Origin of the sequence: Candidatus Planktophila limnetica (genome assembly GCF_002288365.1) — a bacterium.
Classification (GTDB): Bacteria; Actinomycetota; Actinomycetes; order Nanopelagicales; family Nanopelagicaceae; genus Planktophila; species Planktophila limnetica.
Map to the genome: position 1 here is coordinate 681,765 of NZ_CP016782.1, position 230,686 is coordinate 912,450.

Annotated in this window: 222 protein-coding genes, 2 tRNA genes, 2 rRNA genes, 2 pseudogenes and 2 riboswitches (2 of these 230 only partly in view); of the genes and pseudogenes, 64 read left to right on the forward strand and 164 right to left on the reverse strand. The window is 45.4% G+C overall.

What is annotated here, in order from left to right; all coding sequences use genetic code 11:
- The 17 genes from PHILAsVB114_RS03695 to fabG form a co-directional block, all read right to left on the reverse strand.
- Window positions 1–2,392, reverse strand: a 23S ribosomal RNA gene (locus PHILAsVB114_RS03695) (it extends 703 nt beyond the left edge of the window).
- 318 nt (window positions 2,393–2,710) lie between these two features.
- Window positions 2,711–4,225: ribosomal RNA gene (locus PHILAsVB114_RS03700) — 16S ribosomal RNA — on the reverse strand.
- The 16S and 23S rRNA genes sit together here, the layout of an rRNA operon.
- A gap of 475 nt (window positions 4,226–4,700) precedes the next feature.
- Window positions 4,701–5,966, reverse strand: coding sequence for a tyrosine--tRNA ligase (tyrS, locus tag PHILAsVB114_RS03705; RefSeq protein ID WP_095698043.1), 1,266 nt, complete (start codon window positions 5,964–5,966; stop codon window positions 4,701–4,703).
- Window positions 5,963–7,390 carry an argininosuccinate lyase gene (gene argH / locus PHILAsVB114_RS03710; protein ID WP_095698044.1) on the reverse strand — a complete coding sequence of 476 codons (1,428 nt, stop codon included), beginning with the start codon at window positions 7,388–7,390 and terminating at the stop codon, window positions 5,963–5,965. Before argH ends, tyrS begins: the two co-directional genes overlap by 4 nt.
- The gene (locus PHILAsVB114_RS03715) at window positions 7,391–7,891 is read right to left on the reverse strand and encodes an arginine repressor (RefSeq protein WP_095698045.1); all 501 of its coding nucleotides are present in this window, start codon (window positions 7,889–7,891) and stop codon (window positions 7,391–7,393) included.
- Window positions 7,881–9,050: an acetylornithine transaminase gene (locus tag PHILAsVB114_RS03720; RefSeq protein WP_095698046.1), complete on the reverse strand. Its 1,170-nt coding sequence runs from the start codon at window positions 9,048–9,050 to the stop codon at window positions 7,881–7,883. Before PHILAsVB114_RS03720 ends, PHILAsVB114_RS03715 begins: the two co-directional genes overlap by 11 nt.
- Window positions 9,047–9,808, reverse strand: coding sequence for an acetylglutamate kinase (gene argB, locus PHILAsVB114_RS03725; RefSeq protein WP_095698047.1), 762 nt, complete (start codon window positions 9,806–9,808; stop codon window positions 9,047–9,049). The genes PHILAsVB114_RS03720 and argB overlap by 4 nt, the downstream gene beginning before the upstream one ends.
- On the reverse strand, window positions 9,805–10,947 hold the full coding sequence (argJ, locus tag PHILAsVB114_RS03730; protein ID WP_095698048.1) for a bifunctional glutamate N-acetyltransferase/amino-acid acetyltransferase ArgJ: 1,143 nt from the start codon (window positions 10,945–10,947) through the stop codon (window positions 9,805–9,807). Before argJ ends, argB begins: the two co-directional genes overlap by 4 nt.
- The gene (gene argC, locus PHILAsVB114_RS03735; RefSeq protein ID WP_095698049.1) at window positions 10,944–11,963 is read right to left on the reverse strand and encodes an N-acetyl-gamma-glutamyl-phosphate reductase; all 1,020 of its coding nucleotides are present in this window, start codon (window positions 11,961–11,963) and stop codon (window positions 10,944–10,946) included. The genes argJ and argC overlap by 4 nt, the downstream gene beginning before the upstream one ends.
- 47 nt (window positions 11,964–12,010) lie before the next feature.
- Window positions 12,011–14,467 carry a phenylalanine--tRNA ligase subunit beta gene (gene pheT, locus PHILAsVB114_RS03740; RefSeq protein ID WP_095698050.1) on the reverse strand — a complete coding sequence of 819 codons (2,457 nt, stop codon included), beginning with the start codon at window positions 14,465–14,467 and terminating at the stop codon, window positions 12,011–12,013.
- The gene (gene pheS / locus PHILAsVB114_RS03745) at window positions 14,467–15,474 is read right to left on the reverse strand and encodes a phenylalanine--tRNA ligase subunit alpha (RefSeq protein ID WP_095698051.1); all 1,008 of its coding nucleotides are present in this window, start codon (window positions 15,472–15,474) and stop codon (window positions 14,467–14,469) included. The genes pheT and pheS overlap by 1 nt, the downstream gene beginning before the upstream one ends.
- A gap of 25 nt (window positions 15,475–15,499) precedes the next feature.
- On the reverse strand, window positions 15,500–16,294 hold the full coding sequence (locus PHILAsVB114_RS03750; RefSeq protein WP_095698052.1) for a TrmH family RNA methyltransferase: 795 nt from the start codon (window positions 16,292–16,294) through the stop codon (window positions 15,500–15,502).
- A gap of 8 nt (window positions 16,295–16,302) precedes the next feature.
- Window positions 16,303–16,665, reverse strand: a complete 363-nt coding sequence (gene rplT / locus PHILAsVB114_RS03755; RefSeq protein WP_095698053.1) for a 50S ribosomal protein L20 — start codon at window positions 16,663–16,665, stop codon at window positions 16,303–16,305.
- Window positions 16,666–16,679: 14 nt separating this feature from the next.
- Window positions 16,680–16,877, reverse strand: a complete 198-nt coding sequence (gene rpmI, locus PHILAsVB114_RS03760; RefSeq protein WP_095698054.1) for a 50S ribosomal protein L35 — start codon at window positions 16,875–16,877, stop codon at window positions 16,680–16,682.
- A gap of 26 nt (window positions 16,878–16,903) precedes the next feature.
- Window positions 16,904–17,530, reverse strand: a complete 627-nt coding sequence (gene infC, locus PHILAsVB114_RS03765) for a translation initiation factor IF-3 (protein WP_204246753.1) — start codon at window positions 17,528–17,530, stop codon at window positions 16,904–16,906.
- 171 nt (window positions 17,531–17,701) lie between these two features.
- Window positions 17,702–18,469, reverse strand: coding sequence for an enoyl-ACP reductase FabI (gene fabI, locus PHILAsVB114_RS03770; protein ID WP_095698056.1), 768 nt, complete (start codon window positions 18,467–18,469; stop codon window positions 17,702–17,704).
- Window positions 18,470–19,180, reverse strand: coding sequence for a 3-oxoacyl-ACP reductase FabG (fabG, locus tag PHILAsVB114_RS03775; protein WP_095698057.1), 711 nt, complete (start codon window positions 19,178–19,180; stop codon window positions 18,470–18,472). It abuts the gene before it with no gap.
- Window positions 19,181–19,258: 78 nt separating this feature from the next.
- Between fabG and PHILAsVB114_RS03780 the strand changes: the two genes are divergently transcribed.
- Both PHILAsVB114_RS03780 and PHILAsVB114_RS03785 read left to right on the forward strand, forming a co-directional pair.
- Window positions 19,259–19,531 carry a DUF3099 domain-containing protein gene (locus PHILAsVB114_RS03780; protein WP_095698058.1) on the forward strand — a complete coding sequence of 91 codons (273 nt, stop codon included), beginning with the start codon at window positions 19,259–19,261 and terminating at the stop codon, window positions 19,529–19,531.
- Between the two features lie 14 nt (window positions 19,532–19,545).
- Window positions 19,546–20,235, forward strand: coding sequence for an SURF1 family protein (locus PHILAsVB114_RS03785; protein WP_095698059.1), 690 nt, complete (start codon window positions 19,546–19,548; stop codon window positions 20,233–20,235).
- Here PHILAsVB114_RS03785 and PHILAsVB114_RS03790 read toward each other — a convergent pair.
- The 9 genes from PHILAsVB114_RS03790 to PHILAsVB114_RS03830 are packed head-to-tail and all read right to left on the reverse strand — an operon-like array spanning window position 20,194 to window position 28,402.
- Window positions 20,194–22,086, reverse strand: coding sequence for an ABC transporter ATP-binding protein (locus PHILAsVB114_RS03790; RefSeq protein ID WP_095698060.1), 1,893 nt, complete (start codon window positions 22,084–22,086; stop codon window positions 20,194–20,196). The two genes, PHILAsVB114_RS03785 and PHILAsVB114_RS03790, sit on opposite strands and share 42 nt — an antisense overlap.
- Window positions 22,087–22,088: 2 nt before the next feature.
- Window positions 22,089–22,400 (reverse strand): metal-sulfur cluster assembly factor, encoded by a 312-nt coding sequence (locus tag PHILAsVB114_RS03795; RefSeq protein WP_095698061.1) that lies wholly within the window; start codon window positions 22,398–22,400, stop codon window positions 22,089–22,091.
- A gap of 30 nt (window positions 22,401–22,430) precedes the next feature.
- Complete coding sequence (sufU, locus tag PHILAsVB114_RS03800; RefSeq protein WP_095698062.1) at window positions 22,431–22,871, reverse strand: Fe-S cluster assembly sulfur transfer protein SufU; 441 nt, start codon at window positions 22,869–22,871, stop codon at window positions 22,431–22,433.
- Window positions 22,871–24,118, reverse strand: a complete 1,248-nt coding sequence (locus tag PHILAsVB114_RS03805) for a cysteine desulfurase (RefSeq protein ID WP_095698063.1) — start codon at window positions 24,116–24,118, stop codon at window positions 22,871–22,873. The genes sufU and PHILAsVB114_RS03805 overlap by 1 nt, the downstream gene beginning before the upstream one ends.
- Window positions 24,119–24,127: 9 nt before the next feature.
- The gene (gene sufC / locus PHILAsVB114_RS03810) at window positions 24,128–24,880 is read right to left on the reverse strand and encodes a Fe-S cluster assembly ATPase SufC (protein ID WP_095698064.1); all 753 of its coding nucleotides are present in this window, start codon (window positions 24,878–24,880) and stop codon (window positions 24,128–24,130) included.
- Window positions 24,881–24,914: 34 nt separating this feature from the next.
- Window positions 24,915–25,220 carry a non-heme iron oxygenase ferredoxin subunit gene (locus tag PHILAsVB114_RS03815; RefSeq protein ID WP_236850855.1) on the reverse strand — a complete coding sequence of 102 codons (306 nt, stop codon included), beginning with the start codon at window positions 25,218–25,220 and terminating at the stop codon, window positions 24,915–24,917.
- Window position 25,221: 1 nt separating this feature from the next.
- Entirely contained in the window at window positions 25,222–26,313 is a 1,092-nt protein-coding gene (gene sufD, locus PHILAsVB114_RS03820) for a Fe-S cluster assembly protein SufD (RefSeq protein WP_095698065.1), read from the reverse strand.
- Window positions 26,313–27,722, reverse strand: coding sequence for a Fe-S cluster assembly protein SufB (gene sufB, locus PHILAsVB114_RS03825; protein ID WP_095698066.1), 1,410 nt, complete (start codon window positions 27,720–27,722; stop codon window positions 26,313–26,315). Before sufB ends, sufD begins: the two co-directional genes overlap by 1 nt.
- Complete coding sequence (locus PHILAsVB114_RS03830; protein WP_204246754.1) at window positions 27,719–28,402, reverse strand: helix-turn-helix transcriptional regulator; 684 nt, start codon at window positions 28,400–28,402, stop codon at window positions 27,719–27,721. The genes sufB and PHILAsVB114_RS03830 overlap by 4 nt, the downstream gene beginning before the upstream one ends.
- A 93-nt stretch (window positions 28,403–28,495) precedes the next feature.
- On the opposite strand from PHILAsVB114_RS03830, the gene PHILAsVB114_RS03835 reads away from it, so the two are divergent.
- Genes PHILAsVB114_RS03835 through PHILAsVB114_RS03850 form a run of 4 tightly spaced genes read left to right on the forward strand, consistent with a single transcriptional unit; the run spans window position 28,496 to window position 34,054 of the window.
- On the forward strand, window positions 28,496–29,380 hold the full coding sequence (locus PHILAsVB114_RS03835) for a COX15/CtaA family protein (protein ID WP_095698067.1): 885 nt from the start codon (window positions 28,496–28,498) through the stop codon (window positions 29,378–29,380).
- Entirely contained in the window at window positions 29,377–31,428 is a 2,052-nt protein-coding gene (gene tkt / locus PHILAsVB114_RS03840; protein ID WP_095698068.1) for a transketolase, read from the forward strand. The genes PHILAsVB114_RS03835 and tkt overlap by 4 nt, the downstream gene beginning before the upstream one ends.
- Entirely contained in the window at window positions 31,425–32,522 is a 1,098-nt protein-coding gene (gene tal, locus PHILAsVB114_RS03845) for a transaldolase (protein ID WP_095698069.1), read from the forward strand. Before tkt ends, tal begins: the two co-directional genes overlap by 4 nt.
- The gene (locus PHILAsVB114_RS03850) at window positions 32,519–34,054 is read left to right on the forward strand and encodes a phosphoglucose isomerase-related protein (RefSeq protein ID WP_095698070.1); all 1,536 of its coding nucleotides are present in this window, start codon (window positions 32,519–32,521) and stop codon (window positions 34,052–34,054) included. Before tal ends, PHILAsVB114_RS03850 begins: the two co-directional genes overlap by 4 nt.
- Here PHILAsVB114_RS03850 and PHILAsVB114_RS03855 read toward each other — a convergent pair.
- From PHILAsVB114_RS03855 to rpsA, 13 genes are all read right to left on the reverse strand, one after another.
- Window positions 34,051–34,386 carry an RNA polymerase-binding protein RbpA gene (locus tag PHILAsVB114_RS03855; protein WP_095698071.1) on the reverse strand — a complete coding sequence of 112 codons (336 nt, stop codon included), beginning with the start codon at window positions 34,384–34,386 and terminating at the stop codon, window positions 34,051–34,053. The two genes, PHILAsVB114_RS03850 and PHILAsVB114_RS03855, sit on opposite strands and share 4 nt — an antisense overlap.
- Window positions 34,387–34,422: 36 nt before the next feature.
- Window positions 34,423–34,650: a preprotein translocase subunit SecG gene (gene secG, locus PHILAsVB114_RS03860; protein ID WP_095698072.1), complete on the reverse strand. Its 228-nt coding sequence runs from the start codon at window positions 34,648–34,650 to the stop codon at window positions 34,423–34,425.
- Window positions 34,651–34,733: 83 nt separating this feature from the next.
- Window positions 34,734–35,507, reverse strand: coding sequence for a triose-phosphate isomerase (gene tpiA, locus PHILAsVB114_RS03865; RefSeq protein ID WP_095698073.1), 774 nt, complete (start codon window positions 35,505–35,507; stop codon window positions 34,734–34,736).
- A 31-nt stretch (window positions 35,508–35,538) separates the two neighbouring features.
- Window positions 35,539–36,687 carry a phosphoglycerate kinase gene (locus PHILAsVB114_RS03870; protein ID WP_095698074.1) on the reverse strand — a complete coding sequence of 383 codons (1,149 nt, stop codon included), beginning with the start codon at window positions 36,685–36,687 and terminating at the stop codon, window positions 35,539–35,541.
- Window positions 36,687–37,685, reverse strand: coding sequence for a type I glyceraldehyde-3-phosphate dehydrogenase (gene gap, locus PHILAsVB114_RS03875; RefSeq protein WP_095698075.1), 999 nt, complete (start codon window positions 37,683–37,685; stop codon window positions 36,687–36,689). The genes PHILAsVB114_RS03870 and gap overlap by 1 nt, the downstream gene beginning before the upstream one ends.
- A gap of 146 nt (window positions 37,686–37,831) precedes the next feature.
- Window positions 37,832–38,809 (reverse strand): DNA-binding protein WhiA, encoded by a 978-nt coding sequence (gene whiA / locus PHILAsVB114_RS03880; protein ID WP_095698076.1) that lies wholly within the window; start codon window positions 38,807–38,809, stop codon window positions 37,832–37,834.
- A 4-nt stretch (window positions 38,810–38,813) separates the two neighbouring features.
- Window positions 38,814–39,773 carry a gluconeogenesis factor YvcK family protein gene (locus tag PHILAsVB114_RS03885; protein ID WP_095698077.1) on the reverse strand — a complete coding sequence of 320 codons (960 nt, stop codon included), beginning with the start codon at window positions 39,771–39,773 and terminating at the stop codon, window positions 38,814–38,816.
- Entirely contained in the window at window positions 39,770–40,636 is an 867-nt protein-coding gene (gene rapZ, locus PHILAsVB114_RS03890; protein WP_095698078.1) for an RNase adapter RapZ, read from the reverse strand. Before rapZ ends, PHILAsVB114_RS03885 begins: the two co-directional genes overlap by 4 nt.
- A 21-nt stretch (window positions 40,637–40,657) precedes the next feature.
- On the reverse strand, window positions 40,658–42,574 hold the full coding sequence (gene uvrC, locus PHILAsVB114_RS03895) for an excinuclease ABC subunit UvrC (RefSeq protein ID WP_095698079.1): 1,917 nt from the start codon (window positions 42,572–42,574) through the stop codon (window positions 40,658–40,660).
- A 2-nt stretch (window positions 42,575–42,576) separates the two neighbouring features.
- Window positions 42,577–45,441 carry an excinuclease ABC subunit UvrA gene (uvrA, locus tag PHILAsVB114_RS03900; protein WP_095698080.1) on the reverse strand — a complete coding sequence of 955 codons (2,865 nt, stop codon included), beginning with the start codon at window positions 45,439–45,441 and terminating at the stop codon, window positions 42,577–42,579.
- Window positions 45,441–47,522: an excinuclease ABC subunit UvrB gene (gene uvrB / locus PHILAsVB114_RS03905; RefSeq protein ID WP_095698081.1), complete on the reverse strand. Its 2,082-nt coding sequence runs from the start codon at window positions 47,520–47,522 to the stop codon at window positions 45,441–45,443. Before uvrB ends, uvrA begins: the two co-directional genes overlap by 1 nt.
- Window positions 47,523–47,546: 24 nt before the next feature.
- Entirely contained in the window at window positions 47,547–48,146 is a 600-nt protein-coding gene (gene coaE / locus PHILAsVB114_RS03910) for a dephospho-CoA kinase (RefSeq protein WP_095698082.1), read from the reverse strand.
- A 6-nt stretch (window positions 48,147–48,152) separates the two neighbouring features.
- Entirely contained in the window at window positions 48,153–49,502 is a 1,350-nt protein-coding gene (rpsA, locus tag PHILAsVB114_RS03915) for a 30S ribosomal protein S1 (protein ID WP_095698670.1), read from the reverse strand.
- A gap of 129 nt (window positions 49,503–49,631) precedes the next feature.
- Here rpsA and PHILAsVB114_RS03920 point away from each other — a divergent pair, with 129 nt between their 5' ends.
- On the forward strand, window positions 49,632–50,858 hold the full coding sequence (locus PHILAsVB114_RS03920) for an MFS transporter (protein ID WP_095698083.1): 1,227 nt from the start codon (window positions 49,632–49,634) through the stop codon (window positions 50,856–50,858).
- Here the strand turns inward: PHILAsVB114_RS03920 and polA are convergent.
- Complete coding sequence (gene polA, locus PHILAsVB114_RS03925; protein WP_095698084.1) at window positions 50,855–53,446, reverse strand: DNA polymerase I; 2,592 nt, start codon at window positions 53,444–53,446, stop codon at window positions 50,855–50,857. The two genes, PHILAsVB114_RS03920 and polA, sit on opposite strands and share 4 nt — an antisense overlap.
- A 35-nt stretch (window positions 53,447–53,481) precedes the next feature.
- Here polA and PHILAsVB114_RS03930 point away from each other — a divergent pair, with 35 nt between their 5' ends.
- On the forward strand, window positions 53,482–53,892 hold the full coding sequence (locus PHILAsVB114_RS03930; protein WP_095698085.1) for a PaaI family thioesterase: 411 nt from the start codon (window positions 53,482–53,484) through the stop codon (window positions 53,890–53,892).
- 12 nt (window positions 53,893–53,904) lie between these two features.
- Here PHILAsVB114_RS03930 and PHILAsVB114_RS03935 read toward each other — a convergent pair whose 3' ends face one another.
- The 30 genes from PHILAsVB114_RS03935 to PHILAsVB114_RS04075 form a co-directional block, all read right to left on the reverse strand.
- On the reverse strand, window positions 53,905–54,624 hold the full coding sequence (locus PHILAsVB114_RS03935; RefSeq protein ID WP_095698086.1) for an ABC transporter ATP-binding protein: 720 nt from the start codon (window positions 54,622–54,624) through the stop codon (window positions 53,905–53,907).
- On the reverse strand, window positions 54,614–55,390 hold the full coding sequence (locus tag PHILAsVB114_RS03940) for an ABC transporter ATP-binding protein (protein WP_095698087.1): 777 nt from the start codon (window positions 55,388–55,390) through the stop codon (window positions 54,614–54,616). The genes PHILAsVB114_RS03935 and PHILAsVB114_RS03940 overlap by 11 nt, the downstream gene beginning before the upstream one ends.
- Window positions 55,390–56,454 (reverse strand): branched-chain amino acid ABC transporter permease, encoded by a 1,065-nt coding sequence (locus tag PHILAsVB114_RS03945; protein WP_095698088.1) that lies wholly within the window; start codon window positions 56,452–56,454, stop codon window positions 55,390–55,392. The genes PHILAsVB114_RS03940 and PHILAsVB114_RS03945 overlap by 1 nt, the downstream gene beginning before the upstream one ends.
- Window positions 56,454–57,404: a branched-chain amino acid ABC transporter permease gene (locus tag PHILAsVB114_RS03950; protein WP_095698089.1), complete on the reverse strand. Its 951-nt coding sequence runs from the start codon at window positions 57,402–57,404 to the stop codon at window positions 56,454–56,456. Before PHILAsVB114_RS03950 ends, PHILAsVB114_RS03945 begins: the two co-directional genes overlap by 1 nt.
- 85 nt (window positions 57,405–57,489) lie before the next feature.
- A complete protein-coding gene (locus PHILAsVB114_RS03955) occupies window positions 57,490–58,611 on the reverse strand; it encodes a branched-chain amino acid ABC transporter substrate-binding protein (RefSeq protein WP_095698090.1) in 1,122 nt (373 codons plus the stop codon).
- A gap of 119 nt (window positions 58,612–58,730) precedes the next feature.
- Window positions 58,731–59,312 (reverse strand): ANTAR domain-containing response regulator, encoded by a 582-nt coding sequence (locus tag PHILAsVB114_RS03960; RefSeq protein ID WP_095698091.1) that lies wholly within the window; start codon window positions 59,310–59,312, stop codon window positions 58,731–58,733.
- Window position 59,313: 1 nt separating this feature from the next.
- Window positions 59,314–59,386 (reverse strand) — tRNA-Leu (locus tag PHILAsVB114_RS03965).
- Between the two features lie 50 nt (window positions 59,387–59,436).
- Window positions 59,437–60,876, reverse strand: a complete 1,440-nt coding sequence (pyk, locus tag PHILAsVB114_RS03970; RefSeq protein WP_095698092.1) for a pyruvate kinase — start codon at window positions 60,874–60,876, stop codon at window positions 59,437–59,439.
- 13 nt (window positions 60,877–60,889) lie between these two features.
- Window positions 60,890–62,347, reverse strand: a complete 1,458-nt coding sequence (locus PHILAsVB114_RS03975) for a glutamate synthase subunit beta (protein ID WP_095698093.1) — start codon at window positions 62,345–62,347, stop codon at window positions 60,890–60,892.
- Window positions 62,340–66,851: a glutamate synthase large subunit gene (gene gltB / locus PHILAsVB114_RS03980; protein WP_095698094.1), complete on the reverse strand. Its 4,512-nt coding sequence runs from the start codon at window positions 66,849–66,851 to the stop codon at window positions 62,340–62,342. Before gltB ends, PHILAsVB114_RS03975 begins: the two co-directional genes overlap by 8 nt.
- 112 nt (window positions 66,852–66,963) lie before the next feature.
- Window positions 66,964–67,671 carry a VIT1/CCC1 transporter family protein gene (locus tag PHILAsVB114_RS03985; protein ID WP_095698095.1) on the reverse strand — a complete coding sequence of 236 codons (708 nt, stop codon included), beginning with the start codon at window positions 67,669–67,671 and terminating at the stop codon, window positions 66,964–66,966.
- A gap of 2 nt (window positions 67,672–67,673) precedes the next feature.
- Window positions 67,674–68,486: a prolipoprotein diacylglyceryl transferase gene (gene lgt / locus PHILAsVB114_RS03990; RefSeq protein WP_095698096.1), complete on the reverse strand. Its 813-nt coding sequence runs from the start codon at window positions 68,484–68,486 to the stop codon at window positions 67,674–67,676.
- Window positions 68,487–68,490: 4 nt separating this feature from the next.
- Window positions 68,491–69,183 carry a DsbA family protein gene (locus PHILAsVB114_RS03995; protein ID WP_095698097.1) on the reverse strand — a complete coding sequence of 231 codons (693 nt, stop codon included), beginning with the start codon at window positions 69,181–69,183 and terminating at the stop codon, window positions 68,491–68,493.
- A 4-nt stretch (window positions 69,184–69,187) separates the two neighbouring features.
- Window positions 69,188–69,664, reverse strand: coding sequence for a MauE/DoxX family redox-associated membrane protein (locus PHILAsVB114_RS04000; protein WP_095698098.1), 477 nt, complete (start codon window positions 69,662–69,664; stop codon window positions 69,188–69,190).
- The gene (trpA, locus tag PHILAsVB114_RS04005; RefSeq protein ID WP_095698099.1) at window positions 69,661–70,467 is read right to left on the reverse strand and encodes a tryptophan synthase subunit alpha; all 807 of its coding nucleotides are present in this window, start codon (window positions 70,465–70,467) and stop codon (window positions 69,661–69,663) included. The genes PHILAsVB114_RS04000 and trpA overlap by 4 nt, the downstream gene beginning before the upstream one ends.
- A complete protein-coding gene (gene trpB, locus PHILAsVB114_RS04010; RefSeq protein WP_095698100.1) occupies window positions 70,467–71,666 on the reverse strand; it encodes a tryptophan synthase subunit beta in 1,200 nt (399 codons plus the stop codon). The genes trpA and trpB overlap by 1 nt, the downstream gene beginning before the upstream one ends.
- A 9-nt stretch (window positions 71,667–71,675) precedes the next feature.
- On the reverse strand, window positions 71,676–72,449 hold the full coding sequence (gene trpC, locus PHILAsVB114_RS04015) for an indole-3-glycerol phosphate synthase TrpC (protein ID WP_095698101.1): 774 nt from the start codon (window positions 72,447–72,449) through the stop codon (window positions 71,676–71,678).
- Window positions 72,446–72,619: a hypothetical protein gene (locus PHILAsVB114_RS06950; RefSeq protein WP_157906147.1), complete on the reverse strand. Its 174-nt coding sequence runs from the start codon at window positions 72,617–72,619 to the stop codon at window positions 72,446–72,448. Before PHILAsVB114_RS06950 ends, trpC begins: the two co-directional genes overlap by 4 nt.
- Window positions 72,616–74,103: an anthranilate synthase component I gene (locus tag PHILAsVB114_RS04020; protein ID WP_095698102.1), complete on the reverse strand. Its 1,488-nt coding sequence runs from the start codon at window positions 74,101–74,103 to the stop codon at window positions 72,616–72,618. Before PHILAsVB114_RS04020 ends, PHILAsVB114_RS06950 begins: the two co-directional genes overlap by 4 nt.
- Window positions 74,100–74,444, reverse strand: a complete 345-nt coding sequence (gene hisI / locus PHILAsVB114_RS04025; RefSeq protein WP_095698103.1) for a phosphoribosyl-AMP cyclohydrolase — start codon at window positions 74,442–74,444, stop codon at window positions 74,100–74,102. Before hisI ends, PHILAsVB114_RS04020 begins: the two co-directional genes overlap by 4 nt.
- 14 nt (window positions 74,445–74,458) lie before the next feature.
- On the reverse strand, window positions 74,459–75,232 hold the full coding sequence (hisF, locus tag PHILAsVB114_RS04030; RefSeq protein ID WP_095698104.1) for an imidazole glycerol phosphate synthase subunit HisF: 774 nt from the start codon (window positions 75,230–75,232) through the stop codon (window positions 74,459–74,461).
- A complete protein-coding gene (gene priA, locus PHILAsVB114_RS04035; RefSeq protein WP_095698105.1) occupies window positions 75,229–75,954 on the reverse strand; it encodes a bifunctional 1-(5-phosphoribosyl)-5-((5-phosphoribosylamino)methylideneamino)imidazole-4-carboxamide isomerase/phosphoribosylanthranilate isomerase PriA in 726 nt (241 codons plus the stop codon). Before priA ends, hisF begins: the two co-directional genes overlap by 4 nt.
- Complete coding sequence (hisH, locus tag PHILAsVB114_RS04040) at window positions 75,951–76,544, reverse strand: imidazole glycerol phosphate synthase subunit HisH (protein WP_095698106.1); 594 nt, start codon at window positions 76,542–76,544, stop codon at window positions 75,951–75,953. The genes priA and hisH overlap by 4 nt, the downstream gene beginning before the upstream one ends.
- Complete coding sequence (gene hisB, locus PHILAsVB114_RS04045; protein ID WP_095698107.1) at window positions 76,541–77,125, reverse strand: imidazoleglycerol-phosphate dehydratase HisB; 585 nt, start codon at window positions 77,123–77,125, stop codon at window positions 76,541–76,543. Before hisB ends, hisH begins: the two co-directional genes overlap by 4 nt.
- 13 nt (window positions 77,126–77,138) lie before the next feature.
- The gene (locus PHILAsVB114_RS04050) at window positions 77,139–78,233 is read right to left on the reverse strand and encodes a histidinol-phosphate transaminase (protein ID WP_095698108.1); all 1,095 of its coding nucleotides are present in this window, start codon (window positions 78,231–78,233) and stop codon (window positions 77,139–77,141) included.
- A complete protein-coding gene (gene hisD, locus PHILAsVB114_RS04055; RefSeq protein ID WP_095698109.1) occupies window positions 78,230–79,546 on the reverse strand; it encodes a histidinol dehydrogenase in 1,317 nt (438 codons plus the stop codon). Before hisD ends, PHILAsVB114_RS04050 begins: the two co-directional genes overlap by 4 nt.
- 57 nt (window positions 79,547–79,603) lie before the next feature.
- A complete protein-coding gene (gene dnaE, locus PHILAsVB114_RS04060; RefSeq protein ID WP_095698110.1) occupies window positions 79,604–83,098 on the reverse strand; it encodes a DNA polymerase III subunit alpha in 3,495 nt (1,164 codons plus the stop codon).
- 18 nt (window positions 83,099–83,116) lie between these two features.
- The gene (locus PHILAsVB114_RS04065; protein ID WP_095698111.1) at window positions 83,117–84,055 is read right to left on the reverse strand and encodes an RluA family pseudouridine synthase; all 939 of its coding nucleotides are present in this window, start codon (window positions 84,053–84,055) and stop codon (window positions 83,117–83,119) included.
- 17 nt (window positions 84,056–84,072) lie between these two features.
- Window positions 84,073–84,552, reverse strand: a complete 480-nt coding sequence (gene lspA / locus PHILAsVB114_RS04070) for a signal peptidase II (RefSeq protein ID WP_095698112.1) — start codon at window positions 84,550–84,552, stop codon at window positions 84,073–84,075.
- Between the two features lie 2 nt (window positions 84,553–84,554).
- Window positions 84,555–85,322 carry a TraR/DksA family transcriptional regulator gene (locus tag PHILAsVB114_RS04075; RefSeq protein ID WP_095698671.1) on the reverse strand — a complete coding sequence of 256 codons (768 nt, stop codon included), beginning with the start codon at window positions 85,320–85,322 and terminating at the stop codon, window positions 84,555–84,557.
- Window positions 85,323–85,409: 87 nt separating this feature from the next.
- Between PHILAsVB114_RS04075 and ileS the strand changes: the two genes are divergently transcribed.
- A complete protein-coding gene (ileS, locus tag PHILAsVB114_RS04080; protein ID WP_095698113.1) occupies window positions 85,410–88,520 on the forward strand; it encodes an isoleucine--tRNA ligase in 3,111 nt (1,036 codons plus the stop codon).
- Here ileS and PHILAsVB114_RS04085 read toward each other — a convergent pair.
- The 21 genes from PHILAsVB114_RS04085 to PHILAsVB114_RS04185 all read right to left on the reverse strand — a co-directional run bounded on the left by PHILAsVB114_RS04085 (window position 88,517) and on the right by PHILAsVB114_RS04185 (window position 110,503).
- Window positions 88,517–88,801: a YggT family protein gene (locus PHILAsVB114_RS04085; RefSeq protein ID WP_095698114.1), complete on the reverse strand. Its 285-nt coding sequence runs from the start codon at window positions 88,799–88,801 to the stop codon at window positions 88,517–88,519. The genes ileS and PHILAsVB114_RS04085 overlap by 4 nt on opposite strands.
- A 10-nt stretch (window positions 88,802–88,811) precedes the next feature.
- Window positions 88,812–89,270, reverse strand: coding sequence for a cell division protein SepF (locus PHILAsVB114_RS07060; RefSeq protein ID WP_095698115.1), 459 nt, complete (start codon window positions 89,268–89,270; stop codon window positions 88,812–88,814).
- A gap of 10 nt (window positions 89,271–89,280) precedes the next feature.
- A complete protein-coding gene (locus PHILAsVB114_RS04095) occupies window positions 89,281–89,958 on the reverse strand; it encodes a YggS family pyridoxal phosphate-dependent enzyme (RefSeq protein ID WP_095698116.1) in 678 nt (225 codons plus the stop codon).
- Window positions 89,955–90,620, reverse strand: a complete 666-nt coding sequence (pgeF, locus tag PHILAsVB114_RS04100; RefSeq protein WP_095698117.1) for a peptidoglycan editing factor PgeF — start codon at window positions 90,618–90,620, stop codon at window positions 89,955–89,957. The genes PHILAsVB114_RS04095 and pgeF overlap by 4 nt, the downstream gene beginning before the upstream one ends.
- Window positions 90,621–90,622: 2 nt before the next feature.
- Complete coding sequence (gene ftsZ / locus PHILAsVB114_RS04105; protein WP_095698118.1) at window positions 90,623–91,756, reverse strand: cell division protein FtsZ; 1,134 nt, start codon at window positions 91,754–91,756, stop codon at window positions 90,623–90,625.
- A gap of 126 nt (window positions 91,757–91,882) precedes the next feature.
- The gene (locus PHILAsVB114_RS04110; RefSeq protein WP_095698119.1) at window positions 91,883–92,539 is read right to left on the reverse strand and encodes a cell division protein FtsQ/DivIB; all 657 of its coding nucleotides are present in this window, start codon (window positions 92,537–92,539) and stop codon (window positions 91,883–91,885) included.
- An 8-nt stretch (window positions 92,540–92,547) separates the two neighbouring features.
- Complete coding sequence (gene murC / locus PHILAsVB114_RS04115) at window positions 92,548–93,936, reverse strand: UDP-N-acetylmuramate--L-alanine ligase (protein WP_095698120.1); 1,389 nt, start codon at window positions 93,934–93,936, stop codon at window positions 92,548–92,550.
- An 11-nt stretch (window positions 93,937–93,947) separates the two neighbouring features.
- Window positions 93,948–95,027: a UDP-N-acetylglucosamine--N-acetylmuramyl-(pentapeptide) pyrophosphoryl-undecaprenol N-acetylglucosamine transferase gene (locus PHILAsVB114_RS04120; protein WP_095698121.1), complete on the reverse strand. Its 1,080-nt coding sequence runs from the start codon at window positions 95,025–95,027 to the stop codon at window positions 93,948–93,950.
- A complete protein-coding gene (gene ftsW / locus PHILAsVB114_RS04125) occupies window positions 95,024–96,178 on the reverse strand; it encodes a putative lipid II flippase FtsW (protein ID WP_204246756.1) in 1,155 nt (384 codons plus the stop codon). Before ftsW ends, PHILAsVB114_RS04120 begins: the two co-directional genes overlap by 4 nt.
- Complete coding sequence (gene murD / locus PHILAsVB114_RS04130; RefSeq protein WP_204246757.1) at window positions 96,171–97,580, reverse strand: UDP-N-acetylmuramoyl-L-alanine--D-glutamate ligase; 1,410 nt, start codon at window positions 97,578–97,580, stop codon at window positions 96,171–96,173. The genes ftsW and murD overlap by 8 nt, the downstream gene beginning before the upstream one ends.
- Window positions 97,573–98,631 (reverse strand): phospho-N-acetylmuramoyl-pentapeptide-transferase, encoded by a 1,059-nt coding sequence (gene mraY / locus PHILAsVB114_RS04135; RefSeq protein ID WP_095698123.1) that lies wholly within the window; start codon window positions 98,629–98,631, stop codon window positions 97,573–97,575. The genes murD and mraY overlap by 8 nt, the downstream gene beginning before the upstream one ends.
- Window positions 98,628–100,016 carry a UDP-N-acetylmuramoyl-tripeptide--D-alanyl-D-alanine ligase gene (locus PHILAsVB114_RS04140; protein WP_095698124.1) on the reverse strand — a complete coding sequence of 463 codons (1,389 nt, stop codon included), beginning with the start codon at window positions 100,014–100,016 and terminating at the stop codon, window positions 98,628–98,630. The genes mraY and PHILAsVB114_RS04140 overlap by 4 nt, the downstream gene beginning before the upstream one ends.
- Entirely contained in the window at window positions 100,013–101,509 is a 1,497-nt protein-coding gene (locus tag PHILAsVB114_RS04145; RefSeq protein ID WP_095698125.1) for a UDP-N-acetylmuramoyl-L-alanyl-D-glutamate--2,6-diaminopimelate ligase, read from the reverse strand. Before PHILAsVB114_RS04145 ends, PHILAsVB114_RS04140 begins: the two co-directional genes overlap by 4 nt.
- Window positions 101,506–103,311, reverse strand: a complete 1,806-nt coding sequence (locus PHILAsVB114_RS04150; protein ID WP_204246758.1) for a peptidoglycan D,D-transpeptidase FtsI family protein — start codon at window positions 103,309–103,311, stop codon at window positions 101,506–101,508. Before PHILAsVB114_RS04150 ends, PHILAsVB114_RS04145 begins: the two co-directional genes overlap by 4 nt.
- Window positions 103,304–103,687 (reverse strand): cell division protein FtsL, encoded by a 384-nt coding sequence (gene ftsL, locus PHILAsVB114_RS04155; RefSeq protein WP_095698126.1) that lies wholly within the window; start codon window positions 103,685–103,687, stop codon window positions 103,304–103,306. The genes PHILAsVB114_RS04150 and ftsL overlap by 8 nt, the downstream gene beginning before the upstream one ends.
- Window positions 103,688–104,647: a 16S rRNA (cytosine(1402)-N(4))-methyltransferase RsmH gene (gene rsmH, locus PHILAsVB114_RS04160; protein WP_095698127.1), complete on the reverse strand. Its 960-nt coding sequence runs from the start codon at window positions 104,645–104,647 to the stop codon at window positions 103,688–103,690. It lies immediately after the preceding gene.
- 153 nt (window positions 104,648–104,800) lie between these two features.
- The gene (gene mraZ, locus PHILAsVB114_RS04165; protein ID WP_095698128.1) at window positions 104,801–105,232 is read right to left on the reverse strand and encodes a division/cell wall cluster transcriptional repressor MraZ; all 432 of its coding nucleotides are present in this window, start codon (window positions 105,230–105,232) and stop codon (window positions 104,801–104,803) included.
- A 188-nt stretch (window positions 105,233–105,420) separates the two neighbouring features.
- Complete coding sequence (locus tag PHILAsVB114_RS04170) at window positions 105,421–105,777, reverse strand: DUF3040 domain-containing protein (RefSeq protein WP_095698129.1); 357 nt, start codon at window positions 105,775–105,777, stop codon at window positions 105,421–105,423.
- 33 nt (window positions 105,778–105,810) lie between these two features.
- On the reverse strand, window positions 105,811–106,992 hold the full coding sequence (gene dinB / locus PHILAsVB114_RS04175; protein ID WP_095698674.1) for a DNA polymerase IV: 1,182 nt from the start codon (window positions 106,990–106,992) through the stop codon (window positions 105,811–105,813).
- Entirely contained in the window at window positions 106,989–110,213 is a 3,225-nt protein-coding gene (locus tag PHILAsVB114_RS04180; protein ID WP_095698130.1) for a DNA polymerase III subunit alpha, read from the reverse strand. Before PHILAsVB114_RS04180 ends, dinB begins: the two co-directional genes overlap by 4 nt.
- Complete coding sequence (locus PHILAsVB114_RS04185; RefSeq protein WP_095698131.1) at window positions 110,210–110,503, reverse strand: DUF6504 family protein; 294 nt, start codon at window positions 110,501–110,503, stop codon at window positions 110,210–110,212. The genes PHILAsVB114_RS04180 and PHILAsVB114_RS04185 overlap by 4 nt, the downstream gene beginning before the upstream one ends.
- 184 nt (window positions 110,504–110,687) lie before the next feature.
- Here PHILAsVB114_RS04185 and PHILAsVB114_RS04190 point away from each other — a divergent pair, with 184 nt between their 5' ends.
- A complete protein-coding gene (locus PHILAsVB114_RS04190; protein WP_095698132.1) occupies window positions 110,688–111,116 on the forward strand; it encodes a DoxX family protein in 429 nt (142 codons plus the stop codon).
- Between the two features lie 46 nt (window positions 111,117–111,162).
- Here PHILAsVB114_RS04190 and PHILAsVB114_RS04195 read toward each other — a convergent pair whose 3' ends face one another.
- On the reverse strand, window positions 111,163–112,356 hold the full coding sequence (locus PHILAsVB114_RS04195; RefSeq protein ID WP_204246759.1) for an MFS transporter: 1,194 nt from the start codon (window positions 112,354–112,356) through the stop codon (window positions 111,163–111,165).
- 26 nt (window positions 112,357–112,382) lie between these two features.
- Here PHILAsVB114_RS04195 and PHILAsVB114_RS04200 point away from each other — a divergent pair, with 26 nt between their 5' ends.
- The 8 genes from PHILAsVB114_RS04200 to PHILAsVB114_RS04235 are packed head-to-tail and all read left to right on the forward strand — an operon-like array spanning window position 112,383 to window position 119,256.
- Complete coding sequence (locus PHILAsVB114_RS04200) at window positions 112,383–113,465, forward strand: YncE family protein (RefSeq protein WP_095698133.1); 1,083 nt, start codon at window positions 112,383–112,385, stop codon at window positions 113,463–113,465.
- 22 nt (window positions 113,466–113,487) lie between these two features.
- Window positions 113,488–113,973: a YbaK/EbsC family protein gene (locus tag PHILAsVB114_RS04205; RefSeq protein ID WP_095698134.1), complete on the forward strand. Its 486-nt coding sequence runs from the start codon at window positions 113,488–113,490 to the stop codon at window positions 113,971–113,973.
- A 4-nt stretch (window positions 113,974–113,977) separates the two neighbouring features.
- Window positions 113,978–114,355 (forward strand): hypothetical protein, encoded by a 378-nt coding sequence (locus PHILAsVB114_RS04210; RefSeq protein ID WP_095698135.1) that lies wholly within the window; start codon window positions 113,978–113,980, stop codon window positions 114,353–114,355.
- Window positions 114,352–115,146 (forward strand): alpha/beta fold hydrolase, encoded by a 795-nt coding sequence (locus PHILAsVB114_RS04215; RefSeq protein WP_095698136.1) that lies wholly within the window; start codon window positions 114,352–114,354, stop codon window positions 115,144–115,146. The genes PHILAsVB114_RS04210 and PHILAsVB114_RS04215 overlap by 4 nt, the downstream gene beginning before the upstream one ends.
- The gene (locus PHILAsVB114_RS04220; RefSeq protein ID WP_095698137.1) at window positions 115,146–115,826 is read left to right on the forward strand and encodes a spheroidene monooxygenase; all 681 of its coding nucleotides are present in this window, start codon (window positions 115,146–115,148) and stop codon (window positions 115,824–115,826) included. Before PHILAsVB114_RS04215 ends, PHILAsVB114_RS04220 begins: the two co-directional genes overlap by 1 nt.
- Before the next feature lie 14 nt (window positions 115,827–115,840).
- Entirely contained in the window at window positions 115,841–116,644 is an 804-nt protein-coding gene (locus tag PHILAsVB114_RS04225; protein WP_095698138.1) for a carotenoid biosynthesis protein, read from the forward strand.
- Window positions 116,645–116,653: 9 nt separating this feature from the next.
- Window positions 116,654–117,727 (forward strand): glycosyltransferase family 2 protein, encoded by a 1,074-nt coding sequence (locus PHILAsVB114_RS04230; protein WP_095698139.1) that lies wholly within the window; start codon window positions 116,654–116,656, stop codon window positions 117,725–117,727.
- Complete coding sequence (locus PHILAsVB114_RS04235) at window positions 117,724–119,256, forward strand: phytoene desaturase family protein (RefSeq protein ID WP_204246760.1); 1,533 nt, start codon at window positions 117,724–117,726, stop codon at window positions 119,254–119,256. The genes PHILAsVB114_RS04230 and PHILAsVB114_RS04235 overlap by 4 nt, the downstream gene beginning before the upstream one ends.
- Here the strand turns inward: PHILAsVB114_RS04235 and PHILAsVB114_RS04240 are convergent.
- Entirely contained in the window at window positions 119,210–119,830 is a 621-nt protein-coding gene (locus PHILAsVB114_RS04240; protein ID WP_095698141.1) for a CDP-alcohol phosphatidyltransferase family protein, read from the reverse strand. The genes PHILAsVB114_RS04235 and PHILAsVB114_RS04240 overlap by 47 nt on opposite strands.
- Window positions 119,831–119,885: 55 nt before the next feature.
- Between PHILAsVB114_RS04240 and PHILAsVB114_RS04245 the strand changes: the two genes are divergently transcribed.
- From PHILAsVB114_RS04245 to PHILAsVB114_RS04285, 9 genes are all read left to right on the forward strand, one after another.
- Window positions 119,886–120,971, forward strand: coding sequence for a polyprenyl synthetase family protein (locus tag PHILAsVB114_RS04245; protein ID WP_095698142.1), 1,086 nt, complete (start codon window positions 119,886–119,888; stop codon window positions 120,969–120,971).
- On the forward strand, window positions 120,971–122,455 hold the full coding sequence (crtI, locus tag PHILAsVB114_RS04250; RefSeq protein ID WP_095698143.1) for a phytoene desaturase family protein: 1,485 nt from the start codon (window positions 120,971–120,973) through the stop codon (window positions 122,453–122,455). Before PHILAsVB114_RS04245 ends, crtI begins: the two co-directional genes overlap by 1 nt.
- Complete coding sequence (locus tag PHILAsVB114_RS04255; protein WP_095698144.1) at window positions 122,456–123,355, forward strand: phytoene/squalene synthase family protein; 900 nt, start codon at window positions 122,456–122,458, stop codon at window positions 123,353–123,355. It abuts the gene before it with no gap.
- Between the two features lie 111 nt (window positions 123,356–123,466).
- The gene (gene pnuC, locus PHILAsVB114_RS04260) at window positions 123,467–124,048 is read left to right on the forward strand and encodes a nicotinamide riboside transporter PnuC (protein WP_095698145.1); all 582 of its coding nucleotides are present in this window, start codon (window positions 123,467–123,469) and stop codon (window positions 124,046–124,048) included.
- Window positions 124,023–124,562 carry a uridine kinase family protein gene (locus PHILAsVB114_RS04265; protein ID WP_095698146.1) on the forward strand — a complete coding sequence of 180 codons (540 nt, stop codon included), beginning with the start codon at window positions 124,023–124,025 and terminating at the stop codon, window positions 124,560–124,562. Before pnuC ends, PHILAsVB114_RS04265 begins: the two co-directional genes overlap by 26 nt.
- A gap of 51 nt (window positions 124,563–124,613) precedes the next feature.
- Window positions 124,614–126,530, forward strand: coding sequence for a Stk1 family PASTA domain-containing Ser/Thr kinase (gene pknB, locus PHILAsVB114_RS04270; protein WP_095698147.1), 1,917 nt, complete (start codon window positions 124,614–124,616; stop codon window positions 126,528–126,530).
- A gap of 4 nt (window positions 126,531–126,534) precedes the next feature.
- Window positions 126,535–127,398 (forward strand): deoxyribonuclease IV, encoded by an 864-nt coding sequence (locus PHILAsVB114_RS04275; protein WP_095698148.1) that lies wholly within the window; start codon window positions 126,535–126,537, stop codon window positions 127,396–127,398.
- Complete coding sequence (locus PHILAsVB114_RS04280; RefSeq protein ID WP_095698149.1) at window positions 127,395–128,258, forward strand: DMT family transporter; 864 nt, start codon at window positions 127,395–127,397, stop codon at window positions 128,256–128,258. The genes PHILAsVB114_RS04275 and PHILAsVB114_RS04280 overlap by 4 nt, the downstream gene beginning before the upstream one ends.
- A gap of 11 nt (window positions 128,259–128,269) precedes the next feature.
- On the forward strand, window positions 128,270–129,304 hold the full coding sequence (locus PHILAsVB114_RS04285; protein WP_095698150.1) for a threonine aldolase family protein: 1,035 nt from the start codon (window positions 128,270–128,272) through the stop codon (window positions 129,302–129,304).
- Here the strand turns inward: PHILAsVB114_RS04285 and PHILAsVB114_RS04290 are convergent.
- Genes PHILAsVB114_RS04290 through PHILAsVB114_RS04300 form a run of 3 tightly spaced genes read right to left on the reverse strand, consistent with a single transcriptional unit; the run spans window position 129,281 to window position 132,199 of the window.
- Window positions 129,281–129,775: a methylated-DNA--[protein]-cysteine S-methyltransferase gene (locus tag PHILAsVB114_RS04290; protein ID WP_095698151.1), complete on the reverse strand. Its 495-nt coding sequence runs from the start codon at window positions 129,773–129,775 to the stop codon at window positions 129,281–129,283. The genes PHILAsVB114_RS04285 and PHILAsVB114_RS04290 overlap by 24 nt on opposite strands.
- Before the next feature lie 9 nt (window positions 129,776–129,784).
- Window positions 129,785–131,131: a class II 3-deoxy-7-phosphoheptulonate synthase gene (locus PHILAsVB114_RS04295; RefSeq protein WP_095698152.1), complete on the reverse strand. Its 1,347-nt coding sequence runs from the start codon at window positions 131,129–131,131 to the stop codon at window positions 129,785–129,787.
- A gap of 42 nt (window positions 131,132–131,173) precedes the next feature.
- Complete coding sequence (locus tag PHILAsVB114_RS04300; protein ID WP_095698153.1) at window positions 131,174–132,199, reverse strand: 6-phosphofructokinase; 1,026 nt, start codon at window positions 132,197–132,199, stop codon at window positions 131,174–131,176.
- A 67-nt stretch (window positions 132,200–132,266) separates the two neighbouring features.
- On the opposite strand from PHILAsVB114_RS04300, the gene xylB reads away from it, so the two are divergent.
- Both xylB and PHILAsVB114_RS04310 read left to right on the forward strand, forming a co-directional pair.
- Window positions 132,267–133,676 carry a xylulokinase gene (xylB, locus tag PHILAsVB114_RS04305; RefSeq protein ID WP_095698154.1) on the forward strand — a complete coding sequence of 470 codons (1,410 nt, stop codon included), beginning with the start codon at window positions 132,267–132,269 and terminating at the stop codon, window positions 133,674–133,676.
- Window positions 133,677–133,680: 4 nt separating this feature from the next.
- Complete coding sequence (locus tag PHILAsVB114_RS04310; RefSeq protein ID WP_095698155.1) at window positions 133,681–134,550, forward strand: DMT family transporter; 870 nt, start codon at window positions 133,681–133,683, stop codon at window positions 134,548–134,550.
- On the opposite strand, the gene era is transcribed toward PHILAsVB114_RS04310, so the two are convergent.
- The 6 genes from era to PHILAsVB114_RS04340 form a co-directional block, all read right to left on the reverse strand.
- On the reverse strand, window positions 134,547–135,464 hold the full coding sequence (gene era / locus PHILAsVB114_RS04315) for a GTPase Era (RefSeq protein ID WP_095698156.1): 918 nt from the start codon (window positions 135,462–135,464) through the stop codon (window positions 134,547–134,549). The genes PHILAsVB114_RS04310 and era overlap by 4 nt on opposite strands.
- A 32-nt stretch (window positions 135,465–135,496) precedes the next feature.
- Window positions 135,497–136,354, reverse strand: a complete 858-nt coding sequence (gene dprA / locus PHILAsVB114_RS04320) for a DNA-processing protein DprA (protein ID WP_204246762.1) — start codon at window positions 136,352–136,354, stop codon at window positions 135,497–135,499.
- A gap of 59 nt (window positions 136,355–136,413) precedes the next feature.
- The gene (locus PHILAsVB114_RS04325) at window positions 136,414–137,028 is read right to left on the reverse strand and encodes a ribonuclease HII (RefSeq protein ID WP_095698157.1); all 615 of its coding nucleotides are present in this window, start codon (window positions 137,026–137,028) and stop codon (window positions 136,414–136,416) included.
- Between the two features lie 7 nt (window positions 137,029–137,035).
- Window positions 137,036–137,686, reverse strand: a complete 651-nt coding sequence (lepB, locus tag PHILAsVB114_RS04330) for a signal peptidase I (RefSeq protein ID WP_095698158.1) — start codon at window positions 137,684–137,686, stop codon at window positions 137,036–137,038.
- A 10-nt stretch (window positions 137,687–137,696) separates the two neighbouring features.
- A complete protein-coding gene (gene rplS, locus PHILAsVB114_RS07065) occupies window positions 137,697–138,236 on the reverse strand; it encodes a 50S ribosomal protein L19 (RefSeq protein ID WP_095698159.1) in 540 nt (179 codons plus the stop codon).
- An 86-nt stretch (window positions 138,237–138,322) separates the two neighbouring features.
- On the reverse strand, window positions 138,323–139,087 hold the full coding sequence (locus PHILAsVB114_RS04340) for an inositol monophosphatase family protein (RefSeq protein ID WP_095698160.1): 765 nt from the start codon (window positions 139,085–139,087) through the stop codon (window positions 138,323–138,325).
- 26 nt (window positions 139,088–139,113) lie between these two features.
- Here PHILAsVB114_RS04340 and PHILAsVB114_RS04345 point away from each other — a divergent pair, with 26 nt between their 5' ends.
- Both PHILAsVB114_RS04345 and sepH read left to right on the forward strand, forming a co-directional pair.
- A complete protein-coding gene (locus tag PHILAsVB114_RS04345) occupies window positions 139,114–140,340 on the forward strand; it encodes an MFS transporter (RefSeq protein WP_095698161.1) in 1,227 nt (408 codons plus the stop codon).
- Entirely contained in the window at window positions 140,333–141,157 is an 825-nt protein-coding gene (gene sepH / locus PHILAsVB114_RS04350) for a septation protein SepH (protein WP_157906148.1), read from the forward strand. Before PHILAsVB114_RS04345 ends, sepH begins: the two co-directional genes overlap by 8 nt.
- Here the strand turns inward: sepH and PHILAsVB114_RS04355 are convergent.
- Window positions 141,150–142,256, reverse strand: coding sequence for an alkaline phosphatase family protein (locus tag PHILAsVB114_RS04355; protein WP_095698163.1), 1,107 nt, complete (start codon window positions 142,254–142,256; stop codon window positions 141,150–141,152). The two genes, sepH and PHILAsVB114_RS04355, sit on opposite strands and share 8 nt — an antisense overlap.
- 50 nt (window positions 142,257–142,306) lie before the next feature.
- On the opposite strand from PHILAsVB114_RS04355, the gene PHILAsVB114_RS04360 reads away from it, so the two are divergent.
- The 5 genes and pseudogenes from PHILAsVB114_RS04360 (at window position 142,307) to PHILAsVB114_RS04380 (ending at window position 148,421) form a co-directional block, all read left to right on the forward strand.
- On the forward strand, window positions 142,307–143,224 hold the full coding sequence (locus tag PHILAsVB114_RS04360; protein ID WP_095698164.1) for a pseudouridine-5'-phosphate glycosidase: 918 nt from the start codon (window positions 142,307–142,309) through the stop codon (window positions 143,222–143,224).
- Window position 143,225: 1 nt separating this feature from the next.
- Entirely contained in the window at window positions 143,226–144,119 is an 894-nt protein-coding gene (locus PHILAsVB114_RS04365; protein ID WP_095698165.1) for a carbohydrate kinase family protein, read from the forward strand.
- A gap of 17 nt (window positions 144,120–144,136) precedes the next feature.
- Window positions 144,137–145,645: pseudogene (locus tag PHILAsVB114_RS04370) on the forward strand (DNA gyrase/topoisomerase IV subunit A); the annotation flags it as partial.
- A 58-nt stretch (window positions 145,646–145,703) separates the two neighbouring features.
- Window positions 145,704–147,302, forward strand: coding sequence for an ABC-F family ATP-binding cassette domain-containing protein (locus PHILAsVB114_RS04375; RefSeq protein ID WP_095698167.1), 1,599 nt, complete (start codon window positions 145,704–145,706; stop codon window positions 147,300–147,302).
- 9 nt (window positions 147,303–147,311) lie between these two features.
- Window positions 147,312–148,421, forward strand: a complete 1,110-nt coding sequence (locus PHILAsVB114_RS04380) for a hypothetical protein (RefSeq protein WP_095698168.1) — start codon at window positions 147,312–147,314, stop codon at window positions 148,419–148,421.
- Here the strand turns inward: PHILAsVB114_RS04380 and PHILAsVB114_RS04385 are convergent.
- Window positions 148,418–150,499 (reverse strand): DNA gyrase/topoisomerase IV subunit B, encoded by a 2,082-nt coding sequence (locus PHILAsVB114_RS04385; protein ID WP_095698169.1) that lies wholly within the window; start codon window positions 150,497–150,499, stop codon window positions 148,418–148,420. The two genes, PHILAsVB114_RS04380 and PHILAsVB114_RS04385, sit on opposite strands and share 4 nt — an antisense overlap.
- A 210-nt stretch (window positions 150,500–150,709) precedes the next feature.
- Between PHILAsVB114_RS04385 and PHILAsVB114_RS04390 the strand changes: the two genes are divergently transcribed.
- Together PHILAsVB114_RS04390 and PHILAsVB114_RS04395 are read left to right on the forward strand one after the other, a co-directional pair.
- A complete protein-coding gene (locus PHILAsVB114_RS04390) occupies window positions 150,710–150,928 on the forward strand; it encodes a DUF7455 domain-containing protein (protein WP_095698170.1) in 219 nt (72 codons plus the stop codon).
- Between the two features lie 54 nt (window positions 150,929–150,982).
- On the forward strand, window positions 150,983–152,398 hold the full coding sequence (locus PHILAsVB114_RS04395; RefSeq protein ID WP_095698171.1) for a cytochrome P450: 1,416 nt from the start codon (window positions 150,983–150,985) through the stop codon (window positions 152,396–152,398).
- Between the two features lie 10 nt (window positions 152,399–152,408).
- On the opposite strand, the gene PHILAsVB114_RS04400 is transcribed toward PHILAsVB114_RS04395, so the two are convergent.
- The 5 genes from PHILAsVB114_RS04400 to PHILAsVB114_RS04420 form a co-directional block, all read right to left on the reverse strand.
- On the reverse strand, window positions 152,409–153,449 hold the full coding sequence (locus tag PHILAsVB114_RS04400) for a hypothetical protein (RefSeq protein ID WP_095698172.1): 1,041 nt from the start codon (window positions 153,447–153,449) through the stop codon (window positions 152,409–152,411).
- Window positions 153,450–153,472: 23 nt separating this feature from the next.
- Window positions 153,473–155,104, reverse strand: coding sequence for an RNA polymerase sigma factor (locus PHILAsVB114_RS04405; RefSeq protein ID WP_095698173.1), 1,632 nt, complete (start codon window positions 155,102–155,104; stop codon window positions 153,473–153,475).
- 107 nt (window positions 155,105–155,211) lie between these two features.
- Window positions 155,212–156,348 carry a homoserine O-acetyltransferase MetX gene (gene metX / locus PHILAsVB114_RS04410; protein ID WP_236850860.1) on the reverse strand — a complete coding sequence of 379 codons (1,137 nt, stop codon included), beginning with the start codon at window positions 156,346–156,348 and terminating at the stop codon, window positions 155,212–155,214.
- Window positions 156,327–156,444, reverse strand: a riboswitch (SAM riboswitch). Its footprint overlaps the gene before it by 22 nt.
- A gap of 45 nt (window positions 156,445–156,489) precedes the next feature.
- Window positions 156,490–157,014 carry a DUF4192 family protein gene (locus PHILAsVB114_RS04415; RefSeq protein WP_095698174.1) on the reverse strand — a complete coding sequence of 175 codons (525 nt, stop codon included), beginning with the start codon at window positions 157,012–157,014 and terminating at the stop codon, window positions 156,490–156,492.
- A complete protein-coding gene (locus tag PHILAsVB114_RS04420) occupies window positions 157,015–157,782 on the reverse strand; it encodes a PKD domain-containing protein (protein WP_095698175.1) in 768 nt (255 codons plus the stop codon).
- 81 nt (window positions 157,783–157,863) lie between these two features.
- On the opposite strand from PHILAsVB114_RS04420, the gene PHILAsVB114_RS04425 reads away from it, so the two are divergent.
- Window positions 157,864–158,334, forward strand: a complete 471-nt coding sequence (locus tag PHILAsVB114_RS04425; RefSeq protein WP_095698176.1) for an NUDIX hydrolase — start codon at window positions 157,864–157,866, stop codon at window positions 158,332–158,334.
- Here the strand turns inward: PHILAsVB114_RS04425 and PHILAsVB114_RS04430 are convergent.
- The 15 genes from PHILAsVB114_RS04430 to PHILAsVB114_RS04500 all read right to left on the reverse strand — a co-directional run bounded on the left by PHILAsVB114_RS04430 (window position 158,302) and on the right by PHILAsVB114_RS04500 (window position 175,283).
- Window positions 158,302–160,299, reverse strand: a complete 1,998-nt coding sequence (locus PHILAsVB114_RS04430) for an ATP-dependent DNA helicase (RefSeq protein WP_095698177.1) — start codon at window positions 160,297–160,299, stop codon at window positions 158,302–158,304. The two genes, PHILAsVB114_RS04425 and PHILAsVB114_RS04430, sit on opposite strands and share 33 nt — an antisense overlap.
- A complete protein-coding gene (gene ribH / locus PHILAsVB114_RS04435; protein WP_095698178.1) occupies window positions 160,296–160,751 on the reverse strand; it encodes a 6,7-dimethyl-8-ribityllumazine synthase in 456 nt (151 codons plus the stop codon). Before ribH ends, PHILAsVB114_RS04430 begins: the two co-directional genes overlap by 4 nt.
- On the reverse strand, window positions 160,751–161,971 hold the full coding sequence (gene ribB / locus PHILAsVB114_RS04440; protein WP_095698179.1) for a 3,4-dihydroxy-2-butanone-4-phosphate synthase: 1,221 nt from the start codon (window positions 161,969–161,971) through the stop codon (window positions 160,751–160,753). Before ribB ends, ribH begins: the two co-directional genes overlap by 1 nt.
- Entirely contained in the window at window positions 161,972–162,568 is a 597-nt protein-coding gene (locus PHILAsVB114_RS04445; RefSeq protein ID WP_095698180.1) for a riboflavin synthase, read from the reverse strand.
- A gap of 2 nt (window positions 162,569–162,570) precedes the next feature.
- On the reverse strand, window positions 162,571–163,578 hold the full coding sequence (gene ribD / locus PHILAsVB114_RS04450; RefSeq protein ID WP_095698181.1) for a bifunctional diaminohydroxyphosphoribosylaminopyrimidine deaminase/5-amino-6-(5-phosphoribosylamino)uracil reductase RibD: 1,008 nt from the start codon (window positions 163,576–163,578) through the stop codon (window positions 162,571–162,573).
- Window positions 163,579–163,670: 92 nt separating this feature from the next.
- Window positions 163,671–163,798: riboswitch (FMN riboswitch) on the reverse strand.
- A 62-nt stretch (window positions 163,799–163,860) separates the two neighbouring features.
- Window positions 163,861–164,439, reverse strand: a complete 579-nt coding sequence (locus PHILAsVB114_RS04455) for a beta-class carbonic anhydrase (RefSeq protein WP_095698182.1) — start codon at window positions 164,437–164,439, stop codon at window positions 163,861–163,863.
- A gap of 196 nt (window positions 164,440–164,635) precedes the next feature.
- On the reverse strand, window positions 164,636–167,476 hold the full coding sequence (locus PHILAsVB114_RS04460) for a vitamin B12-dependent ribonucleotide reductase (RefSeq protein ID WP_095698183.1): 2,841 nt from the start codon (window positions 167,474–167,476) through the stop codon (window positions 164,636–164,638).
- Between the two features lie 19 nt (window positions 167,477–167,495).
- Window positions 167,496–168,059: a transcriptional regulator NrdR gene (gene nrdR / locus PHILAsVB114_RS04465; RefSeq protein WP_095698184.1), complete on the reverse strand. Its 564-nt coding sequence runs from the start codon at window positions 168,057–168,059 to the stop codon at window positions 167,496–167,498.
- Between the two features lie 208 nt (window positions 168,060–168,267).
- Window positions 168,268–169,887: an amidohydrolase gene (locus PHILAsVB114_RS04470; protein WP_095698185.1), complete on the reverse strand. Its 1,620-nt coding sequence runs from the start codon at window positions 169,885–169,887 to the stop codon at window positions 168,268–168,270.
- On the reverse strand, window positions 169,884–171,485 hold the full coding sequence (locus PHILAsVB114_RS04475; RefSeq protein ID WP_095698186.1) for a 5-guanidino-2-oxopentanoate decarboxylase: 1,602 nt from the start codon (window positions 171,483–171,485) through the stop codon (window positions 169,884–169,886). The genes PHILAsVB114_RS04470 and PHILAsVB114_RS04475 overlap by 4 nt, the downstream gene beginning before the upstream one ends.
- 4 nt (window positions 171,486–171,489) lie before the next feature.
- The gene (locus PHILAsVB114_RS04480) at window positions 171,490–172,425 is read right to left on the reverse strand and encodes a C-terminal binding protein (RefSeq protein WP_095698187.1); all 936 of its coding nucleotides are present in this window, start codon (window positions 172,423–172,425) and stop codon (window positions 171,490–171,492) included.
- The gene (locus tag PHILAsVB114_RS04485) at window positions 172,422–173,219 is read right to left on the reverse strand and encodes an amino acid ABC transporter ATP-binding protein (RefSeq protein ID WP_095698188.1); all 798 of its coding nucleotides are present in this window, start codon (window positions 173,217–173,219) and stop codon (window positions 172,422–172,424) included. The genes PHILAsVB114_RS04480 and PHILAsVB114_RS04485 overlap by 4 nt, the downstream gene beginning before the upstream one ends.
- On the reverse strand, window positions 173,177–173,884 hold the full coding sequence (locus tag PHILAsVB114_RS04490; protein WP_095698189.1) for an amino acid ABC transporter permease: 708 nt from the start codon (window positions 173,882–173,884) through the stop codon (window positions 173,177–173,179). The genes PHILAsVB114_RS04485 and PHILAsVB114_RS04490 overlap by 43 nt, the downstream gene beginning before the upstream one ends.
- A gap of 114 nt (window positions 173,885–173,998) precedes the next feature.
- The gene (locus tag PHILAsVB114_RS04495; protein ID WP_095698190.1) at window positions 173,999–174,838 is read right to left on the reverse strand and encodes an ABC transporter substrate-binding protein; all 840 of its coding nucleotides are present in this window, start codon (window positions 174,836–174,838) and stop codon (window positions 173,999–174,001) included.
- Window positions 174,839–174,929: 91 nt separating this feature from the next.
- Window positions 174,930–175,283, reverse strand: a complete 354-nt coding sequence (locus tag PHILAsVB114_RS04500) for a LysM peptidoglycan-binding domain-containing protein (RefSeq protein WP_095698191.1) — start codon at window positions 175,281–175,283, stop codon at window positions 174,930–174,932.
- Window positions 175,284–175,552: 269 nt separating this feature from the next.
- On the opposite strand from PHILAsVB114_RS04500, the gene PHILAsVB114_RS04505 reads away from it, so the two are divergent.
- From PHILAsVB114_RS04505 to PHILAsVB114_RS04530, 6 genes are all read left to right on the forward strand, one after another.
- Window positions 175,553–176,623 carry an ABC transporter ATP-binding protein gene (locus tag PHILAsVB114_RS04505; protein ID WP_095698192.1) on the forward strand — a complete coding sequence of 357 codons (1,071 nt, stop codon included), beginning with the start codon at window positions 175,553–175,555 and terminating at the stop codon, window positions 176,621–176,623.
- Window positions 176,623–177,696 (forward strand): ABC transporter ATP-binding protein, encoded by a 1,074-nt coding sequence (locus PHILAsVB114_RS04510; protein ID WP_095698193.1) that lies wholly within the window; start codon window positions 176,623–176,625, stop codon window positions 177,694–177,696. The genes PHILAsVB114_RS04505 and PHILAsVB114_RS04510 overlap by 1 nt, the downstream gene beginning before the upstream one ends.
- On the forward strand, window positions 177,693–178,571 hold the full coding sequence (locus PHILAsVB114_RS04515; protein WP_095698194.1) for a carbohydrate ABC transporter permease: 879 nt from the start codon (window positions 177,693–177,695) through the stop codon (window positions 178,569–178,571). The genes PHILAsVB114_RS04510 and PHILAsVB114_RS04515 overlap by 4 nt, the downstream gene beginning before the upstream one ends.
- An 89-nt stretch (window positions 178,572–178,660) precedes the next feature.
- On the forward strand, window positions 178,661–179,425 hold the full coding sequence (locus PHILAsVB114_RS04520; protein WP_204246872.1) for a carbohydrate ABC transporter permease: 765 nt from the start codon (window positions 178,661–178,663) through the stop codon (window positions 179,423–179,425).
- Between the two features lie 2 nt (window positions 179,426–179,427).
- Window positions 179,428–179,703 carry a DUF2160 domain-containing protein gene (locus PHILAsVB114_RS04525; RefSeq protein WP_095698196.1) on the forward strand — a complete coding sequence of 92 codons (276 nt, stop codon included), beginning with the start codon at window positions 179,428–179,430 and terminating at the stop codon, window positions 179,701–179,703.
- A gap of 86 nt (window positions 179,704–179,789) precedes the next feature.
- Window positions 179,790–181,544, forward strand: coding sequence for an ABC transporter substrate-binding protein (locus PHILAsVB114_RS04530; RefSeq protein WP_420021975.1), 1,755 nt, complete (start codon window positions 179,790–179,792; stop codon window positions 181,542–181,544).
- 67 nt (window positions 181,545–181,611) lie between these two features.
- Here PHILAsVB114_RS04530 and PHILAsVB114_RS04535 read toward each other — a convergent pair whose 3' ends face one another.
- Window positions 181,612–182,343, reverse strand: a complete 732-nt coding sequence (locus PHILAsVB114_RS04535; protein ID WP_157906149.1) for an SDR family oxidoreductase — start codon at window positions 182,341–182,343, stop codon at window positions 181,612–181,614.
- A gap of 82 nt (window positions 182,344–182,425) precedes the next feature.
- On the opposite strand from PHILAsVB114_RS04535, the gene lexA reads away from it, so the two are divergent.
- A complete protein-coding gene (lexA, locus tag PHILAsVB114_RS04540; RefSeq protein ID WP_095698680.1) occupies window positions 182,426–183,100 on the forward strand; it encodes a transcriptional repressor LexA in 675 nt (224 codons plus the stop codon).
- Between the two features lie 206 nt (window positions 183,101–183,306).
- Here the strand turns inward: lexA and PHILAsVB114_RS07030 are convergent, their stop codons facing one another.
- A complete protein-coding gene (locus PHILAsVB114_RS07030; protein ID WP_257789730.1) occupies window positions 183,307–183,441 on the reverse strand; it encodes a hypothetical protein in 135 nt (44 codons plus the stop codon).
- A gap of 140 nt (window positions 183,442–183,581) precedes the next feature.
- Here PHILAsVB114_RS07030 and PHILAsVB114_RS04545 point away from each other — a divergent pair, with 140 nt between their 5' ends.
- Window positions 183,582–184,328: a trypsin-like peptidase domain-containing protein gene (locus PHILAsVB114_RS04545; protein WP_095698197.1), complete on the forward strand. Its 747-nt coding sequence runs from the start codon at window positions 183,582–183,584 to the stop codon at window positions 184,326–184,328.
- 86 nt (window positions 184,329–184,414) lie between these two features.
- Here PHILAsVB114_RS04545 and PHILAsVB114_RS04550 read toward each other — a convergent pair whose 3' ends face one another.
- Window positions 184,415–184,909, reverse strand: a complete 495-nt coding sequence (locus PHILAsVB114_RS04550) for a DUF4864 domain-containing protein (protein WP_095698198.1) — start codon at window positions 184,907–184,909, stop codon at window positions 184,415–184,417.
- Window positions 184,910–185,093: 184 nt separating this feature from the next.
- Here PHILAsVB114_RS04550 and PHILAsVB114_RS04555 point away from each other — a divergent pair, with 184 nt between their 5' ends.
- Window positions 185,094–185,555, forward strand: coding sequence for a TspO/MBR family protein (locus tag PHILAsVB114_RS04555; protein WP_095698199.1), 462 nt, complete (start codon window positions 185,094–185,096; stop codon window positions 185,553–185,555).
- Window positions 185,556–185,682: 127 nt separating this feature from the next.
- Here the strand turns inward: PHILAsVB114_RS04555 and PHILAsVB114_RS04560 are convergent.
- From PHILAsVB114_RS04560 to PHILAsVB114_RS04610, 13 genes and pseudogenes are all read right to left on the reverse strand, one after another.
- A tRNA-OTHER gene (locus PHILAsVB114_RS04560) sits at window positions 185,683–185,756 on the reverse strand.
- Window positions 185,757–185,824: 68 nt separating this feature from the next.
- Entirely contained in the window at window positions 185,825–186,064 is a 240-nt protein-coding gene (locus PHILAsVB114_RS04565) for a mycoredoxin (protein ID WP_095698200.1), read from the reverse strand.
- Window positions 186,065–186,067: 3 nt separating this feature from the next.
- On the reverse strand, window positions 186,068–186,880 hold the full coding sequence (locus PHILAsVB114_RS04570; protein WP_095698201.1) for an ABC transporter permease: 813 nt from the start codon (window positions 186,878–186,880) through the stop codon (window positions 186,068–186,070).
- Window positions 186,881–186,882: 2 nt separating this feature from the next.
- A complete protein-coding gene (locus PHILAsVB114_RS04575; RefSeq protein ID WP_095698202.1) occupies window positions 186,883–187,764 on the reverse strand; it encodes an ABC transporter permease in 882 nt (293 codons plus the stop codon).
- A gap of 116 nt (window positions 187,765–187,880) precedes the next feature.
- On the reverse strand, window positions 187,881–189,047 hold the full coding sequence (locus PHILAsVB114_RS04580) for an ABC transporter substrate-binding protein (RefSeq protein WP_095698203.1): 1,167 nt from the start codon (window positions 189,045–189,047) through the stop codon (window positions 187,881–187,883).
- 41 nt (window positions 189,048–189,088) lie between these two features.
- Window positions 189,089–190,117 carry an ABC transporter ATP-binding protein gene (locus PHILAsVB114_RS04585; protein WP_095698204.1) on the reverse strand — a complete coding sequence of 343 codons (1,029 nt, stop codon included), beginning with the start codon at window positions 190,115–190,117 and terminating at the stop codon, window positions 189,089–189,091.
- A gap of 79 nt (window positions 190,118–190,196) precedes the next feature.
- A complete protein-coding gene (locus tag PHILAsVB114_RS07035; RefSeq protein ID WP_257789731.1) occupies window positions 190,197–190,319 on the reverse strand; it encodes a hypothetical protein in 123 nt (40 codons plus the stop codon).
- A gap of 8 nt (window positions 190,320–190,327) precedes the next feature.
- Window positions 190,328–190,699, reverse strand: a complete 372-nt coding sequence (locus PHILAsVB114_RS04590; protein ID WP_095698205.1) for a hypothetical protein — start codon at window positions 190,697–190,699, stop codon at window positions 190,328–190,330.
- Between the two features lie 111 nt (window positions 190,700–190,810).
- A complete protein-coding gene (locus tag PHILAsVB114_RS07070) occupies window positions 190,811–190,948 on the reverse strand; it encodes a DUF2256 domain-containing protein (protein WP_095698206.1) in 138 nt (45 codons plus the stop codon).
- Window positions 190,949–191,056: 108 nt separating this feature from the next.
- Window positions 191,057–191,130, reverse strand: a pseudogene (locus PHILAsVB114_RS04600).
- A gap of 65 nt (window positions 191,131–191,195) precedes the next feature.
- Window positions 191,196–191,603 (reverse strand): DoxX family protein, encoded by a 408-nt coding sequence (locus PHILAsVB114_RS04605; protein ID WP_095698207.1) that lies wholly within the window; start codon window positions 191,601–191,603, stop codon window positions 191,196–191,198.
- 24 nt (window positions 191,604–191,627) lie between these two features.
- Complete coding sequence (locus PHILAsVB114_RS06955) at window positions 191,628–191,777, reverse strand: hypothetical protein (protein ID WP_157906150.1); 150 nt, start codon at window positions 191,775–191,777, stop codon at window positions 191,628–191,630.
- A 103-nt stretch (window positions 191,778–191,880) separates the two neighbouring features.
- Window positions 191,881–192,222, reverse strand: a complete 342-nt coding sequence (locus PHILAsVB114_RS04610) for a hypothetical protein (protein ID WP_095698208.1) — start codon at window positions 192,220–192,222, stop codon at window positions 191,881–191,883.
- A 111-nt stretch (window positions 192,223–192,333) separates the two neighbouring features.
- On the opposite strand from PHILAsVB114_RS04610, the gene PHILAsVB114_RS04615 reads away from it, so the two are divergent.
- The gene (locus tag PHILAsVB114_RS04615) at window positions 192,334–192,669 is read left to right on the forward strand and encodes a hypothetical protein (RefSeq protein ID WP_095698209.1); all 336 of its coding nucleotides are present in this window, start codon (window positions 192,334–192,336) and stop codon (window positions 192,667–192,669) included.
- Here PHILAsVB114_RS04615 and PHILAsVB114_RS04620 read toward each other — a convergent pair.
- Window positions 192,643–192,996 (reverse strand): thiol-disulfide oxidoreductase DCC family protein, encoded by a 354-nt coding sequence (locus PHILAsVB114_RS04620; RefSeq protein WP_157906151.1) that lies wholly within the window; start codon window positions 192,994–192,996, stop codon window positions 192,643–192,645. The genes PHILAsVB114_RS04615 and PHILAsVB114_RS04620 overlap by 27 nt on opposite strands.
- A 95-nt stretch (window positions 192,997–193,091) precedes the next feature.
- Between PHILAsVB114_RS04620 and PHILAsVB114_RS04625 the strand changes: the two genes are divergently transcribed.
- The 3 genes from PHILAsVB114_RS04625 to PHILAsVB114_RS04635 all read left to right on the forward strand — a co-directional run bounded on the left by PHILAsVB114_RS04625 (window position 193,092) and on the right by PHILAsVB114_RS04635 (window position 195,788).
- The gene (locus tag PHILAsVB114_RS04625; protein ID WP_095698211.1) at window positions 193,092–193,556 is read left to right on the forward strand and encodes a hypothetical protein; all 465 of its coding nucleotides are present in this window, start codon (window positions 193,092–193,094) and stop codon (window positions 193,554–193,556) included.
- A gap of 18 nt (window positions 193,557–193,574) precedes the next feature.
- Window positions 193,575–195,062, forward strand: a complete 1,488-nt coding sequence (locus PHILAsVB114_RS04630) for a cryptochrome/photolyase family protein (RefSeq protein WP_204246764.1) — start codon at window positions 193,575–193,577, stop codon at window positions 195,060–195,062.
- 174 nt (window positions 195,063–195,236) lie between these two features.
- Window positions 195,237–195,788: a fasciclin domain-containing protein gene (locus PHILAsVB114_RS04635; RefSeq protein WP_095698212.1), complete on the forward strand. Its 552-nt coding sequence runs from the start codon at window positions 195,237–195,239 to the stop codon at window positions 195,786–195,788.
- Window positions 195,789–195,882: 94 nt separating this feature from the next.
- Here the strand turns inward: PHILAsVB114_RS04635 and PHILAsVB114_RS04640 are convergent, their stop codons facing one another.
- Window positions 195,883–196,791, reverse strand: a complete 909-nt coding sequence (locus PHILAsVB114_RS04640; protein WP_095698213.1) for a sulfotransferase family protein — start codon at window positions 196,789–196,791, stop codon at window positions 195,883–195,885.
- A 51-nt stretch (window positions 196,792–196,842) separates the two neighbouring features.
- Here PHILAsVB114_RS04640 and PHILAsVB114_RS04645 point away from each other — a divergent pair, with 51 nt between their 5' ends.
- Window positions 196,843–197,775: a sulfotransferase family protein gene (locus PHILAsVB114_RS04645; RefSeq protein ID WP_095698214.1), complete on the forward strand. Its 933-nt coding sequence runs from the start codon at window positions 196,843–196,845 to the stop codon at window positions 197,773–197,775.
- Here PHILAsVB114_RS04645 and PHILAsVB114_RS04650 read toward each other — a convergent pair.
- The 5 genes from PHILAsVB114_RS04650 to PHILAsVB114_RS04670 form a co-directional block, all read right to left on the reverse strand.
- Window positions 197,772–198,527, reverse strand: a complete 756-nt coding sequence (locus tag PHILAsVB114_RS04650; RefSeq protein ID WP_095698215.1) for a sulfite exporter TauE/SafE family protein — start codon at window positions 198,525–198,527, stop codon at window positions 197,772–197,774. The two genes, PHILAsVB114_RS04645 and PHILAsVB114_RS04650, sit on opposite strands and share 4 nt — an antisense overlap.
- Window positions 198,524–200,347, reverse strand: a complete 1,824-nt coding sequence (gene cysC, locus PHILAsVB114_RS04655) for a sulfate adenylyltransferase subunit CysN (RefSeq protein ID WP_095698216.1) — start codon at window positions 200,345–200,347, stop codon at window positions 198,524–198,526. Before cysC ends, PHILAsVB114_RS04650 begins: the two co-directional genes overlap by 4 nt.
- Window positions 200,347–201,252, reverse strand: a complete 906-nt coding sequence (gene cysD / locus PHILAsVB114_RS04660) for a sulfate adenylyltransferase subunit CysD (protein WP_095698217.1) — start codon at window positions 201,250–201,252, stop codon at window positions 200,347–200,349. The genes cysC and cysD overlap by 1 nt, the downstream gene beginning before the upstream one ends.
- 15 nt (window positions 201,253–201,267) lie before the next feature.
- A complete protein-coding gene (locus tag PHILAsVB114_RS04665; RefSeq protein WP_095698218.1) occupies window positions 201,268–202,062 on the reverse strand; it encodes a cytochrome b5 domain-containing protein in 795 nt (264 codons plus the stop codon).
- A gap of 71 nt (window positions 202,063–202,133) precedes the next feature.
- On the reverse strand, window positions 202,134–203,687 hold the full coding sequence (locus PHILAsVB114_RS04670; protein ID WP_095698219.1) for a hypothetical protein: 1,554 nt from the start codon (window positions 203,685–203,687) through the stop codon (window positions 202,134–202,136).
- Between the two features lie 55 nt (window positions 203,688–203,742).
- Between PHILAsVB114_RS04670 and PHILAsVB114_RS04675 the strand changes: the two genes are divergently transcribed.
- The 3 genes from PHILAsVB114_RS04675 to PHILAsVB114_RS04685 are packed head-to-tail and all read left to right on the forward strand — an operon-like array spanning window position 203,743 to window position 207,471.
- On the forward strand, window positions 203,743–205,170 hold the full coding sequence (locus PHILAsVB114_RS04675; protein ID WP_162287117.1) for an FGGY family carbohydrate kinase: 1,428 nt from the start codon (window positions 203,743–203,745) through the stop codon (window positions 205,168–205,170).
- Window positions 205,163–206,527, forward strand: coding sequence for an NAD(P)/FAD-dependent oxidoreductase (locus tag PHILAsVB114_RS04680; RefSeq protein WP_095698221.1), 1,365 nt, complete (start codon window positions 205,163–205,165; stop codon window positions 206,525–206,527). Before PHILAsVB114_RS04675 ends, PHILAsVB114_RS04680 begins: the two co-directional genes overlap by 8 nt.
- Window positions 206,524–207,471, forward strand: coding sequence for an FAD-dependent oxidoreductase (locus PHILAsVB114_RS04685; RefSeq protein WP_095698222.1), 948 nt, complete (start codon window positions 206,524–206,526; stop codon window positions 207,469–207,471). The genes PHILAsVB114_RS04680 and PHILAsVB114_RS04685 overlap by 4 nt, the downstream gene beginning before the upstream one ends.
- On the opposite strand, the gene PHILAsVB114_RS04690 is transcribed toward PHILAsVB114_RS04685, so the two are convergent.
- The 8 genes from PHILAsVB114_RS04690 to PHILAsVB114_RS04725 all read right to left on the reverse strand — a co-directional run bounded on the left by PHILAsVB114_RS04690 (window position 207,468) and on the right by PHILAsVB114_RS04725 (window position 214,339).
- Window positions 207,468–207,863, reverse strand: coding sequence for a hypothetical protein (locus PHILAsVB114_RS04690; protein ID WP_095698223.1), 396 nt, complete (start codon window positions 207,861–207,863; stop codon window positions 207,468–207,470). The genes PHILAsVB114_RS04685 and PHILAsVB114_RS04690 overlap by 4 nt on opposite strands.
- Before the next feature lie 36 nt (window positions 207,864–207,899).
- Window positions 207,900–208,604 carry a branched-chain amino acid ABC transporter ATP-binding protein gene (locus PHILAsVB114_RS04695; protein WP_095698224.1) on the reverse strand — a complete coding sequence of 235 codons (705 nt, stop codon included), beginning with the start codon at window positions 208,602–208,604 and terminating at the stop codon, window positions 207,900–207,902.
- Window positions 208,597–209,331 (reverse strand): ABC transporter ATP-binding protein, encoded by a 735-nt coding sequence (locus tag PHILAsVB114_RS04700; protein ID WP_095698682.1) that lies wholly within the window; start codon window positions 209,329–209,331, stop codon window positions 208,597–208,599. The genes PHILAsVB114_RS04695 and PHILAsVB114_RS04700 overlap by 8 nt, the downstream gene beginning before the upstream one ends.
- Window positions 209,328–210,227: a branched-chain amino acid ABC transporter permease gene (locus PHILAsVB114_RS04705; protein ID WP_157906153.1), complete on the reverse strand. Its 900-nt coding sequence runs from the start codon at window positions 210,225–210,227 to the stop codon at window positions 209,328–209,330. Before PHILAsVB114_RS04705 ends, PHILAsVB114_RS04700 begins: the two co-directional genes overlap by 4 nt.
- Window positions 210,228–210,311: 84 nt before the next feature.
- The gene (locus tag PHILAsVB114_RS04710) at window positions 210,312–211,511 is read right to left on the reverse strand and encodes a substrate-binding protein (protein ID WP_095698226.1); all 1,200 of its coding nucleotides are present in this window, start codon (window positions 211,509–211,511) and stop codon (window positions 210,312–210,314) included.
- Window positions 211,512–211,584: 73 nt separating this feature from the next.
- Window positions 211,585–212,442, reverse strand: a complete 858-nt coding sequence (locus PHILAsVB114_RS04715) for a branched-chain amino acid ABC transporter permease (RefSeq protein WP_095698227.1) — start codon at window positions 212,440–212,442, stop codon at window positions 211,585–211,587.
- A 5-nt stretch (window positions 212,443–212,447) separates the two neighbouring features.
- Complete coding sequence (locus PHILAsVB114_RS04720; RefSeq protein ID WP_095698228.1) at window positions 212,448–213,569, reverse strand: histone deacetylase-like amidohydrolase; 1,122 nt, start codon at window positions 213,567–213,569, stop codon at window positions 212,448–212,450.
- A 101-nt stretch (window positions 213,570–213,670) separates the two neighbouring features.
- Window positions 213,671–214,339 carry a class I SAM-dependent DNA methyltransferase gene (locus tag PHILAsVB114_RS04725; protein WP_095698229.1) on the reverse strand — a complete coding sequence of 223 codons (669 nt, stop codon included), beginning with the start codon at window positions 214,337–214,339 and terminating at the stop codon, window positions 213,671–213,673.
- Window positions 214,340–214,409: 70 nt separating this feature from the next.
- Between PHILAsVB114_RS04725 and PHILAsVB114_RS04730 the strand changes: the two genes are divergently transcribed.
- A complete protein-coding gene (locus PHILAsVB114_RS04730) occupies window positions 214,410–215,123 on the forward strand; it encodes a hypothetical protein (RefSeq protein ID WP_204246765.1) in 714 nt (237 codons plus the stop codon).
- On the opposite strand, the gene PHILAsVB114_RS04735 is transcribed toward PHILAsVB114_RS04730, so the two are convergent.
- Genes PHILAsVB114_RS04735 through PHILAsVB114_RS04755 form a run of 5 tightly spaced genes read right to left on the reverse strand, consistent with a single transcriptional unit; the run spans window position 215,120 to window position 220,389 of the window.
- A complete protein-coding gene (locus tag PHILAsVB114_RS04735; RefSeq protein WP_095698230.1) occupies window positions 215,120–216,580 on the reverse strand; it encodes an aminobutyraldehyde dehydrogenase in 1,461 nt (486 codons plus the stop codon). The two genes, PHILAsVB114_RS04730 and PHILAsVB114_RS04735, sit on opposite strands and share 4 nt — an antisense overlap.
- Window positions 216,581–216,583: 3 nt before the next feature.
- Entirely contained in the window at window positions 216,584–217,618 is a 1,035-nt protein-coding gene (locus PHILAsVB114_RS04740; protein ID WP_095698231.1) for an ABC transporter ATP-binding protein, read from the reverse strand.
- A complete protein-coding gene (locus PHILAsVB114_RS04745; protein ID WP_204246766.1) occupies window positions 217,615–218,388 on the reverse strand; it encodes an ABC transporter permease in 774 nt (257 codons plus the stop codon). Before PHILAsVB114_RS04745 ends, PHILAsVB114_RS04740 begins: the two co-directional genes overlap by 4 nt.
- The gene (locus tag PHILAsVB114_RS04750) at window positions 218,381–219,274 is read right to left on the reverse strand and encodes an ABC transporter permease (protein ID WP_095698232.1); all 894 of its coding nucleotides are present in this window, start codon (window positions 219,272–219,274) and stop codon (window positions 218,381–218,383) included. Before PHILAsVB114_RS04750 ends, PHILAsVB114_RS04745 begins: the two co-directional genes overlap by 8 nt.
- 17 nt (window positions 219,275–219,291) lie before the next feature.
- Window positions 219,292–220,389 (reverse strand): polyamine ABC transporter substrate-binding protein, encoded by a 1,098-nt coding sequence (locus PHILAsVB114_RS04755; RefSeq protein ID WP_095698233.1) that lies wholly within the window; start codon window positions 220,387–220,389, stop codon window positions 219,292–219,294.
- A 140-nt stretch (window positions 220,390–220,529) separates the two neighbouring features.
- Here PHILAsVB114_RS04755 and PHILAsVB114_RS04760 point away from each other — a divergent pair, with 140 nt between their 5' ends.
- From PHILAsVB114_RS04760 to PHILAsVB114_RS04770, 3 genes are read left to right on the forward strand one after another with little or no spacing between them, the layout of a single operon-like run.
- On the forward strand, window positions 220,530–221,840 hold the full coding sequence (locus tag PHILAsVB114_RS04760) for a glycosyltransferase (protein WP_095698234.1): 1,311 nt from the start codon (window positions 220,530–220,532) through the stop codon (window positions 221,838–221,840).
- Between the two features lie 2 nt (window positions 221,841–221,842).
- A complete protein-coding gene (locus tag PHILAsVB114_RS04765; protein ID WP_095698235.1) occupies window positions 221,843–222,841 on the forward strand; it encodes a hypothetical protein in 999 nt (332 codons plus the stop codon).
- On the forward strand, window positions 222,828–223,751 hold the full coding sequence (locus PHILAsVB114_RS04770) for an SIS domain-containing protein (protein ID WP_095698236.1): 924 nt from the start codon (window positions 222,828–222,830) through the stop codon (window positions 223,749–223,751). The genes PHILAsVB114_RS04765 and PHILAsVB114_RS04770 overlap by 14 nt, the downstream gene beginning before the upstream one ends.
- Here PHILAsVB114_RS04770 and PHILAsVB114_RS04775 read toward each other — a convergent pair.
- Together PHILAsVB114_RS04775 and PHILAsVB114_RS04780 are read right to left on the reverse strand one after the other, a co-directional pair.
- A complete protein-coding gene (locus PHILAsVB114_RS04775) occupies window positions 223,741–224,178 on the reverse strand; it encodes a GNAT family N-acetyltransferase (RefSeq protein ID WP_095698237.1) in 438 nt (145 codons plus the stop codon). The genes PHILAsVB114_RS04770 and PHILAsVB114_RS04775 overlap by 11 nt on opposite strands.
- Entirely contained in the window at window positions 224,165–224,431 is a 267-nt protein-coding gene (locus tag PHILAsVB114_RS04780) for a PGPGW domain-containing protein (RefSeq protein WP_204246767.1), read from the reverse strand. Before PHILAsVB114_RS04780 ends, PHILAsVB114_RS04775 begins: the two co-directional genes overlap by 14 nt.
- Window positions 224,432–224,479: 48 nt before the next feature.
- Between PHILAsVB114_RS04780 and PHILAsVB114_RS04785 the strand changes: the two genes are divergently transcribed.
- The 3 genes from PHILAsVB114_RS04785 to PHILAsVB114_RS04795 are packed head-to-tail and all read left to right on the forward strand — an operon-like array spanning window position 224,480 to window position 227,837.
- Window positions 224,480–225,304: a nitrilase-related carbon-nitrogen hydrolase gene (locus PHILAsVB114_RS04785; protein WP_095698238.1), complete on the forward strand. Its 825-nt coding sequence runs from the start codon at window positions 224,480–224,482 to the stop codon at window positions 225,302–225,304.
- Between the two features lie 7 nt (window positions 225,305–225,311).
- A complete protein-coding gene (locus tag PHILAsVB114_RS04790; protein WP_095698239.1) occupies window positions 225,312–226,217 on the forward strand; it encodes a nitrilase-related carbon-nitrogen hydrolase in 906 nt (301 codons plus the stop codon).
- Between the two features lie 9 nt (window positions 226,218–226,226).
- Complete coding sequence (locus PHILAsVB114_RS04795) at window positions 226,227–227,837, forward strand: amidohydrolase (RefSeq protein WP_095698240.1); 1,611 nt, start codon at window positions 226,227–226,229, stop codon at window positions 227,835–227,837.
- A gap of 28 nt (window positions 227,838–227,865) precedes the next feature.
- On the opposite strand, the gene PHILAsVB114_RS04800 is transcribed toward PHILAsVB114_RS04795, so the two are convergent.
- Both PHILAsVB114_RS04800 and speB read right to left on the reverse strand, forming a co-directional pair.
- Entirely contained in the window at window positions 227,866–229,296 is a 1,431-nt protein-coding gene (locus tag PHILAsVB114_RS04800; protein WP_095698241.1) for a purine-cytosine permease family protein, read from the reverse strand.
- A gap of 117 nt (window positions 229,297–229,413) precedes the next feature.
- On the reverse strand, window positions 229,414–230,382 hold the full coding sequence (gene speB, locus PHILAsVB114_RS04805) for an agmatinase (protein ID WP_095698242.1): 969 nt from the start codon (window positions 230,380–230,382) through the stop codon (window positions 229,414–229,416).
- 113 nt (window positions 230,383–230,495) lie between these two features.
- Between speB and PHILAsVB114_RS04810 the strand changes: the two genes are divergently transcribed.
- Window positions 230,496–230,686: the start of an ABC transporter substrate-binding protein gene (locus tag PHILAsVB114_RS04810; protein ID WP_095698243.1), read on the forward strand. Its footprint extends 1,537 nt past the window's final position; the window shows 191 of its 1,728 coding nt (coding positions 1–191); it begins with the start codon at window positions 230,496–230,498; its stop codon lies beyond the right edge, outside the window.

The following is a 230,686-nucleotide window of genomic DNA, read 5'->3' on the forward strand; positions in this document are numbered from 1 at the left end:
AGAAGTTCAAAACGATCAGAGTGGTATTTCAACGATGACTCCACAAACACTGGCGTGCCCGCTTCAAAGTCTCCCACCTATGCTACACAAACCGTTCCGGACACCAATATCAAGATATAGTAAAGGTCCCGGGGTCTTTCCGTCTTTCTGCGCGTAACGAGCATCTTTACTCGTAATGCAATTTCGCCGAGTTCACGGATGAGACAGCGCTCAAGTCGTTACGCCATTCGTGCAGGTCGGAACTTACCCGACAAGGAATTTCGCTACCTTAGGATGGTTATAGTTACCACCGCCGTTTACTGGGGCTTAAGTTCTCAGCTTCGCCTTGCGGCTAACCAGTCCCCTTAACCTTCCAGCACCGGGCAGGCGTCAGTCCGTATACATCGTTTTGCAACTTCGCACGGACCTGTGTTTTTGGTAAACAGTCGCTTGAGCCTGGTCTCTGCGGCCTTCTAACGCTTCGGAGGAAAACTCCTACACGTCAAAGGGCCCCCCTTCTCCCGAAGTTACGGGGGCATTTTGCCGAGTTCCTTATCCATGATTCTCTCGATCGCCTTGGTATTCTCTACCTGACCACCTGTGTCGGTTTCGGGTACGGGCCGTTTTAAATCTCGCTAGATGCTTTTCTTGACAGCATAGGATCATCCACTTCGCCTTACGGCTCGGCATCAGCTCTCAGAGTATGTGAAATGCGGATTTGCCTACATTTCCTCCTACGACCTTACCCCGGGACAACCATCGCCCGGGCTGGACTGCCTTCCTGTGTCACACCATTGCTGAACTACTACCACACCGGTTCGACCGCTCCATCAGTACGACAAAAGCCGCACCAACTTCAAAGTCTTAGCATTAGTGGATTCGTTCTGGGCGATTTAAAGCGGGTACTGGAATATCAACCAGTTGTCCATCGACTACGCCTGACGGCCTCGCCTTAGGTCCCGACTTACCCTGGGCGGATTAGCCTGGCCCAGGAACCCTTGGTCTTTCGGCGGACGGGTTTCTCACCCATCTCTCGCTACTCATGTCTACATTCTCACTCGTGTGGCTTCCACGGCTGGATTCCTCCGCCGCTTCACCAGCCACACGACGCTCTCCTACCCATCCACGCTCCTGGATCTTGCGACCGGGATAGTGCGTGAATGATAGAACTTCGGTGGTGTGCTTGAGCCCCGTTACATTGTCGGCGCGAAATCACTTGACCAGTGAGCTATTACGCACTCTTTTAAGGGTGGCTGCTTCTAAGCCAACCTCCTGGTTGTCTATGCGACTTCACATCCTTTTCCACTTAGCACACGCTTTGGGACCTTAGTTGCTATTCTGGGTTGTTTCCCTCTCGACCATGAAGCTTATCCCCCACAGTCTCACTGCTGCGCTCTCACTTACCGGTATTCGGAGTTTGGCTGATGTTGGTAAGCTTGTAGGCCCCCTCGACCATCCAGTAGCTCTACCTCCGGCAAGAAACACGCAACGCTGCACCTAAATGCATTTCGGAGAGAACCAGCTATCACGAAGTTTGATTGGCCTTTCACCCCTACACACAGCTCATCCCCTAATTTTTCAACATTAGTGGGTTCGGTCCTCCACGCGGTCTTACCCGCGCTTCAACCTGGCCATGCGTAGATCACCTCGCTTCGGGTCTAGATCATGCTACTCAGTCGCCCTATTCAGACTCGCTTTCGCTACGGCTTCCCCTCGACGGGTTAACCTTGCAACATGACACTAACTCGTAGACTCATTCTTCAAAAGGCACGCAGTCACAACACAAGGTTGCTCCTACGGCTTGTACGCACACGGTTTCAGATTCTATTTCACTCCCCTTACGGGGTTCTTTTCACCTTTCCCTCACGGTACTAGTCCGCTATCGGTCATCAGAGAGTATTTAGGCTTAGCGGGTGGTCCCGCCAGATTCATACCGGATTCCTCGAGTCCGGTATTACTTGGGATGACAATTAAGAGTTAATGATGTTTCGGCTACGGGGGTCTCACCCTCTGTGCCGGACTTTCCCACGTCCTTCACCTACATCACTAGTTTCTGACTCTTTGAATTAACGGCAGTCAATTCGAATTGGTCCCACAACACCGATACTGCAACGCCTGCCGGCTTGACACAGTATTGGTTTGGCCTCTTCCGCTTTCGCTCGCCACTACTAACGGAATCACGGTTGTTTTCTCTTCCTGTGGGTACTGAGATGTTTCACTTCCCCACGTTCCCTTTATCTGCCCTATATATTCAGACAGAAATAACTGGACATGACTCCAGTTGGGTTTCCCCATTCGGAAATCCTCGGATCACAGCTCGGTTGACAGCTCCCCGAGGCTTATCGCAGCCTCCTACGTCCTTCATCGGCTTCTGATGCCAAGGCATCCACCATGTGCGCTTAATAATTTGACCACAAAGATGCTCGCGTCCACTGTGTAGTTCTCAAGATACGGGCGGTACTCGATAAGCGATGAAGACCTTTTCGAAAATAAAACTAAGAAATACATCCTAGAAATAAGTTCGATTGGTTTCTTCTACTTATCAAGTCCAGAGAGTCGGCGCTAGCCGTCCCCTCAGGACCCAACAACGTGCCTAGTTGATTTTGTATGCAATCGCGCGTTCCACTCCTAATTTTGCTTACGCAATTTCGGTTGTACTAACGGTTGTTAACTCTATAAACCTAAGTCAATGCTCCACTTATGAGTCAGGAAAGATTCCTGTACTCCTTAGAAAGGAGGTGATCCAGCCGCACCTTCCGGTACGGCTACCTTGTTACGACTTCATCCCAATCACCGATCCCACCTTTGGCAGCTCCCTCCTTGCGGTTGGGCCACTGACTTTGGGTGTTACCGACTTTCGTGATGTGACGGGCGGTGTGTACAAGCCCCGGGAACGTATTCACCGTAGCGTTGCTGATCTACGATTACTAGCAACTCCGACTTCATGGGGTCGAGTTGCAGACCCCAATCCGAACTGAGACTGGCTTTTTGGGATTCGCTCCACTTTGCAGTATTGCAGCCCTTTGTACCAGCCATTGTAGCATGCGTGCAGCCCAAGACATAAGGGGCATGATGATTTGACGTCATCCCCACCTTCCTCCGAGTTAACCCCGGCAGTCTCCTGTGAGTCCCCAACTAAATGCTGGCAACACAGAACGAGGGTTGCGCTCGTTGCGGGACTTAACCCAACATCTCACGACACGAGCTGACGACAACCATGCACCACCTGTATACAGACGTTTTACCGCTATGACATCTCTGCCATATTCCTGTATATGTCAAGCCTTGGTAAGGTTCTTCGCGTTGCGTCGAATTAAGCCGCATGCTCCGCTGCTTGTGCGGGGCCCCGTCAATTCCTTTGAGTTTTAATCTTGCGATCGTACTCCCCAGGCGGGGCGCTTAATGCGTTAGCTGCGTCGCAGAAACCGTGGAAGGTTCCCACAACTAGCGCCCACCGTTTACGGCGTGGACTACCAGGGTATCTAATCCTGTTCGCTCCCCACGCTTTCGCTCCTCAGTGTCAGTATTGGCCCAGAGACCTGCCTTCGCCATTGGTGTTCCTCCTGATATCTGCGCATTCCACCGCTACACCAGGAATTCCAGTCTCCCCTACCAAACTCTAGCTCGCCCGTATCGGATGCAGGTCTGGGGTTGAGCCCCAGATTTTCACATCCGACGTAACGAACCACCTACGAGCTCTTTACGCCCAATAATTCCGGACAACGCTTGCACCCTATGTATTACCGCGGCTGCTGGCACATAGTTAGCCGGTGCTTCTTCTGTAGGTACCGTCACTTTCGCTTCTTCCCTACTGAAAGCGGTTTACAACCCGAAGGCCTTCATCCCGCACGCGGCGTCGCTGGGTCAGAGTTTCCTCCATTGCCCAATATTCCCCACTGCTGCCTCCCGTAGGAGTCTGGGCCGTGTCTCAGTCCCAGTGTGGCCGGTCGCCCTCTCAGGCCGGCTACCCGTCGTCGCCTTGGTGAGCCATTACCTCACCAACAAGCTGATAGGCCGCGAGGTCATCTTCTACCGAAAAACTTTCCAAACTCGGTGATGCCACCAAGTTTCATATCCGGTATTAGCCCCGGTTTCCCGGAGTTATCCCAGTGTAGAAGGCAGATTCCTCACGTGTTCCTCACCCGTTCGCCGCTAATTCACTACCGAAGTAGTTTCATCGCTCGACTTGCATGTGTTAAGCACGCCGCCAGCGTTCGTCCTGAGCCAGGATCAAACTCTCCATAGAAAGTTTTATCTTGGCGTACAGACCAAACAAACTGTCGTTTATTTATGTCTTTACCAAAGGAAATCAACGAGTATTGCCAATCGCTACAAGTAGTGATTGGCGCATACTTCATTGAAGTATTTATTTAGAAGATGGCACTAGAAATTTGCATAACTAAGTAAGCCATCTTCTGGCATTGACTTATGGCACGCTGTTGAGTTCTCAAGGTACGGATGCGCACTGCGTCCAGGAATTTCTTCCTATTTTCAGGGCAGACCGCCAAACCTAGTGCATGGGCTCAGAACCGGTCAAACCGGCCATTGCCATCTAGGTGTGGGGATCAGCTGTTCGGCCTAATTCGTCCGTTTCACAGCAGGAGGGAAACTATAGGGGTAGGGACAGAAAGGGTCAAATTGGGATTTTCGGCTAAATCAACCATTTTTTCCCTAAGGGCTAAAAGCCATCTCGGCGTAGGTTTTAGCCCTATTAACAAATTTTAAAGTAATTCAACTGCTGCAAGATCTCGCTTGCCTTTTCGCAAAAGTGCATATTTGCCGCATAAAAAGTCGGATTTCTGGAGTGCAAAGTCTTCTGATTCCACCTTGGCATTATTTAGATACGCGCCACCTTCTTTAACAATTCTGCGGGCAGCAGACTTTGAGTCCACAACCCCGGTAGCCGCCAGCAAATCCACCCACGTTGGGATGCTCTCTCCTGACTTAATCGTAATTCGCGGCAATTCTGAAAGCGCTCCGGCCAATGTTGCTTCATCTAACGAACCTAAATCACCTTGTCCAAAGAGTGCTCGGGCGGCTTCTTCAACCCTTTCGGCAATTTCAGAAGAGTGAACCAGTGAAGTGAGTTCCCGAGCGAGTGCACGGTGTGCTTCGCGCATACCAGGGTTTGCATCATGAGCTTTTTCAAGTTCGGAAATCTCTTGATGAGACTTAAAGGAGAAAACCTTTAAGAACTTGATGACATCTTTGTCATCTGTGTTTAACCAGTATTGGAAAAATGCATACGGCGAGGTCATAGAAGCCTCTAACCAAATGCTGCCGCTGGCAGTCTTACCAAACTTGGAGCCATCAGATTTCGTCAACAAAGGAATTGTTAACGCGTGACCACTACCGCCTTCAACTCTGCGAATAAGATCTAAGCCAGCAACAATATTTCCCCATTGATCCGAGCCACCTAATTGCAATGTGCACTGGTATCGACGGTATAGCTCTAGAAAATCTAGTGATTGCAGCACTTGATAAGAAAACTCTGTGTAGGAAATTCCACCGGATTCAAGTCGTGAAGAGACGGAATCCTTAGCGAGCATTTGATTAACTGAAAAATGTTTACCAATATCTCTTAGAAATTCAATAGCCGAAAGGGGCGAAGTCCAATCCAGATTATTCACGACTTGCGCTTTATTGGGACCTTTATCGAAATCTAGAAATGATGACACTTGCTCACGAATATTTGAGACCCACTCGGCAACGGTGTCATTGCTATTTAAAGTACGTTCTTCGTTGCGACCCGATGGATCTCCCACTAAACCTGTGGCTCCCCCAACTAATGCAATTGGATTATGTCCTGCCAATTGAAAACGTCGTAAGACAAGAAGAACCACTAAATTTCCAACGTGCAGCGAGGCAGCGGTTGGATCAAAGCCTATGTACAGCGTGATGGGCTTCTTGAGCGCCTCTTGTAAGGCGCTTTCATCGGTCGATTGGGAGATTAATCCTCGCCAGCGCAGATCTTCTAAAAGATTCATGCCCTCATCATCTCGGAAAAAGCCTTGGATTTGTTGGCAATTTCCGTGCGTTGGTGCAATGTTTTTTTCATAGCCGCAGCAATCTGCTTGCGCACTTGCGAAGGAGCCGTGCCGCCAGAGGTTGTGCGTGAAGCGATAGCACCCTCAACAGTTAATACATCGCGAATTGAAGGATCTAATAACGGATGAATTGACGCAAATTGCTCGTCACTTAATTGATGAAGCTCAATTTTGTGTTTTTCGCACATCGCGACACACATACCCGCAGCTTCATGTGCCTGTGAGAAGGGGACATTTTTTCGAACTAAATAATCAGCTATTTCTGTTGCGAGAGAGAAACCCGTTGGCGCAGATAATTTCATCTTCTCGCGATCAAAATTCGTTGTTGCAATCATTCCTGATACTGCTGGAATAACTAGAAACAATGTATCTAAACTATCGAAAAAAGGTTCCTTGTCTTCTTGCAGATCGCGGTTATATGCAAACGGCAATCCCTTGAGCATAGTAAGTACCGAAACCAAATTACCAATGAGGCGAGCACTTTTGCCACGCGCTAGTTCAGCCATATCTGGATTCTTCTTCTGCGGCATTATTGAGGAACCAGTTGAATATTGGTCAGAAATTTTTGCCCAAGCAAACTCGGTAGATCCTAAAAGAGTCCACTCTTCACCGATTCTAGACAGATGAATACCGATCAGTGAAGTAATAAACAGAGCCTCTGCCACATAATCACGATCGCTCACAGCATCAATACTGTTTTCAAAAGTGTTTTCAAATCCTAGATTCTTGGCCGTAAATTCAGGATCTAGTGGTAACGATGATCCTGATAACGCCCCAGCACCTAAGGAACTAACGGATGCTCTGTGATACCAATCATTGATTCGGGAAATATCTCTGCTGAACGCGTGAGCATGCTTAGCGATTTCGTGTCCGAAGGAAATTGGTTGTGCATGCTGAATGTGAGTAAAACCAGGAGCCGGATCATCTATATATTCACTCGCTTTTTTCAAAATCACTTCAGTTAATTCAGTAAGCAAATTAGCCAAAGCAAGCATGTGATCGATGGCGAAAAGACGAAGGTCTGTCGTTACTTGATCGTTTCTAGATCGTCCCGCACGTAGCGATCCACCTAAAGGACCAAGTTTGGTAGTTAAACCACGTTCTAAAGCACTATGAACATCTTCATCTTCTTTGGTGGGCAAGAATTTCTGTGAAGCAACTTCTTCAATAAGTTCTTTTAGCGCTCCCCTAATTTTGGCTGAATCTTCTTTTGAAACAAGTGAAGATTTTTCAAGAACTGCTAGATGCGCTAAAGATGATCTCAAATCATAAGGAGCTAATCGCCAATCGAATCCAACACTTTGCGATAGAGCAAAGACAGCATCGGTCGGTTGCTCGGTAAAACGCCCACCCCAGAGTGCCACTTATTTTCTCCCAACTTTTGATCCGCGAGTGTTCTTAGCGTTAGCAAAGGCGAGAACTTCTTTGGCCAACTGCGCTCCACCTGTGGCTTTCTTTGACACAAGGATAATCGTGTCATCACCGGCAAGGGTTCCAATTACACCTGTGAGATTGGCGTGGTCTAAAGAACTTGCTAAAAATTGCGCCGCACCTGGTGGCGTATGTACCACTGCAAGATTGGCGCTGTGATCAACGGAAATTATCAGCTTCGATGGGACAGGGTTAACACGCGATAGAGCGTCATCTGAGGATTCGCGAATCTGATACACAGAAGAACCGTCTATATCTCGCCCACGAACCGCTCCAATTTCTTCTAGATCTCTACTCGCCGTTGCTTGAGTTACTCGAAATCCACTTTTTTTCAGATGCACAACTAAATCAGTCTGTGAATGAATAAGACCAGATTTAATCAATGCAATTGCCTTGGCTCTGCGCCCAGAAACATTGTGTGAATTAATAGACATTCGACATAACCTCCTTGAATTTTTTAATGAACAGATCGATTTCCTTCTCAGAAATATTCAATGCCGGAGCAATGCGAATCGTGCTCGGATTTGCGGCATTAACTAACACTCCAGAATCTTGTAGTAACTGAGCGATCTGAGCTGAATTCTGGTGAGACAATTCGATTCCGATGAGCAAACCTGCGCCCCGCACTTCGGCAACACCAGCAGTTGATCGAAGGGCAACCGAGATATATTTGAAATCGTTTTTACACTTAGACAATATTTTGTTCTTCTCAATCCATTTGATCGCCGCAATTGAAGCTGCTGTGGTGACTGGGTTGCCTCCAAATGTAGAACCATGATCACCAGGAACAAATAATTGTGAAGATTTTCCAACTGCAATCATGGCCGCAAGTGGTAAACCTGCGCCCAAACCTTTAGCGACAGTAATTACATCAGGTGTGATTCCTGAATACTCATATCCAAACCATTGACCTGTGCGTCCTATTCCGGTTTGAACTGCATCTATTGCCAATAAAACGCCGTGAACCGTGCAAATTTCGCGTATCTCCTTCAAGTAGTTCTCTGGCGGAACAATCACACCAGCTTCTCCCATAATCGGTTCGATAATAACCATCGCAGTTCTTGAATTAATGGCTCGTCTGGCTTTCTTGATATCGCCGAATGGAATGTGCTTAATGTTTTTGAGTATCGGAGTGAATGCAACCTTTTTTGCACTCTGTCCTGTGAGCGATAAAGACCCCATAGTTCGGCCATGAAAAGAACCATCCATAGCAACAATTCTTGTGCGGCCTGTTTTTCTCGATAACTTTATTGCCGCTTCATTTGCTTCCGCTCCTGATTGCGCAAAGAAAACTCGCGAATCCTTTTTCCCGGTGAAACGAACCAAAATCTGCGCTAATTCGATCGCATTGGGATGAGAGTAAAAATTACTCACATGTGACAATGTCTTAATCTGGCGGTTTACAGCTGCGACAACAGCGGGATGAGCATGACCCAAAATGCTAGTTGCGATCCCACCCAACATGTCTAAGTATTTAACTCCGTTGGCGTCTTGAACTATGCATCCTTTTGCCTTCACGAGAGTTATTGATGGCACTGAGTAATTACTCATTAAATTCTTGGACCAAAGAACGCTGTAATCCTTGTTCTTCATGCGTACACCAAAGTTCCACCGCTGCCATCAAGGGCCGCTGCAAAACTAGTTTCGTCAGTTCCATCGATTATTCGAACTGAATTCGCTCCTGCAGCAATCGCTTCGAGAGTTGCATCAACTTTGGGCAACATACCATCAGCGAATGTAAGTTTTAGTTCAGCGAGTTCGTGGGCTGATATTTTCTCAATAAGTGAACTCTTATCAGGCCAATTCTGATAAATCCCTGCTACATCAGTCATGATAATTACAGTTGAATTCGGATACGCACCTGAAATGGCGGCAGCTGCCAGGTCAGCATTGATGTTCAATCCGATTCCCCCTGCTACATCAACAGCTATCGGTGCAATCACCGGAACAATTTTCTGGAAAAGTAATTGATCAATTTTAGAAACATCCACTCGAAGTACGCGTCCTACTTTACCCAAACCATCTATGCCTTCAGCGAATATAACTTCAGATTGCTTGCCGGACATCGCCTGAGCTTTTACTCCGGCAAGAAGCAAATTATTAGCAACCTCTGGACCTACAACTTTCGATAGCACCTCATCCACAACTTCGAAGATTTCATCCGTTGTGAAGCGGTACCCATTAACAAAAATGCTTTCAATATTGCGATTCTTTAGTTCGGCATTGATCTGCGGTCCGCCACCATGAACAACGATTACTTGTTCGCCCTTCAATAAGACCGATTTAATTGCAGCAGCGAAAATACCTTGTGTGTCATTCATCGCATGGCCACCAAACTTAATAATGATCATGTGGAATACGCAGAGTTCTCATGTACGTAAGCATGGGATAAATCATTAGTTTTGATTGTCGCGCATGCAACGCCGACTTTCAGATCTATATCGATTACAACCAACCGTTGCTCAAAAGAAACTTTCGACTTATCAGCCCCCGGAGCACTCGAAGCACATACCTGTACTCCATTGAGAGAAACATCAATAATGTTAGGATCCATAAAGGCATCTGCGGTTCCAACAGCGGCCAACACTCGACCCCAATTTGGATCTCCCCCAAATATTGCGGCCTTGAGTAAGTTGTTCCTGGCGCATGCTCTTCCAACATTAACTGCATCGCTTTCAGAGCGAGCATTAGAAACATTGATTTCAATGGTTTTGGTAGATCCTTCGGCATCGGCAATTAATTGATCTGCCAAGGATGAACACGTTTCCTCAAGCATAGATGCGCATTGCTCCTGAGTTAATTGAACTCCACTTGCACCAGATGACATGAAAAGAATGGTGTCATTGGTGGAGGTACATCCATCAGAATCTATTCGGTTAAAGGTACTATCCACCGTTTCTTCAAAAATTTCCTTAGCATCAACCGGCAAAAGGGCGTCAGTTAAAATAACACAGAGCATCGTTGCCAAAGCCGGTGCCAACATTCCAGCGCCTTTGGCAATTCCACTGACCTGAACTCCATTCGCATTCAGATTAACGATTTTTGGGACAGAATCCGTGGTCATAATCGCATGTGCACAATCCAACACGGAATCATTAGATAAGTTCTTCGAAAGCACATCTAATCCACTCAAAATCTTATCCATAGGCAAAAACTCACCGATCATCCCTGTCGAACAGATGAAAACTTCAGAAGATGAATGATTGAGTAACTTTGCAACGTGCTCAGCTGTTGCGTGCGTATCTTGAAAACCTTTTGGCCCAGTACAAGCATTAGCGCCACCGGAGTTCAGAACTACTGCTTTAACGACAGAGCCTTTAATAACTTCTTTACTCCATAAAACTGGAGCGGCTACTACTTGATTGGAAGTGAAAACTGCTGAAGCCCATTGTGAAGGACCTTCATTAACAATTAAAGTCAGATCCTTATCTCCCGAACTCTTTAAACCTGCAGCTGTTGCTGAAGCAACAAATCCCTGAGGCAGCTTCACGTTCCGAGTCCATCCGTGGACAAACCGGAACCTTCATGGAAACCACACATCAAATTGGCATTTTGAATGGCCTGACTCGCTGCGCCTTTACCTAAATTATCCAAAGCCACACTTATAACCAGTCGTTGCACATGTTCATCAACTGCAACCTGGATTTGGACTTTATTGGAACCTGTTAATGAACCAGTCTTAGGCATTTGACCAAGTGGTAGAACATCTACGAAATATTCATCTTCATAAAACTTTGCATAGGACGCATTTACTTCTTCCGTTGAAATAGTTGAAGTCAATCGTGCGGTAATCGTCGATAAAATTCCCCTAGGTATAGGAGCCAAGATTGGAGTAAAGGAAATTTTGAGATCTTTGCCTGAGGCATTGCTTAACGCTTGTTCCACTTCAGGCGTATGTTGGTGGATACCCCCAAATTTATAGGATGTTAAAGAGCCCATCACTTCACTAGCTATGAGATTAATCTTTGCACTTCTGCCAGCTCCAGTTGTTCCTGAAGCCGCAACAACTACGACATCTGAAACATCTATGAAATCTAAAGCTGGAAGCAATCCAGTGATAATTGATGTTGCATAGCAACCCGGATTTGAAACCTGCACACTCTTAGAAATTTTTTCTCTTTGTCCTGGAATTTCAGGCAAACCATATGTCCATACCCCAGCATGCTCTCCGTCATAGTACTTATCCCATTGGGCTGAATCATTGAGTCTAAAATCTGCTCCGAGATCAATAACCTTTGTATGACTAGGAATATTTCTTACAACACTGGCTGATTGACCATGTGGCAGAGCGATAAAAACAACATCAACCTGATCAAAGTTTACTTCTTCGATCGCTACGAATTTTTGGTTTTGGTAAGTATTTAAGTGCGGATGAACAGATGTAATTAGTTCTCCTGCATTGCTATGGGCACTTACTTGAGTAACCAGTAAATGTGGATGAGTTGCCAATAATCGCAAGAGCTCGCCCCCTGCGTAACCACTGGCACCGATAACTACTGTCTTCATGATTCCAGCCTAGCCAGAAATGACTAATTATGCAATTTTATGCATAATTATGCAGTTCGTACCACCGCACCACAACGCTTTGATGCCAGACTGGTGGCTGATTCGCGCATCGCAGAAACTTCTTCACTGGTGAGGGTGCGATCTGGTGCCCTAAAAGTCAGAGTGAAAGCTAAGGAAACTTTCCCATCTCCCACTTTGTCGTATCGATCAAAGAGAGAGATAGATTCAAGTAGATCTCCGGCACCCTCCACCAAAGCACTTTGAACCTGCAGCGCAGTAACGGAGGAATCAACAATCAAAGCAACATCTTGCATCGCAGCAGGCATCACGCCAACCCTATGAGGGCGAACCATCTCGGACTCTGGCAGTGCTCCTAAATTAATTGCGAATGCACTGGAGCGGGCAGGCAAGTTGTATTGACTAAGAATGCGCGGATGAATTTCTCCTGCATGTGCAACAACTTTTCCATCCACGATAAGTTCAGCGCAACGTCCCGGATGCCAGGGCGCTAGATCTGAACGCTTCACTTCATAATCTAAATGAGCGAGCTCCAGAATTTCTTGTGCAAACGCTATTGCATCATTCCAACCGTAATCTGCCGATTTTCCTTGCCAAGAATCTTCTTCCTTCTTGCCTACCATCAAACCTGAAACCATCTCAGCTTGTTGCGGTGCGGAAGCAAATATCTTAGAAATTACATCTGCAGAAGGACGCTTTGCAACGTCAGGACTAACTGAAGCTTCCAACTTTTGTGAACTTCTAAAAATTGACCCCATCTCAAAAATCGCAAAACTCTTAGCGCCTCGACTGATGTTTCGAGCCGCAACTTCTATCAAACCTGGAATTAAATGAACTCTTAGTAGTGGATTTTCATCCGACATCGGGTTGGCAATTGCATACGTAGCCGCGCGAGGGCCAACAAAGCCCATGTCATCTATTGTCTTCTGGTTTGTAAAGGGGAAAGTTAAAACTTCAGCAAATCCTCGATTGGCTAAGTACTGCGCAATAACCCGACGTCGTTTTTGTAAGGATGTTAAGGATGCGTGCAAAGGCCGATTCGGAAGTATCGAAGGTATAGATTCATATCCAATAATGCGTGCAACTTCCTCTGCGATATCAGATGTATTCATTAAATCCGCTCGCCATGATGGTGGATCGATAACCCACTTCTTCTCATCCACATCGCAGCCCACTACACGCAAAGTTCTGGCAACTTCTTCAGGTTTTACTTCAAAACCTAGGATCTTTGAAACGTCATGAGGATCTATGCTAAAAGTTGGTGGAAACTTAGCCTCACCAGTAAATGCTGTTTCAACATGTTGCGCCGAACTATTTTCAGTCAATAATTGAACAAAACGTGCCGAGGCGAACTCCGCTAGCGAAGGATCAACTCCGCGTTCTAATCTGCGTGATGCTTCTGAAGATAACTTATGCCGGCGGGAGTTTTGAGCTACGGCAATTGGATCAAAGCGCATCGCTTCTAGTGCGATTTCAGTTGTGCTTTCAGATATTTCAGAGGAAGCACCACCCATGGTTCCGGCTAACGCGAGATGCTTTTCCTCATCTGTAACCATCAAATCCATAGGATCCAACATGCGAATCTGTCCATCTAAAGTTGTGAACTTTTCAGCCTTACCTGCACGCTTTAGATGCAAGCTTCCTTTTATTTTGTGTCGGTCAAATGCGTGTAGCGGCTGACCTAATTCCAGCATGACATAGTTCGTTACGTCGACAACTAAAGAAATAGATCTCATACCCATTTTTTCAATTCGACGACGCATCCACACAGGAGTTGAGGCGCTGGAATCAAAATTCGACATCGTTCGAATATAGAAAATTGACGCACAATTCTTATCATCGATTTTGGGCTGCACGCCTTTGCCAGTGTTTGCAAAGGACAAGGTGCGCAAAGCTTGCACTGGATCAGTAAATTTCAGATCAAATGCTCCCGCTATTTCACGAGCCACTCCCCTAATGCTGAGTGCATAGCCACGATCAGGGTTTACTGCGATATCAAATATGACATCGTCAACTAACAAGGTTTGTCTCACGTCATCTTTTATTGAAACCTGGTTCTTGCTAAATGCCATAATGCCGGCGTGATCATCGCTTAAAGCCAACTCTTTTGCTGAGCAAATCATGCCATTGGAAGTTTTCCCATATGTCTCGCGCGCAGCTATTTGAAAGTCACCAGGAAGCACTGCGCCCGGCAAGGCCACTACAACAATGTCGCCAACATTGAAATTTGTTGCACCACATATTACGAAACGAGTCTGCTTCTCGCCGCAGTCCAAACCAACGTATCGGATTGGTTTCTTAAATTCAGTGATTTCTTCGATTGAGAGAACTTCAGCAAAAACTAATGAACCTTGAACATCTTTACCTTGCACAATTATTTCTTCAACCTCAAATCCAACTCGCACAAGACCTTGAGCGATGTCCTCTGCGGACAGATTCTTTGGAATTTCAACAAACTCTCTTAACCAAGACAATGGTGCACGCATTACAGCCCCACTCCGAATTGTCTTGTGAATCGCAAATCGCCTTCAACAATGTCATGCATATCTGTTATGCCGTGACGAACCATAAGAGTTCGTTCTAGCCCCATACCAAATGCAAATCCGCTGAACTCCTTCGTATCAATGCCGCACGTTTGTAAAACGCGCGGATTAACCATTCCACACCCACCCCATTCAATCCATCGACCATTGAAAAAGACATCGACTTCAGCACTTGGTTCCGTGAAAGGAAAGAAAGAGGGTCGCAAACGAGTTGTTACATCAGGACCAAACATGTACCGAGCAAAATTATCCAACGTTCCCTTCAAATGAGCCATAGTAATTCCACGATCAACTACTAAACCTTCAACTTGATGAAAAACCGGACTATGCGTGGCATCTAATTCATCGGCTCTAAAAGTTCTACCTGGGCATATGACATATATTGGCGGTTTTTTTGTAAGCATTGTTCTAATCTGTACGGGCGAAGTATGTGTTCTTAAAACCATTCCAGATTCCAATGGTTCTACGAAAAAAGTATCCTGCATGGTTCTAGCAGGATGGTCGGCTGGAATATTGAGAGCATCGAAATTGAGCCATCCTGATTCCAGCTCAGGACCTTCTTCAACAAAATAACCTTGTTCAATAAAAAAATCTGAAATATCATTTTTAATAATACTAATTGGATGCAAGCCGCCCTGATGATTTCGACGCACAGGCAAAGTGATATCAACGATTTCTTCGGCAAGCATTTTCTTATCGCGCTCATCTTCCAAACGCTTTGTTGCGGCTTCTAAAGAGTTGGCAATGGAAGCTTTCGCTTCTCCGACAAGTTTTCCTAATGAGATTTTTTCATCCGGTGAGAGAGATCCTAAAGAGCGAGACGCTCCAGAAATATATGACTTATCCCCCGTGTGAAGCAGACGTGCACTCTTTAAATCATCGAGAGTCGCGCAAGCCTTAAAGGCCGAATCAGCCGAGTCAACCCAACCTTGAATTTCTTGCGCATTCATGGAGGCGAGTCTAACGCCTCGTACTTTAGGAAGTTGGGATATTTGCTAGTTGATACATAACGATGCTTGCGGCAACAGATAGATTCAGGCTTTCTGCATTGCCGGGCATAGGAATTCTTACCGGAGTTATACGATCCTTTGACGCAGATAAACCTTTGAGATTATGCAAGCCGCGAGCTTCATTTCCAAATATTGCAACCACTGATCGATCCAAGGCAATCTTTGATAACGGTGTTTCTGCGGCAGTATCGAGCGCAACAAATGTGCAATCCCAATTTAGTATTTCATCCAAAGGCACTTCCTGGTAAACCGGTATGTGCCATAGTGATCCAACAGTACTTCGGACAACTTTTGGTGAATAAATATCAACGCTATTGGGCGATGTAATAACCGCCTCGAAGCCGAAAGCATCTGCTGAACGGATGATTGTCCCAGCATTTCCCGGATCTTGAACTTCACTGAGATAAATGAATTTGCTTTTAGTTGCTGGCTTTAGACTTTCAATCGAATTATTTGGAATCTCACAGACTGCAATCAAACCCTGCGGGGTAACGGTGTCTGACATAGTTCTTGCGACGTCATCTGAGATGCTCAGAACTTCACATTGAGCTTGATCTAATACTTCTGAATACTTTTCTAAAGCGCTATTTGTCACGTACATGGTTTGTAACTGTGGTCCTGTAGAAGAACTCAACGCCTCGCGAACACATTGAATACCTTCTGCGATAAAAAGCCCTGATTCACTTCGTTCTTTAGAACCTCTAGAACTGATAAGAGCCTTAACTCTCCCAACATGTGGGGAATTAAGGCTCTCAATCATGATTCTATTTATGCAGATGCAAGACTCTTACGAGCCACATCAACAAGTGCTTTGAATGTAGCTGGATCATTAGTAGCTAAGTCAGATAGTATGCGTCGATCGATTTCTACTCCTGCGCTCTTTAATCCCTGAATTAAACGGTTGTATGTCAAACCATTTTCACGGCTTGCAGCGTTGATGCGCTGAATCCACAATTGACGGAAGTCACCCTTTTTGTCCTTGCGGTCATTGAAGGCATAAACCATTGAGTGTGTAACTTGCTCTTTAGCCTTTGTGAAAAGACGGGAACGTTGTCCACGATAACCACTTGCGCGTTCAAGAGTTGTACGACGCTTCTTTGCTGCGTGAACACCACGTTTTACTCTAGCCATTTAATTCACGCTCCTTACTTCAGCCCAAGCATGCGCTTGGCTGTAAATGTAGTTGACGGCTTTGCTGCTGACTCATTGCTCAAGCGACGTGTAACACGTGAAGACTTATGCTCAAGGAGGTGGCGCTTGCCAGCACGTTCGTGCATAACTTTTCCGGTTCCTGTGATGCGAAAAGTCTTCTTCGCCCCACTGTGAGTTTTCATCTTTGGCATTGTGCTCTCCTTAGTTCGGTTTCTCTTTACGCTTCTTCTTTTGCAGCTGCTAGCTCTTTAGCTTTGCGGGCTGCGCGTTGTTCAGCAACTGCTTCTGTCTTCTTCTTCGTCGGTCCTAATACCATTGTCATGTTTCGACCTTCTTGTTTAGGGGCGAACTCCACAAAGGCAAATAGTGCAACATCTTCTGCAAGACGTTGTAGCAATTTGTAACCAAGTTCTGGTCTTGTCTGCTCTCTTCCGCGGAACTGCATCGTTACCTTCACCTTGTCGCCACCTTTGAGGAACTTCTCGATATGAGCACGCTTAGTCTCATAATCGTGATTTTCGATCTTTGGTCGCATGCGCACTTCCTTGACCACAATGTGGGTCTGGTTCTGACGCGCTTCCCGAGCTTTTTGTGCGATTTCGTACTTGTACTTTCCGAAATCCATAATCTTGCAAACGGGTGGATTGGCATCTGGTGCAATCTCAACTAAGTCAAGACCGACTTCATCTGCCATCTTCAACGCGGTATCGATATCTACAACTCCAACTTGATCACCGGTATGACCGATGAGTCGAATTTGAGGTGTGCGAATTCGATCATTAATGCGCGGTTCAGTGCTGATTTGTGCTCCTTCGGTTAAGTGCAAACGCTTTGTGTGTTGCAAGCGCTACAAGAAAAACACCGCAAGGAGAATTGGATGAAACCAATTCATAACCCTGACAAACCAACTCGCCGTAGCGATGGAGGTGGGAGCGGTACTCCTCTTGCAGTAACTATGCAGTCACTGGTCTGAGGTGAAGATTACCCGAGAAGGGGTGAAAGGCGAAATTTACGCTTAAGCACCCATGGCATGTACGCCACCATCGACGTGAATGATCTCCCCCGTAGTCTTGGGAAACCAATCGGAGAGCAGAGCTACAGCGCCTTTTGCGGCGGGCACAGCATCTGTGACATCCCATTGAAGAGGTGCTCTCTCATTCCAAACCTTCTCAAATTCATCAAAACCTGGAATTGATTTAGCAGCCATGGTGCGAATAGGGCCCGCTGCAATGAGATTTACACGAATGTTTTTAGGTCCAAGATCTCTTGCGAGATAGCGAGAAGTTGATTCCAATGCAGCTTTAGCAACACCCATCCAGTCATACTTTGGCCATGCGACAGTTGCATCAAAATCCAAACCAACTACAGAAGCGCTGTCTTTAAACAACGGCACACACGCCATCGATAAAGACTTCAAGGAATACGCAGAAACATGCATGGCAGTTGCCACATCTTCCCAGGTGGTATTTAAGAAATTACCACCGAGTGCGCCCTCTGGTGCGAAACCAATTGAATGAACAACTCCATCTAGGTGTGGAACGTGTTCAAGAACTCTGTTTTGCAGTGAATCAAGATCTCCTTGATTGGTTACATCCAATTCAATTACTGGCGCAGGATTTGGAAGGCGCCCAGCAATGCGTGTGGTCAAACTAAGTACACGACCATATGAAGAGAGCAGAACATTAGCCCCCTCTTCTTGAGCTATTCGAGCAATATGAAAGGCAATCGATGCATCAGTTAAAACACCAGTTACTAAAATATTCTTGCCGCTGAGCAAATCCATTTAGTGCCCCATTCCTAGTCCGCCATCAACAGGAATTACAGCACCCGTTATGTATGCCGCTTTTTCTGAAGCAATAAAAGATACAACTTCTGCGATCTCTGTAGCATCGGAGAATCTGCCAAGAGGAATCGACTCTGCAATCTCTTGTCTACGCTTGTCGCCTAATTCTGCTGTCATATCGGTTTCAACAAATCCTGGAGCAATCACGTTAGCCGTAATGCCACGACTGCCCAATTCGCGTGCGAATGATCGAGCCATGCCGATTAGTCCTGACTTACTTGCCGAATAGTTAACTTGACCAGCAGAACCCAATAATGCGACAACTGAACCAATAAATATCAGGCGACCTTTTTTGATTTTAAGCAAACCTTTGGTTCCGCGTTTGGCAACCCGAAACGCACCAGTTAAATTCGAATCAATGACTGCTTCAAAATCTTCATCAGACATGCGCAGCACAAGTGCGTCCTTCGTTATTCCTGCATTACATACTAAAACTTCTGGAATCCCCCAAGATGTTTCAATAAGAGTGAATGCATCATCAACGCTCTGGGTAGATGTGACGTCAATTGCCACACAATCAAAACCTGGTACTGACGCACCGGAACGAGAACCAATAACCACCTGAAAACCATCTTGCAACAAAGTATTGGCGATAGCTAAACCAATCCCTCGATTTCCCCCAGTTACGAAGGCGATAGGTTTTTGCGACATGCGAGAAATCTACTGGCTACTCTCGCGTAAAGTGAATTTCATCTGGCACCGTGTCTGCTCCTCGCCTAGAATCAACGCATGGCTAACGAAGAAGATGTTTACGACATCACCAGTGCTCAGAAATCTTTAAGCTCTGATCAACCTGGGCGTCAACGCCGTTATTTTATTTCAATGATGGTCCGAACAGCTTGCTTTATTCTCACAGTAATCCTGCCAAGCCCCTATCGTTGGATTGCACTAGCAGGTGCAGTATTTCTTCCATACGTCGCAGTAGTCGTTGCAAATGCAGGTCGGGAAACAATTCTTCCGGGCGCATCAATATTGAAAAAGAAACCACGTTCACTGTCATAAGTTAAGGTAATACCGTGGTTAAAGAACGGTACTCAATTCTCAAAACACTTATCGCGCTTTTGTTAGTGCTTTTATGTCTCTGGGCTGCACAGTGGCAATATCATCGCGGAGTTGACCGTCACGCCCGCAATACTTTGATCGTCGAACAATCTCAATTACCTGAAGTTAAATTGAGCGAACTCACCGGAAACTTAGATTCTTTCGAATGGCGAAAAATTTCTATCCAAGGCTCCTTTGACGATGCAAATCAAATCTTGCTTCGTAATCGATATAGCGAAGGCGTTTACGGTTTTGAACAACTCACACTATTTACTTTTGGAGAGAGAAAAATCTGGGTTGATCGTGGTTGGATCCAAGCGGGATCGAATGCAACTATTGCGCCATCGCTACAAAGAACAAATGAAAACATTGTGAATATAACGGGCCGCCTGCGATTAGATTCTTCTTTGCCTCAAGGAAAGTTTTTTGCCGTCTCAAACAACTCTCAGAGGGATTTAGTATCGCAATTAGATGCTCGAAAAGGAATTCAAACGGAAGATTTCTATATCGATCTTATTTCAGTTTCAGATACTTCAATGAATCCAGATGTCCCAGTTGAGTTGCCTGAACTCAGCGACGGTCCCCACATGGCATATGCATTGCAATGGATTTTCTTTGGCGCTTTAGTTGTTTATGGAAGACGTCTCATTCGCAAAACCGCTTAAATCTTGTCGCATATATAACTCTGAATACAATCCGCCAGCATTAAACAACTCTTCATGTTTTCCACGTTCAACAATAACTCCATTTTCAAGGACGATGATTTGATCCGCATCCTTTACTGTACTTAAACGATGCGCAATGACGATACTGGTTCTTCCCTTGAGTGCAGACTTCAAAGCTTGTTGAACCAGTGCTTCATTTTCGGAGTCTAAATGCGCAGTAGCTTCATCGAGAATTACAACTGATGGAGATTTTAGAAGTAAACGTGCAATAGCTAAGCGTTGTTTCTCACCCCCTGATAAACGGTGACCACGTTCTCCAACAAGTGTTTCAAAACGACTTGGAAGCGATTCAATTAATTGCCAGATTTGTGCAGATCTACAAGCCTCTTCCATTTCGGCTTCAGTTGCATCATGTTTGGCGTATCTCAAATTTTGGGCAATGCTTTCATGAAATAAATGGGCATCTTGTGTAACAACACCTATTGCGCCACGAAGAGAATCAAGAGTTAGATCTCGTACATCAATTGAATCAATTTCGATACTGCCACTGGTAACGTCATAGAGTCGTGGTAATAAAGCACTGATGGTTGTTTTACCTGCCCCAGATGGTCCAACGATTGCCGTGAAACTTCCTGCCGGAACCTCAAATGAAATACCTTTCAAGATCTCTCCACTTTGTATCTGTTCTTCTTTGGCTGCTGACTCCAATGAGGCAAGTGAGATTTGATCCGCGCGCGGATATGAGAAATGAACATCTTTAAACTCAACGCTAGGAATCTTGCTCGCCAGCAACTGAGCGTCAGCTTTATCTGTCACCATCGGCACTAGATCTAATACCTCGAAAACTCTTTCAAATGAAACGAGCGCTGTCATTACATCGATTCGCACATTTGATAAAGCAGTTAATGGTCCATACAAACGAGCCAACAGAGCCGTGATTGCCAACAAAGTTCCAACAGTCACAGTTCCATTTAAAGCAAGGTGCCCACCTATTCCATAAGCAAAGGCGGTGGCAACTGCTGCAACGCTGGTGAGAGCAATGAAGAATATTCGATTGAGCATCGCCATTGAGATGCCAATGTCTGCTACGCGTCTAGCCCGTGAACGAAAAAATTCATTTTCATGACCGGGTTCTCCGTATAGGGCAACTAACATCGCACCCGAAACATTGAATCGTTCTGTCATCGTTGAGGACATAGCAGCGTTTAGATTGAAAGAATCCCGCGTGAGAGCCTGTAGTTTGCGACCTACCCATTTAGTGGGAATCAAAAAAACAGGCAAAAGCACAAGTGAAACCAGAGTGATCTGCCAAGAAAGAAACAACATGGTTGTTGTGACCAAAATTAACGTAACAACATTGCTTAAAACTCCGGACAAAGAAGATGTAAAGGCTTGCTGTGCACCGATCACATCCGAATTAATTCGAGATATGAGTGCACCGGTCTGAGTCCGCGTGAAGAACGCTATCGACTGTTTTTGAACATGTGCGAAAACTTGTGAACGTAAGTCATAAATCAAACCTTCTCCGATTCGAGCAGAGAACCAACGACCTACGATGCTCATAAAAGCATCAGCCACGGCAAGCAAGCCCACGATGAAAGCTAACTGAGTGATTAGTTCGCCATTTTTTGGAATAACTCCATCGTCAATTAACTTACGAAGAATCAAAGGTGTCGCAACAACTAAGAAAGCATCGATTACGACTGTAAACAAAAAAATTGAAAGATACATTTGATATGGCCTTGCGAAAGCAAAAATTCTCTTGACGGTTCCTGCTTTTAGTTTTTGTTCCTTAACTGAAGGGTCAGCAGTCATGGACCGGTGGGTCATCCACGCTACCTGCATGGACATACTTAGACCGTAAAGCCCAATGCTCTTAGTTGTTCGCGACCTTCATCAGAGATTTTATCCGGACCCCAAGGTGGCATCCATACCCAGTTTATTTTCACATCGGTAGTCATCCCTGCAAGTGCTTGTCTGGTTTGATCTTCAATTACATCTTGGAGCGGGCAAGCCGCAGATGTCAGAGTCATATTTAAAACTGCAATATTTGCTTCATCGACCATCACGTCATAAATCAAACCCAGATCAACAACATTGATTCCTAGTTCAGGGTCGACAACATCTTTCATTGCCTCAGTCACATCATCAACACTTGTTGTCATTTCTTCAAACCCTTCTATATCTGGCTTAGTTTAGTTCTTTTTTTGAGCTTGTACTGACGCATCCTTAAAGGCCATCCAGCCTAATAATGCACACTTAATACGAGCCGGATATTGAGATACACCTGCCAGGGCTACAGCATCCTCCAAGATTGATTCATCTGGCTGACCACTGCCTTTGCTCTGCATAAGCTGAACAAAATTATCGAAAACTACTTGTGCATCATCTAATTTCTTGCCAATCATTAAGCCACTCATGATGGATACGCTTGCTTGAGAAATAGAGCATCCGAGCCCATCCCATGAAACTGATTGAACTATCGATCCATCCAAAGTTAAATTCAATGTAATTTCATCCCCGCAACTCGGATTGATGTGGTGAACCTGAGCGTCATAGGCAGCAGCGAGACCTTTGTTTTCTGGATGCTTGTAATGATCCAAAATAACTTCCTGGTAAAGGTTATCTAATTGCATTATTGTCCAAAATACTTTTTGGCATCTTTGACGCCAGCAACTAACGCATCAAGATCTGAATGATCGTTATACAAATACAGAGATGCTCGAGTTGTTGCTGGAACTCCCAGTGCTCGGGTCAACGGCCAAGCACAATGATGACCTGTTCTGACCGCAATACCGAGACTATCTAAATACTGACCAAGATCGTGGGGGTGAATTCCTTCAACAGTAAAAGAAACTATTCCTCCACGCAATGCTCTATCTAATGGCCCCACTATTGCGATGCCCTCAATTTTTCCAAGTTCAGTTAATAAGTAGGAAGTTAGTTCTTCTTCATGCTTGTGTATGGCATCCATACCAACATTTTGAAGATACTTAAGAGCTGCGCCCAACCCAACTACTTGCGCCATGTTGGGAACGCCAGCTTCAAATTTTCTAGGAGCTTCGGCCCATGTCGCATCAGTCATGGTTACATTTTCAATCATTGATCCACCGAATAAAAATGGCGGCAATTCATTTAACAAATCATATTTTCCCCACAAAACTCCAACGCCAGTTGGACCTAGAGCTTTATGACCTGAAAACGTTAAAAAATCTGCTCCCAATGTGCGAACATTGACAGCTGCATGCGGAACTGATTGACACGCATCAACGATAACAACTGCTCCGACTGAATGCGCCTTCTTAATTATTTGTTCAAGATTGTTAATCGTTCCCAGAACATTGGATTGCTGGGTTATAGCAACAATCTTAGTTTTATCGGTGATTAATGAATCAATATTTGATTCATCCAGTCGTCCATCCGCTGTTACTCCGAACCACTTAAGCGTTGCGCCACTGCGCTTTGCTAATTGTTGCCAAGGAATCAAATTCGCATGGTGTTCCATTTCTGAGACAACAATTGTGTGCTCTGGCCCTATTGCAAAACGACTGCCCGGCTCAGCATTGCTAAAAGCATAAGCAAGAAGATTTAATGATTCGGTGGCACCTTTTGTAAATACAATCTCTTGCGAATCGGCGCCAAGAAAATCTGCAACAGTTTCGCGGGCGGCTTCAAAGAGCTCGGTTGCTTCTTCAGCTAACTGATGAGCACCGCGGTGTGCTGCGGCATTGTGTAATTTGTAGAAATCCATTTCAGCATCTATTACAACCTGGGGCTTTTGACTCGTCGCACCACTATCTAAATAAATGAGCTTTTTGCCGTCACGAATAGTTCGCAAAAAGATTGGGAAATCTTTGCGGATCTTCGTGACATCAAGAGTCATAATTACAGACTAATTACCGACGTATTCGGCATATCCTTGCGCTTCTAGCTTGTCTGCTAACTCCGGACCGCCTTCTTCAACTACGCGTCCGTTTGCAAAAACATGCACGAAATCTGGTTTGATGTAACGCAGGATGCGTGTGTAGTGCGTGATGAGAAGTACTCCTAAGTTATTTGAATCTTTTGCGCGGTTAACGCCTTCAGACACAATACGTAGAGCATCAACATCTAGACCTGAATCGGTCTCATCTAAAATCGCAATCTTTGGCTTTAAGAGTTCAAGCTGCATAATTTCATGGCGCTTCTTCTCTCCTCCAGAAAAACCTTCATTAACGTTTCTCTGAGCAAAGCTTGGATCAATAGATAGAGCTTCCATTGCACCTTTTACTTCTGATACCCACGTGCGCAACTTTGGAGCCTCACCGCGAAGCGCCGTTGCTGCTGTACGCAAGAAATTAGATACTGAAACTCCTGGAACTTCAACGGGATATTGCATTGCTAGAAACAATCCAGCCTTTGCGCGTTCGTCAACACTCATTTCAAGAACATCTGCACCATCTAGTGTTACCGAACCACCAGTGATGGTGTACTTAGGATGACCAGCGATTGAATAAGCAAGAGTGGACTTACCGGAACCATTTGGTCCCATGATTGCGTGAGTCTCCCCTGACTTAATGACCAGGTCAACGCCCTTAAGGATTTCTACCGCACCGCTTTCGGTGTTTACAGAAACTTGAAGGTTTCGGATATCTAATGTGCTCATGGGTGACCTGTTATCTCTCGTTTTTGTTTGTGGACTATTTATCTGTGAAATGAACTTCTACGACATCATCGACGATGCTGACTGGGTAGGTTTTAACAGCGATATTGGCCGGCAATGTAAGTGCCTCGCCTGTGCGCAAATCAAACTCTGCTCCGTGTAGCCAACACTCAATTTTGAAATCTGTTACGTCTCCTTCAGACAAAGATGCCTCTGAGTGTGTGCACGTATCATTGATCGCAAAAACTTCGTTACCAATACGTGTTAAACAAAGATCCTCACCATTGATGTTTACTTTCACCGGCTTACGATCTCGCATCGCTGATAGCTTAATTGAACTCACCTTAAGCACCTGCCTTTACAAGTTCATCATCAATGCGCTGCATTAATCGATCTTGAATTTCGGAATCAGCAATCTCGGTGATGATTTCTGCAAAGAAACCTCGGACAACTAAACGACGAGCATCTTCTACTGAAATACCGCGTGACATCAAATAGAAAAGCTGTTCATCATCAAAGCGACCCGTAGTGCTTGCATGTCCTGCACCAACTATCTCGCCAGTTTCGATCTCTAAATTTGGCACTGAATCGGCGCGAGCTCCATCTGTGAGCAAAAGATTTCGATTAAGTTCGTATGTATCGGTTCCTTCTGCATTGGCACGAATGAAAACATCACCAATCCAGACTGTATGAGCCTTGTCTCCAGATAAAGCACCTTTGAAATTAACTCGAGACTTCGCATTAGGAACGCAATGATCAACAAATATTCGGTGCTCAAAGAACTGCCCAGCAGTTGCGAAGTACACACCAATTAAGTGAGCGTCTGCGCCAGGGCCAGTAAATTCAACTGTTGGAAGTAAGCGAACTACCGAACCGCCAATAGTGACAGTGATGGATTTAAACATCGCATCTTTATCAACTATGGCATGGTGCTTACCAACGTGAACAGTTTGAGAATCCCACTCTTGTAACGTCACAAAAGTGAGATTGGCGCCTGATTCAACTTTGAATTCAATCTCTTCTGCTAACAAGGTGTCCCCTGTATTGGCAAGAATAACAGTTGCCCGTGCATTCGATCCCACATGGATTAGAACACGCGAAAATTCAGCTGCATTAATTCCAAAAGTTTTTCTCGACAAATGAATTGGCGAGCTAACCTCTGTGTTTGCAGCGATTTTCAAAACTGCAACATCTGAGGAAAACTCTCGAACTCTGTTCATTACTGCGTCATCAGTTGTGCTTAAAGATGGCAAAAGCTCTCTTGAAATTCTCTCAAATGTAACTCCTGGAGTTACATCAGAGCGCAACGAAAGCGAACGATGCTCTGCAATTGCCGCAGAGCCATCGTGTAAACCCTTAAGGCGATTCAGTGGAGTAAAACGCCACGACTCTTCCCGCCCATGAGGCACCAAAATATTTGTGGTTAAAACACTCATTAACCAACAGCGCCTTCCATTTGAAGTTCAATCAAACGGTTGAGTTCAAGTGCGTATTCCATTGGAAGTTCGCGAGCAATCGGTTCAATGAATCCACGAACAATCATTGCCATTGCTTCATCTTCTGTTAGACCACGTGACATCAAATAGAACAATTGATCATCACTGATCTTAGAAACTGTCGCTTCGTGACCCATTGAAACATCGTCTTCTCGAACATCTACATATGGATATGTATCAGAGCGAGAAATCGTGTCCACAAGCAGCGCATCGCATTTGACGGTGCTCTTTGAATGATGAGCACCTTCTTGAATTTGCACTAAGCCGCGATATGAAGTTCTACCGCCACCACGAGCAACTGATTTAGAAATCACAGTTGAAGATGTATACGGTGCGGCGTGAACCATCTTTGCACCTGAATCTTGATGTTGTCCTTCTCCAGCGAATGCTAGTGAAAGTGTCTCACCTTTAGCGTGGGCTCCCATAAGAAAAATTGCTGGATATTTCATAGTTACCTTTGAACCAATGTTTCCATCAATCCACTCCATGGTTGCACCTTCGGCACATGTTGCTCGTTTAGTAACTAAGTTATAGACGTTGTTAGACCAATTTTGAATAGTTGTGTAACGAACTCGTGCACCCTTTTTCACAATAATCTCAACTACTGCAGAGTGCAGTGAATCAGATTTGTAAATAGGAGCTGTACAACCTTCTACATAATGAATGTAAGAATCCTCATCAGCAATGATTAAGGTACGTTCAAACTGGCCCATATTTTCAGTGTTGATACGGAAATATGCCTGCAAAGGAATCTCTACGTGTACTCCCTTAGGAACATAAATAAATGAACCACCAGACCACACAGAGGTATTCAACGCAGCAAATTTGTTATCGCCAACTGGGATTACGGTTCCGAAATATTCTTTGAATAATTCTGGGTGGTCACGCAATCCTGAATCCGTATCAAGAAAAATCACACCTTGCGCTGCAAGATCTTCACGAATCGAGTGATAAACAACTTCAGATTCGTATTGAGCAGCAACACCTGAGACCAGACGTTGTTTTTCCGCTTCAGGAATACCTAAGCGATCGTAGGTATTTTTAATATCTTCTGGAAGGTCATCCCATGTTTGTGCTTGCTTTTCAGTTGAGCGCACAAAGTATTTGATTGTGTCGAAAAAGATTCCGGATAAATCTGATCCCCATGATGGCATTGGCTTCTTTTCAAACAGGGCTAAACCCTTAAGACGTAGATCGAGCATCCACTGTGGTTCGGACTTCTTCGAAGAGATATCGCGGACAACGTCTTCGTTGATACCCCGCTTGGCGTTATCGCTCTTCTCATTCTTATCTGCCCAGCCGTATTCGTAATTACCAATTCCTTCTAGTTCTGGATGGGCGATTGTCATGAGCGACCTCTCTTAGTAGTTAACGAACGAGCCGTTTTTGGAACAAAAGTTGTGCACACACCATCGCCATGAGCGATGGTTGCTAATCGTTGAACATGAGTACCGAGGATCTCTGAGAAAGCACGAGTTTCGGCTTCACATAATTGTGGGAACTCTGCTGCAACGTGTGCGATCGGGCAATGGTGCTGGCAAATTTCTTCTCCATGCACCTTTTCAACAACACTTGCTGCATAGCCCTGTTCAGTTAGAAACGAGGCCAATGCATCGCTCTTTTGAGATTTTTTCACAATTGATAGGGACGCCTTTTTAATAATGTCATCGGCGCGAGATTCTGCGAATGCTTTGATGCTTTCCTCTCCCATTTGAGCGGACATGAATTTCAAAGCAGCTACTGCTAAATCATCATAGGAATGTTCAAATTTTTCACGACCGTTATCAGTCATCACAAAAACTTTTGAAGGTCTACCGCGACCGCGAACAAGTGCTGCGTGTGGTTCGCGCGCTTCTAAAACTCCATCCAAAACAAGGGCGTCTAAGTGGCGACGAATTCCTGCAGGAGTAAAACCAAGCTTTTTCGAAAGGGCAGCAGCAGTTGATGGTCCATTTTCTAGGATTTGGCGAGCCACGGCATCGCGTGTACGCACGTCATCGGAAGGTGCTAATCCTGCGGCTATTTTCACAACACTATTGTGTCGTAAATCAATGATTCTTACCACTCGAGGCACGCCTGCAATTGGCATCTTCAATCATGCCTGCCAATCTAGGCTAAGCCCATGAGCGAATTTGCCCGTAAATGGTTGGTGGCAATTCTGCGAATTCTCCTAGTTTTCCAAGTGGGAATTGTTCTCACCGGTGGCATCGTTCGACTCACAGGCTCAGGCCTTGGCTGTCCTACTTGGCCGGAGTGTGTTGAAGGTTCATACACCCCAGTGGAAGATCAATTCGAAGGTTTTCGTGCGTGGATTGAATTTGGAAATCGATTACTAACATTTGCACTCGTGCTCGCCTGCATACTTTCGATTCTTGCCGTATTGCTGAGTAAACAAAAAGAATTGCGACTACTAGTTCTTGGTCAATTCGCTGGAATATTTGGACAAGCTGTTTTAGGTGGCATCACGGTGCTTACAGATTTGCATCCATTGCCTGTAGCAGGTCACTTCATACTTTCAATCATCTTAATCGCTGGTGCGCAATCACTACTGACAAAAGCGAAGACTCCATACGAGCGAATCACACTTGGTAAAAATACACTCCACGCACTAGGTCGAGGCCACGTGGTTCTTACGTTCCTAGTTATTGTTGTTGGAACATTGGTGACAGGTTCTGGTCCCCATGCCGGAGATGCTGCCGCCCCACGTTTTGATTTTGATTTCCGTACAGTGGCTTGGTTACACGCAGACTTGGTCATTGCATTATTAGGCCTATCCCTCGCCTACTTCATTTTTACCGCGACTCCTTCTCATACAAAACGCTTGCTCAAATTCTTCTTCCTTGCAGCACTAATTCAAGGGGCAATTGGATATATTCAATACTTCCTGGATTTGCCAGAATTAATCGTTGCCATGCATATGCTCGGATCCACATTGGTGTGGATCAGCGCATGGAAAGTATGGCTATCCGTTTCAAGACAACCAAAAGAGAGTGAATTGAATCGATGAGCACTATTGCAAATTGGAGTAAAGAAGATGATCTAGTAATTGCCCATGCACGGGCACTTGCTATGGATGCGGTGCAGAAGGTGGGCAATGGCCATCCTGGAACCGCAATGTCTCTGGCACCTGTTGCATACTTACTCTTTCAGCATCACTTAATTCACGACCCTAGTGATCCTAAATGGATTGGTCGCGACCGTTTCATTCTGTCTTGCGGACACTCATCAATGACTCTCTACACACAGCTCTTTCTAAGCGGATACGGATTAGAACTAAAAGATCTTCAAGAGTTTCGAACATGGGGTTCACTCACACCAGGTCACCCAGAGTTTGCTCACACCGCCGGAGTTGAAATGACAACTGGACCTTTGGGTCAAGGTGTTTCAACCGCAGTTGGTATGGCGATGGCCGCGCGATTTGAACGTGGTCTCTTTGATCCTTTAACAACTGACGGCTCATCATTATTTGATCACAATGTGTGGGTCATTTGTTCTGACGGAGATTTACAGGAAGGCGTTAGCAGCGAAGCAGCATCTCTTGCAGGTACGCAGGCACTGGGTAATTTAAATGTTATCTATGACGATAATCGAATTTCAATCGAAGGCGACACGCACGTTACATTTACAGAAGATGTCTCTGCGCGATACCGCGCCTACGGCTGGCAAGTGATAGAAGTGTCGGCTCTTTCAAATGGTGATGTGGACTTAGTTAACTTAGATAAAGCGATGACACAGGCAGCTGCAAATCTAAAACAGCCAACAATGGTTAGATTAAAAACAGTTATTGCCTGGCCCGCTCCCCATGCACAAGGCACAGCTAAATCTCATGGTTCAGCACTCGGAGCAGAAGAAATCGCTGCAACCAAGGTCGAACTTGGTCTAAACCCAGAAGAACACTTTGCATTTCCACAAAGTTTGCTTGATCACGCACGTCTAGTAAAAAAGCGTGGCGCTGCAGCTCGAGGGCAATGGGACAAGAAATTTGATTCATGGAAAAAAGCACAACCCGACCGCGCGAAAACTTTGTCACGAGTTCTTTCTCAACAATTACCTTCAGATTGGGATTCCTTAATTCCAAGCTTTGAGGCTGGTAAAGAAATCGCTACTCGGAAAGCATCCGGTGATGTGATCAACGCTCTTGCGCAGAAACTTCCTGAAATGTGGGGCGGTTCTGCAGATCTAGCAGATAGCAATAACACCACAATTGAAGGCGGAGCTTCCTTTCTTCCCGCAAGTAGTTCTATGAAGGATGCGAATCCCTACGGGCGAATCATTCACTTCGGTATTCGAGAACATGCAATGGGATCAATACTCAATGGAATCGCTTTAAGTGGCTTAACAAAAGCATTTGCTGGAACATTTGCAGTTTTCAGTGATTACATGAGACCGGCTGTTCGATTAGCAGCCCTCATGAAACTACCTTCCACATTTGTTTGGACACACGATTCAATTGGATTAGGTGAAGATGGACCAACACATCAACCTGTTGAACACTTTGCGGCACTTCGTGCGATTCCTGGTTTAGATGTCATCAGACCAGCTGATGCCAATGAAGTTGCAGCGGCATGGCGTGTAATTATCCAACGGCGCAACGCATGCGGAATCTTACTTTCTAGACAAAATTTACCGGTTTTTGATCGCACGCAATATGGATCACTCGATGGCGTTGCACGTGGTGCTTACATTCTCAAAGAAGCAAGCTCCGCCCCACAAGTTATTTTGATGGCAACTGGATCAGAAGTTTCCTTAGCTGTAACGAGCGCGCAAGCCTTAGAAGCATCGGGTATTCCTACTCGCGTAGTCAGCGTTCCGTGCTTTGAATGGTTTAACGAACAAACACAAGCGTATAAGGATCAAGTTCTGCCTCCATCGATAAAAGCGCGTGTAAGTATTGAAGCAGGAATTGCTCAGGGTTGGCGTGATTACGTCGGCGATAACGGAGCTTCTATCTCCTTAGAGCATTACGGCGCATCAGCTAGTGCCAATGTTTTGTTTAAAGAATTCGGCTTTACCGTGGAAAATGTAATTGCAACCGTGAAGAAAATACTTTCTTGATTACACAAGAGATCTCGAAGGCGGGCACATCTATTTGGTTAGATGACTTATCGCGAGCAAAGTTAACTGGTGATGACGCTCAAAGTTTGCCATCTCGAATCGCCAATTCAGGCGTTGTGGGAGTAACAACTAATCCAAGTATTTTCAATTCAGCAATCACAGGATCCGCCGACTATGCCGCCGATATCGCCTCGATGAAATCCTTATCCCCCGAAAACATTGTTAAGAAATTAACTACTGATGATGTGCGCAACGCATGTGATCTCTTCGCAGATATCTATGCTCAATCTTTCGGTGTGGATGGTCGAGTAAGCATCGAAGTTGATCCGCGCCTGGCCCACGACACCCAGAACACAATTGATGAGGGCAAATCCCTCTGGGAAATAGTTGATCGCCCAAATCTTTTGATTAAAGTTCCAGCAACTAAAGCTGGCCTACCTGCCATTACCGAACTAATCGCAAGTGGAATCAGCGTTAATGTCACTTTGATTTTTTCTTGCCAACGCTATGAAGAAGTAATTGATGCTTTTATTCTAGGAATAGAGAAAGCACAAGAACGTGGCATTGATTTAACCTCAATTCATAGTGTGGCATCTTTTTTTGTTAGCCGAATAGATACATCAGTTGATCGCCAACTCAAAGAGATAAACACCCAATCAAGCCTTGAACTTCTTGGAAAAGCCGCGATAGCTAATGCCGTTCTTGCCTATGAACTCTTCCTATCGAAATCCGCATCTGCACGGTGGGACAAGTTAAACGCTGCTGGTGCGCACATGCAACGTCCATTATGGGCATCTACCGGCGTTAAAGATCCAGCTTATGACGACACTAGATATGTCATGGAATTAATTGCACCCTCTACGGTAAACACGATGCCGCAATCAACATTGGACGCTGTAATAGATCATGGCAAGTTTCATGGAAATACAATTACACCGGCCATCGAGAATTCACACATTACTCTCGCTGCTCTTTTAAAAACTGGAGTTTCACTCAATCACATCACCGATACCTTAGAAACAGAAGGAGTGGCTGCCTTTGCCAAAGCATGGCAAGCACTTTTAGATGATGTAGATAAGGTTCGTAATGCATGATTGAAGTTCGATATAGAAATAGCGAGCTAGTTGATCGGCAGTCACAACTATTCAAAAAGCTGTTGGACGCTCATGAACGACTCATCAAAAAAGACTTCACCATTTGGGGTTCAGAAGCCAGCGATGAGGCAAAAATTCGTATGGGTTGGATTGATCTGCCAACAGATTCTCGCGAGTTGCTTGCACAACTTGATGCACTCACAGCCAAGTTTCGACATCTGAACACAATTGTTTTATGCGGAATGGGTGGATCTTCTCTCGGTCCTGAAGTTATTGCACACACCTATGGCAAAGAGCTCATCGTGCTGGATTCAACTGACCCACATTACATTTCCCATTGCTTACCTGAAAATCTGGAAACAACACTTGTGATTGTTGGTTCAAAATCTGGTTCAACAATAGAGACAACCAGTCAGAAAGCGCTCTTCGAAAATCTATTTGAAGCAGCTGGCTTAGATAAGACTAGACACATGATTATCGTTACCGATCCAGATTCTCCCCTTGATATCGCATCGCGTAATTCTGGATTCACAGTTGTAAATGCCAACCCGAATGTGGGTGGTCGCTTTAGTGTTTTGGGCGCTTTTGGTTTACTACCTTCCGCATTTCTTGGCATTGATGTTTCAATTATTTTAGATAGCTCAGCAGATACAAAAGAAGCCTTGATTCGCGACCCATATCCGGCGCTCCTTACGGCCTATGCAATTATCACGGGAACCGTTCAATATTTTGGCATAACAGATGAAAACTCAAAAATGCCTGGGCTATCAGATTGGATTGAACAACTCGTTGCTGAATCCACAGGCAAAAATGGAGTTGGTCGCCTACCAATTGTTACCGATAAAGCAGGAGATTTTCTACCGCCAAAAACGCTAAGAGTCTCATTTGCATCCGATGCTGATTTGGTTATCACTGGAGATTTAGGTTCGCAATTCTTCTTCTGGGAATGGGTGACTGCACTCTTGGGTTCTGGTTTATCTATTGATCCCTTTAATCAACCAAATGTTCAAGAGTCAAAGCTAGCAAGTGGTTCACTGTTAGCAACATGGGGCGACTCTGTTCCAGCACTTAACAGTGTGGGTACGGATAAATCCATTGCGTTTTTTCAACAAGCAGATGATGTGAAATCTCTGCTATCTGTTTTTCTCAATGCCATCGCCGAGAATGGATACCTCGCCATAATGGCTTACGTGGATCGACGAGAAGATGCGCAACTTATGCAACTTCGAAACATCATTGCGCACAAAACTTCCAAGGCTGTAACTTTTGGATGGGGGCCACGGTTTTTACATTCAACAGGGCAATATCACAAGGGCGCACAAGCCAATGGATCTTTCCTTCAAATAACAGCGGAGAGTGATGTGGATTTTGTGATTCCAGGTAAAGACTTCACTTTCAAAACACTCATTGCAGCCCAGGCCAATGGAGACGAAAATGCTATTGCAAGCCGTGGATTGCCTATATTGAGATTGCACTTACTCGATCGCGCAAAAGGAATCTCTGAACTTCTAGCAATAGCTAAGAGTCTTTAGTCATCTCCGCGTAATTTGCGTAACGCTTCTTCAAGAATCTTTGAGCCTTCAGCATCGCTTCTACGCTCTTTCACATATGCCAAGTGTGTTTTATATGGTTCATTCTTAATAGGACTTGGTGGATTGGCTTTATCGCGACCTGCTGGGTAACCACACTTAGGGCAATCCCACTCTGCAGGAATTACAACGCTCTCTTCTTCGGCAAATGATGGACGCACTTCATGTCCGTTTGCGCACCAATAAGAAACATGAGAACGAGCAATCGCTTCTCCACGTTCTGCCTCGCCCATTGGGCCTGCACCAACGCGACTACCGCGAATTGCACTTGCCATGTATTGCTCCTATCAATTCAGAGTTAGTTTAAAACTTTACTTAAGAACCAAACTTAAAGCCACGACTCCAGCAAACCACAATCCACCAACAACAATTGTGATGCGATCTAAGTTCTTTTCTACAACGGAAGAACCGCCATAGCTAGATGAGATGCCGCCGCCGAACAAGTCAGATAGTCCTGCACCTTTTCCTTTGTGCAATAGAACAAGAAGGATCATAAGAATGCTTGTTAAAACCAGAATGATTGAGAGTGCTAACTTCACTGGACTGTGCTCCTTCTATGCTTTCACGCCCGAGATGGTGGGCAGGTGGATAAGGATACCTGTTTAGGCGGGGACTTTCCTACTTATGAAGCAGCGTAGAACTTAGCGATTTTGGCTAATTCTTCAGGATCCAGACTTGCACCACCGATGAGAGCGCCATCAACATTCTCTTTTTTCATAATCTCAACAATGTTGGAAGACTTCACTGAACCGCCATAAAGGATGCGCATATTTGCAGCAATTTCTGCACTTCCAATTGATTCAATCTCTTCTCGTATAGCAGCGCATACTTCTTCGGCATCTTCAGGAGTCGCAGTTTTACCAGTGCCAATTGCCCACACTGGCTCATATGCAATCACAATTTTCTTCAAATCTGGTTTATGGAAACCTTCAAGGCCTGCGCGAATCTGTCTTACAACGTGGCTCACGTGCGTTCCAGTTTCTCGAACAGATAACTCTTCACCTACGCAAAATATTGGAGTTAATTCATTGGCAAGAGCTGCTTTTATCTTTCGATTGATAAGCGCATCATCTTCGTGATGAACTGCTCGACGCTCGCTATGACCAATTACTACAAATGTGCATCCAAGCTTTGAGAGCATCGAACCCGAAATATCTCCGGTGAAAGCTCCGCTAGCTTCAGGCGAGATGTCTTGAGCCCCGTAAAGAAGTCGCAAGCGATCTCCATCTACAAGAGTTTGAATGGATCGAATATCTGTAAAGGGTGGAATGATCGCAACATCTACTTCGTCATAATCTTTATCAGTAAGGCTATAAACAAGTTTTTGCGCAACGGCGATGGCTTCAAGGTGATTGAGATTCATCTTCCAATTACCAGCCATTAAAGGTTTACGCATTTAGTACAGCCCACTTTCATAAGTTAGTAACTCAGAGTCCTAAGGCCGCTAAGCCAGGTAGAACCTTTCCCTCAAGATACTCAAGGGATGCTCCGCCACCGGTTGAAATATAACCGAAATCAGAATCCTTAAATCCTAATGCACGCACCGCAGCGGCTGAATCTCCCCCGCCAACTACAGAAATACCTTCGACTTCGGTCAGCGCTTGTGCAACTACTTGTGTGCCATGCGCAAAGTTTGCAAATTCAAAGACACCCATCGGTCCATTCCAAAATACCGTCTTGCACTTCTTAATTGCATCGGCAAAAGCCGCACCCGAATCAGGTCCGATATCGAGACCCATTTGATCAGATGGCATCTGATCTACAGGCACAACCGTTGGTGTCGCTGATTCTTTAAATTCTGGAGCAATCACAATATCTGTAGGCAAAACTAGAGTAACGCCCTTGAGCGCCGCAGTTTCAATGATCTCTTTAACAGTTGGAATCAAATCAGTTTCAACAAGTGAAGAACCGATCTCTTTTCCTTTGGCTGCAAGGAATGTAAATACCATTCCACCACCAATTGCCATGACATCTACTTTGGAGAGTAGGTTTGAAATGACGCCAATCTTGTCCGATACTTTTGCGCCACCGAGAATAACCCCATAAGGTCTTTCTGGAGATTGTGTTAATTTCTTGAGCACTTCAACTTCTGCTTGAATTAAAAATCCAGGTGCATTAGACAATAGAGATGCAAGATCATAAACGGATGCGTGTTTGCGATGTACTGCCCCAAAACCATCTCCAACGTAAAGATCTGCAAGGGTTGCTAGCTCTTTGGCGAATGCACCACGTTCTGCGTCATCTTTGCTTGTTTCTGCGGCGGTGAATCGAAGGTTTTCCAAAAGCGTTACCGCAGCACCATTGTTTGAAATGAAATCAACTGTCTGACCAAGTAACTCTTCTAATCTTTTGGCAACAGGTGCCAAAGATAATTCGGGCTTTATTTCACCTTTAGGACGACCTAGGTGAGCACCGATGACAATTGAAGCGCCACGTTCTAGAAGATTTTTTATCGTAGGAAGCGAGGCGCGAATACGTCCATCATCTGTGATCGCGCCGTTGCTTAAAGGAACGTTTAAATCACATCGGAGGAATACACGCTTACCTGCTACATCAAGTGAAGCAAGTGAATTCATTACAGCGTTTTACCAACGTACGTAATCAGATCAACAAGACGGTTTGAATATCCCCACTCATTGTCATACCAACCAACAACCTTTGCTGTTGTGCCGATTACCTTTGTAAGTCCACCATCGACGATACAAGAAGAAGGATCAGTCACGATGTCGGAAGAAACTATTGGATCTTCGGTGTATGTCATAAATCCCTTGAGTGGACCCTCAGCACCTTTCTTAAGAGCGACGTTAATATCTGCAGCGCTTACTTCCTTAGAGAGTTCAACTGATAGATCTACTACTGAACCTGTTGGAACTGGAACGCGTAGTGCATAGCCATCGAGCTTGCCCTTGAGTTCTGGAAGAACAAGGCTGATCGCCTTTGCAGCCCCAGTTGATGTTGGAATGATATTTGTCGCTGCAGCACGTGCACGGCGAAGATCCTTGTGAGGGAAGTCCAAAATAACCTGATCATTTGTGTAGGCATGAACAGTTGTCATTAATCCACGGACGATACCGAAGTTATCGTTTAGAACCTTAGCCATTGGGGCTAAACAGTTAGTGGTACATGATGCATTAGAAATAATGTGATGCGATGTTGGATCATATTTTTCATGATTAACACCCATAACAATTGTGATGTCTTCATCTGTTGCAGGGGCTGAAATGATTACTTTTTTGGCTCCAGCTGTGATGTGCTTTTGAGCATCGGCTGCTTTAGTGAAAATTCCAGTGGACTCAATTACAACATCGGCGCCGACTGACTTCCACGGCAAATTAGCAGGATCGCGCTCTGCAAAAACCTTAATGACTTTACCGCCGACTGTAAGAGTGTCGGCCGTATGTGTCACTTCTAAACCAAGGCGACCCAAGATAGAGTCATACTTCAATAAGTGCGCAAGAGTTGCGTTATCTGTTAGGTCATTAATTCCAACGATATTTATATTTGGATTATTCAGGCTTGCGCGAAAAAAGTTTCTTCCAATACGACCAAATCCATTAATTCCAACGTTAATCATCTGTGTTCCTCGCTTGTTAGGGGGCCCAATTAATACGAGCCTTGAAAAATGACCCTCGTGCACCACAACGCTGGGGTATGGGCTAACTCTATCAGCAGAGCGTTATTACTTAAAAGTAGATAAAGATCAGGGCGCTGGCTACCTGTTTAGTTCAATAAATCTGGTGATAATCCAGCTTCAGTATCAGGAATTCCTAATTCACCCGCTCGTTTATCTGCCATCGCTAGTAATCGACGAATTCTTCCAGCGATTGCATCTTTGGTCATTGGTGGAACTGCAAGTGAACCTAACTCTTCCAAACTCGCTTGACCATGACTAATGCGCAACTCTCCTGCTTCCTTTAAATGATCAGGAATAGTTGGCCCAAGAATTTCCATCGCCCGAGAGACACGAGCAGATGCTGCAACGGCAGCTCGCGCCGAACGACGTAAATTCGCATCATCAAAATTGGCTAAGCGATTAGCTGTTGCCCGAACTTCACGGCGCATTCTTCGTTCTTCCCAAGCAAGAACACTCTCGTGAGCACCGAGTCGAGTAAGTAAAACTCCAATGGCATCGCCATCTCTAATAACTACTCGATCAACACCTCGTACCTCACGCGCTTTGGCAACTATTCCAAGACGGCGTGCCGCTCCAACTAGTGCAAGTGCTGCTTCAGGACCCGGACATGTAATTTCAAGAGATGATGATCTACCTGGCTCTGTTAAGGAACCATGCGCGATGAAAGCACCACGCCACGCTGCTTCTGAATCACAAATTGCGGCAGATACAACTTGTGGTGGAAGCCCGCGAACAGGTCGTGAATTTGCATCAACTAACCCAGTTTGGCGAGCAAGTGCATCGCCTTCGTTAATTACACGAACAACATAGCGAGAGCCTTTACGCAATCCACTTGAAGAAAGAACTGCTAAGTCACTTTCATGCCCATAAATGTCAGAAATATCTTTGCGCAATCGACGTGCACTCTGAGCAGTATCTAATTCAACTTCAATAACGATTTTACCTGCTGCAATGTGTAATCCCCCGGCAAAGCGCAGAAGGGATGAAACTTCAGCTTTACGACAGCATGGCTTTGTTATAGCCAAGCGACTGAGTTCATCTTTTACTGCTGCTGTCATTGCCATGGGCTCATCCAACCAAAGATTTGTCCATGATGTGGCTCAAAGCAGATATTAATTTTTTCACATCGTGATGCAGACTTCCTGGAGATTTGCGTAAATCAGCAACGTGTAAAACACCCCCAAAACTCTCAACAAGACCTTGAAGCCTTTGTCCATCATCTAATTCAGCTTCATCAATTAATACATGATCAATTTTCATATCAGGTGCGTATGCATGCATCATTTCAAGATGTTCTACGGGGGTATTTCCCGCAAACTCGTCGGCTTTTGCGCCCGAATGTGAGTCCAAATTCAGAATAATTATTTTCTTAGCACTACTTCGAGCAAGGGCTTGACGTTGTTGCGTTACTAAAAAATGAGGAAGGACGCTAGAAAACCAAGATCCAGGACCAACTGTGATCCATTCGGCCTTTTCAATCGCTGTGAGCGCAACTGGCAAGGCAGTTGGATTTTCAGGAACTAATTGCAGTGATTTCAATTTTCCTTGAGCAGTTGCAACTTGCACTTGACCCTGCACCTTGTTCAGTACTCCCGCGTTTTCAAATATTGCTTCGATATCTAATGGCGCCGCTGCCATCGGAAGTACTCGGCCAACAACTTTTAATAACGCAGCAACACGATCCAAACCCGCTACAGGGTCAACATCTCGATCCCACAGCGCAGCCAACAAGAGATTTCCAACAGCGTGACCATTGAGCGCTCCATCGCTTGTGAAGCGATATTGCAAAATGTCGGCCCAGCTCTTGCCCCATTCATCATCTGCGCATAACGCAGCTAGCGCCATCCGTAAATCTCCTGGAGGAAATATGGGAAATTCTTCACGTAAGCGCCCGCTGGAACCACCATTGTCGGCGACTGTAACAATTGCTGTTATCTCTGTTGTTAATTTTCGAACCGCTGCAAGTGTTGCCGCAAGACCATGTCCCCCACCCAAACACACTATGCGTGGATTAACCTGCGAACTCATTCACGCCCAACGTCGCGATGTGAAGCATGCGCACTAATTGTTAGTCCTGCGCCCTCTCCATCTAGTTTGTCAGCGATTTCACGTGCGACTGACACGCTTCTGTGTTTTCCACCTGTGCACCCGATGGCAACTGTGAGATATTTTTTACCTTCGCGCAAATATCCTGGCAGCATCTGTTGAATCAATGAGACGTAGGTATTTACGAAATCACCAACACCTGGGTTTGCTAAGACAGTTGACTTAACCTTTTCATCCAAACCAGAGAGTGGTCTTAGTTCTGGTATCCAATGAGGATTTGGTATGAAGCGGCAGTCCAAGACCAGATCTGCATCTACTGGAATTCCGTATTTGTATCCAAAGGAGAGCACATTAACCCTGACAGATTGTGTCAATCCTTGAGCAAATATTTCAGCTGTTCGCTTTTCCAATTGATGAACATTTAAATTAGAGGTATCAATGACAACGTCAGCTTGTGCCAACAACTCTTGGAGTTTCTCGCGTTCGGCTGCGATTCCATCAACGATTCGTCCCGAACCTTGTAGCGGATGGGGCCTGCGAGTTGATTCAAATCTTTGCACCAACGCCTGATCCGTTGCATCAAGGAAAGCAACACGAAAATTAGTTCCGGATTTTTTAAGATGCGCTAATGAGGATGCGAGTTCATCAAAGAACTTTCCACCACGAACATCTACAACAACGGCTAATGCACTTATTTCAGATTGCACACCCTGGTTAATCAGATCAGAGAGCAAAGTTGGCGGAAGGTTATCCACGACATACCAACCCAGATCTTCTAGAGCATGGGCCACGGTGGAGCGACCAGCGCCAGTCATTCCGGTCAGAATCAAAACTTCTTTGCTCATGCTCGTATCTTTGCCTACCTGTCAAGCATCTTCAATAACGCCTGTGGCCATATCAATTTTCGTTGAACTTGTGCTTGCTAGGAATTCATAAACTATTCCAGCAATCTTGTCTCCAATACCCGGAGTCATAGCTATATCTTCAAGAGTTGCTTTCTTGAGTGCTGCGACTGAACCAAAACGTTCCAGTAAAGCGTTTCTGCGGCTCGGTCCTAATTGTTCAATCTCATCAAGAATTGATTCCAACATAACTTTTGAACGCCTTGATCGGTGAAAGGAGATTGCAAAGCGATGGGCTTCATCACGAATTCGTTGTAATAGATAGAGGCCTTCACTGGTGCGCGGCAAAATGATTGGATCAGTTTGCTCTGGCACCCACACTTCTTCTAATCGTTTGGCTAAGCCACATAAAGCAATATCGGCTATTCCTAACTCGTTCATAGCTCGTTGAGCAGCACTGACCTGCGGTGCACCACCATCGACCACAATGAGTTGAGGTGGGTATGCAAACTTACTTAACTTTCCACCAGCTTGAATTATCTCAGCGCTATCTACAACTCGATCGTTGAGCAATCTTTTTAATCTTCGAGTAATAACTTGATGCATCGCACGGGTATCATCAAAACCATCTTTGGTATCGATAATGAATCTGCGATATTCGCTCTTTTTTGCAACCCCATCTTCAAAAACCACCATAGAAGCCACAACTGAAGTGCCAGAAATATTTGAAATATCAAAACATTCGATGCGTAGAGGTGTTTTTTCTAACCCCAACTCTTCTTCAATCTCCAAGAGCGCCTTACCCGACACTGCCGCATCACTTGCTCTCTTGCTCATGAATTGAACAAGTGCGTAGTGAGCGTTGCGCTTGACGGTTTCAAGTAATTCAACTTTGTCGCCCCGTTGTGGAACCTTAATAGTTACTTTGCTGTGGGCAAGAGATGTCAGCCACTGCTCAAGAGATTCGACATCTGCCGGCTGTGAATTTAAATATATTGATTCAGGTATTTCAGTCGTTTCAGTGCCATAAATTGAAAATAACAATGAAGCCCACTGATCATCTCCTTCTAAAGTGTGTTCCTGATTAACAATCCAGGATCGTGATCCCTTAATAGAGCCGCGACGTAACATGAAGATCGAACCAGCCGCGTGTAAACCTTCTTCGTGGATCGCAATGAAGTCACCATCTAACTCATCAGATAAATTGCCCTGTGTTGAACGTTGCGCCTTTTCAAAGGATTCAATTTGATCTCTAATCCGAGCGGCTCGTTCGAACTCTTCTCGTTCTGATGCTGACTGCATCTCTGATTGCAGAGCTGGCAGAAGATCCTGCATCCCAGCTTCCATGAATGCATCAAGTTTGTGAACTATTTCTTTGTGCTCTTCAGGTGTAACCCACCCAACACAGGGAGCAGCGCACTTACCAATGTCGCCTAACAAGCATTGGCGTTTGCTCTTCTGTGCCCGCGCAAAATTGCCGGCGCTGCACGATCTCACAGGAAATACCTTTAACAAGATATCGAATGTATTACGCAGAGCCCATGCATTTGTATATGGCCCAAAGTATTTAAGTCCGGGACGCTTTTCTTTTCTTGTGACAAATATTCTTGGGAATTCATCTTGCATTGAAATTGCCAGATATGGATATGACTTATCATCTTTGAATTGAACGTTGTAAGTGGGGTGATACTGCTTTATCCATGAAAATTCCAAAGCTAATGCTTCTAACTCCGTATTAACAACAGTCCAGTCCACACGTACTGCCTCATGCACCATTCGATTGGTTTTATGCGCAAGATTGGATTGAAAGTATGAACTCAGTCGATTCTTCAGATTCTTGGCTTTGCCAACATAAATCACTTTCTCGCTCTTATTATAAAAACGATAGACGCCAGGTTCTTCTGGTATCTCGGATGGACGATAACTGGCTGGATCGGCCATAACTACTTCTTCTTCGCAGGTGCTTTGCGGTTTGTTTTCAAAATCTCAGACAAGAAGTGTCCTGTATAGCTAGCTGCTATTTTTGAAACTTGTTCAGGTGTTCCTTCTGCAACAACTGTTCCTCCTCGGAATCCACCCTCAGGGCCCATATCAATAACCCAATCCGAGGATTTAATAACGTCTAAATTGTGTTCAATAACAACAACAGTGTTTCCTGACTCCACAAGGCGATTTAGAACACCTAATAACTTATTTACATCTTCAAAGTGCAGTCCTGTGGTTGGCTCATCTAATACATAAATTGTGCGCCCAGTTGATCGGCGCTGAAGCTCTGTTGCAAGTTTGACGCGTTGGGCTTCTCCACCAGAAAGTGTTGGCGCTGATTGTCCCAAGCGAACGTACCCCAAACCAACATCGCATAAGGTTTTAAGGAAACGAGAAATTGTAGGCACAGATTCAAAGAAAGTATGGGCTTGCTCAATCGGCATATTGAGAACATCGGCGATAGTTTTGCCTTTGTAGTGAACCTCTAAAGTTTCGCGGTTATAACGCGCACCATGACAGATTTCGCAAGGTACATACACATCTGGCAAGAAGTTCATCTCGATCGTGATGGTTCCATCGCCAGAACAGTTCTCGCAGCGCCCACCTTTTACGTTAAACGAAAAGCGCCCTTGTTGATATCCGCGAACTTTAGCCTCTGTTGTTTCAGCAAAAAGCGCACGGACTTTGTCAAAAACGCCTGTGTAGGTGGCGGGATTAGAACGAGGTGTACGACCAATTGGTGATTGATCAACGTGCACCACTTTATCTAACAGATCAACGCCAGTAACAGTGCGATGGCGACCTGGAACTATGCGGGCGCCATTTAGTTTGTTAGCTAAAACGCTATATAAAATATCGTTTACTAGCGTTGATTTTCCAGAACCACTGACGCCTGTTACGGATACAAATACTCCCAGTGGTATTTCAACATCTATATCCTTCAGGTTATTCTCTTTAGCGCCCTTGATGACCAACTTACGTTTGGCATCGAGTGCTCGACGTTTACTCGGTATCTCAATAGATTTACGTCCACTTAAGTAAGCCCCAGTTATGGATTCTTTAGAATTAATCAGTGATTGATAATCACCTGAAACAACAACTTTTCCACCATGTTCGCCGGCGCCCGGGCCAATATCTACAATCCAATCCGCAGCGCGGATCGTCTCTTCATCATGTTCAACAACGATCAAGGTATTTCCCAGATCGCGCAGACGAGTGAGAGTGTCAATTAACCTGCGGTTATCTCTTTGGTGTAAACCAATGCTTGGTTCGTCCAATACATAGAGCACGCCAACTAATCCAGAACCAATTTGAGTAGCCAGACGAATTCTTTGAGCTTCACCACCTGAAAGTGTTGCTGCCGGACGCGCTAAGGAGAGGTAATCCAACCCGACGTCTAGTAAGAATCCCAGGCGAGCATGTACTTCTTTCATCACTCGCTCAGCAATCTGTGCTTCGCGGGCATTGAGTGAAATCTTTTTTAAGAACTCTGCGCAATCCGCAATGGATAATTCACATATTTGAGCAATCGATAAATCCCCCACTGTCACAGCAAGAACTTCTGGTTTTAACCGAGCGCCCTTACAAACCGAACAAGGAATCTGGCGCATATACGCTTCATATTTTTCACGACTGTAATCACTATCAGTTTCACCGTGTCGTCTATGAATAAATGGCACAACACCTTCAAAACCACTTGTGTGGTTGCGAACTCGCCCATAGCGATTCTTGTACTTCACATGTACTTCGTATTCATATCCATCAATAATCGCTTCTCGAGCTTTTTCAGGTAAGCGCTTCCATGGAGTATTTAATGAAAATTTCACATCTTCAGAAAGCGCTTCAAGTAATCGAAGGAAATACTCAGAAGATTGACCGCCTGACCACGGCGCGATGGCTCCTTCATAAATAGAAATCGAATCATCAGGAATGATGAGTTCTTCATCTACTTCTAGTTTTGTACCTATGCCCGTGCACTCGGGACATGCACCAAAGGGAGAGTTAAAAGAAAATGATCGCGGCTCTAACTCTTCAAATGAAAGATTGCAGTCATGACATGCAAGATGTTCGCTAAAGGTGCGCTCTTTATCTGCGCCCTTCGCGTCCACAAAATCTAGTAAAACGATTCCGGATGCAAGGCGAAGGGCTGTTTCGATTGAATCCGTTAAGCGTGATTTCGATTCTGCTTTAGCGCTCAAGCGATCAACCACAACCTCGATTGTGTGTTTTTCTTGCTTCTTTAATTTTGGAGCATCACTTAAGGCAACGATCTGCCCATCAATACGCGCGCGGGCATAACCCGAGGCAATGAGCTCTGCGAATAAATCTACAAACTCACCTTTACGCGCTCGAACAACTGGCGCCAAAATCTGAAACTTTGTTGTTGGCGGCATAGTAAGAATTTGGTCAACGATTTGTTGTGGGCTTTGACGCGTGACCGCTTTGCCACAACTAGGACAGTGCGGACGTCCTGCTCGTGCAAAGAGAAGGCGCAAGTAATCATAAACTTCTGTAATTGTTCCAACTGTTGAACGTGGATTGCGGTTCGTTGATTTTTGATCAATTGAAACGGCAGGTGATAAACCTTCAATGAAATCAACATCAGGTTTATCCATCTGTCCTAAGAATTGGCGCGCATATGCTGATAAGGATTCAACATAGCGACGTTGGCCTTCAGCGAAAATCGTGTCAAAAGCCAGACTAGATTTTCCTGAACCAGATAGCCCTGTGAACACGATCAACGATTCACGAGGTAACTCAATTGAAACGTCCTTGAGATTATGTTCGCGAGCACCGCGCACGATTAACTTATCGATGCTCATTAATGCCCCGCTTCCTGCATGGCTCTAAGTTCTTTTTTAAGATCTCTGATTTCATCGCGCAATCGGGCCGCCAACTCAAAGGATAGTTCTGCCGCAGCGCTTCTCATCTGATCAGTGAGCGACTCTATCAATGCGACTAACTCTTGGCGCGGCAAAGATCCCGCGTTCTTGCTGCGCAAACCAATTGGCGGTGCACCTGCTGACCTAGATTTGCGACCCGAAGCAAGTAGTTCATCGGTGTCATCACTTTCTCGATTAATCAGATCAGTAATGTCCGCAATTTTCTTACGTAATGGCTGCGGGTCAACACCACGTTCGAGGTTATAGGCAACTTGTTTTGCTCGGCGTCGATTGGTTTCATCGATTGCTTTTGCCATGGACTTGGTGATGTTATCTGCATACATGTGAACTTCACCTGAGACATTTCGGGCCGCACGACCAATAGTTTGAATCAGTGAAGTTGCAGATCGCAAAAATCCTTCTTTATCAGCATCGAGAATTGCAACCAAGGAAACTTCAGGCAAATCCAAGCCTTCTCGCAATAGGTTAATTCCGATTAACACATCAAATTGTCCGCTACGTAGTTCACGCAACAATTCAACTCTGCGCAAAGTATCAACTTCTGAGTGCAAGTACTCAACTCTGATTCCTTTTTCTTGCAGGTACTCAGTGAGATCTTCAGACATCTTCTTAGTCAAAGTTGTCACTAGAACGCGTTCATTCTTCTCGGTTCGAATCTTGATTTCGGCTAGCAAGTCATCAATCTGCCCCTTTATGGGCTTAACAATGATTTGAGGATCAACTAAACCGGTCGGACGAATAACTTGTTCCACAACATCGTTTTCAACTTTGCCTAATTCATATGGTCCAGGAGTCGCCGACAAATAAACCTTCTGCCCAACACGATCGAGAAATTCTGGCCATTTAAGAGGTCGATTATCTAAGGCGCTAGGAAGACGGAAACCATGTTCAACCAGTGTGCGCTTTCGCGATGCATCACCTTCAAACATGGCACCGATTTGTGGGACCGTTACGTGGCTTTCATCTATAACTACCAAAAAATCCTCTGGAAAATAATCTAGTAAACAATTAGGCGCCGAACCTGGATTGCGACCATCTAAGTGGCGAGAATAGTTTTCGATTCCAGAGCAGAAACCCAATTGCTCCATCATCTCTAAATCAAAAGTTGTGCGCATGCGAAGTCTTTGAGCTTCTAAAAGTTTGCCTTGCTTTTCAAAGAGATTTAACTGGATCTGCAATTCATCTGTGATCTCCCCCATCGCCCGCTTCATTGTTTCTGGGCCGGCGGCATAGTGAGTCGCAGGAAAGACATACATCTCTTCTTCTTCTCGAACAATTTCACCTGTAAGCGGGTTCAAGGTTGTGATGCGTTCGATCTCATCGCCAAACATTTCGATGCGAAGAGCCAGTTCTTCATACATAGGAATGATTTCAATCGTGTCTCCGCGAACTCGAAATGTTCCGCGTTCAAATGCCATGTCATTGCGCTTGTATTGAACATCTACGAATCGACGAAGGAGTACATTTCGCTCGATTTCATCTCCAACCCGCAGTTTGATCATGCGATCCACATACTCTTGGGGTGTTCCGAGTCCGTAGATACAGGAAACGGTTGCCACCACGATCACATCTCGTCTTGTCAGAAGTGAATTCGTGGCAGAGTGTCGCAAGCGCTCAACTTCGTCATTCACACTTGAATCTTTTTCAATGAAAGTATCTGTTTGCGGAACATAGGCTTCTGGTTGGTAATAATCATAATAAGAAACGAAATACTCAACAGCGTTGTTAGGCAAAAGTTCTCTAAATTCATTTGCCAGCTGCGCTGCTAAAGTTTTGTTAGGGGCCAGTACAAGTGTTGGACGTTGTAGCTTTTCGATCATCCACGCTGTTGTTGCAGACTTTCCAGTTCCGGTTGCACCGAGTAAAACAACGTCCTGGACGCCAGAGTTAATGCGCTTGACGATTTCTTCAATGGCAGCCGGTTGATCACCTGCTGGTATGTAATCACTGATTACTTGGAAAGGTTCAACCCGTCTTTGTAGGTCAGTAATCGGGCGCATACGCTGAACTCTATCTGCGCGGCTCTATATTTGCGCGCGAGGCAAAATTGTTGACTCCCAGACGTTCTCAACCTGGCGCAATAGTTCATCTTCGCCTGCATCGTTAGTAATTACACAATCTGCAATGGCTCGACGCTCTTGCTCTGAAGCTTGTGACGCCATTCTCTTTTCAATATCTGAGTGAAACATGCCGCGATCGCGTAACCGTTGTTTTCGCAAATCTGCTTGAGATTCAACTGTGATGACGAAATCAAAACGATCGGCAGCGCCAGTTTCAACCAAGAGCGGAATTTCATAGACCAGAATCTGACCCGGAGTTAGGCTAGCAACGGCCTCTTCAAATTCGACGCGAATTCGAGGATGGATGATTGCTTCAAGATCTTTCTTAGCTTGCGCATCTTCAAAAATCACCTGACCAAGAGCGGTGCGATCGATGTCTCCATTTTTTAATATAGAGTCACCGAATCGAAGTAAAACTTCATCAAAACCTTGCGAACCTCGTTCAATAGCTGCGCGCGCTAATTGATCAGCATCGATAACAATTGCGCCGAGTTGCGAGAAATATTGGGCTGCGAGTGATTTACCCGAGCCAATACCGCCAGTGAGTCCTATTACGAAGGCCACTAGAAATTACTCTGCTGCTACCTCAACAGGTGTTGCAGCGGCATCAGCAGCTTTGGCTTCAGCCTTTTGCTTCTTATGAGCTAAGAAGCGCTCCTGTGCAACTGCATATTCTTTCTCCCACACTTCGCGCTGGGATTCATATCCCGGCTTCCACTCTTGAGTGTCAGCATCGAAACCTTCAGGATAAATGAATTTGCCGTCAGCATCGTAACGAGCAGACATTCCGTATTGAGTTGGATCGAATGCTTCGATTTCAACTTCTTGTCCCTCATTTGCTTGCTTGAGAGATAGTGAAATACGACGACGTTCTAGATCAATATCAATGATCTTTACAAATAGTTCGTCATCAACTTGAACTACTTGCTCAGGAATTTCAACGTGGCGCTCTGCTAATTCAGATATGTGAACAAGTCCTTCGATACCTTCGTGCACACGAATAAATGCACCGAATGGAACGAGCTTGGTAACAACACCTGGCACAACTTGATTAATTGTGTGTGTGCGAGCAAATGCTTGCCATGGATCTTCTTGTGTTGCTTTCAGAGAGAGTGAGACACGCTCGCGCTCAAAATCAACTTCGAGAACTTCAACTGTTACTTCATCGCCGACTTCAACAACTTCACCTGGGTGATCGATGTGCTTCCATGAAAGCTCTGAAACGTGAACGAGTCCATCTACTCCACCAAGGTCAACGAATGCACCAAAGTTAACGATGGATGAAATTACGCCTGTGCGAACTTGACCCTTTTGGAGTTGGTTCAAGAAAGTCGTACGAGACTCAGATTGTGTCTGTTCAAGGAACGCGCGACGTGAAAGAACTACGTTGTTGCGATTCTTATCTAATTCAATAATACGTGCTTCAACCTGCTTGCCAATATAAGGAGTTAGATCGCGAACACGGCGCATCTCAACAAGTGATGCTGGAAGGAAGCCACGAAGACCGATGTCAACGATGAGACCACCCTTAACAACTTCAATAACTGTGCCGATAACAACTTCATCGCGCTCTTTCTTGCCTTCGATGTCTCCCCATGCGCGCTCGTACTGTGCGCGCTTCTTAGAAAGAATTAAGCGGCCTTCTTTATCTTCTTTTTGTAGAACTAATGCTTCAATTTTGTCGCCAACTTTTACAATCTCATTTGGATCAGCGTCGTGACGGATCGATAATTCGCGGGAAGGGATTACGCCTTCTGTCTTGTAACCAATGTCAACAAGAACTTCTTCGCGATCTACTTGAACAACTGTGCCTTCGACGAGATCTCCGTCGTTAAAATTTCTAATTGTTCCTTCGATGGCGGCTAAGAAATCTGCCGCAGATCCAATGTCATTAACTGCAATTACTGGTGAAGTAGTCAAAATGCTCCGTAGGGATAGATGAGTAGTAGGGACAGGGAGCGCTAAGGGTACGGTTTTACGCAATGCAAGGTCAATTCCGTGCGTATAAATAGCCTCATCCCCCAGTGCAGATGGATAGAATCGCAGGAAATGCATAGATATAGAGAGTTGCTGCGATATCCGAACGCATGGGTATTAATTTTGGCTGCCCTGCCTGCACGCATCTCATACGGCATGATCGGTCTGGCTATTTTTTTCAAGACTGAACAAGAGACAAATTCGGTTGCAATAGCTGGATTAGCAATTGGTATTAACTCATTAGCTGGATCAATCACCGCAGGTTTGCGCGGTTCGATCATGGATAAATATGGTCAACGTTGGCCCCTTCGTATCTTTGTTCCATGCTATTCAGCAATGTTGCTCGCGCTAAACATGGCCCACGACCGAAGCATCCTTTTAATTGCAGCATTTGTTCTGGGTATTACTGCTCCTCCAATTAATCTCTCCGTGAGGCCTCTTTGGAAAGATGTTGTGCCACCAGATTTTCTAAGAGTGGCATACGCCGTTGATTCAGCAATAATGAACTTCGCTTTTTTTGTTGGCCCTGTACTTGCAACAACTCTTGCTCTGTCTTCACATCCGGGTTCAGCACTTAGCACGGCATCGGCGCTGATGTTTATCGGTGGAGCGGCTCTTGGTCTTAGTTCAATATCAAGAAATTGGATACCAGAGAAAAAAGTTAAGGGCGCCGTCACCTTATGGCGTTCAAAACCATTGAAACTGCTGATGATTGAAGGCTGCTTTATTGGTTTTGGTTGGGGATTATTCGATGTTGCAATTCCCGCTTATGCAACGCTTGAAGGTGTACCGCAGAGAACTGCGTGGATATTTGGCGCAATGGGTGTTGCAAATGTTGTGGGCGGTTTACTTGCTGGACTTGTTTCCAAAAACCGTTCCGCACTTTCCACCATGCGCAAAACGTATTTCGCGTGGTTCATTGTTTCGATTCCCATTGCTTTTACATATCCAGGTTGGTCTATGGCGCTCTTCGGCGCAGCACTTGGTTTAGTAGGCGGTGCGATACAAGTTTTCTACTGGGAAGTTATGGAAGCTGTTCGACCAAAGGGTTCTCAAACAGCGGCCCTAGGTTGGCTATGGAGTGTTGAAGGAAGTTTCATGGCACTTGGCGCAGCCCTTGGCGGCTATCTATCCGAAATGTTTTCACCACGCCTTGTTCTCGCAACAACATCTGTATGCATCGGTATCGGTTTCATTGTCTTATCTCTTGGGCGAAATCGCCTCAAAGAAGCCGATCGTATTCCAGAAGCCGATGAGGATTTAGAAGCGATGAAACTTAACTTACCAACTACTAATTAGTGCGCTGCTTCATTCCAACTAGAACCAATACCAATACTGACATCTAGCGGTGCCTTTAATTCAAATGCAGTTCCCATGCCTTTTCTTACCAAATCTGAGAGAAGCTCTACTTCACCAGGTGCTACATCGAAAATAAGTTCATCATGAACCTGCAAGAGCAATTGCGATTTCAATTTATTCTCTTTGATCAGGCTATCAACATTGAGCATTGCTTTCTTAATAATGTCGGCTGCTGAACCCTGAATGGGAGCATTTAAAGCCATCCGTTCTGCAACTTCTCTGCGTGGACGATTATCACTAGTTAGATCCGGCAAATATCGTCTGCGACCCATAACTGTTTGGGTGTAACCAACTTTGCGCGCTTGATCGACAACATCGCTTAAGTAATCCCGTATTCCTCCAAAGCGAATAAAGTATTTGTTCATTAACTCCTGTGCGGCACTAGCAGATAAATCCAATTGAACGGCTAATCCATATGCACTTAAACCATAAGCCAAGCCATAAGACATTGCTTTCATTTGACGACGCATCTCAGGATCTACTTCACTGGCTTTCACACCAAATACCAACCCTGCAACACTGGCATGTAAATCTTCACCTGATTCAAATGCTTTGAGTAGCGCTGCATCATTGGATAAGTGCGCCATTATTCGCATCTCTATCTGACTGTAATCAGCGGTGAGCAATGATTCAAAGCCTTCACCAGCAATAAAGCACTCTCTGATTCTTCGTCCTTCCTCAGTGCGCACTGGAATATTTTGAAGATTTGGACCTACCGAAGATAAGCGCCCTGTTGCTGCAACTGTTTGGGCAAAGTGAGTATGGATTCGGTTCTTCTTTGTGGTTTCAGTGAGTAAGCCCTCAACGGTTGCGCCAAGCTTTTTTGTTTCACGCACACGAAGCATTGCTGCCAGAACTGGATGCTTGGATTTTTCAAAGAGCCAGTTCAGGGCATCAGCATCTGTTGTGTATCCGGTCTTGATCTTCTTTGTTTTAGGTAATTTGAGTTCATCGAATAAGACAACTTGTAGCTGCTTGGGCGATGCCAGATTGAACTCGTGGCCCACAGCATCGTGGGCAATCTTTGTCTGTGTTGCGCTCTCTTTTTCGAAAAAGATTGCCAGCGATTCAAGTTTCTTTCGATCCACGCTAATTCCACGAGATTCCATAACGGCTAATAATTCAGAAATGGGCATTTCGAGTTCGCTAAATAACTCCGCTAATTGCCTAACCTTTAGTTCTTTTGCAAGTGAGTCTCGCACGGTGAAAAGTAAGCGAGCATGACTATGTAGCGCACTCTCTGGAGAGCTCTGATCAATCTGTGATCCATCACCCCAACGTTCGATAATGTCTGAAAAATCCAAACTACGCGTGCCGGGATTTACTAGATAAGCAGCAAGATTTGTATCAAAGGAAATATTTGAAAATGGGTAATTACGAGAAACTGACTTAGCATCATGTGCAATCTTTTTAGTCAATTGATCACTCGCCCACTCACCCATCTTCGATGAGTGCACGATGAAGGATTCTTTGGCACTCAGTGCAACGCAATATCTGTGCAGAGTTTCACCTTCAAGATCGAATGCAATCGCAATCTCGCCACCGTGGGCTGCAATTTTCTTTGAAGCTTCTTCGGGTGTGAGCACATTTGAATCAAATGGCGTTTCAAAGAGAGTGTCCGAACTTACTGCTGCTTTGATTTTTTCCGGCACCTTTTTTAGCAACGGCGTTAAGCGATCTCGCAACGTTCTAAACTCTAAATTTTCAAAGAGCGGAATAATCAATTCGTCATCTGGGCCGCTCCAGGCAAGTGCGTCAACTTCAAAGTTAAATGGAGCATCGTGTACCAGCTGCGTTAACTCTCGATTACGAATGACGTTATCGATGTTATCTCGCAAAGATTGACCCACCTTGCCACCCAAGGTATCCACGTTGGCCAATAACTCTTTAAGTGAACCGAAATCAACAATCCACTTTGCCGCTGTTTTTTCTCCAACACCGGGTACCGATGGCAAATTATCACTTGGGTCCCCGCGCAGCGCGGCAAAATCTGGATACTGCTCGGCGCTCATGCCATATTTGTCTTGAACCGCCTGCGGTGTCATTCGTGCCATCTCACTCACACCGCGCTTTGGATACAAAATAGTGGTGTGCGAATTAACTAATTGAAAACTATCTCTATCCCCCGTGCAGATCAAAACTTCGCATTGCTGCTTTTCCGCTCTTTTAGTAATTGTTGCAATGATGTCATCTGCTTCATAGCCTTCAACCTCAAATTGTTGTATTCCAAAGGCAGAAACCAATTCATGTAAGTAGCTCATCTGCGAACGAAATTCATCGGGAGTTTTGGAACGATTGGCCTTGTACTCTGGAAAAATATCGCTTCTAAATGTTTTGCGTGATACGTCAAATGCCACCGCAATGTGAGTTGGCTTTTCCTCCTTGATCAGAGAAATCAGCATCGTGGCAAAGCCATAGATTGCATTTGTATGTTGACCCTGCGCGGTTGTGAAGTTCTCAGCAGGAAGGGCAAAAAATGCTCGATACGCCATGGAATGACCATCGATGAGCAGAAGGCGTTTGGTCATGTGCGCATCCTATGAGGCAAGTTAGACTAGAGCCTATGGAACAAGCAGACTTTCTAGCGATGATTCGCGAACGCGGTAGCGGTGCTTTAGATAAAAAAATGGGAATTGAAATTATCGAGGCATCCCCACAACGCCTTGTCGGAACTATGCCTGTTGAAGGTAACACTCAGCCAATTGGGTTATTACATGGTGGCGCCAATGTTGTTTTGGCTGAAAGCCTTGGTTCAGTCGGTACTCAATTACACGCAGGCCCTACACGTCGCATTGTCGGTGTTGATATCAACGCAACACATCATAAATCTGCGACAAAGGGAATAGTCACAGCTGTTGCAACTGCTGTTTCTTTAGGTAAAACGATGTGCTGCTATGACATTGTTATTACTAATGATGAAGGACAACGAACCTGTACAGCGCGTATTACTTGCTTGATTCTTGCTGAAAGATAAAACGCAAAGAAATTAGTGTGCGCCAGTTCCAAGGTAAGCCGCACGCACAGCAGGATCGTTAAGCAAATCTGAAGCCTTCGCTTCTTTCACCACATGGCCCACTTCTAATACATAAGCACGATGAGCGCGCTGCAAAGCTTGCTGTGCGTTTTGCTCAACAAGAAGAATAGTCGTTCCAGTTTTATTGATTTCGGTGATGATGTTAAAGATATTTGCGATCATCAATGGTGCGAGGCCCATTGAAGGTTCATCGAGTAACAAGACTTTTGGTCTAGCCATAAGCGCGCGACCGATTGCAAGCATCTGCTGCTCTCCACCGGAGAGAGTTCCCCCGATCTGAGAAATACGCTCTTTAAGGCGTGGGAAAAGATGGAAAACTTTATCTAAATCTTCATTCATCTCTGCTTTACGACTTTTTCGGTTGTACTTACCCATTTCAAGATTTTCTAAAACGCTCATACCGATAAAGATCCCGCGACCTTCAGGTGCTTGCGATAAACCAAGATCAGCTCGCTTGTGTGCAGGCATCTTTGAGATGTCTTCACCATTGAAAATAATCTGACCACTAGATACTGGTCGCAGCCCAGAAATTGTCTTAAGCATTGTTGTTTTGCCCGCACCATTTGCGCCAATGAGCGTGACAATCTCACCTTCATTAACGGTAACGCTAATGCCTTTAATTGCTTCGATCTTGCCGTAGTGAACGTGTAGATCCTTAATTTCAAGACGCATCAGCAGGTGCTCCCAAATACGCTTCGATTACACGTGGATCGTTTTGAACAACCTTAGGAACATCATCAGCAATCTTTTGACCAAAATCGAGAACCGCTACGCGATCTGAGATATCCATAATCAGTGACATATCGTGCTCAATGAGAAGAACTGTGAAACCAGCGTCTCTGATCTTTCTAATTGTTGCAGCTAGAGCAACTTTTTCTGCTGGATTAAATCCTGCTGCAGGTTCATCGAGTAAAAGTAACTGAGGATTTGTAGCTAATGCACGAGCAATTTCAAGACGTCTTTGATCACCATAAGGCAAGTTCTTTCCTAGCTGGCCTGCACGGTGCTTAAGCCCCATGAATGCGAGTAATTCCATTCCACGTTCTAGTGCAGCCTTTTCTTCGCGGCGTGATCGAGGAGTTCCAAATATTGCTCCAACAACACCTGACTTAGAGTGAACATCTGCTCCTGTAACAACATTTTCCAGTGCAGTGCTCTCGCCAAATAAGCGAATGTTTTGAAATGTGCGAGCGATGCCCATCTTGGTTACTTGATAACGCTTCTTGCCCACAACAGATTGGTTCACAAAATTTACTTCGCCAGAAGTTGGTTTGTAGACACCAGTAACAACGTTAAAGACCGTGGTCTTACCAGCGCCATTTGGACCAATGAGGGCAGCAATTTCACCCTTGTTCACATGAAGATTAACTTCATTTAAGGCTGTAACTCCACCAAATTTCATGGTGACATTTTTGAGTTCAAGCAAAATTTCTGACATTACTTGATGCTCCCTTCACCAGATTCTTCAACTGTGTGCCAATTTGGATCAAAGTGCTCACGCTTTTTCTTTGGCAAAATTCCATCTGGTCGCAAGTTCATCATGACAACTAGTGCAATACCGAAGACCAAAATACGAGGTTGGCTTAGGAAACGGATTCGCTCCGGAGTAAATGCCAAAAGCGCTGCTCCAAGAATGACGCCCCAGAGGTTTCCAATTCCTCCGAAAACCACACACGCCAAAATCAAAATCGAAACGTTTAAGTTAAATTGATCTGGAACGATAGAAAGAATTTGAGATGCATACAACACGCCACCTGCACCGGCTACTGCTGCTCCAAGTACGAATGCCCATACTTTGTATTTCAATGTATTAACGCCCATCAACTGAGCAACGTCATCATCTTGACGAATCGCATCCCACGCACGTCCTGGGCGACGCGCAGCAATGCGACGCACCATCCAAATGACAAGAAGGGTGAAGGTTAGAAGTACCCAGTAATAAGGTTTTGGATCAAGGATTGTGAACTTTGCCTTGAAAACATCTGGTGGAGTTGGAATTCCTGCAATGCCACGTGGGCCACCAATTGCTTCAATATTTACAGCAACAATACGAACGATTTCTCCAAAGCCAAGGGTCACGATTGCTAAGTAGTCACCACGCAAACGAAGTGTTGGGGTTCCTAACAAGACACCAGAGGCCATTGATAGTGCGATACCGATTGGAAGAATTTCCCAGAAATTCAATGAGGTGTGTGTTCCCAGAATCGCCATTGTGTAAGCACCGATTGCAAAGAAGGCTACGTAACCCAGATCTAGAAGACCACTCTTGCCAACAACAATATTTAATCCAATAGCCATCAATACATACATACCCACTGGATAGAAGAGAACTGATTGGAAATCAGAGCCTGGAGTATCAATGAGTGGATTATTTAGAAAAGGAAGCGCATAGAAGAAAGCAATAAAGCTAATTGACAGGGAAACTCTTCGCCATTTAGGTGAGCGTTCCCAGTACTCCGCAGCATGATCGCGAAGGTTATAACGAAACTTCTTATCAGCCATTAGACCCTCGCCTGCTGAATTGATTCTCCAAATAAACCTGTCGGCTTAATCAGCAGAACCAAAACTAGAATCAAGAATGAGATAACTGCTTTCCATGCTGTACCAAAGACTGCGCTTGTGTAGGTTTCCAATACTCCTAATACAAAGCCACCGAAGAGTGCTCCCTTGAGGTTTCCAATACCACCAAGAACGGCCGCAGTAAATGCGCTAATACCTAAGAAAAAGCCCACTTTGAATGATGTGTTTTCATAAACTAGCATGTAGAAAAACGATGCCGCTCCAGCCATCATTCCGCCGGCAAGGAATGTCACCGTAATAACTTTATTAATGTTTACACCCATCAAAGTTGCTGTGTTCTCATCCATTGATACCGCGCGGATGCCCTTGCCATATCGTGACTTTGAGATGAATCGCTCCAGGGCAAACATCATCAAGGCTGCTGCGACAATGACGATCACCTTGTCATTTCGAATATCAGCACCGGCATAAGAGAATAGAAAAGTTTTATCCATAATGCGTGGGAACTCACGAGGAAGCGAATCTGTAATGATTCGAAATGCCTCAACTAGTGAGATAGAAACACCAATAGCTGAAATAAGTGTTGCTAATTTAGTAGCGCCTCGTTGACGCAATCTGCGATAGGCAATGATTTCTACTAAAACCGCTGTAACTGCCGAAGCAATCATCGCTGCGAGTAAACAGACTAAGAGCGTGAAAATCATTCCCCAGCCAGTGCGTGGGTCATCTTCTACTTTTACGCCCATAATTCCTGATGCAACAAGGGCTGAGAAGGTACCGATCATAAATACTTCAGAGTGTGCAAAGTTAATGAGGCGAAGAACGCCGTAAACAAGTGTGTAACCAAGTGAGATCAACGCATAAATAGCACCGAGTGCGAGACCATCAAATGTCAGCCCCCAGAACGCATCACGCAGGAGTGCAAAATCCATTTCTCACCCAATCCTTATAAGAGTCGGAGTCGGTGATTTCTCACCGACTCCGACCGATCTTACAGAAGAACTACTGTCTTTCTAGTTACTTAATAGCACCTAGAAGAACAAGCTTTCCGTTCTTTACGATGAAGCCATTTACGTCAGCACCAGATACTTCACCTTCAGCGTCAAACTTAAGTGTCTTTGAAAGACCCTTGTGTGACTTTGTAGATACGTACTTGTTGATGCTTGCACGATCAGTGTTTCCAGCCTTGATTGCATCAAGGAAGAAGTTAGCTGCATCGTATGACTCTGTTGTGTAAACGCCAGGCTTCATGCCCATCGCTGTCATTTCAGCAGCAAGCTTTGGAGATGCTGTCTCAAATGGGATTGCTGGGGCAGTTAGAAGTGCACCTTCTGCTGACTTACGAGCCAACTTAACGAATTGATCATCAAGTGTTCCGTCGCCAGATGCGAAAGTGATCTTTGAACCTGAGTCACGGAGCTGCTTTACGAATACAGCAGCTTGTGAGAAGTAACCTGAGTAGAACACAGCAGTTGCCTTTGACTTCTTGATCTTGGCAATTGTTGCTGTGAAGTCAGTTGTACCTGTTGGTGTTACATCCTTGCCGACAACGCGGCCAGCAAGTGTGATGTCAACTGTCTTTTGTAGGCCAACTGCATAGTCAGATGCGTCATTTACCAAGAACACTGTTGCCTTCTTGTTCTTTGACACGATCAAACGTGCTGCTGCTGGACCCTGGTAATCATCTGTCAACACCGCACGGTGGAAGATTGACTTACCGAAAGATGGAAGTGTTGGGTTTGTAGCAGATGGTGTAATGATTGAAAGTCCTGCTGATAGGTACACAGGTAGTGAAACCTTTGAAGCACCTGAATAAGCTGGACCAACAAGTGCAACTACACACTCTTCGGCTGCAACCTTAGGAGCGATTGGACCAGCAACTGCTGGATCTCCTTGGTCATCAACTTCGTAAACTACTGGGTCTACGTTTGAACCCTTATTGGCTTTTAGGAACTTTGATAGTGCGAACTTCACACCATTGAGTTCGTTGATACCCAATGCGGCTTCAGGTCCTGTTAGTGGACCTTGGTATGCGATTTTTAGCTTGCCAGAGCACGCTGCATTAGCTGCTGGTGCAACAGCAACAGCTGTTCCAACAACGAGTGCAACAGTTGCAATAGCGGAGATGATCTTCTTCATGTATTGCCTTTCCTGTTCTTTTGTCCCGGGACAGGGAGATGGAAAGGGTAATGGCAAGGGGCTCCTTCGGACAAGCCGAGTTGAGCGTGAAAGATTACGGAGAGATAACTATTTGGCGCTTATTGGCCTTCAGGAACCGCACTTGGCGATAGGACCGCTTCAGCCACAGCCTTCATACTTAATCGCCGATCCATGGCAGCTTTTTGAATCCATGAGAAAGCTTCTGGTTCACTTAAATTTAAGGCTTGCATCAAAATACCTTTTGCTTTGTCAACTAATTTGCGCGTTTCTAATCGTTCATGCAAATCTGCAACTTCATCCGCTAATGATTTCATTTGTGTGTGGCGGCTAATGGCAATTTCAATAGATGGAATCAAATCATTGATAGTAAATGGTTTAACAACGTAGGCCATGACACCGGCATCACGCGCACGATCTACTAACTCTTTTTGACTAAACGCTGTGAGCATCAGAACAGGAGCAATTGAAATAATCTCTTGCGCGGCAGATATTCCATCTAGCACCGGCATCTTCACATCAAGTATTGCTAAATCTGGCTTGTGTTCTTTTGCTAATTCAATCGCTTCTGCCCCATTAGTTGCTTGGGCAACAACGTCATAGCCAGATTCGGTAAGCATTTCTACTAAGTCCATGCGAATGAGCGCTTCATCTTCGGCGACCAAAATTCGTAATTTGTTCATGTGCCTCGAGTCGGATTCGAACCGACACTATGCAGTGTTTGAGACTGCCCTCTCTACCGTTGGAGTACCGAGGCGCAGTAAAAGTCTAACGCCAATTCTTGAATCAGAGAAAATGTAAGCGTAATTAACGATAGGCAGGGGCAACGCCACCAACAGCGTCACCAACTATATGTACGCGCATCGCATTTGTTGATCCTGGAATTCCAGGAGGAGAGCCCGCAACAATCATTACGTTTTCTCCCTTCTTCACTCGTCCGCTTTCAATCAAAAGAGAGTCGACTTGTTTAACCATGTCATCTGTGTGCTTAACCATTTCAGAGATAACAGGTTCCACGCCCCAAGTAAGTGCCAATCGGTTATAGGTTCCAACTTCTGGAGTCAGTGCCAAAATTGGAATAGCCGAACGTAAACGAGACATGCGACGAGCGGAGTCTCCACTTTGCGTAAAGGCAACTAAATACTTCGCTCCAACAATTGCACCTACCTCAGTGGCAGCCTTTGTAATTGCGCCACCTTTGGTGCGAGGTGCATTAATGATTGGACGAATACGTTCTAGGCCGCCTTCTTCAGTCTTTTGAATAATGCGAGCCATAGTTTCAACGGCTTCTATCGCAAATTCGCCAACACTTGTTTCGCCAGAGAGCATCAATGCATCGGCACCATCTAATACAGCATTGGCACAATCTGTGGCCTCTGCGCGAGTGGGACGTGAATTAGTAATCATCGAATCTAACATCTGTGTTGCAACGATGACTGGCTTGGCAGCATCCCGGGCAAGTTCGATGCAATGTTTTTGAACAAGTGGAACATCTTCAATAGGTAGCTCCACGCCAAGATCGCCGCGAGCAACCATTATTCCATCAAAAGCCGCAACGATTCCTGGCAAGTTTGTTACTGCTTGAGGCTTTTCAATCTTTGCAATAACTGGAACTCGAATGCCTACTTCATCCATGATGCGATGAACATCCTTAATATCATCGGCGCTTCTAACAAATGAAAGGGCAATAAAATCTGCGCCTGCTTTTAATCCCCACCGTAAATCCTCAATGTCTTTTTCTGAAAGCGCAGGAACGGATACTGCAACACCGGGCAGATTGATTCCTTTGTTATTGCTAACTGCCCCCGGTTCGATCACCTTAGTAATAACATCTGTCTTGGTCACCGAAGTTACTTCGACAGTTACTTTTCCATCATCGATTAATATGCGATCTCCTGCTTTGCAATCCCCCGGTAAACCCTTGTAGGTGGTGCCTACGCGATCTTTTGTACCTTCAATATCATCGGTAGTAATTGTAAAAACATCGCCTCGGGATAAATCATGCGGACCATTAGCAAATCGAGCCAATCTGATTTTTGGGCCCTGTAGATCAACGAGTATCGCCACAGGCACGCCAGCTTTTTTTGCAGCGTTTCGAACAGCATCGAGTCTGCTCTGGTGTTCTACGTAAGTTCCATGTGAAAGATTTAAGCGGGCCATATTCATACCAGCTGCAATTAGTTGCTCAACTTTGCCATCAGCTTCAACAGCTGGTCCCATGGTGCAAACAATTTTCGCGCGGCGCATGTGCTGAGTCTATCTATAAAACTAGTGAGCGGTCTGTCGGTGCAATTGGTGCATGCAACTGGGATTTTTCATCTGTGAGATAGGAATCAACTGCTGCTGCAGCACTTCGACCTTCAGCAATAGCCCACACAATCAGCGATTGTCCGCGCCCTGCATCTCCAGCAACGAAAATACCTTCAGCCGTTGTTTGAAAATTAGCATCGCGCTTAATGATTCCGCGATCATCGAGTTCTACTTCTAGCTGTGTGAGTAACTCATTTTTTTCTGGACCTGTGAAACCCATTGCAAGGAATGCGAATTGCGCTGGGATTTCTCGTTCGGTTCCAGGAACAGGTGAGAATTTGCCATCGACAAATTGAGTTTCAACTAATTTGAGCGCACGTAGATTTCCCTCAGCATCTCCTAAGAATTCTTCTGTGCTAATTGAAAAAATTCGATTATCTAGTTCTTCGTGTGCACTTGAAACTCTAAATATCATCGGATACGTCGGCCATGGCGCACTTGTTGGCCGTTCATCAGTTGGACGAGGCATGATCTCTAATTGAGTAACAGATTTCGCACCTTGACGAATTGCAGTTCCAAGACAATCTGCTCCTGTATCGCCACCACCTAAAATAATGACATCTTTACCCTCAACATTTATTGAACCTTGTGCAATCTCACCAAGTGCTTCTTGATTACCCCACGGCAAATACTCCATCGCCTGATAAACACCTTTGAAATTTCGGCCCGGAATATCTAATTCACGCCACTGCGTTGCACCCACTGCCAGCACAACGGCGTCATAACGTGAGCGAAGTTGCGCACCAGTTAAGTCAACACCGACATTTACACCTGGTCTAAATCGAGTTCCTTCTTTTTCCATCTGCACAAGACGGCGATCCACAATGTGTTTTTCCATTTTAAACTCTGGAATTCCATAGCGCAGTAGCCCGCCAATTTTTTCACCGCGTTCAAAAACCGCAACAGTGTGTCCGGCCCGAGTTAGTTGCTGAGCCACTGCTAATCCGGCAGGGCCTGAACCAACTACTGCAACAGTTTTACCTGATAAGCGATCTGGTGGTAAAGGTTTAACGTTGCCAGAACCAAATGCTTCTTCAATCGTACGTAGTTCTACCTGTTTAATAGTTACAGCGTCGGCATTAATCGCAACGACACACGCCGTTTCACATGGTGCAGGACACAAACGACCTGTGAATTCTGGAAAGTTATTTGTGGCATGCAAGCGATCGATGGCACCTTCTTTATCCCCACGCCACAACAAGTCATTCCATTCGGGAATGAGATTTCCTAGTGGGCATCCCTGATGGCAAAAGGGAATTCCACAATCCATGCAGCGCCCTGCTTGTTTTTGTAGGTGCTCAAAACTTTGTGGTTCATACACTTCGTTCCAGTCTTTTATACGAACATCTACTGGTCGACGCTTAGGTAGCTCACGCGGAGTGGATAAAAAACCCTTTGGATCAGCCAAGAGCGGCCACCTCCATTACGTATTGATCAACAGGCAAACCTTCGCGATTGGCTTTCTCGATTGCATTGAGAACTCGTGCGTAATCTCTTGGCATAACCAAGGAGATGCGTCCAAGTGCTTTATCCCAATCGGCGAGTAAATCATGAGCAATGACAGAACCTGTTTCAACTTCAAAGGATGAAATTAAAGCGCGCACAATCTCTTTTTGATCATTTGGAACAGCGAAGATATCAACCATGTCTTGATTTACTTGAGCATGATCCAAATCCAAAATGAAAGCGCGTCCGCCAGACATTCCTGCTGCAAAATTTCTACCTGTGCGACCTAGAACTACAACTGTGCCGCCAGTCATGTATTCACAACCATGATCGCCAACACCTTCAACAACTGCAATGGCACCTGAATTTCGCACACAGAATCTTTCACCAACCATGCCACGAATCAAGATTTCACCAGATGTTGCGCCGTATCCAATAACGTTGCCAGCAATCACATTCTCATGAGATGCGAATTGCGCTTTCTCATCGGGGCGAACAATTACTCGCCCGCCAGAAATACCCTTTGCAACGTAATCATTAGCATCGCCGTAGAGACGAATTGTGAGTCCACGTGGAATAAATGCGCCCAGTGATTGCCCTGATGAGCCATGTAAAGTCACATCGATAGTGTCTGGGTCTAATCCATCTGCACCGTAGGTGCGAGTGATCTGTGAACCAAGCATTGTTCCTACTGTTCGATTTACATTTCGAATTGGCAAATCTATTCGAACAGGCTCTTTAGATTTCAAAGCGGCTGCAGATAATTCAATAAGTTTGTTATCGAGGGCATTTACTAAACCGTGATCTTGAGTTGTTATGCGATGCAGGGCGCTATCAACATCTGGGCGCATAAGAAGTGGTGCAAGATCTAATCCATGAGCTTTCCAGTAATTAACAGCGTCTCGAGTATCTAGATATTCGACGTGACCAATGGCTTCCTGAAGAGTCTTAAATCCAAGTTGAGCGAGAAGTTCTCGCACTTCTTCTGCGATGTATTCAAAGAATGTTTCAACAAATTCTGGTTTACCAGTAAAGCGCTTACGCAGCTCTGGATTTTGTGTTGCAACACCAACAGGGCATGTATCTAAGTGACACACGCGCATCATCACACAACCTGAGACAACTAGCGGCGCTGTCGCAAAGCCAAATTCTTCGGCGCCTAACAGAGCTGCAATTACGACATCTCGCCCAGTTTTTAGCTGACCATCTGTTTGCACGACGATTCGATCGCGCAAACCGTTGAGCAATAAAGTTTGTTGAGTCTCAGCTAACCCAAGTTCCCATGGTGCACCTGCATGCTTAAGTGAAGTCAGTGGAGAAGCACCAGTTCCGCCATCGTGTCCAGAGATTAAAACAACATCAGCGTGTGCCTTACTCACACCTGCCGCAACTGTTCCAACGCCTACTTCGGCAACTAACTTAACGTGAATACGCGCATCCTTATTTGCATTCTTAAGATCATGAATTAACTGAGCAAGATCTTCAATTGAATAAATATCATGATGCGGTGGAGGCGAAATTAAGCCAACACCCGGTGTTGAGTACCTAACTTTTGCAATCCACGGATACACCTTGTTACCTGGCAGTTGTCCACCTTCGCCAGGTTTTGCGCCTTGCGCAATTTTAATTTGAATGTCATCAGCATTAACAAGATATTCACTTGTCACGCCAAAGCGGCCGCTAGCAACTTGCTTAATAGCTGATCGCTTTGAATCTCCATTAGCCATCGCAACATATCGCTCTGGGTCTTCCCCACCTTCACCTGTATTTGATTTAGCACCGATGCGATTCATTGCAATTGCCAATGTTTCGTGAGCTTCTTGTGAGATGGATCCATAAGACATGGCGCCTGTTGAAAAACGCTTGAGAATTTCTGAAATTGGTTCTACTTCATCAATTGAAATCGCCGTATGTTCTTTGAAAGCAAAGAGTCCGCGCAGAGTCATTAACGCTTTGCTCTGTTCATCAATTTTGTGGGTATATCTTTTAAATATGTCATAACGCTTCGCGCGAGTTGAATGCTGCAAAGTAAATACAGTTTCCGGATCAAATAGATGTGGTTCACCTTCACGGCGCCATTGATATTCACCACCGATTGGAAGTCGGCGTGAACCTGGTACTTCACCGCCAGGTGGATAAGCAATGTGATGGCGCGCAATGGTTTCTTTAGCAATGATGTCTAAGCCGATGCCACCTAGGCGAGATGTAGTTCCTGTGAAGTATCGATCTACTAAATCTTGGGACAAGCCAATGGCTTCAAATACTTGTGCACCTGTATAAGAAGCGATTGTTGAGATTCCCATTTTCGACATAACTTTGAGAACGCCTTTACCCAGACTCTTAATGAGGTTTGCAACAGCTTTTTCTGGGGTAATTCCTGTGATAACTCCTTGCAACACTAAATCTTCGGCGCTTTCCATAGCAAGATAAGGATTAACAGCTGCTGCGCCGTAACCAATAAGTAATGCAACGTGGTGCACTTCTCGCACATCGCCAGCTTCAACTACAAGTCCAACAGTTGTGCGAGTTTTTTCGCGAATCAAATGGTGATGCACTGCCGATGTAAGCAACAGTGATGGAATCGGTGCATCCTCTGCATCGCCATCGCGATCAGATAAAACAATAATGCGCGCACCGCCTGCAATAGCGGTGGATACTTCGGCTGCAATTTCATCTAAACGTTTACGAAGTGATTCTCCCCCACCTGCAACCTGGAAGAGCCCACGGACAACATAAGTTTCTAATCCTGGATATTCACCATCAGCATTTACGTGAATAATCTTTGCTAATTCATCATTGTTTATCACAGGAAAAGCCAATGAAATTTGTCTACACGATTCAGGTCCTGGATCTAAAAGATTATGTTCTGGTCCAACTGATCCACCAAGACTTGTCACCAACTCTTCACGGATAGCATCTAAAGGTGGATTTGTAACTTGGGCAAATAATTGTGAGAAGTAATCAAAAAGAAGTCGTGGTTTTTCAGAAAGAGCAGCAATAGGCGAATCTGTTCCCATGGAACCAAGCGGCTCTGCTCCATTTTTAGCCATGGGTGTTACCAAAATGCGTAATTCTTCTTCTGTGTACCCAAATGCACGTTGTCTGCGAACAACTGATGAGTGGGGATAAATAATATGTTCACGTGGAGGTAACTCATTGAGCTTCATAATTCCATCGTGAAGCCACTGACCATATGGCGCACTCTTTGCCAAGGTATCTTTGATCTCTTCATCTTCAATAATGCGTCCTTGTTCAATGTCAACAAGGAACATTTTTCCTGGCTGCAAGCGACCTTTGCGCGCAATTTCATCTGCAGGAATATCAAGTACTCCTACTTCACTTGCAAGTACAACTAAGCCATCTTTAGTAATCCAAAAACGTGAAGGACGTAAACCGTTTCGGTCTAACACCGCACCAATTTGATGACCATCTGTAAAAGTCACGCAAGCAGGTCCATCCCACGGCTCCATAAGGGATGCGTGAAATGCGTAAAAATCTCTGCGCTCTTGTGACATAGAAGTATGGTTTTCCCACGCTTCTGGAATCATCATTAATACAGAGTGAGCAAGTGATCGTCCACCCAAATACAACAGCTCGAGTACTTCATCAAAGGAGGCGGAGTCACTACCTGTTGGATCCACAATAGGAAAAATTCTCTTTAGATCTCCAGGAATTACATCGCTCTGCAACAAAGTTTCGCGTGCACGCATCCAATTTCGATTTCCCTTAACGGTATTAATTTCGCCATTGTGTGCAATGAAACGATAAGGATGCGCAAGAGGCCAGGACGGGAATGTATTAGTTGAAAAACGAGAGTGAACAAGTGCCAGAGGTGAAATTACTCTTTCATCACTGAGGTCAGGAAAGAACTCTTCTAATTGCCCTGTTGTAAGCATTCCCTTGTAGACAATAGTTTTAGAAGTAAGGGATGGAAAGTAAATAGGCAAAGAGTGTTCTGCTCTCTTGCGCAGACAATAGGCAAGTCTGTCCAGTGTGATGCCTGATTCGTTTTTCAAACCAGCGACAAAGACTTGTTCAAATCGTGGCATGACTGAAAGAGCAGTTTTACCTAAAGCCGATGAATTAATTGGCAGCTCGCGCCACCCTAAAATCTTTAATCCTTCTTCTGCAGCTATCTTCGCAATTGAATCTTTAACATCAGCACTGGGTTCAATAAAGCCAATACCGGTTGCATAGGATCCTTCTGGTGGTAGTTCAAAGGATAGAACTGCGCGATAAAAAGCATCTGGAATACAAATAAGAATTCCTGCGCCATCGCCGCTATCTGGTTCTGCCCCCGATGCTCCGCGGTGTTCTAGATTGCGAAGCGCGGTTAAACCCTTTGCAACAATTTCGTGTGTTGCTACTTTATTTATGGTTGCAACCATCGCAACACCACAAGCATCATGCTCGTTGGCAGGGTCATATAACCCTTGTGCAATTGGATAATTGGATTGCAAACTCATTTTTACAAAGACTCCAGTTGTCGAAATGTGTTGGGACAACCTTGGCCCTAGTGAGTGCTACATGGAAAAGAATAGCAAGGACTTGGGCAATTCCAATAGTGGAATTTGAACTTTAGATGCCGCTGATATGCGCTAACTGTCCGATTCCAGCAGTAATTGCCATGCCCGCACAGCCACCGAGCATCACGCGAATAGTTGGCTTTAGAACCTTTGATCCTGCTGTTCGTGCGCTGAGGATTCCAGTGAATAAGAGTCCAACCAGAGTAAACCCAACAATGCTCCACGCTTTCGCCCCCAGCGTTGGTGCAAAAGCACCAAGGAATGGAATGACTCCGCCCAGAGTAAAGCTTGCTGCAGATGCAATTGCTGCTTGCATTGGACGTGCCTTTGTATGTGGGTGTTGTCCTAATTCATCTCGTAGATGCGCCGCAAGTGCATCTTTATCGTGCATTGCCTTAGCAACTTCTTCTGCTAATTCAGGAGCTAACCCGCGTTCAATATAAATCTGTTTAAGCTCTTGTAATTCACCTTCTGGATCAATTGCCAGATGTTGAATTTCTAATAATCGATCTGATTCTTCAACATCATTTTGGGAACGAACCGAAACGTACTCACCAACTGCCATTGACATTGCGCCAGCAGAAATTGCTGCCAAACCTGCAGTAATTAAAAAACTATCTGCTTTGGCTGCTGCGACACCGATCATTAAAGATGCGGTGGAAACAAGTCCATCATTTGCACCAAGGACTGCGGCTCGTAGCCACCCTGCTCGATGAGTTCGGTGCTCTAAATTGCGAGCATAAACATCTTTAAGGGCCATGTTTAAATCTTAGCCGAAGAGCGTCCTAATCGTAGGTAATTTGCAAGGGCTAGCGTTGCAACTATTGCACTGACCCACACATTCACACGCAATCCAGCGATGGTATTGGCTTGGTCGATGCGAATAATCTCGATGAATAAACGTCCAATGCTATAGAGCCCCACGTATGCGCTAAAAACCTGGCCCGCGGCTAGTTTCTTTCCCCACAGAATTAATGCAATCGCAACTGCGCTGCACCATAGTAATTCATATAAAAAAGTCGGATGAAATGTTTCAAATGTTGCATAGCCATCAGGGCGCAATCCGACTGGAACAGATAGTGCCCACGGAAGATCGGTTGGACGGCCGAATAATTCACCGTTAAACCAATTTCCCAAACGTCCTATTGCTTGTGCGAATAAAATTCCAGGAGCAAGTGCATCCATGAATATTGCAAATGAAGGCAGCTCCTTCTTCTTTTGTTGGGACTTATATGCAAAAAACGCTGCGACTGCGCCTACTGAAATTGCTCCCCAAATACCTAAACCACCTTGCCAAATTTTTAGCGCATCAACAGCATTGCCATTGGCACCAAAATATTGAGCCGGAGAAGAAATCACGTGATAGAGGCGACCGCCAATAATTCCAAATGGAACTGCCCAGATTGCGACATCTCCCACAACGTTTTGTGCATTGGGTGCAACCGCTCTTAATCGCTTGTCTCCCAACCACACTGCAATGAGGATCCCAGCAATTATGCATAGGGCGTAAAAATGAATAGTGAGTGGACCGAGTTCCAATACCGAAACACTCGGTGTTGGAATCGATCTATTCAAAGTTTTACTTACCTTCTACAGCTTTAACAAATGCCGCAGCATCAAAGTACTCACCAAGATCTGTACCTGATGTTCCACGACGAATCTCTTTGCCATTGATGAAAACTGTTGGAGTGGAGTTAATGTTCTTCTCTCCTCCAGAGGCAGCGACGTTATTTACCCACTCTTTATAATTGAGGTTTTTCACGCACTCACCGAATTTAGGCGAATTAATATCTGCGAACTCACCAAGTGCAATTAAGTACTCAGCTGTCACAACTCCGGCATTTTCTGCAGGCAGGTTTTGATAGAAAGCTTTGTGGAAACCTAAAAACTTATTCTCATCCGATGAGCAAGCAGCTGCATTTGCAGCAAGGGCTGACTCTGGACCAAGAAATGAGAGCGTGTGAAACACAACTTTCGCTTTCTTCTCTTCGATGAGTTCTTCGATGTAGCCACCATTTACCTGTTCAAAGCGTGCACAGACTGGACATTGAAAATCTTCCCAAATATCAATAACAGGAACTCCCTTGATGTCACCGTTATAAACAATTCCGTATCCATCATCTTTTGAAACGCTGGATGGAAGGGCTGCAGAAGTATTTTCCTTATTGCTTAACACAGAGAAAATGGCGCCCACTGCAACGACTAGTACGACCATTCCAATAACTAGATTGCGTGTTGTGTTATCTGGACCCTTTGGTGTCTTAGATGACATGTCTTTATTCTCCCGGTATTAGTTCCTGTGATGGTTTCTTTTCGAGTGCAAACTTGGTTATAGGGTAGCGAAGAAGATAGAGACCGCAGAGCGCTAAGCCTATGTCACGCAAAATTTCTTCTAAATACTTGGTTTCACTTGGATCAACGGTGCCACCGCCGCCAAAACAACCGCAGTCAATGGATAGGCCTCGCGCCCAGGCTTGAGCGATTGCGATGATAAAAAGCACCATCAGGCCTGCACCAAACATCGCGGCATAGCGAACTCCCACACCAATAATGAGAAGTACTCCCGCGCCAACTTCAAGCCAAGGCAGAACAATTCCAAGAATATTTGCGAGCCAAATAGGCAAGATCTCATAGGCACGAACAGCCATCATTGATTTATCTGGTGTAAATACTTTGAGATAACCAGCGACTAAAAGCACTCCACCTAAAACTAAGCGAGCGAGTAATCCAATCCACGGTTGTGCTTTTTTCATCCCCTGCCCTCTCGAACACCTAGCGCTAATTGTTCAACGAGTGCACGCACCGCATTTATTCCCGAATCTAGAGAGTCAGCGCCATTTAATGCATTAATAAATGCTGAACCCACGATGACGCCATCTGCATAGCCAGCCACTTCCTTGGCATGTTCGCGGGTAGAAACTCCCAAACCAACGGCCACAGGAATCTTGGTTACTTTTTTAATGCGATCAACTAGATCTTTGGCTCCGGCTGAAATTCCTGTGCGCGCGCCCGTAACGCCCATCAGGGATGCTGCGTATACAAATCCTGAACATTGCGCAGTAACTTTTTCTAGGCGTGCATCAGTTGTACTCGGCGCCACAACAAATATTGAATTGATTTTTGATGAGTGACTTGCTGCGGTCCAAGGTTGAGCTTCATCCACTGGAAGATCAGGAGTAATAACCCCAGAACCCGAATTCGATGCAATTGATTCTGCGAATTTTTCGATTCCATATTTCTCGATTGGATTCCAGTAGGTCATAACAACACTTGGTATCCCACGAGCAGTCGCATGAGCGAGTGCCTCAAAAACCTCTTTTGCACCGGTACCAGCATTTAAAGATGTATTTGCCGCTTCTTGAATAGTTGGTCCATCCATTACCGGATCGCTATATGGAAAACCGATTTCGATTGCATCTACTCCTGCATCAGCAAATGCATCAATGACTGCTTTGCAACCTTCTTGTGTTGGATATCCGGCTGGAATATATGCAATCAGTGCTGCTCTATTTTCTGATCGAGTCTTCGTAAATAGTTGATCTAAGGGTGTGCTCATTACAGAGGAATTCCGAAATACTCAGCTGCAGTGACTACATCCTTATCTCCGCGGCCTGAAAGATTAATGAGCAAGGTGGCATCTTTTCCTAATTCGCGACCCACTTGTAGTGCTCCAGCTAATGCGTGCGCAGTTTCAATTGCAGGGATGATTCCTTCTGTCTTGCACAGCAGTGAAAATGCATACATTGCTTCGGCATCAGTAATAGCGCGATACTCGGTACGACCTATTTCACTTAAGTATGCGTGCTCTGGACCAACGCCTGGATAATCCAAACCTGCTGAAATCGAATGCGACTCAACAGTTTGACCATTCTCATCTTGGAGTAAGTAAGAACGTGCTCCGTGTAATACACCTGGTGTTCCACCCGTAATAGTTGCTGCGTGACGGCCAGTTTCAACGCCATCTCCACCAGCTTCTAATCCGATTAATCGAACATCCTTATCCTTAATAAAATCATAGAAAATACCGATGGCATTTGATCCGCCACCGACACATGCAAGAACAGCATCAGGTAACTTGCCAGTGAGTTCTAATACTTGGGCGCGTGCTTCTTCGCCAATAATTTTCTGAAAATCTCTGACCATTGTTGGAAATGGGTGCGGTCCAGCTACTGTTCCAAAGAGGTAATTAGTTGTTTCGACATTTGTTACCCAATCGCGCATTGCCTCATTAATCGCATCTTTAAGAGTTTTTGATCCAGTTGTAACTGGAACAACTTCAGCGCCTAATAATTTCATTCGAACTACGTTAAGTGCTTGGCGCTTTGTATCTTCTTCGCCCATATACACAACACATTCCAAGCCCATCAAAGCTGCTGCCGTTGCAGATGCAACGCCGTGTTGGCCCGCGCCAGTTTCGGCAATAATTCGTTTCTTACCAGAGCGCTTGGCAAGAAGTGCTTGTCCTAAAACGTTATTAATCTTGTGGCTTCCAGTGTGATTAAGATCTTCTCGCTTAAGAATTATCCGAGCGCCACCTGCATGTTCTGCAAATCTTTTCGCTTCAGTAATGATGCTTGGTCGTCCAGAATAAGTCTTATGCAGGTGCGCGAGCTCTGCGAGAAATACTGGATCTTTTTGCGCAGCATTGTGGGCGCTTTCAATTTCATCGAGTGCTCCAATGAGAGCTTCTGGAACATAGCGACCACCGAACTGACCGAAGTGGCCAGCTCCAATATCTGTCGATGATGTACTCATGTACAAATCTTACTGTTCTCCGAGTAAGTGCTGCACGGCGAATTCTGGGTCCCCCGCGCGTACTAACGCCTCGCCAACCAAAATCGCGTTGGCTCCAGAGTCCACGGCGTACTGCACATCGGCAGGGGTGGAAATTCCTGACTCTGCAATGCGAATCACATCGGTAGGAATACGTGGTAATAAATCTTTAAATGCAATCGAGTCAACTTCTAGGGTCTTTAAATTTCTGGAGTTCACGCCGATCATTTCAGATGGAGCATCGAGTGCAATCTCAAGCTCATCCATAGTGTGAACTTCAACGATTGCGTGCATGCCTAACTCTTGAGTTAAATCCAAATAATCCAAGAGTTGATTCTTTGAAAGAGCTGCCACTATCAATAAAACAAGATCTGCGCCATGTGCGCGAGCTTCAAAGAATTGGTACTCATCTACCATGAAATCTTTTCGCAAGATTGGTAGATCAACTGCTTTGCGCACAGCATCTAAATCTTCTAACGAACCACCAAATCTGCGACGCTCTGTCAGAACACTTATTGCACTCGCTCCCCCTTTTTCATATTTACTAGCCAACAGGGCTGGATCGGAAATTGGCGCCAGTGCACCTTTGCTAGGAGATGATCTCTTGACTTCTGCAATCAATGAAAGAGAGTTGTTCTGAAAACTAGAAATATCTGCTCGCACAGCAGCGGCTTTTTCAACGGCTTCAAGAATCTGCGCTCTTGAAAGCTTTCTGGATTCTAAATCTTCTTTAACGCCTTCAATGATTGAATCAAGAACGCTCATTTCGAGCGCCCATCGGTACTTGGATCTTCACCAATGTCTTGGCGATTCCATGAAGTTAACTTTTCAGGTTTTCTGTCATACCTTTTCGAAAGTTTGAATCGTGAAGAGAGAAAAAATGCTGCAACTATTACAACAATGACTGAGATGGCTGAGATAAAAATATTGTTCATCGCCGACTCGCTAAAGAATTTGCAGCGTGAATTGCACCGAGGACGGCAGCAGCCTTGTTGTGACACTCTTGGTTTTCTGACTCAGCATCAGAATCGGCAACAATTCCTGCACCTGCTTGAACATATGCTTTGCCGTCATATAAAACTGCCGTGCGAATTGCAATACAGGTATCAATGTTTCCGGTGAAATCGATATATCCGATTGCACCTCCGTAAATTCCACGACGTGTACTTTCATGATCTTCAATGATCTGCATCGCTCGTGGCTTTGGGGCGCCAGATAATGTTCCGGCTGGGAAAACTGCAAAAAGAGCATCAACGCAATTAGATTTATCAGAAAGGGTTCCGGTCACTGTTGAAACAATATGCATGACATGGGAATAGCGTTCGATGTGCATGAAATCAATAACTTCAACACTTCCTGGTTTACAGATTCTTCCCAAGTCATTGCGACCTAAGTCAACGAGCATGAGATGTTCTGCGCGTTCTTTTGGATCGGCCAATAACTCTTCTGCTAATTTCTTATCAATTTCAGGTGAAGCTGAACGTTTTCTTGTGCCTGCGATCGGATGAACCATCACCTCTTTTTGATTTACCTTTACGAGAGCTTCTGGACTAGAGCCAACAACACTGATTCCGTCGTTAAATTGGAACAAATACATATATGGACTGGGGTTGTGCAACCTGAGCATTCGATACACATCTATCGGTTCGGCCTTGACATCCATACTAAAACGTTGAGAGAGAACAACTTGAAAGGCTTCTCCAGCCACAATCTCATCTTTAATTTCATTAACAGATTGACGATATTTTTCATCCGTTGTATTTGAATCAAATTCAGGTAGTGAACGATCTTCCAGCACACTCACAAAACCATCCAAAGGTGCATTGAGCTCTGCTTGCATGCGATCTAAACGCTTTACGCATTCGGCATAGGCTTCATCAATTCGATTATCACTTGCATCCCAATTTATGGCATTAGCTATGAGCGTCACGGTGCCATCGCTGTGATCCATCACTGCTAAATCACTTGTTAACATAAATGCGAGTTCTGGCAGAGGTAAATCTTTTTTCGAAGAGTTTCCAATTTTTTCTAATCGCCGCACAGAGTCATAACCCATATAACCAACAAGTCCACCGGTCAGCGGTGGCAATCCTGGTATTACTGGAGATTTCAAATGTGATGCACTAATTCGAAGAGCCTCTAATGGATCAACTCCCTGCGGTGCACCGGCTGGATATGTTCCTATCCACACTGCAGCCCCATCTTTTTCACTCAGTGTTGATTCGGTGCGTACTCCAATAAATGAATACCTTGACCAGGCTCCACCGTGCTCGGCTGATTCAAGTAGAAAAGTATTTGGCGCGCTCTTTGCGAGTTTTCTATAAATACCTAAAGGTGTTTCACCATCTGCCAGTAATTTACGCGTTACTGGAATAACGTTGTAATTTCGTGCAAAGGAACGAAACTCTTCTAAATTCATCCCAGTTGCACCGGCTGATGAAAACAGGTTGCATCGCCTGTGTGACACGCTGCCCCAATTTGTTCTACTGATATGAGCAGTGCATCACCATCACAATCAAGTGAGAGAGAAATAACTTTCTGCGTATGCCCTGAAGTCGCCCCTTTTACCCATATTTCATTTCGTGAGCGAGACCAATATGTGCCAGCACCTGTTGCAATCATCTGAGCCAGTGCTTCTTGGTTAACGTAGGCAAGCATTAAAACTTCTTTAGTGTGCGCATCCTGTGCGATTGCTGGAATCAATAGCTGTGGATCTTTGAGCAACCCACGAACTTGTGCAGATAATAGATAGTCGCTCATGGCTTAATTCTGCCCTATGAGTTATTGACGGTGCGAACCGAATAACCAGCCCCGCTTAAATACCTCTTTACATCGCCAATTCTATGAACTCCAAAGTGGAAAACACTTGCAGCAAGTAGAGCATCTGCTCCAGCATCAAGTGCTGCAGCAAAATCTGAGAGTGCTCCTGCCCCACCACTTGCTATCAATGGAACTTTGGCGACTGAACGCACCGCTGTGATCATTCCAATGTCATATCCCGCTCTGGTTCCATCGGCGTCCATTGAATTGAGCAAAATTTCACCAACACCGAGCGCACACGCCTTTTCAACCCACGCGATTGCATCTAACCCAGCACTTTCACGTCCACCATGTGTTGTTACTTCAAAACCTGATTCAGTTCGTGCACGTCTGGCATCTACAGAGAGAACTAAAACTTGAGAACCAAATCGATCAACAATTTCTGAAATTAACTCCGGACGTTTCAATGCTGCGGTATTAATTGAAACCTTGTCCGCGCCTGCTCGGAGCAATCTGTTTACATCATCGACACTTCTAATTCCCCCACCAACGGTTAATGGAATAAAGACTTGCTCTGCGGTGCGGCGAACAACATTTAACGTAGTATCGCGCCCAGCTGAACTCGCTGAGATATCTAAAAACGTTAACTCATCAACACCTTCGCTGTCATATAACGCAGCCATCTCAACTGGATCGCCTGCATCGACTAAGTCTGTGAAATTAACTCCCTTAACAACACGTCCATCAGTGACATCTAGACATGCGATTATGCGAACAGAAAGTGTCATCGCTTTGTTACTTCCAGCGCCTGTTGCAATGTAAAAGCGCCGGCATACAACGCCTTACCAACAATCGCTCCTTCAATGCCAATACTTCTAAGCGCTGCTAAATTTTCGATATCGCTTAAATTAGATATGCCACCGCTTGCGATTACTGGCGCCTTGGTGACTGCGCAAACACTCTTAAGTAGTTCAAGATTTGGGCCTGCAAGGGTTCCATCTTTGGTTACATCCGTAACTACATAACGCGCACAACCATCTCGATCTAATCGCGTAATAGTTTCGAAGAGATCGCCGCCGTCTCGAGTCCAACCGCGAGCTGACAATGTGTTACCACGAACATCTAGACCCACTGCGATGCGATCGCCAAACTCTGCAATCACACGTGAAGTCCACTCAGGGTCTTCTAGTGCAGCAGTTCCTAGATTTACTCGTGTGCACCCTGTTGCAAGAGCTCGATGCAATGATTCGTCATCTCGGATACCACCTGATAACTCAACTTTAATATCTAAAGCCCCGATTACTTCTGCTAACAAATCTGCATTGCTCCCAATTCCAAATGCGGCATCAAGATCTACAAGGTGTATCCATTCGGCGCCTGATTTTTGGAAATCAAGAGCTGCATCTAGTGGCTTTCCATAATTAGTTTCTTGACTGAGTTCGCCTTGAACCAATCGAACGGCTTTGCCATCTTTAACATCTACTGCAGGCAATAACTCCAGATAACTCATAGCCCAGCGCTCCAATTTGCAATCAAAGTTAGCCCGGCTTGGCCTGATTTTTCAGGATGAAATTGCGTGGCAGAAAGTGGGCCATCTTCAACCGCTGCTAAGAATTTTTCACCATGCGTTGTCCATGCTTGTGTCACACCAACAGATTTCTTGGCTGCATATGAATGCACAAAGTAAAAAGATTCTTTTTCAACACCTTTAAAGAGTTTTGTTGAGCCAGTAACTTCAACGGTGTTCCAACCCATATGCGGAAGAATCGGTGCATCAAGTGCATCAATACTTCCGTTCCACATACCAATTCCTTTGTGTTTGCCATGTTCTAGGCCATCACTAAAAAGAATCTGCATTCCAATACAAATGCCTAACGTGGCCTTACCTGCGACTTGGCGTTGACGAATTACATCAGCAGCATCGATTTCATTGATTCCATTCATGCATGCAGCAAATGCGCCAACACCAGGAACAACTAGCCCGTCAGATTTAAGGGCAACCTCTAGATCTGATGTGATGTGAACATCATGGCCTGTCGTTGCAAACGCTCGTTGGGCGGATCGTAAATTTCCCGATCCGTAATCCAAAATTGCTATCAAAGAACGCCCTTAGTCGATGGCACTCCGCTTACTCGTGAATCCAGCGCAACCGCATCGCGCAGTGCTCGAGCAACAGCTTTAAATTGTGCTTCAAATACGTGGTGCGCATTGCGTCCTTCAAGAACTCTAATATGAAGTGCGATGCGCGCTTCGGCGACAATAGATTCCCAAATGTGCTTACCGAGAGTTGTATCAAATGTTCCGATGAGTTCAACAATTTCTGGCTGGCGGTGAACTAGATAGGGACGTCCTGACAAATCAACTGCAGCTTGAACAAGAACTTCATCAAGTGGAACCATGGCATCACCAAAGCGACGAATGCCTGCCTTATCACCGAGTGCTTCACGAAGTGCTTGGCCAAATGCCAAAGATGTATCTTCGACAGTATGGTGAGAATCAACTTCGATGTCGCCGGTAGTTTTCACAGTTAAATCAAAACCAGAGTGCTTACCAAGTTGTGAAAGCATGTGATCAAAGAACGCGACACCTGTATCGACAGATATGTTTCCCTGACCATCAAGGTTAAGTTCAACAAGAACGCTAGATTCTTTCGTTGTTCGTTCTACGCGTGCACTTCTCATTTTTTCCCCTGCTTCACTTGTTGAGTACTTCTTTTATCGCCATTAAGAACTTCTTGTTTTCGGCTCCGTTGCCGATTGTTACTCGCAAATATCCTTCGAGGCCCACATCGCGGATCAGAACCCCTTTATCGAGCAAATCTTTCCATACATCTGCACTTGCTCGCTTGAATCCCGAGAAGAGCAAGAAATTCGAGCAGCTTGGAATGACTTCAAGGCCTAAAGCACTGAGTTCACTTGCCAGATCTTCTCGGGCTGCAATCAATCCTTGAACAGTTGCTAATAGTTCATCACTAAATTCAAGGGCTGCACTAGCCGCCACTTGCGTGAGCGCACTGAGGTGATAGGGAAGTCGAACTAGTCGCATTGCATCAATCACGGATGGATGCGCAACAAGATAGCCCACACGTGCACCAGCGAATGCGAATGCTTTGCTCATAGTTCGAATAACTACAACATTTGGAAACTTTTCAATCAGAGTAATTGCTGATTTTTCAGATGAAAACTCTGCATACGCCTCATCGATGACAAGCAAACCACCAACTAATTGCGTGCTTCGAGCCAGCATCTCTATTTCAGATATGAGAAGTGCGCTCCCTGTTGGATTATTAGGAGTTGTAATAAATGTCAGAGTAGGACGAAGGGATTCGATCTGAGACGCAGCCGCATCACAATCAAGAGTGAAGTCTTTGCGTCGAGTGCCATCAATCCATGGAGTTGCAGTGACCTTTGCAATCAAAGGATGCATTGAATACGAAGGTGTGAAGCCAAGGGCAGATTTACGGCCAAAGGCAAGAAAAATAGATTGAATAATTTCATTGCTTCCATTTGCAGCCCACACATTGGATATATCTATAGAGGTTGCAGATTGAGAATTTATGTAATTAGCCAATGATGTTCGCAGCTCTGTTGCTTCGCGATCTGGATAGCGATTAAGTCGCGAGCCAATCTCGGTTACTCGGGCTGCAATCGCCTTAACGAGTTCTGGTGATGGCGAAAATGGATTTTCATTTGTATTAAGTGATGCATCTGCTTCTACTTGTGGCGCACCATAGGCAGACATTGGTGCAAGCTCTTCGCGCAGCGGAAGCCACTGTGGCCACGTACTCATGATGAACTCTTATTCTCTAAACGCGCGCTCATGGCTTCACCGTGCGCGGGTAGATCTTCTGAGTTAGCCAATGTAATAACCGTCGGAAGAATCTGTGTAAATGCATCCTCGTTGTATTCGATGAAGTGAAGTCCGCGTAAAAATGTTTGAACAGATAAACCACTTGAGTGGCAAGCACATCCACCAGTTGGCAATACGTGATTAGACCCGGCTGAATAATCACCGAGTGAGACTGGAGAGAAACGACCAATGAAAACAGCGCCAGCATTTCTAATTTTCTGCGCATCTTTCTCGCTGTTTTTTGTTTGAATTTCTAGGTGCTCTGCAGCGTAAGCATTTGCAACATCTATTGCGTGTTCTGTGGAGTCAACTAATACGCAAGCTGATTGAATTCCAGTTAGCGCTTCAGTAATTCGCTCTGAGTGCTTTGTTCGTGCAACGCGCGTGACAAGTTCTTTTTGAACTTCGTCAATTAGTTCCTGGCTATCTGTAATCAGAACGGCAGCTGCGATGACATCGTGTTCTGCTTGGCTGATCAGATCTGCAGCAACATCTGCGGCTAGCGCGCTCTTATCAGCGATGATTGCGATTTCTGTTGGTCCTGCTTCAGAATCGATACCAATAATCCCACGCAAAGCGCGCTTTGCAGCGGCAACGTAAATATTTCCAGGACCAGTTACTAGGTCGCACTTTTCACAGACATCTTCCATGCCGTATGCGAAGAGTGCAATTGCTTGTGCACCACCGACTGCATATACCTCGGTAACACCAAGGAGTTCACACGTTGCAAGAATTGTTGGGTGTGGCAATCCCCCAAATTCACTTTGAGGAGGGGATGCAACTGCAATGCTTGCAACCGCAGCGATTTGGGCAGGAATAACATTCATCATCACACTGCTTGGATAAACAGCGCGACCGCCTGGAACATATAAGCCAACACGATCCACTGGCACCCATCGTTCTGTGACTGTGCCACCATCGACTACTTTTGTAATGCTTTGCGTGCGTCTTTGATCGTTGTGAACAGTTCTAATTCGCTCTGCAGAAATTTCTAACGCTGTGCGTATTTTTGGGTCTAATTCTTTCAGTGCTCGTGTGAGCGCTTCTCTCGGAACCTTTATCTGCTGCGGGGCCACACCATCGAATTCTTTTGCCAGTGCAATCAAATCACTTTCATTTCCATTTTTCACACGCGCTAAAATTGGTTCAACTAATTTCATTGCTTGCGCGACATCGAGTGCGGCGCGAGGAATGAGGTTGTTATAAGCCGACTTTGATAGGCGTTGACCACGAAGGTCTACTAAACGCATCATCTGCTCGCCTCACAAAACTTTAGATGTGGAAATTAGCTATTTCAATGCCCAATTCTACTAGCCCTGAAGGCAGTTAGGCCCGAGGATTGATTTGAGATCAGCGCTCAGCGATGGCGATGATGTAATCAAGGTGTCCAATTTCATCACGGTGCGCATTCCATTCTCATCTAGATGTAAATGAACTTCGCGTTTTCCAGGGTGTGAACGAAGAATCTCTTTCATGCGATCAACAACTGGTGGTGTGCATTGATTAATTGGCAGGGTGATTACAAGCGGACCTGTCGGTGCGGCGCTGACGTCCGCATTTTTCATTTCAAGGGCTGTAAATCTGACTTGATCTTCACGCTTATCAACTCGACCACGAATGAGAACAATTCGATCTTCAGTCAGAGTTAAGGCGTATTGATTGTAGGTATTGGAAAAGAAGAGAGCTTCAATAGATCCTTCAAGATCTTCAATGGTGACAACTGCCCACGACGCACCTTGTCTGGTTACTTTTCTTGTGACAGATGTAATCAGTCCGCCAATGGTGACGATCTGGTCATGATGGCCACCATCATCTAGTAATTCGCTAATCGACATATCTGTTCCAGAACGCAACACATGTTCAACACCGAGTAATGGATGATCTGAAACATAGAGTCCCAACATTTCTCGTTCATAGGATAAAAGCATTGCTTTTTCCCACTCACCTGTTGGAATATCTAGCGCAACATTTGATACCGACGTTGCTGACTCGCCTCCGAACAAATCAAATTGTCCGATTGCTTCAGCGCGTTTTGTTTCAATGACTGAATCAATTGCCTCCAAATAAACAGCCATTAATCCTTTACGCGTGTGAGACAGGGAATCAAATGCGCCGGCCTTAATCAATGATTCGATTGTTTTCTTATTACACACCTGTGCATCTACTTTGGCTAAGAAATCTCCGAAGGATTGGTAGCGCCCTTTGCCATCTCGTCCACTCTTAATAGATGCAACCACGCCTTCGCCAACGTTTCTAATTGCGGCTAGACCGAAACGAATATCTGTTCCTCGTGGGGTGTATTCGGCGTCAGATTCATTAACATCTGGTGGCAATACTTGAATACCCATACGACGGCACTCACTTAAATACAGAGCAGATTTATCTTTATCATCTCGAACAGATGTGAGAAGTGCTGCCATGTATTCAGTTGGATAATTGGCTTTGAGGTATGCGGTCCAATATGAAACTACGCCGTAACCCGCACTATGGGCACGGTTGAACGCATAGTCTGAGAACGGAATCAAAACATCCCACAAGCGCTTGATAGCGGCATTACCAAAACCATTTGTCTTCATACCAGCTTCAAATGGAATGTATTCCTTATCAAGAATTTCCTTGTTCTTCTTACTCATTGCTTTACGCAAGAGATCTGCGCGTCCAAGTGAGAATCCCGCAACTTTTTGCGCAATGGCCATAACCTGTTCTTGGTAAACAATTAATCCATACGTATCGCCCAAAATTTCATTGAGGGAATCTGATAACTCAGCGTGAATTGGCTCGACCGGTTTGCGTTTGTTCTTTCTATCCGCATAGTTATTGTGCGCATTTTCTCCCATTGGACCTGGGCGATAGAGAGCAATAACTGCAGAGATATCTTGGAAAGAATCAGGTGACATGCTGCGCAAAAGTGCGCGCATCGGCCCACCATCTAGCTGGAACACACCCAGGGTGTCACCGCGGGATAAGAGTTCGAATGTTTTTTTGTCATCTAACGTGAGATCTTCTAGAACAACATCAACGCCTTTATTTGCCTTGATGTTTAACAGAGCATCATCTAGAACGGAAAGATTTCGAAGGCCAAGAAAATCCATCTTGAGCAATCCAGTTGCTTCGCATGCACCCATATCAAATTGGGTAATGATGGAACCATCTGCTTCGCGGCGATGAATAGGAATGACATCTAATAGTGGTTCGCGAGAGAGAATAACTCCGGCTGCGTGCACGCCCCACTGGCGCTTGAGCCCTTCAAGTCCCATTGCAGTATCTATAACTGTTTTGGAATCAGGATCACTTTCATAGAGAGTTCTAAACTCCCCGGCTTCTGAGTATCGATCATTAGTTGAATCAAATACTCCGGCCAAAGAAATATCTTTACCCATAACAGATGGTGGCAGCGCTTTAGTGAGCTTTTCACCGATGGCATATGGATAGCCAAGTACACGAGTGGAGTCTTTAATCGCCTGCTTAGATTTAATGGTGCCGTAGGTAATGATTTGAGCAACGCGATCTTCGCCATATTTTGTTGTTGCATAACGAATCATTTCGCTGCGTCTGCGTTCATCAAAATCCAGATCAATATCTGGCATAGAGATACGTTCTGGATTTAAAAATCGCTCGAAGAGTAAACCGTGCTCAAGTGGATCAAGACCTGTAATTCCGAGTGCATAGGCAACAAGTGAACCAGCGGCAGAACCGCGACCAGGACCAACTCGGATTGCCACCTGCTTTGCATGTGCAACTAAATCTGCAACCACTAAGAAGTAACCAGGAAATCCCATTTTGATCATGACATCTAACTCATATTTCAAACGTGCATGGTGTTCATCAGTTAATCGATTGCCCATGCGATTGATTAATCCACGTTCTGCCTCTTTTATCAGCCATGAATCCTCTGTTTCACCTGCGGGAACTTCAAAGCGTGGAAGTAAATTCTCACCTTCGCGCAGCGTCACATTGCATCGTTCGGCAATCAACAAAGTGTTATCGCAACTTTCAGGAATTTCTTTGAATAGTTCGCGCATCTGTGCCGGAGTTTTAAGATAAAACTCATCGTTATCGAATTTAAATCTCTTGGGATCTGCAAGAGTTGATCCAGATTGCACACAGAGCAGTGCCTCATGTGAACGTGCATCTTCATTGAATGTGTAGTGCAAATCATTTGTGGCCAGCAGTGGCAATCCAAGCTCTTTGCCCAACTTAAGTAAATCAGCTTTAACGCGTGATTCGATATCGATACCGTGATCCATAATTTCAAGGAAGAAATTTTCGGCGCCGAAGATGTCTCGATAATCTGAAGCTGCAGCCATAGCTTCTTTAAATGCACCCATTCGAAGGCGAGTCTGTATTTCTCCACCAGGACAGCCAGTTGTTGCGATCAATCCTTTTGCATATTTTGTTAGTAACTCACGATCCATCCGCGGCTTGTAGTAATAGCCTTCCAGGGATGCAAGGGATGAAAGTCTGAAAAGATTTGAAAGTCCTTCATTGTTTTCGGCCAAAATTGTCATGTGCGTATAAGCACCACCACCAGAGACATCATCTTGGCCGCCATCGGCCCACTTCACTCGCTTCTTTTCAAAACGAGATTCAGGTGCAACGTAAGCTTCGATTCCGATGATTGGTTTAACGCCAACTTTTTTTGCTTGCTTATAGAAATCAAAAGCACCAAATACATTTCCATGATCTGTCATTGCAATCGCCGGCATCTCCTGGCGGGCGACTTCTGCTACAAGATCTGCAACGCGCGCGGCACCATCGAGCATTGAATACTCGGTATGAACATGAAGGTGGGCAAAAGATGACATTGGTGGTGAGGCTATCTCTTACGGAAGAACTGCGCTGGAAAGCAACGCCAGAGCATTTGTGAGATCAGCAGGGTATGGCGCGTTAAAGGTTAAACGCTCACCAGAGCGCGGGTGTGTTAGTTCTAAAACCATTGCGTGTAACCATGGACGAGACATCCCAAGAGATGCTGCAAGTGCGGGATCTGCGCCATAAGTAAGGTCTCCAACTAATGGATGTCGAAGCGCAGAGAAATGAACTCTAATTTGATGAGTGCGCCCAGTTTCTAACTCCACTTTAACTAAAGAAACACCGCGATAAAATTCGATGACTTCATAATGCGTAATGCTTTCTTTTCCGTTAGCAACAACTGCAAAGCGATGATCCTCTTTTGGATGACGATCAATGGGTGCATCAATCGTTCCGGTACTTGGATCCATGTGACCTTGAATGAGCGCGTGATAAATCTTTGTAACGTTGCGAGATTTGAAAGCATCTTTTAAAAAGGTATAGGCCTGATCCGTCTTGGCCACAACCATGAGCCCGCTTGTTCCAACATCTAATCGATGCACAATGCCAGCACGCTCTGCTGGACCACTTGTTGAAATTGTGTAACCAGCGGCGCTTAAGGCACCGACAACTGTTGGACCTTCCCATCCTGGACTTGGGTGGGCGGCGCAACCCACTGGCTTATCAATGACAACAATTGAATCGTCATTATAAATAATTGATAAACCAGGAATTGGCGTCAGTGGAATAGGTTCAGAATTCTTCTCTTGCGGCATCAGTACTTCAATAATTTGTCCGGCAGCAACTTTGTCGGACTTATTCATAGCCTTACCTGATGTGGTGATATCGCCATCTTCTAGTAAGCGAACAACTGCAGTGCGAGAGAGTCCAAGAACTCGTGTCAGCGCACTATCTATACGCTCGCCAGCAACGCCCTCTGGGACTGACAAGGTTCGAGATATGCGTGCCATTTTCAACTCTTGCCAATCTATTTATCTAGAGGTTTTATCGGTGCAACGTTTCGAAGTGTTAAGACAACTGCCGTAAATGCTGCAATCACAATAGCGCTATCGGCAACATTAAAGACTGGCCAACGCGGCAGTTGAATCCAATCAATGACGTGGCCTTGCAAAAAGCTAGGCGCTCGGAAAATACGATCGGTCAGGTTTCCCAGAATTCCACCGAGAACGAGCCCACCGACTACGGCCCAACCCTTTGATGTTATGCGCCCCGCATAACGTGTGATGAAAACTAAAACGATAAGAGCAAAAATTGTAAAGAAAATAGTCTTGCCAGTTCCGATGCTAAATGCTGCTCCCGAGTTTCGAATAAATGTCAGTTGTAGAAAGGAACCTAGAACTTCAATATTGGCTCGAGATGACAAAGCTTTTTCTGCCCAGACTTTGGTTCCAAGATCTATCAACCACACAACCCAGGCGATGAGATAGAGCGTGCGCCACGGGCGCATTCTTAGCGCCGTTCCTCTTTCTGCTTGCAGAGCATGCAGAGTGTTGCGCGTGGGAAAACTTGCAGACGTGCCTTACCAATTGGCGAACCGCACTCTTCGCAATTGCCATATGTTTTTGTATCAATGCGATCAAGGGCGCGCTCTGTCTGTAAAACCATGTCACGTGCGTTAATCACAAGTGACATCTCATGTTCACGTTCAAAAGTCTTGGTTCCAGCATCAGCCTGATCATCTCCAGCGCCATCTCCAGCATCTGCAATCAGAGCATCCATCTCTTTTTCAACTGCTGCTAGATCTGCTTGTAGGCGTAGAAGCTCTTTTGCTAACTCACTGCGAATCGCTTTAAGTTCTGCGGCGTTCCATGCTGATTCACTCTCTGATACAACAATTGGCACAGGTGCCTGCTTAATTGGCTTTAGGGGCGCAACTTTCTTTCCACTCTTTATAGGACGCGCAGGAGGTGGCATAACGAGTCTGCGCTCTTCAACAACTGGGGTATTAGCGGGCGCCGAAATAGTTTTAACGCTGACTGTTTGAGATTTTTCATCCACGGTCAACGTTGTCTTTGAAGGAAATGGGCGACCAGGATTTTTCTTTACTGCTTTGGCAGGTGCTTTCTTTGCAGCAACTTTCTTTGCAGGAGCCTTTTTTGCCGGTGCTTTCTTGGCAACCTTTTTAGTAGGAGCTTTTTTAGCAGGCTTCTTTGCTACCTTTTTCGCAGCACTCTTAGACGCTTTTTTCACAGCTTTCTTCAGAGGTTTCTTAGGCACGCCGCGCACCCTATGCCGATTAACGCATGAGTACCAACTTCGCCACGAACAAAGTTGCGCGTGAGCATGGAATAGACTTCCGACCTCATGGTATTTCGCCCGATTTCAGCCCAGATCGATCTTGCCGCAATGGAGCACTCGATCCTTGATTTCTGGCGCACCAATCTAATCTTTGAAAAATCTGTCAGTGGCCGAGAAGGTGCACCGACGTGGACTTTCTATGAAGGTCCTCCCACTGCAAACGGAATGCCTGGAACGCACCATATTGAAGCGCGCGTATTTAAAGATGTATTCCCGCGTTTTCACACTATGAAAGGCAAGCAAGTAGTTCGCAAAGCTGGATGGGATTGTCACGGTCTGCCTGTTGAAATTGCTGTAGAGAAAGAGCTGGGCTTTAACGGCAAAGGCGACATCGAAAAATTCGGTATTGCCCAATTCAATGACAAGTGCCGTGAATCAGTAACTCGTCACGTTGATGCATTTACTGCCATGACTAATCGCATGGGTTTTTGGGTTGATTTTGATCAAGCGTATTGGACGATGGCACCTGCATACGTTGAAAGTGTTTGGTGGAGTCTTGCTCAGATTCATAAAAAAGGATTGCTCGTTCAAGATCATCGCGTTGCACCATATTGTCCGCGTTGTGGAACAGGATTATCTGATCACGAATTAGCACAAGGCTATGAAACTGTGACAGATCCATCTGTCTTCGTTCGCTTTCCTATTACATCTGGTCCACTAAAAGAGATAGGCGCAGCCCTTCTTGTCTGGACAACTACGCCATGGACTCTGGTTTCAAATACTGCCATTGCCGTAAATCCCAAGGTTAATTACGTCATCGCCAAAGTTACCCATGAGCAAACTTCAGAAGTACTTGTGATTGCAGAAGCTCTGCTGGATAAATTACAAGGTGAGGTGGAAATCCTTAAAACCGTACTCGGCAAAGATCTTGAGCGAACTACATATTCCAGACCTTTTGATTTTGTTGAGATTCCTGATGCGCACTTCGTTGTCTTAGCCGATTATGTGACCACTGAAGATGGAACAGGATTAGTCCACCAATCCCCCGCATTTGGCGCAGATGACTTACAGGTTTGTCGTGCCTATGGATTACCAGTTGTTAATCCAGTTGCACCTGATGGGCATTTCTTGGCAGATGTTGAACTAGTCGGTGGAATGTTTTTTAAAGATGCCGATAAGCCATTAGTCAAAGAGTTAAAGGCTCGTGGATTGCTCTATCGCCACCAACCTTATGAGCACTCATACCCACATTGCTGGCGCTGTCACACCGCACTTATCTATTACGCACAACCATCGTGGTATATCCGCACCACTTCAATTAAGGATGAACTCTTGCGTGAGAACGCAGCAACGAATTGGTATCCAGAAACGATTAAAACTGGTCGCTATGGTGATTGGCTCAATAACAATATTGACTGGGCGCTCTCTCGTAATCGCTATTGGGGCACTCCACTTCCTATTTGGAGATGTGAAAACAAGCATGAGGTATGTATCGAATCATTAGCTGATCTCGGTGCACGCGCTGGTCAAGAATTATCATCCCTTGATCCGCATCGTCCATTCGTCGATGACATAACTTTTGCCTGCACCGAATGCTCAGAAACCATGGTGCGTGTTCCTGAAGTAATTGATTGTTGGTATGACTCTGGTGCAATGCCATTTGCCCAGTGGGGTTATCCGCATCAAGAAGGCAGCAAAGAAAAATTCGAAGCCTCATACCCTGCCGATTTCATCTGCGAAGCAATTGATCAGACCCGTGGTTGGTTCTACACACTCATGACAATTGGAACTCTGGTCTTTGATAAATCATCCTATGAAAATGTTCTCTGCCTCGGCCACATCCTTGATAAAGATGGTCGCAAGATGAGTAAGCACCTAGGAAATGTTTTAGAGCCAATGGCACTGATGGATCAGCACGGCGCCGATGCAGTTCGTTGGTACATGTTGGCCGCAGGTTCGCCATGGTCTGCGCGTCGAGTTGGCCACGATGCCATTAGCGATGTTGTCAGAAAGACGCTTTTAACTTACTGGAACACAATCTCGTTTCACTCACTCTATGCACAAGCATCTAACTTTGATCTCTCTCAATCACCGCCGCGCAGCACTCGCCCTGTTATGGACCGTTGGATAATCTCTGAATTATCAATTCTCATTAACGAAGTGGAGTCATGTCTTAGCAACTTTGATTCACAAGGTGCTGGAAAAGTGCTGGCTCAATTTATTGACGATTTATCAAATTGGTATGTGCGTCGCTCACGACGTCGTTTCTGGGATGGCGATGTCGCAGCTCTTGCAACCTTGCACGAATGTCTTTCAACTCTCACACAATTACTTGCTCCGATGGTTCCGTTTATCTCAGAGCATGTCTGGCAAGAACTTGTGCGACCAGTAGATCCAACAGTTGCTGATTCAGTTCACTTATCTGATTTCCCTGTTGCTAACCCTTCAGATATCGACACACAACTATCTGCTCAAGTTGGGCTCACTCGCAGAATTGTTGAATTAGGAAGAGCTGCTCGCGCCGAATCTGGAATTAAGATTCGCCAACCACTGCAACGAGCACTCATCGCAGCAAGTGGCTGGGCAGCATTGCCAGCAGATATGCGCGAACAAATAGCTGATGAGTTAAACGTGGCCGACCTTGCAGATATTGCAGATGCCGATGGCGATCTCGTTGATATTTCAGTTAAAGCAAACTTTCGAACACTTGGTGCCAAATTTGGTGGGCAAGTGCAGGAAATCTCCAAAGCAATTGCTGCGATGGATGCCACAACATTGGTAAAGACACTTCGGGCCAAGGGCAGTGCAGATGTTGCCACCTGGAGTATCGAATTAGATGATCTGGTTATCACTGAAGTGCCTCGCACTGGATGGATGGTTGCTAGCCATGAAGCAGAGAGCGTGGCGCTAGATCTAACGCTAACTCCTGAATTAATTGCTGCTGGAAATGTGCGAGAGGTAATTAGATTTATTCAAGAAGCCCGAAAAACAAATGGCTTTGATATTTCAGATCGCATTCGTATTTCGTGGAACGCACCCGATGAGATTGCTAACGCCGTCGATGCTGCCCGCGATCACATCAGCGCTGAAGTTTTAGCTACTGAATTTACTCGAGATGCCGGCTTAGCAACTCTTGAGGGCGAACTTGGTTTTAATGCGAAGTTGCAAAAGAGTTAAATAAGTAGAACTAAAGGCATCAACATCTGTATTGCAAAGAACAATACAATGAAGGATAAATCAAGTGAAACTCCACCTAAGCGAAGAGGTGGAATAAATCTACGTACAAAGTTCATAGGACGATCTGTAATTGCATAGATTGCTTCAACCAAGAACAAAATAGGTCCGCTTGGTCGCCATGCCGGTTTAAACATCCGCACATAATCCACAATTAAACGTCCAAGTAGAGCAAAGAGAAATAATTGCAGTATTAAATGAAGTATCGAACCGATACGTAACATAAAGTAACTATCAGCTCTGGTTGAAGAAACTTGCTTCAGCAGCTGCTGCTTTGTCTTCGCTACTTACCTTGACATTTGCAGGTGAGAGTAGGAAAACTTTTGAAGTCACACGTTCGATTGTTCCGTGGTGACCAAATACAAGTCCACTTGCAAAATCTACAAGGCGTTTACGTTCTGATTCATCCATGTCAGTTAAATTAATGATGACTGGATTACCAAGACGATAGTGCTCACCGATTGTGCGGGCTTCGTTATAAAAACGTGGATGTAAAGTAATGATGCGATCAAGTGTTGGAAGTTCTAATTGTGGAGCGACATCATGTGTGGCAACACTTGATACGTGACGCGCTTCGCGTGTGCGAATACGAACATCGGGAACGCGAGCAGCAGAAGCTTCCGCTGAACTCGCGATTTCTGGATCATCAACTAAACCAAGGTAGTTTGCGACACGGCGCATTGCATTCGACATGGTTAAAAGGTTACTGGGGTGATGGGCGGGAACCGAGGATTGAACTGCCAACTCGAATATGTGTCGCACCGTGGATAATTGCCGATTCAAAGTCATTACTCATGCCAGCAGATAAGTACTTTGCTGCAGGGTAAGAAGCCTTGAAATCACTGTAAATCAAGGCCAATTTTTCAAATGCTTGATCGCTGCTGACATCAAGTGGGGCAACGGCCATGAGCCCCATCAGATCAAGGTGGGCAGAGCCCACGACGGCATCGGCTAGCTCTGATAAATCCGAAGGCTGCGCACCGCCTCGACCTTGTGCGCCATCTAGTGAAACTTGTAAGAAAACTCCGATGCGATGTGCCGCAACTTTATCTAACGCCTGAATATGTCGAAGTTCATCTAGTGAATGAATCACATTGGCCCACGATGCGATTGATTTTAATTTATTACTCTGAATCTGCCCTTGAAAATGCCATGTACCCGGAACAGCAGACGCCTTTGGAGCCGCATCGCCATCTCGATTTTCACCATAATGGTGAACATTTAAACTTGCCAATATATGCACATCACTGATTGGAAAAGTTTTTGTTACTGCAATTAGAGTAATTTCATCGCTACCTCGTTGTGCAGATTTGGCAGCAGCAACAATCTTGTCTTGGACAATCGCTAAATTGCTCGCAATTTCTTCATAGCGTGAAGTCATAACCTAATTAAACCTGCCTGACGACCGGTGCGATGGGATTTGCGATAGGAAAATAGGTCCTCATCTTCTCGCGTGCAACGAGAATCAACAACGCACTGAATTGAAAGTTTTGCCAGATCTGCAACAAGTGCTGCGGGCAGATCTAATGCAGGAGTTCCAGTTGAGGTTTTACATGCTGCACCTGGATGAGTTGCTATGACTTGATCATAAGTAGCTTGATCCACTTCATAACACGGACCACAAATAGATGGTCCCAGAGTTGCCGTGATTTCATCCGCCCCTAGTTCGCGCATGATGGCCAGACTCTTTGCGGCAACACCATTTATCAACCCTCGTCTTCCCACATGAACGGCTGCCACCACGTTCTGACTAGATAGCAATAATGGAATGCAATCTGCAACCAAGACTGCAAGCGTTAGGCCAGCAACATTTGTGACCAAGCCATCGCATGTGAGAACTTGATCCGTAGCCTTAGAAATCACTTCAACGTTATTTCCGTGCACTTGATTCATGTAAACGGTTTTGCCATGAGCCTGCTCAATTACTTCTCTGTTGCGTGCAACAGTCTTGGCATCATCTTCTACATGCAGCGCTAAATTAAGGGAAGAAAAATCGCCTTGGCTGTATCCACCAAGGCGATCTGTAAAGAATGTAAAGCTCACTCTTATTTCATGAAATCTGGGACATCAATTTCATCTTCGGCGACAAGCTCTTCGAAGGTAACGCGAGGACGAGGAGTGAAGTCTGATTCAAGATCTAGTGCCACAGCCAGTGGATCATTGCTTGCAACAGGGTTAGCGTTACCAGCTAATGTCGCAGCGTTGATAACAGGCACAGAAACCTTCTTAGGTTCTCCCCCATCAAAACCTGCTGCGATGACAGTAATGCGAACTTCATCACCGAGAGCGTCATCGATAGTTGTACCAAAGATGATCTTTGCATTGGGATGAGCAGCTGCCTGAACTAATTCGCACGCTTCATTTATCTCAAACAAACCTAAATCAGAACCGCCGGCCACAGAGAGTAGAACTCCCATAGCGCCATCTATAGATGCTTCTAATAGCGGACTGGAAATTGCTAACTCGGCTGCACGGATTGCGCGATTTTCACCACGGGCTGAACCAATTCCCATAAGGGCTGATCCTGCGCCAGTCATAACAGTTTTCACATCCGCAAAGTCAAGGTTGATTAATCCTGGTTGTGTAATGATCTCTGTAATTCCTTGAACACCGGAGAGCAAAACTTGATCTGCACTCTTGAAAGCATCTACTGCAGTAATTGAACGATCTGAGATTGCAAGCAAGCGATCATTTGGAATAACAATAAGAGTATCTACTTCAGAGCGAAGCGCTTCGATACCTTCATCTGCTTGAGCTGTGCGAATCTTTCCTTCAAAACTAAATGGCTTTGTAACAACGCCAATTGTTAGCGCGCCGATTTCGCGTGCAATCTTTGCAACCACTGGTGCACCACCAGTACCGGTTCCGCCACCTTCACCTGCAGTAACAAAAACCATATCTGCACCGCGCAAAATTTCTTCAATTTCATCAATGTGATCTAGTGCTGCCTCGCGACCTTTTTCTGGCGCAGCTCCTGCACCAAGTCCACGAGTTGACTTGCGACCAATATCTAATTTCACATCGGCATCACTCATTAACAAATGTTGTGCATCTGTATTAATTGCAATGAACTCGACGCCTTTGAGTCCGACATCAATCATTCGATTGATTGCATTAACTCCACCGCCACCAATACCAACTACTTTGATGACAGCTAAATAATTCTGCGGTGAAGCCACGGTACTCCTCCTTGAGAACGGTAAACCTCGAGTTGAGATTTAGTGTTCCCTTTTGTTCGTGAGGTGAAAGTAAAGCGAATTAACTCTCTAAGCAAACATCGCCACGAATTATTTTGTAATTATTTTTTACTTAACAATCGGTGCATGTGGTGCCGAAACATCGATTGTTGAAATGTTTTTATTTTCATCAAGGGCTGCAAGTGCTTTAAATACTTTGATTTTTAGCTCTTTGTCATCTGCACTTCCAAAGCGAAGTATCAAGGCTTTTTGCGGACCCTTGATTGCCATGGTGAAATCAGCGGCCGAAGTGGCACGAAGTGAGGTTACATTCTGGCGAAAATCTTCGGGCAGCGATGTGAAGAGTTCAATGGCGAGCAAGCCGATCTCTGTATTTGGGGCATCAACCCTTGGAACCTCTGCACTTGTTCCAATGGGGTCAAATACAACACCGGCTGAATCAATATAGCGACCAGCAAAAACTCCAATTGGTACTCGTGGATCTATTGAGATTGTTACTGAACTTGAAAACCAATTTCTAGATACATCGGCGCTTTTAACCCAACTAATGCTTTCAATTGTCTTTGCCATTTGGCGAGGTTCGATTCGGGCGAGTTTGATTGCATCTAATTTTCCGATTTTTTTCTCAACTGCCAGGATTTCTACTGGGTTAGTAACTCCGTTGAACTCAACTTTCTTGACCGTAAATACTGATGACCAACCCAAGAGATAGGCAAGTACTGCAACCACCACAGCGCTGATTAAGATCTTTACAAGACGTGGCATAGAAAGTGCTACTTGTTTGGGAATCGTTTTGTTAATCCATCAACGATGATGGGACCAAGTGATGACACATCTCCGGCGCCGAGTGTCATGATGACATCTCCTGGTTTTGCCATTTCGATAATTGCATCTGTGGCATCAACAAAATTAGGAATATACGTTCCGTTAGACATGTGCTCTGCAATTACTTCTGAACTAACACCTGCAATGGGTTTTTCACTGGCTGCATAGACCTCTAACAAAATAACTGAATCGGCAAGGCTGAGCGAAGTTGCAAAGTCAGACATAAATGCTTGAGTGCGCGAATAGCGATGAGGTTGAAAAATAACGAGTACTTTGCCATCGCCTGCATATCTGCGCGCAGCATCAAGTGTTACCCGAATTTCAGTGGGGTGATGTCCATAATCATCTAGAACTCGTATGCCATGAACGGTTCCCTTTAGTTCAAAACGTCGACCGGTTCCAGAAAATGAAGCGAGTCCGGCAAGCAAAGCTGCAGCAGGTAACCCAAGGTGTAAACCAACTGCCAGGGCTGCAGCAGCATTATTAATATTGTGTCGCCCAGGCACATTCATTTCTAAGTGCCCAATAGACGTACCCTTCCACAACGCACGGGCACGAGAGCTTTTTGCGGCCAATTCAATGTGATCAATGCGTAAATCACTATTAGCGTTTTCTCCGTAGGAAATAGTAAGAATTTTCTCCACTGATTGGCCCAATGCGCCCGACCCCAGATCATCTGCGCAATAGACCAAAAAACCATCTGGTAAGATGGTGCGAGCAAACTCATGAAATGCTGCAGTCACATCTGCAGCTGTTGCAAAGAAATCAACGTGATCGTGTTCAACATTTGTCACGATTGCACCAAATGGTTTGTATTCCACGAAAGAACCATCGGATTCATCTGCTTCTGCCACAAAGTATTTTCCAGTGCCTCTATGTGCATTTGAGCCAGATGCACTCAAAGTGCCACCGATTGCAAAGGATGGGTCCGCGCCGCATGCTTGCAGAGCAACTGTGAGCATCGAAGATGTAGTTGTTTTGCCATGTGTGCCTGCCACAGCGATGCTAATTGATTCACTCATAAGTAGAGCAAGTGCCTGCGCGCGTGTGTAAAGAGGAATACCTAATTGTGTGGCTTGAACTCGCTCAGGATTACTCTTAGAAATTGCATTTGAATAAATAACAAGGTCGGCACCATCGATGTGCGAAGCGTCATGAGATGAAAAAACCTTCGCTCCCAATGCTGCCAAAGCGGCGAGCACTGAAGAATCTTTTTCATCGGATCCACTGACGTGGGCGCCATGGGTAAGTGCGATGCGCGCTAGGCCGCTCATTCCCGCTCCACCGATTCCAATAAAGTGAAGTTTTTTAGTGGAAAGTTCGGAGAGTGAAAACATTAATTACTCCCCTAGTGAGAACTCAGCACATTTTGCATGAGAGCCGTAATCTTCTCATGAGCAGTGCTATTTACCGTCGAAACCTGCGCACCGCGTGCATGTGAACTCGCAAGCAGTGAATCAATGTTGGCTATGAGCCACGATGAAGTGAACTCCTTTTGGGAGATAACGCGCGCCCGGCCAAGATCTGCCAAGTGCTGCGCATTGGGAAGTTGTTCTCCGTTGCCGATAGCAAGTGGAATAAATAGAGCAAACTTTCCTAAAGCTTCAAACTCAGAACACGTCACGGCCCCTGAACGTGAAATAACCACATCAGCTGCGAGGTAAGCCGTTGCCATATCTGCGATATATGAGTGAGGTTGATATCCAGATTGCGCACTTGGTAGCGCATTTTTTCTTCCCAATGAGTGCATCACCTGAATCTTCTTTTCAAGCAAAACAGAGAGTGATTGCGCGATAACTGTATTCATCACTTGCGATCCTTGAGATCCACCAACAACTAAGACCAGCGGCATTGCATCATCAAAGCCCAATGTTCTCTTTGCCGTGCTTCGCACCAGGTTCCAATCTGAATGAGAAGTTGTAATGATCTCTGTGATCGAACTCTTTAGTGGCATTCCAGTAATTAATGCACCACTAAAAGCACCGCGTTGCACGGGCGTTGAAACAGCTAGGGCTGATGTGAAACGAGTTCCTAAGCGATTGGCAATACCAGGTCGAGCATTTGCCTCATGAATAACAATTGGAACACCAGTTGATTTTGCCGCCAAATACGAAGCTGCACTGACATAGCCACCAAAGCCAATGAGAAGTGATGACCCTTTGATAATTGAGCGCGCCTGCATCACAGCCTGCAACAAATGTAAGGGCAATAAAAGAAGACCAGGTGAAAATCTGCGAGCAAGTACAACTTTTTTAATTGTTCGAAGAGTAAAACCTGCCGCCGGCACCAAGGATGTTTCTAATCCTTCTGAAGTTCCAATAAATATGCACTTATCTGCGGGGTTTTCTCTCATCCACTGCCCGGCAACTGCGAGAGCGGGTTCAACGTGACCAGCTGTTCCCCCGCCTGCAAAAATAATTGTTCTCATCGATTCTTTTCCAGATCTGCCATCGCAGCCGGATCACGCCTTGCTGCGCCCAAAACAAAACCTAGAGCTAAATACGTTGCAACAAGGGAAGAACCTCCGTATGAAATAAGGGGCAACGTAACGCCCACAACTGGAATCAATGATGTGGCAGAACCAATGTTCATAATTGTTTGAAATGTTATCCACGTACCGATTCCAGCGCATGCATACTTTGACATTGGATCACTTGCTCGAAGTGCAATTCTAAATATTGAAAAAATAAGTGCACTAAAGAGTAGAAGAATTACGAAAGTTCCGAATAAACCTAGTTCTTCTCCAATAACTGAAAAGATGAAGTCAGTATGTGCCTCAGCTAAATTGCCCCATTTTTGACGACTTGCACCAAGTCCCACACCAAAGAAACCACCACTTGCTAGGCCCAGCAAACTATGAGCTGGTTGCCACCCTGCATTTTTGTAATCTTCAGGTGCAAATGGATTAAACACTACGAGTAAACGTTGCGCGCGATATGGGGCCATCACAATTGCTAGTGCAATGAGAGAAAATCCTGCAGCCGTTACCGCGCCAAAGATTCTCCCCGAAACTCCTGAAACCCAGAGCAAACCAGCCAATATTGCCGCAAAGACTGCAGCCGTTCCTAAATCTCTTCCGAGCATAATTAAGCCCATTACCAATATGAAACCAGGAGTAATTAAGGCAAGAACATTAGTTCTATGAAGACCAGCATGTTCGCGGCTGGCCAGCATGTGAGCAGCCCACAAGATCATGAGCATTTTAACAATTTCACTCGGCTGAATATCTATAAAACCTAAGCTGATCCAATTTCGATTACCGTTAACTTCTTTTCCTACCCCCGGAATCGCAACAATTACTAAAACTATTCCCGAAAACAAGAAACCAAAGCGTGCTAATTTCTTCCATCGATCTAATTTTTGACGAGATGCTAGAAATCCAATTGGTATTGCGATTACGAGAAAAAATAACTGTCGACCAATGATTGAAAATGAATTACCCCTATTCTCAAGGGAGTAAATTGAAGAGGCTGAAAAAACCATAACTGCCCCAAGAATGCTCAAGGCTAGGGTTGACCACATCAACATCTTGTAAGAACTAGATGGCTTGGCTAAGAATTTTTGAGTTGTCTCATTCATCAGCGATCACCTTCTTAACTGCTTGCGCAAAACGATCGCCACGATCTGCGTAATTTATGAACTGATCCATAGATGCACACGCTGGTGCTAACAAAACAGTGTCTCCTTCAACTGCGAATTCACGTGCTGCCGCAACTACATCTTCCATCAAGGAGTTTTCTGTCGACCCAACCTGATATTGCGCAGGTGTATCAATTTCTAGAATCGCAATATGTGGCGCATTGTCGCGAAGCGCCTTTGCAATAATTGATTTGTCCTGGCCAATGAGCACGGCTGCTTTGATGCGCTTGCCGCAGCGCTTAACCAATTCATCCAAACCAGCGCCCTTGGCAAGGCCTCCAGCGATCCACACAACAGATAAGGCAGACATAATCGATGCACTGGCTGCGTGAGGATTTGTAGCCTTGGAGTCATCAATCCATGTAATACCGCCAGAGCTTAAAACTTGTTCAATGCGATGGCGCCCAGGAGTAAAAGTAGCAAGTGCACTTCTAATACTCTCGTGATTAACTCCTGCAGCCCTTGCTAGCCCTGCGGCAGCTAAAGCGTTTGAAACATTATGCGGAACGGTTGGTTGGATTTCCTTTAATTCACAAATCATCGCTGCTTCTTGTGGATCTGCCACAAATGCGCGGTCGACGAGAAGATCTTCTACAACTCCGATTTCACCTGGTGCTGGTGTATCTAAAGTGAAGAAAACTTTTCTACCCTTCCAGTGAACAGATCGTTTTATGACTTCTTCATCATCAGCATTGAGAATTCCAGTAGAGCTTGAATCTAAAAGAGAAATCTTTGTACGTGCATACTCTTGAAAATCTCCATGCCAATCAGTGTGATCATCTGCAATATTAAGAAGCGCACTGGCCGTGAATTGAGCGCTGCTCATCCAGTGAATTTGAAATGACGAGAGTTCAAGAACTAGAACATCGTAATTCTCTTTGCTCTCAACCGCATCAATCACGGTATCTCCAACGTTTCCGCATGCAATTGCGTGTAACCCACCTGCGCGCATGGCCGCGGCTGTCATTTCAACAGTGGTCGTTTTGCCATTTGTGCCAGTGACTGCAAACCATCGTTGATGCGGCGCTTGCTCTTGCTTAATCATCCACGCAAGATCGATTTCATTGGTGATTTCCACGCCTGCTTCAACTAATTTATGAATTAATGGATGAGTTGGTTTCCACCCAGGTGAAACCACTGCCATTTCCCACTGGCTAATATCGACATCATCGCTTAACAGAGTGCTAAAGGCGCTATCTTCAATCTTTTTGTCATCGGCGATTGCAATAGTGGCACCACGCCTGGTTAAAGAATTTGCCAAAGCAGTTCCGGTTACGCCACCACCCAAAATTAGTATTTTGCTCTTCGAGAAATTAAGTGCCATCGCAAACTTCTTAAACACTTACCCATTGTGCATAAAACAGACCTAATCCAAGGGCGACGCTTAATCCAGCAATAATCCAAAAGCGAATAACAATTGTCACTTCTCCCCAGCCGATTAATTCAAAGTGATGTTGCAAAGGAGCCATTTTAAAGACGCGCTTACCACCAGAGATTTTGAAATAGAGTGTTTGAATAATTACTGACATAGTAATAATTACGAATAATCCACCTAGTGGAATGAGAAGTAACTCCACACGCAAAGTGGCTGCAAGTCCAGCAAGGGCGCCACCGAGTGCCAATGAACCGGTGTCACCCATAAAAATTCGTGCAGGAGATGCGTTCCACCATAAAAATCCTGTGCACGAACCAGCAAAGGCTGCTGCGAGAACTGCAAGATCTAGTGGATCTCGAACCGCATAACAATTAGTTGTTGTAACAAGCACGCAGCTCTGTCCAAATTCCCAGACTCCGATTAATACAAATGCTAAGAAAGTCATGACAGATGCACCGCTTGCTAAGCCATCTAGTCCGTCTGTCAGATTAACTCCATTGCTAGTGGCTGTAACCATCAACGCAATCCACAAAACAACGAGTACTGGTCCCAGAACTATTGAAGTTTCTCTCACCGTAGATAAGTTAAGTGAGATTGGTGTTAGTCCACCTAGGTCTGCGAATTGAATACCTAGGTATCCAAAGAGAGCTGCAATGCTGGCTTGTGCAAGTAGTTTTTGTCGGCCACTGAGTCCGAGAGATTGTTTGCGAGAAATTTTGAGGTAATCATCAAGAAAGCCAATAAATCCCAGTGCAACAACTAGACCTAGAACGAGTAACGCTGACACTGTTGGCGGGCGACCGGAGAACAGATGCGCAACTGCATATGCAACGATCGCTGCAACAATGATGATGATTCCGCCCATTGTTGGAGTCCCACGTTTTGTGTGGTGAGAAGTTGGGCCATCGTCTCTAATTACTTGACCGAAACCACGCTTTGCCAAAAAACGAATAAGAAGTGGAGTGCCAAAGAGTGAAAACAGAAGAGCGAATGCACCTGCAATGAGAATAACTTTCACTTCTTATCCTCTCCGCGCTTTTCTTTCCACAAATCTTCTATTCCTTGGCTAAGTGTTTCAAAGTGCTCAGATCGTGAAGCCTTCACAAGTACGGCATCCCCCGGTTCACAATGCGACACGAGTGAGAGTGCTTGTGAGATGTCATCGCAGTAATGAAGCGTAGTAGCACTGTGTGCCGGAATGCCCTCTGCAAATGCTCGTGTTCCGATGCTCACAAGGTGGTCGATGCCAAGTTCGTGTGCATGTGCTGCAACGGATGCATGAAGGGCGTTACTTTCAGATCCCAGTTCGTGCATCTGACCTAAAAATGCCCACGAGGATCCACCGCTTTCTTGAGTGAACAAAACTAAAGAATCTAGTGCCGCATTCATAGATTCTGGATTTGCATTGTATGAATCATTAATAATCAATAAATCTTCAACATCGCTAACTTGCATGCGCCACTTACTCGCAAGATCTGCAGTAGATAAACCACTAGCAATTACTTCTATGGAAATTTCAAGTGCTGTACACACAGCCGCTGCGGCCAATGCATTTGAAATCTGATGAGCACCAATTAAACGCATTCCAACTGCGTCCCGACCATCTGGTGTCACAAGATCAAAATGTGGACGTGCTTCTCTCATTTCAACATCGGCTGCGCGAACATCATCGCGAGAACCCTGACCAAAGTAAATAACTCTTCCGGAGTGAAGTGAGTTCATTGCTTTTGTATATGGATCATAAGTTCCAAGTACTGCCACTGCATCTGGTCCAAGCCCTGCAATCAGTTCGCTCTTTGTTTGAGCAATTTTTTCAACACTTCCAAATTCACCTAAGTGCGCTGTGCCCACGCGCAATACAACTCCAACATTTGGTTTTGCCATCTCACATAACGCTGCAATATCGCCTTGGTGGCGGGCGCCCATTTCAAGAATGCAATATTTAGTCTGCTCATCACATGCAAGCAGTGTGATTGGAGCGCCTAATTCATTATTAAAAGATGCTTTAGTCCACACGCACTCTGCCCGGCTAGAAAGAATCGATGCTAATAAATCCTTTGTAGTTGTTTTTCCACTAGAGCCCGTAATCGCAATAACTTTAAGTTCTGGTAATTGCTTGCGAACATAGCTTGCTAAAGCGCGCACAGCGATTAGCACATCAGAGACAACCACTCCATTTCCTGGCACTTCACGAGTTGTTAGGCACCCTGTAGCACCACGTGATTGAGCATCATCGGTGAAACTGTGACCATCAGATGATTGGCCAACGAGAGCTAAAAAGAGTGAACCTTTACTCACTTCGCGCGAATCAAAGACTGGTGCCGCAGATATAACTTTGGAGGAATCACCAAATGTTTTTCCCCCAACGATTTTCGCTATTTGCTCGAGAGTAAGTGCAATCATTTCTTGCCCTCGATTGCGTGTGCTAAAACCAATCGATCATCAAATGGATGAACTACGCCTGAAATTTCTTGACCACGCTCATGACCTTTACCCAGCACAATCACAACATCTCCTGGTTGGGCTAAATTGATGGCTAATTTAATTGCTTCTGCTCGGTCTTGAACAATTGCACTTGGCTCTGAAATTTTTAATCCTTGCGTCATCTGTTCAAGGATTGTCTCTGGATTTTCAGAGCGTGGATTATCACTAGTAAAGATTGCAACGTCGCTGCGAAGAGATAGTTCTTGACCCATGGCGCTGCGCTTGGAGCTATCTCTATCTCCGCCGCAACCAAGAACAGCGATAACTTTCTTATCCGTCATCTCGCGCGCAGCAGCTAATACTCGCGCAACAGCGTCAGGACTATGGGCATAATCAACAAGTGCAGTGAAGTTTTGACCCAAGCTCACAGATTCGAGGCGACCAACAGCGCCAACTAAATGTGGAATCAGCGTTGCAATATCTATGGGGTCAATACCTGAATCAACACACATTGCAACAGCCATGAGTAAGTTATCAAAGTTAAAGCCCCCACGAAGTGTGGTGCGGCTATCGATTAAAACTCCACCAACACCTCTAATTGAGATGTCGCTATATTGAATTCCATTTTCAATTCGTGTGTAGTGCCACGTTGCGTTCTCATTAAAGCGCGAGAGAGTCTGCACTGGCAGCTCTGTAGTGGCAGCCAAAATTTGACCATATGAATCATCAATGTTGATGAATGCATGATCTGCATATTCAAAGGTAAATAACTTTGACTTAGCTGCGAAGTATTCATCCATAGTTCCGTGAAAATCTAAGTGATCTTGTGAGAGGTTAGTAAATCCAACTGCTGCAAAATAGCTTCCGCGAACCCGCTCTAAAGAGATTGCATGGCTTGAAACTTCCATCACCAAATTACGGCAATGACGCTCACGCATGGTCGCAACTAATGACTGAAGTTCTGTCGCCTCAGGAGTTGTGCGAGTACTAGATAGAACTTCACTGCCAATACGAGTTTCAACCGTTCCAATTAATCCTGTTTCTTGTCCCGCACTTTGAAAGATTTGATGGCATAAAGTGCTCACAGTCGTCTTGCCATTCGTTCCCGTAATCCCAATGCTAAATAAATCGCGCATGGGTTCACCATAAAACCAAGAAGAAAGAAGGCCGGCGCTCTTACGCGGATTAGCGACAGTAATTACAGGCAATTCTTTGATTAACTTCGCACCTTGCGCATCGGTCAAAACTGCTACAGCGCCTGACTTCTTTGCATCTTTTGCAAAAGTTGCCCCATGAACCTTCGCACCTGCGAAAGCACAAAATATGTCTCCTGGTTCAATATCTGAACTCGATGTTGAAATTCCTGTTACGGCAATCTTTTCTAGATCACTTGCTGATAACTCTGTGCTGGCGTTAATGATAGATAGAACTGATGAGAGGCTGCGTTGACTCTGTATTAATGGGCGAATCATTGTCCTGACGCTTTCGAAACGAATTTATTACTCTTGTTCAGAGCAGCCTGAGTCAATGCTACGGGTTTCATATTTGTCTGTGTAGGAGAGATATGTCGAGATTGCAATACAAATGACATCACTTCTTTAAATACAGGCCCACCTAAAGCACCACCCCAATGCATACCTTGTGGGTTTTGGATGGTCACGCTGATGACGTAGGCAGGTTTATCTGCTGGTGCAAAACCAATAAATGAAGCGGTGTAACCGCTGTAGCAACGACAGCTATCGTTATAACGTTCTGCTGTTCCAGTTTTACCTGCAACGCGATACCCAGGAATTGCAGCAGTTGGCGCAGTTCCATTTCCAGAGACAACACTTTCCATCATCAAACGAAGTTGCGCTGCTGTCTCTGGGCTAAGAACTTTTTCTGTTGTGCGCGATTGTGCAGGAGTGAAATTTCCTGATGCATCGCTGGTGCCTGCAATCACTGTTGGTGAAACTCGAACTCCGTCATTTGCAATTGTTGCAAAAACGCTTGTGGCTTGCATTGCTGTCACAGAGTAACCATGGCCAAAAGCAATAGTTGGCGCAGATGTGCCTGACCAACTTTTGACAGGATGCAAAATTCCTGAGGATTCACCTGGCAGACCTGAACCAGTTTTTTGCCCAATACCGAACTTGCTCAAGTAATCATGCAATGTGTCATTACTCAGTGTTTCACCGATTTTAATTGATCCCGTGTTACTTGAAACTGCAAGAATTCCTGTGGCAGTTAACTTCTGGGTTGGATGACGTTCGTGATCATGAAAGGTTGCATCGCTTCGTTTAAGTGAATAAGGAACTGAGAAAACAGTCGTTGGAGTAATTTTCTTCTCTTCTAGCGCCGCAGCCATTGTCATTACTTTGCCCGTTGAACCTGGCTCATAGACTTCTTGCACTGAGTAATTTCGCATTAGATTCAGTGAAACGTTCTTGGTGTTATTTGGATTAAAAGTTGGCGCTGTTGCGTGGGCCAGAATGTGTCCTGTCTTTGGATCCATGACAATGACAGTTCCACTTAATGCATTGGATTTTCGAACTGCATCTGAAATCGCCTTTGATGCCACCCACTGCACATCACGATCAATTGTCAGACGAATACTTGTTCCCTTTTGAGCCGAAACAATCTCTGATTGTGATCCGGGTATTTCAGCTCCTGCAGCGCCAGCGTATGAATAGCGCCCAGTGGTTCCTGAAATCATTGAATTCATACTTGATTCAAGTCCCGTTGCACCAATGCCATCGTTTCGAACAAAGCCGATCAGCGATGCCAACAATGAACCAGATGGGTAATCGCGTATATATCCACGCTCTGCAAAGAAGCCGATAATTCGTTGATTAATCTCAGCTGGTTCTAGTGCCGCATTATGAGTTGCCATTGCATCGATTAGTGCTCGCCAAATGGCAGGTTGGGCATTTGGCAAGACCATGCTGTATTTAAGTTTTCCAGTAATTGCAGCTTGTACTTCTGTCACTGGAAGTTTAAGAATTGGTGCGGCAAATGCTGCAACTCGAGCAGGATCTGAAATCTGAGTTTGATCCACAACGATATTGATTGCAGAAACGCTTCTGGCAAATGTCACGCCATTGATATCTGTGATGTCTCCACGCTTGGCAGGAATAGATCGTGTGTTTTGCATTTCATCTACTGCGCGGATCTTGTAATCCCCGGCTTGAATGATTTGCACTTGAACCAACCGAATTGCAAAAAGAAGCATGAATGAGAGTGCAAAAATAGTAAGTATTACTAGACGCTTTTTTGCTAAATTTAAATTACCCACGTGGCACATCCAGATTCAAAAATGTTGGTGTCTCAGATGGCTTCATGCCCAGTTTTTTCGCCTCATGGGCCAAGACCGCAGGAGATGAGACTCGTTCGATTTCATGTGAAACTGCTTCAAATTGATCACTAGATAATTTCAAGTCAGCCTGGAGCTTTGATAATTCAAAGGCATCTTGTGCCAATAAAGTATTAATAAATAACAGTGCCATAAGAAATGAGGAACCAAGGGCTGTAATAAATAAGGCAAAGAATCTGCGATCTGCTTGTTTACCAGCAGATGCATCGGCGACAATTCGAAGGGCTGCGCGAGTAGATCTTTGGGCAACGCGTGAAGTTGTTTTAGATATTGCCGGAGCAAGGGATGTCATCGCCATTTACGCAGCCACCCTTTCGATTGCACGTAATCGAACTGATGCGGCCCGAGAGTTTTCTTCAACTTCTTTATCCGTTGGGCTCTGACTGCCATTAAAAACAAGAGTGAACTTTGCGGCTAACTCTGCAATTTCAACTGGAAGTCCTTGTGGTGTTCCAGATGTTGTGGCTTCTTGGAAAAAGTTCTTAACAATTCGATCTTCCAGTGATTGAAATGACATCACCACAAGACGGGCGTGAACGTCTAGAAGATCTAGTGCTTGTGGGATTGCTCGAGTAATCGCACCGAGTTCATCATTGGTCTCGATGCGAAGTGCTTGAAAGGTTCGCTTGGCTGGATTTCCACCGGTGCGACGAGTGGCAGCTGGAATGGCGTTTTTTACTAGCGTTGCTAAGTGCGATGTTGAATTAAGCGGAGCCTTTTCGCGCTCTTTAACAATTGATTCAACGATACGAGTAGCAAATTTTTCTTCGCCGTATGTGCGCAGTATTCGCACCAATTCACCTGGTGCATAAGAGTTAACTATGTCAGCAGCGCTCTTGCCCTGACTCTTATCCATTCGCATATCAAGGGCTGCATCGTGGGCATATGAAAATCCGCGTTCGGCAGTATCTAATTGAAGTGATGAGACACCTAGATCAAAGAGGATTCCTTGAACATGTGAGTAGCCATGCTTCTGGGCAACATCTGCAATCGCATCAAAAATACCGTGATGCGAAATGAATCTGGCACCAAATTGCGAGAGTCTTGCACTTGCTAATTCAAGAGCCTGTTCATCGCGATCAATTCCGATGACCACAAGATGTGGAAATTTTTCAAGTAGAGCTTCTGTGTGACCACCCAAACCAAGTGTTGCATCGATTACTACAGGCTTTGCATGGGCAACAATTGCAGGAGAGAGTAAGTTGATACATTCATCGCGCATGACAGATACATGGTGCGCATTACTTGCTTGAATCATCTTCTCCCCCTTCAGTTCTTAGTACTTGTTGTGATTTTTCTTCTCTCATCTCTGGTCACTGCCGGCCGACGGATCGTTTTATGCGGCGCCGGGGAAGGGGCGCCGCAGTCGCAGGGTCGGCAGTGGCCACAAATGAGAGTTGTTTAATAAGGACTAGAACAGTCCTGGGAACACCTCCTCAGAAACATCGGCGAATCCCTTTTCGCGATCTGCTAAATATTGATTCCATGAAGTTGAATCCCAAATTTCAACGCGAGTATTTGCGCCAATAACTACGCACTCTTTTTCAAGTGCGGCATATGTACGCAAACTCTGCGGAATTGTTATGCGACCTTGACGATCAGGAATTTCATCGTGAGCTCCTGCAAACATCACACGTGAGTAATCACGTGCAGCTTTTGCAGTAACTGGTGCTTGTCGCAGAGTTTCAGTGATGTGTGCAAATTCAGTTGCAGGAAAAACGTAGAGACAACGTTCTTGTCCTTTTGTAATTACTAAACCTGGGGAAAGCTCTTCGCGAAATTTCGCAGGAAGTATGAGGCGGCCTTTTTCATCAAGACGTGGTTCGTGGGTACCCAAAAACATCTGTACTGGCCCCCTTCCCCAAGGTGTCCTACGTGAGCGTGAAAATACGGCTCATTCCCCACTTTACTCCCTTTTTCTCCATTTTCAACCACCTATCCCCACAAATTTCCCCCGCACTCCCCACCAGCTCTCTAGAAAAGGGCACAAAAAAAGCCCCCCGAATCCGGGAGGCCTATATGCGAGCTCTTTTAATTATCGAAGTTGCGTTGATCCCAGCGCTGTTCTAGACGCGAGCGCAGACCTGGGTTTTTCACCTTGGCAGTGCCTGTGACTCCCTTGCCAATGCTGCCAACAGCTGAAAGCACAGTAATCAAGCCAGATAGGGCGATGAGAAAGCCCAGAATTCCCACGGGAACAGTCTGTGAAATCAGGCCACCCAAAATAATTGCCAGCCCTGAAAGCAGAGCACCAACGCCAGTTAAAACTCGGGTGCGACCTGGAAAGGTGCGAGTACCTGTCAGGGTTGAAGATAGGCGTGGATCATCGGCCGATAGAGCTTGCTCCATCTCGGCTAATAACTTGCGCTCGCGATCTGACAGTGACATGAGGCCAACAATAGAACAACTTTGCCTTATGGGCTACTCGTCAATCTCATCTTCTGAATTTTCAATCAGGCGCCCCGGACGCACACTCAAACGCCCAAATCTGGCGCGGGCGCGATCAATAGCGCGCTCAGCATCTCGCCATCCCTTATCCCGGGCTCCTAAAACCATCTGCTCTGGGGCGGCGCTAACCAGATTTTCAAGGCTGACACCTACTAATCGCAATCGTGCCCGCTCAATTCGAAGGGCTGTATATAAATCTTTTACTACTTCATAAGCCTCGTGCGCACTATCTGTTGCAAGTGGCAAAGTCTTAGATCGGTTAATGGTTGTGAAATCTGCAAAGCGAACTTTGATTGAAATTGTTTTTGCAAATAATCCTTTGTCTCGTAATCGAGCTGTTGCTTTTTGAGTCAGCCGTAAAAACTCTTGCAGTATCTCTTCTGGATTATCTAAATCGTGGGCAAATGTTTCTGCAGCGCTGATGCTCTTATCCACATCTTCTGGTGTGACATCACGAAAATCGCGGCCCCATGCAAGTTCGTGCAACGTTTCACCTGCTGCTTGCCCAATTGCTCTAATCAATGTTGCACGCGGCAAATTGGCTACATCTTCAACGGTGCGAAGTCCGAGTTGTTCTAGCGTTTCTGCAGTCTTCGGTCCAACTCCCCAGAGCGCAGATACTGGCAATGGGTGCAAAAAAGTCAGTATTCGATCGGGTGCAATTTCTAATAAACCATTTGGTTTGCAGTGCCCAGATGCTAGCTTTGCAATGAACTTAGAGGGTGCAATCCCAACTGAGCATGTAATGCCTTCTTGTTCAAATACTCGCTTTCGAATCTCGGTACCAATCTCGCGTCCTGTGCCGAGTAAACGTCTGGCGCCTGTGACATCTAAGAACGCTTCATCTAATGAGAGCGGTTCAACAAGTGGCGTGAAGTCTGCAAATATTTTCATGATGGCATCTGATACTTCTGAATAGCGCGCGTGATTTGGCGGCACAAAGATTGCATGTGGCGCCATTCGTTGTGCGCGACCAACTGGCATTGCAGCTCGAATGCCAAATTTGCGGGCTTCATAATTTGCCGAAAGAACAACTCCGCGCGCACCTGCGCCAACTACGAGTGCTTTGCCGCGCAGTGTTGGATCATCGCGTTCGGCAACGGAGGCGTAAAACGCATCCATATCCACGTGAACAATCGTGGCGTATGTGCTCATATCGCCAGCGTACTTCTCTGTGCGTTCCACTTTTCGTAAGCAGCGCGCAAGTCCCATATGCCTGTTGCTCGAATGGATATTCCACGCGCTCCTGTGCGCCGTGTGACACCACGTAATAAGACAAGTTCAGATGTGTAGATCGTTGAGAGATACTCGGTGGCTATATCGCTAAAAAATGTTGCATCACTACAGCCATGGCCATCATTGAGTGTAAGAAATATGACCCGCTTTCCAGAGCGCACAGGTGGAGTTTGAATGGATACGCGCACTCCAGCAACTAAAACAGTAGACGCCGATCGCACTGAAAGCAGATCTGAAGATTTGATGGCGCCAATTGAATTAAGAAAGTGAGAATAGAACTCGAGCATATGGTGGGTGATGTCCATACCGAGTCGTTTTACTTCATGGGCTACTTTTTCATTGCTTCCTAAATCTGGCAGACCACTCGCTTCTAGTGCAGGGGCTTCAAAACCTATTGTCATCTGTGAACGCAGCGCACTAGGCATCGTTGGCCCTTTTATAAGATCGCCAAGATGAAGTAATAAATCTCGACGATTAATTGCGCCACCTTTGGTTATGGCGTGTAATCGATCAAATGCCCCGGTAAGAATCATGGATTCGATAATGGGCTGGGATGCACCAGAGCGATAATAAAAATCTGCTAAATCTTTATAAGGTCTAGCCGCAATTATCTTTCCAATCTCTTCAGTGCTGATTCCATTAATAGTTGAAAGTGCAATGCGAATACTTTGGACGCCATCTTCTGCAATTTCTACTCGATAGCTCTGATCCGAATTATTAACATCAAGGGGTGCAATCGAAATACCCATCTGTCGTACTTCATCTAAAATCAAACGCTTGGGATACATGCCAGGATCGTGAGTAAGAAGGCCTGCTAAAAATGCTGCCGGGTAATGCGTCTTAAGCCATGCAGATTGATATGTTGGAAATGCAAAGGCTGCAGCGTGTGCCTTACAAAACCCAAAGGATGCGAATGCACGAAGAACTTCCCAGACTTCGTTGATTACTTCCAGTGAATAACCATGTTCAGCCGCTGCTGGATAAAACCAATCACAGACCTTCTGTTGGCCTTGGCGATCTCCGAGGGCTCGACGCATTTCATCGGCATGGGCCAATGAGGAGTGCGTCAGTGTGGCAATGATGGAAATAACTTGTTCGTGAAAGACCACAACGCCTTCGGTATCGCGCAATATTGCGTATAGATCAGGATGAATAATCTTGCGCGCACTCCACCCATGTCGCGATTTTAGAAAAGGCGAAATCATGTCACTTTTTACCGGGCCTGGACGAAAGAGTGAAATATCAATAATTAAATCTGTAAAACTCTGTGGCTCTAATTTGCCGACAAGTTCGCGTTGTCCAGGGCTTTCTATCTGAAAGATGCCGATTGTTTTTGTAGATTGAATGAGTTCGTATGTGTGCGGATCATCGAGTGCAATTGCATCAATATCTATCTCCTCGTTATGAACTCGAGAGATCTCGCTGATCGCATATGAAATAGATGACTGCATTCGCACACCAAGAATGTCTAACTTAAGTAAGCCAACATCTTCAACATCATCTTTATCAAATTCGACCATTGGATAACCGCTGGCATTGAGTTGTAGCGGCACACGATCGAGTAATCCCCCATCAGATAAAACGATTGCACACGGGTGCATCGATAAGTGACGCGGCAAACCTTCAAGTCGTCTAGCCATTGTGATGACCATCTTTGCCAAAGGCGTCTTCACGTTTTTCTCGCGCAAACCATAAGGTGATTTAGCAATGAGATTAATTTCAGCAGCCGGCAGTCCTAAGGCAGCGCCAGCATCTCGAATGCTCTGGCGAGTGCGATAGGTATCAAAGCTTGCAACAGTTGCACATCGCGATTGATTTCCAGGAACATCCCACCGCGGATCAGCGTATTTTTTAAAGACGAGATCATAAATTTCTAAACGACGATGGGATTCGACATCGATATCAATATCAGGCAGAGCGCGGCGAAGCGGCGAACAAAAACGTTCCATCAGTAATCCATGTGCAAGTGGGTCAACTCCTGAGATACCAAGTAAGTGACAGATAAGAGATCCTGCTCCAGAACCACGCGCCGATACGCGGATGCCACGTTCGCGCGCCATGTCTGCGATGTCAGCGACGGTAAGAAAATATGACTCGTAACCAAGAGTTGCAACTGTTGCGAGTTCGTCATCAAGTCTTTCGCGAGCGTTTTTAACTGCTTGTGTACCGCTGTATCTCCAATTGATTTTTGCCTCCGATCTGTGGCGCAAGAGTGATCGCATCTCTTGTGCATTTTCTGCTCCAACAACATGTGCTTCAGGTAAATGAATCGAGCCAAGACCGATATCTCGTGTGGGTGATAACAATGTTTGCTCTGCCCATGCACGCGTTGTCAGAAGAAGTGCGCGTGCATTGCGTTCACCTCCTGCACGTGCAATTTCATCAGCGAGTGCGTGCATCTCTGGTGTTGATTTGAGATACGCCTCAGCATTTGTCCGCCCAATATGGCGAGGATGCAGTGGAACTAATTGACGAGCGCAATCCAAAATATCTGCAACTGGTCCATCTTCTGGTCCACGCATCCGTGCAGCATTTGTAATAACAGCATCAATATCGTGATCTCTGGCAAAAATCAGCGAGCGCCCGGCATGAGTAATAGATCCAGGGCCATCGCCTTTTGCTAGGTGCGATACGCATTCAATTGCATGGGCTTTGAAAAAATCGCGGGTCTTATTAAATATGGCCAGAGCGCTATCTGTGCGATGTGCAGCAATTGCAGGTGCAATAGGTGCATCAAGACCATGGAGAACATAGAGCTTGTCTGTGTATTGCCCAAAGCGTTCAAGAAAATCAAGGGTTAAGACAGGTGCGCCCGTAGATAAATTAAGCGATGTCATAAGTCGCACAAGGTTGCGCCATCCCCCATCGCTACCAGCAATGATGGTTAATCGAGGTAATTTTTTCTGTTGCTTTCCAGGATTGCCCTCTAGATCAATAGCAAGATTGACCCCGATGATTGGAGCAATGCCGTATTCAAGACAGGCTTTTGTAAATCGAATTGCACCTAAGAGCCCATCGCGATCCGTCAGTGCTAGTGCGGGTGCTTCTAATTGGCTGGCACGTGCAACAAGATCACCCGGCTGTGTAGTGCCGTACTTAAGGGAGAATGCACTGGCAGTATGTAGGTGAATAAAACTCATATTGCTTTAATAATCCATGCACCGGTGATGTCATCTCGTTCGAGTTCAAATGTTTGCAATGTGCCAATCGGTGCGGCTTCTACTTTCCATACTGCGCGAGCTTGATCATCTGGATGAAAGTTGCCATCACTAATTCGGTTCCACCAACCACCTGCTTCACACCACCGCGAAAGAACTGCGTGAATGCGAAAACGCTTTCCAGCAAAAGTGAATTCAATAGGACCAGAAGTGCCATCAGATAAAACTTCACCTGGTTGGGCAATCTGGGCTCTTACATGCACGGCGGCCATCGTGGGACTCTTTCTTACTCGGGTGTGGATAATTCGAACAGATGTTCGAAAAATAGTCCCTAGGACTGACAGGCGCAAGCCCCGCGTGCGACACGCTTAGAGCGAGCATAGATAGTTGAAGTTTCAACTACTTTGGCATACCTTGGCCTAGTTAGTTCACAGCACCAACCTATAAAGGAGAAACATGGACGTAGTAACACTCATCGGTCGCCTGCTATTTGCAGCGCTATTTATTGGCTCAGGCATTGGTCACTTTGCAAAGCTTGAAGCAATGACTGGATATGCAAAGTACAAGAAGCTTCCTGCTGCAAAGTTCGGAGTTCTTATCAGCGGCCTCTTCTTCTTGCTCGGTGGCGTTTATATCGCCATCGGCCTATGGGTTGATCTTGGTGCGCTATTAATTGCAATCACAGTAATTCTTGCTGGAATCATCTTCCATGCTTTCTGGAAAGAAACTGATGCAACAGCAAAGATGAATGAGCAAATTGCATTTAATAAAGATCTTGCACTTGGTGGAGCAGCACTCATCCTGTTCGCACTTATCGCAAGTGGAACAATTTCTGGATCAGATTTTGGTCCACACGTAGGAAACATTAGTTTCTTCAGCAAGTAAGCCTTACTAACAAAAAGCCCTCAGCGCGTGCTGGGGGCTTTTTGCTTTACTTAATAACTCGCGAAAGAAAACCCGCGACAACGAGTGCCAGTATTGGAAAAATCATTGCTATAGAAATTGAAGTGCCTTCTGCGAGGAATCCAATAATTGATGGGCCGATAAAGAATCCGGATAGACCGATCACAAATGCGCGGGCGCTAGATACTGAGGGCGCAATTCCAGGTATGGCACTTGCTGCCAAAATAAAGGCAGGAAACATTGGTCCTATTGCTAAGCCCGCAATAACAAAGCCTAGGTTGATAATCACAAGGGCTGCTAAAGGATGCGTCTCTGATAGCGGTACTGCAATTGCAATACTTGCAGCCCACCCGATCGCTCCAAAATAACCACACATCCGCACTAAACGTGCTGGGCCGAAGTGATCGAGTGCGCGATCTCCTAGAAAACGCGCGGTAATCATTGCAAGGGCAAAGGATGCGTACGCCGATGCATTAACACCTTTTCCAACTCCCATGTCATCACGTAATAAGAGTCCTCCCCAATCACTTGCAGATCCCTCTGCAATGAGTGCGGCCAATAAGCCAAATCCGATAAACCATAAGGAGGTGACAGATTTTCCAAAGAGTGCAATCTTGGCCGTTGTTTCATCCTCACCTTGATGGCCATCTAAATTTTCAGGAATTAAGCGAGCAACGCAGGGTAAGAACGCTGCGATACATAAAATCGAAACAACGCCCAAGTTCACTTCAGGAGAGAGTATTCGTGCGACCGATCCTCCTAAAACAGTTGTTGAAAAAGCTCCAACACTCCACAGGGCATGAAAGGAAGACATGCTGCGTGCTTGAAGGATTTTTTCAACCGCAACAGCTTGTGTATTAAGTGCTACGTCAGTACTTGAATATCCAAAACCCATTAAGAAAAGTGCGAATGCTAAAAACAATGGAAAGGTTGAAAAGCCAATTGCACATAAGCCAGCAGGTAACAATACTGTTGAAACAAAGAGAACTCTTCGTGATCCATAGGTGTGCACTAATCGACCTGCTAATTGCGCACCGGTAATAGACCCTAGTGAACTCGCAAGGAGCACTAGGCCAAATTGCGCATTGTTTAAACCATTAGCATCTTTAATCTCAGGAATTCGAGCGACCCAACCCATTGATGCAACACCCATAATTGCAAAGCAAGCCCTCAACGCACTCTTTGATTGCTCTGCAATCTCAATCGGTGTGCGCATTTTCATTGGGTAACCCTACTATTCTTACACTCATGTCACTGCGAAAAGTATTCATCACTCTCTGCGTTATTGCAGTGGCTTCGGCTCCCCTATCTCATGGTTCAGAGCCACTTTCGCAAGATACGCGAATGAAATTAGTTAAAACATTGTCGGGAAATTTAAGCCCTAAATCAGTGCTTTCATCTGGCACCGGTTTAGTAAGTGCACATAACATGATGTATCAGCACACAGTCACTATTTTTGATGCAGATACCTTGGAGTTACTCTCTACTGTTAAAGATAGTGTTGATCTTAAATCCTATGGCTTCACAAAATACAGCGGTACTTATCGAGGCGCCCCTGTCGAAGGCGCATTCTCTCCAGATGGTAAATATCTCTACTTCACTAATTATGCGATGTATGGCAAAGGTTTTACAAAAGAAGGACATGACACTTGCTCACCTGCTTCCGGGTATGACTCAAGTTTTCTCTCACGAATTGATTTAAGTACATACGAAATAGATGCGGTGTTTCCAGTTGGTTCAGTTCCAAAGGTTGTAAAAGTAACCCCCGACAATAAATACATTTTGGTCTCTAACTGGTGTTCTTACACACTCTCAGTTATTTCTGTCGCAGAGCAAAAAGTTGTGCAAAGCATAAAAATCGGCCGCTATCCGCGTGGCATCGTTGTGACAAATGACAGCGCATTTGCATATGTTGCTGAAATGGGCGGCAATAGGTTGCACCGTATTAACCTTGCCAACTTCGAACATACCTACATTCCTATTGGATCAAACCCAAGAGCGCTCGTTCTCTCCCCTGATAACAAAATCTTGTACGCCACATTAAATGTCTCTGGGCAAATTGCAGCATGGGATTTGGTTGCAGATAAATCACTTGGCAAAGCAAAGGTAGGAAATGCTGCACGAAGCCTAGATATTTCATCAGATGGAACAGCACTCTTTGTCACTAGCTTTAAGAGCGGCACAATTTCAAAGGTTCGAACTTCAGATCTTAAAGTTCTGCAAACCATTAAAGCGTGCTCTGAACCAATTGGAATCTCCTACGATGCACCGACCGCGCGCACATGGGTAGCTTGCTATAAGGGTTCGGTCAAAGTTTTCGCAAATGAATAATGTAAGGCACTAAAGTTCTGCCATGTCAGCAATCTTTGAAAACTCTTCTGTTCAACGTGTTCAATCCCTTATGAAAGAACTTGGCATGAATGGTGAAATCACCGCACTAGCCGATAGCGCCCGAACAGCCAAGGAAGCAGCCGATGCGTTGGGTATTGAAGTGGGCCAGGTTGCATCATCGATAGTTTTCAAATTAGATGATGAATCACCACTTCTGGTCATTACCAGTGGTCGCCACAAAGTTGATACCGAACTTGTCGCTAAGAATTTGAACCAAAGTAAATTACATAGAGTTGATGCAGATTACGTAAAGGAAAAGTCAGGGTTTTCAATTGGTGGCGTCTCTCCAATTGGCTGGGTATCAGATGCAACGGTCCTAATCGATCTAGCCCTGGATGACTACGAAGTTGTATGGGCAGCTGCCGGACATCCTCACTCAGTATTTCCAACGACATATTCTGAACTCATCACTTGTACTGGTGCAACACCTATGGTCGTAGGAGAATGAATCTATGAAGAGATTATTCAGCGCAGCAGTCTTGCTTTCATTCATTTGGAACTTAATTCTGGTTCTAGGAGTAGTTCTAAATATGGATTATGCATTACCTAGAGCCGCCGGTGGGCAATTCGAATCTTTTCCAACGTCAATAAGAATTCTCTATGTCAGCCAAACTTTCGTACTTGTGTATCAAATATTTATTTATCTTCAATTATTGCAAAATAGGCCAGTCAAACCAATATGGGCGCCAAAACTCTTTGCCTATCTGGGTCTTGTAAGTATTTTCATGAATGCAATTTCACGTTCTACTCAAGAACAAATCAACGTAATTCCAGCGGCAATCATTGCTGTGGCTTTTTTCATAGGTTCAAAACAGGTTCGAGATAAATGATTTTAGATAGTGAAAAATTCAATGGTCCACCAGAAAGTGACGTTGTAGTACTAATCCATGGAATGGGCTCAGCAGCTACTGCATGGAAACTAATCATTCCTGAATTAACCAGACACTTAACTGTTATCACTCTTGATTTACCTGGACATGGAAAAACTCCTATGTCTATTTCGCAAGCAATGGATCCTAAATCAATGGCAGATGCGGTGTGCGAAACAATGAGTTCACTTGGAATCGAGAAATTTCACCTGTGCGGTAACTCTTTAGGTGGTTGGGTTGGACTTGAAGCGGCCGCAAAACATAGTTCTCGCGTCTTATCTTTTACTGGTTTGGCACCTGCTGGTTTATGGCTTGCTCCATATACCGCGCGCTATCCCGGAACGGCATTGCTGCGAGCAATTGCAAAAACAACACGGCCGTTAACACCTGTTGCATTGCGATATGAGTGGGGACGAAAACTTGGCTTCGCAGATGTCAGCCCGCTCTGGCGCAATCTGAGTTATGAAACCTGTCTTGATGCATCCCTTGCCATGGGTGTGGCAAGTGGCTACTTCCCTGCTTGGGATGGAATGCTTAAAAAACGATTTGATTCACCAATTCCACATTCGATTCCAATAACAATTATCTTCGGAGATAGTGATAACACTTTGCCAGAATCAAATTGCCAAGAGCGCTCCGTTGTTCCATCTCATAGCAAATGGTTTGTTATAGAAAATTGTGGGCATGCGCCGATGTGGGATCACCCAACAACTGTCAGCCGACACATCCTAGAAACCACACAATCTCGCTAATGGTCACTGCACTCTACTTTTTTAATACACCTACTCGATCACTCCCCTTTGCTATTTGGGCTATGGCAATAGATCGTGGGCGTTTGCGTAGATTTAAAGGTGTCAGTTTTGCAAAGTTACTGGGCGCTGGTAAAGGTGAAACTTTTACACCACGTGATGCTGATATTCATCGTTGGGGTTTTTTAGTTGTCATCGATGAAAATCAATTATCAGCACTTGATCAATCATCCATGGTTAAACAATGGAGAAAAATAAGTACGAATGAGTATCGCATTTTACTTGATCCGATTTCTTCCCACGGAAAGTGGAGCAGGCAAGAACCATTTAAAGTAAAAGAAAATGTTTCTAGCGATGGAAAAATTGCAGCCATAACTCGTGCGCGAATTAAGGCAACTCATACCTCTAATTTCTTCTCATCTGTTCCACCAGTGACCGCATCTCTTCATGGAAGTGCCGGGCTACTCACTGCTATTGGAATTGGTGAAGCACCTATTGGATTGCAAGGCACTTTTTCTCTATGGCAAAGCGCGAGTGATTTACGAAATTTTGCATACAAAGGCGAGGCGCATATCAAGGCCATTGCAGATACAGAGAAGTTTCAGTGGTATGCCGAAGAACTCTTCGCACGATTTAACGTGCGCGAGGAGCGTGGGTCAATGGTGGCCAAGCAGGCGAACTAGGGCAGAATTACGCCATGTCGATTCGCCATTACTCGCCCCGCAGAAATCGCCGGAGCGGAATTTCACTTCGCTCTAAAACACTTCTCGGCATAGTTCTGGGTATTGCAATTGTCTTGCAAATCATTTATCCACTTATTGATGGGGAATTGTTGCGAGTTGTAACAATTGCAACCGTGTATTGGGCAGCTGGCGCAATGGCGCTGCATGCACTTTTAGCATACGGCGCGCGGTATGCATTTACTTATCTCTTCGTCACCATCGTTTTTGCACTCATTGTTGAATCCGTAGGCGTTAAAACAGGTTGGCCATTTGGAACCTATGAATACGATCCTTCACTTGGTCACACAATTGCAGGTGTTCCATACGTTGTTCCATTTGCGTGGGTAATGATGGCTCATCCAGTTTTAATTGCAGCTCGTCGAGTTGCCGGCAATTGGGTATTTCTCTACGGCGGATATGCAATGGCGGCATGGGATTTATTCCTAGACCCACAAATGGTTGCTGCTAATCGTTGGCGCTGGAGCTTTGACGGAGCACACGTTCCATTCCAGCCAGAAATACCTTTATCTAATACCTTCGGATGGTTATTAACAGGTATGGCGCTCATTGCGATTTTGCATCAAGTTTTGCCCCGCGATCGCAGAAAATCAAGTGCAAGTTTTGGCGCTGTAGATCTATTTTTAACATGGACATTTTTTGCCGGTGTTATTTCTAATCTATTCTTCTTTGATCGCCCAGGAGTCGCACTTATTGGTGGAATTGCATTTGGACTTTTCTTTGCACCATACGCCTTTTCACGTTGGCTCGGACGCCCGTAAGTCTTTCTAATGCTTGAAATTTCATTAGGTTTTTCCCTCATAGCTTTGCTATTTACAATTCTCAATAATTTTTCATTAATAACTCCACGTGTAGCCGAGCAAGTTGAAGAGAAAATCAGCGTGCTTGTTCCACTTCGAGACGAAGAAGAAAATGCAGTGGCCATTATCGAAACCTTGGCCGCACAAGAGAATTTATCTCATGTCGAATTTCTTATCCTTAACGATAATTCAACTGATAACACCTATACATTAATCAAATCTACAGCTCGAGGTGATTCACGATTTAAAATTAAGCAAGGTTCGGCCTTGCCGGATGGATGGCTCGGAAAACCATGGGCGCTTGCCCAACTCAGTGAAGTGGCCAAAGGTGAGATTCTGGTCTGCATTGATGCTGATGTTCGCTTAGCTTCAAATGGAATTGCTGCTGCTGTTACCGCAATGCACAAAAACAACCTGGACTTCTTCTCACCATATCCATCCCAAGTTGCACGCACTTTTAGCGAGCGAATGATTCAGCCGCTACTGCAATGGTCGTGGCTTTCATCAGTGCCTCTTGCTATTGCTAAACGCTCTACAAATCCAGCTTTTGCTGTTGCCAATGGCCAATTCTTTGTAGTTAAGAAGAGCGCACTGGATAAAAGTGGTGGGTACTCTTCAATTAAGTCAGAAGTACTAGATGACATGCAGATGGCGCGGGTGCTGCTTCGCAATAAGTTCAAAGGAACTGTTGGTAATGGAGCACTCATTGCGCAGTGTCACATGTACTCATCCTGGCGAGAGTTGGAAAATGGTTACGCCAAATCCCTGTGGAAAGGTTTTGGAGGTCTCTTCGGATCTTTCATAGCAATTACACTTTTAATTCTTACCGGAATTGTTCCTCTCATCGCTGCTGCCAGTGGCTCATCTTTGGGATGGTATGCCTTTGAAGCTGTTCTTCTCTCTCGAATCATTAGCGCCCGGATAACTCGTGCAAACTTATTTGATTCACTCTTGCATCCGATTTCTGCTGGCCTACTTGTCTACCTAATCATTTATTCATGGCTCATGCGCGGTCGCATCCAATGGAAAGGTCGCACCGTATGAGCCAACCAGAAGTAATTGTTATCGGCGCCGGCATGGGCGGGATGTGTACTGCAGCGCGATTAGCTCGCCAAGGTCATGTTGTTCGCGTACTTGAAAGTTCAGATAAACCTGGCGGTAAGTGCCGCACGGAATGGATTGGCAAATACGCATTCGATACTGGTCCTTCCCTACTGACTTTACCTGCTGTCTATCGTGATTTTTTTGCACGTACCGGTAAACATCTAGGGCAAGTATTAGATGTTAAGCCTGTTGATCCAGCATTTGATTATCGTTTCCACGATGGCATTTCTTTGAAATTTGCAAACCTTGCACACCACAAAACTCAAGAAGAAATCACTCGAGTTCTTGGTCCAGATGTTGCAGCGCAATGGGATGCACTCATTAAGCGCGCGGAACGAATGTGGGATGTCTCCCGCGAACCATTTGTTGAGTCAGAGCTTAAATCTATATTTTCACTCATTAAGCGCCCGACTCTTATGCGTGATCTAAGAGTTATTGCGCCTTGGAAATCACTTCGAGATTTAGCCAATGAGTTACTGCCAGATAAACATCTTCGATACATCCTTGATCGGTATGCGACATATAGCGGTTCAGATCCTCGGTTAGCTCCAGCAGTGCTTTCAACAATTGCATTTGTTGAAGAAGCATTTGGCGCCTGGCACATCACCGGCGGAGTAGGACAACTCTCGCAGGCGGTTTATCAGCGTTGCATAGATCTAGGAGTTGTCTTTGAATTTGATTCACCAGTTGCACAGATTAATCACAGCAAAGGACGTATAACTGGTGTATCTATGAAGGATGGGCGAACAATTGAAAGTTCCATAGTTGTGGCAAATGCTGATGCCTCACTTGTTTATAACTCACTGATTAGTGGCAAGGTTCGAAAGATAAAAGGTGCCCGCAAGAGAATTGCAAAGAGCACTCAATCTCTTGCTGGATTTTCACTCTTGCTTGGGCTACGTCCAGATGGAGTACCAACTAAATTAAGTCACCACACAATACTTTTTCCAGAGAATTACGACGCAGAATTTGATGCAATATTTACAACTCACACGCCCGTGAAAGATCCCACTATTTATTTATGTGCCCCTGATGATCAGGCAATGGTCAAAGAAATCGGTGCGCAATCACTCTATGTCTTGGTCAATGCTCCGGTTCACGATGCCACCGGAAAGAATGGATGGAATTGGAATGACCAAGAATTCAATCGCGAATATGCAAACTCGATTATCAATCAAATAGAAGCACGAGGTATGTCAATTCGCGATCGCCTTGATGTCCTAGAAATTCGAACTCCGGCTGATTTAGAAAAAAGTGTTAACGCACCAGGTGGGGCAATTTATGGAACATCGAGTAACGGAGCGCAATCCGCGTTCTTACGTGCTCGCAACCGTTCACCATTAAAAGGTTTGTATTGCGTTGGCGGATCGGCCCATCCTGGTGGTGGATTGCCACTAGTTGGTCTAAGCGCTGAAATTGTTGCTAACGCAATCGGGAATACGCAAAACGCATCACGCTTACTGCACTAAAAAGTGATGCTCCAAGAAATACCCACGTGGCTATTTCAATTCCAGGTAAATCTAAATGCCATGCAATCAATACTATAAAGATAAAACTGGCCCGCACTGGTCTTTCTGTGATTGTTACGAGTCCGAGATCTTTAACTCCTAAAGATGAAACTCGTGCGCGCATATATTCCTGAATTGATGCTACAAGCCACAAAGCAATACACAAATAAGCTGGAACACCGATTGCATAGAGTGCATAGAGCCAGAGTGCTTCACTGATTCGATCAACGACTGAATCAAGGAGTGCTCCCCAATTCGAAGTACGGTTTTGGAAAATTGCCACACTTCCATCAATGCCGTCAAAAAATAAAGAAAACACAATGAGTGCGATTGCCCACAGGGATTGAGATGTCAGTGCTACTCCCACCGCACTTACTAATCCCAAGGTGGTCAAAACATTTGGTGTAATTCTAAGTAACGTGCAGAGCAACCCAAATCGGTATGAAATTCCCAGCCACCTGCCCACAATGCCAGTTGTTGGCGCAGAGTTATGGAGTTGACTCCATTGATCCGTAAATTGCTCGCGCGTAATCACCGACGTAGGCCTTTCTTAAAATGACTAGGAGTAAGACGCAGGGTACCGTTACCGCGTGGCTAATGAAAATAATGCAACACCGGCTGCGATTCGCGCACTAATCGAGGGCGAGCTCGCAACTTTTCTTGGCGCCCAAAAAACTTACCTGCAATCAATCGGTAGTGAACTCACACCAGCATCGGATGCACTCTCATCATTTTTGTTAGATGGCGGCAAGAGGTTACGTCCACTCTTTGCTTACTTTGGTTTTATTGGAGCCGGCGGTACACATAGTCCTGAAGTTATTCGTGCATGTGCCAGTCTTGAATTATTACAAGCATGTGCCCTCATTCACGATGACTTAATGGATGGATCCGACACTCGTCGAGGAAAGCCAGCGATTCATAAGCACTTTGAAAAATTACATTCAAAGGAGAGCGCTGTCGGCTCTTCAGTTGGTTTTGGACAAGCAGCTGCAATTCTTTTGGGAGATCTCGCCCTCGTTTATTCAGATCTTGCACTTCACCAAAGTGGAATCAAGGCCAACGTATTGCCTCAAGTTTTAGCAGTCCACGATGAGATGCGCGTGGAACTTATGGCTGGACAATTCTTGGATGTCTACGAGCAGACAAGAAGTTCGCACACCGTAGAACGTGCAATGACAATTGCGCGATACAAATCAGGTAAATACACAATCGAGCGTCCTCTTCATTTCGGTGCTTCACTTGCAACCACAGATAAAGATCACCTTGCGCAAGTCACATCACATTATTCTTCTTACGGCTTGCCACTAGGTGAAGCATTCCAATTACGAGATGACCTACTTGGCGTATTTGGAGATCCTGACCTAACCGGTAAACCTGCAGGTGATGATCTTCGCGAAGGAAAGCGAACTGTCCTTGTTGCAATGGCGCAAGAATCCATGAGCGCTGCAGATATCAAAGAGTTTGAATCCCAATTTGGAAAATCTGATCTAGATGCCAAGGGAATCGCTACGTTGCGTCAAATAATCACAGATTCAGGTGCACCCGAGCACGTAGAGACTCTGATTACGAATCTAACAAATACCGCCACACAAGCACTAGATACCACCACAATCACAGCCGAAGCTCGTCAAGTTTTAAGTGAACTTGCAATCATCGCAACGAAAAGGAATCTCTAATGACAAAGCGCGTCAAAGGTCCAACTGATCACGTTGTTGTAGTTGGTGCTGGCCTTGCCGGTTTAAGTACTGCTCTTCGCTTAGCAGGTGCTGGCCGCAAAGTAACTGTGATTGAACGCGAAAGTGTTCCGGGTGGACGAAATGGTCTGCTAAACAAAGATGGCTATGCCTTTGATACTGGTCCATCTGTTTTGACGATGCCATCTCTTATCAACGATGCTTTTAATAGCGTCGGCGAAGAGTTAAAAGATTGGCTAGAACTAACTCCCGTAAAACCTTTATACCGTGCGTTCTATGCAGATGGATCACAAATAGATGTGCACGCAAACACTGAAGAGATGGAAGCAGAGATTGCTCGCACCATTAGTTCTAGTGAAGCAGCGGGTTACCGTCGGTACGTTGAATTCGTAACCAAGCTATACAAGTATGAAATGAATGATTTCATTGATAGAAATATTGACTCACCGCTAAATCTTTTGACACCGAACTTAGCTCGCCTCATTGCATTAGGTGGTTTTAGACGTCTGTCTCCAAAGGTCAATCAATTTATGAAAGATCCACGTCTTCAAAAGGTTTATTCATTCCAAGCAATGTATGCCGGCGTAAGCCCACAGCAGGCACTCGCAATTTATGCCGTTATTGCATACATGGATTCGGTTAATGGAGTCTTTTTCCCTAAGGGTGGAATGCACGCAGTTCCTCGCGCTCTTGCTGCTGCAGCGCAAAAGCATGGAGTTGAATTTATCTATAACACCTCAGTTGAAAAGATTGAAACATCTAATTCACGAGCAAAAGCAGTCATAACCAATAAAGGCCAACGCATTGAGTGCGATGCGCTCGTTCTAAACCCTGATCTTCCTGTTGCGTGGCGAGAATTGCTTGGAAAAACACCACTATCGGTCAAGCGCCTTCGCTACTCGCCTTCGTGTGCCACCTTACTCGTTGGCTCATCGAAAAAATATGATCATGTGGCTCATCACAATATTCACTTTGGTGATTCATGGGATGGCGTATTTGATGAACTGATTAACAAGAAGACTTTAATGAGTGATCCAAGCGTGCTTGTCACTATTCCAACTAAGGATGATCCCTCACTTGCACCAGCAGGCAAAGAGTCTTATTACATCTTGTATCCGACTCCGAATTTAGATGCCGATATTGACTGGAAAAAGCAGGCAGGTCCGTATCGTGATCAGATGATTAAAACTCTGGAAGATCGCGGATACACCAATTTTTCAGATGGAATTGAAACTGAAGTAATGACTACTCCCCTTGATTGGCAAGATCGCGGGATGGAACGTGGTGCACCATTTGCCAGTGCACATACATTTTTCCAAACAGGTCCCTTTAGACCACGCAATATGGCCCGCGGTTTTGAAAATGTTGTCTTCACAGGCTCTGGAACACAACCAGGTGTAGGTGTACCAATGGTTCTTATTTCAGGTCGCTTGGCAGCAGAAAGAATTGTTGGACCTGTTAAGTAAATGAATGAATTAGATGCTGCTGGAATAACAGATCCAGTACTGCGCGCTTCATACGAAGAATGCAAGCGCCTTAATTCATTGCATGGAAAAACTTACTATCTAGCCACACTCTTACTGCCCGCACACAAACGACCATTCGTTCACGCTCTGTATGGTTTTGCGCGCTATGCAGATGAGATAGTCGATGATCTTGCATCAACTCTTAGCGATCAAGAAAAAGCAGCGCATTTAAAAACCTGGGGTGACTCAGTTCTAGCATCGATTTCAACTGGAATAAGCACTGATCATGTCGGCGCCGCACTCATTGATACCGTTCGCAGATTTAATATTCCACAGCAACACTTTGTGGATTTTTTGCATTCAATGACAATGGATCTGACTGTAGGTACTTATAAAACTTATGAGGATCTCATGGAGTACGTATACGGATCTGCCGCTGTTATTGGATTACAAATGGTCCCAATTTTGGGGCCTCTCTCAGATGAAGCGTATGAACCTGCAAAAAAGTTGGGGATCGCATTTCAGCTCGCTAACTTCATTCGAGATGTTGGCGAAGATCTGGACCGAGGACGAATCTATTTGCCTCTAGATGAATTAGCTCAATTTGGTGTCAGCAAGGAAATGCTTCTGAAAAGAAAACTTACCCCTGAAATTATTGCTGCTCTTAAGTTCCAGATTGAACGAGTGCGTCAATTGCAAAAGCAGGCCGAACCTGGAATTGCACTATTGGAGGAATCGAGTCGTCCCTGTATTTCTGCGGCCAGCACTTTGTATTGTGGCATTGTCGATGAAGTCGAAAGAATTGGTTATGACGTATTTAATAAACGTGCCAAAACTTCTACGGCGCGCAGAATACGAGTTGCGCTACCAGCATTTATTCGCGCCATATCTGCGCGATAGGTTTTTTATCTCTATAGTTAGAGATGCGGGAGCCACAGTGGCTGAGAGGATCTGAAATTCAGATCGACCGCTTGACCCGTCCGGTAATGCGGACGTGGAAGGGAAAAATCGATGTCTACAATTTTATTTACTGCCTGGGGCTATCAAGTATCAATTCTTGAATTTACTGCAGCGCTCACATCATTTATTGGAGTTGGACTCGGCGTTACTGCCAAGAGAATTACCTGGCCATGGTGGGCACTGAGCAGCGCACTCTATGCAATCTTTTTCTACCAAGCAGATCTCTTTGCTAGCGCAGCACTTCAAATTGTTTTTATTGCCGCAGCAATCTGGGGATGGTTTGGATGGGGACCAAAGGGCGCGGCCCCATCAGCGCTATCAACTAAGCACCGTGTGCTGTGGGCAGCAGGATTACTTCTCTCATTTTTTGCACTGACTCCATTACTTCAAAATATGGGAGCTGCTGCAACCTGGTCTGATGCGCTAATTTTCCTTGGAAGTTTTTTCGCTCAAACAATTATGGTGTATGAAAAATACGAAGCGTGGCCACTCTGGTTCGCCATTGATCTTTTGGCGACAGTTCAATACGCCATTTTAGGATATTGGTTTACTGCAGTTTTATATGCAGCATTTACCGTTATCGCATTAATCGGATGGAAGCGTTGGTATGAATCTCACCGAAGCGCTCACTGATTTATTTTCAACTTCCGGTCCTCATCTAGTCGCAATAGATGGTCCAGCCGGTAGTGGGAAAAGCACATTGGCTAAAGATCTATATCTTTTTTTCAGCCCCTCGCGCGAGGTCAATCTTCTTGGATTAGATGACATTTATGATGGTTGGAAAAATGCTCTTGGTGCGAAATTGACCAGTGATTTAGGAGCGATTGCTGGTGCTCACATCCATCAAAAATCAATATCGATGCAGATTTACGATTGGTCATTATCTAAATATGGCGAAGTTCGAACCATAGAACCTAGAGAAATACTCATCATTGAAGGAGTGGGAAGTGCGCAAGAAGTGATGCGCGAGCACAAAGCAATCACTATCTGGATGGATATTGATCCACTACTTGGTATGCAGAGAGTATTAAACCGAGATGGCCATCACATCGCCCAGGAAATGAAAGCGTGGCAGGAGTTACAGGGCCAACATTTCACGCAATCTGGTGCGCGAGATAACGCTGACTTTATTATCACCACAGCGTAAATTGGGCGCGCCATAGAGGTGTATCTATGCGCTTTTACCTAAGATTTGAACGTGTCTGATTTATCTGGTGAACTCATAGATGGTCGCTACCAACTCATCTCCCAGATAGCTCAAGGTGGAATGGCGAGTATTTACTCTGCCCTTGATACTCGTTTAGATCGAAAAGTTGCAGTCAAAATCATGCACCCACATCTTGCTCAAGATGAAGCATTCGTTAATCGATTTATTCGTGAAGCAAAAGCAGCTGCTGCCCTTACGCATCCCAATGCAGTATCTGTGCAAGATCAAGGATGGAATACAAATGGTGTTCCAGCAGTCTTTATTGTCATGGAAATGGTTGAAGGAAATACTCTTCGTGAATATTTAGAAGAGTCTGGAAAATTTGGAGTAGCCCAAACATTGCAGTACCTCACTGCAATATTGGGAGCCCTCGCTGCTGCGCACAAATTGGGAATTATCCATAGGGACATCAAACCTGAAAATATCTTGATATCTCATGATGGGCGAATAAAGATTGCAGACTTTGGTTTGGCACATGGCACCCTTATCGGAAGTACTTTGACGGCTGAATCAAGTGTTGTTCTCGGCAGTGTTTCCTACCTATCACCCGAACAGGTGCAAAGAGGAATTTCTGATTCAAGAAGTGATGTGTATTCAACAGGAATTCTCGCCTATGAACTCTTGGTCGGAGAAAAACCGTTTTCAGGTGATAGCCCTATCCAAATTGCTTATATGCATGTCAATAATCGTGTTCCGCGCGTGAGCCAAAGTAGATCAGATGTGCCAAAAGAATTAGATGAGCTGATCTATTCAGCAACTAGTTCTAATCCTGATGAACGCCCACGAGATGCTGGAGTATTCCTGGCTGCAATACAAGATATTGCCCGATCAATTGATCCCAAACGAAATCAGCTCAGTCTTGAATTAGATATTCCTATGCAAAAGATTTCTGAAAAACCTTCGCGTTCAAAGATGAAAAAGACTAAGGCAGAGGCGGTTAAAGAGATTACTCAGGAAAAACCCGTGCGCGAACTAACGGCTGGAACTAAACGACGAATTAGTAAACGAGTTCGAAGAAATCGCATCATTGCTATGGGACTTGCTGTAGCCGTTGGTATTGCTAGTTGGTATGTAATTATCGGTCCGGGCTCACGCATCGTTGTTCCATCAGTTGTCGGAGCCAGCGTTGATGAAGCCAATGCAGCGCTATCTCCACTTGGCTTAACGTCGATAGTTACCGAGAAACGCTTTGATGAAGATATTGCTGCAGGAAAGATCTTGGAATCAGATCCCAGCGGTGGTGGAAAAGTTGATGCTGGCGGAGAAGTTAAATTAGTAATTTCTAAAGGTCAAGAACGCTACGTTATTCCAGTCCTAACAGGACTAACACCTGAAGTTGCAATAAAAACTCTGACAAAGCAACCATTAAAATCTGCCGGAATCACAGAAGAGTTCAACTCAACTATTCCAAAGGGCTTAGTTATTTCATCTAATCCATCTAATGGTCAAACCGTAAAGCGTGATACTCCAGTTACGATTCTTGTTAGTAAAGGCATCGAAGAAGTTGCATTAACAACATATGTGCAACAAAGTGGAGATCAAGCGCAGGTGGAATTAACTGAAGCTGGCTTTAACGTTGAGAGTTCCTTTGCCTACAGCGAAACAATTGCTGCAGGTGCTGTAATTTCACAAACTCCAGCTGGCCTCGTAAGTGCACCAAAAGGTTCCACAATTACACTGGTGGTTTCTAAAGGTTCGAAGTTTGTATTTATCCCAAATGTTTATTCGATTGAAACATGTAGAGCAGCCGTTACTCTCAAAGATCTTGGCCTGAAATACAAAGTTCTTGGACTTAAAGTCAAGCTTCGTTGCACTGGAACAAAGACCGATAAAAAAGTAACAAATGTATCTCCGAAGGTAGGCGCCAAGGTGCTGCGTGGCACCGTAGTAACCATCACAGTAGGCTAGGCCGATGCCAGCCACAGTGAAGAAACCACGTATCGGAGCCCACACACCAACGACAGGTGGAATGGCAAAACGCTCCATTGAATACGCACGCACTATTGGCGCTGAAGCAATTCAAGTATTCGCATCTAATCCACGTCAATGGTCGATGCCAGATGCCAACATTGCCGCAGATAATGAATTTAAAGAAAAAGCAGCCGAACTAGATATAGAAACCTATGTGCACGCACCCTTTCTTATTAATTTAGGTTCACCTACGGAAGAAACATATAAAAATTCCTTGGCTGCAACTGCCTATGCAATCAAGCGAGCAAAAGATATTGGCGCTCTCGGCGCCGTCATTCATACTGGCTCTGCTGTGAAAGAAGATAACGTCAAACAAGCATGGAAGCAGATTCATGAAGGAATGATGCCGATTCTGAATAAACTCAGCGATGACTCCCCTTATCTGCTCCTTGAACCAACTGCTGGTCAAGGCCAATCTCTTGTTAAGAAATTAGAAGATTTAGAGAATTACTTAAAGGCTCTTGAATACCACCCACGTGTTGGAATTTGTTTAGATACGTGCCATGTTTTTGCCGCAGGTCACGACATATCTGTTAAAGGTGGGATGAGCGCCACTATTGATTTACTTGTTCAAATCGCTGGAATAGAGCGTTTTCAATTGGTTCACGCAAATGATTCTATGGATGTGTGTGGGGCGCTCAAAGATCGTCACCAGAATCTCGGAGACGGCCATATTGGTTTAGATCCATTTAAAGAATTACTTGCACACCCAGCCGTTGCAAATGCACCTCTTATTTTGGAAACTCCAGGACTAGAAGAAAAGCATGGACCAGAGGTTGCGCTCTTGAAAGAAATGCGTGGATGAGCACACAACACGCCACCCGTCTTAAATTAGCTCCTTGGGCGCTTCTCCTTGTTGCAGCATCCTGGGGACTCGCATTTGTGATCATGAAAGATTCCATCGCTCGCCAGAGTGTTAATAACTTTCTCTTTAGCCGCTTCGCACTAGCAGTGCTTGTCATGCTGCTACTTCGACCACAAGTTTTCAAATTATTCAAAAAGGATTTAGTTATACCTTCTGCCTTTGCAGGTTTTTTTCTTGGTTCCGGCTATATCTTGCAAACGCTGGGACTTGAACGAACTGGCGCTGCAATTACAGGATTCATCACTGGGTTATACGTAGTCTTCACACCACTCATCGCCGCAGTAATTCTTAAAGCTCGAATCACACGCCTTACCTGGGGCTGCGTAGTACTAGCAACTATTGGCTTGGCGCTGCTTTCACTGCGTGGCTGGTCTATTGGTTTTGGCGAATTACTTGTTCTTGGAAGCGCATTGTGTTTTGGTGCTCACATAATTTCACTTGGTAAATGGAGCAACGGTCGAGATGCCTATGCAATGACTGTTATCCAACTTGCCATGTGTACGCTCTTAAGTGGACTCGCCTCTATTGCAGAAGGTGGTTACTCCGCACCACCTGATTGGGGCGTTTGGGCAACAGTTATTTTCACTGCAGTTGTCTGCACAGCTATGGCTTTCGTGGTTCAAACATGGGCGCAAGCGCATATGACTACAACAAAGGTTGCCGTCATCCTTACGATGGAAGTTGTCTTCGCTGCAATCTTTGCAATCATCTTTGGTGGCGAACGTTTGACCTTGCAGACTGCCCTCGGTGGAACCCTTGTTGTCATAGCCATGTATGTCATTGTCATCAAAGATTCGTGAGAAACTAAACCATGGCAATCGACCTACGATCAGATACCGTCACAAAACCATCACAAGCGATGCGAGATGCGATTGCATCAGCACCTGTTGGCGATGATGTTTATGGTGATGATCCAACGGTTAATTCTCTTGAAGAACGAGTCGCTGCAATGTTTGGCAAAGAAGCAGCTCTTTTTTGCCCCACAGGTTCACTTGCTAATCAATTAGCTATTCGCTCCCTTGTGGGTGCTGGCGAAGAGTTAATCGCTGAAACAAATTCACATATCGTTCGCGCTGAACTTGGAGCCGCTGCTGTTTTCTCTGGAATTACAACTCGCACGTGGCCGGCTAAAAATGGATTACTCAAAGCAAGTGATGCTTTAGAAATAGCGCGCCCCAACTCTGGGCCGTACTTGGTTTCCACAACCGCGATAGCAGTTGAGAACACACACAACTTTGGTGGCGGAACTGTTCAGCCAATATCTGAAATTGCCGCATTGAGAAAAGGTGCTGATGAAATCGGTGTTGCTCTGCACTTAGATGGTGCACGCCTTTGGAACGCTCACGTTGCAAGTGGAGTTTCCTTTGCTGAGTACGGAAAATACTTCAACACAATAAGCGTGTGTTTATCAAAAGGCCTTGGTGCACCGGTTGGCTCACTAGTTCTTGGAAGCAAAGAGATGATCGCCTCCTCGCGTGTATGGCGCAAACGCTACGGCGGTGGAATGAGGCAGATAGGACTTCTGGCTGCAGCAGGTCACTACGCACTGGATCACAACATCGATCGTCTTGCACAAGATCATGTGCGGGCCAAGAAAATTGCTGTAGCACTTGCAGCTATCGATTCATCATTGATCGATCCTGCAACAGTTGAAACAAATATTGTCGGCCTAGATCTAGCAAAATTTGCATTTAGCGCCGCGGATTTCGCGGCAAAGTGTAAAGAAAATGGCTTGTGGATTAGTGCACTTGGTCCAAAATATGCCAGATTAGTTACTCACTTAGATTTCGATGATGCGCAAACCGATGAATCAATTGAAATTCTAAAGCGCTGCCTCAAAGCGTAGTAACCACTCTTTTTTATTTAGTCCATAAGCATAATTTCCAAGTGATCCGCCAGTTTTAACAATGCGATGGCACGGAACAACTAAAACAATTGCATTCTTTGCGCACGCACTTCCGGCTGCACGCACGGCAGCGGCAGATCCTGCGCGTTCGGCAAGATCTGCGTAAGAAAGAGTTTTTCCGGCCTTCACCTTTCGCATCGCCTTCCAAGCCGCTTGCGAAAAATGAGCGCCAGGTTGTCTGACTTTTATTGCATCCAGGGCGCCTAAGTCGCCATCAAAGTAATCTGAGATGAGTTCGGAAATTATCGGGATAGATTTCATTTCCTTAATTTCGCGCGTTCTATCTTCTTCATCTAAGGATGCTTTAAGCGCACTCAACGTTGAAAGATTTGCCCCTAGTAAAACATCTTCGTGGGCGATTAGATTAAGGGTGCCGATCGGAGTTTTGTGTGAGGTTAAAAACAGAGGCACAGCGCTAAATTAGCGGTCGCGCAACATCTCAGCAACTAAAAATGCGAGCTCAAGTGATTGAGAGTGATTCAAGCGTGGGTCACAAGCACTCTCATAACGTGATGCAAGATCTGATTCTAAAATTTGTTCCCCTCCGCCAACGCATTCGGTAACGTCATCTCCGGTTAATTCAATGTGAATGCCACCTGGATGAGTGCCCAGTGATTTATGTACTTCAAAGAAGCCCTTTACTTCATCCATAACATCATCGAATTTACGTGTCTTATAACCAGAGGGTGCTTCATAGGTATTGCCATGCATTGGATCGCAGACCCATAAAACCTTTGCACCAGATTTTGTTACGCCATCTACAAGTGCTGGCAGTGCTTCACGAATCTTTGATGCGCCCATACGAGTAATAAATGTAATGCGTCCTGGTTCGCGATCTGGATCTAAACGATTAATAAGGGCAAGTGCATCTTCAACAGTTGATTTAGGTCCAAGCTTTATGCCGATTGGATTTTTAATCTTCGATGCGAAATCAACATGTGCACCATCTAGTTGGCGAGTTCGTTCGCCAATCCAGACAAAGTGGGCTGAGACATCATATGGATCTCCGGTACGTGAATCGATGCGAGTCAAAGCCTTTTCGTATTCAAGAATTAGAGCTTCATGGCTTGAGAAGAAATCAACTGACTTAAACGCTTCTGGGTCCACACCTGCTGATTTCATGAAATCTAATGCGCGACCAATTTCCTTTGCCATCTCTTCATAACGATCACCAACGGATGAGTCACGAATAAATCCTTTATTCCACTCGTGCACACGTCGAAGATCTGCAAAACCGCCTTGCGTAAAAGCACGGACAAGATTGAGTGTGGCAGCAGATGTGTTATAGACACGTACTAATCGTTGAGGATCTGGAGTACGCGCACTCTCTGTGAATTCAAGATCATTGACTGCATCTCCTCGGTATGCCGGCAACGTAACATCGCCACGAGTTTCTAGATCATTTGAACGTGGCTTAGCGAACTGCCCTGCCATACGTCCAACTTTTACAACCGGAAGAGATGAGTAGTACTGAAGCACTGCAGCCATCTGCAAAATAGTTTTGATGCGGTTACGAATGGAGTCTGCTGTGGCTGCTGCAAATGTTTCTGCGCAATCCCCGCCTTGTAACCAAAATGCTTTTCCTTCGGCAGCTAGTGCAATACGTGCTTTGAGATCATCACATTCACCAGCGAAAACAAGTGGTGGAAAAGATTTAAGCTCTTGCACCGCAGACTTAATTGCTGCGCCATCATTTCCACCTGGCCACTGCGGTTGTTGAGCCGCAACTAATCCAGGTGTGAAGAGATTTTCTAATGAAGTGGTCATAGGGATAAGGGTAGAGAACCTTGGGGTATTCGCGCAGGCGAATTACCCGAAGAAAATCTCTGCTTCCTTGTAGAGGGCAGGATCAACGGTTTTCAATTTTTCAGTCGCAGTTGCTAGTGGCACACGCACAATATTTGTGCCGTGAAGTGCAACCATCTTGCCCCAGTCACCTTCGTGAGCGGCAGTAATTGCATGTAACCCAAATCTAGTTGCAAGAACACGATCAAATGCTGTTGGGGTTCCACCACGTTGAATGTGACCAAGAACAGATGTGCGCGCTTCTTTGCCAGTCTTTGCTTCGATTTGTCCTGCTAGCCAATCACCAATTCCTGAGAGTTTGACGTGACCAAATGCATCAAGAGTTTGATCTTTAGTAATCATGTCGCCTTCTTGTGGAACCGCACCTTCTGCAATAACAATAATTGGTGCAAAGCTAGATTTGTAACGAGATTCAACCCATTCGCAGACTTTCTCTACTGAAAAGGGAACCTCTGGAATCAAAATACAAGTCGCTCCCCCTGCAAGACCAGAGTGCAGAGCAATCCAGCCAGCATGGCGTCCCATAACTTCAACAATGAGCGTGCGGTGATGTGATTCGGCAGTTGTATGCAAACGATCAATTGCTTCCACTGCGATATTTACTGCAGTATCAAATCCAAATGTGTAGTCAGTATTGTTTAAATCATTATCAATTGTCTTTGGAACACCAATGACTTTTACGCCAAGTGCATCGAGCTTTGTGGCAACGCCGAGAGTATCTTCTCCACCGATTGCGATCAGAGCATCAATATCCATTTTTGCAAGATTTTCTTTAATCTTTTCAACGCCATTTTCAATCTTAAAAGGATTTGTTCGAGATGAACCAAGAATTGTTCCACCGCGCGGAAGAATGCCGCGAGTAGTTTCAAGATTGAGCGGCTTGGTTAGACCTTCAAGAGGTCCCTTCCAGCCATCACGGAAACCAACAAACTCGTGACCATATTCTTTTACGCCTTTGCGAACTACCGCACGTATAACTGCATTAAGTCCAGGGCAATCTCCGCCACCTGTTAAAACACCGATGCGCACTAGAAAACTCCTAAATAATTTTGTCTTAGATTGGTCAACGTTGACTGGCACAGTCTAGCCTTCACCCATGGCCAACTCGAAATTAGTTGCAGGCGTAGATTCATCTACCCAATCGGTCAAAGTCGTTATACGCGATGCAAATACCGGCGCACTTATTCGCCAGGGCCGCGCTAGCCATACCGATGGCACTGAAATTAATCCACGTATTTGGAAAGAGGCGCTGGATTTAGCAATTATCGAAGCTGGTGGGTTAGATGATGTCGCAGCAATCTCTATTGCTGGCCAACAACACGGAATGGTTGCACTAGATAGCAACGCAGATGTCATTCGAGACGCACTTTTATGGAATGACATGCGCTCTGCGCAAGCCGCGAAAGATCTCAACCACGAATTAGGTGGCGATGCAGAAACTGCACGCAAAGTTGGTTCCGTACTCGTTGCATCATTTACTGCATCAAAACTTCGTTGGATGGCAGATGCTGAGCCAGAAAATGCCAAAAAAGTTGCAGCCATAGCACTTCCCCACGATTGGCTGTCCTGGCAATTACAAGGTGGCAAAGATTTTGAAAAACTATTTACTGATGCAAGTGATGCATCAGGCACGGGTTATTTTGATCCAACAACGTCTCATTATCGCGAAGATATTTTAAAGTTAGCTCTTCGCCATGATGGTGAATACCTACTTCCGCGAATCATTAAGCCGGGTGAATTCGGTGGAACTACTTCTTCCGGTGTTCCTGTTGCAGGTGGCGCCGGTGATAACGCTGGAGCAGCCCTTGGAATTCAAGCAGAACCTGGAGATGTAATCGTCTCACTTGGAACAAGTGGAACTGCATTCGCTGTTTCCAAAACACCGACACATGATGCAAGCGGTCAGGTCGCCGGTTTTGCAGATGCATCAGGACAATTTTTGCCCCTTGTCTGCACACTTAACGCTGCTCGTATTCTTGATGCAGCAACTCGAATTCTTGGAATTTCACATGATGAAGTTGGTCAACTTGCACTGACGGCAGATGCAGGTGCACATGGTCTTTCACTCTTGCCTTACTTTGAAGGAGAGCGCACACCTAATCGCCCCAATGCAAAGGGTGTATTAAGTGGAATGAATTTAGCCAATTCAAATCGTGAAAACATCGCACGAGCCATGATTGAAGGAATGCTCTGCGGATTAGTAGATGCTGTAGATGCCTTAGAAAAACTTGGCGTTGGTGTGCAAAGAATTTTGCTCATCGGCGGTGCTGCTAAAAATCCTGGCGTTGCACCCATTGCAAGTGCGCTCTTTGGCCGCGAAGTGTTAATTCCACCTGCTGGTGAATACGTTGCAGATGGCGCAGCTAAGCAAGCAGCGTGGGCTCTATTAGGTGGAAAAACTGCACCGCAATGGGACTTAGGATCTGTTGTTAGTGTGAATCAAAAAGCAACACCCCATGTTGTTGATCAATATCGCGTACTGCGCGATCAAACCGAGAATTGGTGATTAATTGAGTCGTCGCTCACTATCGTTATTTTTATTTGTTGGCTTGCTATGGGGAATCCCGTACATGTTCATGAAAATAGCCATTGATACCTTCACACCATCTGTCATCGTTTTTGGTCGCGTTATTATCGGCGCAGCCTTATTGATTCCAATTGCGCTCAAGCAAGGTGGCGTGCGCGAGATTATTAAGGGCTGGAAATATGTAGTCCCATATGCCGCAGCTGAAATGATCGGGCCTTGGTATCTAATTTCATCAGCAGAAAAAGACATTTCATCCGGACTTGCAGGCTTACTTGTAGCAACTGTTCCAATTTGGGCAACGATATTTGCATCCGTCAACGGTGATAAAACTGTCTGGCATAGCACTCGATTATTTGGCTTAGTCTTTGGATTTGCTGGCCTTGTGGCACTGGTCGGAATTGAAAGCATCACTGGCAATAGCTCATTGACATCTATCTTCATGGTTTTACTCGCATCCATTCTTTATGCATATGCCGTGAATATGATTACAAAGAAATTACCTGGTGTTTCAGGCATTGCACTCAACGGTGTTGCCATGGGAATCTCCGCGGTTTTCTTTGCACCCTTTGCTTATGTGCAGTGGCCACAAACAGCTATTCCAATGAATGCGATCTGGAGCGTCATTGGACTAGGAGTTTTGTGTACAGCCCTTGCATTTGTTCTCTTCTTTAAAGTCATGGCAGATATCGGTCCTGCTCGAGCATCTCTAGTTACCTATATCAATACAGCATTTGCAGTTCTACTTGGTGTAATCATTTTGTCCGAACCAATTACTCTCGGAATTATGGTTGGACTTCCTATGGTTTTAGTTGGCTCATACTTTGCAAGCCGAAAACCAACGGTCAACGTTTAGTTTTCGCCAAAACCTAACTTTTCTAACATCTTAGAATCGCGCTGCCACTCTTTAGAAACCTTGATATGTAATCCAAGAAATACCTTGGCACCGATGGCACGTTCAATATCAGCGCGAGCACGTGTGCCAATATCTTTTAATCTCGAACCTTGGTGGCCCAACACAATTGCGCGCTGTGAATCTCGCTCAACATGGATAGTTGCGTGAATATCAAAAAATGGTCGGCTTCCCTTTTCTTCTCGCTCTGACATCTCATCGATGGTGACCATGATGGAGTGTGGCAACTCTTGCAGCGCATCACGCAGAGCCGCTTCTCGAATGAGTTCGCAGATAATCTGACCCTGTTCTTGATCGCTTTTAATATCTGTTGGATAAAAAGCAGGTCCTGCAGGCAAAGTCTTGCTAATTAACTCAGCCAACAAATCTATTTGCTCATGAATGGCGGCAGAGACAGGAATGATTTCATCCCATACAAATCCTTTTGCCAAGTCATTGATACCAACTAAACGATTGGCAAGTGACTTCTTCGACATTAGATCTGTCTTAGTAATAACGGCAATCTTCTTAGCTCTTGGATGCTTAGCGATTTCAGCTGCGATAAATACATCACCGGCCCCAGATTCTTCATCTGCTGGCAAGCACATAATGATTGCATCAACTGAATCCATGCTGTGATCGACAACAGCGTTTAGGCGTTGTCCAAGTAGCGTCTTTGGTTTGTGCACGCCAGGTGTATCAACTAAGACAGCTTGAAAATCTGGACCGTTTAGAATTCCGCGGATTGCATGACGCGTTGTATTGGGATGGTGGGATGTAATAGCGATTTTGCTTCCAACTAGCGCATTGATCAGAGTTGATTTACCTGCGTTTGGGCGGCCGACAATGGCTACAAAGCCCGAACGAAAATCACTCATAGACATATTCTCTCATTACGAGAGGTTTAAACCTAAATGCTTAAGAACTCAACGGCATCATTAACTGAAGTCACGATTTCTGCAGCTCTCTCACCAATGAGTCGATGACATCCTTCACTCGTTGGCGAATTAATAGGACCCGGTATCGCCATCACAGGTCTTAATAACTCGGCAGCATCTCTGGCAGTTCGAAGTGATCCACTTCTAAAGGCTGCTTCCACAACCAATGTTGCATTGGAAAGTGCTGCAATTAATCTATTGCGCGTAAGAAAACGAGATGGGATTGCAGTGACTCCCGGCATCACTTCACTGACTAGCGCACCCGATTCAGATATTTCATGAAAGAGTCTTTGATTTCCAACAGGATAATTCACATCGATTCCAGTGGCTATAACGGCAATGGTTTCACCTTCAGCAAATAAGGCTCCCCTGTGAGCGGCTGAATCTATTCCGTAAGCACCACCGCTTGTAATAACCCATCCTCGGTCAACAAATCCTGATGCAAACTCTGCTGCATTTCTTAATCCGTAATTAGTTGGATTACGAGTTCCTACTATTCCTAATTGTGGTTTTGATAAGCAGGTGGCATCGCCCTTGACCACTAATCCAATCGGCGGATTTGAAAGTGAATTAAGAGGATCTGGCCAGAGCGCATCCTCTGGAGTGATAAATATTGCTTGCGCGGTGTGGACCTGGTGAAGTAATTCATCAGCACCCTTAGAAAGCAAGCGAGTAATTATTCGGTTAAATTTCTCACCATCATAAATACCATCACAGAGTGAGTTAAGAACTTGAAAGGCGCCGAACTCTGCAATTTCTCTGCTCCAAAATGGAGAGCCGCCTTCTATTGCATCAAATAAACGTATACGTGAGTTAATTTCTTCATTCATAGCTGCAGAGAATAAATAAGTAAAACCCCTGCATTGGCACTACTTACTAAATATGTGAATTAACCCTTCTTGTTGATAAGGGCTGCAATGTTTGAAAATGAACGTCTATGTTCTTTGCACGGACCATGAGCGTTCAGGGCTTTGGTGTGAGATACGGTGATATAGCCCTTGTGCTTTGCAAAACCATATTCTGGAAAAGAAGTATCTAACTCACGCATAATTCGATCACGAGTTACCTTGGCGATAATCGAGGCTGCACTGATGCAATGGGCTACTTGATCGCCTTTCCACACAGCCAAATTTGCAATCCCAAGTCCATCAATTGCATATCCATCGGTTAACACATAAGCCGGAGTGATTGATAAACCCTGCACCGCTCTGCGCATTCCATCTAAATTTGCCGCGTGTACTCCTCTGGAATCTACTTCAGCCGCCGGCACAATAATTGTTGATATAGCTGCAGCTTTTTGAATCAGTAACTCGTATAAAACTTCTCGCTCTTTCTCACTGACATCTTTTGAATCGCGCACGGCGGCCAAATCTTGGGAAAAAGGATCATGCAAAACAACCGATGCGATAACTAGTGGGCCTGCGCATGCACCACGTCCTGCTTCATCGACGCCAGCAAGAGGTGTAATTCCTGCATCGATTAACTGTGACTCGATTGCAGCCATAGGAAAACTACTTCAGAACAGGAATAGATGGAACAATTTTGGCATTGCCAAATGGCCAGATCACACCAAATACTCGACCAGTCACACGAGTCAGCGGAACTTGTCCCTTGTTGATGTCATCTTGGTGATAACGAGAGTCCGCACTTGCTCCTCGGTGATCACCCATCACCCATATTTTTCCAGGATCAACAGTGATATCAAATGTAATATCGCTGGGATTGTTACCTTTGAAAATATAAGGCTCATCAACTGCTGTGCCATTAATTGTTAACTTCTTATCTGTGCAGCACACGATGCGGTCTCCAGCGATGCCGATCACACGCTTAACTAAATACTGCTTTGCTGGATTTGGCAGTACTCCCACTAGAACTAAGCCATCTTTAATCTTGGTCTTAATCGTTGACTCAGAAGATGAGTCAGCCGCTGGCAGCCATGAAGCAGGATCGCGAAATACGACTACATCCCCGCGATTGATTTTGCCTGAGACAAATGGAAGCTTATTTACAGCTACCCGATCATTGATTTGAAGTGTGTTCTCCATCGAACCAGATGGAATATAGAAAAATTGAACAAGGAAAGATTTAATAAATAAGGAGACTACGAGAGCAACAACAACAAGTATTGGGAGCTCCCGAAGGAGGGATCCCTTACGAAACATGTGTGAAAACTTATGCTTGTTCGGTTGGTGTTTCTTCAGCAGCAACTTCTGCTGCAGGTGCTTCGGCAGCAACTTCTGCAACTGGAGTTTCTACAACTGCTTCAACAACTTCTTCCACAACTGGTTCTGCAACAACGGCTGCAGCAACTGCTACAGGAACAATTGGTTCTGGTGTTGAAAGGATTCCGTCGCCGTAGCCTTCAATGCCATCGCGCTTTTCGCGAATCTTTGCAGCCTTACCGCGAAGGTCACGTAGGTAATACAACTTGGCGCGACGTACATCGCCTTTCTTAACAAGTTCGATCTTTTCGATAACTGGAGTGTGCACTGGGAAAGTACGTTCTACTCCAACACCGTAAGAAACTTTGCGGATTGTAAATGTTTCACGAACGCCATCACCTTGGCGGCGCATAACGATTCCTTGGAAGACCTGGATACGGCTCTTGCTACCTTCGATAACGCGTACGTGAATCTTGAGCTCATCACCAGCACGAAATTGTGGGATGTCTTTGCGCAGCGATGCTGCATCTACGGCGTCAAGTACGTTCATGATTTCCTCAGCTAATTCGTATATCGGTACAGAGTGCTGTACAGGAGACGTATCTTGCCACATGAGCGTGGCCAAGTGAAAATCGGCTAGAGAGCGAGCGTATTTTTCAGGATCTGGTGCAGATGTGGACCAGCAGCCAGAACGAAATTCTGCCCACCGATCTGATGATGGGAGATGATAGCTCCGGCCTCGGTAGCAATTAATCCCCCAGCTGCAACATCCCATTCGTGTAATCCGGATTCAAAGTAGGCATCAACATTTCCAGATCCAACAAAACAAAGGTCAACGGCTGCAGCTCCATTGCGACGGATATCTCTAATTTGCGGCAATAACTTATTTATAAAATCTAATTGCAACGCACGTTTTTCAGCTTCGTATGCAAAGCCAGTTGCAAGCATTGTTCTATTTAATTCAACAGGATCATTGCACGCTAACTTCTTTCCATTATGAAATGCTCCCCCGCCACGAGTTGCCCACCACGTTGAATTAATAGTTGGGCTCACAACAACACCGGCTATAACACCATCTTTATCTTTGGCGGCTATCGAAACATTCCATCCAGACATACCGTAAAAGTAATTAACTGTTCCATCTAGTGGATCAATCACCCATGTAATTCCTGAAGTTGATTCTCTATCCGCACCTTCTTCACCGATCATTCCATCATTGGGACGTTCGGTGAGAATGGATGAAACAATCAGCGCTTCACTGGCCTTATCCATCTGGGTAACAATGTCTACATCACTAGATTTTGTGGAAACTTCTAATACATCCGGACGAGCGCTTAATAACTCTGCAGCCTTTTTGCCTACTCGCAGTGCAAGATCTAATAACTCGGCCTGATCGCTCATAGGTAGAAGTCTAATAGACTGCGCCCATGCTTAAAGCCTATGGAACTCTTCTGCGCATACCTGGCGGATTTAAGTTCTCAAGTGCAGGCTTTATCGGACGCATGCCAATTGCAATGGACTCATTGGCAATTATTTTCATCGTTGTTGCAGCCACAGATTCTTATGCATTGGCAGGGGTACTAACGGCCGTAGGTTCGATAGTTGTTGGAGCTGCAGAAGTGTTCTGGTCACGCCAAGCAGATCAACGTGGTCAAGCAAAAATCTTGCGCCTAGCAGTTCCTATTCGCATCATCGCCTTCTTAATCTTTGTCTTCCTTGTTTCAAAAGATGCACCGATTTGGACGTGGTTTGTCTCTTTGATTATTGCTGAATCAACTGCCATTAACGCAGGTGGATTAGTACGCAGAAGGTGGCTACACACATTAAAAAATGACCCAGATAACAAAGATGGACATCTGGTTAATACTGCTTATTCATGGGAAGCAATGGTCGATGAATTCGTATTCATTGTTGGTCCTGTAGTTGCAACAACGTGTGCGATTAAAATTGCGCCATCTGCAGGAATTTTAGCTGGACTAATTTTCTTGGCGATTGGCTTGCCCTCCCTTGCTGCCATGAAATCCACAGAACCACCTGCTGAACCGAGGAATGAACAAGAGCCACATCCACCAATTCTGAAAAATCGCATAGTGCAATCCATTGTTTTGCCCTGCGCATTCTTAGGTGGATTCTTTGGAGCAGTCGGAATTACCGTTGTTGGTTTTGCAGAGGAACTCAATCATCCAGAGTCCACGGGTTGGCTACTTGCAATTTGGGCAGTAGGTAGCGCGGTTGCAGCACTAGTAAATGGCGCGATTAAATTTAAATCTGCGCAAGCAACTAGATTTTTGATCTATCTCGTAGGACTTACAATCGGAACAGTTCCTCTGCTATTCATGCAAACCATCCCCGCTTTGGCAGTTGCACTATTTATTAATGGTTTATTTATTGCGCCTTTGATTGTTAATGCATATGGCACCGTCGAAAACGCTGTGCCGGCTGGACAAATTACCGAAGCACTCACATGGGTCATTGCAGGTATGCCACTTGGCGGTGCGATTTCTAGCGCACTCGCTGGTGTGGTTATCGATAACTCTGGGGCGCAGATGGCGTTTTGGGTTCCACTTGGCTTTATGTTTGCAGCAATTGTGACAACACTGCCGTACCTCTCCACTTATCGGGCTGCCATCGGTTACGCTCGCACTCGTGACTGACCTTCGATTCACGGGAAAAACGCCAGATGGCGTTCACTTAACCCTGGCTGATAACGATGGCAACGAATTTACTCTGCGCGTCAGTGATTCACTACGTGCCTCAGTAAATCAACAAAGACTCTCATCCGTTCCAGATGACTCAGAGAACATTCTCAGCGTTAAAGATATTCAACGTCGCCTGCGTCTTGGCGAGAGCGCACAAGATATTGCTCGCGACTCTGGAACAAGTATTGAAAAGATCGAACGCTTTGCAGGACCAATTTTGCAGGAGCGCTCATTTATTATCGATAAAGCACATGCGATTATCGTTCGCCGTAATCCTGGTGAGGAACCAGAGCCACTCTTTGAAGTAGTTCTCTCTCGTTTAGAGCCACGTGGTATCTCAGAAGAAGATTTAGTGTGGAATGCATGGCGCCATCACGATGGCACATGGTCACTGTCATTGAGTTATCCAAATAGTGATGGTCATGGGGATGCGATTTGGGAATATGACCCAACTCGTCGCTTGGTCACAGCTCAAGATGAAAATGCTCGTTGGATGATGGGCGATGCACCAGGTGTTACAAAGATTGCAGAGCACACCCGCCCAGAATCCGGATTGATATACACAGATGAACCAGCACCTGCACCCATTCGAATTACATCATCGCCTGAACTAATTAGAAGTGAACCACCTCGCCTTGTTGCACTACGCGAAGAAGCAGATGAGTCCGCTACTCGAGATGGCATTGTTGGTCGCGCAAAAGTTCCTTCATGGGATGAAATTATGTTTGGAGCAGGCGCTGCTAAAAAAGATGATGAGGATGAATTTAACTAACCACTCTGGATAGCAGTGGCACCGAACTCTCTATTTCACTTGATCCACCATGATGTCCCACCATCGCACCTTCTAATGATGTGCGCTCTGGATCAATTAAAATAAGACCACCATGAGCTATCGCAATCACATCGCCCATGCGATCAATCGCATTTTCAACTAGTGATGGACCAAAAATTTTGTTAGCGGCAACTTCTTCTCTCGTAAATACATCTGCACGTGCGCCTAAATATTGCCGCCACTTATCTGCAAAATCTGAACGCGCTGCAGGTGAATCAGCACTTTGTGACAAATACAGATGACGTGCTCGGGGTTCTCCCGCAATCGTTTCTATCCCTGCCAACAAATCATTGTCTTGGCCTAGAACTATTTTTTCATCCACATTAACCATGCCGTGATCAGCGGTTAAAAAGACGCGAGTCCCACGAGGCAATTGAGTGACTAATGCTTTTGCGACGTGATCAACGTAGGCCAATGCCGCACACCACTTATCAGAGCCAACACCATCGCTATGTCCGGCCACATCTAGATCATTGATATAAACATAAGCAAACGATGGTTCGCTTGTGAGCGCCTCTTTGGTCTGCGCAATCATGTCCTCTAAAACATTTGCACCCCGATATGTGGCACCGCGAAATACTGCTTGAGTAAATCCTGTGTTTTCATATCGCTTGGCTGCAATGTGTGAGACGGAAATATTGTGCTCTGCGGCGCGTTCAAAAAGAGTTGGAATGCTCTGCCACACATGCGGATCCACTCGCTCATCCCATTTAAGTGAGTTCAGCACTCTCCCACCGCTTCGAGGAACGCGAACGGTGTAACCAAGCATTGCGTGAGTACCCGGTAATTCTCCAGTCATCAAGGTGGCAAGTGAGGTTGCAGTTGTCGATGGAAAGGAAGTTGTAACAACACCGTGATGCATAAATGAATGCAGGGTTGGAATCAAATCTTTGTGTTTTTCAATAACATCTGCGCCAAGTCCATCTACAAGAAACAAAACTTCTTTTCCGTGTGGTGATTGACCGAGAGATAAAGAATCTTCAGCACTAGTTAGCCCAAGGCCGGCAAATATTGAGGGTGTGATATCGGCCAAATGCATGCTCGTATCTTGCCACGAAGCACGAGTGCTTAGGCAGTATCCTTTCGCTCATGAATTCAGATCTCAGCGATGTATTGAAATATTCAGATGAAGTAGCAGCAGCTCTTGCATCTGGCTCTGCCATTGTCGCCCTTGAATCAACAATTATTAGCCACGGTTTGCCGCGCCCAACAAATCTCGATGTTGCTCGCGAAGTAGAAGCCATTGTCAGGGCCCATGGTGCAACCCCAGCAACAATTGCTGTGATCGATGGAAGTGTTCACATTGGTCTAAGCGATGAAGAACTTGTAACAATTGCAACACGCGATAACATTTTAAAGGCATCTAGCCGCGACCTAGCAATTGCTGTGGCCTTTGGAAAGAGTGCGGCGACCACAGTTGCAGCAACTGCTCACCTTGCAGTGATGGCCGGAATAAAAGTATTTGCAACTGGTGGACTCGGCGGCGTGCATCGCGGTGCACAAGAATCATTTGATGAATCAGCCGACCTCACAGCACTATCTGCACTAGATATCACAGTCATCTGTGCTGGCGTGAAATCAATTCTGGATGTGGGTGCCACTTTGGAACGTCTTGAAACTCTTGCTATCGGTGTCATCGGATTTAAAACTAAAAACTTTCCAGGTTTTTATCTGACCGACTCTGGGTTTGAAATTGAATACCAAGCAGATACACCCGAGCAGATCGCATCTGCCATCAAAGCTCGCACATCGATGAAGACAAACTCCTCTGCCTTAATCGTTGCAAACCCAGTTAAAAACCAGATGGATAAGAAATTACATGACTCGATTTTAGCCAGTGGACTTGCCAGTGCTGAAAAAGAGGGCATCACAGGCAAAGCGGTAACACCATTTTTACTCGAGCACTTTCATACGCAAAGCAAAGGCGACTCGCTTCGCGTAAACATTGAAATCATTAAATCAAATTGCGCGCTAGCTGCAGATATCGCTGTGGCACTGACTAAATAAAATGCCTAAAGTTCTATGCATCGGCGATGTCATGCTCGATGTCGTTGTTAAGTTACAGGGCGCCATTAACTACGGCGAGGACAGCGCATCTAAAATCACCACACACGGCGGCGGCGCGGCAGGAAATGTTGCATCCTGGATTGCCCACACTGGCACACAAGCCACCATCGTTGCTCGTGTTGGAAATGATTCTGCAGGTGCTGCTCTAATCTCTGAATTCGATGATTTAAATGTTGATCATACATCCCTAATAAAAACCAGTGATCCCACAGGGGTAGTTGTTATCTTGGTAGATCAAAAAGGTGAGCGCACGATGTTTCCTGAAACAGGTGCGAACTCCGGATTAACTCTTTCTGACATGCCCGCGCTCACTGGCTTTGATGGCGCATATGTATCTGGTTACGCACTTTTAAATCCACGCTCTCGCACAGGCGTGCTCGAAATGATTGCAAAGATTAAATCCGTGGGCATCCCAGTTTTTTATGACACTGTCACAGTCGGTGCAATGAAAGAAGTAGAGCGTGCGCTGATTCTTTCGTGGCTACCGCTGATGGATTATGTCTTGCCTAATGAAGAAGAAGCGCTCTATGTTGCAGGCGCCGAAGATGTTGATTCGGCTCTGAAAAAATTATTAGAACTCTGCCCTGCAGTAATTATTAAACGCGGAGCAGATGGTGCGATTGCACAAGAACGTGGTGGCAATCGCATAGAAATCGATGCAATAGAAAGTGCGGTTGCAGATACAACTGGTGCAGGAGATAGCTTTGCTGCAGGATTTATCGCAACAAAAATATCTGGTGGGGATCTTCACGCCTCAGCGATGGCTGGAGTAACTCTTTCTGCAACATGTGTTGCAAATATCGGGGCACGCCCGCACGTTGGTCACGCACTTTAGGCGTTGTACTTGGCACAATCGCCCCCATGGCTACGAAGACTCCGCCCAAGGGCAAAAAACCTGCTGGCCCTAAACCAGGTGAATTTCCCGGCAAGATTGTTGATATCGATGTTTCATCTGAAATGTCAGAATCATTTCTGGAGTATGCCTACTCTGTAATTTATTCTCGCGCATTACCTGATGCACGCGATGGTTTAAAACCTGTTCACCGTCGCATCTTGCACCAGATGGCAGAAATGGGATTGCGTCCCGATAAAGGTCACGTGAAGAGTGCACGTGTTGTTGGTGAAGTGATGGGTAAATTACACCCTCACGGTGATGGCGCAATTTATGACGCACTCGTTCGTATGGCTCAATCTTTTTCTATGCGTTTGCCACTAATCGATGGTCACGGAAACTTCGGTTCATTAGATGCTGGTCCGGCAGCAATGCGTTATACAGAAGCGCGCTTGGCACAAGCAGCGCTGACAATGGTTGCCGAAACAGATGAAGACACAGTTGATTTTGGTGCTAACTACGACGGACAGATCTTTGAACCACAAGTATTGCCTGCGGCTTATCCAAACCTGCTCGTCAATGGCGGTTCTGGAATTGCAGTGGGTATGGCGACAAATATGGCGCCGCATAACTTAGGTGAAGTAATTGCAGCAACTAAGCACCTGATTGAAAACCCAACTGCAACAGTTAAAGCGCTCATGAAATTTATTCCTGGTCCAGATTTTCCAACAGGTGGAGAATTAGTTGGACTGGAAGGCGTTCGCGAAGCGTATTCAACGGGCAAAGGTTCCTTTAAGGTCCGTGCAACTGTTGAGATTTCTAAAGTCACAACCCGCAAGATGGGCATCACTATCAAAGAGTTGCCATTTACCATCGGGCCAGAAAAAGTTGTTGAACGTATTGCAGACCTTGCTAAGGCTAAGAAAATTCAAGGCATCTCAGACATCATTGATTTAACTGATGGACAAACAGGCACAAACGTTGTCATCGAACTAAAAAATGGATTTGAACCAGAGGCAGTTCTTGAGCAACTATTTAAGTTAACTCCCATGGAAGATGCCTTTGCTATTAACGCAGTTGCACTGGTCAAGGGTCGCCCGCAGACACTTGGCCTGAAAGAACTACTGCAGGTCTTTATCGATCACCGCATCGAAGTTGTTCGTCGCCGCTCTGAGTTTAGAAAAGCCAAAGCAAGTGGGCGTTTAACTCTGGTCGATGGTCTACTTAAAGCGATTATCGATATCGACAAGGTCATCAAAATTATCCGTGCATCAGATGATGCAAGCATTGCAAAGGATGCTTTGATCAAGGGCTTTAAACTCAATGACGAACAAGTCACATACATTCTTGATATGCCACTTCGTCGTCTGACCAAGATGAGCAAAATCGAACTTGAGACCGAACAAAAAGAACTCAAATCCACAATTGCTGCCCTTAATACACTTTTGAAATCAGAGGATGCAATTAAGAAGCAGGTGTCGACAGAGTTAGATGCTGTGGCCAAAGCATTTGCTACCCCTCGTCGCACACGCATCGGCGCTGCCTGAAGTTTCTTACTTTCGCACCTCCTGTGGGAGGATTACTTAAATGATCTCCACGCAAAGTCTCGAGTTACGCGCTGGGGCCAGACTCTTAGTAAATAACGTCACTGTTCGAATTAATCATGGTGACCGCATCGGTTTCGTTGGCAGAAATGGCGCCGGTAAATCAACTCTTGCAAAAGTATTAGCTGGTGAAACTATGCCCGCTGGAGGCGCGGTTAACCGCACAGGAAAAATTGGTTACCTCCCCCAAGATCCACGCACCGGTGAAGATCAAGGAAGTGTTATCGATCGTATTTTGTCCGTTCGTGAATTAGATGCAATCGCAAAGCGCATGAGATCAGTTGAAGAAGAGATGTCTACAACTCAAGGCGATGAACTCGAAAAAGCTATGGAGCGCTATGGACGAGTCGAAGCAGAATTCAGTGCTGCCGGAGGTTATGCCGCAACTGCTGAAGCCGAAGCAATTGCATCATCCCTCGGTGTTCCGGAGAACTTATTTAATCAAGAGTTAGCAGCCCTTTCAGGTGGTCAACGCCGCCGTATTGAATTAGCGCGCATCCTTTTTAGTGGTGCTGAAACTCTTTTACTCGATGAGCCCACAAACCACTTAGATGCTGATTCAATCATCTGGCTCCGCGATTACTTAACTAAGTATTCTGGTGGGCTAGTAATTATCTCCCACGATGTGAACTTAATTGAAACAGTGGTCAACAAGGTTTTCTATATCGATGCCAACCGTAACGTTATCGATGTCTATAACCTTGGCTGGAAGCAATACCTATTACAACGCGAACAAGATGAGCACCGCCGTAAAAAAGAGCGCGCTAATGCTGAAAAGCGTGCCGAGATCTTGCAAAAGCAGGGCGAGAAGATGCGCGCTAAAGCAAGCAAAGCAACTGCAGCACAAGGCATGTTACGTCGCGCAGAAAAACTTAGATCATCCCTTGAAGATGTTCGCGTGAAAGACAAAGTGGCAAAACTACGTTTCCCAACTCCTTCACCTTGTGGCAAGACTCCAATTTCTGCCCACGATTTGTCTAAGTCATATGGCTCACTTGAAATCTTTACAGACGTCGGAGTTGTAATTGATAAAGGCTCTCGCGTTGTAATCCTTGGCCTAAATGGTGCGGGCAAAACAACGTTGCTACGTATTTTGGCAGGCGAACTTGAATCAGATACTGGCGAAGTAATTGCCGGTCACGGCCTAAAGATTGGTTACTACGCCCAGGAGCACGAATCCCTCGACTTTGAACGCTCCGTATTAGAAAACATGATGTCTGCAACTCCCGATATTCGAGAGCCAGAAGCACGCAACGTCCTTGGCTCATTTTTATTTATCGGAGATGACGTCCACAAACCGGTCAAGGTTTTGTCCGGTGGAGAAAGAACTCGTTTAGCACTAGCTGTTCTAGTTGTTGGCGCTGCCAATGTTTTGTTACTCGATGAACCAACGAATAACTTAGATCCGGCATCTCGTGATGAAATCCTTGCAGCCCTATCTGAATACCAAGGCTCAGTAATCCTGGTCTCTCACGATGAAGGCGCAGTTCAAGCCCTTAAGCCTGAACGAGTCATCTTGCTGCCTGATGGCGATGAAGATTTATGGAAAGACGACTATTTTGATTTGGTCAGTATCGATTAATCTAGGGCTATGTCCTACAAACGTTTTGCTATTGCACTACTAACCATTGCTTTGTTGGCAACAGGTGTTTCCCCTACGCATGCAGCGATTAAATCTGGCGCTAAGTGCACCTCTGCTAAAGCAAAAATAGTGGATCAAGGACTGACATACACATGTGTTAAAAGTGGCAAAAAACTAACTTGGAGCAAAGGTGTTGAACCAAAAGCGCCCACGTCATTTGCAGATGTAGAACAAAACGCTAAATCTGTTGCCTATTGGGCGTGGAAAAAGAGTTCACAGGTTGTAGCAACTAGTACGGCAAAGGCACCAAATTTGGTTATTCACATCGGACCAAATTCAGTAATTCTCAATGATCGCGCCAAGCCAGCCATGGAATTGGTTTCACGTTTGTATCCAACTGCAAAAGCACCTGCAGAAGTGAACCTTGTGTACTACACATTTAAAGATCTTGCATGGGCACAGGCAAAGCTCAATGAATTATCAAATAACGAACAAAGAAACCTCACTGATGGAGTGGACCGCAACTGCAGAGCGGAATTAGATTGCGCAGGCGCATCTGCTCGAACCACCAGAGATGGTGTGGCAATTCTTCTATTCGGTGTGCAAAATCCACCACCAACTGATTCAATTCACAAAAATGGAACACTTGAAGCTCATGAATACACTCACAACCTTCAGCAGGCCCCAAGTGTTGGAACAAGCAGCAATTGGGCGATGGTCCCCCGCTGGTATACAGAAGGTGGCGCCACATTTTCACAGGCAGCATCTATTTTCCATGCAACATATAACTCATATCGAATTGAGCGAGATCTTCGCACTCAAGATTTAACAAAAGGTGATTGGTTAACACAAGCCTGGTTAGAAGAATTTATCAATCCGCCAGGTTGGACTGATTGGAGTCCGTGGGAGAAATATTCAGGATGGCGCGTGTATGACATTGGTTGTGCGGTTACTGAAATTCTCACAGCCATAAAAGGTCCTGCAGCCACAATGGATCTGATCAATCTCATTGCTCAAGGAAATTCCTATGACCAAGCCTTTGAAAAGGCTTATGGAATCAAGTGGGTAGATGCTGTTCCGATTATTTCTCGAACAATTATTAAGGAATATAAGGGTTAAGCGTCGATCCTGTCGCGATCAATCTCTGCAGTAGAAATAAACTCTTTACGCGGTGCAACATCGTTGCCCATTAACAATTCAAACATTGCTTCAGCGGCTGTGGCATCCTTAATTGTGATGCGGCGAAGTGTGCGTGCATCTGGATCCATAGTGGTCTCGCGCAACTGATCTGCATCCATCTCGCCAAGGCCTTTGTATCGCTGGATTGGTTCTTTCCACTTCTTTCCAGCCTTCTTTAAATCCCCCGTTACTTTGCGCATCTCATCATCTGAGTATGTGTAGATGTATTCACCCTTTTTGCCGCCAGCGCCCATTGTTTCAATGCGGTGCAGTGGTGGGATTGCTGCAAAGACGCGACCATCATCGATCATCGGCTTCATGTATCGATACAAGAGTGTGAGCAATAAACAACGAATGTGCGCGCCGTCAACGTCCGCATCTGACATCAAAATAATGCGACCATATCGAGCCTCATCTAATTCGAAGGATTTTCCAGAGCCTGCACCGATTACTTGAATAATGGATGCGCACTCTGAGTTATCGAGCATCTGTGACAGCGATGCTTTTTGCACATTTAAGATTTTGCCGCGAATAGGCAAGATTGCTTGAAACTCTGAGTTGCGTGCAGCTTTTGTGGTGCCGAGTGCGGATTCACCTTCGACGATGAATAACTCTGTGCGATTAACATCCTCTGATCGACAATCAGAGAGCTTTGTTGGAAGGGATGAGGATTCCAAAGCATTCTTTCGACGTTGCAAATCTTTGTGGGCGCGGGCCGAAATACGGGTGCGAGATGCTCCGGCAACCTTTTCAAGAATTAAACGCCCATTGGCCTTATCAATTCGGCGCGTGGTGTTGAAAAACTCTTTCATTTTATCTGCCACAACAGCTGAAACAATTCGTGTGGCAGCAGCCGTTCCAAGAACTTCCTTTGTCTGTCCTTCAAATTGTGGCTCTGACATGCGAACTGTCACAACTGCGGTCAAACCTTCCATGATGTCATCTTTAATAACATCTGCTTCATTGTTTTTCAATGTTTTCGTGGATCGAAGCGCTTCATTAAATGCCTTGGTAATTGCTCGTTCGAAGCCCAGAACGTGTGTTCCACCCTTGGGTGTTGCAATGATGTTTACGAATGAGCGCTGAGTGTTATCAAAGCCATTGCCCCACTTCATGGCGATATCAACTTCCATATCGCGCTCTACTTCTGTGGAAACCATATGGCCCTTGTCATCGAGGACAGGAACTGTCTCTTGATAGTGGCCAGTACCGTAAATACGAATGACATCGCCTATTGGCTGATCAGGTTGTAGGAATTCGCAGTATTCGGAGATTCCGCCCTTGTGATAAAAAGATTCTGTGGTCTTTGTTTTAGTGCGATTATCATTGACTGTAAGAGTTAATCCCGGAACAAGGAAAGATGTTTGACGAGCACGCGCATATACATCTTCAAGGTCAAGTTCGGCTTCTTTTAAGAAGATCTGTTTATCACTCCACCACTTAATGCGGGTGCCTGTGACCTTGGCTGAAATTTTGCCAATAACGCGTAATCCAGATTTTGGTGTGAACTCTGCCTTTGGTCCATCGCCATCGAAAATGCCTGCAACACCGCGTTGAAAAGACATCCAATAAATCTTGCCATCGCGATCAACTTCGGCATCGAGGCGAACTGCAAGTGCGTTAACAACTGATGCGCCAACGCCGTGTAGACCACCGGAGGCCGCATAAGAACCGCCACCGAATTTACCGCCTGCGTGTAACTTTGTTAGAACAACTTCAACACCAGTAAGACCAGTCTTTGGTTCTTTATCAACTGGAATACCGCGACCATCATCGTGTACTTCTACAGAACCATCTGATTCAAGATTAATCTCAATTTTCTTACAATGCCCAGCGAGTGCTTCATCAACTGAGTTATCAATAATTTCCCATAAGCAGTGCATAAGGCCACGCGAATCGGTTGAACCGATATACATTCCGGGGCGTTTGCGAACTGCGTCTAATCCTTCAAGGACTGCTAAATCTTTTGCGGTATAGCTCTCCTGCAAGATATTTGCATCAATATTCTTGGAGGCCACGGTGGCAAAGGTTATCTTTCAATACCTCAAACCTGCGTGTAACTCGCCGCAAATGCTTCAGAAGGTGCGGTCACAGGTGATTCTCATCAAATTAACACAAAATTTACGCCTAAATATGCAATATTAACGAGCGGGGAATAACCAGACATGGTTTGATGTTCCATATAAAGAGCATCACCCACCACTTCCCGATTGAGAACGGAGAGAGATATGTCAGAACAATTGATTCTAGAAGCAGTACCTCTTAACGCCCTTGACCGATGCGATCGTTGCGGAGCACAGGCCTATGTTCGCGCCCTGCTTCTCTCTGGTGGAGAGCTTTTATTCTGTGGACACCACGGCAAGGAATACGCCGAAAAGATTCGTCCCATCGCAGCAAAGATTCAAGACGAGACATCAAAACTCGTTGAATCCCCTGCTGTTAATTAAAAGATTTTCCCCACTTTCATTTAACTAATCTGCCCTAAGCAATACGCTTGGGCAATGGCAATGCAGCTCGATAAACCCTTCTCAGCACCTAGACCCTCTGAGTACACAGCCATTCCTGCGCCGATTCTGCGCAAGCAGTGGCAAGGCGATTCACGCCTGCCTGGTCCAAAACCAATTTTCTCAGATCTGCTTACGCCAACTTTTATTATCGATACGCCGAATTTTTTGTTATCCATGCAGAAAAAATATGGCAACGCATGTTCATTCTTTCTCTCCCGCAGGCTATTTATCGGACTCTTCTCCCCATCTGCCGTCCATGAAGTAACAGTTGCCCAGCAGCACAAGTTTGTAAAAGGCGTTGGATTTGCACGCATGCGCAAGGTATTGGGTGAAGGACTATTAACTAACGAAGAGCCAATTCATCTTGCACACCGACGCATGATGCAGCCACCATTTCATCACGGAAATCTAGATGCCTACGTTGCAATCATGCACAATCTCATTACTGAGCACACAGAAGCCTGGAAAGAAAAAAGCACTGTAGACATTGCTCCTGAAATGATGGAGCTCACCTTAGAAATCGTCTCTCGTTGCCTCTTCGGTCTTGATTCACATGAATATACCCAGATCATTGCCGAATCCATGGAAGTAGCAATTGACCGTATTGAACGAACAATGTTGCCTGGACTTGAGCGCTTTGATAAATCTGCAATCAAGTATTTCAAGGAGTTCGAAGTCGCATCAGATAAATTAGTTGATACCGCAGAAGCCATCATCAATAAGCGCTTACAAAGCGGTGAAAATAAGGATGATGATTTATTGGGCATCATGCTTCAGATGCGAGATCACATCTCAATCGAGCACATTAGAGATGAAGTTTTAACTCTTATTCTCAGCGGACACGAAACCACCGCCAATGTCATGAGTTGGGCATTTTCATACCTTTCGAAAAATCCTGAGGTTCGAAAAGAGTTAGAAGCTGAGGCCGATCGCGCTGCGTGGATCACTGAAAAACGTATTCCTACATATCAAGAGTTAGAAGCGAGCTCACCAATTACTTCAGCAATTTTTGAGGAGACGATGCGCTTAGCACCACCAGTATGGATTGCACCTCGTATTGCGACAGAGGATTGCGTCATTGACGGGATAAGTATTCCTAAGGGTGCACACGTATTGGTGAGCCAATTTGTCACCCACAGAAATTCAGATTATTTTGACAATCCACTTGCTTGGAATCCATCTCGTTGGCTCAATACCAACCTGGAAAAGAGCTTGCCTCGCGGTGCGTATTTTCCATTTGGTGCGGGTACTCGCAAGTGTCTTGGTGAATATTTCGCAATTGCTGAAGCGCGTTTAATTCTGATGATGGTTGCAAAGAACTTCAGATTAGATGGTGATTTTCCAAAGGCTCAACCTCGAGCAACATATCGCCCTAAGGGCAGAGTAAGAGCTCGAGTTACCGCTCGTTAATTACTTTTGGCTACCAGCCGTAATTTTGAGTCTTTAAATACACACGCAACTCTGAGAAGTATTTGGCTGTACTCATGCCGTAAGTCTTCTCAAATGCTGTTGGAAAATCTGTTCCTAATCCGATTAAGCCGATCATCCCAAGCGTGTCATTGAGGGTGAATCCTTTGGTAATTAAAAACTCATTCATCAACAAACCAAGACCATATTCACAGCCTTTATTATTTCCAAAACCTTCTGCAGTGTTATTTGACTCCCACTTTTGCAAGGAAGCTTCGCACGTTGCTTTATCCCTTGGGCTCATCTCAACTTTTCTTGCAACTGAATAATTGGCAAAGGATTTACCGCCATCGAAGTTGGCAAGGATTATGTTCATGCCCACGTTTGCTGAGCCTTCACGTACCCAATCTGGAACTCTGTCCCAGTATTGACCCCAGCGTTGAGTTTGGTACAGATGGAAAAGTTCGTGTCCGCCTTGAATCAACATGGTGTTTTGCATGATGAGATCATTTCTAACATCAGGTGCACGCCAGACCACTGCTAGTTCACATCCGGCGCTTCCCTGATTTGGGCTAATGAATTTGGCAATATTTGTGCAGTTATTTGCTGTGAGCTTGTCTTTAACCCACGATTCTTTTTCACCAATAATCCATTGAGGTGTGTACCCAAGTGGGGCAATACTTTCGTAAACCGAAAATGCATATTGCGCGTTTTCCGTCATTTGAATTACTGCTTTGTCATCGGGTGATTGCAAAGAAGTTTTAAGCTTTGGTACTCCTGGAACTCTCTGCGCAACTAACTTCTTTGCGTACTCTTCTAGCGCAGAGAGTTGGGAATCACCCGTACCTGGGTTTGAAGGTTTTTGCTCACCGCCGGATTTTTGAACACTCCACTTGAGAGTCTTGCCACTTTTCTTGCAGACCAAACTCTGTTTGCCGGACTTCACTACCAAATCTTTAGTCGTGCACTTAGCCCCTGCCTTTGCTGCAGCCCACGAAGAAGGTGCGGAAGTAACAAGAAGAACGGCCACTAATAAGTAACTTAAGCGGCGCATCAACATCTTCTTTTCTCTAGTTTTTAATCTAGGTAATCGCGCAGCACCTGGCTGCGTGAAGGATGTCGCAATTTAGACATTGTCTTTGATTCAATCTGGCGGATACGTTCGCGAGTAACGCCGTATACCTTGCCGATTTCATCAAGGGTCTTTGGTTGTCCATCTGTTAGGCCAAAGCGCATCGCAACCACGCCTGCTTCACGTTCTGACAAAGTATCTAGAACTGAGTGCAACTGCTCTTGCAGCAATGTAAATGAGACCGCATCGGCTGGAACAACTGCTTCAGAGTCTTCAATGAGATCTCCGAATTCAGAGTCTCCTTCTTCACCTAGTGGTGTGTGAAGTGAGATTGGTTCGCGGCCGTACTTTTGTACTTCCACCACTTTCTCAGGTGTCATATCTAATTCACGTGCGAGCTCTTCTGGGGTCGGTTCGCGACCTAAGTCTTGAAGCATCTGGCGTTGCACACGAGCCAACTTGTTAATGACTTCAACCATGTGTACTGGAATACGAATTGTGCGAGCCTGATCTGCCATCGCACGAGTGATTGCTTGTCGGATCCACCACGTCGCATATGTCGAGAACTTATAACCCTTTGTGTAGTCGAACTTTTCAACGGCGCGGATAAGTCCGAGGTTTCCTTCTTGAATTAAATCAAGGAAGAGCATTCCGCGGCCGGTGTAACGCTTTGCAAGGGAAACCACCAAGCGAAGGTTTGCCTCTAACAGGTGATTCTTTGCGCGCTTTCCATCTTCAACGATGAATTCGAGTTCACGCTTGAGTTTCTTATCCAACTTCTTTTCAGTAAATAGCTTGTATTCAGCAAATAATCCCGCTTCAACGCGAGTTGCGAGCTCTACTTCGAGTTCGGCATTTAGAAGTGCCACACGACCGATTTGCTTGAGGTAATCCTTAACTGGGTCCGCCGTCGCACCAGCTGTCATAACAGTCTGTGCTGGCGCATCATCTTCTTCAGAGGCCTTTAATGTGAAGGCATTTTCTTCATTGCCAGTGGCATCTTCTGCCTTGAGGTCAACAACTCGTGGTTGGTTGCCTTTATCTTCAGCCTCAGAGTCAATGATTTCAACTGCTTCAGCGATAAGAGATTCAACATCTTCGAGGTCTACTTCTTCTACTTCAACTTCTTGCCCGTCAATTTTAACAACTACAGGCTTACCAGTTTTAGCATCAATTTTTGGCGCAACAACCTTTGGTGCAGGTGGGGCGATGAGTTCTAGTTCAACTTTTTTGAGCATACGAAATGGCGAACCGAGTCCGGCCTTGCGTAATTTTTCAGTTGCAACTGGCACAGTGACCGCGAGCGCACGTGCTTCATCTACTAAATCTTTATCACTCTTCTTTGGAATGCGGTTAATGGATGTCACACCGCGAGATTCCAGTTCTGCAAGTACTTCCTTTTGGCGCGTAGCAATTGTCTTAGCATCAACAATGGCCTGCACATCTTTTGCGGTTAGATCTTTCTTGAGTTCAATCTTTTTTGGAACAATTTTTTTAGCTGGAGCTTTTTTCGCTGGCGCTTTTTTAGCAACAACTTTCTTTGCCGGAGCTTTTTTTACAGGTTTGCTTTTCGCAGCACTCTTTTTCGCTACTGCTTTCTTCTTGCCCCTGTTTTTGAGCGCACTAAATACAGCCACAATTGTCCTTTTGTTTTTTCTCTTCGAAGCCGAAGAGGCGATGGGTATATTATAATTTGTCCACAGGCTAAATTGCACATCCAAAAACGTACATTCGACCTAATTTCTTATAGCGCGAGCGCTTTACGCACCACAGCGCCCACAGATTCGACCTCAACTAGGAAGCCATCGTGGCCAAATGGGCTCGTAATCGTCTCCACAGGGGCCGCATGCGGGGCTAATTCGGCTATCTCTGCCTGCAGCCGTGGCGGAAAGAGTCGATCGGTATCAATGGATAAAACCATGACGGGCACGATGATGGACTCAAGAGCCGGGCCCACGCCCCCGCGTTCGCGGCCAATGTCATGAGAATTCATCGCCTCTGTAAGTGCGATGTAGGTATTGGCATCAAAGCGCGTGGCCAACTTTGTGGCTTGGTGATCAAGGTATGACTCAACAGCAAAGCGACCTGTGTCATCGCCTTGTAATTGGCGACCAAAGCGCACATCCATTTCAGCTTCTGTGCGATAGGTCAGGTGTGCAATACGACGAGCGATTCCCATACCTTCAACAGGTCCGCAATCTTTATCGTAATAATCACCACCACTATAAAACGGATCAGATTTGATGGCTCTGATTTGAATCGCTGCAGTTCCAATTTGATCCCCAGTTGCAACTGCTGATGAACCAATTGTGCAAATTGCTCCCACGCGTTCTGGATGCATCACAGCCCATTCCAGGGCTCGCATTCCACCTAAGGATGGCCCCAGTGCAAGTTTGTATTTCTTAATTCCGATTGCATCTGAAAATGCTATTTCGCCTGCGACCATGTCTCGAATAGTCACCGATGGAAAACGAGATCCCCAACGCGCGCCATCTGGTGCAATCGATGATGGCCCTGTGCTTCCTTGGCATCCACCAATGACATTAGGACAGAGAACAAAATACTTATCTGTATCTAGTGGCAGCCCAGGCCCCACCATCGATGGCCACCATCCCGGCACATCAGACCAACCAGTCATTGCATGATTTACTAAAATTGCATTATCGCGGGCAGCATTTAATGTGCCCCACGATTGGTAGGCGATGGTGACATCGGGCAGGACTTCGCCACTTTCTAATTCGAGATCTCCGATTTTTATAAATTTGCGATCGCCCACATCATCGCCTTCAAGCCATGCACCCGTGACGTCATAACGATCGTGTGGTGATTTCTTTTGAATAGACACAGTAATTAATTCCTTCGACGCACTTGCAGCAGCCACATCAGATGTAACCCTGCCAGGTCTTCACCCAGAGCACCCCGCCGCGGTGGAGGGTTGCCGTCTAGCAAGCTGGGGCTATAACTAGAACTCGTGACCTATTGGCAAGGGTAACAAAGCACAGCGCTTTGAATCAAATGAAAATCAACCAAAAATCATGGCGCAGACTTTGGGGTGTAAATCAGCGCGCATTGCGGCAAAGGCGTTAATCGGCCAGCCCGATGCAAAGACGCGCTGTAGCAAGGTGGCAAGTGAGTACCGCCCATCATCTGCAATGGCACGTCCTAAGTACTGCGCTGCACTTTGCTTATCCGCACTTTCATATGCGATGGCCGCGCAGAGTGATGCAACGGGTGCAATAGATCCTGGCGGTGCCATAGATAAAAGCTCTGTCCACATCACAAGATATGTGGCCATGCTCTTGTGATTATGTGAACCCAGTGCGAAATCACGTACTTGAATATCAGATAAGCGACCAAGTACTCGAGCTTTAAGCAGTGTATTAACGCTACATCCCATTGATTCATACTCTCCTGCTAAATCAATGATCGCTGTGGCGCCATCTTGTTGCAGAGCATTAAGTTCGTGGCTATCTACATCTACCAAAAAAGAGCGAACGCTTCTGGCGAAATCTTCATCGCGGTAATCCACCGCAGTTGCCGTGCTCATTTACTGCACAAACATTGTTGGGGCGCTGACAACTTTAACCGTTGCTACGCGAATGGTTTTTATCTGACCTGTCACTGCGCGGATGGTGCCCTGGTTAGACCACGTCCCACCCCATGTAGCAAGCAGTGTTACTAAATACGTTCCCTCTTGTAAGTATGCGTGCTGAATGGAACCAGCCGGATATGGAGCACCAGGATCTGTGCTCTGCATAACGCTGCCATCGCCAAATGACCAAGAAAAAGATGGTCGAAGCGTAACGTCAACAACTTCACCAACAATGTTAAAGCGAGTGCTAAATATCTTTGGCAAGTCACACCAAAAAACAACCGGTACATGCACCAGTGGCTCAAATGCTGGTTGGTATGCAACTCCCCCAGTTGGCAGCAACTTTGTTAAGCGATCGGCAATTGATGTGGCAGCCGTAGACTTTTTGGCCACGGCTTTTGTTTTCTTTACAGCCGGTTTTCTCTTGACCACAGGCTTTTTGGTAGCAACAACAGCGCTTGGTTGCTTGAGAACAAATCTTTTGACCACTGGCTTTTTCGGCACAGATTTTTGAATAGCAGTAACTTTTTTAACTACTGTGGCAACTTTTTTGCTCTTAGGTCCATTGCCCTTTTGTCCGGAGACAACAATTTGCCCATTTTCAACGGCGACACCCAAACAAGCTTTGGTGCAATCAGCGGCCCATGTTTTGGGCGCTGGAATAAGAAATGCGATGAGCAATGGTGCGCTAACGCCTGCGATGAGTACTTTGGATATTTTCATAGTTGGCGCAGGGTAAATAGGTCAGAGCCCGTAAAAGATTTGAAATCGCGCGCATGTGGATACTTATGCCACTCTAGAACCGTGGCAGCGCGAGATGGTGACGGATGGGTCCAGTGCGATTGTGGAAACAAGCACTGGGGTCTACATGGCGCTGCTGGTTTATTGCTTGTGCGCGATTCAATGGTTTTACTCCAACACCGAGCGCCGTGGGTGCATAACGGTGACACATGGGGAATTCCAGGCGGTGCCCGCGACTCTCACGAAGATGTCATAGAAGGTGCACTACGAGAAGCGATTGAGGAAACTGGTTTAGATCCAAATCTTGTGACACCTGTAGTAGTTCATGAAGATAACCACGGCAATTGGAAATACGACACTGTTATTGCCTCAGCTAGTGCTGATTTAGTCGCACGTGAATTAAATGATGAATCTCATGAAGTGCGTTGGGTGGAGATTGAAGAATTAAGTGAACTGAACTTACATCCAAGCTTTGCAGCGTCCTGGCCGAAGGTAAAAGAACTAGTCCTTAAGTTGATTGGAGAGTCGCTGTAGGGATTCGCGCACAACAGCCTTATCCGAAGTTCGCCAGAGCGGCGGCATTGAGTTTAAAAGCACGCTCCCATATCTCTTATTAACAATTCGTGAATCAAGGATTGCCACAACACCACGATCTTCAACTGATCTAATCAAACGCCCTGTGCCTTGTGCCAATAACAACGCAGCACGTGGCAAGGAAATCTGCATAAACCCAGAACCGCCACCGGCATCTGCTTGCGCAGCGCGAGCAGACATCACTGGTTCATCGGGACGTGGAAATGGAATGCGATCAATTGTGACAAGCACACAGGAGTTTCCTGGCACATCAACTCCTTGCCAGAGTGACATCGTGCCGAGCAGCACTGATGTTGCATCTTTTGCAAAGCGTTCGACCAGTGGCCCAACAGCATCTCCTCGCTTTTGTGTAATGATCTTTATTGGCAGCTCTGCTAATACTTTTCGCAGATGTAAATCGGCAGCCTCCACACCTCTCCATGAACTAAAAAGTGCCAGGGTTCGACCACCTGCTGCGTCAATTAATTCACCTAACTCTTCTAATACATCCGGATGAACACCTTCGCGGCCAGGCTCTGGCAAGTGCTTTGGTAAATACAAAACACCTTGATTAGCAAAATCAAAGGGAGAACCAACATCTAACATCGCAACGTTACTTGGATCAATATCGCCATCTTCACTAGTGGCATCTTCATCGCCGCCAACTGTAAAACCAATAGATCTAGCCATCGCATCCATTGAATTGCCCACACTTAAGGTTGCAGATGTTGCAATCACTGGGGTTTTTGTCAGTAAATTTGCGCGCAAAACATTGGAAACACTTAAGGGCGCTAGGTGCAGAGTCTGAAACGTTGGTTCATACCAAAGAACTTGTCCATCACTATTTCGCATAATCTTTGTGCACGTTGTATTAATTTCATTGACCGCACCTTTTACTCGTGCGCGCTCAGCCAGGGCGTCACTGCCAATTGCTTCTTCATCGGCGCTAATGGATTGCACAATCGCGGCCGCTGCTTCTTTCACACGACGAATCGGTGCTTCTAGGGATGCTGGAATTTCTTCTAAGCGACCTTGCAGAGCAGGATTTTGGCGAACATCTTGTCCGTAATCTGCCATCGTGTCATGAAAATCATCGGCAGCTTTTGTAAAGGTGTCAGCTAATTTGCCGGGCATGTGTTTACGAGCCATTGCAGCAGCCCTGATAACTCGAGCCGAAGTAAGTTCTTCAGTAACCGCTTGTGTTGTGCGATCCATAAATTCATGTGCTTCATCCAAAATAACAGCATCTCGTTCGGGCAAGATCGGATGTGAATCAACGATTTCAATTGCCAGCAACGTGTGATTAGTAATGACGATGTCCGCGCTTTGTGCACGCCCCTTTGCAAGAGCTGCAAAACATTGATGGCCATAAGCACAGACATCGGCGCCCACACATTCGCGTCCAGATAAAGAGTTGGCAGCCCACACTCTGCGATCTACTTCTGGTGCATCATCTCGGTCCCCTGTTGCACCGGGAGATTTAGCCCATGCATGTAAACGTTGTGCGTCTTTTCCAAGGGATGAAACTTCGAGCAGAACTTGCCCATCAGGATCTGGTTCTTCGCTATTCATCTTTTGCAGACAGATGTAATTGCCAACGCCTTTATATATTCCGTATGTAATTTCGCGACCTAAGACTTTTTCAAGGGCTGGAACAACTGCAGGTAAATCTCTTTCGACCAATTGGCGTTGCAGTGCAAGCGTTGCTGTTGCAACTAATACTTTTCGACCGTGCACAAGGGCCGGAACAATGTATGCAAGTGATTTTCCAGTACCAGTGCCAGCTTGAACCATAAGGTGATGGCGATCAGTTAAAGCGTTAGCAACTGCTTCAGCCATTTCAATCTGACCTTCGCGAGGTGAGCCACCGATTGCCTCAACTGCGGCATCTAATGCCTTTCGCACTTGGGCTGATAGTTCGCTCATTTTTGCAACAATAATGTAAGCGCAGCAACAGCGCTATCAAATCCCTTATCTTCAAAGCTTTCAGGTCGACCACAACGAGCGATTGCTTGCTCGAGGGTATTAACGGTTAAGACGCCAAAGCCAATTGGCCTTGAGAACTTAAGGCTGACATCGATCACGCCTTGCGTGACACCCTGACACACATAATCAAAGTGTGGAGTTTCACCTTGAATAACAACACCTAAAACAACTGCGGCATCAAAACCTTTTTCAAAGGCGAATTGCGCAGCAAGTGGTAATTCAAAAGAACCAGGTACGCGGATAACTTCGCTCTTAGCCTTTGCCAAAGCACATGCGCGCTGCGCACCTATGATTAAATCTGCACAAATATCATCGTGCCATGTGGCGCTAATGATTGCGATTGTGGCGTTTGGTATTTCCTTAATCGAAACTTCTGGTGCATGCCCGGCCATTAGTTATCCTTTCCAATTAAGTGCCCCATGACGGAGCGCTTTGTATCGAGATATTTCTGATTAAAAGAACTCTGTCCAACTGAAATCTCTTCAACTAAAACCTTGATGCCAGCGGCCTTCAGAGTTGAAATCTTGTCAGGATTATTTGTCAGTAATCGCACCGAAGAAATGCCCAAAGCCTTAGCAATCACAACCACATCATCAAAGCTGCGCTCATCTGATTCGTGACCGAGTGAAAGATTTGCTTGCACAGTGTCTTGCCCTTGATCTTGAAGAGCATATGCCTTGATCTTTTGTGCAAGACCAATGCCGCGGCCCTCATGTGCACGAAGATAAATAATTACTCCAGATCCGGCATCTGAAATACGATCAAATGAATGATGCAGTTGTGCTTGGCAATCACAGCGCTTAGATGAGAAGACATCCCCCGTTAAGCACTCAGAGTGCACGCGCATCAATACTTCTGATCCACCGCTGATGTCTCCTAGGGCCACAATTGCGTGATCAATACCCGCAGAGTTTGTATACGTACTTACTTTCCACACACCATCATTGATTGGCAGATTTGCCCAGAGAAGTTGTGGCGCAGTCGATTTAAATGCTGCAAGGTTTTTACTACGCGCATATTCGGCTAACGCTTCGATCGAAATAATTGGTAAAGAGTGCGCGGCCGCGAATTTTTCAAGATCTGGCATGCGAGACATCGAGCCATCTTCATTGACGATCTCGCATAACAAACCAACAGGTTGGGCGCCAACAAGTGCTGCCATAGCAACTGCGGCCTCTGTGTGACCTTGGCGCTGTTCAAGTAATCCATCTGCTGCAATCAGAGGAAAAATATGGCCCGGGCGAACAAAGTCATCTGCTGTTGCATCGGCGCGTGCTAATTCGTTAAATGTTGTTGCTCGCTCTGTGGCGCTCACTCCTGTTGTCAGATTCTTCTTCGCGTCCGTTGTGACAGTAAATGCTGTGCGATTTGTGTCTTGATTCTTTGCCCACATCAAAGGCAAGCCCAATGTGCGTGCGCGATCGCGATTCATTGGAGCACAGAGCAACCCTGTGGAATAACGATTCATGAACGCGACTTTTTCAGGCGTTGCCTTTTCTGCCAACATAATGAAATCGCCCTCGTTCTCACGATTTTCATTATCAACGACAATAACAATTTCACCCGAAGCAAATGCTTTGAGGGCCTGGTCAACAGGAGTTAATGCACTCATTTATTTTTTCTCCATCATTCGCTCGACGTACTTGGCCAGCACATCAACTTCGATGTTGATTAAATCTCCAGGTTTTTTTGTTGAAATTGTTGTTCGCTCCAGCGTCTCTGGAATTAACCAGACTGTGACAACGCAAGTTTCATCATTTACTTCTCCCACAGTTAATGAAATTCCTGAAAAACAGATAGAGCCCTTTGCAACGATGTATTTAAGAAGTGATGATTCAACCTTTACTTCGCACTTCATCCACTGCTCCCCTGGAGTCAGTGCAACGAGGGTTCCTGTGCCATCAACGTGGCCTTGGACAATATGACCACCCATGCGTGTATCTAATTGTGCAGCGAGTTCGAGATTTACTTCGCTGCCTTGGGCAATCTGGCCCAATGATGTAATCGCAAGTGTTTGCACCATGGCATCTGCCGTAAAAGAATCTGGCGTTACATGTGTGGCAGTTAAACAGACGCCATCAACGCTGACTGAGTCACCTTCTTTAATCTGTCCTGCTAAATGAGCAGCTTTGATAGTGATCTGTGCGCTCGTTTCTGCGCGCGCAATAGTTGTGACGGTGCCGCGCTCTTGAACTAATCCTGTAAACATATTTACTCGTTCGTAATTCTGTAGATGGATTTAACGTCATCACCAAAGGTTTCGGTGCTCACGCGTGGCATTTTCATTGCATGATCAAGAGTTAGCGCACCAAGATCTGCAACAAAGTTCTTGCCAGCGCCCAGTAACGATGGGCCTTGATAAATCATTAATTCATCCAACATGCATGCGTGCAGCATTGCAGAGGCAAGAGTGGGTCCTGATTCCAGCAAGATGTGGTTAACGCCAAGTGCCAAAAGTTCGGCTGCAACTACATCTAGATCTTTACTTGCAATGACCTTCGTTGGCGCTGCGCCATCTAATACTTGTGCACTCTTTGGCACCTCTTGTGTTCCACAAACAATGCGAAGCGGATTCTTGCCTTCTATTGCATCTCTTGGCACCAAGTGCGGATCATCTGCAATGACAGTCTGTGTTCCGACCATGATGGCATCGACACCGCGACGAACCTTTTGCACATCGGCCCTTGATGCTTCATTGGTAATCCACTTGGATGTGCCATCTAACGCTGCGATTTTTCCATCCAGTGTTGCAGCAACTTTCCATGTAATAAATGGGCGACCTTTAATAATTTTTGTTAGCCACGCGCGATTGGAATAACTAGCTTCGTCAACGCCAACACCTGCAACAACTTCGATGCCAGCAGCTTTCAATGCAGCCGCGCCACCGGCAGCTTCTGGGTTTGGATCTGCAACGGCGTAAACAACTGTGGCAATACCTGCATCAATAATCACTTGCGTGCACGGCCCTGTTGTTCCGGTGTGATTACATGGTTCGAGGGTCACATACATCGTGGCACCGCGTGCCTTCTCGCCTGCAATTTTTAACGCAACTACTTCTGCGTGATCAGCACTTGATGCGCGATCATGAAAACCTTCTGCGATAACAGAACCATCTGCGCCAATAATTACTGCGCCAACAATGGGGTTGGGGGCTGTGCGAGCGAGTCCTTTTTCAGACAGGGCGATAGCACGTTGCATAAAAGCTAGATGATGTGTCATCTGTGCAGATCTCCCAGTCTCTAGTTCAGTGTTACAACAGAGTTACCGGGGTGCACGAAAAAAAAAGCAAAGCAGGCAGCGCCCACCGCAATTTTTGTTTCCTCTCATCCGGACTTTAACCGTCGGTCTCAGAATTTCACTGAGTCAACCGATACCTGGATGGCATCGGGTCGCGGACTATAACCGCCGGTTCGAAATTACATCGACCCCGGAAACAACATTGCAATTCTAACCTAGAAGAACCCCCACCCCCAACAGATGGGGGTTCCCTTTCTAGCTAACTTATTTCGCAGCTCCTGCTTGTTTTGCTCCTGGAACTTCGAGAAGTTTGCCTGTTTCAACTTCATAGACGTATCCATGAATTGGAATATTTGAAGGCACAAGTGGATGGCGACGAATTCTTTGAACATCTTCAATAACTGCTTTATCGCGATCTGAAATCGTGAGCCAATCAATGTAAGCACCTTCATTAGAACCTGGGCCTTTACCAACATCATAAAAACCTTCGCTGCCAAGGGCTGCAGTTTCTAAGCTCTTTGATAGAAGATCGCGCATAGCAACATCTGTAAAGAACTCCATGCCGCAATTACTGTGGTGAATAACAAACCACTCTTTAGTGCCGAGTAATTTGTAGGAGATAACGAGTGAGCGAATTGCATCATCTGATGCACGAGCGCCAGCATTTCTAATAACGTGCGCATCGCCTTCACTTAAGCCCGCATACTTTGCTGGATCAAGACGTGCATCCATGCAGGTTAATATTGCAAATCCTCTAGCTGGCGGTAGTGCGAGTTTGCCCTTCTCGCCAAAACTATCAACGTATTTTTTGTTAGCATCTAAAACTTCATTTAAAACTGACATTTAAAATCCTCACCGTCATGTCTGTAAAAGTAATTCTTTTACTTACGGGAGAAAATAACATTTTAAATTCAACAAGAGAACTCAAGAAGAATTAGCAATTGCGATGCTGTTGCATTCGTTCATGCAATTAATTCGCACATAAGAAAACCCCGCCGAAGTTAATCGACGGGGTTTTCTAACGGGGTTGGTTAAAGTTTTATGAGCAACCGCTTGTGTTTCCACAACCTTCGCACACGAAGCAAGCACCTGACATACGCATCTTCACACCGCATGTCATGCACAGTGGCGCATCAGATTTGATACCCATTGACTCAAGAAGATCTGATGAAGAACCAATTGTCTGCGTTGGTGCTGCTGCAACCGGAGCCGCTTCGATCTTTACTTCAGTTTTTACAACCGCAGGAGCCGCCACAGGCGCAACTGCTTTTGGGGTATCAGAGCCCGCGATTGGTGCGTACTCGCCACCATTGTCTAGTGCTGCTTGACGCTCTGCTGATGTGTATAGACCCATCGCACTGCGTTGTTCAAATGGCATGTAATCAAGTGCTAAACGACGGAAGATGTAATCCATCATTGATTGCGCCATGCGAATGTCAGCATCATCTGTCATACCTGCTGGTTCAAATCGCAAGTTTGTGAACTTCTCAACAAATGTTTCTAGTGGAACACCGTATTGAAGACCGATTGATACTGCGATTGAGAACGCATCCATTACACCGGCCAACGTCGATCCTTGCTTGCCGAGCTTGAGGAATACCTCACCGAGTGCACCATCTGCGTATGCACCAGCGGTCATGTAACCCTCGGCGCCACCAACAGCAAATGATGTTGTTGTTGCAGGACGTGATTTAGGAAGACGCTTGCGAACAGGGGAGGCAATTACTTGCGCATCTACTGGTGCATCTTTCTTCTTAGCCTTGCCATCAGATAATGGTTGTCCAACCTTGCAATTATCGCGATAGACAGCAAGTGCTTTCACACCCATCTTCCACGCTTCAAAGTAAACCTCTTCAACTTCTTCAACTGTGGCATCTTCTGGCAAGTTAACAGTCTTTGAAATCGCACCCGATAGGAATGGTTGGCATGCAGCCATCATTCGAACGTGGCCCATTGGAGCAATTGAACGTGCACCAAGTGCGCAGTCAAATACTTCGTAGTGCTCAGGCTTTAATCCTGGAGCATCGATCACGTGACCATTTGCTGCAATGAATTCAACGATTGCTTCGATGGTCTCTTCTGCATAACCAAGTTTGCGAAGGGCGGCAGGTACTGTCTGGTTAACGATCTGCATAGATCCGCCACCGACTAGCTTCTTAAACTTTACAAGTGAGAAGTCAGGTTCGATACCAGTTGTATCGCAATCCATCATCAAACCAATTGTTCCAGTTGGTGCAAGAACTGAGATCTGCGCGTTGCGCCATCCGTTCTTATCTCCTGTTGTAAGACATGCATCCCAGGCCTTATTCGCCTCTGTCCACACATCGCGATCAAGTGTTGTCTCTGTCTTTGCAGCCGATGATGCCGCAGCGTGCTTGCGCATAACGCGAGCATGCGGCTTAGCATTTTGTGCAAAGCCGGCATACGGTCCAACGATTCCTGCGAGTTCTGCAGAGCGCTTGTATGTAACACCTGTCATCAATGATGTGATGGCGCCAGCTAATGCGCGTCCACCTTCGGAGTCATAAGCAAGACCAGATGCCATAAGGAGTGCACCTAGGTTTGCATATCCGATACCGAGTTGACGGTAAGCCTTTGTTGTTTCGCCAATTGCTTCAGTTGGGAAGTCAGCGAAGCAGATTGAGATATCCATTGATGTGATCACAAGTTCGCATGCGCGAGCAAATGTCTTTGCATCAAATGAACCATCTTCTTTTAGGAACTTCATCAAGTTAAGGGAAGCCAAGTTACAAGATGAGTTATCTAGTGACATGTACTCAGAGCAAGGGTTTGACGCATTGATGCGACCTGTCTCTGGGTTTGTGTGCCAATCATTGATTGTGTCGTCATATTGAATTCCAGGGTCAGCACATGCCCACGCAGCTTGTGCCATCTTTGTAAACAATGTGCGAGCATCAACGCGCTCGATGACATCGCCACTTGCGCGACCGACTAGACCGAAGTCTTCGCCCTTTTCAACTGCGCGCATGAATTCATCTGATACGCGAACTGAGTTGTTAGCGTTCTGGTACTGCACGGAAATAATGTCTTTTCCGCCAAGGTCCATATCAAAACCAGCATCGCGTAATGCGCGAATCTTGTTCTCTTCGTTGACCTTTGTCTCAATGAACTCTTCGATATCTGGATGATCAACATCTAGAACAACCATCTTGGCTGCGCGACGTGTCGCACCACCAGATTTAATTGTTCCAGCGGATGCATCTGCGCCTCGCATGAATGAAACTGGACCGGAGGCGGTTCCACCTGATTTTAGTAACTCTTTCGCAGAGCGAATACGTGAAAGGTTTAGTCCAGCACCGGATCCGCCTTTGAAGATCATTCCTTCTTCGCGGTACCAGTTAAGAATTGATTCCATAGTGTCATCGACTGAGAGAATGAAGCACGCACTTACTTGCTGTGGTGCATTTGTTCCCACGTTAAACCACACTGGTGAGTTGTATGCAAAGTACTGGTGCAACAACATAAATGTTAATTCGTGCTCAAAGATTTCTGCATCTTTGTCAGTGGCAAAGTATCCATGCTCTTTACCAGCTTTTGTGTAAGTCAATACAACGCGGTCAATAACTTGCTTAAGTGACCATTCGCGATTGTCATATCCCAATGCACCGCGGAAATACTTTGTTGTCACAATCGTTGATGCGTTCACTGACCAGAAGTCAGCAAATTCCACACCACGTTGTTCAAATACGGTCTCGCCAGTCTTCCAGTTTTGCTGCACCACATCGCGACGTTCCCATTTAACTTCATCGTATGGGTGCACGCCTTCCTTTGTGTAGATGCGTTCGATCGTTAAGCCCTTACCTTTTAAGGTGTTGTGAGCTTTGATCTTTACTGGGCGGTTGATGACCGTGTCTGACATTTTTTAATCCCCGTATTCGTTAGTTGGAACTTTTGATTTTGTGCATGGATGTATTGCTTTTTAATTCATCAGTAATTGGGGAATTACTTTGATTGCTACTGTTCTTGTTGCTTTGCGTGCTTTGGGAATTCGCACTCGAAGGTATTGCTCGCAGTAATGCGATCTCTACTTCGAAATCTTCAAGGGAGGTAAAGTTACGGTATACCGAGGCATATCGCAGGTAGGCGACCTCATCTAGTTCTCGGAGTGGCGCAAGAATTGCTAGGCCAACCTCCTGTGCTTCGATATCTGCTTGACCTGTTGCGCGAAGTGCTTCTTCAACACGCTGTGCCAAAAGAACTAGATCATCTTCATTAACCGGACGTCCCTGGCACGCTTTGCGCACGCCAACTAGGACCTTTTCACGGCTAAATGGTTCTGTGGCGCCGCTTCGCTTGATGATGTTAAGCAGTGCTACTTCTTGAGTTGAAAATCTCTGTCCGCACTCTGGGCATTCGCGGCGACGGCGAATCTGTGTGCCTTCTTCTACTGGGCGAGAGTCCACGACTCTGGAGTCATCGTGTCTGCAAAACGGGCAAATCATCTCGGCGTGTCCTCTCTCTTAAATCCCACTATTTTGAAAAATCCGATGTATTGAGCGGAGTGAGAACTTTACCGTAAAAACACTACTTATGGAAAGTTTTCTCGTTTCAACCCCTACATATAGTGGAAACCATAAAGGATTGCCTGAGAGTTTGCCTGTATTGATGGCACATTGCGCTCACCCCCGCGTGTCGCAGGGTGCAAGCCGACTAGAAGGAGCGCTGCCCGCCTAGGTAGGTCGCTAGAACCGTGATTGCGCGCATGGCCGCAGGCCCTGCCGCAAGCGGGTTGGCATCGACAACAGCAAAGTCTGCGTACTTACCCACTTCGATGCTGCCGATCAGATCGGCCTTACCCAGGGCCTTGGCCCCACCCATTGTGTGGGCAATCAGAGCGGTTCTGGCATCGATTTTTAAATCATTGGCGCCAAGTTCTGTTCCGTGAACAGTTAAGCGATCCATAGCAGCTGCCATCGCTTCAAATGGATTTGGTTTACCCACTGGAGCATCGGAAGAAAGAGCAAAGCTGACACCATTTTTTACGAATTCACCAAGTGGATTAAAGCGCTCGCCAATTTCATTGCCAACAGCTGTGACAACACCATCGCCCCAGTTGTGATGATGGATAGGTTGATTCACCGCAATGATTTCTAAATCATGTAACTCATGTGATTGCTTCTCTTGTGGCAAACCACAGTGCTCGATTCGCACAATTGGAAAAGCACCGTTAACACTTTTAATCTCTTTGTTGCGCATTGCACGAGCAGATGAAATAACCATTCCGATTGCAGTCGGTGATTGGGCATGTGTGGCAATGTGATAGCCCTGTGTCGCACAATCGAGAAATATTGATTCAAACTCTTGCGCATCGTGATAGAGCTGACCAGTTCTATTCTTATCTGCTTTATATCCTTCTGGAAAGTATGCAGTCCAGCCGCCTAAGGTGCCATCGGCATACATCTTGATTCCATTTGCTGTCAGCATTGTGTTATCAATTGCGGCATCTTGACTAAGTTTTTTAGCGTGTCCAACTTGGGATGAAATCAAATACATTGAATAGCGCACCTTGAGCGCACCATTTTTCTTTGCATCCTTATATGTATCAAATTCTCGTTGGCTGACTTGGGCATCGCCCACTGATGTCACGCCATGGCGAATGAATTCGTGTTGTGCCTGCAAGAATTGTTTTGTAAGAACACTTTGGGTATCAGGTAAGTGAAAGTTAGGTCCATGATTTGTGACCTTCACGCCGGCATCTCCAGTTAAAATGTCACACGCCGCATCCCAGATAACACCTGTGGGATTTCCGCTTGCATCACGCTCAAAAGCGCCGCCTTTAGGATCTGGTGTCTTTGCTGTAATCGCACTTTTTTCAAGGACTAATGTGTTTACTGCCCCGCCGTGACCACTTGCATTCATGACATAAATTTCGCGAGTAGTACTGATTTGATCAATATCTTCTTTCGTGGGGTGTCGACCTTCTTCTAAATTGCGGTGTTCATACCCAAAGGCTCGAAGTGGAACTCCTGCTGGCAGTGCTGCTTCTTCCCTTTTTAATATCTCAATAATCTGGGTGATGTTCTTAGCTTTACTAGGTCCAACATCGACCCAATCCATCATCTGTCCATACATCAATGGGTGTGCATGGGGATCGACGAATCCTGGCAAGAGCACTGCGCCTTTAAGATCGATGATTTCTGTTGCACCAGCAGATAACTCAGCACTTTTTCCAATCGCACTGATGATGCCATCTTTGACTGCAATGGCATCGGCACCTACTGGTAGTTCTACGGTTGGAGAAATAATCTGCGCGTTAATGAAAACTTTCATTTTTTATCCGCCGGAGATCCTGGTTCAGTAACAATAATGACACTCGGTGTGTTCATTGATAACGCTTTCTTAAATTGTGTGCGCAGTTCATCCGGAGTGCGCACGCGAGATGCATTCATACCAAAACCTTTAGCAACATCTGTTAGATCAAAGGATGAAATATCCACGCCATTTCGATCAGCCTTGGCGCGATCAAATGAATCACGGATTTCGCCATAGCCTGCGTTATCCCAAATGATGGTGACAATTGTTCCGCTGACATCTCGAGCCGTTGCTAACTCTGAAATAGTAAAGAGAACTCCACCATCTCCAGCAATGATGACAACAGGATCTTTTGGCGCTGCCACTTTCGCACCAATTCCCATAGGAAGTGCGGGGCCTAGCGTTCCAAGTCCATATGGTGCAAGCCAACGAGATGGAGTTGACCATGGTGTGTAGTGATGGGCGGTGTATGCCAACTGCGTTGAATCCAGGGAAACAATTGCATTTGCCGGCATCTGCTCATTGATGACATCTAGCCAAGCAAAGTGCGAGCGAGATTGATTCGTCCAACCAATATCTGCGCGCGCTTGTGCAGCTGCAGCCGGTGCTCCTTGATTGCTACTCACAAAACCACTATCGGTGAGCGCTTGTGTAAGAGCTGATGCAAAGAGCGCGGCATCTGAAACAACACCGATCTCAGCTGTGAGCCCAGATTGCAATTGCGTTGTATCTAGATCTACTCGAATCATTAAACGAGGCTGGCCCACTCGCTTGCCCGTATAAATAATGTCCACATCACTAAATTCTGTAGCGATTGCGATCACCACATCAGCCGATGCAATCAGTGCCTGTCCCCCAGTAAATGGCAGAGTTGTTCCGGCATTGAGTGGGTGCTTATCTGGCAGCAAACCACGAGCGTTGCCCGTTGTAATAACTGGTGCTTGTAGTTTTTCTGCTAACTCTTGAATCTGGCGATGCGCACGATTTGCACCACCACCGCAAATAATGACAACAGAGGCTGCTGACTTAACTGCATCCGCTACTTTTTTAATATCAGAATCTGTTGGTGTGCGCACCGCAGCTGCAACGCTTAACTTTTTCATTGGCGCAATGTCGCGACTTAAGACATCAAATGGCACAGATATGTGCACAGGTCGTGCTCGATTAACAGACCAACTGGCAAAGGCTGTGGCAACAACTTCTGAGAATTGATCAGGATCAGTAACAGTCACACTGGCATCGGTCAGCTGAGTGAAAAACCCTGCTTGATCTGGAACATCATGTAATGGTCCGCGATTTTTTCCACTGAGCTCTGATTCTGTACTTGCTGCAAGAACCAACATCGGAATCGAGTCATGCCAGGCTTGTGCAATAGGTGTTGCAGCATTTAAAACACCGGGGCCGGAAACTAATACGCAGACCCCTGGTTTGCCTGAAATACGCGCATATCCATCTGCCATAAATCCTGCGCCTTGTTCGTGGCGAGGAACTACTCCTTTGATGCCGCTTTCTGTAATACCGCGGTAATACTCGATGGTGTGCACACCTGGAATACCAAAAATTGTGTCCACGTCATATTGCTTTAGCAACTTCATTGCTTCGCTACCGAAACTCATCTATCTATCCTGCCTTTTCGTTAAAGAAGTCAATGACGTTTTGTGCCTGAACCGTAATGTAAGCCTTTTGTGTAAATTGTGAAAGATAGGCAACGTGAGGCGTTAATAACACCTTTGGATTATTTAGTAATGGATTATCAGCCTTTGCTGGTTCGCCATCAATCACATCTAGCGCCGCGCCTGCTAAGTGCCCAGACTTAAGTGCTGCTGCGAGTGCACTTGAATCAACAATTGAACCACGAGATGCATTTACTAGGTATGAACCTGGTTTCATCGCTGCAAATAAATCCTTATTAAATAAGTACTTGTTCTCAGCTGTTGCAGGTGCATTAATTGAGAGCACATCAGATTCTTTAACTAACTCATCAAAGCTGACGGATTTAAATTGTGGATCTAGTGATTGGCTGACAAATGGATCGTGAAAGATCACGGAGCCAAACATCGGTGCGCCATAGCGAGCTATTAATTGGCCGATGCGACCAAAACCTAGAACACCTAATTTCAATGTAGAAATGCGCGGTGGTACAACTGGATACGGAGTCTTAAACCATTCAAGTCTTTGCGCAGCGGCTGCAAATTTATCTACGCCACGAAGCATCGATAAAGTGATTGCGATGCTGTGCGAAGCAACCTCTTCTGAAGCGACTCCACCGAGTGCGAATAATGAAATATTGCGATCTGCCAACACCTTCGTATCGACATTATCTGTACCGGTGCTCAGCAGCGAAACGACTTCAAGACTTTCTAGTTCATCGATTAACTCTTTTGAAATAGTGGCATAGCCAACTAAGAGCGCTTCTGCGTGTTTTGCAACTTCTGCTATCTCTTTTTGATCATGCGTTTCAAGCTTAATCACCTCAAAGCCTGCAGCTTTGAGGAGCTTTATGCCCTCAGTTGGATCTAGATCATCAGTGTCTGTATAAACCGCTAAGCGGTTCATTGAACGTGTTCCAAAAACTTCTTCGTGCGCTCGTGAGATGGATTAGTAAAGAATTGATCCGGTGGCAACGCTTCAACAATCTCGCCCTCATCAAACATCAATACTTCATTAGCCACACGGCGGGCAAAGCCAACTTCGTGAGTGACAACAAGCATTGTCATGCCATCTTCGGCAAGCTTCTCCATCACCTTGAGCACTTCGCGCACAAGCTCTGGATCAAGAGCACTCGTTGGCTCATCAAAGAGCATCAACTGCGGTGCTAAAACAAGGGCTCGAGCAATTGCGACACGCTGTTGTTGACCACCTGATAATTCCGAAGGGAAAAATGTTATGCGATCGCCCAATCCCACTCGTTCGAGCATATGAATTGATTGATTACGTGCATCTTTCTTATCAAGACCCTGCACTGTGGTCAGCGCGCACATCACATTTTCAACAGCGCTTAAGTGTGGAAATAAATTAAACTTTTGAAAAACCATTCCGATTCCGCGGCGGCGAAGAGCCAAGACTTTTTCACTCTCTGGTTTTGCACGGGAACCATCAGAATTTCCCGCAATTAAATCACCATTAAACAAAATCTTTCCAGAGTGCACTGGCTCTAAAAGCGCAATCAGACGCAAAAGTGTCGATTTACCTGATCCCGAAGGACCCATAATCGCCTTTACTTGGCCTGCGTTAATTTTAAAATCAACACCTTTAAGAATGTGATTGTCGCCGTAATACTTCTCGACTTTTTGAACATCAATCAGGCTCACTTGGAAACCTTCCCGCTCTTTTTGGTTGTAGAAATCCATGCATATCGCTTTTCAAGACGCGATTGCAATATCATCAAGATAGAGACAATAACTAAGTAATAAATAAGTGCCGCTGCGTAATACTCAACGTATCTAAAGGTTGCAGAAACACCATTGCCCGCACGCGTCAGCAGCTCTTGAAGTGAAATCACAGATGCTAACGATGTGTACTTAATCATTCCGATGTATTCATTGGCAGTCGGTGGTATGGCAATACGAGTAAGTTGTGGAATAACAACTTTGCGCATTACCTGCGTTGGTGTCATTCCGAGTGCACGTGCAGCAAGTGCTTGTCCTTCATCAACGCTCATGATTGATGAGCGCAAAATCTCGGCCATATAAGCACCTTCAAGCAACGACAATGCAAGTAGGGCTGCTAAGAATGGGCTGTACCACTCTTGGCGCAAGGCGGGAATTAATTGTGGAAGCGCATTCCACACAATAAGTAGTAATAAAAGCGCTGGGATCGCGCGGAATAGCCAGATATAAACCCCAGCAAATGATTTAAGCACTGGGTTCTTGCCTAGTCGGAAAATGGCTAAAAAGAAACCAAAGAGAATTGCAAAGAACTGCGAAAGCGTTGCCAGGGATAATGAAATAGCGGCACCTTTTAAAAAGGCTCCGGAGAATAGAACTTCAAAAAATAACTTGCTCTCGAAATCCATCTTCTCCCTTTCTGTTAAAAACTACTTTAGATGATAAATAAAGTGATGCTGGCGGTTTGCCCACCAGCATCACTTTATTTTTAACTACCCCTAGTCCCGAGGATAACTCGAGATTTAGATTGGCGCACCAACAGAGGTGAGCTTCTCTGGATCCAAGTTATACCTTTTAGCAATCTTGGCAAGAGTTCCGTTGCTGATTAACTTCTCAACGGCCTTTTGAACTACAGGAGTAAGAGCTGCGCCCTTATTCATGTAAGCAGCGAACTGAACATCACCAAGGAAGTATCCCTTAGCAACTTCTAGACGCTTTGAATTCTTGCTCACGATGTCACCGCATCCGACGTCAGTTTCGATGAGTCCATCGACCTTACCGTTTAGAAGTGCACCAACTGTCTCTGAAACCTTTGGATAAGAAGAAATTGCAATTCCTTTCTTACCTGTGTCTAAACAGACCTTGTTCTGAGCAATCAAAATACCTTCATTACTTGATGCACCTTGTGCAGCCATGCGCTTTCCGCAGAGAGAGAATGACAAGTCAGTAATCTTCTTTGGATTTCCCTTTGCAACAACAACGCCCGCACCTGTTTCTAGGTAAGGAACACCATCTGCAACAGCTAAACGCTTATTGCTGAGATAAAGCGCAGTCCAGACGATGTCGCATCGACCTGCGTTAAGTGCAGGAATAAGTCCATCGAATGATGTTGCAAGTTGCTTAATCTTTAACTTAAGTTCTTTTGCAAGTGCTGCTGATGAATCAGCATCAAATCCAATGATCTTTCCTGAAGTTCCATTTGAGTAGTACTCCATTGGTGGGTACTCAGGATCGATACAGTTGGTAAGAGTTCCACTTGTTACAAGATCTGCTTTCCAATCTGCATTAGCTGGCGATACTGACCCCAGCACAAGCGCCAAGGTTGCGACCGAAACCGCAATGATTGATTTCTTAGATTTCACTTACATTCCCCCCGTACCTAATTGGTTTCGGCGAGTTTATGTCGCTATTGCACCTTTAACAATGCTTTTTGGGGTGAAAAACTCTGTGAATCTATGCCAGCGGAACGCGGATCTTCTGTCCGGGCGATACTGCGCCATCAGATAAGGAATTAGCTGAAACGATGGCATCGACAACTTCGCGGACATCTCGACCATCGGCCACAGAGTGTGCGATTGACCAAATTGAATCCCCACTGCCCACAGTCAAGACAACATAATTAGAACTGCCCGAAACCACACCAGCTGTTGCAACATCGCCAGCCCCTGCCTTATAGGCAAGTGCGGCTAGCAAAACCACAGCCAGAGAAAGCACCACGAGAAAACGAGCAAGACGACCTCGGCGATTTAGGCCGGACGGAATGGTCGGTGCAGTAATTGAATTAAAGCTAGCTGCGTATGTACTCATGGTCTTTACTCCTGCTGCGGGTAAAACCTTGGGGAAGGTTTTTCGAACACTTGTTCGATAGGAAAACCATACCCCCACCCACTGACAAATTCAACTTATTTTCGAACATTTGTTTGAATATTTTCCACGCTCACGCTCAGCGTGAGGGCTATCCCTCGTGACCTAAACGTTACCTTCTGGGCGAAAATAACCCTTTCCAAGGGCTGGGTAACACGCCTAGATTGCCCCTACAAGATCCTGCCAAATCCCTGTGAGAGGAGATCGGCCCTGTGTCATTAGTTGCCAAGAACTTAACGCTGCTACATAACGGCGAAGTTTTTCTAGATGACATCTCTTTCACTGCGAGCCCTGGCATCACAGTTTTAGTGGGTCCAACTCTTAGCGGCAAGACAACTCTTATGCGCGCATTGGCAGGTTTGATCAAAACTGATTCCGGAAGCGTCAGCGTCAATGGTGTCGATGTCGGTCTGACATCGGTAAAAGATCGCTCTGTTTCTTTTGTGTATCAACAATTTATTAACTATCCGTCCTTAAGTGTCTTTGACAATATTGCATCGCCTCTTCGAGTATTAAAGCCAAAGATTTCAAAAGAAGAGATAGAAAGCCGCGTGCACGAAGTTGCAGCGATGCTTCGTATTACCGAGTTACTAGATCGCAAGCCATCTGCTCTTTCAGGTGGACAACAACAGCGCGTAGCCATTGCACGCTCTCTTGCACGCAAGAGTGATGTAGTTCTTTTGGATGAGCCACTTGCAAACCTTGACTTTAAATTACGCGAGCAATTACGAGATGAACTACAGCGCATCTTTGCAGATGCGGACATGATGGTTATTTACTCAACTGCTGAACCACTAGAAGCACTTGATATGGCAGCTCACACAATCGTGATGAATGAAGGTCGCGTCGAACAAGATGGCAACGCGTTAGATTTGTATGCACGTCCAAAGAATCTACCTGTGGCACTTGCAATGAGTGATCCACCGCTTAATCTGATTGCATCCAGCGTTGCAACCTCTAATTCTGAATCCCTCGGTCGAGTCTTATCCGATAAGTTCGGCGGCACTTTCACACTCGGTATTCGCCCTCATAACATCGCTTTGCAATCAGCTGGCGCCAACGATATTGGCATCAGCGGCAAGGTGCGCATCTCTGAGATCACAGGTAGTTCCACATACCTTCACTTAGATCTAGAAAATGCGCAGAAGATTGTTCTTGAATTAGATGGGGCGCAAAACTTCACATCTGGTTCAACAATGACTGTCTTTCTTGATCGAAGCGCCGTCTATGGCTTTGATCCAAAGACTGGCACCACACTCTTTGCTCCAGCGGCGGTGCGCTAATGGCTGAGATCCGCTTAGAAAATGTTGGCCATTCATATGATGATGGCGCAACATTTGCACTGAACCCAATTTCACTGACATGGAAAGATGGCAACGCTGTTGCCCTGCTTGGTCCATCTGGATGCGGTAAGACAACTCTTCTAAATATTATTTCTGGTCTTCTCACACCATCTGTTGGCCGTGTTTACTTTGATGGCGTAGATGTCACAGATTTAGATACTGCAAAGCGCAACGTTGCTCAGGTTTTCCAATTCCCTGTTCTATACGACACGATGACTGTGCGCCAAAATCTTGCCTTCCCACTTAAAAACCGCAACGTTGCCAAAGATGTTATTGCCGCTCGTGTGGAAGAAATCGCAGAGCTCCTGGGCATATCTAAATACCTAGATATTCGCCCATTAAAGCTGCGTTCAGATCTGCAGCAGCTAGTTAGCCTTGGCCGCGGCCTTGTGCGCAAAGATGTGCCGGCTATTTTATTCGATGAGCCTTTAACTGTCATTGATCAGAACTTTAAGTGGACTCTTCGCGGTCGCCTGAAAGAAATGCATAACAACACCCGTCACACACTTGTCTATGTCACACACGATCAGACAGAAGCGCTGACATTTGCCGATGAAGTCGTTGTTTTGAACAAGGGCGATATCGTGCAGACCGGAACCGCTTCAGATTTGTTCTTGACTCCACAAGATGAGTTCGTAGGATTTTTTATTGGTTCTCCTGGAATGAACTTTTTAGATGGCAAAGTCAACGATGGCGCAGTCATTGTGGGTTCTACTCAGATTGGCTCCTCTGCCATTGCTAATGGCAATGTGAGAATTGGTATTCGCCCAGAGTTCTTATCACTTACTTCATCTGGCGCCGGTGTGGCTGTAAAAATTAATCGCGTGGAACACCGCGGTGGTTACAAACTTGTTCACGCAGACGCCGCCCAAGGAAAATTTGTTGCAAAGCTTGCAAATGATTCAGCGCTTACCGCGGGCCAGAGTGCGCACTTAGCCTTTGACCCACAACGCACATATCTATTCCGCGATTCAAAGCTCTGCGGCACCGTTGACACAAAGGGGGCGAACTGATGAAAACGCGTAATAACAAAGCCTGGTTCTTAGTTCTGCCCGTTATTTTGGTTGTCTCTTTCACAGCACTGATTCCATTGATGACAGTTGCTAACTATGCAATCCAAGATATTTTCAGCCCAGATAATCGTTTGTTCGTGGGTATGAAGTGGTTCTATGACATCACAAATGACACATTAATCATTGATGCTTTCAAGCGCAGCTTCCAATTTTCTATTCAAGCGCTTTTGATTCAAATCCCACTAGGTATTGCCATTGCGCGCATCATGCCTAAATCAGGGTGGAAGGCATCGGCTGCTTTGGTCGCAGTTTCAATTCCTTTAATTATTCCTTTTAACGTTATCGGTTCAACATGGCTGATCTTCTCTCGCAAAGATATTGGCCTTGGTGGATTCTTGCTCAATAAGTTATTTGACTTTGACTTTACCTCTGATCCAAAAGATGGCTGGGGACTAATTCTGGCCGTTGACGTCTGGCACTGGACTCCACTTGTGGCCCTGCTTGTCTATGCAGGTCTTCGTTCAATTCCCGAGGCGTATTACCAAGCAGCGGCAATTGATGGTGCATCAACTTTTGCAATATTTAGATATGTAGAGCTTCCAAAGCTTCGTCGCGTTTTACTTATCGCACTGCTTCTTCGTTTCATGGATAGCTTCATGATTTACACCGAACCATTTGTTATTACAGGCGGTGGTCCAGGAGATGCGACAACCTTTGCAAGTATTTTGCTTACCAACATCGCAGTTGGCCAATTCGACGTCGGTCGAGCCGGTGCCTACTCATTGATCTTCTTCTTACTCATTCAGATCATGTCCTTTATCTTCTATACCGTTTTGACGCTGCAAGATCGAGAAGAGGAGACGAAAACTAAATGAGTAAGTCACAGACACTTGTTAAGGGCGCCTTCTCTCCACAGAAGAAGAAGCAATCTTTGCCATGGTCAGGTTTTATTTTCTGGCTTGTCATGGCAATCTGGATGGTTCCGGTCGCATGGCTCATTCTGATGTCGGTGCGACCATCTGCAGATATTTTAGGAAACTTTGAAATCATTCCATCTAGATTTACATTCGATGGATATCGCGACTTCATCTTAAAAGACATGTGGTACAAGGCTTATTTGAACTCTTTGACCTATTCCACACTCAACACAATCTTCTCAGTAACGCTGGCACTACCTGCGGCCTATGCCTTCTCTCGCTTTAGCTTTACTGGAGATAAGCACTTGTTCTTCTGGTTGCTGACAAATCGCATGGCACCGGCTGCTGTGTTCTTGCTTCCTTTCTATAACATGTATAACGCTGTTGGATTATTTGATAAGACTCTCGGTGTTGCCATCGCACACATGCTCTTTAACGTGCCTCTGGCTGTCTGGATTCTAGAAGGCTTTATCTCCGGCATCCCGCGACAAGTCGATGAGACCGCAGCCATTGATGGCTATTCACTTCCTAAGTTTTTCATCAAGATCTTCTTGCCAATGATTCGCTCCGGTATCGGTGTCACAGCCTTTTTCTGCTTCATGTTTAGCTGGGTTGAATTACTTATTGCCAGAACCATTACAAGTACTGATGCCAAACCAATTAGCGCTGCGATGACAAGAACAGTTTCATCATCTGGCACAGACTGGACACTTCTTTCAACCGCTGGTGTTATGACGATCATCCCTGGTGTTCTAGCTATTTGGTTCGTGCGCAAATACATCGCTAAGGGCTTTGCGTTAGGTCGTGTATAAAAATGCTTAAGTGGATGGTCTGGACCCTGCCCGTTGCAATTGTCTTTATCTTTGCCTTTTTATTAATCATCGGCATGACAATTTGGGGTCACTACCGTCCGCCACGTATTCGCAAAGGATTTCTTCGCATCACAACTGATCGCGGCGATCGTGTCTATATCGCCTATATTTCATCAGCGTTTTTCATGATCATGTGGATCGCACTGGTTGAAGGAATGCTCTATGTCGGTTGCGCACTTGCTGTGGCCCTTGCTGCAGTAATCCTTAAGTGGGGATAAAGAGAAAAAATAGAATTGTTACAGGGCAACTTGTGGCGATAGTTAGAACCACTCACCTGAGTGGCTTTAGGAGGAAGGAAAATATAGTGCTAGGAAAAAGAGCTAAGTTCATTCTTCTACCTGTACTAGCAGGCACTCTCGTGCTTTCAGCATGTGGCGGCGGAGGATCCGATTCTGGAGACACTGCAGCTTTTGAAACAGCAGCTGAAAAGTGGATTAATGATGAGTTCCAGCCAAGTGCAATCTCAAAGGATGAGCAAACCGCTGAACTTAAGTGGTTTATTGAGGCATCGGCCCCATATCGCGGTCTTTCAATTAAGGTCGCTTCAGAAGGTCTAACCACACACAAGTATGAGTCCGAAGTTCTTACAAAGGCCTTCGAAGAGATTACTGGAATCACAGTAACTCACGACATCATCGGTGAAGGTGACGTAGTGCAGAACATCCAGACTGAATACCAGACTGGACAACCAATCTATGACGCATACATCAACGACTCAGATCTCATCGGTACTCACTCACGTTCAACAGCAGTGTTGGCACTCAGTGATTACATCGATGGCGAAGGAAAAGAAGTTACTTCTCCTTACCTAGATCTCGATGACTTTGTTGGTATTGACTTCACAACAGGACCTGATAAGAAGCTTTATCAGTTGCCTGATCAACAATTCGCTAACCTTTACTGGTTCCGCTATGACTGGTTCACAGATCCAGCCATCAAGGCACAGTTCAAGAAGGCTTACGGATATGACCTAGGTGTTCCAGTTAACTGGTCTGCTTATGAAGATATCGCTAAGTTCTTCTCAACACAGGTAAATGGCAACGGAAAGATTGATGGAACTAAGGTCTATGGTCACATGGATTACGGTAAGAAAGATCCATCACTCGGCTGGCGCTTTACCGATGCATGGCTTTCAATGGCCGGTAACGGTGACGTTGGTCTTCCAAACGGTCTACCTGTAGATGAATGGGGTATTCGTGTTGAAGGCTGTAACCCAGCTGGATCATCAGTAACTCGTGGTGGAGACACCAACGGCCCAGCATCTGTATACGCAATCCAGAAGTACATTGACTGGTTCAAGTACACACCACCAACAGCTCGTGGTATGGACTTCTCTGAGTCAGGTCCAGTTCCTGGACAAGGCGCAGTTGCACAGCAAATGTTCTGGTACACAGCATTCACCGCAGATCTTTCTAATCCAGAGATCTCACCAAAGGTTGTAAATGCTGATGGAACACCTAAGTGGAAGATGGCTCCATCTCCACACGGTTCATATTGGGTAGATGGCATGAAACTCGGTTACCAAGACGTAGGTTCATGGACATTCTTTAAGTCAGTCTCTGCTGAAAATCGCGCTGCTGCATGGTTATATGCACAGTTCGTAACAAGCAAGACAGTTGACCTTAAGAAGTCAATCACTGGTTTGACATTCATTCGTGAATCCACAATCCAGGCTCAATACTTCACTGACAACGCAGCTAAGTACGGCGGTTTGATTGAATTCTACCGCTCACCAGCACGCGTTCAGTGGTCTCCAACAGGAACTAACGTTCCTGATTATCCAAAGCTTGCACAGCTATGGTGGCAAAACATTGCTCCAGCAGCTGCCGGTGAAAAGACCGCGCAACAAGCAATGGATGCTCTCGCAAAGGCACAAGACGACATTCTCACACGTCTTGAAGCAGGCGGAGGTCAAGGAGACTGCGGTGTCAAGATGAACCCAGTTAAGGATGCTAAGTACTGGTTAGATCAACCAGGAGCTCCTGTACCTAAGTTAGCTAATGAAAAGCCAAAGCCTGAGACAGTCGATTATGACTCACTCATCGCTTCATGGAAATAAATTACTAACTAAATAAAACATCAAATGGCTGGTCGACTCGAAAGAGTCGGCCAGCCATTTGTTTTGTTTAAAGAATCCCCTGCGACATAGAAATCATCTGCCACACCGTTGTTCTCATACGTCGTGGTTGCTTGAGCACTGTGGCAATAGCAAAAGCAATATCTGTTGACTTCAAATATCCAGAACGCGCAGCATCACTTAACTCTCTGCCATCGCCGACCGCAAAATTTGTCTCTGTCGCAGCCGGTGCAATCAAAGTCACGCGAACCCCATCTTCACGCAGTTCATCATCTAACCCAATAGCAAGTCCGACTTGGCCATGTTTTGTTGCCGCATAGACCGCTTGGTTCTTCTTTGATCTATAACTAGAAACAGATGCCACGATTAAAATATCTCCGCCACCATTTTTCTTTAAATGAGGAACTGCAGCCCTAACTGTCCAAATAGTTCCCTGCAGATTTGTCTCCATCATTTCATTTAGACGTTCATCGCTGTAATCTAAAATCCCGCCATACAAACCAATACCCGCATTTGCAACCAATGAATCAATACGACCAAAAGTTTTAACTGCGAGCTCCATCAACGCCGCACAATCCCCCGGCTTTCTGATGTCACACACCCCAGCAACTGCCGATCCCGAAGAGGATGAAACCAAGTCATCCAGCGATGACACATCACGGGAGCCCAGCACCACGCGAGCGCCCCGAGCCAGCAAATCCTTAGCCGTTGCCAGGCCAATCCCTGAAGATGCCCCGGTAATAACGACCACAGAGCCCTTGAGATCTCTTTTTTCACTCATTGGCCCAGCATAAGCACAAAGAGGCCTTAAATAATTCGAACATATGTTTGAATATTTTGCAATTCTGTGCCACCCTTTACCCATGAGCACAAAGAAACCAACAAAAGTATCCGAACTGCCAGATGGCCCAGCAGGTGCCCACGGCCTGACCCCACGCCAGCTAAAGATCCTCACCGCCATCAAAGAAGCGGTCGATACCAATGGCTATCCCCCAAGCATGCGCGAGATCGGCACACAAGCAGGTCTTTCATCCCCGGCTTCCGTTAAGTACCAACTAGAAGAGTTAGAGAAAAAAGGCTTCATCCGCCGCGACCCAACTCGTGGTCGAGCACTTGAAGTATTGCTCCCTGGAGAGGCAGACAACGTCGCCCCAGTAGATAAAACAAAATACATCCCATTAGTAGGTCGTATTGCAGCAGGTGGTCCAATTACAGCAGAGCAAGAAATCGAAGAGACATTTCCTCTTCCAGAATCCCTCGTTGGTTCAGGAGACCTGTTCATGCTTAAAGTTGTTGGTGAATCAATGATTGAAGCAGCAATATGCGATGGAGACTTCGTAGTCATCCGCTCACAAAAGGATTGCAATAACGGAGAAATAGTCGCCGCCATGATCGATGGAGAAGCCACAGTTAAAACCTTCTCCCGCAAAAACGGTCACATCTGGCTACTGCCCGCAAATCCTGACTTTGAACCAATCAATGGTGATAACTGCGAGATCCTGGGCAAGGTAACTGCTGTGATGCGGAGTGTTAGGTAAAACTCTAAAGACTCAGGTGTCCGTTAACTCTTAATTACCGGGTTTCCACTCTCGCCCTCAAATGCGTTTCTAACAAGTAGTGCAAGAAATAGGCATTAAATCCGTCATTCATGACTTTCACAGGAGCTTTCCATCCACAACTACAGGTTAAGTAAAAGGTGCGGAATGCTTGGAATTCCTCCCAGTGAAATCCAACCCAGTGTTCCTTAGTGCGCACGTGAAGCTTTCCTGAGTTCTGATCTAGAACCTTTCCAATGACAATCAATGCATTCATATTTAGGCATGTCATCAAAGATGCAGCAGCCGCCGAGTGAGTAGATGGCGTAATCAGGTTCGCCCATGGGCATCCCGTAAAGGATTATGCGTATGGCTGTTTCCGAGAGGCACTCTGGACAACGTTTGGTGGTCATAGATAAAAGATAGATCGAGGCACTGACAGCGAGTCCTAAGTTCTGTCAGTCCCCCAAGTTAGGTTTAAGGCATGACTGAGACACCTTCAAATAAGTTCATTGCTTTCGTTGCCATTGTTGCTACTCCTTTTGCTCTGGGAGCGTTCTTGTTGGCGTGGGCGCCTGCTCAGCAATTTAGTAATACTGATCCAAGAAAAGATGGTTATGTGCAACCGCGAAGCGTGAGTGATCTGGTGGAAAAGACTCAAGCGTCAACTGTGACAGTCTTTTGTGAACCAAATAAGAAGGATGGCGTTTTAGGTACTGCCTGGGCAATTGATTTGCCCAATGGCGTGGAAGAGGAATATCCAACAACTTTGATTACAAATCATCACGTTATTGAGGACTGTATTGGTTTAGAGGGAACTCTTACTGTGGCACTTTTGTTTAAAGATGAAGTAAAAGCAAGAATCGTAAAGTGGGATAAAGAAAATGACCTGGCTGTGCTTGCAGCAGATCTAGAGATTGAACCACTGGAGCTTTCAGAATTTGACCCATGGCCAGGTTATTGGACTATGGCTCTGGGTAGTGCAGATGGATATGAAGGATCTGTGGCCTTTGGAAGTATCTTAAACGCAACGGATTTTGAACTATTGCTGACAACTAATTTATCCCACGGAAATAGTGGTGGTCCACTGGTTGATAATGAAGGACGAGTAATTGGCGTTGTTACCTGGAGATCAAAGACTGAGCAATACAACGGGGCTATGTCTCTTAATGCGATGTGTGCAGAGATACTTGAATGTGACGGAGAGTTTTACTGGGAGCGAGATAACTAATGGTTGTGGGGAATCTGTGTCCCAACCTATGCGCGCTGGAAGTTAGTTGTTCCAGCCAGCGCACTTGATTAAATAAGTTCTATTCATCAAACAATCGGTGCGGCTGGTTCTTCCTCGCCTTGCTCCGCCACGACAGTTGCTGCGTTGATTCCCCAGGAGTCAGTGGTTTTTTCCAGTGCATACATCATTGGGTATTGCTGGCCAGATGCGGCCGTGAGTGCAACATCGAAGATGTAGTTTTCGCCTTCTTTGACACATGGACCAACACTGTATGAGCGTGCGTCTAAAAGAAATCCGTAGTTAGCGGTGATGATTTCAATGAATTCTTCTAAAGAGCGAGCGGATTGAAAGGATTGTGATGCAAAGCCATAAGCGCTTTGGAAATCTTGCTTACCAAAGGCAGCTAGTTGTCCTTTGATCCATGCGGCGGCGCCATCAACCTCATCTTGAGAACAAGTTGATTGTGGTGTGGTGGGCTCTTGTGTGAGCTGTTCATTGGTATTAGATGATGAGCAACCCAGGAGTAAAAGAGATAAGGCCACTGCAAGTGCAGTCGTTGCTGTGATTCTTACTTTGCCCATGTTTTTTAGTACTCCCCTTAGGTCAGAAAGATACAAGAGGGAAGTTAAATGCGCAGGAGAAAAGAAAGTTTCAGGCGTAGGATTTGCACATGGAATGGATTATCAGCGCAGTGGCACTCATGGTGATTCTCTACTTTGTTAAAGATGGATCAAGTAAGAGAAAGTAAGGCTCTAGACTCCCCCTATGAAGCTCATCGGTTCCGTCATTGGGATTGCATTGGTGCTGGTCTATGCCGTGGGTTCTGGGATGTTGGTTAACACACGAGATGGTTGGTACGGCGAGTTAAATAAACCGTCGTGGCAGCCACCGGCTTATGTGCCGGGATTGATATGGCCATATTGCTTTGTTGTATTAGGTATTGCAGCAGTTCTTGTTTCTAATCGTTTAAGTGCTCTGGCTACTTCTCTATACCTGGCGATCTTTGCTGTGACTGTGGCTGCAGCCCTTACGTGGGCATACCAGTTCTTTCGCCCACATAACTTAGAGGCATCTGCCATCGCATTAACTATTTTGTCGGCGTTAACGATTGTGTTAATCATTATTGCAGCGCGTGCATCGTGGCCAGTTGCAATTGCATTAGTGGTCTATCAATTGTGGATTATGACTGCCACTGCACTGAGTTGGGCATACGTAAGGTTGAATTAGTAACTCTGTGTAACTTAAATAATTAGTATCATTGATCCCGCTACACTTCCCATAGTCAAAAGGTTGCTCTATCTGCACACAATAAAAGTAGCCCTGCGCGACGAACCGCAGGGCTACTTCATGTGCGTACCACTGGTAGGATTCGAACCTACGACCATCCTTTCCGTCAAGAAGGTGCTCTATCCGCTGAGCTACAGCGGTACGCAATTTGGAATTTAGATTGATTGCATACCGCGAAAATAAATTAGCTACTTAGCTGTGGATAAGAATTAAAGCGTGGCCATCTTTTCAACAACTGCTTTAGCCGAAGGATTAGTCATTGCGGTGCCATCTGAAAAAACCAGCGTGGGAACTGTGCGATTGCCACCATTTACTTTTTCAACAATTTCGGCAGTTCCTGGTACTTCTTCTATGTTGATCTCTTCAAAGCTGACACCTAGATCTGCCAGTTGAGATTTCAGGCGCTTGCAATAGCCACACCAGCTAGTTGAATACATGACAAATGACATCTCTTATTTACCCTCATCCTGTGCTCTAGTTAAGCGCTGGGAGATAAAGACTGGGATCAGTGAAATCAGGATGACAACTGTTGCAACGACGTTGACAACACTTGCATTATTAGGTCTAGACATCTCTTTAAGGATCCAAAGTGGCAATGTGTCCACCCCTGGTGGGGCTGTGAAGATTGTTACGACTACTTCATCAAAACTTAAGGCAAATGCAAGTAGTGCACCTGCCACAAATGCAGTTCTAAATTGAGGGAAAGTAACTAACCTAAATGTTTGCCACAGGCCTGCGCCTAGATCTGCTGAGGCTTCTTGCAGTGATGGATTCATGCGCTTGAGGCGTGCAAATACGTTGTTAAAGACCATGACGATGCAAAATGTGGCGTGGGCGACGATCATGCCGAAGTAGCCAATATTAAAACCTGCTGGAGATAAGAAAGAGTTGTAGGTATTGCTAAAGGCAACGCCTGTGACAACGCCAGGTAAGGCGATGGGAAGAACAACTAAGAGATTAACTGTGCCCTTACCAAAGAAGTCATAGCCTTTAAGGGCAAAGGCAACCAGGGTGCCCAAGATGGCTGCGATGATGGTCGAGCCTGTTGCAACGATAATTGAGTTAAGAAGTGCGGTGCGAATTGGTTGATAGGTGGCGGCAAATTCCCACCATTTAAATGAGAAGGTTGCAATGGGCCAACTAGAGATATTTGACTGATTAAATGAGTTTAAAATCAGTACCAGTAGTGGCACATACATAAAGATAAGAACGAATGTGACAAGGGCAATCAGGATTATTCTGCTCGTTCTAGAAAGTCTTAACATCGCTACATCCGCTCCAGCGAACCTGTGCGACGAGCGACCATGAGATAGATAACGACAAATGCGATGGGCACCATTGAAAATGCTGCTGCAACTGGTGGATTGAGATTGATGTTGGAGGCAATGATCGAGCCAATCATCTGTGTGGAGCCACCGGTGAATTTAGCTACGAGGTAATCTCCCAGGCTTAAAGAAAATGTAAAGACTGAGCCTGCAATTATTGCAGGCACAATGAGTGGCAAAACGATGCGATAGATAGTGCTCATTCCCTTAGCGCCCATATCACTTGAGGCATCAAAGAGATTAGGCGGGATTTGGCGGATCGCTGTGAAGACAGGAAGAGCCATATAAGGAAACCAAAGATAGGTAAGCGTTAAAATAACAATGGGAATAGAAAATGTGGGACCTGATATTCCAATGGGAGCAAGTGCCCAGTTAAAAAAACCTTCTTCGGTGAAGACCAAGCGCATTGCAATGATCTTGACTAAATAGCCTGCCCAGAGCGGCAATGTAATTGCAACAGCCAGTGCATTACGCACCCACGGACGAGCAATCTTTGCCATGTAGATACCCAGTGGAACAGCGAACACAACTGATACGCCGGTGACAGCCAGTGCGATTAATAGAGTTCTAATCGAGGTTGAGATGTATGCCGGGACTGTGACAATTGATATGAAGTTCTCCAGCGTAAAGCCAGGAATCACCTTTGAGGTAAAGGGATCAACAAACCAAAAAGCAGTTATTAATAATAGAAATAGCGAGAAGATATAGACGCCCACGATCCACACCATTGGCAGGGCGATCAGGCCGGTCAGTCTTAACTTGGCGCGCTTATAAAAATACGCAGAGACCGGCCTAGTGCCGCCCTTTGTTGTAATTGCGCTCATCTCTACCTAACTTTTTTTGATGCTTGATGTGTACTAATTGGTGAGTATTGGATAAAGAGTGAGGGGATTTATTTTAAAAATCCCCTCACTCTTTATCTACCTCTTTTGCCTAGTGACTAACCTTTTATGGTTGCCCAGGCATTAGTCCATTCCTGGAAGCTGGTGCACTTAACGTCCTTGCGACCATCAACACAGGTTTCAATTGGAGTTGTCCAAGGCGAGATCTTCGTCCAGAACGCTTCGTCTTCAGCAGCAAACTCATCGCAGTGAGCTTGTGTTTCAGCACTTGTTGCACAGAATGCAGTATTTGCTGGTGCCATACCGAAGTTCATAGCAATTGCGCCATTAACTGATGCTGTGCTTGTGTAATCCATCCAAGCGTATGCACAGTTAACGTTCTTTGTCTTTGAGCTAACCAACCATGAGTCATACCAACCAGTTGAACCTTCAATTGGAAGTGTGGTCTTTAGGTTTGGCTTTGCCGCAAACTTGCGAAGGATTTCCCATGATGTGCCGACAACTGTGTTGCCGCCAGCGAAGGAAGTAATCTGCGCTACTGCATCTGACCAGTACTCGCCGATAATTGTGTTCTGTTGCTTGAGCAATGCAATTGCTGCATCAAGTTGTGCTTGATCTAGAGCATATGGATTCTGAATTCCTAGCTCTGGCTTGTGATACTTCAAGTACACAGCAGCATCTGCGATGTAGATAGGAGCGTCATAGGCTGTGATCTTGCCCTTGTATGGGCTATTTGTCTCCCAGACAACATCCCAGCTAGCAGGTGCTCCCTTTGTTACATCATCGTTGTACTGAAGCAGGTTTGCACCGCGACCGATTGGGACACCGTATGGCTTGCCATTTACTGTGTCATAGATGTTATTGCGCATACCTGCTGCAATTTCATCGCTGAAATTTGGAATTAATTCAACATTAAGTGGCTGAACATCTCCGCCTACGATCAAACGTAGCGCAGCGTCACCGGATGCTGACACGATGTCATATTGACCTGTGCGCATCAAAGTAACCATTTCATCACTTGTTCCAGCTGTACGTGACTTAACAATGCAACCGGTATCTGCTTCGAACTTATCGGTCCACTTAGGATCGACAAATCCTGCCCAGTTAACAATGTTTACTTCACCTTCAAATTCACCCATTGATTCGTGCATTGGGATATCTGGTACTTCAATCTTCACGCCGGCTGAATCACTTGATGAGCAACCAGAAAGAAGAAGAACCGATACTGCCAGCAGGCTAAATGCCGAGAGCTTCTTACCTTTCATTTAACGTCCTTTCGCATGACTATTTTTAGTCATTTTAGGTATTAGGTGGGTATGACTGCCGAGTGGTCGCTTTTCCAAACGGCACCGACCCGATCGCCAGTAACAAATCGGTTGATTTGATCTGGCAATTCTTCATTTAATCTGGTGGCAATTACTCTCTGCCCAGATTGTGTTTGGATTAAATAGATTGTGGTTGCCCCGATATATGAGGCCTCAATAATTGTTCCGACTACGCCGCGCTCATTAGCCTGTGGCTTGGTATCTGGGGGTACTAATTTAATTCGCTCAGGCCTGATATTTACCATCACCTGGCTACCAAAAATCTCCTGCGCATCCTGACCTGAAAAAATATTTGAAACTCCTAAGAAGCTAGCAACAAATTTGGTCTGTGGTCTCTCATAGACCTCTTGTGGAGTGCCGATCTGCTCGATTGAGCCTGCGTTAAAGACTGCAATGCGATCACTCATGCGCATTGCTTCTTCTTGATCGTGAGTCACAAAGATAAAAGTAATTCCGGCTTCGCGTTGGATGCGCTTTAACTCAACCTGCATCTCTTCGCGCAACTGCTTATCTAGTGCGCCAAGTGGTTCATCTAGAAGCAATACCTTTGGTCTAAGAACGAGCGCTCTTGCCAGAGCAATTCTTTGGCGCTGACCACCTGATAGTTGGTGTGGCAAACGCTTTGAAAGGTGAGAGAGCTTTACTGAATCAATTGCTTCAAGTGCTTGCTTTGCGCGTTCTGCCTTTGGCACTTTTCTTGTGCGAAGTCCGTACTCCACATTTTCTTGAATGCTCATGTGTGGAAAAAGAGCGTAATCTTGGAAAACTGTATTTACTGGGCGATCAAATGGCGCCAGCGCTGTCACATCTTGAGACTCAATTGAAATTGCACCTGAGCTCGCACTTTCAAAACCTGCAATTAATCTGAGAACAGTTGTCTTACCTGAACCAGAAGGACCAAGCATTGAGAAGAATTCACCGGCGTGAACATCTAAATCTAAATTAGCAACTGCGTGAACATCATCAAAGAACTTATTGACGCCACGAAGTGAGACAAAGCCTGCGCTCAAGACCTAAATCCCCTCACCCGTCAAAAACATTTTGGGTGAGCATATGGCACCGCTGCGCCGTTTTCTAGAAAAAGGGCCCTTAGGCCTCGAAGTCGCCGCCGCGTCCTGTGATCTTTTTCTTGCTCCTTGCTGGTCGCTCGTAGGCGATCAGCAAGGCAACAAGAATGGCGGCAAAGGCACCAAAGGCTATGAACTTTTCCATCTAATTACTTAGAGAACTGCCCAGACAACGAGTGCGAAGATTGCAAGGCCCAGGCCAACGATTGCAATGGCAGTAAGGGATAGAAGTTCACGTGATCCTGAGATTGTCTTAGCAAGCTTGGATGACTTATCAATTTTCTTAAGGTCAACAATTAAGGACTCTGCTTCGCGGATTGCTGCGTATTGAGAAATAATTGCAAGAATTCCTGTGGCTGCTGCAACACCAATTGTTAAGTACTTGGTGGCATCTGTTGCCATTTCAAACTTGCCGTATGCGGCTAATACAAAAACAGCGATGAGCATAAGAGTTGGTGCGATTTGAGCATGAATAATCTGTGAACGCTTTGTGTTCCAGAGTTCTAATAGGTCCTTCTCGTTCATCTTCTCTCCCCTTGATATATGGACTTGATATATGGACTTCTTGTAGTCCTTGGGGCAATTTTATGGGCGAACGCTGAACATTGCATGTCCAAAGGTGAAATGTCTGGCCAACTACTTACCCGCTTTGCACTTTTCCGAGCAATACTTCACGTTTTCCCAGTCGCGAGCCCACTTCTTGCGCCATTCAAAGGCCAAGTTGCAACGCTGGCAGATCTTGGGGGCAAACCCGTTTTTAGTTTTAGCAATCATGAGTTAAAGGGTAATGCAGTTCTCGCAAAGTTACTCTGTGTAATTTATTTCTGTGTTGCAATAAAAAAGTAGCCCTGCGCGACGAACTGCAGGGCTACTTCATGTGCGCACCGCTGGTAGGATTCGAACCTACGACCAGCCACTTAGTCAAAATGGTGCTCTATCCGCTGAGCTACAGCGGTACGCAATTTGGAATCTAGATTGATTGCGTACCGCGAAAATAAATAAGTTGCTTATCTGTGTATAACTAATTGCCTTTGCTGGCGCGATAACTCTTCCACGCACCTGTGCTCCATAGCGCCCATATAACTAGTAAAGGTTGAAAGAGTAAGCGGGTGGCGCGTGCTTGATCGGTGTCTAGTCCAAATGCATCTGTGCCATTGAGGTATTGAGAGATATTGCCAGGAAAGATTGCTATAAAAAATAGTGCAACTATCCAGCCGATGCGGGTGCGGTATTTAAACAAAAAGATGAGTGAGAGTCCAAGAACAATTTCAACTACCCCGGATGCGATAACAACAAAGTCTGCTTGGCTGGCCAAGATGGTGGGTACTTGTGCTTGAAACTCTGTGCGACTAGTTGTTAAGTGAGTAATGCCTGCATAGGTAAGGGCTGCGCCTAAGAGAAGTTGTGCACTTCTTTGAAGCAGTTGCATCAAGACAAGTGAAGGTAGGAAAGGTTAGTTATTTTTTAGAAAGTCAGCAGCAGGTTCAAAGCCATTGGCTTCAAGCTTGGCAGCGATATCTGCCTTAACTGCGGCAACAACTTTGTGCGTGCCATTGCAATTCTTCTCAGGATCTGTTGAGTATCCGCAACCGCAAGCGCCCATGGTATTTCTCCTTCGTGTTGTAGTTTCCTCTAGAGCCAAATCTTATTGGCTCATTGCAATTCTGGCTTTCTGACATCGCCTCAAGTGCGAAATTTGTCGTTTTTTACTTCTTTGTCTGGCGCCAATGAAATATATACATCGGCGTTGCAACAGCAATAGTTATAAATGAGGTGAAAATACTCTTAATGGCTCGTATCTGATTATTTCTCTCTTGCTGCTCCAATAAGGCAGGCGATGGCGAATTCTCAGGGGTTGCATACGCATCTATAAACGCTGGATCAGGAAAGACTGTATTCATAATTGCATTAATGAGAGAGACAGTTGAAAAGAGAACCACAAGCAAGGTGATCAGGCATACCGCATAGAGATAGAGCGAACGCCAATCAATTCGATCATTGCGTGATTGCACCGCAGGGGCTTTAGCAGATTTCTTAGCAACGGCCATCGTTATCTCCCTATGTTTTCGATACTCAGATAGTAACTTGCCGGCAGGTTATCCACCATCGTTTGGGTGAGGTTGCGCTATCCGATGAGCTAATTAAAGTTAGGCTTGGGCATGAGCTTTTTTCGATATAACGATCCGTTGCAGCAATTTCTTGGCGCAATAATTGCGGCTCTGATTTTCCTTGCAATTCTTAAATGGGCGTTTTCCTCTAATCAAAAGATGATTGTGTTGCCTGTAAGTGCTGGTAAAAAGGATCAATATGGGTTGTTGATTCCTATTGAATCAGCCGAGGTTAAGTTAGATATCGCTTCTGCTCAAAAACTATTGGCAGATTCTAAGATCAAAGCCACGGTGACAGATACTTATGATGGCGAGCAATTAATGGTCTTTGAAAAAGATTATCAAAAGGCTATGCGCGTATTAGGAGTTAATCCGGATCAAGTGTGAGAGCAGTTTTACCGGCCAGGTATTTCTGTGACTAGCAATCCATTTGTAACCAAAATGGGATAGTGGACCAAGACCAGAGATTGTGGCTGCCAAAAATTTGTTTCCCCGTGCTTTAAGTAGAAACGCAACTGCTTGTGCTCCGCTTAGGCGAAGTTGCTCATGGAGTGCAAATACTTCTTTAGAGCACTGCTCTTTACTCAGATTCAAGCGTGCTAAATCTGTAGTGTGAAAATCAAGGGCAGTTATTGCTAGTTTTTTACTTACCCAATTAATTGAGTTTTTACATAACTCGCATTGCCCATCATAAACAACAATTATCTCGCTCATGTGTGAGCCGCTGCACATCTTTTCACTCTAAAAGTTTAACTCACATATTCACAGAAAGTTGTTTATACTTAAGAAGTCAGAATGGAGATAAATCAGTGCAACCAAATAAGTTAAGTGCGCTTAAGGAATTTGATGTAAAACTCATTGGATTCTTGAATCGCGTCAGCCTGCCTGCACTTCAAATCTCACTTGGAATCATTTTTATTTGGTACGGAGCGCTTAAGATTTTCGGTGATAGCCCGGCAAATGATCTGATTACAAAGACTATTTATTGGTTTGATCCGGCCATATTTATCCCAGTCTTAGGTGTGTGGGAGATGGCAATTGGGTTGTGTCTGCTTGTTCCATCTTTTTTTCGAGTCGGACTCTTTCTGTTGGCACTGCAAATGCCAGGAACTTTCTTGCCTTTAATTTTACTTCCTGAAGTTTGTTTTCAATCTGTTCCATTTAACTTAACTCTTGAAGGCCAATACATCGTTAAAAACCTAGTTCTAATCGGTGCAGCAATAGTCGTTGGTGGCAGGCTCACTCCATTAGCCAATAAGAAGTTAACTCCTTAAGCAGAGATTTAAAGTTATATGGCGAATAAAGAGTTGAAACGAATTATCTATATCCCCTTTGATCATCTGCATCGTAACTTTGGAGCACTAAAAGAGGCCGACCCAGCACATGATGTGATTGCCTTCGTTGAAAGTGCTCGTATGACAAGCGGGCGCAAGTGGCACACAGAACGACTCTTCTTTCTTATCTCTAGTGCCAGACACTTCGCCCGATCTCTAGAAGAAGAGGGCTTTAGGGTTGACTACATTAAGGCGCCAACAACAATTGATGGACTAAAAGTTATTTCTGACAAACACAAAGGCCTTCCGATCCTCTGCGCAGAACCGAGTTCATTTAGGCAATATGAGGCGCTTAAGAAGTACAAAGTCTCATTTGTTGATAATGATTTCTTTCTGACTCCCCGTCCGCTCTTTAAAGAGTGGGCTGATGGTCAAAAGAATTATCTGATGGAAAATTTCTATAGAAAACAACGTGTTCGTCTCAACGTATTGATGCAGGGTAATGAGCCCGCAGGTGGCTCATGGAATTTTGATAAAGAGAACCGTCTGCCACCACCTAAAAAATATGAAGGCCCCGCATATCTAGAGCATGTGCGAGATGAGATTGATCAACAAGTGGCAAAAGAAATTGGGCACACCCCCACAACAACCTGGGCAACAACTCGTAAAGGTGCGCTCAAGCAATTAGCAAATTTTATTGATAACCACTTTGGCGAATTTGGTCCACTAGAAGATGCGATGACAACAGATAACTGGGCCCTTCATCACTCGCTGCTTTCTCCTTATCTCAACAATGGCCTGCTGCACGCCAGTGAAGTAATTGAGGCAGCAGTTGCTGCCTTTAATTCTGGTCGTATTCCTATTGAATCTGCTGAAGGATTTATTCGACAAATCATTGGCTGGCGCGAATACGTCAACGGAATGTATTGGTATCTAGGCCCTGATTACAGAAACAACAATGAGTTTCACGCTAACCGCACACTCTTGCCACTATTTTCTGATCCTAATAAAACCCAGATGAATTGCATAAAGCAAACGGTGACTGACATTAATGAGCGCGCGTGGGTGCACCACATCCCGCGCCTAATGCTTTTGTCTAATCTTGCATTAGTCACCGGCACTAATCCGCAAGAATTTCTTGATTGGATGCGCGAAGTTTTTATTGATGCCTCCGATTGGGTAATGGTTCCAAATGTTATTGGTATGGGACTACATGCAGATGGCGGAGCGATGATGACAAAGCCATATGCAGCAGGGGGTGCATATATTTCTAGAATGTCTAACTATTGCAAGGGATGTGTCTATAACCCCAAGCTGCGAGTTGGAGATGATGCATGTCCATTTACGACGCTCTATTGGGATTTTCTAGATCGTTACAAAGAAGAGTTTGCCAAAAACCATCGCATGAGCCAACAAGTATTTGGACTTAAGCGTCTAAGTGATCTGCCTGAATTAAAGGTGCGTGCGCAGCAAGTGCTTACGGGGCTGGAGCAAGGAAAGATTTAACAGCGCTTTAACTCTGCATTAACGCTTGGATACAGGAGTTTTGTAACCTGTGAATACCCTGTGAATACTTTGATTCCCGCATATTTCAAGGGTGTGTGCAGTGATTTCAAGTTGCCCGTCATTCTGGCCCCACTTAATCTTCCATGGAAGAAAACCCAAACAAAGGAGATAGGTATGAAGCTTGTGCGCCCTGATGCATTTGCTGCAATTGCCGTCGCATTGGCGTTGACACTGTCAGCATGCGGAAGCGATTCAGAAGAGTCAATGGAAACAGCGACAGAAGAAACAAGTGTTGGAACAATCGTTGATGTAGCAATTGGAGCAGGAAACTTCGGAACTCTCGTGGCCGCAGTAACAGCTGCAGATTTGGTTGAAACACTCAGCGGAGCAGGACCATTTACAGTCTTCGCACCAACAGATGAAGCATTTGCGGCGCTGCCTGCAGGTGTTCTAGATGCACTTTTATTGCCAGAGAACAAAGCAACTCTTGCAAAGATTCTTACCTACCACGTTGTTTCTGGACAGGTAATGGCCGCTGATGTAACAGATGGTGATGTTGCAACAGTAGAAGGACAAACAATCAAGCTATCAACAATGGATGGCGTCAGCGTTAATGGTGCCAAAGTTGTTGCAGCAGATGTTGCAGCTTCAAATGGTGTAATTCACGCTATCGATGCAGTAATTCTTCCACCTGATGTCGATGTAGCAAAGTTACTTAAGAAGTAATATTTAAGTAATTACGCAAGTAAAGGCCACCTCAAATCTTGGGGTGGCCTTCACTTTTTCAACAGCTTTGTAGCAAAAATGAAATTGAGAAGAGTTAATCAAGTGCTGCTAACCTTTTTTCTAACTCTGCATAGGCGCTAAGAAATTCAGGGCTAGCAATCTCAGATTTCCAGCGTCCACTCGTTGCAGCCTGTGGAGTGAGCTCTGTTTCAAAGAAAGCGCGCATGGCCGGATCATCTTGTAGGCCAAGAAATGTAAGTAGTGCTTGATAGCTCTGCTCTCGATTGTTGATGGCTAGATCTTCTAACGCAATCGTGATCTGTTGCTTGGCTGGGATTGTGCGCAGTGCGTGGTGTGCATCGATTAGACGCTTTTGAATCCACTCAATTCCTTCTAGCGGCGTAGTTGGTCCCCAATTTTTTGTCAGTAGCGACGCAATCACATCTCGTGGATCTCGAACCATGTTGATGAAAAGCGCGTTAGGAAAGATTTTAAGGATTCGCTCTGCTTGGGCAATATTTAAAGGTGTGGTTTCCACCCAATACTTTTGGCCACGATGTGCCGCTTGGGATGAAATAAAGTTGCGCATGAACCTGCGCGCAGCCCACACTCGATTAATTCGAAGCTCAAAGATCAAAGTGGCAAGAAGTTTTTCTAATTGCTTCTTGGTAATTCCTGACTGTAATCCGCGTCCATGTGGCGGCGGGGCGTCTATATCCCACCAGGTATTCCAGATGCGATCTAAGAACTCAACTTGAATCTTCTTAAACTTCTCGCGTTTTCTCTTGTATCTGCGAAGCCGAGAACGAAGGTCTAGGAGAGCAATTTTCTTTTCAATATCAGGTGTGTCTCGTCCAAAAACTAATTGCAGCAAGCCAGATTTATTAGCCAGAAATTTAATCTCAATCGGAACACTCGTTCTGATGTCTTGATGAAGACCCAACAGATCGCCCACAACAGTTGTGCCGCTGCGCCCCGTACCCCCCACAAAAACAGGCTTCATTACATAAGAGTAAACCGATGAATATCATCTGTGAAACTCTAGAATGCACGTGTGAGCCATAATTTTTCACCAGTCTTTATTGGCGGCTCTGGACGCAGTGGCACGACCGTTACATTAAATATGTTGCAGCGACATCCACAATTTCATGCCAGCCTGCCCCGAGAAATCAAGTTTCTTACCAGTCGACACGGATTGCTCAATCTCATCTATCAACGCCCACTCTCATTGGAAGAAGATCTCCATGGTCTTCGAAACAATCTAGTCACCAGAGTGATGCCGCTACTTGGTAGAAATCAACTGCATTATTTCAGCCAAAAGCTAGATGGACCGTGGTGGAGCGAGGATGGCAAGTCAGGCAATCCGCGCGGTTTGATTCAATCTCTCTCCAAAGACATTGTTGAACAAGCACATCAAAGATTTATGCAATCAGTTAAATCCGACCCGGCCGGTGCTTCACGAGAGTTCTTTTATACGCTTGCCCAGGCCCAGATCAAAAAACCAGAAACTAAATACTTTGGCGATTCAACGCCTGTAAACATGATGCACGCTTATCACATCAAAGAGTTACTTCCGGATGCACGCTTTATCAACGTTATTCGAGATGGTCGAGATGTTGCGCTTTCCATTTCCAAAGAGCATTGGGGGCCAAATGATCCACACGCAGGTCTGTCGTGGTGGGCCAATCGTGTTTTAAAATCTGCCCAAGCGTTGGCAAAGATAGATAGCACTTTTGTGCATGAATTGAGAATTGAAGATCTAGTTGTGCGCAATAGAGATAAGTCCTATGAAAATATCCTGAACTTTTTGCAATTAGAGGATGCTCCTAAATTGCGTCAATACTTTCAAGAGCAGATGAGCACGGAACGACTACACATTGGTCGCTGGCGCAGTGAAGTAAAAGAGCCTGAGCGCTTTGATGCTACATACAGATCTTTGTGCGAAAAGCTTAAGAGCAAAGGTGTTGAAATAAAGGATTTAACTTAGTTTGTAATAATCCTAAATCCATTAATAACAATTACAGCTATTCCCACAAGAATTCCGATCTGCTTTCGTGGCAACTTAACAACGATACGCGCAGCAATGGGCGCCATGATGGAACCACCTAGTGCCAGGCCGCCCACTGCTGCCCAATTAATATCTAGTCGGTTGATATTGATTAGAAATCCAACACTTGCAGCGACGGCAACTATAAATTCGGCTGCGCTGACTGTTCCGATGATCTTTCGTGGCTCTATTGCCGTTGTTGTCATCATCGTTGGCGTAACAATTGGTCCCCATCCCCCGCCACCTGATGCATCGACAAAGCCGCCGGTGAAACCTAGGTATGTGAAATAACGCGGGTTTGTAATTTGTAGCGTTGTTGGTTGCTGAGAAAAGTTGAAAATATTGCGATAGAGCAGCAGAAAGCCTAAGAGCAATAAGAGCGTGGAGATAAATACCTTTGCACTGGATAGATCAATAGATGATAGAAATGTTGCACCCAAGATGGCACCTATTCCACCTGGAATTGCTAGTTGCTTCAGGATTTTCATATCCACATTATTTTCACGCCAGTGAGAAAATCCTGAGACTAACGTTGTTCCTATTTCTGCTGCATGAACGGCCGCAGATGCAACGGCTGCAGATGCACCAAGAGTTAAGAGCAGTGTGGAACTTGTTAATCCAAATCCCATTCCGAGTGTGCCATCAATGAGTTGTGCGATGGAGCCTGCGATTGCAAAGAAGATCCAATTCATAGAATGAACTTTAGTATCTGCTCCGTACTTATCTGTGTATCAACTTCGCCATTTATAGTGATTTCAGGATTTGTTGGTTTTTCATAATCTTGTCCAACACCTGTGAAATTGGGAATCTTTCCTTCGGAAGCTTTTTTATAGAGTCCCTTGGGATCTCGAGAAATGCAGACATCCACAGGTGTATCAACAAATACTTCGATGAAGTCGCCTTCGTTAAATACAGAACGTGCTCTTTGGCGATCAACTTCAAAGGGACTAACGAGTGCGGTGATGACAATGAGACCAGCATCTAACATGAGTTTGCCTACTTCAGAGGTTCTGCGAACATTTTCTGCCCGATCTTCTGCTGTGAAACCTAAGTCCACATTGAGACCCATACGTAAGTTATCGCCATCTAATACATAGGAGTGCATGCCAAGTGCGTGCAATCTTTTCTCTAGAGCATTTGCGATTGTAGATTTTCCAGAACCAGATAAACCTGTCAACCAAATGATTTTGGCTCTTTGATTCTTTGCACTTTCGCGAGCTGACTTATCTACTTCATATGCTTGATATGTAATGTTTTCACCGCGGCGAAGAGCGTGGCGAATCATTCCGGCGCCCACACTTTCAGAAGTAACACGATCAACTAAAATAAAGTTTCCAAATTCTCGCGACTCTTTATAGGGCAGTAGAGCAAGAGGCGCGTTAGTTGCAATTTCAACAACACCGATTTCATTCATGACCAATGTGTTGGCAGGTTTTTCTTCTCCTGTGTTTACATCAATGCTGTGTCGGATTTTTGTCACGATCACTGGAATTTGAGTGGGACCTGAGATCAATAAATATGAGCGGCTATGAATCAGTGCTTCTTCGTTAAGCCAGACAAGGTGTGCGCTAAAGCGGTCACTGCCTGAAATCTCTTCATTTACCGATGCAATTAAATCTCCGCGAGTGATATCTACTTCTGGTTGGAAAACAAGAGTGACGGCGTCGCCCTCATCAGCCTTTTCCACCTTTTTCATATCAGCAACAATGGTTGCAATAGTGGCAACCTGATTACTTGGATGAATGCGAACTTGGTCTCCGACACTCACTTTTCCGCGATGAATCGTGGTGCTGACACCGCGGAAATCTTCTGCTCGAACAATTGATTGCACGCGTGCACGCATTGTGACTTCTTCAGATTTTTTAGGTTGCCACGATTGAATAGATTCAAGCAGGCTCGATCCCGCATACCAAGGCATATTGGTGCTGTGGGCAACAACGTTATCGCCAACAAGTGCGCTCATTGGTATGAAGTCAATGTCAGGTAGATCAAATCGCGACATATGAGAGAGCAGGTCATCTTTAATCGCACTAAACACTTCGTGGCTGTAATTAACTGCATCTAGTTTGTTGATGGCAACTATTACTCGAGATACACCCATCACATTACAGATCATTAGATGGCGAAGAGTTTGGGTGCGAACTCCTTTTGTGGCATCGATGAGCACGATTGCAATATCTGCTCTAGAGGCTGCAACTGCCATGTTTCTGGTGTATTGCTCATGTCCTGGAGCATCAGAAATGATTAACCGTCTGCCATCTAGTAATGACATGGAACGATAAGCAACATCGATTGTGATTCCTTGTTCGCGCTCTGCTTCAAGACCGTCAGTGAGCAAGCTGAAATCAATATCTCCAGCAGCAATTGTTGAACCAGCTCTGCGCACATGTCGCGCCGCACCCACTGTGTCATGAGGAACGCTATCTGTTTCAACTAATAATCTGCCGATCAGTGTGCTCTTTCCATCATCGACACTTCCGCAGGTTAGTAAGCGAAGAACTGAGGTCTGCATTAGAAATACCCCTCGCTCTTCTTTTTCTCCATGGAATCTTCATGTGCGCCATCGATGAGCCGAGTTGCACGCTCACTGAGTTTTACAGCAAAAACTTCTTCTACTACTTCTTCAATCGTCTTCGCCTTCGATTGCACTGCAGCGGTTAATGGATAACAACCCAGAGTTCTAAAACGAACTTCGAGCATCTCAGGTTTTTCGCCAACACCTAGTGGATAGCGATCATCATCGACCATGATGAGTTGGTCTCCACGTGTAACAACTGGGCGCTCTTTGGCAAAGTAGAGAGGGTTAACTTCGATTTTTTCCTGCGCGATATAGCGCCAGACATCTAATTCAGTCCAATCAGAGATTGGAAATACGCGCATGCTCTGCCCCGGTGCTAACCGAGTGTTATATGTGCGCCACATTTCTGGGCGTTGATTACGTGGATTCCAGCGGTGTCCTTCATCTCGCAGACTAAAGACTCTCTCTTTCGCCCGAGATTTTTCTTCATCGCGTCTTGATCCACCAATAGCAGCATCTATTTGGTGATCATCTAGTGCTTGTCGAAGCGCAACAGTTTTCATAATTCTGGTGTATTCAGAAATACCTGTTGTAAATGGATTTACACCTGAATCAACGCCTTCTTTATTTGTATTAACAATCAGAGATAGGTTGTTATCGGCAACGACTTTGTCTCTAAAAGTAATCATTTCTTTAAACTTCCACGTTGTGTCTATGTGGAGTAATTGGAAAGGAATGGGGGCGGGATAAAAGGCTTTCTTGGCAAGATGTAAGAGCACCGATGAGTCTTTACCAATTGAATACATCAAGACTGGTTTGCGAAATGAAGCGGCTGTCTCGCGCAGAATCTCTATGGATTCATTTTCAAGTGCCTTGAGTATCTCCGTATTTACGCGCACCTTGGCATATTACTACTACTTATTTAGAGGACCGAGTAAATATCCTGCCAAACGGCTGGCTGGTTGCCCTGATCCTCCATGCTGACCTTTAAATGCTGCAGTGCCATCTGTTCCACACAAAGAAGTAATTGCTCCTGCCCCACCAGGATGTGAAGAGATCCAATTTGTTAGGTCATACACCTTTGAATCAATAGCACTCCAACATTTTTGTGCGCTGTTATTAGCTTTGACTTGTTCCATGGTGTATCCAGCAATGGTGGGAGTTGGTGTTGCAGATACAACTGGTGTGGGCGTTACTTGCCCGCGCAATACATCGCCTTGCACTCCTTCTCTATCGCCTACTCCAATTGTCACAGCAGCTTTAGTCCGTGATGTGATCACAAAACTATATGTGCCCTCTTTCGCAGTAGATGTGTATCTAGCAAGATAGAGATAATTTGTTGAGCTATATGGTTCAAAGAACTTTGTACGCTCGCTAATTTTTAGTGATGTGCTTGCACCCAGAGGGTCAGTAATTACTACAGTCGGTAGCTGTGAACTCTTTAATTTGTTTTCAGGCTTTTTATCAATGATGAGTAATTGAACAGAGAGTTGATCCCCTGCTTTAAATCCGGCACGAAAAGCTTTTTTCTCACCTGGTTTAGTAAATGAAGCACGCACCGCAAAAGAAACTGTGCCATCTACTAATAGTGGTCCCTTAGCCGCACTGGTATCTGAGTTAAGCAACACAACTGGTTGGTGCGCATTGGCAGGATACGAGGGCAAAACAAATGCCCCCAGGAGTGCGATGGCGATGGCCGTGCGTTTCATAGAAGAAAAATACAAGGAGGTTGAAGTTGGCGCACTACGAATATTCTGAGAATTGGATGTGAAATATGGGCTTAGAGCTTTTCCACCTTGATGACATCGCCAAAGGTGCCTGATTCAACCACGCTGATCTTGTATCCATTATTAATAGTGCTCTCACCCAGCTTTAGGGGCGCCGATGCCATGAATAATTCATTTCTTTCAATGGGCCTACCTATCGGAAGAGATAACTTCATTCCCAAGCCATGGCCTTCTAGAGTTACATCAATTTCATAGGCGATAACACCTTGAGATTCCAGTGGATGTTTATAGAACAAGCCCCCTGGACGCAAGGATTCAATGACAACTATTTTTGTTGAAGAGATAGGGATAACTACGGCCTTGCTCTCCTGTGTCTGCACAGTAGATGGCGCTATCCAATGTGTGGAAGTTGCACTCTCAGTTTTGCATTGAATTTGTGATTCACGCATGAAACTAAGGCGCACTTTCTCCCACGTTGTCAGATCGCCACCCCAGGGAGTCATCAAAGTCAGATGACCCATTCCGTATTCGGTAGTCAGATCTTTTTTAGTATCGCCGTAGTGATCATCAAATCCAATTCCTGCGTGCATTATTTCGTGAACCCACCAGAAGGGATGTCCCAGTAATGAATACCTATTCAACGATGGACTCTTTCCAAATGCAGGAAACTCTGTCATCACATTTGTGACTCGACCTTCCTTGGTTTCTAGCGCACCGATTGCTGCTTGAGAGAAGACATATGACTCGGTGCCAGGTGGTGGAACAATTATTGCCAGATTGGCGCCTGTGAAATCAATAAGAGGATCAACTGCTGCGACTAAATCCTTATTAAATTTCACATGCGATGGTGTATTCCAATTGTTGTGATGCACAAGTTGATAACTGCCTATGGTGGTATCTAGTTTCATGTATGAATTAGGAATGCGAAGGGTGACATTGGATCCGAAGTCACTGGAGTATTCAATCCAGTTGCGGAAGAAATCTAGAAATATTTTGTAGTCTGCTGCCGGTGTGCCAGTTGGCTTTGCGCTATCACTTGAATAAATAGGAATGAATTGAATGACGGTATTAGGTGATGGATGCTTTATTTTCGCGTTGTATTCATTTCGACCAGGTTCAGCGGTTGTATATCCCAAGTTGGTTCTCAGGTTACTTGGCGTGGTTAATTTGCAGGGTTCGAAGTTGCTAAATTTAGAAGCAGAATCAAAGGGCTTTGTGGGACGTTTGCTACCAAGTGAGTACTTGCCGAGCTGAAGCTGGCCTGCGCAACGGGTGAAGTCGTAGAAATAAGTTTGCAGTTCGGCTAATTCGGAAGGAATATTTCGGTCCATGTCACATGGTCCAAAGAAGAGAGTCTTATACCCATCATCTGTTGAGTAAGTCTTAGAAAAATCAACACGTTGAGTACTTGGTTTTTGTGCAACAACTCCGAGTTTTTTCCACACAAGCTTCTTGCCAGATTTAAGGCATGTGAATTTATAGCCGTTGACATTCTGTGTTTGATTTATTTTGCTACATACTGCGCCGGCTTTAGGAGCGGCGGCGTTGACGGGAATTGGCAAAAGCAAGAATGAGAGCGCCGTGAATACAGCAATGATTTTGCGCATGGGCTTAGTTTTTACCTTATGCCTGCTTATTACAAGGGTGAGGTTAGAGTTAGCCATGGCCATTGTTGCAATTGATCAAGGCACTTCAGGCACCAAGGCCCTTGTTATTGGTGATTCTGGTGAAGTACTCAGCCGTGGTTATGCACCCCTTGAATTACAACACGGAGCACCTGGTGTCAGTGAGTGCACGGCAGATAATTTGTGGCAATCAATAGTTATTGCGATAAAGCAAGCACTCGCAGGCAGCACAGAAAAAATCACTGCAGTGGGTTTAGCTAATCAAGGTGAATCAATCTTGGCTTGGGATAAGAGCAATGGTGATGCGCTTTCACAAGTCATTATTTGGCAAGATTCACGGTCGGCATCTTTATGTGATGAGCGAAGCGCTCACTCTGCATTTGTTTTATCTAGAAGTGGATTAACAATTGATCCCTACTTTGTTGCGCCCAAGATGGTGTGGCTACGAGAGCGTGTGAAAACAGGAGTTATTACAACAACTGATACGTGGATTATTGCTAAGTTAACTGGCAAGTTTGTAACAGATGTTTCAACCGCTTCTCGCACACTGCTCTTTGATTTACACACGCGCTCCTGGAGTACTGAGTTGGCAGATATCTGGGGTTTAGATGTGGGCGACTTTCCAGAATTAATCAATAACGATGCTGTGATCGGCGAAATCTGTCATCCAGATCTAGAACAGCTGCGCGGTGTTGTCTTAGCGGGTGCGATGGTGGATCAACCCGCTGCGTTGTTGGCTGAGAATTGTTTTAACGTGGGGCAAGCCAAGTGCACATACGGCACCGGTGCATTTTTGCTTACCAATATTGGCGCTGTGCCAAAGATTTCCAAGCACGGGCTTGCAACATCTCTTGCGTGGAACATTCGCGGGCAATCCGCCTATTACTTAGATGGCCAGGTTTTTACGGCAGCAACTGCTGTGCAGTGGTTAATTGATAATGAATTATTGGATTCAGCCGAAGCAATTGATTCATTGCCAGATGCGGGTGGCGTGATGGCAGCTCCTGGATTTGCAGGCTATGGCGCACCGCTGTGGAAACCACGTGCAACTGCGAGCATTGCAGGATTAACACTGAGCCATGGCAAAGGTGAAATAGCGCGCGCAATGGTCGATGGAATTGCTGCCCAAGTCGCAGATTTATTAGGAGCAATTGCCGCAGATGGCGTGAGCGTCACGCACCTGCGTGTAGATGGCGGATTAACGCAATCACACACATTGATGCAGATGCAGGCAGATCTTGCGCAAGTAGAAATCGAGGTCTATCCGCATCCAGATGCAACTTCCATTGGAGTTGGTAATCTTGCGACAATGGCCACACAAAGCGCACTGAACCTAGGAGATTTCGCATCTTCCTGGAAACCAGCCCATACATATTCACCTGCGTGGAGTACCGATCGCGCGCAGAGTTATCTTTCCAAGTGGCGCACACTTCCTGCAACTGCACTGGAATCCGCGCATGAGTAATAAAACTTATGACGTTGCAATCATCGGCGCCGGAGTTGTTGGCGCAGCAATTGCTCGCGAATTATCCAAACACGATCTCTCCATTGCATTAATCGATGCCGCATCTGATGTTGGAGATGGCACATCAAAGGCGAACACTGCAATTTTGCACACTGGCTTTGACATGGTTCCGGGTTCACTTGAATCCAGGCTCGTGGCACGTGGTTATCACTTGCTGCGTGATTATGCCCGCGAAGTCGGAATCGCAGTGGAAGAACTTGGGGCATTACTGGTTGCATGGAGTGAAGAAGAGCTAGCTAACTTGCCAAAGCTACAAGCAAAGGCTGTTGAAAATGGTTATAAAGATTCAGTAATCATCAGCGCTGCCGATGTTTACGCACGCGAAGCGCACCTAGGTAAAGGCGCACTCGGTGCGCTCTTTGTGCCAGGTGAATGGATTATCGATCCGTGGACACCGATTGTTGCCTTTGCAACGCAAGCAAAACTCTCTGGTGCGCAGATACGCCTTAACACAAAGGTCACAGGCGTCAGCGTTGGCGACACACATACCTTGCATACAAGCGATGGTGATATCACGGCGCGATATGTGATTAACGCTGCTGGTTTATTTAGCGATGAGATAGATGGTGTATTTGGAATTAAAGACTTCACAGTTGTTGCTCGCCGCGGAGAATTAATGGTCTTTGATAAGTTATCTCGCACGCTTATCTCTCACATTATTTTGCCTGTGCCATCTTCTATGGGCAAAGGTGTGCTGGTTTCCCCCACAGTCTTTGGAAACATCATGCTTGGGCCAACTGCGCAGAATTTAGATGATAAGAGCGCATCTGGTTCAAGTGAAGATGGTCTGAAATTCTTGCGCGAAAAGGGCAGCAAAATTGCTCCAGAGTTATTAGATGAAGAGATCACCGCAATTTACGCCGGCCTTCGCGCCTCAACTGAACACTCAGACTTTCAAATACGCGCCCATGAAAATCGTTACATCACAGTCGGTGGCATTAGATCAACTGGTTTAACTGCGTCTATGGCTATTGCAGAACACGTCAAAGAGTTATTAGTTGCTGGCGGTTTATCACTGGGGGCAACAAAGGCACTGCCACATGTGTCTATGCCTAATTTAGGTGAAGCATTTACTCGTCCATATCAAGATGAGAAAGCAATTGCGGGTAACAACCAATACGGCGAAATCATCTGCCACTGCGAACGTGCCACACGTGGTGAAGTAATCGACGCTCTTGATTCAACCATTCCACCAACAAATCTGGGTGGTCTAGGCCGTCGCACACGCGCAGGACTTGGACGTTGCCAAGGTTTTTATTGCCACAGCGAATTGCGAAAGTTGTTAGAAAAGAAATGAAAACTTCACAGGTAGATGTGCTCATCATTGGTGCGGGTCCCGCTGGACTGGCTGCTGCAATTGAATTGAAAAAATCTGGCGTGAAAAGTGTGCGAGTAATAGAGCGTGAAAGAGTTGCTGGCGGAGTTCCGCGTCACTCATTTCATCCAGGCTATGGCCTGCGCGATTTCAAACGATTCTTATCTGGACCGCGGTATGCGCAGAAATATGTTGATGCAGCCGTGGAGGCCGGTGTGCAGATATCAACATTGAGCACTGCAACAGAGTGGGTTAATGATTCACAAGTACGGGTTACATCCCCCGCCGGAATAGAAACAATTACTGCGCGATCAATTATTTTGGCAACAGGTGCTCGAGAACGAGCACGAGCCGCACGCGCTGTACCGGGTAAACGTCCTGCAGGTATCTACACAACAGGATCACTGCAACAGAGCACATACCTTGAAGATTTAGAGATCGGAACCCGCGCAGTTGTAGTTGGCGCAGAACACGTTTCATTCTCTGCTGTGATGACTCTTAAGCATGCTGGAGTGAAAACAGTTGCGATGCTGACGGATAAGAACAAGCACGAAAGCATTGGTCTTGTCCGCGTGGCACTGGGAATTTGGTATCGCTTTAAGTTGATCACAAAGACCGAAATCGTTGAAGTACTGGGAGACAAAAGAGTCACTGGCGTGCGCATCCGCCGCGCGGGAGTTGAAAGTGTTATTGCCTGTGACACCATTGTCTTTACAGGCAATTGGATTCCAGATAACGAACTAGTACGCCGCGGTGGTTTTGCCATTGATTCGATCTATAAATCCCCTGTTGTAAATGCCACAGCCCAGATAAGTGGTACTTCTATTTATGCCATTGGCAACTTAGTACTGCCTATAAAGGCCGCCGATCAATGCGCGGTAGATGCAAAGACAGTGGCTAAGAAAGTTGCAGCAAGCCTGCGTTAAGGCTGAACCACAATTCGCACGACATCTTCAGGCGTTGCACTGCCCTTGAGCTCTGCATCCACATTCGTTGTGATTCCGTTTATTTGCGCTGCTGCCAAAAATGTTAATTGCGATGCAATCTCGACCATCCAGTAAAACGCCGCCGGTCCTGCGCGATCCAGGATTCGCTGGGCCGTTGCAATCTGGGCATCGCTAAATTTCTCGCGATCATTTTTATCATCATCGATGACAGAGAGTAAGAAACGTTTAATATCTAGTCCAATGCCTGTGGGGTCAGTTGAGTTTTCGACGAGCTCTTTGAGTTCGGCGTCTAGGCCGCGCGGTTTCTTCTTACGCTTTTTACGGTTGAGAAATAGAAAGATGATCAGGGCTATGGCTATGAATTCGAACATGCCTCAAAGTTACAGGCCGTGACTGACAAAACTAGCCTAGACAGTTAGGCGCTTACGCAGTTCCTCTAGTTCACCCTTGCTTGCAGAAGAGACGCGCTGTGAAATAACACCGCGCTCGAGTAAGAGAATTTGCGATGCCATGGCAATTGTAAAGTCTAAATTTTGTTCAACTATCAAGATGGCATTGTTCTTGCCGTAGGTAATGAGTCGATCTTGGATTTCATCGACCACACCGTGCCACACACCCTCTGTTGGTTCATCCATCACAAGCAGAGTTGGTTGTCCGATTAATGCACGGGCAATGCCAACCATCTTGCGCTCTCCACCACTCATAGTTCCGGCCTTTTGATCGAGGCGGTCTGCAAGTTTTGGAAATATGTCCAAGACTGGCTCTAGGTCTGTTCGTTGTTTTTTAGGCAGGCGGGATGCTCCGATTAACAAATTTTCACGTACAGATAGATCAGAAAATACTGGGCGATCTTGTGGCACATATCCAATTCCAAGTCGAGTTCGCGCATAGGTTGAATTGTTTGTAATTTCTTTACCCTCAAAAGAAATCACTCCTGCACTTGGTTTAATAAATCCCATAATTGTCTGAAGCAGAGTGGATTTTCCAGCACCGTTTCGCCCAACTATTGCTGTGACTCCAGTTTTTGGAATCGCAAAAGATAGATCAAAGAGGACTTGGCTAGCCTCGTAACCACCACTTAAATTATTGATTTCTAAGTAATTATCAGACACGGGTGAGGTAAACCTCCTTCACCCTTGGATCATTTTCAATTTCCTGTGGAGTTCCGGTGGCAACGATGTTTCCATGGTGTAACACAGAGATGCGATTACACAGCTCCTTAATGAAATCTAAATCATGCTCAACTATTAAGACTCCACATTTTTTGGAGGCTTTCTTAATGAGTACAGCAGTGTCAGCACGTTCTTTTGGACTCATGCCCGCAGTTGGTTCATCGAGAAGTAAAAGGATTGGATCAACTGCCATAGCCATAGCGATTTCAAGCCATTGTTGTTGGCCATGTGAAAGTGATTTGGCTGGCTCATTTAAATACTCTTCGAGTTGAAACTCTTTTGCTAACTCAAGAATCTTCACTTCAAAAGCCTTTAAGGATGCGCTTCGAAGTTGCCTCCAGATGGATTCCTTGGCTTGCAGTGAAATCAAGAGATTTTCGCGAACTGTTTTCTCAAGATAGATACGTGCTAATTGAAATTTAATCGCCATTCCAGCTTTGGCTCTATTTTGTGGAGTTTTATTCGTGATGTCGCTTCCTTCAAGCAATATTGAGCCCTCGGTTGCGATTGTGCGACCACAAATTGTGTGAAGCAGAGTTGATTTACCTGAACCATTAGGACCAATTAATCCTACGATTTCATTTTGATTGATAAACATGGATGCGTTATCCACGGCTATAAGTGAGCCGAATTTTTTAGTAACTGAAGTGATCTCTAGAAGCTTCATGCGTGCGACTTCTTTCGGCGAGATTCACGAATTTTGGCTGGAAGTGATGTAAGTCCTTTAGGCAAGAAAATCATTGTGAGCAACAACATGAAGCCAACCAATATTGGCCACAAACTTGGTAGAGCATTTTGCATTTGGATATTAACTACTTGAAGAACGGTTAAGGCAATCAGTGGTCCATAAAATGTGCCTCGGCCACCTAAAACTACCCATAGAACTGTGGTTGTAGAAAGAGCGAGTCCGCTCATTGAAGGCGATACGAATCCTTCAGAAACTGCAAAGAGTGCGCCTCCTGATGCAGCAAGGGCTGCAGAAAATACAAAGACAGCGATTTGAACAACTGAGCGCTTGTATCCAAAAAACTCAGCGCGCTCTTCATCATCGCGCACCGCATTCATTGTTAGACCAAATTGAGAGTTAACAACAATTATGCAAAGAATCAAAGCAACTGCGAAGACTGCGAAGGCAAGAAAGAAGAGTCCCATCGCTGAGCCGATTTCTTTGCCAAAGATTGTTGGATATGGAATTCCCGGTATTCCATTTCCTGATCCTAATAAGGTCCAGCTATTTGCAAGTCGCTCACAAATATATGAAATTGCAAGAGTGACAAGTGCGACATATAGCTCGCCGACTCGTTTACCAGAGAATAAGAAAATGCCCAGTACCAAGCCAACTAAAGCGCCTGCAATTATTGCGACAAGAAGTAGCTTTCCGATGTCGGTATTTGTTGACTTAGTCGTGACAAGGCCGACGACGTAACCACCAATGCCGAAAAGGGCTGCTTGGCCGAATGTGAAGATACCTGTTTGTCCCCAACACATTTCAACACTGAGAACAAGTATTCCGTAAATGAGTATTCGAGTAACGATTTGAGTTAAGTAATCGTTACCTGCCACAAAAAGAACAGGACTAAGAATCGGTATCGCAAGAAGTACTGCAATACCGATTCTTAGCCTGTTTTTTATTATTTTGGTTTTACCTTACTGCTTCTTTGCGCATTCGTAAGGAGCGATAGTTCCTAGCTTCTTTACGATGGTATTTGAACCGTCGGCATTTGACTTACCGAGGTACATAGGCAAATTAAGGTGCTTTGTGCCTGGTGCAAAGGAAACAGGTCCACCGATTGATTGCTTCAGTGAAATTGAATCCATTGCCTTATTTACCTTTGCAGTATCGAAGGACCCTGCCTTTTCAACTGCTGCTTTCCATAGGTAAATACTGCGATACCAAGCAGGTGCGTTAAATGTTGCAGAGAACAAACCTGCAGCTTCTGGATGTTGCTTGTTGAACTTAGCAACAGTTGCCTTTGTGAATGGATCTGTAACAGGAAGATAGAAATCCTGTACACCGATCAAACCTTCGGCTTGCTTTCCAATGATTGGGTTAATGCCCTCATCAAAGAGTGTTCCAGCAATTGTTCCCTTATATCCGCCATCAACAACACCCTTAATAAATGGTCCTGTTCCTGGAAGAACGACAACTTCAAAGAGAGCATCAGCCTTTGAAGCAAGAACCTTGCTCACTAGGTTTGATGCATCTGTCATATCAAGTGGAACATATTCTTCGCCAACGATTGAACCGCCACCGGCAAGAACTACCTGACGAACACGAGCAAGAATGTTACGTGGGTACAGATAATCACTTCCTGCTAAGAAGAAGGTCTTCTTTCCAAGTGAAAGAAGGTGCTTAACAGTTGGGTCTACCTGTTGGTTTGGTGCAGAACCTGTGTTCCAGACGTTATTGCTGCACTCGTTGCCTTCATATGATGCTGGCCAGATGTATAGAGTCTTGCCGCGCTTTGCAATCACGTCGCGAATTGCAACGCGTGTAAAGCTAGCAACGCCACCGACAACAACAGCAACCTTGTCTTGGTTGACTAGCTTGCTTGCAACCTGAGTTGCAACTGCTGGATCTGTAGCACTATCTGCCAAAACCATTTCAAGTTTGCGGCCAAGAACGCCACCACTTTTATTGATTTCATTGATTGTGAACTGAGCAACAGCCTTGTTGGATTTTCCAACAATTCCGAATGCACCAGTCATATCTGTAAGCACACCAATTTTCACTGTCTGTGCTGCTTGCGCAGGAGCAAACGTCAAAGCGCCGAGCATTGCAACAGCAGATGCCAGGATCGCAGTGTTGCGACGAGTACTTCCCTTCTTGAATATGTTCTTATTCATTTCTCTCCCTATTACTATTTCGTTTGTTTTGAACAGGACTTGCTTGATTACATGAATTAAATTCACTGTGAACTTATCGCCCCCTCTGGAAAATACCGACTGGGCGAAAGCGCATGAAGATGATTGCCAAAAGGACAACCAAAATTTGTCCAGTTACTGGACTAATAAATTGACCAAGGACCGCACCTGGCACGGCAATTAACGCAGCACCTGCAAGTGGCCCACCAAATTGACCAAGCCCGCCGATCATCACCGCGATAAACATCAGGATCAAGTTGTCGTATCCTAAATTTGGATAAAGCGTTTGCAGGGGCACAATCATTGCGCCTGCAAAACCAGAGAGCGCAGAACCAACGGCATATGTTCCGGCATACATCCACTTAGTAGAAATACCTGAAACAGATACTAACTCTGGGTTATCAAGAGTGGCTCGAACTTTCATTCCAAGATTCGTTTTTAGCAATATCAAGCCGATAGCAATTGCAAGGAGCAATGTGACGACCATGATCACGATGCGCCAGACAGGAAGGCTTGCACCCCCGATATCTATTGAGGATTGAATCGGAGCATCAACAGGTGATGATTGTGTGGACATTCTTGTGCGAAGTGACTCGCGCATAATCAAACCAATTGCGAATGTTGCAAGCAGGGCGCCCTGCGGGTTTACATAAAAACGATGAATGATTGTTCGCTCAAGGAGCAAGCCAAAGAGTCCCACAACTATTGGGGCAAGAATGATTCCAATCCACAAATTATCTAGGTACTTGCCACATAGAAAGGCTGTGACAGCGCCAAGTAAAACCAACTCGCCTTGGCACATGTTAAATACCTTCATCATGCCCACGATAATTGCCATTCCAATTACCAAAAGAATCAAAACTGACGAAAGACTTAAAACGTCAAAGATTCCGCGGATAACTGTTGGGCTCATTTTTATTAGCCCTTCGCCACTTCTGTTAAGAATTTGAGCTTGGATTTAATCCCTTGAATTCGCTCTTCCTGCCACTCGTGAAGTTTCTGATCGGGTAAAACATCCCAAAATTCTGCAAGTGCATCCTTCATCTCTGTTTCTACGCCAGCCAAAGTTTCGATGACAGCAAGCCCGCAAAAAGGAACATAGGTGGGTGAATATCCACCTTCGTGTGTCATAACGATTTTTCCACCACAAACTTTTTGCGCCACTTTCATAAGCGCTGCCGTCATCTCGCGATAACCAGTGGCTGTAACAATCATGCGACCAAGTGGATCTGTCATTGCAGCATCAAATCCACAGCAGACGACGATTAACTCTGGCTTGAACTTTTCGATCGCAGGAAAGGCAATCTCTTCGAGTGCTCGCAAATATGCACCGTTTCCACTACCTGCAGGAAGTGGAACATTTATTGCGTAACCGCTTCCGGCACCTTCGCCTTGTTCGGTGACATGTCCGCTATCAGGTGGAAAGAGACCATCTTGATGCATTGAGATCGTTAGAACGTTTGGATCAGCATAAAAAATAGATTGTGTGCCGTTGCCGTGATGAACATCCCAATCAAGCACAGCAACTCGCTTCACACCTAAGTGCTTCTGTGCATATCTAATTGCGATTGCGGCATTAGCGAAAATGCAAAAACCCATTCCTGTTTCTACGCGAGCATGATGCCCAGGTGGGCGAATCAATGCATATGCATTAGTGACCTCACCTGATACGACAGCTTTGGTGGCAGCAATTGCGCCACCTGCTGCCCACAATGCAATTTCATATGAACCTGTACCAAAGGGACTCAATCCATCACCGGCATCGCCGCCAACAGGAGTTGCACTGTCTCGTTTAATTCGATCTATATATTCTTTTGGATGAACTAAGGAGATATCTTCAACCGTTGCCTGAATCGCAGGAATTCTCTTTAATTTCTTACTTAATCCAGATACTTCAATTGCACTTGCTAATCTAACTTTTGAATCAGCACTTTCAAAGTGCTCGTATGGTTGTGCATTTAATCCAGCAGGGGATGCTCCAGCGGCGTTGCCTGTGTTATGCCAACCGTAAATTTCTTCCCAAACGTAACCAGTAGGCATTCTTTTGACGCAGACCCCCGGTTCTTAAGCTGGATGAGAAATGCTATTGCGTGAACACTATCTAGTTCACTTGGCAATAACTAGGGGTTACTGACCAGTTTTCAAATAATTTGGGCCAAAATCACGCGTGCTTGGTCGCCAAAGTGTGGACTGCCTTTTTCATAGACATCGATTCGTAAAATCTCTGGTGCAGTAATTCTTTTAGCATCTGCCAATGAATCAAGTTCGCCTTGAAAATTTTTTCCTTCAAAGTGTTCGTTGTTCACACCAATAACAATCCAACCTGCAGGACGTACAAGGGATAAAACATTCTTTAGCGCATCTGGTCCAAGGTGACCATGTGTAAATGTTCCAGAACAAATGAGTGCGTCATAGGATTCAAATGTGTTCACAACGCTTTGCGTCAGATCGCATTCGCTCAAGTTTGTATAGACCAGTGAATCATCTGTGCGCTGCTTACGACGTGCTTCAGCCAACATTTCTGGTGAGATATCTAAGCCATCAATAAAAAGGTGCGGACGCAAATGAGATAAGTACATTCCAGTTAATCCTGTGCCACAACCTATGTCTATTACTCTGGCTAATTCATCGGCATCAGTTGGCACATGTTCATTAAAGACTTCTGAGATCGCCTTGGGATATCGGTACTGTTTCGCATCGACAAAGGATGATTCATATGTGGCGGCCCACTTGGCGTATAAACGACGATTATCTTCTGGAGTCTTTACTGAGTACGCCTCATCTAATCCGAGGGCCTTTTCATCTGACATGAGCGAAAGTTTATGGATTTGGGATAAGGATTGCTAGTGCTCTGTCAGTTCCCTATGCCAAACTGCATCTATGAGTTGGTGGACAGATTTCAAAGCAAAGAGAGCGCTCAAGAGAGCTCGCTCGCAATACCAGAGTGATTACTCGGATTGGCAGCGAGATGTTGAGATTTTTAAGAAGATTGAATCTGCTTTTGAATTAGCAATTAAGGGTGAAGACTCTGTTCCAAATAACACTGTGCAGAAAAAAGGTGAAATCATTTTGTGGCAAGGCCAGGGCCAAATGCACGAAACAGGGCGAACACCAGGTCGCTACGTTGGTACTTCGCAAGGATTTAGCATTCCCCTTGTTGGTGGGATCCGCTATCGAGTAGGTGCACAGCGTGGAACATTTGTTGCAGGAGATGAAGTCCAGGCATACAAAGAAGTGGGACAGGTTTTACTCACCACTGAACGTGTTTTATTCAATGGCCAGATGAATACCAAAGAGTGGGCTTTTGCCAAATGGAATGGCGCGTCCACAACAGCAGATGAATCAGATTACATTTTCCACGTCAGTAACCGACAGAAAACTTCAGGAATTTTCTTTGGCGCTACCCAGGGCCGCGAATTCAATCGCTTCTTAGCCCAAGCCATTAATTGCGCAGAAGAAGGCGTTGATGTTGTTCTTAAAAGTGTTCGCAAGCAAATCAAAGAGTTGGCCGAAGATGAACCACAGGCGCCAACGCCAGCATCGATTGAATCTGCTCGTATTGCACAGTTAGCCATTGATGCGCCGAAGAATTAAGCCGGGCGGAAAGAGTCTTTAGCTTCTGTCTGTGCGTGCTTGATCATGATGTGACGAGTAACAGAGTATTCAGCAACTGATTCTGCGCTCATATCTTTTCCAAAGCCACTGCCCTTTACTCCCCCATGCGGTGCTTCGGACGCAATTGGCAAGTGATCATTGATCCAGGTAACACCAACTTCTAATTGATGTGTCACACGCATTGCGCGTGCAACATCGGTAGTCCAAACAGATGATGCCAAACCGTAAGCACAATCATTAGCAAGTGAAATTGCTTCATCCTCTGTGCTAAATGGTAGAACCACAACTACAGGTCCAAAGATCTCTTTTTGAACTGCTTCACTATTTTGCTTTGCATCAGTAATAAGTGTGGGAGGGTAATAAAAACCATCTATATCTGGGATGAATCCACCGGTGTGAATTGTGGCCCCGGCAGATTTAGCGTTTTCTACGAACGAGTGAACTCGTGTGCGATGTTCGGCGCTAATAAGCGGGCCAATATCACTTGAGGGATCCTGTGGGTCTCCATATTTTATGGATGACATCACAGAAGTTAATTCCTTTACAGCAGCATCAAATTTGGATGTGTGAACATAAATACGTGTGGCTGCTGTGCAATCTTGTCCGGTGTTATATGTAGAACCCATCGCAAGTGCGTGCGCCATTGCTTTGATATCAGCATCTTCAAAGACAATTGCGGGTGCTTTGCCACCGAGTTCGAGGTGTAAACGCTTTGTGGTCTTTGATGCTTCAGCCATGATTGCTTGGCCCGTTGTGGTGGCACCTGTAACTGAAATCATCGCAATATCATTGTGAGCAACAAGTGCTTTACCGAGATCATCATCTCCTGATAAAACATTGAGCAATCCCTTTGGTAATCCTGATTGCACAGCAAGTTCTGCCATACGAAGTGCAGTACTTGGCGTTGATGGTGCTGGCTTCAAAATGACTGCGTTGCCTGCAGCTAGTGCTGGACCGAATTTCCAGATGGCCATAATTAATGGAAAGTTCCAGGGAGCAATTGAGCCAACAATTCCGATTGGGCGTTTGATTAACATCGATGTGTAACCCTCGGATAAAACTCCGGCGCCTGTGCCATCTAACGAACGTGCGGCTGCGGCAAAGTACTTCAAGTTATCTACAGCAAATGGCAATTCACCGTCGCGAAATACAGCAACAGGCTTTCCACTTTCGCGAACTTCTAGTTCAGTTAGCTTTGCCGAATCTACAGCAATTGCATCTGCGAATTTAAGTAGCGCAGCGCTTCTTACTGCAGGGGTTAATTGTGACCAATGTTTGTAAGCAGCTTTTGCACCTGTGATCGCTGATTCTAAATCTGATGTGGTTGCTGCTGCGTATTGGAGAGTATCCGAAGGTTTTGCAGGATTAACCAGTGTGATTGGTGCACCTTTGCCGGTGACATATTCACCGTTGATGTATGCGCTATGAGTTGTCATGGTTTAGGCATCTGCTAACAAAATTGAATCAGCAGAGTTCCAAGACAAATTACAGACAGAGCCAACAGGTGGCACTTCATTAAGCGCGCAAGAAACCTTGATCAATTGATCGAATCCGCAATCAACAAATAGAAGGCTAGAGCCGCCATAGAAATTAGAGCTAACGAGCGTGCCCGAAATCGTGCCAGTTGAGCCCAATTCAATGTCTTCTGGTCTAACAACTAAAACTGCCTTCGCACCTGATGCTAATTGAGTTGCAGGAGTTGGCAATGTTTTGCCCTTTACAGTAATTGTTGCGGTACCGAGTGAGCCTGCAAACAAATTGCTGGTGCCAATAAAGTCAGCGACAAACTTTGTTTTTGGCGCGCTATACATCTCAACTGGAGTTGCAACCTGCACGACTTCGCCCTTATCCATCAGTGCAATGCGATCTGCAATTGACATCGCCTCTTCTTGATCGTGAGTGACAATGATAAAAGTGATGCCTGCTTCGTGCTGTAAACGCTTGAGTTCGAGCTGCATCTCTGAGCGGACTTTTTTATCCAGTGCAGATAGAGGCTCATCCAGTAACAAAATCTTTGGTCGTTTAACAATTGCGCGTGCTAATGCCACTCGTTGCTTTTGTCCACCAGATAATTGAGATGGACGGCGATCCTTTTGATCGATTAATCCAACAGTTTTTAGGACGTCTTGAACTCGTTGATCAATTTCGCCCTTATCCAACTTCTCGCGGCGCAGACCATATGCAACGTTGTCATAGACATTTAAGTGGGGAAAGAGTGCGTACGACTGAAACATCAAATTTACTGGGCGCTTATTGGCAGGCACAGATAACAAATCTTCATTAGCTAAAGTCACAACACCTGAATCAAGGGATTCAAGGCCGGCAAGGGCGCGAAGCAGAGTTGTCTTACCGCAACCAGATGGGCCCAGAAGTGCGAAGAATTCGTTTTCGCGTATATCTATAGAAACGTTATTGAGCGCCTGAACATCACCGTATCGCTTTGAGACGCCTGCGATATTGAGAAATGAACTCATATTTGATCCCGCACCTTTACGTTTCGTTGAGCGATTGTGACAATCAAAGCGCTAATAAGCAAAACAACGGTTGCAAGGGCATTAATTTCAGGTGAGACACCAAAGCGAACCATTGAATAAATCACCATTGGCAAAGTTGGAGAGTTAGGTCCATTAGTGAAAAAAGCAATCACGAACTCATCGAGTGAGAGTGTGAAAGCGAGTAATCCTCCAGCAATAAGTGCTGGCTTGATACTTGGCAGAGTAACTCTAAAAAATATTCCAACTTGTGTATCACCTAGATCTTGCGCGGCTTCCTCAAGGGATGAATCAATTTGAGCTAGGCGACCTCGAACTATTGCAGTAACAAAAGCCATACAAAAGAGTGCATGACTGATAATTACTGAATGTAATCCAAGGGTTAGATGCAAAGATGTGAAGAGAGCAAGTAATCCAATCGCTAGCGCTAAATCTGGAAAAATTGCTGGAGTCAGCGCAACTGCTTCCATCGCTGAAGATTTTTGATATCGGGCTAAACCAATGGCCAATAAGGTTCCAAGAACAAGTGAAATTATCGTTGTAATGATTGCGACAATTAAGGTGTTCTTAAAGCCCTCCATGATGTTTGGGCTGTTAACCAATACCGAATACCACTTTGTGCTAAACCCAGTCCACATAAATGGCGCATCTGATTTATTAAATGACATAAAGATCAGTACTGATATAGGCAGATATAAAAATACAAGTACGCCATAAAGCGGAAGACGTAACCAGCCGAGTTTGTTATGCACGGGTATCCCCCAGCACTCGGCGATTCACACGCGCCTGAATAAAGAAGAGTGCGCAGAGCATGACGACCATTGATAGTGCCATTACCGAACCAAATGGCCAATCGCGTGCTTTTAAGAATTGATCTCTGATTAAGTTACCGACCATAATCGTTTTGCCGCCACCTAATAATTCAGGAACGATAAAGTTTCCAACACTTGGAACAAAGACGAAAATCGCACCGATTAATACACCTGGTAGCGCTAATGGAAGTGTTACTTGTCTAAATGCTTGGGCAGGAGTTGCACCGAGATTAATTGCTGCCTCTTTCATCGCAGGGTCAATGCGCACAAGGGATGAATAAATCGGCAAGATCATCAGTGGGATATATGCATAAAGCAAACCTAAAACAATTGCACTGGGCTTATATAAAAGCTCTAAAGGCTGGCTAATTACTCCCATATTGATTAGGCCCTTATTAAGAAAACCTTGGGTGTTAAGGAGAACGATCCATGCGTATGTGCGAATTAGAAAGTTTGTCCAAAATGGCAAAACAATGAGCACCAGCATGATGTTCTGACGATTCGTTGGCAATTTAGTAATTGCGTATGCAACAGGAAAACCGATAAGAAAAGCCAGAAGTGTGGCTGCTCCTGCAATCAAAATTGATTTAACTAAAACACCGATATAGAGCGAATCAAGAGCACGGGTGTAATTTTCAAAGGTAAAGATGAATTCGACTCCGCCATAGGTGCCACGGGATAAGAATGTGTAGGCGATGATGAAACCAAGCGGGATTAACATAAACGCGGTGATGTATGTAAGGCCCGGGACTAAGAAGATGGCGCGCGAAAGAAGAGCGCGACGCTTGATTGCGTCGCGCCCTTCTGACTTAACCGCTAGAGCCATTTAGTAATTTGTGCTTATTACTTGGCCGTTACTTCAGTGGCAATGCGCGTATAAAGCGCAGAAGCCTTTCCGAGGTCAACAAGTGCTTCATTCTTTAGGAGCTCTGCTGGAGTAATACCCATATTTGGGAACCCTTCAACAAGTGCTGGCAAGGACTTTTCCATAGCTGGAACGTTAGGAACCTTGTAAAGAATGTTGTCGACTACCCATGAGTGAACATCCTTATCAAGGATGTGGTTAAGGAATGCGTGTGCTGCTTCCTTATTCTTCGAAGTCTTCAGAATGACCATAACATCAGTAAATAGATCTGAGCCTTCTGTTGGAACAACGAACTTAATGTTCTTGTTCTCAGCAATTCCATAGTTACACCATCCATCCCAGGCTTCAACCATTACGGCTTCACCGGAAACCAGGCGTGTATAGAAAGTAGTGTCATCGTAGGCAAGAAGGTTTGACTTCGCTTTAACAAGAAGGTCCTTGACCTTGCCCATTTCAGCTTCGTCCTGAGTATTAGCAGAAAAACCAAGAGCCTTCTGTGCTGGAAGCATTAACCAACGCTCAGTAGCAAGCATTGTTACTTTGCCCTTGTACTGTGGCTTAGGCATCAACAAATCATTCCAACTTGTTGGCTCGTTGCCCTTCATTAAGTCTGCGCGATAGCAAATACCTGTTGTACCCCATGAGTAAGGCATTGAGTACTTGTTGCCTGGGTCAAAAGCGAGTTTTGCAGCTTCTGGATAGAGGTTTGCTTCATTAGGAATAAGTGACTTATCCAAAGTTTCGATCAAACCTTGCGCAGCGAGTGCTTGTGCAAATTGACCAGAAACGAATGCAATGTCAATTCCAGAATCTCCACCTGCTGTGAGCTTGGCCATGATTTCTTCATTGGTTGCGTGGTTAGTAATTGTTACCTTAGTTCCAAATTTTTCTTCAAACTTTGCAGGCAAATCATCTGGGTTGTATGCAGCCCAGTTGCTGACAGTTAACGTTTGCAAGCTGAGATCTGCATTTGGATCAAGTGCAGTCTCACCTGAATCTGAACTGCTACAAGCAGATAGTGCTAGCACAAGGCCAGCGATAGCCGTTGTGGCTGCTGCTTTGCGTGAAATTCTCATGAAGTTCCTCTCAAGAAATGCGCCCGCACTGGGCGCAAGAATTGCTCATAACACTAGAGAAAAACCTGCCGATTTTCTAGAGCCGCAGCGAAAAATCCTGCGTGGTTTACAACTTCGGCGCTGTGTTGTTGGATTAGCCCATGACTTCGCAAAAATTAACCATCCTTTTCATGCCTGAGTCCGCCTACGGCCCAACCAACCAATGCGTTGGTATCGGATACCGACTTCTCAAAGCTGGCCATCGTGTGGTCTTTGCAGCCGAAGCATCATGGGAAGGAAAGTTAAAAGCACTCGGCTTTGAAGAAGATTTAGTTAATTTAGCGCCACCTGCGCCTGCAGATTCTGATGCAGATCCTGGACAGTTTTGGACAGATTACATTCGAGATACTTCCCCAGAATTTCGTAAGCCAACTATTGAGCAACTTGAAACATTTGTTAAACCAACGTGGCAGGCGCTCATCGATGGCGCCATGTATTGCGAACCACAATTGCGCGAGATCATTAAACGTGTAAATCCAGATGTCATTGTTGAAGATAACGTTGTTACATTTCCTGCACTTCTAACTGCAGGCAAACCATTTGTCCGAATCGTTTCTTGTAATCCACTTGAAGTAAAGGGAGCAAAGGTTGCTCCAACGTATTCAGGTTATGCCGCTAATGATTCAAGTAATTGGGATACATACCGCGCCGAATACAAGCGTACTCATCATGAAATGTGGTCAGCATTTAACACATGGGTGCAAGAACAAGGCGCACCTGCTCTGCCAGAACTTGAATTCATCCACGAATCAAAAGATGCAAACATGTATGTATTTCCAGAAGTCGCCGATTACATCAAAGATCGTCCGCTTAACTCAACGTGGACTCGTATTGATTCAAGCGTTCGCGAAACAGATGGCAAATATGACATCCCTGCTGAAGTTGCAAATCGTCCAGCAGATTCAAAACTGATCTACCTATCCCTTGGCTCATTAGGTTCTGCCGACGTCGGATTGATGAATCGATTAACTGAAGTCTTAGGAAAGACCAAGCACCGCTACATCGTGAGCATGGGCCCACAGCACGAACAGATTAAATTGGCTTCAAACATGGTCGGATCTCAATTCTTGCCACAGATCAACATCATTCCGCAGGTCGATTTGGTTATTACTCACGGTGGAAACAACACGACCACTGAAGCAATGCATTACGGAAAGCCAATGATCTTGCTTCCGCTCTTCTGGGATCAATATGACAACGCCCAACGTATGCACGAACTTGGTTTTGGCGTGCGCCTTGCTACCTATGCATTTACTGAAGCAGAGATGAATAGCGCTCTTGATTCCCTCCTAAGCGATGGCGCACTTGGTAAGAAGATGCGTGAAAATGCTGCGCAGATTCAAAGCCGCGATGGACTCGGTGTGGCATCTGCTCTCATTGAAAAAGTAGCACTCGCACACAAATCTAAATAGAGATGCATCTATCTAAGGCGCAGTGCCAGCAGCTGCTGCCACTATCGCGGGCTGACTTAATTAATGCGTGCTCAGATGTATCGGTTGATTTTCCAATTTCTGATTCTGCAGGAATTCTTGTTTTCGAATCTGGAAATAAGAACTTTGTGGCCCCTTATGTAAAAAACAGAGAGATTCGACGCGCCCAATCAAAGGATGCTGTAACAGCTCAATTATTGAGTAATCCACTGCCCGACGGATTGCGAACAACTATGCAGAGTGGTTCTTATTCACAGGAGCGATTTATCTCAGTAGATCAGAGCAATGAGTCTGTAATTCTTGATGAATCAATCATTGTTAAGTGGCAACTCACTGCTCAGAAATCAATAGGTGCGCACAAAGAAGAGATACTCACCGAAAATGGATTCGCCCACTTGCCAGAGTTGCTAGGCAATATCTATTGGGATGAAAAATTGTTAGCCAGCGTAAATAAATACATTCCAGGAACAACTGATGGTTGGACTTGGTGTGTGGATAAAGCAAAAGCGAGCGACCTTGGTCCCTGGCTAGTCAACTTGGCACACTTAACTGCAGAGATGCATCGCTGCCTTGAAGGTTTGATTCATGGAGATTTTCATGTGGGTCAGATACTAAAAACGAGCCAGAGCGATCAACTCTGGGTAATTGACTTTGACGGTGACCCGCTTGCAACTGCTGAAGAAGCAATTGATCCACTTCGTGACGTGGCAAGTATGTGTGCATCTTTTTTCCACGTGGGAGCTGTCACAATCAAACACGGCGCAGATCCATCAGTAATCAAAGAGTGGATAGTGCAAGCCGAATCAATCTATGCGGCAACGTATTTTGAAGGAAATGCATTTGACGTCAAGGCTCTGCGTGCTTTGATGCGCTCCCTTGAGAACCGAGAGTTAAAGTACGCAGATAAATTCTTACCTCAATGGCGCTATGCACCAGAGTTTGCAATCAGTTATATGGAAGAGTTGGGCTATGGATCCAATTAAATTTGGCGAAGACTTGGCTCGCAAAGCAGACCTTGCGCACAAGCTATCAACGCAGAAGTTTCAGTGGCCAAATCTTTCGGGTCAATCACTTGTCTTTATGGGCATGGGTTCTTCTGCCTTTGCAGCGCAATCGATAGTCACACGATTACAAGCCTGCGGCAGTAATGCAACCTTTACTCTTTCAAGTAACCCAACTCCCCCAAAAGCCAGTACGGCAAAAACTCTTATTGCAATATCTGCAACTGGAAATTCTGTAGAAACAAACGCTGCCTTTGACGCAGCATCTGGATACAAGGAAAAAATCTGGCTTACAAATGCAGCCCCTCGCGGTTCACAAACAGTTGCCATGAATGCTGGAGAAGAAACTGGTGGGGTTGCATCTCTTTCCTACTTTGCCACCCATGTTGCTTTATTGCGCTTACTTGAATCACTGGGTTGTATAACTGGATTGGAAAAATCAATTGATTTAGCAGCTGAAGCAATTGCAGATATTTACTCTCGCAAAGATGCTTGGTTGCCTGAAATAATCAATCACATTAAATCTCCCGCTGGTTCGTACTACATCGCACCTGCTGATCGACTCTGTAGTGCACAACAAAGTGCATTGATGATGCGCGAATCACCACGTTTGCCATCGGTTCCTTGTGAAACTGGCGACTGGAGCCATATTGATGTGTATCTGACTAAGACTCTTGATTATCGGGCGATTTTATTTCCTGGTTCCATCTGGGAAGACCAATTGTTTAAGTGGATGCAGGAGCGTGGGTCGAAGGTACTTACCATCGGATTTGATCATCCTCATGCAACATCATCGCTGAGATATAAAAACGATTCGGATCCGCTTGTGCGATTACTAGCTGAAACTACTTTTGCTGAAATTCTGGCCCAGCATCTGTGGGTTACAGCTTGATCATGTATTGAACGTAATCATTATTTTTTGTAATTGAGTCATACAAATATCGCGCAGTTTCGTTTCCAGCCTTAGTCTGCCAATACATACATCCAGCGCCCATAGCGATTGCTTCTTCTTTGACGTGATCAATTAGTGCTCGACCAACGCCTTTGCCCCGTGCTTCGGGAAGAGTGTATAAATCTTCAAGGTATAACTCACCCACTTCTTCCCACGTTGATTGACGCAACATTGCATGGGCAAAACCGAGAATCTTTCCATCTTCTTCTGCAACGAAACCAGTAAAGACATGACTAGAGTCAAAAAATCTATTCCACGTTAAATCAGTTGTCTGATCGGGAAGAGATGTTTCATAGAAAACTAAGTAAGCCTGCCACAGTGGATCCCACTGCTGTCGATCTAATTTTTCTATATTACGAATTTTCACGTGGTGGCTTTTTCTTAAATAACTTTCGTGGATCTGCCTTTTTAGCTTCACTTCGTGCTCGATCAAGAAAACGCTGAGCCCAGACAAATTCACCAGCTAGAACGAGTAGACCTGCAAAAACAAAGGGCAAGGTGAAGGGTCCAGGAAGCACAACGAGTAATCCACCGATAACTAATAAGGTTCCGCCGACTACAAGAGTAATTACTTGGCGAACAGGCTTAGGCACGCCCTTCCAAGCCTTGCGGATTTCCATAGGCCCATTCTATTTGTAGAAAGTGATTCCTGCTAATAGTTTTGCCTTATGACACGAGTGGCTGCTTGCCAGATCTCATTGAGTATTGAAAACCCTGCAGGCAATATTTCACATGCAAATCAAGGGATAGCCGAAGCAATTTCACATGGTGCCCAGATTATTGTCTTACCCGAATTAACAAACTCAGGATATGTATTTACTTCAGTATCAGAAGTTCAAGATCGAAGCACGACTTTAGATGGCGAAATAATCTCGCAGTGGAAAGAAATCGCTCACAAAAATGATGTTGTAATTGTCGCGGGCTTAGCTCTCTCCGTTGAATCACGCTTGTATAACGCATCTGTGATTATCGATAAGAGCGGATTACTTGGTTGGTATGCAAAAGCACATCTCTTCGGAGAAGAGCATCAATTCTTTAAATCTGGAGAAAAGCCACCGCTAGTTGTAAATACTGCACATGGTCGAATCGCAACAATGGTTTGCTATGACGTTGAATTTCCAGAGTGGGTCCGCCTTGCCATGCTCGATCGCGCAGCGCTTCTGGCAGTACCAACTAATTGGCCGAACTTAGGCCAGCTCATCCATGGAACACCAATGGAAGCAGTGCGCGTGCAGGCTGCAGCCTCCGTTAACAAAATGGTTGCAGTAGCAGCAGATCGATCTGGCCCTGAACGTGGTCACTCATGGATTTCATCATCAGTCATTACAGATTTTGAAGGCAATATCAAAATAATTGCCAATCGCGAATCAGAAGATGATGTGCAGGTATTAGTTGCAGATGTTGAATTACCAACTGATACATCAATTACGCCAAAAAACGATGTCCGCAAAGATCGCCAACCTGATTTATATAGCGGAATCCTGAAGTACTAAGGAATTTATGCGCGAAGTAATTACTCACATCAACAAAGGTTCGGATTCTCCGGCTCGAGTATTACCCGCGGTGCGCACACCACTTCGAATCGCTCTCATCCAAGAGCCGTGGCATGGCAGCGTTGAAAAACAAAAAACTGAGATTACCGCTGCTGTGCAAGCGGCAAGTGAGTTTGCACCTGACTTAATAGTTCTGACCGAGCTCTCTTTGTATCCATATGCCTGCACTCGACCAGATGCACAAGCAGATTTTGTTCCAGAAAAGCTAGATGGCATGAGCGTTTCATTCGCAGCCGAACTTGCCCGTTCATCTGGTGCACATGTTCTGATTTCACTCTATGAAGATGCTGGCGATAAGCAATTCAACTCTGCTGTCACGGTGGCTCCAGATGGCGGTATTGTCTTAAAGACTCGCAAAACTCATATTCCAGTCACTGCTGGATACTACGAAGATAAGTACTTCGCAGAAGGTGACTCAACTCCAGCAGTTGTGAAAATTAAGGATGCTTCCGTTGGAACACCAACCTGTTGGGATCAATGGTTTCCAGAACTTGCACGTGAATATGGATTAATCAATACAGATTTACTCTGTTACCCAACTGCAATTGGCTCAGAGCCTGATCATCCTGACTTTGATACCGAACCACTCTGGCGTCAGATGATGGTGGCCCACGCAATTGCTAATGGTCTATTTGTTGCAGCTGTTAATCGCACGGGCATAGAAGATGGAATCACTTTCTACGGTTCATCTTTTATTAGCGATCCATACGGTCGCATCCTGGCCCGTGCAGGTGCGAGCGGTTCAGCAGTTCTTGTGGCCGACCTTGACCTTGACCAAAAACGTGACTGGCTTACACTTTTCCCATTCTTTAAAACACGACGTCCATCTGTATATAAGAACATCAACAAGTAAAGGAAAATCATGACACGCACACTCTTTACTAACGCAACCTTCTGGCCTGGTCAGGCAAAGGGGCAAACCTTTGGCGCGATGTTGGTAGATGGACAAAAAATTGTTGCAGTGGGCGATCAAGCGCAAAGCGCTGCACACGATAAGAAAGTGGACTTAGGTGGTGCTTTCGTTTCGCCATCATTTGGCGATGGTCACTGCCACCCAATCTTTGGTGGTCGCCAACACTTTGGACCACAGGTAACAGATATTGCAAGCGTCGATGAAATCCTTGCTGAAGTAAAACGATTTGCTGCAGCTAATCCAGATTTGCCGTGGATTATTGGTGGCACATATGACCCAGCGCTATTGCCTAACGGAAACTTTGATGCAAAGTTATTAGATGGTGTCTGCGCTGATCGTCCTGTTGTATTAAACGCAATTGATTACCACACCATCTGGGTAAACACCGCAGCCCTTAAAGCGGCAGGAGTCGATGCAAATACTCCTGATTTAGAAATCGGAACAATTGTTCGCCGCGAAGATGGTTCTCCAATGGGCACTATGCGCGAATGGGATGCGGTCAATTTAATTATGGATCACGCACCAAAGCCATCACTTGATCGAGAGATTGAAGCGATTAAATATTCATGTGCACGCTATGCAAAATCTGGAATCACTTGGTGGCAAGACGCGTGGATTGATCCAGGAATGGCAGAAGCGTATTTAGAGGCAGAAGAACGTGGCGTTCTCACACAAGGTGTTAATTTGGCATTTCGCGCAGACCCACGCACGTGGGAAAAAGATATGGCCTACATCCTGGAGATGCGCAAAAAGATTGAATCATCTTCTAAGAATAAGAACCTCACTGCCGTAACAATTAAATATTTTGCAGATGGCGTTATTGAAGGTGGCACGGCTGCAATGCTCGAGCCATATTCAGATGATCCGTGCAGCCACGGAATGCCTGTGTGGGCGTGGCCAGAACTCTTCCGCGCAGTTGCAGCCTTTGATAAAGCAGGTTTCCAAACACATATTCACGCAATTGGTGATGCTGGTATTCGCGCAGCACTAGATGCCATTGAAGGTGCGCAGAAAGCAAATCCTGCCTGGGATCGTCGTCCAACAATTGTGCACGTGCAGTTATTAGATCCCGCTGACTTTCATCGCTTCCGTGACTTAGGTGTCATTGCAAACTTTGGACCCTTGTGGTGTCGACAAGATCCAATGCAAGCAATTTCTTCTGCACCCCGTATCGGACCAGAGCGCACAGCGCGTCAATATCAATTGCGCTCTCTTATCGATGATGGTGTGCTCGTTGCATTTGGTAGTGACTGGCCTGTGACATCAGAAGTTGTCTTAGAAGGTTTGCCAGTTTCAGTTCACAGACAAACTCCGGATAAATCACCTGCTGGTGGTTGGATTCCAACTGAGAAAATCACAATGCCAGAGGCCTTTACTGCCTATACAAGCGCTGTTGCCTATCAAGCATTTGGCGAAAAAACATGGGGCACGTTAGCTCCAGGATTTAATGCAGACTTCGTTGTTTTGCCAAAGAATCCATTTGAAATTGATCCACACGCTGTCAGCGATATGTCGGTATTACATACATATAGAAACGGAGAAGCCATTTACTCTGAGTGAGTAAATGGCTTCTGCCGTTTTTAACTACTTAGTGCTTTGTTAAGTTTCCTTCTGCTGCAGCCATTGCTGCTTCCTTCTTAAGGTCAAGACCTCGAGCAAGGATTAAGTAAACAATTGCACTTACTGGCAGACCAACGAAGAGTGAGTAATCCACACTTCCTAAGCTCTTAGCAATTGGTCCTGTATATGGTGTTGTAACAAAGAATGGAATCATTGATGCAAAGCCAACGAGGTATGCAGTGTTACCGCGCCATCCCCAACGTCCGTAGATTCCGTCCTTCTTAAAGATTTCACCGATTACATAAACGCCCTTGCGAACGAAGAAGTAATCCACCAAGTTAACCGCTGTCCATGGCGTGAAGAGGTATGCCAAGAAGACGAGTGCGTTTCCGTAGAAACTATTAAAGCGATCTTCTCCAACGAATTGAGCGATGCCCCACACTGTTAGACCCATAATCAAGAGTGCGATTAATCGTGCCTTCTTTGTTGGATTCACTCTCTTGATTGAATCCGCCATTGAGATAAGTGTTAAAGACCCGCCGTATGCATTTACTGACATAACAACTAGAAGACCAGCAAGAAGAACAACGAGAAGTAATGTTCCAAAGCCTGCAAAAATTGAATCTCCTACTGCTTTATATGCAGCCACTGGTGAGAGTTCTCCATCAGGACTTGATGCAAATGCACCAAGACCAAATACCCAGATGCCAGAGAGTGCACTTGCAATATAAGTTGCCTTAAATGTTGAGCGAACACCTTCTGTTGCAGGCAAGTAGCGTGAGTAATCTGAAACATAAGGAGCCCAACCAAGTTGGAATCCCGCGACGATTACGAATGCTGTCATAAATGGTGCTAACTGGAAGTTGCCAAGATCAAAGGCACCTTCTGGAAATGAACCACGAAGTACGACGCCAACAGTCATGACGCCCAGTGTGATAATTGATGGCCAGAAAAGAATTCTGTTAATGAAGTGAATCTGGCTATAACCATAGATTGCAATAACAGTTGCAATGGCCGCAGCAATAAAGAATCCAACTTCTGAAGGAATCTTGAAGATTTCATTCATTGCAGCACCTGACAAGATTGCATCAGATGTGTTGTATGTAATGTAGTTAACGAGTGCGAAGATCCACACCGTCAGGGCTGCGCCGATATATCCAAACTGTGCGCGTGATTGCACCAGCTGTGGGAGTCCAAGTTGTGGTCCCTGCGCTGAGTGAAAAGCCATAAAAAATGTGCCAAAGAGTGATCCGAGCACAACTGCGATAACTGTCCAGATGAGGTTTCCACCTAGTGAGAGTGCAACAACACCTGTTGCCATAGCCACGAGGTTTACGTTTCCTACGAACCAAACATTTCCAAGGTCGCGGGATTTACCAAAGCGTTCTGAGTGGGGAACGAAGTCAACGCTTCGTGTTTCTACTTGGGAAGGTGCCAATGTTTTATCTGACGAGCTCATTGATTCTCCTTAAAGGTACCCGGATGCATCCGGACATAAGGAAAATGGTAGAACTCAACAAGGGCAATGTCTTGAATACTGGTGAGTTTTTCTAATTAATTTGAGCGTGAATGCAGATTATTTTGCTGCAAATGCACTGATTAACTCATACATCACATGCGATGCTGCGATGCCCGTAATCTGGGCATGATCATATGCTGGAGCGACTTCAACGATGTCTGCGCCAATGACCTTCATGCCAGCTGTTGCGCGAAGTACAGATAATAATTCGCGACTTGTTAGTCCACCCGCCTCTGGTGTTCCAGTTCCAGGTGCATGTGCAGGATCTAATACATCAATATCAATACTTATATATACAGGACGCTTTCCAACGCGAGCCTTCAACTTCTCTATTGCAGCGTTAACACCGAGATCTTGGAATTCAACGCTAGAAAAGATTTGAAAACCGAGTGCTTTGTCATCGGTGAGATCTTTAGCCGCATAGAGCGGGCCGCGGATACCAATGTGCATGCAGCCTTCTGGATCTAGTAAACCCTCTTCACTTGCACGTCTAAATGTTGTGCCGTGTGTGTAATCGGCGCCAAAGTATGAATCCCATGTATCAAGGTGAGCATCGAAGTGCACAACGCTAATGGCACCGTGCTTAGCCTTAAGGGAGCGAAGAATTGGAAGAGTAATTGTGTGATCTCCCCCGATTGTCACAATCTTCTTTGCACGTTCTGATAATTGGTCATAGCTTTTATGAATACTAGAAATTGCTTCTTCAATATCAAATGGATTAGCTGCAATATCTCCAGCGTCTACAACTTGTTGTGTTGCAAATGGAGAAACATTTGCTGCTGGGTTGTATGGTCTAAGCAATCTAGAAGATTCACGGACGTGGTTTGGACCAAAGCGGGCGCCTGGGCGATATGAAACTCCAGTATCAAATGGAACGCCAACAATTGCTACATCAACATCGCTTACTTCACTGAGCTGTGGCAAGTGAGCAAATGTGGCAATGCCGCCATAGCGTGGCATCTGCGTTGCGTCCACTTGGCCAACAATTTTGCCCGTATTAACGCGAGGAGTTTTGTTTTCGCTCATTGTTTAAGAGTACTAGGTCAATTATGCGCAATTACATCTAGCGCTTATACCTATTTACTGTAAGTATTTGCCTCCAAGCCCCACACACACACGGGGACCAACAAGGAGGATGAATGAGACGCTCTAGAACGCTCGTATCTCTCATCGCCCTGAGCTTTGTTCTCAGTGCATGCGGTAGCTCGAGTTCTGACAGTGGTTCAGATTCAAATGCTCAAGGTCAAGAAGGTGTACTTGCACCTTATGACGCATCAAAAGCTGGTGGAACATTAACTCTCGTTGCAAAAGGTGCAGCTGGAACTCTTGA

Coding starts and splice junctions, on each gene's coding strand:
- mraZ (WP_095698128.1), bottom strand. CDS start 105,232: ATGTTTTTGGGTACCCACGAACCACGTCTTGATGAAAAAGGCCGCCTC.
- PHILAsVB114_RS04635 (WP_095698212.1), top strand. CDS start 195,237: ATGAAGCTTGTGCGCCCTGATGCATTTGCTGCAATTGCCGTCGCATTG.
- PHILAsVB114_RS03790 (WP_095698060.1), bottom strand. CDS start 22,086: ATGTCCATGCAGGTAGCGTGGATGACCCACCGGTCCATGACTGCTGAC.
- PHILAsVB114_RS04510 (WP_095698193.1), top strand. CDS start 176,623: ATGGCTGAGATCCGCTTAGAAAATGTTGGCCATTCATATGATGATGGC.
- dnaE (WP_095698110.1), bottom strand. CDS start 83,098: ATGTCATCTTTTGCCCACCTTCATGTTCATACCGAGTATTCAATGCTC.
- PHILAsVB114_RS04765 (WP_095698235.1), top strand. CDS start 221,843: ATGCATCTATCTAAGGCGCAGTGCCAGCAGCTGCTGCCACTATCGCGG.
- PHILAsVB114_RS04325 (WP_095698157.1), bottom strand. CDS start 137,028: ATGGCTGCAATCGAGTCACAGTTAATCGATGCAGGAATTACACCTCTT.
- PHILAsVB114_RS04225 (WP_095698138.1), top strand. CDS start 115,841: ATGTCGATTCGCCATTACTCGCCCCGCAGAAATCGCCGGAGCGGAATT.
- PHILAsVB114_RS03930 (WP_095698085.1), top strand. CDS start 53,482: ATGGAACAAGCAGACTTTCTAGCGATGATTCGCGAACGCGGTAGCGGT.
- PHILAsVB114_RS04085 (WP_095698114.1), bottom strand. CDS start 88,801: ATGTTACGTATCGGTTCGATACTTCATTTAATACTGCAATTATTTCTC.
- PHILAsVB114_RS03960 (WP_095698091.1), bottom strand. CDS start 59,312: ATGAACAAATTACGAATTTTGGTCGCCGAAGATGAAGCGCTCATTCGC.
- PHILAsVB114_RS04570 (WP_095698201.1), bottom strand. CDS start 186,880: ATGTTAAGACTTTCTAGAACGAGCAGAATAATCCTGATTGCCCTTGTC.
- PHILAsVB114_RS04675 (WP_162287117.1), top strand. CDS start 203,743: ATGGCCATTGTTGCAATTGATCAAGGCACTTCAGGCACCAAGGCCCTT.
- PHILAsVB114_RS04750 (WP_095698232.1), bottom strand. CDS start 219,274: ATGGCTCTAGCGGTTAAGTCAGAAGGGCGCGACGCAATCAAGCGTCGC.
- PHILAsVB114_RS04200 (WP_095698133.1), top strand. CDS start 112,383: ATGTCACTGCGAAAAGTATTCATCACTCTCTGCGTTATTGCAGTGGCT.
- polA (WP_095698084.1), bottom strand. CDS start 53,446: ATGACCAAACGCCTTCTGCTCATCGATGGTCATTCCATGGCGTATCGA.
- pheS (WP_095698051.1), bottom strand. CDS start 15,474: ATGAATGCGCAAGAAATTCAAGGTTGGGTTGACTCGGCTGATTCGGCC.
- PHILAsVB114_RS04455 (WP_095698182.1), bottom strand. CDS start 164,439: ATGTCAGTTTTAAATGAAGTTTTAGATGCTAACAAAAAATACGTTGAT.
- PHILAsVB114_RS04355 (WP_095698163.1), bottom strand. CDS start 142,256: ATGCATTTGGCCGATATCACACCCTCAATATTTGCCGGCCTTGGGCTA.
- pnuC (WP_095698145.1), top strand. CDS start 123,467: ATGTCTACAATTTTATTTACTGCCTGGGGCTATCAAGTATCAATTCTT.
- sufC (WP_095698064.1), bottom strand. CDS start 24,880: ATGAGCACATTAGATATCCGAAACCTTCAAGTTTCTGTAAACACCGAA.
- PHILAsVB114_RS03995 (WP_095698097.1), bottom strand. CDS start 69,183: ATGTCATCTAAGACACCAAAGGGTCCAGATAACACAACACGCAATCTA.
- crtI (WP_095698143.1), top strand. CDS start 120,971: ATGACAAAGCGCGTCAAAGGTCCAACTGATCACGTTGTTGTAGTTGGT.
- PHILAsVB114_RS04110 (WP_095698119.1), bottom strand. CDS start 92,539: ATGCCACGTCTTGTAAAGATCTTAATCAGCGCTGTGGTGGTTGCAGTA.
- PHILAsVB114_RS04605 (WP_095698207.1), bottom strand. CDS start 191,603: ATGCAACTGCTTCAAAGAAGTGCACAACTTCTCTTAGGCGCAGCCCTT.
- whiA (WP_095698076.1), bottom strand. CDS start 38,809: ATGGCAATGACAGCAGCAGTAAAAGATGAACTCAGTCGCTTGGCTATA.
- PHILAsVB114_RS04580 (WP_095698203.1), bottom strand. CDS start 189,047: ATGAAAGGTAAGAAGCTCTCGGCATTTAGCCTGCTGGCAGTATCGGTT.
- tkt (WP_095698068.1), top strand. CDS start 29,377: ATGAGCACTATTGCAAATTGGAGTAAAGAAGATGATCTAGTAATTGCC.
- PHILAsVB114_RS04460 (WP_095698183.1), bottom strand. CDS start 167,476: ATGTCAGACACGGTCATCAACCGCCCAGTAAAGATCAAAGCTCACAAC.
- PHILAsVB114_RS03750 (WP_095698052.1), bottom strand. CDS start 16,294: ATGATTGAGAGCCTTAATTCCCCACATGTTGGGAGAGTTAAGGCTCTT.
- PHILAsVB114_RS04395 (WP_095698171.1), top strand. CDS start 150,983: ATGGCAATGCAGCTCGATAAACCCTTCTCAGCACCTAGACCCTCTGAG.
- PHILAsVB114_RS04020 (WP_095698102.1), bottom strand. CDS start 74,103: ATGAATTTAGAAGAGTTTCGTTCCTTTGCACGAAATTACAACGTTATT.
- PHILAsVB114_RS04550 (WP_095698198.1), bottom strand. CDS start 184,909: ATGGGCAAAGTAAGAATCACAGCAACGACTGCACTTGCAGTGGCCTTA.
- PHILAsVB114_RS07030 (WP_257789730.1), bottom strand. CDS start 183,441: ATGGGCGAACCTGATTACGCCATCTACTCACTCGGCGGCTGCTGCATC.
- hisF (WP_095698104.1), bottom strand. CDS start 75,232: ATGACACTTTCTGTTCGCATAATCGCATGTCTAGATGTCACTGATGGA.
- PHILAsVB114_RS03855 (WP_095698071.1), bottom strand. CDS start 34,386: ATGGCAAGTGCAATTCGCGGTAGTCGCGTTGGTGCAGGCCCAATGGGC.
- PHILAsVB114_RS04295 (WP_095698152.1), bottom strand. CDS start 131,131: ATGACCACTTCATTAGAAAATCTCTTCACACCTGGATTAGTTGCGGCT.
- argC (WP_095698049.1), bottom strand. CDS start 11,963: ATGAAGACAGTAGTTATCGGTGCCAGTGGTTACGCAGGGGGCGAGCTC.
- PHILAsVB114_RS04145 (WP_095698125.1), bottom strand. CDS start 101,509: ATGATTCGCCCATTAATACAGAGTCAACGCAGCCTCTCATCAGTTCTA.
- PHILAsVB114_RS04785 (WP_095698238.1), top strand. CDS start 224,480: ATGACACGAGTGGCTGCTTGCCAGATCTCATTGAGTATTGAAAACCCT.
- rpmI (WP_095698054.1), bottom strand. CDS start 16,877: ATGCCAAAGATGAAAACTCACAGTGGGGCGAAGAAGACTTTTCGCATC.
- PHILAsVB114_RS04220 (WP_095698137.1), top strand. CDS start 115,146: ATGGTCACTGCACTCTACTTTTTTAATACACCTACTCGATCACTCCCC.
- fabI (WP_095698056.1), bottom strand. CDS start 18,469: ATGGATTTGCTCAGCGGCAAGAATATTTTAGTAACTGGTGTTTTAACT.
- PHILAsVB114_RS03945 (WP_095698088.1), bottom strand. CDS start 56,454: ATGGCTGATAAGAAGTTTCGTTATAACCTTCGCGATCATGCTGCGGAG.
- PHILAsVB114_RS04755 (WP_095698233.1), bottom strand. CDS start 220,389: ATGAGAATTTCACGCAAAGCAGCAGCCACAACGGCTATCGCTGGCCTT.
- PHILAsVB114_RS04065 (WP_095698111.1), bottom strand. CDS start 84,055: ATGGCACGCATATCTCGAACCTTGTCAGTCCCAGAGGGCGTTGCTGGC.
- PHILAsVB114_RS04415 (WP_095698174.1), bottom strand. CDS start 157,014: ATGAGCACGGCAACTGCGGTGGATTACCGCGATGAAGATTTCGCCAGA.
- pyk (WP_095698092.1), bottom strand. CDS start 60,876: ATGCGCCGCGCGAAAATTGTTTGCACCATGGGACCAGCTGTTGAAGCT.
- PHILAsVB114_RS04140 (WP_095698124.1), bottom strand. CDS start 100,016: ATGATTGCACTTACTCTCGAGCAAATAGCGAAAATCGTTGGGGGAAAA.
- PHILAsVB114_RS04285 (WP_095698150.1), top strand. CDS start 128,270: ATGGCAATCGACCTACGATCAGATACCGTCACAAAACCATCACAAGCG.
- PHILAsVB114_RS04190 (WP_095698132.1), top strand. CDS start 110,688: ATGGACGTAGTAACACTCATCGGTCGCCTGCTATTTGCAGCGCTATTT.
- PHILAsVB114_RS04400 (WP_095698172.1), bottom strand. CDS start 153,449: ATGCGCCGCTTAAGTTACTTATTAGTGGCCGTTCTTCTTGTTACTTCC.
- PHILAsVB114_RS03720 (WP_095698046.1), bottom strand. CDS start 9,050: ATGAAGAACAAGGATTACAGCGTTCTTTGGTCCAAGAATTTAATGAGT.
- PHILAsVB114_RS03985 (WP_095698095.1), bottom strand. CDS start 67,671: ATGGCCCTTAAAGATGTTTATGCTCGCAATTTAGAGCACCGAACTCAT.
- PHILAsVB114_RS03950 (WP_095698089.1), bottom strand. CDS start 57,404: ATGGATTTTGCACTCCTGCGTGATGCGTTCTGGGGGCTGACATTTGAT.
- PHILAsVB114_RS04050 (WP_095698108.1), bottom strand. CDS start 78,233: ATGAGTACGTGGCCACAGTGGCTTCCGCTGCGCGAAGAGCTTGCACCA.
- PHILAsVB114_RS04715 (WP_095698227.1), bottom strand. CDS start 212,442: ATGAGCCCAACAGTTATCCGCGGAATCTTTGACGTTTTAAGTCTTTCG.
- PHILAsVB114_RS04180 (WP_095698130.1), bottom strand. CDS start 110,213: ATGAGTTTTATTCACCTACATACTGCCAGTGCATTCTCCCTTAAGTAC.
- PHILAsVB114_RS04215 (WP_095698136.1), top strand. CDS start 114,352: ATGATTTTAGATAGTGAAAAATTCAATGGTCCACCAGAAAGTGACGTT.
- PHILAsVB114_RS04520 (WP_204246872.1), top strand. CDS start 178,661: ATGGCAATCTGGATGGTTCCGGTCGCATGGCTCATTCTGATGTCGGTG.
- PHILAsVB114_RS03795 (WP_095698061.1), bottom strand. CDS start 22,400: ATGACAACAAGTGTTGATGATGTGACTGAGGCAATGAAAGATGTTGTC.
- uvrA (WP_095698080.1), bottom strand. CDS start 45,441: ATGAGCATCGATAAGTTAATCGTGCGCGGTGCTCGCGAACATAATCTC.
- PHILAsVB114_RS04710 (WP_095698226.1), bottom strand. CDS start 211,511: ATGAATAAGAACATATTCAAGAAGGGAAGTACTCGTCGCAACACTGCG.
- PHILAsVB114_RS03835 (WP_095698067.1), top strand. CDS start 28,496: ATGAGCGAATTTGCCCGTAAATGGTTGGTGGCAATTCTGCGAATTCTC.
- PHILAsVB114_RS04740 (WP_095698231.1), bottom strand. CDS start 217,618: ATGAGTTCATTTCTCAATATCGCAGGCGTCTCAAAGCGATACGGTGAT.
- tyrS (WP_095698043.1), bottom strand. CDS start 5,966: ATGAATCTTTTAGAAGATCTGCGCTGGCGAGGATTAATCTCCCAATCG.
- PHILAsVB114_RS04770 (WP_095698236.1), top strand. CDS start 222,828: ATGGATCCAATTAAATTTGGCGAAGACTTGGCTCGCAAAGCAGACCTT.
- PHILAsVB114_RS03715 (WP_095698045.1), bottom strand. CDS start 7,891: ATGTCTATTAATTCACACAATGTTTCTGGGCGCAGAGCCAAGGCAATT.
- PHILAsVB114_RS04725 (WP_095698229.1), bottom strand. CDS start 214,339: ATGTCAGATGAAAAGGCCCTCGGATTAGATGAGGCGTACTCAGTAAAG.
- PHILAsVB114_RS04760 (WP_095698234.1), top strand. CDS start 220,530: ATGACTTCGCAAAAATTAACCATCCTTTTCATGCCTGAGTCCGCCTAC.
- hisI (WP_095698103.1), bottom strand. CDS start 74,444: ATGAGCGACTATCTATTATCTGCACAAGTTCGTGGGTTGCTCAAAGAT.
- PHILAsVB114_RS04700 (WP_095698682.1), bottom strand. CDS start 209,331: ATGAAGCTTCTAGAGATCACTTCAGTTACTAAAAAATTCGGCTCACTT.
- PHILAsVB114_RS04390 (WP_095698170.1), top strand. CDS start 150,710: ATGTCAGAACAATTGATTCTAGAAGCAGTACCTCTTAACGCCCTTGAC.
- sufU (WP_095698062.1), bottom strand. CDS start 22,871: ATGCAATTAGATAACCTTTACCAGGAAGTTATTTTGGATCATTACAAG.
- PHILAsVB114_RS04210 (WP_095698135.1), top strand. CDS start 113,978: ATGAAGAGATTATTCAGCGCAGCAGTCTTGCTTTCATTCATTTGGAAC.
- PHILAsVB114_RS04470 (WP_095698185.1), bottom strand. CDS start 169,887: ATGAAAGTTTTCATTAACGCGCAGATTATTTCTCCAACCGTAGAACTA.
- PHILAsVB114_RS04230 (WP_095698139.1), top strand. CDS start 116,654: ATGCTTGAAATTTCATTAGGTTTTTCCCTCATAGCTTTGCTATTTACA.
- PHILAsVB114_RS03870 (WP_095698074.1), bottom strand. CDS start 36,687: ATGAATTCACTTGCTTCACTTGATGTAGCAGGTAAGCGTGTATTCCTC.
- PHILAsVB114_RS03780 (WP_095698058.1), top strand. CDS start 19,259: ATGGCTAACGAAGAAGATGTTTACGACATCACCAGTGCTCAGAAATCT.
- PHILAsVB114_RS04420 (WP_095698175.1), bottom strand. CDS start 157,782: ATGAAAATATCCAAAGTACTCATCGCAGGCGTTAGCGCACCATTGCTC.
- ribB (WP_095698179.1), bottom strand. CDS start 161,971: ATGAGTGCATTAACTCCTGTTGACCAGGCCCTCAAAGCATTTGCTTCG.
- lepB (WP_095698158.1), bottom strand. CDS start 137,686: ATGTTTCGTAAGGGATCCCTCCTTCGGGAGCTCCCAATACTTGTTGTT.
- PHILAsVB114_RS04475 (WP_095698186.1), bottom strand. CDS start 171,485: ATGAGTTTCGGTAGCGAAGCAATGAAGTTGCTAAAGCAATATGACGTG.
- PHILAsVB114_RS04790 (WP_095698239.1), top strand. CDS start 225,312: ATGCGCGAAGTAATTACTCACATCAACAAAGGTTCGGATTCTCCGGCT.
- PHILAsVB114_RS04375 (WP_095698167.1), top strand. CDS start 145,704: ATGATCTCCACGCAAAGTCTCGAGTTACGCGCTGGGGCCAGACTCTTA.
- PHILAsVB114_RS04235 (WP_204246760.1), top strand. CDS start 117,724: ATGAGCCAACCAGAAGTAATTGTTATCGGCGCCGGCATGGGCGGGATG.
- PHILAsVB114_RS03935 (WP_095698086.1), bottom strand. CDS start 54,624: ATGCGTCTTGAAATTAAGGATCTACACGTTCACTACGGCAAGATCGAA.
- PHILAsVB114_RS04690 (WP_095698223.1), bottom strand. CDS start 207,863: ATGTTCGAATTCATAGCCATAGCCCTGATCATCTTTCTATTTCTCAAC.
- nrdR (WP_095698184.1), bottom strand. CDS start 168,059: ATGATTTGCCCGTTTTGCAGACACGATGACTCCAGAGTCGTGGACTCT.
- PHILAsVB114_RS04280 (WP_095698149.1), top strand. CDS start 127,395: ATGAGCACACAACACGCCACCCGTCTTAAATTAGCTCCTTGGGCGCTT.
- PHILAsVB114_RS04275 (WP_095698148.1), top strand. CDS start 126,535: ATGCCAGCCACAGTGAAGAAACCACGTATCGGAGCCCACACACCAACG.
- uvrB (WP_095698081.1), bottom strand. CDS start 47,522: ATGCGCCCGATTACTGACCTACAAAGACGGGTTGAACCTTTCCAAGTA.
- PHILAsVB114_RS03920 (WP_095698083.1), top strand. CDS start 49,632: ATGCATAGATATAGAGAGTTGCTGCGATATCCGAACGCATGGGTATTA.
- PHILAsVB114_RS04730 (WP_204246765.1), top strand. CDS start 214,410: ATGAGTTGGTGGACAGATTTCAAAGCAAAGAGAGCGCTCAAGAGAGCT.
- PHILAsVB114_RS03940 (WP_095698087.1), bottom strand. CDS start 55,390: ATGTCAGAAATTTTGCTTGAACTCAAAAATGTCACCATGAAATTTGGT.
- pheT (WP_095698050.1), bottom strand. CDS start 14,467: ATGCGTGCACCATTGTCTTGGTTAAGAGAGTTTGTTGAAATTCCAAAG.
- PHILAsVB114_RS04120 (WP_095698121.1), bottom strand. CDS start 95,027: ATGAGAACAATTATTTTTGCAGGCGGGGGAACAGCTGGTCACGTTGAA.
- xylB (WP_095698154.1), top strand. CDS start 132,267: ATGGCCAACTCGAAATTAGTTGCAGGCGTAGATTCATCTACCCAATCG.
- PHILAsVB114_RS04195 (WP_204246759.1), bottom strand. CDS start 112,356: ATGAAAATGCGCACACCGATTGAGATTGCAGAGCAATCAAAGAGTGCG.
- PHILAsVB114_RS04480 (WP_095698187.1), bottom strand. CDS start 172,425: ATGAACCGCTTAGCGGTTTATACAGACACTGATGATCTAGATCCAACT.
- cysC (WP_095698216.1), bottom strand. CDS start 200,347: ATGCAGACCTCAGTTCTTCGCTTACTAACCTGCGGAAGTGTCGATGAT.
- PHILAsVB114_RS03850 (WP_095698070.1), top strand. CDS start 32,519: ATGATTGAAGTTCGATATAGAAATAGCGAGCTAGTTGATCGGCAGTCA.
- dprA (WP_204246762.1), bottom strand. CDS start 136,354: ATGAATGAAGAAATTAACTCACGTATACGTTTATTTGATGCAATAGAA.
- PHILAsVB114_RS03805 (WP_095698063.1), bottom strand. CDS start 24,118: ATGACTCTTGATGTCACGAAGATCCGCAAAGATTTCCCAATCTTTTTG.
- lexA (WP_095698680.1), top strand. CDS start 182,426: ATGAGCACAAAGAAACCAACAAAAGTATCCGAACTGCCAGATGGCCCA.
- hisB (WP_095698107.1), bottom strand. CDS start 77,125: ATGAGAAGTGCACGCGTAGAACGAACAACGAAAGAATCTAGCGTTCTT.
- rplT (WP_095698053.1), bottom strand. CDS start 16,665: ATGGCTAGAGTAAAACGTGGTGTTCACGCAGCAAAGAAGCGTCGTACA.
- gap (WP_095698075.1), bottom strand. CDS start 37,685: ATGATTAACGTTGGAATTAATGGATTTGGTCGTATTGGAAGAAACTTT.
- ftsW (WP_204246756.1), bottom strand. CDS start 96,178: ATGAATGAGACAACTCAAAAATTCTTAGCCAAGCCATCTAGTTCTTAC.
- PHILAsVB114_RS04445 (WP_095698180.1), bottom strand. CDS start 162,568: ATGTTTACAGGATTAGTTCAAGAGCGCGGCACCGTCACAACTATTGCG.
- PHILAsVB114_RS04620 (WP_157906151.1), bottom strand. CDS start 192,996: ATGAGCGAGATAATTGTTGTTTATGATGGGCAATGCGAGTTATGTAAA.
- PHILAsVB114_RS04780 (WP_204246767.1), bottom strand. CDS start 224,431: ATGGAAATCCGCAAGGCTTGGAAGGGCGTGCCTAAGCCTGTTCGCCAA.
- PHILAsVB114_RS04680 (WP_095698221.1), top strand. CDS start 205,163: ATGAGTAATAAAACTTATGACGTTGCAATCATCGGCGCCGGAGTTGTT.
- PHILAsVB114_RS04800 (WP_095698241.1), bottom strand. CDS start 229,296: ATGAGCTCGTCAGATAAAACATTGGCACCTTCCCAAGTAGAAACACGA.
- PHILAsVB114_RS04525 (WP_095698196.1), top strand. CDS start 179,428: ATGCTTAAGTGGATGGTCTGGACCCTGCCCGTTGCAATTGTCTTTATC.
- dinB (WP_095698674.1), bottom strand. CDS start 106,992: ATGAGCACATACGCCACGATTGTTCACGTGGATATGGATGCGTTTTAC.
- rsmH (WP_095698127.1), bottom strand. CDS start 104,647: ATGATTCAAGCAAGTAATGCGCACCATGTATCTGTCATGCGCGATGAA.
- PHILAsVB114_RS04650 (WP_095698215.1), bottom strand. CDS start 198,527: ATGAATTGGATCTTCTTTGCAATCGCAGGCTCCATCGCACAACTCATT.
- era (WP_095698156.1), bottom strand. CDS start 135,464: ATGAGTGATTTTCGTTCGGGCTTTGTAGCCATTGTCGGCCGCCCAAAC.
- PHILAsVB114_RS06950 (WP_157906147.1), bottom strand. CDS start 72,619: ATGAACAATATTTTTATCTCAGCCATCTCAGTCATTGTTGTAATAGTT.
- PHILAsVB114_RS03955 (WP_095698090.1), bottom strand. CDS start 58,611: ATGAAGAAGATCATCTCCGCTATTGCAACTGTTGCACTCGTTGTTGGA.
- PHILAsVB114_RS04490 (WP_095698189.1), bottom strand. CDS start 173,884: ATGGATTTCGAGAGCAAGTTATTTTTTGAAGTTCTATTCTCCGGAGCC.
- PHILAsVB114_RS04255 (WP_095698144.1), top strand. CDS start 122,456: ATGAATGAATTAGATGCTGCTGGAATAACAGATCCAGTACTGCGCGCT.
- sufB (WP_095698066.1), bottom strand. CDS start 27,722: ATGACAATCGCCCATCCAGAACTAGAAGGAATTGGTAATTACGAATAC.
- sufD (WP_095698065.1), bottom strand. CDS start 26,313: ATGAGTGTTTTAACCACAAATATTTTGGTGCCTCATGGGCGGGAAGAG.
- speB (WP_095698242.1), bottom strand. CDS start 230,382: ATGAGCGAAAACAAAACTCCTCGCGTTAATACGGGCAAAATTGTTGGC.
- PHILAsVB114_RS04430 (WP_095698177.1), bottom strand. CDS start 160,299: ATGAGCGAACTATCAGCCCAAGTGCGAAAGGCATTAGATGCCGCAGTT.
- ribH (WP_095698178.1), bottom strand. CDS start 160,751: ATGGCCGGGCATGCACCAGAAGTTTCGATTAAGGAAATACCAAACGCC.
- ribD (WP_095698181.1), bottom strand. CDS start 163,578: ATGACACATCATCTAGCTTTTATGCAACGTGCTATCGCCCTGTCTGAA.
- PHILAsVB114_RS04485 (WP_095698188.1), bottom strand. CDS start 173,219: ATGGATTTCTACAACCAAAAAGAGCGGGAAGGTTTCCAAGTGAGCCTG.
- PHILAsVB114_RS04345 (WP_095698161.1), top strand. CDS start 139,114: ATGCTTAAAGCCTATGGAACTCTTCTGCGCATACCTGGCGGATTTAAG.
- gltB (WP_095698094.1), bottom strand. CDS start 66,851: ATGAGTTTGCAATCCAATTATCCAATTGCACAAGGGTTATATGACCCT.
- PHILAsVB114_RS04265 (WP_095698146.1), top strand. CDS start 124,023: ATGAATCTCACCGAAGCGCTCACTGATTTATTTTCAACTTCCGGTCCT.
- tpiA (WP_095698073.1), bottom strand. CDS start 35,507: ATGCGTAAACCTTTAATGGCTGGTAATTGGAAGATGAATCTCAATCAC.
- PHILAsVB114_RS04185 (WP_095698131.1), bottom strand. CDS start 110,503: ATGGCCGCCGTGCATGTAAGAGCCCAGATTGCCCAACCAGGTGAAGTT.
- PHILAsVB114_RS04365 (WP_095698165.1), top strand. CDS start 143,226: ATGCCTAAAGTTCTATGCATCGGCGATGTCATGCTCGATGTCGTTGTT.
- PHILAsVB114_RS04170 (WP_095698129.1), bottom strand. CDS start 105,777: ATGTCACTGTCAGATCGCGAGCGCAAGTTATTAGCCGAGATGGAGCAA.
- PHILAsVB114_RS04545 (WP_095698197.1), top strand. CDS start 183,582: ATGACTGAGACACCTTCAAATAAGTTCATTGCTTTCGTTGCCATTGTT.
- trpA (WP_095698099.1), bottom strand. CDS start 70,467: ATGAGCACACCCTTAGATCAACTATTTACGAAGACTCGATCAGAAAAT.
- ftsL (WP_095698126.1), bottom strand. CDS start 103,687: ATGGCGATGACATCCCTTGCTCCGGCAATATCTAAAACAACTTCACGC.
- murC (WP_095698120.1), bottom strand. CDS start 93,936: ATGTTTTCACTCTCCGAACTTTCCACTAAAAAACTTCACTTTATTGGA.
- PHILAsVB114_RS04565 (WP_095698200.1), bottom strand. CDS start 186,064: ATGTCATTTGTCATGTATTCAACTAGCTGGTGTGGCTATTGCAAGCGC.
- PHILAsVB114_RS04360 (WP_095698164.1), top strand. CDS start 142,307: ATGAATTCAGATCTCAGCGATGTATTGAAATATTCAGATGAAGTAGCA.
- PHILAsVB114_RS04380 (WP_095698168.1), top strand. CDS start 147,312: ATGTCCTACAAACGTTTTGCTATTGCACTACTAACCATTGCTTTGTTG.
- PHILAsVB114_RS04615 (WP_095698209.1), top strand. CDS start 192,334: ATGAGCTTTTTTCGATATAACGATCCGTTGCAGCAATTTCTTGGCGCA.
- PHILAsVB114_RS04590 (WP_095698205.1), bottom strand. CDS start 190,699: ATGAACGAGAAGGACCTATTAGAACTCTGGAACACAAAGCGTTCACAG.
- PHILAsVB114_RS04000 (WP_095698098.1), bottom strand. CDS start 69,664: ATGAAAAAAGCACAACCGTGGATTGGATTACTCGCTCGCTTAGTTTTA.
- lspA (WP_095698112.1), bottom strand. CDS start 84,552: ATGCGCCCGTGGCGCACGCTCTATCTCATCGCCTGGGTTGTGTGGTTG.
- argB (WP_095698047.1), bottom strand. CDS start 9,808: ATGATCATTATTAAGTTTGGTGGCCATGCGATGAATGACACACAAGGT.
- PHILAsVB114_RS07060 (WP_095698115.1), bottom strand. CDS start 89,270: ATGTCGAATGCAATGCGCCGTGTCGCAAACTACCTTGGTTTAGTTGAT.
- PHILAsVB114_RS04205 (WP_095698134.1), top strand. CDS start 113,488: ATGTCAGCAATCTTTGAAAACTCTTCTGTTCAACGTGTTCAATCCCTT.
- PHILAsVB114_RS06955 (WP_157906150.1), bottom strand. CDS start 191,777: ATGGGCGCTTGCGGTTGCGGATACTCAACAGATCCTGAGAAGAATTGC.
- uvrC (WP_095698079.1), bottom strand. CDS start 42,574: ATGGCCGATCCAGCCAGTTATCGTCCATCCGAGATACCAGAAGAACCT.
- trpC (WP_095698101.1), bottom strand. CDS start 72,449: ATGAGCGTTCTTGATTCAATCATTGAAGGCGTTAAAGAAGATTTAGAA.
- PHILAsVB114_RS04685 (WP_095698222.1), top strand. CDS start 206,524: ATGAAAACTTCACAGGTAGATGTGCTCATCATTGGTGCGGGTCCCGCT.
- PHILAsVB114_RS04670 (WP_095698219.1), bottom strand. CDS start 203,687: ATGCGCAAAATCATTGCTGTATTCACGGCGCTCTCATTCTTGCTTTTG.
- PHILAsVB114_RS04610 (WP_095698208.1), bottom strand. CDS start 192,222: ATGGCCGTTGCTAAGAAATCTGCTAAAGCCCCTGCGGTGCAATCACGC.
- trpB (WP_095698100.1), bottom strand. CDS start 71,666: ATGAGTACATCATCGACAGATATTGGAGCTGGCCACTTCGGTCAGTTC.
- PHILAsVB114_RS04720 (WP_095698228.1), bottom strand. CDS start 213,569: ATGCCTACTGGTTACGTTTGGGAAGAAATTTACGGTTGGCATAACACA.
- priA (WP_095698105.1), bottom strand. CDS start 75,954: ATGAGTTATCTGGAGTTATTGCCTGCAGTAGATGTTAAAGATGGCAAA.
- PHILAsVB114_RS04795 (WP_095698240.1), top strand. CDS start 226,227: ATGACACGCACACTCTTTACTAACGCAACCTTCTGGCCTGGTCAGGCA.
- PHILAsVB114_RS04665 (WP_095698218.1), bottom strand. CDS start 202,062: ATGAAACGCACGGCCATCGCCATCGCACTCCTGGGGGCATTTGTTTTG.
- PHILAsVB114_RS04095 (WP_095698116.1), bottom strand. CDS start 89,958: ATGACTTCACGCTATGAAGAAATTGCGAGCAATTTAGCGATTGTCCAA.
- PHILAsVB114_RS04735 (WP_095698230.1), bottom strand. CDS start 216,580: ATGACAACTCATAGCGCATACATCAACGGTGAATATGTCACCGGCAAA.
- PHILAsVB114_RS04640 (WP_095698213.1), bottom strand. CDS start 196,791: ATGAAGCCTGTTTTTGTGGGGGGTACGGGGCGCAGCGGCACAACTGTT.
- rapZ (WP_095698078.1), bottom strand. CDS start 40,636: ATGAGCAAAGAAGTTTTGATTCTGACCGGAATGACTGGCGCTGGTCGC.
- PHILAsVB114_RS07070 (WP_095698206.1), bottom strand. CDS start 190,948: ATGATTGCTAAAACTAAAAACGGGTTTGCCCCCAAGATCTGCCAGCGT.
- PHILAsVB114_RS04535 (WP_157906149.1), bottom strand. CDS start 182,343: ATGAGTGAAAAAAGAGATCTCAAGGGCTCTGTGGTCGTTATTACCGGG.
- hisD (WP_095698109.1), bottom strand. CDS start 79,546: ATGATGCGTTTAGTAGACCTTCGTGGTCAACGCCTATCAAAGTCGGCT.
- PHILAsVB114_RS04555 (WP_095698199.1), top strand. CDS start 185,094: ATGAAGCTCATCGGTTCCGTCATTGGGATTGCATTGGTGCTGGTCTAT.
- PHILAsVB114_RS03885 (WP_095698077.1), bottom strand. CDS start 39,773: ATGAGTTCGCAGGTTAATCCACGCATAGTGTGTTTGGGTGGGGGACAT.
- PHILAsVB114_RS07035 (WP_257789731.1), bottom strand. CDS start 190,319: ATGGAAAAGTTCATAGCCTTTGGTGCCTTTGCCGCCATTCTTGTTGCC.
- PHILAsVB114_RS04500 (WP_095698191.1), bottom strand. CDS start 175,283: ATGAGTACATACGCAGCTAGCTTTAATTCAATTACTGCACCGACCATT.
- PHILAsVB114_RS04630 (WP_204246764.1), top strand. CDS start 193,575: ATGGCGAATAAAGAGTTGAAACGAATTATCTATATCCCCTTTGATCAT.
- PHILAsVB114_RS04575 (WP_095698202.1), bottom strand. CDS start 187,764: ATGAGCGCAATTACAACAAAGGGCGGCACTAGGCCGGTCTCTGCGTAT.
- ileS (WP_095698113.1), top strand. CDS start 85,410: ATGGTATTTCGCCCGATTTCAGCCCAGATCGATCTTGCCGCAATGGAG.
- PHILAsVB114_RS04340 (WP_095698160.1), bottom strand. CDS start 139,087: ATGAGCGATCAGGCCGAGTTATTAGATCTTGCACTGCGAGTAGGCAAA.
- rplS (WP_095698159.1), bottom strand. CDS start 138,236: ATGAACGTACTTGACGCCGTAGATGCAGCATCGCTGCGCAAAGACATC.
- fabG (WP_095698057.1), bottom strand. CDS start 19,180: ATGTCGCAAAAACCTATCGCCTTCGTAACTGGGGGAAATCGAGGGATT.